The organism is Aminipila sp. (genome assembly GCF_032051575.1).
GTDB lineage: Bacteria > Bacillota > Clostridia > Peptostreptococcales > Anaerovoracaceae > Aminipila.
In genome coordinates this window covers 1-230,686 of sequence record NZ_DAMBYD010000007.1, presented here as the reverse complement: position 1 = coordinate 230,686, position 230,686 = coordinate 1, and the positions used below count along the sequence as shown (strand labels likewise).

The 230,686-nt window shown below is 35.5% G+C and carries 204 protein-coding genes and 11 riboswitches (1 of these 215 cut by a window edge); of the genes, 162 read left to right on the top strand and 42 right to left on the bottom strand.

The genetic code is table 11. From position 1 onward, the window contains the following. The 3 genes in view from RTW14_RS11660 to RTW14_RS11650 are tightly spaced (at most 27 nt apart) and all read right to left on the bottom strand, a layout consistent with a single transcriptional unit that may run on beyond the window. Positions 1–430, bottom strand: the 5' end (the start) of a protein-coding gene (locus RTW14_RS11660) for a glutamate-5-semialdehyde dehydrogenase (RefSeq protein WP_331654440.1). The gene continues 851 nt to the left of window position 1, outside the view; only the first 430 of its 1,281 coding nucleotides appear in the window; the start codon lies at positions 428–430; its stop codon lies off the left edge, out of view. A 27-nt stretch (positions 431–457) separates the two neighbouring features. Next, positions 458–1,366, bottom strand: a complete 909-nt coding sequence (locus tag RTW14_RS11655) for a metallophosphoesterase (RefSeq protein ID WP_312651424.1) — start codon at positions 1,364–1,366, stop codon at positions 458–460. Then, complete coding sequence (locus RTW14_RS11650; protein ID WP_312651420.1) at positions 1,363–2,388, bottom strand: ribonuclease H-like domain-containing protein; 1,026 nt, start codon at positions 2,386–2,388, stop codon at positions 1,363–1,365. The genes RTW14_RS11655 and RTW14_RS11650 overlap by 4 nt, the downstream gene beginning before the upstream one ends. Before the next feature lie 474 nt (positions 2,389–2,862). On the opposite strand from RTW14_RS11650, the gene RTW14_RS11645 reads away from it, so the two are divergent. From RTW14_RS11645 to RTW14_RS11595, 11 genes are all read left to right on the top strand, one after another. Next, on the top strand, positions 2,863–3,123 hold the full coding sequence (locus tag RTW14_RS11645) for a stage V sporulation protein S (protein ID WP_312651417.1): 261 nt from the start codon (positions 2,863–2,865) through the stop codon (positions 3,121–3,123). Between the two features lie 157 nt (positions 3,124–3,280). Beyond that, on the top strand, positions 3,281–3,754 hold the full coding sequence (locus tag RTW14_RS11640) for a spore coat protein (RefSeq protein WP_312651414.1): 474 nt from the start codon (positions 3,281–3,283) through the stop codon (positions 3,752–3,754). A gap of 247 nt (positions 3,755–4,001) precedes the next feature. Next, a complete protein-coding gene (locus RTW14_RS11635; protein WP_312651412.1) occupies positions 4,002–5,594 on the top strand; it encodes an ABC-F family ATP-binding cassette domain-containing protein in 1,593 nt (530 codons plus the stop codon). Between the two features lie 305 nt (positions 5,595–5,899). After that, on the top strand, positions 5,900–6,571 hold the full coding sequence (gene hypB, locus RTW14_RS11630) for a hydrogenase nickel incorporation protein HypB (RefSeq protein WP_312651409.1): 672 nt from the start codon (positions 5,900–5,902) through the stop codon (positions 6,569–6,571). 29 nt (positions 6,572–6,600) lie between these two features. Continuing rightward, the gene (locus tag RTW14_RS11625; protein ID WP_312651406.1) at positions 6,601–9,297 is read left to right on the top strand and encodes an FAD-dependent oxidoreductase; all 2,697 of its coding nucleotides are present in this window, start codon (positions 6,601–6,603) and stop codon (positions 9,295–9,297) included. Between the two features lie 33 nt (positions 9,298–9,330). Beyond that, positions 9,331–9,672: a hydrogenase maturation nickel metallochaperone HypA/HybF gene (locus RTW14_RS11620; protein WP_312651403.1), complete on the top strand. Its 342-nt coding sequence runs from the start codon at positions 9,331–9,333 to the stop codon at positions 9,670–9,672. Between the two features lie 15 nt (positions 9,673–9,687). Continuing rightward, positions 9,688–10,677 (top strand): DUF5692 family protein, encoded by a 990-nt coding sequence (locus tag RTW14_RS11615; protein ID WP_312651400.1) that lies wholly within the window; start codon positions 9,688–9,690, stop codon positions 10,675–10,677. A 129-nt stretch (positions 10,678–10,806) separates the two neighbouring features. Then, positions 10,807–11,412: a TetR/AcrR family transcriptional regulator gene (locus tag RTW14_RS11610; RefSeq protein WP_312651397.1), complete on the top strand. Its 606-nt coding sequence runs from the start codon at positions 10,807–10,809 to the stop codon at positions 11,410–11,412. A 140-nt stretch (positions 11,413–11,552) separates the two neighbouring features. Beyond that, positions 11,553–12,356, top strand: a complete 804-nt coding sequence (proB, locus tag RTW14_RS11605; protein WP_312651394.1) for a glutamate 5-kinase — start codon at positions 11,553–11,555, stop codon at positions 12,354–12,356. Further along, positions 12,316–13,158: a pyrroline-5-carboxylate reductase gene (gene proC, locus RTW14_RS11600; protein WP_312651390.1), complete on the top strand. Its 843-nt coding sequence runs from the start codon at positions 12,316–12,318 to the stop codon at positions 13,156–13,158. The genes proB and proC overlap by 41 nt, the downstream gene beginning before the upstream one ends. A 12-nt stretch (positions 13,159–13,170) precedes the next feature. Further along, positions 13,171–13,734, top strand: coding sequence for an NUDIX hydrolase (locus RTW14_RS11595; protein WP_312651386.1), 564 nt, complete (start codon positions 13,171–13,173; stop codon positions 13,732–13,734). On the opposite strand, the gene RTW14_RS11590 is transcribed toward RTW14_RS11595, so the two are convergent. Further along, on the bottom strand, positions 13,708–14,334 hold the full coding sequence (locus RTW14_RS11590) for a stage II sporulation protein M (protein ID WP_312651383.1): 627 nt from the start codon (positions 14,332–14,334) through the stop codon (positions 13,708–13,710). The genes RTW14_RS11595 and RTW14_RS11590 overlap by 27 nt on opposite strands. A gap of 134 nt (positions 14,335–14,468) precedes the next feature. On the opposite strand from RTW14_RS11590, the gene RTW14_RS11585 reads away from it, so the two are divergent. The 31 genes from RTW14_RS11585 to pdaB all read left to right on the top strand — a co-directional run bounded on the left by RTW14_RS11585 (position 14,469) and on the right by pdaB (position 46,827). Then, positions 14,469–15,377, top strand: coding sequence for a site-specific tyrosine recombinase (locus RTW14_RS11585; RefSeq protein ID WP_312651380.1), 909 nt, complete (start codon positions 14,469–14,471; stop codon positions 15,375–15,377). Between the two features lie 460 nt (positions 15,378–15,837). After that, positions 15,838–16,692 (top strand): transporter substrate-binding domain-containing protein, encoded by an 855-nt coding sequence (locus RTW14_RS11580; protein ID WP_312651376.1) that lies wholly within the window; start codon positions 15,838–15,840, stop codon positions 16,690–16,692. A gap of 43 nt (positions 16,693–16,735) precedes the next feature. After that, positions 16,736–17,533: an amino acid ABC transporter permease gene (locus RTW14_RS11575; RefSeq protein ID WP_312651372.1), complete on the top strand. Its 798-nt coding sequence runs from the start codon at positions 16,736–16,738 to the stop codon at positions 17,531–17,533. After that, entirely contained in the window at positions 17,533–18,309 is a 777-nt protein-coding gene (locus tag RTW14_RS11570; RefSeq protein WP_331654439.1) for an amino acid ABC transporter ATP-binding protein, read from the top strand. Before RTW14_RS11575 ends, RTW14_RS11570 begins: the two co-directional genes overlap by 1 nt. A gap of 158 nt (positions 18,310–18,467) precedes the next feature. Continuing rightward, positions 18,468–18,812 carry a 50S ribosomal protein L19 gene (gene rplS / locus RTW14_RS11565; protein WP_312651370.1) on the top strand — a complete coding sequence of 115 codons (345 nt, stop codon included), beginning with the start codon at positions 18,468–18,470 and terminating at the stop codon, positions 18,810–18,812. A 112-nt stretch (positions 18,813–18,924) separates the two neighbouring features. Further along, on the top strand, positions 18,925–19,767 hold the full coding sequence (gene ylqF, locus RTW14_RS11560) for a ribosome biogenesis GTPase YlqF (RefSeq protein ID WP_312651368.1): 843 nt from the start codon (positions 18,925–18,927) through the stop codon (positions 19,765–19,767). Further along, on the top strand, positions 19,767–20,432 hold the full coding sequence (locus tag RTW14_RS11555; RefSeq protein WP_312651366.1) for a ribonuclease HII: 666 nt from the start codon (positions 19,767–19,769) through the stop codon (positions 20,430–20,432). The genes ylqF and RTW14_RS11555 overlap by 1 nt, the downstream gene beginning before the upstream one ends. 196 nt (positions 20,433–20,628) lie before the next feature. Continuing rightward, the gene (locus RTW14_RS11550) at positions 20,629–21,486 is read left to right on the top strand and encodes a methylenetetrahydrofolate reductase (RefSeq protein WP_312651364.1); all 858 of its coding nucleotides are present in this window, start codon (positions 20,629–20,631) and stop codon (positions 21,484–21,486) included. 50 nt (positions 21,487–21,536) lie between these two features. Next, positions 21,537–23,213: a formate--tetrahydrofolate ligase gene (locus RTW14_RS11545; RefSeq protein WP_312651362.1), complete on the top strand. Its 1,677-nt coding sequence runs from the start codon at positions 21,537–21,539 to the stop codon at positions 23,211–23,213. Between the two features lie 15 nt (positions 23,214–23,228). Then, entirely contained in the window at positions 23,229–23,864 is a 636-nt protein-coding gene (locus RTW14_RS11540) for a cyclodeaminase/cyclohydrolase family protein (protein ID WP_312651358.1), read from the top strand. 8 nt (positions 23,865–23,872) lie between these two features. Further along, positions 23,873–24,721, top strand: a complete 849-nt coding sequence (locus RTW14_RS11535) for a bifunctional 5,10-methylenetetrahydrofolate dehydrogenase/5,10-methenyltetrahydrofolate cyclohydrolase (RefSeq protein ID WP_312651354.1) — start codon at positions 23,873–23,875, stop codon at positions 24,719–24,721. Between the two features lie 90 nt (positions 24,722–24,811). Continuing rightward, a complete protein-coding gene (hemB, locus tag RTW14_RS11530) occupies positions 24,812–25,789 on the top strand; it encodes a porphobilinogen synthase (protein ID WP_442871573.1) in 978 nt (325 codons plus the stop codon). 45 nt (positions 25,790–25,834) lie between these two features. After that, positions 25,835–27,127, top strand: a complete 1,293-nt coding sequence (gene hemL, locus RTW14_RS11525; RefSeq protein WP_312651348.1) for a glutamate-1-semialdehyde 2,1-aminomutase — start codon at positions 25,835–25,837, stop codon at positions 27,125–27,127. Positions 27,128–27,221: 94 nt separating this feature from the next. Then, positions 27,222–27,406, top strand: a riboswitch (cobalamin riboswitch). A gap of 143 nt (positions 27,407–27,549) precedes the next feature. Beyond that, the gene (locus tag RTW14_RS11520; protein ID WP_331654438.1) at positions 27,550–28,314 is read left to right on the top strand and encodes an energy-coupling factor ABC transporter permease; all 765 of its coding nucleotides are present in this window, start codon (positions 27,550–27,552) and stop codon (positions 28,312–28,314) included. A gap of 11 nt (positions 28,315–28,325) precedes the next feature. Then, complete coding sequence (locus RTW14_RS11515) at positions 28,326–28,631, top strand: energy-coupling factor ABC transporter substrate-binding protein (protein WP_312651344.1); 306 nt, start codon at positions 28,326–28,328, stop codon at positions 28,629–28,631. A gap of 19 nt (positions 28,632–28,650) precedes the next feature. Continuing rightward, a complete protein-coding gene (locus tag RTW14_RS11510) occupies positions 28,651–29,565 on the top strand; it encodes a DMT family transporter (RefSeq protein WP_312651342.1) in 915 nt (304 codons plus the stop codon). Continuing rightward, positions 29,552–30,334, top strand: coding sequence for a cobalt ECF transporter T component CbiQ (gene cbiQ / locus RTW14_RS11505; protein ID WP_312651340.1), 783 nt, complete (start codon positions 29,552–29,554; stop codon positions 30,332–30,334). The genes RTW14_RS11510 and cbiQ overlap by 14 nt, the downstream gene beginning before the upstream one ends. An 8-nt stretch (positions 30,335–30,342) precedes the next feature. After that, complete coding sequence (locus tag RTW14_RS11500; protein WP_312651337.1) at positions 30,343–31,194, top strand: energy-coupling factor ABC transporter ATP-binding protein; 852 nt, start codon at positions 30,343–30,345, stop codon at positions 31,192–31,194. A 10-nt stretch (positions 31,195–31,204) separates the two neighbouring features. Further along, positions 31,205–32,002, top strand: coding sequence for a sirohydrochlorin cobaltochelatase (locus RTW14_RS11495; RefSeq protein WP_312651334.1), 798 nt, complete (start codon positions 31,205–31,207; stop codon positions 32,000–32,002). 62 nt (positions 32,003–32,064) lie between these two features. Further along, the gene (gene cobI, locus RTW14_RS11490) at positions 32,065–32,757 is read left to right on the top strand and encodes a precorrin-2 C(20)-methyltransferase (protein ID WP_312651331.1); all 693 of its coding nucleotides are present in this window, start codon (positions 32,065–32,067) and stop codon (positions 32,755–32,757) included. 52 nt (positions 32,758–32,809) lie between these two features. Then, the gene (gene hemA / locus RTW14_RS11485; RefSeq protein ID WP_312651328.1) at positions 32,810–34,105 is read left to right on the top strand and encodes a glutamyl-tRNA reductase; all 1,296 of its coding nucleotides are present in this window, start codon (positions 32,810–32,812) and stop codon (positions 34,103–34,105) included. 19 nt (positions 34,106–34,124) lie between these two features. Next, entirely contained in the window at positions 34,125–35,381 is a 1,257-nt protein-coding gene (gene cobK, locus RTW14_RS11480) for a precorrin-6A reductase (RefSeq protein ID WP_312651325.1), read from the top strand. A 13-nt stretch (positions 35,382–35,394) separates the two neighbouring features. Continuing rightward, positions 35,395–36,288: a hydroxymethylbilane synthase gene (hemC, locus tag RTW14_RS11475; protein ID WP_312651322.1), complete on the top strand. Its 894-nt coding sequence runs from the start codon at positions 35,395–35,397 to the stop codon at positions 36,286–36,288. Further along, complete coding sequence (gene cobA, locus RTW14_RS11470; RefSeq protein ID WP_312651318.1) at positions 36,281–37,834, top strand: uroporphyrinogen-III C-methyltransferase; 1,554 nt, start codon at positions 36,281–36,283, stop codon at positions 37,832–37,834. The genes hemC and cobA overlap by 8 nt, the downstream gene beginning before the upstream one ends. Before the next feature lie 11 nt (positions 37,835–37,845). After that, positions 37,846–38,643, top strand: coding sequence for a nitroreductase family protein (locus tag RTW14_RS11465; RefSeq protein ID WP_312651313.1), 798 nt, complete (start codon positions 37,846–37,848; stop codon positions 38,641–38,643). Between the two features lie 668 nt (positions 38,644–39,311). Beyond that, positions 39,312–42,026 (top strand): valine--tRNA ligase, encoded by a 2,715-nt coding sequence (locus tag RTW14_RS11460; protein ID WP_312651310.1) that lies wholly within the window; start codon positions 39,312–39,314, stop codon positions 42,024–42,026. A gap of 80 nt (positions 42,027–42,106) precedes the next feature. Beyond that, entirely contained in the window at positions 42,107–43,417 is a 1,311-nt protein-coding gene (locus RTW14_RS11455; RefSeq protein WP_312651307.1) for a bifunctional folylpolyglutamate synthase/dihydrofolate synthase, read from the top strand. Positions 43,418–43,437: 20 nt separating this feature from the next. Then, positions 43,438–44,370, top strand: a complete 933-nt coding sequence (locus tag RTW14_RS11450; protein ID WP_312651303.1) for a YegS/Rv2252/BmrU family lipid kinase — start codon at positions 43,438–43,440, stop codon at positions 44,368–44,370. A gap of 67 nt (positions 44,371–44,437) precedes the next feature. After that, positions 44,438–45,529, top strand: coding sequence for a tRNA 2-thiouridine(34) synthase MnmA (gene mnmA / locus RTW14_RS11445; RefSeq protein ID WP_312651298.1), 1,092 nt, complete (start codon positions 44,438–44,440; stop codon positions 45,527–45,529). A 25-nt stretch (positions 45,530–45,554) separates the two neighbouring features. After that, the gene (locus RTW14_RS11440) at positions 45,555–46,007 is read left to right on the top strand and encodes a GNAT family N-acetyltransferase (protein WP_312651294.1); all 453 of its coding nucleotides are present in this window, start codon (positions 45,555–45,557) and stop codon (positions 46,005–46,007) included. Positions 46,008–46,089: 82 nt separating this feature from the next. Next, positions 46,090–46,827, top strand: coding sequence for a polysaccharide deacetylase family sporulation protein PdaB (gene pdaB / locus RTW14_RS11435; RefSeq protein ID WP_312651291.1), 738 nt, complete (start codon positions 46,090–46,092; stop codon positions 46,825–46,827). A 53-nt stretch (positions 46,828–46,880) separates the two neighbouring features. On the opposite strand, the gene RTW14_RS11430 is transcribed toward pdaB, so the two are convergent. The 5 genes from RTW14_RS11430 to RTW14_RS11410 are packed head-to-tail and all read right to left on the bottom strand — an operon-like array spanning position 46,881 to position 50,245. Then, entirely contained in the window at positions 46,881–47,519 is a 639-nt protein-coding gene (locus tag RTW14_RS11430) for a GNAT family N-acetyltransferase (protein WP_312651290.1), read from the bottom strand. Further along, positions 47,500–48,564 (bottom strand): ACR3 family arsenite efflux transporter, encoded by a 1,065-nt coding sequence (gene arsB, locus RTW14_RS11425; RefSeq protein ID WP_312651288.1) that lies wholly within the window; start codon positions 48,562–48,564, stop codon positions 47,500–47,502. The genes RTW14_RS11430 and arsB overlap by 20 nt, the downstream gene beginning before the upstream one ends. Before the next feature lie 4 nt (positions 48,565–48,568). Continuing rightward, positions 48,569–48,919, bottom strand: a complete 351-nt coding sequence (locus tag RTW14_RS11420; protein WP_312651285.1) for a thioredoxin family protein — start codon at positions 48,917–48,919, stop codon at positions 48,569–48,571. Between the two features lie 34 nt (positions 48,920–48,953). Further along, positions 48,954–49,958, bottom strand: a complete 1,005-nt coding sequence (locus RTW14_RS11415; RefSeq protein ID WP_312651281.1) for a permease — start codon at positions 49,956–49,958, stop codon at positions 48,954–48,956. Next, positions 49,949–50,245 carry an ArsR/SmtB family transcription factor gene (locus tag RTW14_RS11410; protein WP_312651279.1) on the bottom strand — a complete coding sequence of 99 codons (297 nt, stop codon included), beginning with the start codon at positions 50,243–50,245 and terminating at the stop codon, positions 49,949–49,951. The genes RTW14_RS11415 and RTW14_RS11410 overlap by 10 nt, the downstream gene beginning before the upstream one ends. Before the next feature lie 183 nt (positions 50,246–50,428). Here RTW14_RS11410 and RTW14_RS11405 point away from each other — a divergent pair, with 183 nt between their 5' ends. The 5 genes from RTW14_RS11405 (at position 50,429) to RTW14_RS11385 (ending at position 55,059) form a co-directional block, all read left to right on the top strand. Next, on the top strand, positions 50,429–50,725 hold the full coding sequence (locus RTW14_RS11405; RefSeq protein WP_312651276.1) for a hypothetical protein: 297 nt from the start codon (positions 50,429–50,431) through the stop codon (positions 50,723–50,725). A 235-nt stretch (positions 50,726–50,960) separates the two neighbouring features. Then, on the top strand, positions 50,961–51,719 hold the full coding sequence (locus RTW14_RS11400) for a basic amino acid ABC transporter substrate-binding protein (protein WP_312651273.1): 759 nt from the start codon (positions 50,961–50,963) through the stop codon (positions 51,717–51,719). A 64-nt stretch (positions 51,720–51,783) separates the two neighbouring features. After that, positions 51,784–52,455, top strand: a complete 672-nt coding sequence (locus RTW14_RS11395) for an amino acid ABC transporter permease (protein ID WP_312651271.1) — start codon at positions 51,784–51,786, stop codon at positions 52,453–52,455. Further along, a complete protein-coding gene (locus tag RTW14_RS11390; protein WP_312651268.1) occupies positions 52,442–53,164 on the top strand; it encodes an amino acid ABC transporter ATP-binding protein in 723 nt (240 codons plus the stop codon). The genes RTW14_RS11395 and RTW14_RS11390 overlap by 14 nt, the downstream gene beginning before the upstream one ends. Before the next feature lie 53 nt (positions 53,165–53,217). Then, positions 53,218–55,059 (top strand): sigma-54 interaction domain-containing protein, encoded by a 1,842-nt coding sequence (locus tag RTW14_RS11385; RefSeq protein WP_312651265.1) that lies wholly within the window; start codon positions 53,218–53,220, stop codon positions 55,057–55,059. A 45-nt stretch (positions 55,060–55,104) separates the two neighbouring features. On the opposite strand, the gene RTW14_RS11380 is transcribed toward RTW14_RS11385, so the two are convergent. Genes RTW14_RS11380 through RTW14_RS11370 form a run of 3 tightly spaced genes read right to left on the bottom strand, consistent with a single transcriptional unit; the run spans position 55,105 to position 57,311 of the window. After that, positions 55,105–56,028 (bottom strand): S66 peptidase family protein, encoded by a 924-nt coding sequence (locus RTW14_RS11380; protein ID WP_312651262.1) that lies wholly within the window; start codon positions 56,026–56,028, stop codon positions 55,105–55,107. A 50-nt stretch (positions 56,029–56,078) separates the two neighbouring features. Further along, complete coding sequence (locus RTW14_RS11375) at positions 56,079–56,612, bottom strand: spore maturation protein (RefSeq protein ID WP_312651258.1); 534 nt, start codon at positions 56,610–56,612, stop codon at positions 56,079–56,081. 30 nt (positions 56,613–56,642) lie between these two features. Next, complete coding sequence (locus RTW14_RS11370) at positions 56,643–57,311, bottom strand: nucleoside recognition domain-containing protein (RefSeq protein ID WP_312651255.1); 669 nt, start codon at positions 57,309–57,311, stop codon at positions 56,643–56,645. Between the two features lie 333 nt (positions 57,312–57,644). On the opposite strand from RTW14_RS11370, the gene RTW14_RS11365 reads away from it, so the two are divergent. Next, positions 57,645–58,235, top strand: coding sequence for a hypothetical protein (locus RTW14_RS11365; RefSeq protein WP_312651252.1), 591 nt, complete (start codon positions 57,645–57,647; stop codon positions 58,233–58,235). A gap of 68 nt (positions 58,236–58,303) precedes the next feature. On the opposite strand, the gene RTW14_RS11360 is transcribed toward RTW14_RS11365, so the two are convergent. Beyond that, a complete protein-coding gene (locus RTW14_RS11360; RefSeq protein WP_312651249.1) occupies positions 58,304–59,254 on the bottom strand; it encodes a dipeptidase in 951 nt (316 codons plus the stop codon). 142 nt (positions 59,255–59,396) lie between these two features. On the opposite strand from RTW14_RS11360, the gene RTW14_RS11355 reads away from it, so the two are divergent. From RTW14_RS11355 to alr, 3 genes are read left to right on the top strand one after another with little or no spacing between them, the layout of a single operon-like run. Next, positions 59,397–59,963 carry a M15 family metallopeptidase gene (locus RTW14_RS11355; RefSeq protein WP_312651247.1) on the top strand — a complete coding sequence of 189 codons (567 nt, stop codon included), beginning with the start codon at positions 59,397–59,399 and terminating at the stop codon, positions 59,961–59,963. A gap of 11 nt (positions 59,964–59,974) precedes the next feature. Beyond that, positions 59,975–61,174, top strand: coding sequence for a M20 metallopeptidase family protein (locus RTW14_RS11350; protein WP_312651244.1), 1,200 nt, complete (start codon positions 59,975–59,977; stop codon positions 61,172–61,174). Positions 61,175–61,210: 36 nt separating this feature from the next. Further along, positions 61,211–62,302 (top strand): alanine racemase, encoded by a 1,092-nt coding sequence (gene alr / locus RTW14_RS11345; RefSeq protein ID WP_312651241.1) that lies wholly within the window; start codon positions 61,211–61,213, stop codon positions 62,300–62,302. Between the two features lie 61 nt (positions 62,303–62,363). On the opposite strand, the gene RTW14_RS11340 is transcribed toward alr, so the two are convergent. Together RTW14_RS11340 and RTW14_RS11335 are read right to left on the bottom strand one after the other, a co-directional pair. Beyond that, positions 62,364–63,125 carry a serine hydrolase gene (locus RTW14_RS11340; protein WP_312651238.1) on the bottom strand — a complete coding sequence of 254 codons (762 nt, stop codon included), beginning with the start codon at positions 63,123–63,125 and terminating at the stop codon, positions 62,364–62,366. A 2-nt stretch (positions 63,126–63,127) separates the two neighbouring features. After that, the gene (locus RTW14_RS11335) at positions 63,128–64,525 is read right to left on the bottom strand and encodes an MATE family efflux transporter (protein ID WP_312651234.1); all 1,398 of its coding nucleotides are present in this window, start codon (positions 64,523–64,525) and stop codon (positions 63,128–63,130) included. A gap of 335 nt (positions 64,526–64,860) precedes the next feature. Here RTW14_RS11335 and lysA point away from each other — a divergent pair, with 335 nt between their 5' ends. From lysA to plsY, 14 genes are all read left to right on the top strand, one after another. Further along, positions 64,861–66,150 carry a diaminopimelate decarboxylase gene (gene lysA / locus RTW14_RS11330; protein WP_312651230.1) on the top strand — a complete coding sequence of 430 codons (1,290 nt, stop codon included), beginning with the start codon at positions 64,861–64,863 and terminating at the stop codon, positions 66,148–66,150. A gap of 60 nt (positions 66,151–66,210) precedes the next feature. After that, positions 66,211–67,551 (top strand): D-alanyl-D-alanine carboxypeptidase family protein, encoded by a 1,341-nt coding sequence (locus tag RTW14_RS11325; protein WP_312651227.1) that lies wholly within the window; start codon positions 66,211–66,213, stop codon positions 67,549–67,551. 28 nt (positions 67,552–67,579) lie between these two features. Next, positions 67,580–68,422, top strand: a complete 843-nt coding sequence (dapF, locus tag RTW14_RS11320) for a diaminopimelate epimerase (RefSeq protein WP_312651224.1) — start codon at positions 67,580–67,582, stop codon at positions 68,420–68,422. Positions 68,423–68,459: 37 nt separating this feature from the next. Further along, entirely contained in the window at positions 68,460–69,725 is a 1,266-nt protein-coding gene (locus RTW14_RS11315) for a dicarboxylate/amino acid:cation symporter (RefSeq protein ID WP_312651221.1), read from the top strand. A 13-nt stretch (positions 69,726–69,738) separates the two neighbouring features. Further along, on the top strand, positions 69,739–70,911 hold the full coding sequence (locus tag RTW14_RS11310) for a MalY/PatB family protein (RefSeq protein ID WP_312651218.1): 1,173 nt from the start codon (positions 69,739–69,741) through the stop codon (positions 70,909–70,911). Between the two features lie 441 nt (positions 70,912–71,352). Continuing rightward, a complete protein-coding gene (locus tag RTW14_RS11305; protein ID WP_312651215.1) occupies positions 71,353–72,837 on the top strand; it encodes a sodium-dependent transporter in 1,485 nt (494 codons plus the stop codon). Further along, the gene (locus RTW14_RS18860) at positions 72,759–72,938 is read left to right on the top strand and encodes a MetS family NSS transporter small subunit (protein ID WP_442871572.1); all 180 of its coding nucleotides are present in this window, start codon (positions 72,759–72,761) and stop codon (positions 72,936–72,938) included. Before RTW14_RS11305 ends, RTW14_RS18860 begins: the two co-directional genes overlap by 79 nt. Positions 72,939–73,073: 135 nt before the next feature. Then, the gene (locus tag RTW14_RS11300) at positions 73,074–73,718 is read left to right on the top strand and encodes a single-stranded DNA-binding protein (protein ID WP_312651213.1); all 645 of its coding nucleotides are present in this window, start codon (positions 73,074–73,076) and stop codon (positions 73,716–73,718) included. 163 nt (positions 73,719–73,881) lie between these two features. Continuing rightward, positions 73,882–74,895 (top strand): phosphate acyltransferase PlsX, encoded by a 1,014-nt coding sequence (gene plsX / locus RTW14_RS11295; protein WP_312651210.1) that lies wholly within the window; start codon positions 73,882–73,884, stop codon positions 74,893–74,895. Continuing rightward, positions 74,888–75,592, top strand: a complete 705-nt coding sequence (rnc, locus tag RTW14_RS11290) for a ribonuclease III (protein WP_312651206.1) — start codon at positions 74,888–74,890, stop codon at positions 75,590–75,592. The genes plsX and rnc overlap by 8 nt, the downstream gene beginning before the upstream one ends. Continuing rightward, a complete protein-coding gene (gene smc / locus RTW14_RS11285; RefSeq protein WP_312651202.1) occupies positions 75,574–79,122 on the top strand; it encodes a chromosome segregation protein SMC in 3,549 nt (1,182 codons plus the stop codon). Before rnc ends, smc begins: the two co-directional genes overlap by 19 nt. 28 nt (positions 79,123–79,150) lie before the next feature. Continuing rightward, complete coding sequence (gene ftsY / locus RTW14_RS11280) at positions 79,151–80,047, top strand: signal recognition particle-docking protein FtsY (protein WP_312651199.1); 897 nt, start codon at positions 79,151–79,153, stop codon at positions 80,045–80,047. Beyond that, positions 80,040–81,365 carry a ribosome biogenesis GTPase Der gene (gene der, locus RTW14_RS11275; protein ID WP_312651196.1) on the top strand — a complete coding sequence of 442 codons (1,326 nt, stop codon included), beginning with the start codon at positions 80,040–80,042 and terminating at the stop codon, positions 81,363–81,365. Before ftsY ends, der begins: the two co-directional genes overlap by 8 nt. Then, a complete protein-coding gene (gene plsY / locus RTW14_RS11270; protein WP_312651193.1) occupies positions 81,366–81,986 on the top strand; it encodes a glycerol-3-phosphate 1-O-acyltransferase PlsY in 621 nt (206 codons plus the stop codon). It abuts the gene before it with no gap. 149 nt (positions 81,987–82,135) lie between these two features. Here the strand turns inward: plsY and RTW14_RS11265 are convergent, their stop codons facing one another. From RTW14_RS11265 to RTW14_RS11255, 3 genes are read right to left on the bottom strand one after another with little or no spacing between them, the layout of a single operon-like run. Next, complete coding sequence (locus tag RTW14_RS11265) at positions 82,136–82,798, bottom strand: ABC transporter ATP-binding protein (RefSeq protein WP_312651190.1); 663 nt, start codon at positions 82,796–82,798, stop codon at positions 82,136–82,138. Between the two features lie 14 nt (positions 82,799–82,812). Then, positions 82,813–84,066 carry a hypothetical protein gene (locus RTW14_RS11260; protein WP_312651187.1) on the bottom strand — a complete coding sequence of 418 codons (1,254 nt, stop codon included), beginning with the start codon at positions 84,064–84,066 and terminating at the stop codon, positions 82,813–82,815. Next, entirely contained in the window at positions 84,054–84,977 is a 924-nt protein-coding gene (locus tag RTW14_RS11255; protein ID WP_312651184.1) for a hypothetical protein, read from the bottom strand. Before RTW14_RS11255 ends, RTW14_RS11260 begins: the two co-directional genes overlap by 13 nt. 825 nt (positions 84,978–85,802) lie before the next feature. On the opposite strand from RTW14_RS11255, the gene RTW14_RS11250 reads away from it, so the two are divergent. Both RTW14_RS11250 and RTW14_RS11245 read left to right on the top strand, forming a co-directional pair. Further along, positions 85,803–86,807, top strand: a complete 1,005-nt coding sequence (locus tag RTW14_RS11250; protein WP_331654437.1) for an NAD(P)H-dependent glycerol-3-phosphate dehydrogenase — start codon at positions 85,803–85,805, stop codon at positions 86,805–86,807. A 237-nt stretch (positions 86,808–87,044) separates the two neighbouring features. After that, positions 87,045–88,139 carry a CPBP family intramembrane glutamic endopeptidase gene (locus RTW14_RS11245; protein WP_312651181.1) on the top strand — a complete coding sequence of 365 codons (1,095 nt, stop codon included), beginning with the start codon at positions 87,045–87,047 and terminating at the stop codon, positions 88,137–88,139. 58 nt (positions 88,140–88,197) lie between these two features. Here RTW14_RS11245 and RTW14_RS11240 read toward each other — a convergent pair whose 3' ends face one another. After that, positions 88,198–88,425 (bottom strand): hypothetical protein, encoded by a 228-nt coding sequence (locus RTW14_RS11240; protein ID WP_312651178.1) that lies wholly within the window; start codon positions 88,423–88,425, stop codon positions 88,198–88,200. A 77-nt stretch (positions 88,426–88,502) separates the two neighbouring features. Between RTW14_RS11240 and miaB the strand changes: the two genes are divergently transcribed. The 14 genes from miaB to cls all read left to right on the top strand — a co-directional run bounded on the left by miaB (position 88,503) and on the right by cls (position 106,714). Further along, a complete protein-coding gene (gene miaB, locus RTW14_RS11235; protein ID WP_331654436.1) occupies positions 88,503–89,885 on the top strand; it encodes a tRNA (N6-isopentenyl adenosine(37)-C2)-methylthiotransferase MiaB in 1,383 nt (460 codons plus the stop codon). A 384-nt stretch (positions 89,886–90,269) separates the two neighbouring features. Continuing rightward, positions 90,270–92,039, top strand: coding sequence for an indolepyruvate ferredoxin oxidoreductase subunit alpha (gene iorA / locus RTW14_RS11230; protein ID WP_312651172.1), 1,770 nt, complete (start codon positions 90,270–90,272; stop codon positions 92,037–92,039). 2 nt (positions 92,040–92,041) lie between these two features. Further along, a complete protein-coding gene (locus RTW14_RS11225; protein WP_312651169.1) occupies positions 92,042–92,614 on the top strand; it encodes an indolepyruvate oxidoreductase subunit beta in 573 nt (190 codons plus the stop codon). Positions 92,615–92,690: 76 nt separating this feature from the next. Beyond that, a complete protein-coding gene (locus RTW14_RS11220; protein WP_312651166.1) occupies positions 92,691–94,154 on the top strand; it encodes a sodium-dependent transporter in 1,464 nt (487 codons plus the stop codon). Between the two features lie 28 nt (positions 94,155–94,182). Continuing rightward, positions 94,183–95,082 carry a bifunctional enoyl-CoA hydratase/phosphate acetyltransferase gene (locus RTW14_RS11215; RefSeq protein WP_312651163.1) on the top strand — a complete coding sequence of 300 codons (900 nt, stop codon included), beginning with the start codon at positions 94,183–94,185 and terminating at the stop codon, positions 95,080–95,082. A gap of 20 nt (positions 95,083–95,102) precedes the next feature. Next, positions 95,103–96,173 carry a butyrate kinase gene (buk, locus tag RTW14_RS11210; protein ID WP_312651160.1) on the top strand — a complete coding sequence of 357 codons (1,071 nt, stop codon included), beginning with the start codon at positions 95,103–95,105 and terminating at the stop codon, positions 96,171–96,173. A gap of 16 nt (positions 96,174–96,189) precedes the next feature. Then, positions 96,190–97,392 carry a pyridoxal phosphate-dependent aminotransferase gene (locus RTW14_RS11205; protein ID WP_312651157.1) on the top strand — a complete coding sequence of 401 codons (1,203 nt, stop codon included), beginning with the start codon at positions 96,190–96,192 and terminating at the stop codon, positions 97,390–97,392. Then, a complete protein-coding gene (locus RTW14_RS11200; RefSeq protein ID WP_312651154.1) occupies positions 97,373–98,053 on the top strand; it encodes a hypothetical protein in 681 nt (226 codons plus the stop codon). Before RTW14_RS11205 ends, RTW14_RS11200 begins: the two co-directional genes overlap by 20 nt. 65 nt (positions 98,054–98,118) lie before the next feature. Continuing rightward, entirely contained in the window at positions 98,119–99,597 is a 1,479-nt protein-coding gene (spoIVA, locus tag RTW14_RS11195) for a stage IV sporulation protein A (RefSeq protein ID WP_312651151.1), read from the top strand. 199 nt (positions 99,598–99,796) lie between these two features. Beyond that, positions 99,797–100,726, top strand: coding sequence for a cysteine synthase A (gene cysK, locus RTW14_RS11190; protein ID WP_312651148.1), 930 nt, complete (start codon positions 99,797–99,799; stop codon positions 100,724–100,726). Positions 100,727–100,883: 157 nt separating this feature from the next. After that, the gene (locus tag RTW14_RS11185; protein ID WP_312651145.1) at positions 100,884–102,158 is read left to right on the top strand and encodes a sialate O-acetylesterase; all 1,275 of its coding nucleotides are present in this window, start codon (positions 100,884–100,886) and stop codon (positions 102,156–102,158) included. 51 nt (positions 102,159–102,209) lie between these two features. Next, positions 102,210–103,586 (top strand): MFS transporter, encoded by a 1,377-nt coding sequence (locus tag RTW14_RS11180; protein ID WP_312651142.1) that lies wholly within the window; start codon positions 102,210–102,212, stop codon positions 103,584–103,586. A 31-nt stretch (positions 103,587–103,617) separates the two neighbouring features. Further along, positions 103,618–105,228, top strand: coding sequence for a PstS family phosphate ABC transporter substrate-binding protein (locus RTW14_RS11175; RefSeq protein ID WP_312651139.1), 1,611 nt, complete (start codon positions 103,618–103,620; stop codon positions 105,226–105,228). Positions 105,229–105,241: 13 nt separating this feature from the next. Beyond that, the gene (gene cls, locus RTW14_RS11170) at positions 105,242–106,714 is read left to right on the top strand and encodes a cardiolipin synthase (RefSeq protein WP_312651136.1); all 1,473 of its coding nucleotides are present in this window, start codon (positions 105,242–105,244) and stop codon (positions 106,712–106,714) included. A gap of 60 nt (positions 106,715–106,774) precedes the next feature. Here the strand turns inward: cls and RTW14_RS11165 are convergent, their stop codons facing one another. Beyond that, complete coding sequence (locus RTW14_RS11165; RefSeq protein ID WP_312651133.1) at positions 106,775–107,125, bottom strand: LysM peptidoglycan-binding domain-containing protein; 351 nt, start codon at positions 107,123–107,125, stop codon at positions 106,775–106,777. A 125-nt stretch (positions 107,126–107,250) separates the two neighbouring features. On the opposite strand from RTW14_RS11165, the gene RTW14_RS11160 reads away from it, so the two are divergent. The 4 genes from RTW14_RS11160 (at position 107,251) to pflB (ending at position 114,848) form a co-directional block, all read left to right on the top strand. After that, positions 107,251–107,979, top strand: coding sequence for a site-2 protease family protein (locus tag RTW14_RS11160; protein WP_312651130.1), 729 nt, complete (start codon positions 107,251–107,253; stop codon positions 107,977–107,979). 203 nt (positions 107,980–108,182) lie between these two features. Further along, positions 108,183–110,771: an ATP-dependent chaperone ClpB gene (clpB, locus tag RTW14_RS11155; protein WP_312651127.1), complete on the top strand. Its 2,589-nt coding sequence runs from the start codon at positions 108,183–108,185 to the stop codon at positions 110,769–110,771. A 223-nt stretch (positions 110,772–110,994) separates the two neighbouring features. Beyond that, the gene (locus RTW14_RS11150) at positions 110,995–112,377 is read left to right on the top strand and encodes a transglutaminase domain-containing protein (RefSeq protein WP_312651124.1); all 1,383 of its coding nucleotides are present in this window, start codon (positions 110,995–110,997) and stop codon (positions 112,375–112,377) included. 78 nt (positions 112,378–112,455) lie between these two features. Then, positions 112,456–112,541, top strand: a riboswitch (ZMP/ZTP riboswitch). A gap of 78 nt (positions 112,542–112,619) precedes the next feature. Next, positions 112,620–114,848, top strand: coding sequence for a formate C-acetyltransferase (gene pflB / locus RTW14_RS11145; protein ID WP_312651121.1), 2,229 nt, complete (start codon positions 112,620–112,622; stop codon positions 114,846–114,848). Positions 114,849–114,921: 73 nt separating this feature from the next. Here the strand turns inward: pflB and RTW14_RS11140 are convergent, their stop codons facing one another. The 3 genes from RTW14_RS11140 to RTW14_RS11130 form a co-directional block, all read right to left on the bottom strand. Beyond that, positions 114,922–115,278 carry a NifB/NifX family molybdenum-iron cluster-binding protein gene (locus tag RTW14_RS11140; RefSeq protein WP_312651118.1) on the bottom strand — a complete coding sequence of 119 codons (357 nt, stop codon included), beginning with the start codon at positions 115,276–115,278 and terminating at the stop codon, positions 114,922–114,924. A 123-nt stretch (positions 115,279–115,401) separates the two neighbouring features. Beyond that, positions 115,402–115,608 (bottom strand): hypothetical protein, encoded by a 207-nt coding sequence (locus RTW14_RS11135; RefSeq protein WP_312651114.1) that lies wholly within the window; start codon positions 115,606–115,608, stop codon positions 115,402–115,404. After that, the gene (locus tag RTW14_RS11130; protein WP_312651111.1) at positions 115,605–115,997 is read right to left on the bottom strand and encodes a DUF134 domain-containing protein; all 393 of its coding nucleotides are present in this window, start codon (positions 115,995–115,997) and stop codon (positions 115,605–115,607) included. Before RTW14_RS11130 ends, RTW14_RS11135 begins: the two co-directional genes overlap by 4 nt. Positions 115,998–116,295: 298 nt before the next feature. Here RTW14_RS11130 and RTW14_RS11125 point away from each other — a divergent pair, with 298 nt between their 5' ends. From RTW14_RS11125 to RTW14_RS11075, 11 genes are all read left to right on the top strand, one after another. After that, on the top strand, positions 116,296–117,120 hold the full coding sequence (locus tag RTW14_RS11125; protein ID WP_312651109.1) for an EFR1 family ferrodoxin: 825 nt from the start codon (positions 116,296–116,298) through the stop codon (positions 117,118–117,120). Positions 117,121–117,341: 221 nt separating this feature from the next. After that, positions 117,342–118,886 carry a putative bifunctional diguanylate cyclase/phosphodiesterase gene (locus RTW14_RS11120; RefSeq protein ID WP_312651106.1) on the top strand — a complete coding sequence of 515 codons (1,545 nt, stop codon included), beginning with the start codon at positions 117,342–117,344 and terminating at the stop codon, positions 118,884–118,886. Positions 118,887–118,932: 46 nt separating this feature from the next. Then, positions 118,933–119,505, top strand: a complete 573-nt coding sequence (locus RTW14_RS11115) for a class I SAM-dependent methyltransferase (RefSeq protein WP_312651104.1) — start codon at positions 118,933–118,935, stop codon at positions 119,503–119,505. A 73-nt stretch (positions 119,506–119,578) separates the two neighbouring features. Beyond that, entirely contained in the window at positions 119,579–119,704 is a 126-nt protein-coding gene (locus RTW14_RS11110) for a hypothetical protein (protein WP_312651101.1), read from the top strand. Between the two features lie 8 nt (positions 119,705–119,712). Then, a complete protein-coding gene (locus RTW14_RS11105) occupies positions 119,713–119,931 on the top strand; it encodes a CoA-binding protein (protein WP_312651099.1) in 219 nt (72 codons plus the stop codon). 259 nt (positions 119,932–120,190) lie between these two features. Next, the gene (locus tag RTW14_RS11100; RefSeq protein ID WP_312651098.1) at positions 120,191–121,081 is read left to right on the top strand and encodes a metal ABC transporter solute-binding protein, Zn/Mn family; all 891 of its coding nucleotides are present in this window, start codon (positions 120,191–120,193) and stop codon (positions 121,079–121,081) included. Further along, positions 121,078–121,854 (top strand): metal ABC transporter ATP-binding protein, encoded by a 777-nt coding sequence (locus RTW14_RS11095; protein ID WP_312651096.1) that lies wholly within the window; start codon positions 121,078–121,080, stop codon positions 121,852–121,854. The genes RTW14_RS11100 and RTW14_RS11095 overlap by 4 nt, the downstream gene beginning before the upstream one ends. Next, positions 121,847–122,692, top strand: a complete 846-nt coding sequence (locus tag RTW14_RS11090; RefSeq protein WP_312651094.1) for a metal ABC transporter permease — start codon at positions 121,847–121,849, stop codon at positions 122,690–122,692. Before RTW14_RS11095 ends, RTW14_RS11090 begins: the two co-directional genes overlap by 8 nt. Before the next feature lie 18 nt (positions 122,693–122,710). Beyond that, positions 122,711–123,163 (top strand): Fur family transcriptional regulator, encoded by a 453-nt coding sequence (locus RTW14_RS11085; RefSeq protein ID WP_312651090.1) that lies wholly within the window; start codon positions 122,711–122,713, stop codon positions 123,161–123,163. 27 nt (positions 123,164–123,190) lie between these two features. Beyond that, a complete protein-coding gene (locus RTW14_RS11080; RefSeq protein WP_312651086.1) occupies positions 123,191–123,706 on the top strand; it encodes a cob(I)yrinic acid a,c-diamide adenosyltransferase in 516 nt (171 codons plus the stop codon). 170 nt (positions 123,707–123,876) lie between these two features. Further along, a complete protein-coding gene (locus tag RTW14_RS11075) occupies positions 123,877–124,530 on the top strand; it encodes a 4Fe-4S binding protein (protein ID WP_312651083.1) in 654 nt (217 codons plus the stop codon). A gap of 39 nt (positions 124,531–124,569) precedes the next feature. On the opposite strand, the gene RTW14_RS11070 is transcribed toward RTW14_RS11075, so the two are convergent. Continuing rightward, a complete protein-coding gene (locus RTW14_RS11070) occupies positions 124,570–126,600 on the bottom strand; it encodes an EAL domain-containing protein (protein WP_312651079.1) in 2,031 nt (676 codons plus the stop codon). Positions 126,601–126,809: 209 nt separating this feature from the next. On the opposite strand from RTW14_RS11070, the gene RTW14_RS11065 reads away from it, so the two are divergent. After that, positions 126,810–128,333: a DEAD/DEAH box helicase gene (locus RTW14_RS11065; protein ID WP_312651076.1), complete on the top strand. Its 1,524-nt coding sequence runs from the start codon at positions 126,810–126,812 to the stop codon at positions 128,331–128,333. A 16-nt stretch (positions 128,334–128,349) separates the two neighbouring features. Here the strand turns inward: RTW14_RS11065 and dinB are convergent, their stop codons facing one another. After that, on the bottom strand, positions 128,350–129,579 hold the full coding sequence (gene dinB / locus RTW14_RS11060; RefSeq protein WP_312651072.1) for a DNA polymerase IV: 1,230 nt from the start codon (positions 129,577–129,579) through the stop codon (positions 128,350–128,352). A 151-nt stretch (positions 129,580–129,730) separates the two neighbouring features. On the opposite strand from dinB, the gene RTW14_RS11055 reads away from it, so the two are divergent. From RTW14_RS11055 to RTW14_RS11045, 3 genes are read left to right on the top strand one after another with little or no spacing between them, the layout of a single operon-like run. Next, a complete protein-coding gene (locus RTW14_RS11055; RefSeq protein WP_312651069.1) occupies positions 129,731–130,111 on the top strand; it encodes a universal stress protein in 381 nt (126 codons plus the stop codon). Positions 130,112–130,153: 42 nt separating this feature from the next. Next, a complete protein-coding gene (locus tag RTW14_RS11050) occupies positions 130,154–130,711 on the top strand; it encodes an HdeD family acid-resistance protein (protein ID WP_312651065.1) in 558 nt (185 codons plus the stop codon). 8 nt (positions 130,712–130,719) lie between these two features. Next, positions 130,720–132,360, top strand: coding sequence for a SulP family inorganic anion transporter (locus RTW14_RS11045; protein WP_312651061.1), 1,641 nt, complete (start codon positions 130,720–130,722; stop codon positions 132,358–132,360). 100 nt (positions 132,361–132,460) lie between these two features. Here RTW14_RS11045 and RTW14_RS11040 read toward each other — a convergent pair whose 3' ends face one another. After that, on the bottom strand, positions 132,461–133,306 hold the full coding sequence (locus tag RTW14_RS11040; RefSeq protein ID WP_312651059.1) for a metallophosphoesterase: 846 nt from the start codon (positions 133,304–133,306) through the stop codon (positions 132,461–132,463). Between the two features lie 143 nt (positions 133,307–133,449). Between RTW14_RS11040 and RTW14_RS11035 the strand changes: the two genes are divergently transcribed. The 10 genes from RTW14_RS11035 to RTW14_RS10990 all read left to right on the top strand — a co-directional run bounded on the left by RTW14_RS11035 (position 133,450) and on the right by RTW14_RS10990 (position 144,074). Next, complete coding sequence (locus tag RTW14_RS11035; protein WP_312651056.1) at positions 133,450–134,724, top strand: NAD(P)/FAD-dependent oxidoreductase; 1,275 nt, start codon at positions 133,450–133,452, stop codon at positions 134,722–134,724. Further along, the gene (locus RTW14_RS11030; protein WP_312651052.1) at positions 134,725–136,281 is read left to right on the top strand and encodes an NAD(P)/FAD-dependent oxidoreductase; all 1,557 of its coding nucleotides are present in this window, start codon (positions 134,725–134,727) and stop codon (positions 136,279–136,281) included. It begins immediately after the preceding gene. Between the two features lie 20 nt (positions 136,282–136,301). Then, a complete protein-coding gene (locus RTW14_RS11025; protein ID WP_312651049.1) occupies positions 136,302–137,855 on the top strand; it encodes a glycoside hydrolase family 26 protein in 1,554 nt (517 codons plus the stop codon). Between the two features lie 41 nt (positions 137,856–137,896). After that, positions 137,897–138,400, top strand: coding sequence for a hypothetical protein (locus tag RTW14_RS11020; protein ID WP_312651046.1), 504 nt, complete (start codon positions 137,897–137,899; stop codon positions 138,398–138,400). Positions 138,401–138,404: 4 nt separating this feature from the next. Beyond that, entirely contained in the window at positions 138,405–139,058 is a 654-nt protein-coding gene (locus RTW14_RS11015) for a CpXC domain-containing protein (protein ID WP_312651043.1), read from the top strand. A gap of 290 nt (positions 139,059–139,348) precedes the next feature. Continuing rightward, positions 139,349–141,211, top strand: a complete 1,863-nt coding sequence (locus RTW14_RS11010; RefSeq protein ID WP_312651039.1) for an OPT family oligopeptide transporter — start codon at positions 139,349–139,351, stop codon at positions 141,209–141,211. 13 nt (positions 141,212–141,224) lie between these two features. Beyond that, positions 141,225–141,572, top strand: a complete 348-nt coding sequence (locus tag RTW14_RS11005; RefSeq protein ID WP_312651035.1) for a PqqD family protein — start codon at positions 141,225–141,227, stop codon at positions 141,570–141,572. Between the two features lie 7 nt (positions 141,573–141,579). Further along, entirely contained in the window at positions 141,580–141,924 is a 345-nt protein-coding gene (locus RTW14_RS11000) for a hypothetical protein (protein WP_312651032.1), read from the top strand. Positions 141,925–141,988: 64 nt separating this feature from the next. Beyond that, on the top strand, positions 141,989–143,437 hold the full coding sequence (locus RTW14_RS10995) for an aminoacyl-histidine dipeptidase (RefSeq protein ID WP_312651029.1): 1,449 nt from the start codon (positions 141,989–141,991) through the stop codon (positions 143,435–143,437). 31 nt (positions 143,438–143,468) lie between these two features. Continuing rightward, positions 143,469–144,074 (top strand): TIGR04100 family radical SAM protein, encoded by a 606-nt coding sequence (locus RTW14_RS10990; protein WP_312651025.1) that lies wholly within the window; start codon positions 143,469–143,471, stop codon positions 144,072–144,074. Between the two features lie 63 nt (positions 144,075–144,137). Here the strand turns inward: RTW14_RS10990 and gpmI are convergent, their stop codons facing one another. Further along, entirely contained in the window at positions 144,138–145,676 is a 1,539-nt protein-coding gene (gene gpmI / locus RTW14_RS10985; RefSeq protein WP_312651022.1) for a 2,3-bisphosphoglycerate-independent phosphoglycerate mutase, read from the bottom strand. A gap of 194 nt (positions 145,677–145,870) precedes the next feature. Between gpmI and RTW14_RS10980 the strand changes: the two genes are divergently transcribed. The 34 genes from RTW14_RS10980 to RTW14_RS10815 all read left to right on the top strand — a co-directional run bounded on the left by RTW14_RS10980 (position 145,871) and on the right by RTW14_RS10815 (position 195,517). Continuing rightward, entirely contained in the window at positions 145,871–147,469 is a 1,599-nt protein-coding gene (locus RTW14_RS10980; protein ID WP_312651019.1) for a putative polysaccharide biosynthesis protein, read from the top strand. Between the two features lie 68 nt (positions 147,470–147,537). Next, a riboswitch (cobalamin riboswitch) is annotated at positions 147,538–147,681 on the top strand. 48 nt (positions 147,682–147,729) lie between these two features. Continuing rightward, positions 147,730–148,443: an ABC transporter ATP-binding protein gene (locus RTW14_RS10975; RefSeq protein WP_312651016.1), complete on the top strand. Its 714-nt coding sequence runs from the start codon at positions 147,730–147,732 to the stop codon at positions 148,441–148,443. After that, positions 148,421–149,215, top strand: a complete 795-nt coding sequence (locus tag RTW14_RS10970) for a hypothetical protein (RefSeq protein ID WP_312651014.1) — start codon at positions 148,421–148,423, stop codon at positions 149,213–149,215. The genes RTW14_RS10975 and RTW14_RS10970 overlap by 23 nt, the downstream gene beginning before the upstream one ends. 95 nt (positions 149,216–149,310) lie before the next feature. Next, positions 149,311–149,520: riboswitch (cobalamin riboswitch) on the top strand. Between the two features lie 164 nt (positions 149,521–149,684). Further along, on the top strand, positions 149,685–150,422 hold the full coding sequence (locus tag RTW14_RS10965; RefSeq protein ID WP_312651012.1) for an enhanced serine sensitivity protein SseB C-terminal domain-containing protein: 738 nt from the start codon (positions 149,685–149,687) through the stop codon (positions 150,420–150,422). A gap of 143 nt (positions 150,423–150,565) precedes the next feature. After that, positions 150,566–155,995, top strand: coding sequence for an S-layer homology domain-containing protein (locus tag RTW14_RS10960; protein WP_312651009.1), 5,430 nt, complete (start codon positions 150,566–150,568; stop codon positions 155,993–155,995). Positions 155,996–156,326: 331 nt separating this feature from the next. Continuing rightward, a complete protein-coding gene (locus RTW14_RS10955; protein WP_312651007.1) occupies positions 156,327–156,623 on the top strand; it encodes a nucleotidyltransferase family protein in 297 nt (98 codons plus the stop codon). Next, positions 156,610–156,999, top strand: coding sequence for an HI0074 family nucleotidyltransferase substrate-binding subunit (locus RTW14_RS10950; protein ID WP_312651005.1), 390 nt, complete (start codon positions 156,610–156,612; stop codon positions 156,997–156,999). Before RTW14_RS10955 ends, RTW14_RS10950 begins: the two co-directional genes overlap by 14 nt. Then, positions 156,990–160,604 (top strand): helicase-exonuclease AddAB subunit AddA, encoded by a 3,615-nt coding sequence (addA, locus tag RTW14_RS10945; RefSeq protein ID WP_312651002.1) that lies wholly within the window; start codon positions 156,990–156,992, stop codon positions 160,602–160,604. Before RTW14_RS10950 ends, addA begins: the two co-directional genes overlap by 10 nt. Before the next feature lie 54 nt (positions 160,605–160,658). Further along, the gene (locus RTW14_RS10940; protein ID WP_312650999.1) at positions 160,659–161,672 is read left to right on the top strand and encodes an NYN domain-containing protein; all 1,014 of its coding nucleotides are present in this window, start codon (positions 160,659–160,661) and stop codon (positions 161,670–161,672) included. 42 nt (positions 161,673–161,714) lie between these two features. Next, complete coding sequence (locus RTW14_RS10935; protein ID WP_312650996.1) at positions 161,715–162,482, top strand: arginase family protein; 768 nt, start codon at positions 161,715–161,717, stop codon at positions 162,480–162,482. Positions 162,483–162,497: 15 nt separating this feature from the next. After that, the gene (locus RTW14_RS10930; protein ID WP_312650993.1) at positions 162,498–163,553 is read left to right on the top strand and encodes a homing endonuclease associated repeat-containing protein; all 1,056 of its coding nucleotides are present in this window, start codon (positions 162,498–162,500) and stop codon (positions 163,551–163,553) included. Positions 163,554–163,659: 106 nt separating this feature from the next. Next, positions 163,660–163,830, top strand: a riboswitch (cobalamin riboswitch). Positions 163,831–163,949: 119 nt separating this feature from the next. Next, complete coding sequence (locus tag RTW14_RS10925; RefSeq protein ID WP_312650990.1) at positions 163,950–164,582, top strand: MotA/TolQ/ExbB proton channel family protein; 633 nt, start codon at positions 163,950–163,952, stop codon at positions 164,580–164,582. Beyond that, on the top strand, positions 164,569–164,883 hold the full coding sequence (locus tag RTW14_RS10920) for a DUF2149 domain-containing protein (protein ID WP_312650986.1): 315 nt from the start codon (positions 164,569–164,571) through the stop codon (positions 164,881–164,883). Before RTW14_RS10925 ends, RTW14_RS10920 begins: the two co-directional genes overlap by 14 nt. 57 nt (positions 164,884–164,940) lie before the next feature. Next, positions 164,941–165,140: riboswitch (cobalamin riboswitch) on the top strand. 293 nt (positions 165,141–165,433) lie between these two features. Next, positions 165,434–165,712: a hypothetical protein gene (locus tag RTW14_RS10915; protein WP_312650983.1), complete on the top strand. Its 279-nt coding sequence runs from the start codon at positions 165,434–165,436 to the stop codon at positions 165,710–165,712. Between the two features lie 109 nt (positions 165,713–165,821). Continuing rightward, entirely contained in the window at positions 165,822–166,805 is a 984-nt protein-coding gene (locus tag RTW14_RS10910; RefSeq protein ID WP_312650980.1) for a TIM barrel protein, read from the top strand. After that, on the top strand, positions 166,798–167,382 hold the full coding sequence (locus RTW14_RS10905; RefSeq protein WP_312650978.1) for a DUF2284 domain-containing protein: 585 nt from the start codon (positions 166,798–166,800) through the stop codon (positions 167,380–167,382). Before RTW14_RS10910 ends, RTW14_RS10905 begins: the two co-directional genes overlap by 8 nt. A gap of 31 nt (positions 167,383–167,413) precedes the next feature. Further along, a complete protein-coding gene (locus tag RTW14_RS10900) occupies positions 167,414–168,463 on the top strand; it encodes a homing endonuclease associated repeat-containing protein (protein WP_312650976.1) in 1,050 nt (349 codons plus the stop codon). A gap of 107 nt (positions 168,464–168,570) precedes the next feature. Further along, positions 168,571–168,781, top strand: a riboswitch (cobalamin riboswitch). Positions 168,782–168,897: 116 nt separating this feature from the next. Continuing rightward, complete coding sequence (locus tag RTW14_RS10895) at positions 168,898–170,574, top strand: S-layer homology domain-containing protein (RefSeq protein WP_312650974.1); 1,677 nt, start codon at positions 168,898–168,900, stop codon at positions 170,572–170,574. An 11-nt stretch (positions 170,575–170,585) separates the two neighbouring features. Beyond that, on the top strand, positions 170,586–171,416 hold the full coding sequence (locus RTW14_RS10890) for a DUF4430 domain-containing protein (protein ID WP_312650971.1): 831 nt from the start codon (positions 170,586–170,588) through the stop codon (positions 171,414–171,416). Further along, positions 171,406–172,317 carry an energy-coupling factor transporter transmembrane component T gene (locus tag RTW14_RS10885; protein WP_312650968.1) on the top strand — a complete coding sequence of 304 codons (912 nt, stop codon included), beginning with the start codon at positions 171,406–171,408 and terminating at the stop codon, positions 172,315–172,317. The genes RTW14_RS10890 and RTW14_RS10885 overlap by 11 nt, the downstream gene beginning before the upstream one ends. Further along, entirely contained in the window at positions 172,290–174,881 is a 2,592-nt protein-coding gene (locus tag RTW14_RS10880; RefSeq protein ID WP_312650965.1) for an energy-coupling factor transporter ATPase, read from the top strand. Before RTW14_RS10885 ends, RTW14_RS10880 begins: the two co-directional genes overlap by 28 nt. A gap of 163 nt (positions 174,882–175,044) precedes the next feature. Further along, a riboswitch (cobalamin riboswitch) is annotated at positions 175,045–175,212 on the top strand. A 402-nt stretch (positions 175,213–175,614) separates the two neighbouring features. After that, complete coding sequence (locus RTW14_RS10875; protein ID WP_312650962.1) at positions 175,615–180,258, top strand: immunoglobulin-like domain-containing protein; 4,644 nt, start codon at positions 175,615–175,617, stop codon at positions 180,256–180,258. Positions 180,259–180,378: 120 nt separating this feature from the next. Next, positions 180,379–180,584: riboswitch (cobalamin riboswitch) on the top strand. 194 nt (positions 180,585–180,778) lie between these two features. After that, positions 180,779–181,621, top strand: a complete 843-nt coding sequence (locus RTW14_RS10870) for a hypothetical protein (protein WP_312650959.1) — start codon at positions 180,779–180,781, stop codon at positions 181,619–181,621. Between the two features lie 94 nt (positions 181,622–181,715). After that, a complete protein-coding gene (locus tag RTW14_RS10865) occupies positions 181,716–187,163 on the top strand; it encodes an S-layer homology domain-containing protein (RefSeq protein ID WP_312650957.1) in 5,448 nt (1,815 codons plus the stop codon). Positions 187,164–187,501: 338 nt separating this feature from the next. Then, positions 187,502–187,651: a hypothetical protein gene (locus RTW14_RS10860; protein WP_312650954.1), complete on the top strand. Its 150-nt coding sequence runs from the start codon at positions 187,502–187,504 to the stop codon at positions 187,649–187,651. Positions 187,652–187,681: 30 nt separating this feature from the next. Further along, a riboswitch (cobalamin riboswitch) is annotated at positions 187,682–187,906 on the top strand. Between the two features lie 261 nt (positions 187,907–188,167). Continuing rightward, positions 188,168–188,311 carry a hypothetical protein gene (locus RTW14_RS10855; RefSeq protein WP_312650951.1) on the top strand — a complete coding sequence of 48 codons (144 nt, stop codon included), beginning with the start codon at positions 188,168–188,170 and terminating at the stop codon, positions 188,309–188,311. A 36-nt stretch (positions 188,312–188,347) separates the two neighbouring features. Further along, a complete protein-coding gene (locus RTW14_RS10850; RefSeq protein WP_312650948.1) occupies positions 188,348–189,673 on the top strand; it encodes a diaminopimelate decarboxylase family protein in 1,326 nt (441 codons plus the stop codon). 258 nt (positions 189,674–189,931) lie between these two features. Then, positions 189,932–190,099, top strand: coding sequence for a hypothetical protein (locus tag RTW14_RS10845; RefSeq protein ID WP_312650946.1), 168 nt, complete (start codon positions 189,932–189,934; stop codon positions 190,097–190,099). A 50-nt stretch (positions 190,100–190,149) separates the two neighbouring features. Beyond that, positions 190,150–191,076, top strand: a complete 927-nt coding sequence (gene pyrB, locus RTW14_RS10840; RefSeq protein WP_312650943.1) for an aspartate carbamoyltransferase — start codon at positions 190,150–190,152, stop codon at positions 191,074–191,076. A gap of 11 nt (positions 191,077–191,087) precedes the next feature. Then, positions 191,088–191,519 (top strand): aspartate carbamoyltransferase regulatory subunit, encoded by a 432-nt coding sequence (locus RTW14_RS10835; protein ID WP_312650941.1) that lies wholly within the window; start codon positions 191,088–191,090, stop codon positions 191,517–191,519. 3 nt (positions 191,520–191,522) lie between these two features. Then, complete coding sequence (locus RTW14_RS10830; protein ID WP_312650939.1) at positions 191,523–192,815, top strand: dihydroorotase; 1,293 nt, start codon at positions 191,523–191,525, stop codon at positions 192,813–192,815. A gap of 76 nt (positions 192,816–192,891) precedes the next feature. Continuing rightward, a complete protein-coding gene (gene pyrF, locus RTW14_RS10825; protein WP_312650936.1) occupies positions 192,892–193,794 on the top strand; it encodes an orotidine-5'-phosphate decarboxylase in 903 nt (300 codons plus the stop codon). A gap of 9 nt (positions 193,795–193,803) precedes the next feature. Then, positions 193,804–194,613, top strand: a complete 810-nt coding sequence (locus RTW14_RS10820) for a dihydroorotate dehydrogenase electron transfer subunit (RefSeq protein ID WP_312650932.1) — start codon at positions 193,804–193,806, stop codon at positions 194,611–194,613. Further along, positions 194,606–195,517, top strand: a complete 912-nt coding sequence (locus tag RTW14_RS10815; RefSeq protein WP_312650929.1) for a dihydroorotate dehydrogenase — start codon at positions 194,606–194,608, stop codon at positions 195,515–195,517. Before RTW14_RS10820 ends, RTW14_RS10815 begins: the two co-directional genes overlap by 8 nt. 81 nt (positions 195,518–195,598) lie before the next feature. Here the strand turns inward: RTW14_RS10815 and RTW14_RS10810 are convergent, their stop codons facing one another. The 3 genes from RTW14_RS10810 to RTW14_RS10800 all read right to left on the bottom strand — a co-directional run bounded on the left by RTW14_RS10810 (position 195,599) and on the right by RTW14_RS10800 (position 199,101). Further along, the gene (locus RTW14_RS10810; RefSeq protein ID WP_312650925.1) at positions 195,599–197,074 is read right to left on the bottom strand and encodes a spore germination protein; all 1,476 of its coding nucleotides are present in this window, start codon (positions 197,072–197,074) and stop codon (positions 195,599–195,601) included. 82 nt (positions 197,075–197,156) lie between these two features. Further along, the gene (locus RTW14_RS10805; RefSeq protein WP_312650921.1) at positions 197,157–198,611 is read right to left on the bottom strand and encodes a PH domain-containing protein; all 1,455 of its coding nucleotides are present in this window, start codon (positions 198,609–198,611) and stop codon (positions 197,157–197,159) included. Then, positions 198,604–199,101 carry a PH domain-containing protein gene (locus tag RTW14_RS10800; RefSeq protein ID WP_312650918.1) on the bottom strand — a complete coding sequence of 166 codons (498 nt, stop codon included), beginning with the start codon at positions 199,099–199,101 and terminating at the stop codon, positions 198,604–198,606. Before RTW14_RS10800 ends, RTW14_RS10805 begins: the two co-directional genes overlap by 8 nt. Positions 199,102–199,318: 217 nt before the next feature. On the opposite strand from RTW14_RS10800, the gene RTW14_RS10795 reads away from it, so the two are divergent. Beyond that, positions 199,319–199,960: a peroxiredoxin gene (locus tag RTW14_RS10795; protein ID WP_312650915.1), complete on the top strand. Its 642-nt coding sequence runs from the start codon at positions 199,319–199,321 to the stop codon at positions 199,958–199,960. Between the two features lie 118 nt (positions 199,961–200,078). Here the strand turns inward: RTW14_RS10795 and RTW14_RS10790 are convergent, their stop codons facing one another. Further along, complete coding sequence (locus tag RTW14_RS10790; protein WP_312650912.1) at positions 200,079–200,465, bottom strand: hypothetical protein; 387 nt, start codon at positions 200,463–200,465, stop codon at positions 200,079–200,081. A gap of 197 nt (positions 200,466–200,662) precedes the next feature. Here RTW14_RS10790 and RTW14_RS10785 point away from each other — a divergent pair, with 197 nt between their 5' ends. The 3 genes from RTW14_RS10785 to pyrE all read left to right on the top strand — a co-directional run bounded on the left by RTW14_RS10785 (position 200,663) and on the right by pyrE (position 202,868). After that, a complete protein-coding gene (locus RTW14_RS10785) occupies positions 200,663–201,178 on the top strand; it encodes an RNA polymerase sigma factor (protein ID WP_312650909.1) in 516 nt (171 codons plus the stop codon). Then, positions 201,168–202,070, top strand: coding sequence for a DUF3298 and DUF4163 domain-containing protein (locus RTW14_RS10780; RefSeq protein ID WP_312650906.1), 903 nt, complete (start codon positions 201,168–201,170; stop codon positions 202,068–202,070). Before RTW14_RS10785 ends, RTW14_RS10780 begins: the two co-directional genes overlap by 11 nt. A gap of 111 nt (positions 202,071–202,181) precedes the next feature. Further along, positions 202,182–202,868 (top strand): orotate phosphoribosyltransferase, encoded by a 687-nt coding sequence (pyrE, locus tag RTW14_RS10775; RefSeq protein ID WP_312650902.1) that lies wholly within the window; start codon positions 202,182–202,184, stop codon positions 202,866–202,868. Between the two features lie 62 nt (positions 202,869–202,930). On the opposite strand, the gene RTW14_RS10770 is transcribed toward pyrE, so the two are convergent. Next, positions 202,931–204,304, bottom strand: coding sequence for a penicillin-binding transpeptidase domain-containing protein (locus tag RTW14_RS10770; protein ID WP_312650898.1), 1,374 nt, complete (start codon positions 204,302–204,304; stop codon positions 202,931–202,933). Then, entirely contained in the window at positions 204,301–206,310 is a 2,010-nt protein-coding gene (locus RTW14_RS10765) for an FtsW/RodA/SpoVE family cell cycle protein (RefSeq protein ID WP_312650893.1), read from the bottom strand. Before RTW14_RS10765 ends, RTW14_RS10770 begins: the two co-directional genes overlap by 4 nt. 149 nt (positions 206,311–206,459) lie before the next feature. On the opposite strand from RTW14_RS10765, the gene RTW14_RS10760 reads away from it, so the two are divergent. The 3 genes from RTW14_RS10760 (at position 206,460) to RTW14_RS10750 (ending at position 209,959) form a co-directional block, all read left to right on the top strand. Further along, the gene (locus tag RTW14_RS10760) at positions 206,460–207,818 is read left to right on the top strand and encodes an NCS2 family permease (RefSeq protein ID WP_312650890.1); all 1,359 of its coding nucleotides are present in this window, start codon (positions 206,460–206,462) and stop codon (positions 207,816–207,818) included. Between the two features lie 85 nt (positions 207,819–207,903). Then, positions 207,904–208,713: a lytic transglycosylase domain-containing protein gene (locus RTW14_RS10755; protein WP_312650886.1), complete on the top strand. Its 810-nt coding sequence runs from the start codon at positions 207,904–207,906 to the stop codon at positions 208,711–208,713. 55 nt (positions 208,714–208,768) lie between these two features. Further along, on the top strand, positions 208,769–209,959 hold the full coding sequence (locus RTW14_RS10750; RefSeq protein WP_312650883.1) for a coenzyme F420-0:L-glutamate ligase: 1,191 nt from the start codon (positions 208,769–208,771) through the stop codon (positions 209,957–209,959). 60 nt (positions 209,960–210,019) lie between these two features. Here RTW14_RS10750 and trxA read toward each other — a convergent pair whose 3' ends face one another. From trxA to RTW14_RS10735, 3 genes are all read right to left on the bottom strand, one after another. Continuing rightward, positions 210,020–210,331 (bottom strand): thioredoxin, encoded by a 312-nt coding sequence (gene trxA, locus RTW14_RS10745; RefSeq protein WP_312650879.1) that lies wholly within the window; start codon positions 210,329–210,331, stop codon positions 210,020–210,022. Positions 210,332–210,447: 116 nt separating this feature from the next. Next, positions 210,448–211,356, bottom strand: coding sequence for an NAD(P)/FAD-dependent oxidoreductase (locus RTW14_RS10740; protein ID WP_312650872.1), 909 nt, complete (start codon positions 211,354–211,356; stop codon positions 210,448–210,450). Positions 211,357–211,538: 182 nt separating this feature from the next. Then, positions 211,539–213,611: a sigma-54 interaction domain-containing protein gene (locus RTW14_RS10735; RefSeq protein ID WP_312650868.1), complete on the bottom strand. Its 2,073-nt coding sequence runs from the start codon at positions 213,609–213,611 to the stop codon at positions 211,539–211,541. Positions 213,612–214,109: 498 nt separating this feature from the next. Here RTW14_RS10735 and RTW14_RS10730 point away from each other — a divergent pair, with 498 nt between their 5' ends. Then, positions 214,110–214,346 carry a hypothetical protein gene (locus tag RTW14_RS10730; protein ID WP_312650865.1) on the top strand — a complete coding sequence of 79 codons (237 nt, stop codon included), beginning with the start codon at positions 214,110–214,112 and terminating at the stop codon, positions 214,344–214,346. 240 nt (positions 214,347–214,586) lie between these two features. Here RTW14_RS10730 and spoVG read toward each other — a convergent pair whose 3' ends face one another. Both spoVG and purR read right to left on the bottom strand, forming a co-directional pair. Further along, complete coding sequence (gene spoVG, locus RTW14_RS10725) at positions 214,587–214,871, bottom strand: septation regulator SpoVG (protein WP_312650861.1); 285 nt, start codon at positions 214,869–214,871, stop codon at positions 214,587–214,589. 128 nt (positions 214,872–214,999) lie between these two features. Then, positions 215,000–215,809: a pur operon repressor gene (gene purR, locus RTW14_RS10720; RefSeq protein WP_312650859.1), complete on the bottom strand. Its 810-nt coding sequence runs from the start codon at positions 215,807–215,809 to the stop codon at positions 215,000–215,002. Between the two features lie 176 nt (positions 215,810–215,985). Between purR and murC the strand changes: the two genes are divergently transcribed. The 5 genes from murC (at position 215,986) to mfd (ending at position 223,174) form a co-directional block, all read left to right on the top strand. Beyond that, complete coding sequence (gene murC / locus RTW14_RS10715; RefSeq protein ID WP_312650857.1) at positions 215,986–217,374, top strand: UDP-N-acetylmuramate--L-alanine ligase; 1,389 nt, start codon at positions 215,986–215,988, stop codon at positions 217,372–217,374. 10 nt (positions 217,375–217,384) lie between these two features. Then, positions 217,385–218,086, top strand: coding sequence for a DapH/DapD/GlmU-related protein (locus tag RTW14_RS10710; protein ID WP_312650854.1), 702 nt, complete (start codon positions 217,385–217,387; stop codon positions 218,084–218,086). A 100-nt stretch (positions 218,087–218,186) separates the two neighbouring features. Beyond that, positions 218,187–219,137, top strand: a complete 951-nt coding sequence (locus tag RTW14_RS10705) for a ribose-phosphate diphosphokinase (RefSeq protein ID WP_312650851.1) — start codon at positions 218,187–218,189, stop codon at positions 219,135–219,137. A gap of 28 nt (positions 219,138–219,165) precedes the next feature. Next, complete coding sequence (gene pth, locus RTW14_RS10700; RefSeq protein ID WP_312650847.1) at positions 219,166–219,756, top strand: aminoacyl-tRNA hydrolase; 591 nt, start codon at positions 219,166–219,168, stop codon at positions 219,754–219,756. Then, complete coding sequence (mfd, locus tag RTW14_RS10695) at positions 219,749–223,174, top strand: transcription-repair coupling factor (protein ID WP_312650844.1); 3,426 nt, start codon at positions 219,749–219,751, stop codon at positions 223,172–223,174. Before pth ends, mfd begins: the two co-directional genes overlap by 8 nt. 48 nt (positions 223,175–223,222) lie before the next feature. Here the strand turns inward: mfd and RTW14_RS10690 are convergent, their stop codons facing one another. Further along, positions 223,223–223,717, bottom strand: a complete 495-nt coding sequence (locus RTW14_RS10690; RefSeq protein WP_312650842.1) for a stage V sporulation T C-terminal domain-containing protein — start codon at positions 223,715–223,717, stop codon at positions 223,223–223,225. A 239-nt stretch (positions 223,718–223,956) separates the two neighbouring features. On the opposite strand from RTW14_RS10690, the gene RTW14_RS10685 reads away from it, so the two are divergent. The 5 genes from RTW14_RS10685 to RTW14_RS10665 all read left to right on the top strand — a co-directional run bounded on the left by RTW14_RS10685 (position 223,957) and on the right by RTW14_RS10665 (position 228,368). Beyond that, entirely contained in the window at positions 223,957–225,246 is a 1,290-nt protein-coding gene (locus RTW14_RS10685) for an amidohydrolase (protein WP_312650840.1), read from the top strand. Between the two features lie 14 nt (positions 225,247–225,260). Then, positions 225,261–226,859, top strand: coding sequence for a putative polysaccharide biosynthesis protein (locus tag RTW14_RS10680; protein ID WP_312650838.1), 1,599 nt, complete (start codon positions 225,261–225,263; stop codon positions 226,857–226,859). A 19-nt stretch (positions 226,860–226,878) separates the two neighbouring features. Then, positions 226,879–227,718 carry a nucleoside triphosphate pyrophosphohydrolase gene (mazG, locus tag RTW14_RS10675; protein ID WP_312650836.1) on the top strand — a complete coding sequence of 280 codons (840 nt, stop codon included), beginning with the start codon at positions 226,879–226,881 and terminating at the stop codon, positions 227,716–227,718. A gap of 58 nt (positions 227,719–227,776) precedes the next feature. Next, positions 227,777–228,055, top strand: a complete 279-nt coding sequence (locus RTW14_RS10670) for an HU family DNA-binding protein (protein ID WP_128745175.1) — start codon at positions 227,777–227,779, stop codon at positions 228,053–228,055. 70 nt (positions 228,056–228,125) lie between these two features. Beyond that, the gene (locus RTW14_RS10665; RefSeq protein WP_162361129.1) at positions 228,126–228,368 is read left to right on the top strand and encodes an RNA-binding S4 domain-containing protein; all 243 of its coding nucleotides are present in this window, start codon (positions 228,126–228,128) and stop codon (positions 228,366–228,368) included. A gap of 68 nt (positions 228,369–228,436) precedes the next feature. Here the strand turns inward: RTW14_RS10665 and RTW14_RS10660 are convergent, their stop codons facing one another. The 3 genes from RTW14_RS10660 to RTW14_RS10650 form a co-directional block, all read right to left on the bottom strand. Next, positions 228,437–228,937 (bottom strand): folate family ECF transporter S component, encoded by a 501-nt coding sequence (locus RTW14_RS10660; protein ID WP_312650796.1) that lies wholly within the window; start codon positions 228,935–228,937, stop codon positions 228,437–228,439. 73 nt (positions 228,938–229,010) lie between these two features. Beyond that, a riboswitch (THF riboswitch) is annotated at positions 229,011–229,112 on the bottom strand. Between the two features lie 67 nt (positions 229,113–229,179). After that, entirely contained in the window at positions 229,180–229,563 is a 384-nt protein-coding gene (locus RTW14_RS10655; RefSeq protein WP_312650793.1) for a DUF4363 family protein, read from the bottom strand. Further along, a complete protein-coding gene (locus RTW14_RS10650) occupies positions 229,560–230,264 on the bottom strand; it encodes a DUF421 domain-containing protein (RefSeq protein ID WP_312650791.1) in 705 nt (234 codons plus the stop codon). The genes RTW14_RS10655 and RTW14_RS10650 overlap by 4 nt, the downstream gene beginning before the upstream one ends. Positions 230,265–230,686 lie beyond the last annotated feature (422 nt).

Genomic DNA, 230,686 nt, shown 5'->3' with positions numbered 1-230,686 from the left:
AGATAGAGCAGTTTCCACTTTTAATGCATAAAGTGGAAATTTGAATAAGTGCGTCCGGACGAGATTCAAAGATTACACCTATAACTCCAATGGGGCAAGTAGTTTTTATTAAAGTTAGTCCCTCATCAAGTTCCCTTTGAAGAAGTTGCTTAAAAAGTGGATCAGCAAGACCTAAAAGACTATCAATTCCACTTAATATATCTTGTAATTTATGTTCATCAAATTTTAATCTATTGATAACGGGTTGTGCTAGATTGTCAGCCTTAGCTTTTCCCAAATCTTCAGAGTTTGCTTTAAAAATAGCTTCTTTATTTTCCTGTAATGCTTTAGAGATCGCTTTTAAAGCGTTATTCCTTATATCTTCTTTTAGTGTAGCCATTTTAAAGCTGGCACTTTTAGCGGAACGAGCCAATTCATTATAATTAATCATTTTATATACTCCTATTATATACTCCTATTACATTTTTACTGCTTTATCTTTTGCATAAGCTTTAAGAGGTGTAGGACCTTTTAAAGCAGTACGTTTAATAAATAGCGTACCGTCTTTTTTAGAGTGAACACGCCAGGTTACTAAAATAAACTTACCATAGATCAGTTCAAGACATGTAATTCCACGGGGATGCATACCGCAACCTACATTAAAATATGCAGGTTCTCCAGGATCAGGGAATTTAGGCCTGTGTGTATGACCACATAGGATAATTGTACCATGCTTGGAATTCCATTTTGTATAATTCTTTTCTACTTTATGCATTTTCTGTCTGCTTTTAGCAGGACTTGCAGCATATTTTACACCAATTAAATGCATGAAGTGCCAAAAGAAACGTATCATAAAATGTGAAAAAAAGGATAATTGATCATTAATTAAATCGCCCTGATGTCCATGGACTACAAAGATTTCCTGTTTTGTTTTTTTATGTTTAAATCGGAAGGCTTCATATACTTTTAAACCAGGGAATAAAGCGACTTTTTCGCCTAAGTAATCGTCATATACATAGTACATATTCTTTTCAACCCAGGCAGGTGATTTCATATTCATATTATGATTACCAAAAATCATATACAATCTATTGGCATCATAAAATTCTTTAAGCTTATTAAATACGGAAAAATGGCCATTCCTTATATGTTCAAAGTTCGAATGTTCCCAAAGTTCATCACCATCGCCAACTTCTACATATGAAAAATCATTTTGATAATAATAATTTAAAGCATGGTAAAATATATGTTTATTCTTACCAAACTCATCTGCAATACTGTCATCACCACGGTGAGTATCACTAAAAAAAACAAACTTTGATGTATCATCAAAAGGTATTTCCTTTGCATTTTTATAAACTTCATCTAGTCTTGAAATTGTATTCATGATGATATCACCTCTAAAATCCGTTCCATTAATATTTTTATAAAGTGGTTAGTCTCCATATAATTTACATTATTGCCTTGTTTTAACACAATAAAACCATTATCAAAGGTTTCATATTTTTTCAACTCAGAAAAGTCTTTTAAAAAGGCTTTTGTATCAACGATAACTAACCCAGACTTTCTTATTATGGGCAAATTTATATAAAATTCTTCAGAGAATCTATCAAAATCTAAAAAACAAGGACAATCGTCAAGGCCATACGCCGAATAGGATATTGGATTTCTTTGATAGCCAGAGATCTTAATTTCTTTAGAATCAAAAGAAATCTTAGTAATATGTAAGTCACTTATGGGAAAACCTAAGCTAAAAAAAGCTTTATGAATATCTGATTTTTCTAAAACAGGAAGTAATTGTGAAAGTTGTAATACGTCATCGCTGTTATGAAGCATGATTAGGTGACGAAGTTCACTACTCTGAGTAGTCAAAAACTGTTTGTACATTTGTACACTTTCAGCCCCTGAAATTTCATCCGTTCTTGTAGACCAGAGACCCATAAAGTTTTCAACAGTTTTTTGCTTTAAATTTGGTAATAATTTTCTTAAGGTAGAATGACCATTTAAAATAAGATATAAATCTAAATTAAATGGGAATTGATAATCTCTTAATATACCTAGCTCGCTCATTCTTGCCTTTAAATACTTTATATCAAAGTGTTTGCCATTGTATGTAATAACTATATCTAAAGTGCGTATATCCTCGAGGAAAGCAACTAGTGCTTGCTTCTCTTCTTCTAAGCTTTCAGCAAAGTACTGTTTTAGGGTGACACCGGCGTCAGTATACAGAAGAAGTCCACCAAGAATAAAATGGCTATTATGAGGTGAGAGTCCCGTAGTTTCAATATCCAGCACTCCAATTTTTTTATTTTTTCTATTACCTATATAAAAATCTAAAAGACGTGACTGATATTTTAAATATTTATTATCTATATAATCATTCTCTATTATGTACGTTGTAATCACCATCCCAAATATTTTTCTGTGAGTCTTCTAAAATTCACTCAATTTATCTTTGTGAGTCCGTCAAGGTTGATTATACCACAAATTTCATTTTTATCTTTTGCCCGTACACGGGTCATAGGGCATTTGTGGTGCAATTCACTCAGTTTATCTTTGTGAGTCCGTCAAGGTTCATTATAGCACAAATTCATGGATTTTCTTTTACAAAAAACAAAATAGACCGCAGGGGTGCAGTCTATTTTGTTCAAAAGGGGTATTGGGATTAGAGATTAATGAGGTTATCAGGGGGATAACCACGGTGTTATTATACCTAAATTTGTCGTAATATGCAAGAGTTCGTCGCAAAAAACTATAAAAAAATATATTTTGACGTTCGTTTTATATATAAATTGGTTTTTATTGCCTATATAATAAAAACATAAACAATAGCTTAGCCCAAACAAAAGGGGTATACATTTATTATTTAGGAGGATACAAGTAATGGAAGTTTTAAAAGTGTCAGCAAAGTCAAATCCCAATTCAGTAGCAGGAGCACTTGCAGGTGTGTTAAGGGAAAAAGGAGATGCGGAGATACAGGCCATAGGGGCTGGAGCTTTAAATCAGGCAGTAAAGGCTGTTGCAATCGCCAGAGGGTTTGTAGCACCAGGAGGCGTAGACTTGATTTGTGTGCCAGCATTCACAGATATACTAATCGATGGTGAGGAGCGAACTGCTATTAAGTTAATTATTGAACCTCGGTAGAAGGTTACATAATAAAACACCCTTAGGTTTTAAAACCTAAGGGTGTTTTGTTTTACTTTCTATAAAAATATCATTGAAAAAAAGAATAATTTTAGCAAGATTAGGGAAAATACCTAAAAGTGTTATGAATAAAAGTTATTGAGAGAGGAGCTTAAATATGATATTAACTGAAAAAGAAACCATGCTTTTAAATGATTTAAAGTCGGAGGAAAAACTTTGCATTGACAAATATAATAAGTATGCATCTCAGGCTTGTGACGAACAGCTGAAAAACATATTTTCCAGCATTGGGCAGACAGAGCAGAATCACTATGATACAATTACTCAGATGTTAAATGGAACAGTTCCCAGCATGAATATGGGCAGTAATCAGAAACCTAACTTACAAACAAGTTCACAGCAGAATTTAACTCAACAGCAATCCTTTGGACAAGATCAGAAAAAGAATGACGAATATCTTTGCACTGATGCATTAGGAACTGAAAAACATGTATCGTCAACTTATAATACCTGTATATTTGAGTTTAAAGATGAAAATGCAAGAAATACTTTAAACCATATACAGAAGGAAGAACAAGAACATGGGAAAAAGCTTTATGATTATATGTCCCAAAATGGTATGTATAGTTAATTGAACTTCACTAAAATTCACAACAACCTACAAAATCAACAAAAATATCATAATTGTATTGAAATTTAAAGGCTCAGATGGTATAATATAAAGGTATGGTTATACGACTTAATATAATTAAGAGCTACATTGGGTGGCTCTTAATTATTGTGTATAAATATTTTAAAGATAGATGTGACACGTAAATGAATTAAAGAATCAGATAGATACAATCTTTAATCAGTCAAAATGGAGGTACAATTAAAATATGATAAATGTTACAAATGTAAGTATGAATTTTAGCGGAACTACACTTTTTAAAGATGTAGATTTAAAGTTTAACCCGGGAAACTGTTATGGTATTATCGGTGCAAACGGAGCGGGTAAGTCAACTTTTTTAAGAATCTTATCGGGTGATTTAGACCCTACAACTGGAAGCGTTACTATTGGTAAGGATATGAGAATGTCAGTACTTAAACAGGATCACTTTGCCTTTGATGAATTTAATGTAATGGATGCTATTATTCAGGGAAATCCTAGACTTTACCAGATTATGAAGGAAAAGGATGCCCTTTATGCAAAAGAGGATTTTACAGATGAAGATGGAATTAAGGCTTCAGAACTGGAAGGGGAATTTGCAGAACTTGATGGATGGGAAGCTGAGTCAGATGCAGGAAAATTAATTCAGGGCTTAGGACTTTCAGTAGATATTCTCTATAATGAAATGAGCACGCTTACTGAAAAAGAAAAGGTTAAGGTATTGTTAGCACAGGCCTTATTTGGAAAACCTGAAATTATCCTATTGGACGAGCCTACAAACGGACTTGATATCGTAGCTATTAACTGGCTTGAAGATTTCCTTTTGGATTATACAGGAACCATGCTTGTTGTATCCCATGACAGACATTTCTTAAATACTGTATGTACTAACATCGTTGATGTAGATTATGGTAAAATCAAGATGTATGTAGGTAACTATGAATTCTGGTATGAATCATCACAGTTAGTACAGCGAATGCTTAAGGATCAGAACAAGAAAAATGAAGATAAGATTAAAGAATTACAAGGATTTATTCAAAGATTCTCTGCTAATAAATCTAAGTCAAAGCAGGCTACATCAAGAAGAAAGCTGATTGAGAAATTAACCGTTGACGAAATGCCATCCTCATCAAGAAGATATCCTTATGTTGGATTCCAAATGGATAGAGAAGCAGGTAAGGAACTTTTAACAGTAGAAGGTATCTCAAAGACAATTGATGGTATAAAAGTTCTTGATAATGTTTCTTTTAGATTAAACAAAGGGGATAAGGTTGCTTTTGTAGGTGAAAATGAAATAGCCAATACTACCTTGTTTAAGATATTGATGGAAGAAATAGAACCGGATGAAGGTACATTTAAGTGGGGGGTAAGTACTTCTCAGTCATATTTTCCAAGAGAAAATGGTGAGTTCTTTGATGAATGTGATCTAGGAATTATCAAGTGGTTAGGACAGTTTACAACAGAAACTACAGAAACATTCCTTAGAGGGTTCTTAGGAAGAATGCTTTTCTCTGGAGATGATGTGTACAAACCAGTAAAGGTTTTATCTGGAGGAGAGAAGGTTCGTTGTATGCTTTCAAGAATGATGTTATTTGGATCAAATATCTTAGTTCTTGACCAGCCAACAAATCATTTAGACCTTGAATCTATTACAGCACTTAATAATGGTTTAATTGATTTTAAGGGTAATTTGCTATTTGCATCGCATGACCATGAGTTTATTCAGACCATTGCAAATAGAATAATTGAAATTCAGGAAGATGGAAGTATAACTGACAAAGTATGTACTTATGATGAATTTATAGAGCAGTTTGGAAAATAGTATATGAATAATATAAGGCGAGTGAAAATCTGAAGGATTTTCGCTCGTTTTTTCGTTTGTTTAGAAAAATAAGATGGTGAGACGGTTAAAGTCAGGAAGTTATTTTTTAAATTTTTAGAATTATTTGAATGATTGTAGACAAAAAATTAAGTACATGTTATGATAAATAAAAAACATAACATGTGTTATGTTTTAATAATAATTAAATATAGCCGTAATTGTTATACCTTAATATGGAATAACAGAATTAAATAATATTCGATTTTGATTGTTATAGTATGCAGATAAAAGGAGGGAAACCTGCTATGAGCACATTTAAAGTTCTTGAAATCAAACAAAGTGTTTTTGAAAACAATGACAAGCAAGCAGAGTTGCTTAGAGAACAGTTAAAGAAAGAAAAAACATTTTTATTGAATTTAATGTCATCACCAGGTTCAGGGAAGACGACTACTGTATTACGAACAATAGAGGCTTTAAAAGATGAAATGACAATTGGAGTTTTGGAAGCAGATATTGACTCTGATGTAGACGCATGTGCAGTTGCTGAAACAGGAGTTAAGGTAATTCAATTACATACAGGGGGGATGTGTCACCTTGATGCGAGTATGACAGAACAAGGAATATCAGAATTAAATACAAAAGATATTGATTTGGCCATATTAGAAAATGTAGGTAATTTAGTTTGTCCCGCAGAATTTGATACAGGTGCCTGCAAAAATGCCATGATTTTAAGTATTCCAGAAGGAGATGACAAACCTTTGAAATATCCTCTAATGTTTTCAGTTGTTGATGTTTTGCTCGTTAACAAAATAGATGCAATGGACTATTTTGATTTTAATATAGATAAGGTAAAAAAGCGTGCTGAAAAATTAAATCCAGCTATTAAGGTTCTTCCAATATCCGCCAAAACTGGCGAAGGTATGGAAGAATGGCTGCAATGGATTCAAGGTGAAGTGAAAAAATGGAACGAAAAGTAATACTGTAATTAAAATTAGGAGGCAACCAAATGGCAAAAGAAAAAGTGTTAGAACTTGCCAACAAAATTAGCAGAAAAAAAATGGGTTCAAAAAATGGCATTACAGTAAACGATCCCGAGTATAAAATTCTGGAACCTGTAGTTACAGATGAAATGGCTGAAATTGCACTTCACTTGGAGTTCCGAAAACCAATGAGTGCAGAAGAAATCGGAGCAAAGTGTGGTAAATTAACGGACGAAGCACAACAAGTTTTGTGGAAATTGGCAGTTGATGGGGTTTGTTTTGTTAATGTAATGGATGGGGTTGACAAATATTGGCATGACACTTGGGTTCCGGGAATTATGGAAATGATGGCAAACAACAAGGAAAATGTGAGAAAGTATCCTCAAATTGCTGAGGCATTTGAAGAATACGGAAGAGTAAGAGGACCGGCTACTGCTGGAAATTTCCCTGTGGGAATAGGGCTGATGCGAGTGATTCCTATAGAAAAATCCATCGATGGAGAATCCAGGAGAGCATCCTATGAAGAGGTTTCAAAGTATCTTAATGAAAATGATATTTTTTCCGTCTCTGATTGTTCCTGCCGTACTGTAAGAGAGATTATGGGCGAAGGGTGCGGGCATCTAAAAGAAGACATGTGCATTCAGATGGGGCATGCTGCTGAATATTATATTCGTACAGGAAGAGGCAGAAAAATATCAAGAGAAGAGGCGTTTGAGGTTATCAGAAAAGCAGAAGAGAATGGGCTGGTTCATCAAATTCCCAATACGGATGGTTTAGGTAAAACACATGCAATTTGTAATTGCTGCGGATGCTCCTGTTTATCATTAAGAACAGCAGAAATGTTTTTAAATCCAGACATGGTACGTTCAAATTATGTTTCTCATGTTGACAAAACAAAGTGTGTGGGCTGCGGAGAATGTGTGGAAGGGTGTCAAGTTAATGCTTTAAAATTAGGTCAAAAAATTTGCAGTAAGACACCTATTGAACAACCAAAAAGAACAGAGTTACCATATGATACGGAGTGGGGTTCCGAACATTGGAATCCGGATTATCGATATAATCGCCAGGAAGTTGTAGATACAGGGACAGCTCCTTGCAAGACAGAATGCCCTGCTCATATTGCAATCCCTGGGTACATAAAGCTTGCCTCTCAGGGCAGGTATACAGAGGCCTTAGAATTAATAAAGCATGAAAATCCGTTTCCTGCCGTATGCGGACGTATATGTCCAAGAAAATGTGAATCAGCATGTACCAGAGGAGACTTTGACGACCCTATTGCTATAGACGATATAAAGAAATTTATTGCAGAGCAGGATTTAAATCTGGATAAACGATACATACCTAAAGTGCGTCACAATTACGGAAATAAAATTGCTGTTATCGGTGGGGGACCGGCAGGACTGTCTTGTGCATATTTCTTAGCACTGGATGGCTATCATGTAACAGTTTTTGAAAAACAAGAGGTGCTTGGGGGAATGCTTTCCCTGGGAATTCCAGCCTTCAGATTAGAAAAGGATGTAGTTAATGCAGAAATAGATATTTTAAAGCAATTAAATGTTGAATTTAAGACAGGTATTGAAGTTGGTAAAGATATCAGCCTTAATGAATTACGTAAACGTGGATTTGAAGCTTTTTATCTGGCAATAGGAGCTCAGAAGGGAAGAAACCTAGGCATAGAAGGAGAAGAGGCAGACGCCGTTGTTGCAGGAGTTGACTTTTTACGGGATATAAATCTAGGCAAAAAAGTGGAACTAAAGGGAAAGGTAGTTGTAATCGGAGGAGGTAATGTTGCTATTGATGTGGCAAGGGCTGCAGTAAGAACGGGAAAAGCAAAAATCTGCATGTTTTGCCTTGAAAACCGTGAACAAATGCCTGCACTGGAGGAAGAGATAGAAGAAACTCTGAACGAAGATATTTCAATAAATAATTCATGGGGACCAAAACGAATTGTTACGGAAAATGGCCGAGTTTCTGGCGTGGAATTTAAAAAATGTGTCTCTGTATTTGATGAAAAGAAAAGATTCAGCCCAGCCTATGATGAAAATAAAACTATTTTTGTTGAAGCAGACCATGTACTTCTTTCGGTGGGCCAATCTATCCAGTGGGGCGGCTTAATTGAAGGTTCAAATATGGAGTTAAACCCGAACAACACAATAAAGGCCGATTTGTTTACTTTTCAGACCGGTGAACCAGATATATTTGCAGGTGGAGATGCAGTTACAGGACCTAAATTTGCAATTGATGCAATTGCAAGCGGTAAGCAGGGGGCAATTTCAATCCATAGGTATGTTCATCCTGGTCAGAGCTTAACTATTGGAAGAAGCAAGAGAAATTTTAAGTCATTAGATAAAGAAAATGTTGATTTTAGAGGATATGACTATATACCCAGACAAAAAGCAAATCCGGTTATGCAAACAAAGTCAAAAGACACATTTAGGGATTTGCGTGGAACCTTTACTGAGCAACAGGTAAAAAAAGAAACCGAACGCTGCTTAAGCTGTGGTGCCACTATTGTAGATGAATTCTTATGTGTAGGCTGTGGAGTTTGTACCACAAGATGCAAATTTGAAGCAGTTACACTTATTAGAAAATATGATGGAGAAGGTGCAGCATTTCAAGAAATGAAGCCAATTATTGTAAAGCACATATTAAAGCGAAAAGGAAGAATCGCATTAAAAAAGGCTAAAAGGTATTTAGGATTTAACGATAATAATTATAAATAGTTGTAGCCATTAAATGATAATGGGTGGTTAAATATGCATGAACTTGGTATTTTAATTGAGATTGTAAAGACTGTTGAAAATTTTGCAAAGAAAAACGAAGTAACACAGATTGATACGTTGATTCTTCAGATTGGAGAGTTATCGCCGGTAGTCCCCCGATATATACAAGATTGTTATCCTGCTGCAATTGATGGTACATTGTTGCAGTATACAAAACTGGAAATTGAAATGCTGCCGGGAAATGGAATTTGCAAACAGTGTAATAAAGTTTTTAATATTCTTGAAAGCGGTAAAAAATGCCCAAAGTGCGGAAGCACTCATTGGGAATTACTATGCGGAAGAGAAGTTAAAATTAAAGAAATTATTGCTTGCTGAAAAGGAGGAGATTTTATGTTTACTTTTAATTATGCGGAGGATGCGACTTTTTTCTCTGCATGGGGAATATGGCTTGTGGTTTTCGCAGGTTTGTTCTTATTTAATGAGTTTGCACGGCGATGGAAGTGGGCAGGATTTTTCAGTTTTATTGTTTTACCTGTTATCTTGAGCATAATGTGGGCAACGGTTTTAAAAGAGAAAACGTATACGGACTGGTTCCATCTTGCAAAGGTTTATTCTGCAACAGCAGGGTGCGTCGGGTTTTGGTGCATCAGACATATGGAGAAGACAGACAAGATAACAGGACAAATTACATGGAGACTTGCAGAAAATAAAATAGCTCTTTGCTTTCCCCCTTTGATACTGGCTATTAACATTTTAGAAGCTGTGACAAGGGACTTTCAGGTTGGAATGAACTATTGGCTTGCCAACTCGGGACCAATAGAAGGTGAAGTTGTAGGGGTAATGGGCGGACCGTGGAACTATATGAATGGAATAGCTGGGTTACTGAATATTATTACGATAACCGGATGGTTTGGAATTGTGATTCGTAAAAAAACAGAGAAAGATGGCAGCAGGGATATGCTATGGCCGGATATGCTGTGGTTCTGGATTATTGCATATGATATTTGGAATTTCACTTATACCTATAACTGTATTCCTACCCATTCATGGTATGCAGGGTTTGCTTTATTATTTGCGCCAACTCTTTGTGCCTTTACCCTTGGCAAAGGTGCATGGCTTCAACACAGAGCACAGACCTTGGCAATCTGGTGTATGTTTGCGCAGACCTTCCCATCCTTCCAAGACGAAGGAATGTTTGTGGTAAAATCTACATATAACCAAGGGTTATACACCTTCTGGGGAGCACTGGCACTGGCAAGTAATGTTGCAGTAGTTATTTATATGATTTATAAGATAAAAAAGACAAAGAAAAATCCATATACAGGCGAATTATATGTTGAGCGTAAAGAGTATAAGGAAGTTAAAGAGATGGCGGCATAAATTTTATAGAGTGTATTTATAGGGTTAGACAAACAAAAGTCTGACCCTTATTTATATTTAATATTATAGCAGGCTAAATAGTTTTATGATAATATAGAAATATAAATTAGTAAAAATGAGGAAAAAATGATGAGTGAAGTGAATAAAAGAAAACAACGAATAATTGATGCTGCTATTGAAGTGTTAAAGGAAAGTTCAATTGAAGAGACTACGGTTCGGAAAATTGCATTGAAAGCAGGTCTGACCACAGGTTCACTATATCATCATTATAAGAATAAAGACGAAATCATGTTTGATGTAATGAAGCAATCACTTCAATTTACCCATAAGATGGTAGAAACCGTAAAGGATGAAAGAATTGCAAGAAAAGGAAAAGAATTACTTTCTGAAATAGTTTCAGAAGTAACTAAAAGATTGTCTAAGATAGATGAGCAAAAACTGCATATCCTTTTGCTTAGTGATGTCATTGTTAAGGACAGGCCAATAAAGGATAAATATCAAAAGAATTACTTGGAAATCATAAAGAATACAGCTGATTTATTTGGAGAAGCTTTTGAAATACAAAATAATGAATATAAAAAAAGTGTGGCTTCCATACTGGTAGCTGCTGTGGATGGAATTGCCATACAGCAGGCATTAGGCGTTTTACCTGAAGATTTAAATAAAATGATAGATACGTTTAATGCATTCTTTACGGAAAGTATTCCGTTATTTCTTGAAAATCATATGGAGTAAAGGTTTCACCTGTTTTATTTTTGTTTGTTTACTATTTAAATTTCAAGAAAAAAGGTGTATAATATTTGGCTATATGATAGATAATGAATACTTTAATATTGTGGGTTGTATTTTATAAACTCAGTGGAACGGGAGTAAATATGGGTGCGATAAGTAATATAATTAACGAAAGCAAAAAAATTGTAATAAAATTAGGCAGTAATGTATTGTCAGATGAACATGGTAATGTAAACAAAACGGCATTACATAACATAGTGGAGCAGGTGCATGGTCTGATGCAGCTGGGAAAACAGGTAGTTATAGTGTCTTCAGGTGCCAGAATCTGCGGGATTGGTGCTATAAATAAATGGAGCAGAAAAGGAGACATTAACTATAAGCAGGCGCTTTGTGCAATTGGCCAAGTAGAACTTATGATGGCTTACAAAGAGTACTTTGGGGATTATGGCGTACATGTAGGACAAATTCTTCTTACCAAAGAAGATTTTGAAGAACATACAAGAAATCTAAATATAAGAAATGCTTTATTTACACTAATTGATGAGGGCGTAGTGCCTATTATCAATGAGAATGACAGTGTAAGTGTTGATGAAATAAAAATAGGGGATAACGATACTTTAAGTGCACTTACAGCAAGCCTTTGGAATGCAGACGCACTTATTATATTAAGTGATATAGATGGCGTTTTTGATAAAGACCCTAAGTCGTATAAGGATGCAAAGCTGATTGAAGAAATTGTTGATATTAATGAACTTTTGGGTAACATAGATGTAAAAGGAAAAAGTAGTTTTGGAACTGGAGGCATTACTTGTAAGATTGAAGCGGCAAGAAAAGTGAACCAATATGGAATACCACTGGTATTGTTGAATGGTAAGAAATTAAACATTATAAAGGATGCAGCATGCGATGAAGAAACTGGAACGGTTTTCTTTGGAAAGGCAGATTAAAATGAAACTTGGATTTATAGGCGCTGGAAACATGGGTGGAGCCATACTTAGAGGATACTTAGCATCAGGAAAAATTCAGTCTGAAGATGTATTTGTATGTGGAAGAAATATAGAAAAACTAGACAAGCTTTGTGCAGAACTTGGTGTTAAGGCATGCTATACTATTACAGAGCTGGTGGATATTTGTGATGTAGTAATGCTTGGGGTTAAGCCGAATGTGTTTCCTGATGTAATGCCGCAGGTGGCACAAAACTATACCAATGAAAAGATTCTGGTTTCAATGGCTGCAGGAATTACAATAGAGAGTATAAGTAATTACGTAGGTAAAGATGCTAGAATTGTAAGAGTAATGCCCAATACTCCAGCTATGGTAAACGAAGCTATGACCTCTGTAAGTAGAAATGCCAACGTGGACAATCAACAATTCGCTCCAATATTTGATATATTTAAATCCATAGGAGAGGCTGAAGAGGTTGATGAACATCTAATTCACTGTGTAATAGGAGTTAGTGGAAGTAGTCCGGCATACACGTATATGTACATTGATGCATTGGCAGAGGCAGCAGTAAAGAATGGAATGAATAAGGAACAAGCCATTATGTTTGCTGCCCAGTCCGTTCTGGGTGCAGCAAAGATGGTTCTGGAAACGGGTGTTGACCCAGTTCAACTTCGAATAAACGTCTGCTCTCCTGGTGGAACTACTATTGAGGCTGTAAATACCTTACAGGAAAAGGGCTTTGCAGAATTGGTTGAATCTGGTTTTCAAGCTGCTGTAGATAAATCTAAGTTAATGAGTAAATAAAAGGAGTTTATTATGACTTTTGAAGAAAAAACATTATCCAGTGAGATGATTTATGAAGGGGCAATTTTAAACTTAAGAAAAGATAAAGTTGAGGTTATAAATGGCCGTACTTCTTATAGGGAAATAGTGGAACATAATGGTGGGGTTGCTATGATTGCAGTAAAAGAAGATGGAAAAGTAATCATGGTTAAACAATTTAGAAAACCAATAGAAAAGGTCATTATGGAAATACCTGCAGGTAAAATTGAAAAAGGAGAGGACCCTTATAATACTGCAGTTCGTGAATTAAAAGAAGAGACTGGATATACTGCAGGCAAAATAGAGTATTTAACTAAATTTTATCCTTCCGTTGGGTATTCTAAAGAGGCATTATATATTTACCTTTGCACAGATTTGGTTCCAGGAGATACTGAATTTGATGAAAATGAAGCCCTTGATATCTTTGAGGTCGATTTGGATGAATTATTCAAAATGGCTGTAAATGGTGAGGTTGAGGACGGAAAAACAGCTATTGCAATCATGCAGGCATGGGCAAAGCTAAAGCTAAAATCAAACGAGCTTTGCAGCAATAGGTAGGAATATACTTTGAAGAATACAGCTTACAATAACTATAATGCATAAAAATGCATTAGCATAAAGGTATGAAGTATCTGAGGCATGAAAGCTTCTAACTATACCTTTATTTTTTTTGTATTTGAGGGATGAAGCTTTGTTAATGGCAACATTTGCAGATATAAAAATCGAGGGAATGAGCAGCGTATTTTGTGGGAACAGGGATAACACAATTATGAAAACTCCTTTAAGCGCTAAAGTCTCTAATATTAATGCACAACAATAACCTAGGGATAAACCTTTTATAAGTAATATCAGAGAAGACACGGGGTACGAAAATCGTGTATAACCTGATAAGGTAATCAAAGCAATGGCCAGTATATTGGTTATTATTGAACCCATTAATCCAACAATTGAACTGCCAGTGCCGGTGGTAGTATCAATGGGAGAACGAAGCACAGACTGGAGATAATATTGCATGTCTGATTTGATATCAGTGTTCATCATAACTTCGAAAAATACGCCAGTAGAAATGCCAAAAATGAAAACAAAAAATAGCATTGCCGTACATTCTTTAGAATAAGATAGTGTTTCAATTGTATTTGATAAAATTGTTTTTCTCATGTTAATATCCTCTTAAAAACAACGGTAGTTATGATTAAAGGATATGCTGTTGAAGTCAAAAATAGTACAATAATATATATTATTATTGTAAACCTTCTCCCACTAGAGTATACTAATTACATAAGGGGAAATTAATGGAGACAAAAATGAATGATTATTTTGAGCAATTTAAAAAGTATTTAACCAGTGAACGCAGGATGTCTGAAAACTCTTTGCAAGCTTATTGCAGGGACGTCTTAGAATATAGCAGATTTTTAGAAGAAAAGAATATTGGTAAGTTGGATGACGCCTCAAATACTGAGGTTGTTTCTTTTGTTCTTAAGTTAAAAAATGATGGGAAGTCTTCGGCTACTGTAAACAGAAAAGTAGCTTCTTTAAGAGCCTTTTATAACTTCATGGCTGCTAAAGGGTATGTAAAAGAGAATCCTGTTGTCAATATAAAATCTCCTAAAATTGAACGTAAGCAACTAGAATATCTAACAATCGAAGAAATAGACAAATTATTGTCACTGCCAGACGATTCTATAAAGGGCCAAAGAGATAAAGCAATTTTAGAATTAATGTATGCAACTGGCATTAGAGTCAGTGAGCTAATAGAAGCAAAGGTGGAGGATATCAACTTAAGGCTTGGATTTATTACTTGCAATGGGGAACATGGTAAGGCTAGAATTATTCCAATGGGAAGACCTGCAAGGGCGGCTGTTGAAAATTACATATTTGAAATTAGAGATAAGCTGATAAAGACTAAAGATGCAGAACATCCACAGGAAGCTTTATTTGTAAACTATTTTGGAGAAAAATTAACTCGGCAGGGATTATGGAAAATTCTAAAAGAGTATGCAGAACAAGCTGGAATTGATAGTAAGATTACACCGCAGACCCTAAGGAATTCTTTTGCCGTACATATGATTCAGAATGGTGCAGATTTAAAATCTTTACAAGAATTAATGGGACACGAGGATATAACGGCTACGCAGATTTATTTATCCGTAACCAAAAATCGTATAAAAGATGTATATGACAGAACCCATCCAAGAGCATAAATAGAATTTTTAGAAAATTTATAAACAGTATTGACAAATTATTTTAATATGTTTATAATCAAATGCATATTTATTAACAAAGGCGTTAACTAATTTTAGTTGACGCCTTTTCGATTATGAAGAAGTATGCATAGTATAAATAAGGAGATAGTTCATAAAAATCTTTCTAGAAAGTATAAATAATTATTGACAGGTGGGGTTGATATATATATAATAAATGAATATTTATAAACAAAGGCGTTTACTTATACAAGTTGACGCTTTTTTAAAACGTAGGAAATATCGCTTGCGGTATTGACGAAGTTTCATAAAAAGCTACGGCTAAAACGCGAGCGAATGCGAGCTATAAATGCCTCGGAGAGGCTTTTTTTATAAATTAAAATGCTTTAAGTTGTTAAAGGAATAAATTCCTTCTGCTTAAAAATAAAAAAGATGAAAATAAAAAGAAATGAGGTAAAAGATGATGAAGACAGTGATTAAGAAATTATTTGTTATTGGTATGACTGTAAGTTTAGTACTTTCTTTTGTTGCATGCGGAACTAAGGAGGAGAGTTCCCAGGCAGCAAAAGAGGATGATACAAAGATACTAAGAGTTGGGATGGAATGTGCATATGCCCCTTTTAACTGGACACAGTCAGATGATTCAAATGGTGCGGTACCAATTGCGGGTACAAAGGATTATGCAAATGGCTATGACATTATGTATGCATCAAAGATAGCTGAGGAGATGGGATACAAATTAGAAGTGCATAAGATTGAATGGGATGGTCTTATTCCTGCATTGCAAACTGATAAAATTGATGCAATTGTTGCTGGTATGTGTATGACAAACGAAAGAAAGGAAAGTATTGACTTTTCAAATATTTATTATCAGGCTGATTTAGTTCCACTAACTATGAAGGGGAGTAAATATGAAAAGGCAGCTTCTCTTGAAGAACTATCTGGAGCTACTGTAACTTCACAGTTAAATACAATTTGGTATGATATATTAGACCAGATTCCTAATGCAAATAAAACTCCTGGTATTGATACTGTTCCTGGTGTAATTGTCTCATTAACTTCAGGAAAATCTGACATAGTAACAGTAGACAAGCCAACAGCAATGGCTGCAATGGCTGCTAACCCTGATATTGTAATGCTTTCTTTAGATAAAGGAAACTTTAAAGTAGATAATGGTGATGTAGATATGGGTGTTGCAGTTAAAAAAGGCAATAGTGATTTATTGAAGGCTGTTAATAAAGTTGTAGACACTATTACGGCAGAAGAAAGAGATGCAATGATGAATAAGGCTATTGGAATTCAGCCGCTTTCATAATTTGAGAATGACTTGAATATTGGAGGATAAAGGAGGAATTTTAATGGAACGAACTTCATTACAGTGGATACAGCTCTTTTTAAATGAATATGGTACTTCATTTTTAAAAGGAGCTGCAGCCACATTGGAAATTGCATTAATAAGTACAATCATTGGTTGTATCATCGGGTTTATAGTAGGTGTAATTAGAAGCATTAATCTATCTCCTGAAGAAGTTTGGTATAAAAAATTTTTACTATATATAATAAATGCAGTACTTGCTGTTTATGTAGAAATATTTAGAGGAACTCCAATGATGGTACAGGCCATGGTAGTTTATTATGGTTCACAGGCTTTATTTGGGATAAATCTTACTGCAGCTGTTGCCAGTTATCTGGTTGTATCAGTTAATACAGGAGCCTACATGGCTGAAACAGTAAGAGGTGGTATACAGTCTATTGAAGATGGTCAACTAGAAGCAGCGCAGGCATTAGGGATGAGGCATATAGATGCTATGGCTTGTGTTATAATACCACAGGCATTTTTTAATATATTACCCCAAATAGGTAATAATTTAATAATAAATATAAAAGATACTTCCGTGTTAAATGTAATTTCATGTACAGAGCTTTTCTTTGTAACAAAATCGGTTACGGGTACTTATTACAGGTATTTCGAACCTTTCTTTATTGCATGTATATTGTATTTAATCATGACGTTTACCCTGTCCAGGCTGCTTAGATTACTGGAAAGGAAAATGCAAGGACAGGATCACTATAAATTAGTAGATAGAGCTGATTTTATGGATGATAATTTTGGGAATGGAACTTTAAAAGTAAAGATGTCAGGAGGTTCTGTATAATGAAAACATTAAATATAAATGAAGGAGCATTTATTGAAGAGATTCCATTACTGCAGGTTGAACATCTGGAAAAAAGTTTTGGAGAGCATAAAGTACTTATGGATGTTGACTTTAAAACATATAAAGGAGATGTTGTCTGCATAATTGGATCATCAGGTTCAGGCAAATCTACATTGTTGAGATGTATGAATATGTTGGAAAGACCATCTGGAGGGTGCATTTATCATAAAGGACAGTCTATAAACGGAAAACCTTCACAGGTGGCGCAGTATAGGGCAAAAGTTGGAATGGTTTTTCAGCAGTTTAATCTTTTTAATAATCTGACGGTGTTGGAGAACTGCATGCTTGGACCTAAAAGGGTATTAAAAAAGAGCCGTCAGGAAGCGAAGGATTTAAGCATAAAATATTTAGACAAGGTTGGAATGCTACCATATATTAATGCAAAGCCACATCAATTATCAGGTGGACAGAAACAGAGAGTGGCCATAGCAAGGGCTTTAGCTATGGAACCTGAAATATTACTGTTTGATGAACCTACTAGCGCCCTTGATCCAGAAATGGTTGGAGAGGTTTTAGATGTTATGAGAAAACTTGCAAACGAAGGGCTGACCATGATTATTGTTACTCATGAAATGGCTTTTGCCAGAGACGTGTCGTCACGTACAGTATTTATGGACAAAGGAATCATTGTTGAAGATGAATCGCCTAGAATATTATTTACGGAACCGAAAAATGAAAGAACAAAAGAATTCCTTTCCAGATTCCTTATAGCTTAAAATATACTTGCAATAAGCCAAGCAGTATGGTATAGTAGATAAGGTTATTACGGACGGTCCTCTGGACATTGTAAAATGTTGAGATACAAATATTTTATCTAAGATTATTTATTTTAGATTTTGCCATGAACGTCTTGGGAAGGAAGGAGGAAATAACAATGAATGTAATGCAGGTAATTGCACAGGAATACTCAAGAGATGATATTCCACAGTTTAATGTTGGTGATACAGTAAAAGTACACATCAAGATTAAAGAAGGTAACAGAGAAAGAGTTCAGATATTCGAAGGTTTTGTACTAAAGAAGCAGAACGGTGGTATCAGTCAAACTTTTACAGTTAGAAGAATTGCTTCTGGCGTAGGTGTAGAAAAGACATTTCCTATTAACTCACCAAAAATCGATAAGGTTGAGGTTGTTAAGAGAGGTGATGTAAGAAGAGCTAAGCTTAACTACATGAGAGAAAGAACTGGTAAGGCTGCTAGAATTAAGAGCAAGCACGAATAGTGAAATCGAGGGGACCCTTTGCGGGTTCCCTTATTTTTTTAGAATAATGATATAATAAAATAGAAAAAAACAAATAATGTAATAAAGATGTTATATGTTTAGAGGTGAAAGCATGATTGAAAATATAAACTGGTATCCAGGGCATATGAAAAAAACCAGGGAATTAATACAGGCAAATCTTAAAATGGTTGACCTTGTTATAGAGGTTATTGATGCAAGAATACCGGTTTCCAGTAGAAATCCTATTATAAACGATTTAATAGGGGGCAAGCAGCGAGTAATCATTTTAAATAAAGTAGATTTAGCTGATAGCAGGCAAAATGACCGTTGGACACGACTCTTTAAGGATGAAGGGCATTTTGTTGTGCCTATGAACTGCATGAATGGTAGTGGAGTATCTAGCTTGTTGAGCCTGCTTTCAAAATACCAAGACGCCAGAAATGAGGAATTGTTAAGAAAAAGAAATGTGAGAATGATGATTGTAGGTGTTCCGAATGTAGGGAAATCCTCGTTAATTAATAGACTTTTAGGCAAAAAAAGCGCTAAGACAGGAGACAAGCCTGGAGTTACGAGAGGTAAGCAATGGCTGACTTTGGCTAACGGAATGCAGTTATTAGATACACCGGGAATCTTATGGCCTAAATTTGAAGATCCTGAAGTTGGACTGAATTTAGCGTTTTGTGGTTCTATAAGAGATGAAACTATGGATTTGGCTTCTTTAGCCCTTGAATTGATTGGTGTATTACAGAATGAATACCCTGAAGAACTAATGGAAAGATACAAGCTTATAGAGCTTGGCGAAATGCCGTTAGATACCATGGAAGCTATTGCTGTTAAGCGTGGCTTTATTCTGTCAGGTAAAAGAATTGATTATGAAAGGACTGCCAGAACGGTTCTTGATGAATTCAGAGCAGGTGGGATTGGAAAAATCACCTTGGAGCATTGTGAGGAATAATGAACAAAGAAGAAAGAGAAGCTTTGCTAAAAGAAAGACTTGCTGAAATGAACAAGTATGAAAACGATTTACGTAAAAATGGGATTTCTTTTATAGCAGGTGTAGATGAGGTTGGGAGAGGACCATTAGCTGGACCAGTGGTTACTGCTTGTGCTGTTCTTCCTCCAGATTTTGATGTACTTGGAGTTGATGATTCAAAAAAGCTTTCAGAGAAAAAAAGGGAAGAGCTATTTGAAAAAATTAAGGAAAAGGCCATTGCCTATGCTATAGGCATGGCAGATAACCAAGTAATTGATGATATTAATATATTAGAAGCCACAAAGCTGGCCATGGCGGAAGCTGTTTTAAAAGTTGACAAAACACTTAAAGAGCAGGGTGAAAACGGCATAGAGCATGTATTAATTGATGCACTGACGCTAAAAAGCGTGGATATACCTCAAACTGGAATTATAAAAGGAGATGCGAGTAGTGTGTCAATAGCAGCAGCTTCTATTTTAGCAAAGGTAACAAGAGACCGAATGATGGTAGAATATGCAGAAAAATTTACAGATTATGCTTTTGAAAAAAATAAAGGTTATGGTACCAAAGCACATTATGAAGGCATAGAGAAGGCAGGAATTTGTGAAATACATAGAAAAACCTTTTTAAAGAAAATTTTACTTTAAGGCAGTAAAAGACTAATAGAATAATAAAATAGAATGATAGACCAAAAAAACCTGTAGACATTGATTTACCTAGGGAAATTAGCATAGAGAGAACTAAAAAAAAACACTTTAAATATTCTGTAAATTGTTGACAAGTTTTTTACTAAAGGGTAATCTATTAAGGTAGTCTAAAGTGGAAAAAAGAGGAGGAAATGACATGAAAATTAGCAAACTACTAAAGGAGCGGGTATCTTTCTCTTTTGAAGTGTTCCCCCCTAAAATGGAGCAATCCTTAGAACCTCTAAAGGAAACGCTGGAGCAGCTTTATAAGTTTAAACCTGATTTTATTAGTTGTACATATGGAGCAGGAGGGACCAATAAGGGAAGAAGCACAGAATTATGCGAAATTATAGAAAAGAGTGGTCATGATGTAATGACACACTTCACTTGCATTGGAAACACTAAACAGGATGTATTGGACTACATCCACGAATATGTTTCCGTGGGTGTAGAAAATGTTTTGGCACTGCGAGGAGATATCCCTCATGGCCTGGATGGAACAAATGGTGATTTTAGCAATGCAAATCAATTGATTTCTTTTATAAAGGAAAATTTCCCTGATTTATGTCTTGCTGCTGCTTGTTATCCTGAAAAACACATGGAAGCAGTTTCCATAGAAGAAGATATAAACTATTTGAAATTAAAGCAGGACTGTGGTGCAGAATTTTTAATGACACAGCTTTGTCATGATGTGGAAGCTTATGAAAGGTTTGTTGATAAAATTCGAAAGAAGCAGATTGAACTACCTGTTATAGTGGGTATAATGCCGGCACTTTCTAAGGACAGCATTATTCGAATGACGGTTTCAAATGGTTGTTCTATTCCGAGAGAATTAGCTGAGATTATTGGAAAGTATGGGGACAACCCTGAAGACTTCAAAAAAGCAGGGAAAGAGTATACTGCAAAACAAATTTCTAAATATATGGATGCAGGGATAAATGGTTTACACATTTATTCTTTAAATAAATATAAAGACATCGTGGATATTCTAAATGCATCGGATATTCATAAATAAGTAATTAATTACAGTGATGGGATGGATTATTAGAAAGGTTAGGACGTAGTATGGAATTTAAGAGCGACATTCAGATTGCACAAGAAACAAAAGCACTTCATATAGGTGAAATTGCTAAAATTGCTGGGGTGGATGAAAAGTATCTGGAACTTTACGGAAACCATAAAGCAAAAGTTGACTACAACATTTTAAGTGATAAAGCAGATGCACCTGATGGAAAACTAATTTTAGTAACAGCGATCTCTCCAACTCCTGCAGGAGAAGGAAAAACTACTACAACAGTTGGTTTGGCCGATGGTCTTAAAAAAATTAATAAGAATGTTATTGTAGCTTTAAGAGAACCTTCATTAGGACCTGTATTTGGAGTAAAGGGAGGAGCTGCTGGCGGCGGATATGCACAGGTTGTTCCTATGGAAGACATAAACCTTCACTTTACAGGGGATATGCATGCCATTGGGGCTGCAAATAACCTTTTAGCAGCATTACTTGATAATCATATTCAGCAGGGAAATGCCCTTAATATTGATCCTAGAAAAATCACTTGGAAGCGATGCGTTGACATGAATGATCGTCAACTAAGATTTGTAATAGATGGTCTAGGTGGTAAACCAAATGGTTCACCTAGGGAAGACGGCTTTGACATTACTGTAGCAAGTGAAATTATGGCTATTCTATGTATGTCTAAGGATATTGAAGATCTAAAGGAAAGAGTTAAGAAAATTATTGTTGGATATACTTATGATGATAAGCCTGTTACAGCAGGAGAATTAAAAGCACAAGGTGCAATTGCCGCATTGCTGAAAGATGCATTAAAGCCTAACCTTGTTCAGACACTTGAACACAACCCTGCGTTTATACATGGGGGACCATTTGCGAACATTGCCCATGGATGCAATTCCATTATGGCTACAAGAATGGGACTTAAGTTAGCGGATTATGTTGTTACTGAAGCTGGTTTCGGTGCGGATCTTGGTGCAGAAAAATTCATTGACATTAAGTGCAGAACGGCTAATATTCAACCTTCAGCAGTAGTTATCGTAGCTACAGTTCGTGCCTTAAAACATCACGGAGGTGTTGCTAAAGCAGATTTAAATAATGAAAATCTGGATGCTTTAGAAAAAGGACTTCCTAATTTGTTACAGCATGTTGAAAATATTACTAAAGTATTTAAACTACCAGCAGTAGTTGCTATCAATGCTTTCCCAACTGATACAGCAGCAGAACTTGCCCTGGTTGAGAAGAAGTGCAGGGAATTGGGTGTAAATGTTGCACTTAGTGAAGTTTGGGCTAAGGGCGGTGAAGGTGGAAAGGCACTTGCAGAAGAAGTTGTAAAACTATGTGAACAGCCAAATGATTTTTCATATAGCTATTCACTGGATATGAGTATTGAAGAGAAACTAAATGCGATTGCAACTAAGATTTATCATGCAGATGGCGTGGCATTTACTGCGAATGCAAAGAAGCAGATGGCACAGTTAGAGGAACTTGGATTTGGAAACATTCCTATTTGTGTAGCGAAGACACAGTATAGCTTCTCTGATGATGCTAAACTTTTGGGAGCACCAAAAGGATTTATACTAACTGTTAGAAACTTAAAAGTTTCAGCTGGAGCAGGTTTCATAGTAGCTTTAACCGGAGATATTATGACAATGCCTGGACTGCCTAAGGTACCAGCAGCAGAAAAGATTGATGTAGACAATACTGGAAAGATATCCGGATTGTTCTAGGAAGGAATAAATGGTATGAATTTTGTTAAAGGATCATGTGAAGATTTTGTAACAGTTCTTGCCAGCAAAGCACCAATTCCCGGTGGTGGTGGGGCGTCTGCATTAGTAGGCGCCATTGGTGCTGCACTGGGAAATATGGTAGCTTCTCTGACTGTGGGAAAGAAAAAATACGCAGATGTAGAGGAGCAGATGTATTTGCTTAAGGATAAAACAGAAAATCTTCAGAGAGAACTGCTTGAACTTGTAGGTAGAGATGCGGAAGTCTTTGAACCTTTATCAAAGGCTTATGGGATGCCAAAAAATACTGAAGATGAGATAGCAGAAAAAGACAAGGTTATGGAACACGCTTTAAAAGAAGCTTGTTCTGTGCCATTAGAAATAATGAAGAAATGCTGTGAAGCAATAGAACTTCATAGGGAATACGCAGAAAAGGGCAGTGCTTTAGCTGTTAGTGACGCTGGCGTAGGAGTAGTTTTCTGCAAGGCGGCTTTACAAGGAGCCAGTTTGAATGTTTTTATAAATACGAAGGCAATGAAAGAAAAGGAATATGCGGATAAAATTAATATTGAAGCAAAGACCTTATTAACCCAATATGAGAAAATGGCAGATGAAATTTATAGCGATGTACTCGCTAAACTAGTAAAGGAGTAGAGTAGTTTATGGCACAGATTTTAAAAGGCAAAGAGGTTGTTGACGCTGTAAATGAAAAACTTAGAGCAGAAGTTTCACTTCTTAAAGAAAAGGGCGTAACACCTACACTTGGAATCATCAGAGTAGGTGCAAAAGTAGAAGATATTTCTTATGAGAAGGGTGCTATAAAGTGCGCTGAGTCTATCGGCGTAGATGTAAAGAAATACCTTTTTAAGGAAAACATTACTCAGGAACAGCTATTAAATGTAATAGCTGCAATTAATCTTGATTTAACCGTTCATGGTGTGATATTATTTAGACCATTACCAGATCATATTGATGATAATACCATTAGAAAAGCGTTACTTGCATCTAAAGATGTTGACGGTATCACAGACCAGTCTATGGCTGGCGTGTATACGGGAACAGATTTAGGGTATCCGCCATGTACACCAAGAGCTTGTATAGAAATTTTAGACCATTATGGTATTGATATAACAGGTAAAAAGGTTGCAGTAGTAGGAAGAAGTTTAGTAGTAGGAAGACCAGCTGCTATGATGGTACTAGGTAAGAATGGAACACCGATTATTTGTCACACAAAAACCGAGGATATGAAAGACATTTGTAAGAGTGCAGATGTATTAATCGTATCAGCGGGACAGGCAAAGACAATAGGCCCTGAATATTTAAATGAAGGCCAAGTAGTTATTGACGTTGGTATAAATATGACTGATGAAGGAAAACTTTGTGGTGATGTGGATTTTGATGCAGCGCAAAATATTGTGAAAGCAATAACTCCGGTGCCTGGAGGGGTTGGCAGAGTTACAACCAGCCTGCTTATGATGCACGTTATCGATGCGGCGAAGAAAACAATCTAAATTTTGATAAATATAACAGCAAATTGGAAAGAGCGGCCTTTATCGTAGAGATAGGTCGTTTTTTCTAGGAAAAGGAGTGCATTTATGGATATGTTAACAAGACCAAGAAGGCTTAGGTTAGATGAAAGAGTTAGAAATATGACAAGGGAAACAAGGATATCTAGAGATTCCTTAATTTACCCCATTTTTGTAGAAGAAGGAAAGAACATTAGAACAGAAATTGCTACTATGCCAGGACAGAAAAGATACAGTATTGATACAATGGGAGAAGAACTAGAGGCTGTATCAAGGGCAGGAGTTAAGAGTATTATGCTTTTTGGGGCACCGGCACATAAAGATGAATGTGGTAGTGGAGCTTATGATGAGCATGGTATTATTCAGGAAGCCTTAAGGGCAGCTAAAAAAGATTTTCCTGATTTGTATTACATAGGAGATGTATGTATGTGTGAATACACTTCTCACGGACATTGTGGTATAATTAAAGGCGATACAGTTGACAACGACAAAACCTTGCCGCTTTTGGCTAGAACGGCAGTATCGCAGGTTAAAGCAGGGGCTAACATGATTGCGCCTTCTGATATGATGGATGGCAGAGTTCTAGCAATTCGAGAAGCATTAGATGAAGCTGGTTATGAAGACACACCAATTATGTCTTACGCTGCTAAATATGCATCTGCTTTTTATGGACCATTTAGAGAAGCTGCGGGTTCGGATAACTTTAAAGGCAACAGAAAGACATATCAGATGGATTACCACAATAGAAGAGAAGCACTGAAAGAAGTATTTTTGGATCTTGAAGAGGGTGCTGATATTGTCATGGTTAAACCAGCATTGTCTTATCTGGATATTATCAGAGAGGTCAGAGATCATGTAGATGTTCCGGTAGCAGCTTACAGTGTAAGTGGGGAATATGCCATGATAAAGGCAGCAGGTATGGCTGGAATGGTAGATGAAGCTGCTACCATTGCAGAAACTACTACCAGCATTTTCAGGGCAGGGGCTGACATGCTTATTACTTATTTTGCGAAGGAAATTGCAGAGATGATTCGAAGCGGAAGAATTGGATAAGCCATCCATTAGTGCACTTTAAAATTTATGGAGGAAATATTTATTATGAATAGCAAGACAGATACATCAGAAGCTTTATTTGAAGAGGCAAAAAAATATATACCCGGAGGAGTAAACAGTCCTGCAAGAGCATTTCAGGCAGTGGGTACAACTCCAAGATTTATAGAAAAAGCGGATGCACAATTCATTTATGATGTGGATGGAAATAAATATACAGATTATATTGGCTCATGGGGGCCAATGATTCTTGGAAATAACAACCCTAGGGTTCTAAAGACAGTACAGGAAACGATTATAAATGGCTTAAGCTTTGGTGCGGCTACTGAAAGAGAAATAACCATGGCAAAGCTTGCCTGTGAAATGGTTCCGTGTTTTGAGATGGTAAGAATGGTAAACTCAGGAACGGAGGCTACCATGTCTGCTCTTCGTACAGCAAGAGGATATACAGGAAGAAGTAAGATTATAAAGTTTGAAGGATGCTATCATGGGCACAGTGACGGCCTTTTAGTTAAAGCGGGTTCAGCACTGATTGCAGAGGGTGGCTCACCAGACAGCGCAGGTGTTACAGCTAATTGTGCTAAAGACACGCTGACTGCAAAGTATAATGATTTGGATAGTGTAGAAAAACTTTTTGAAGAATATAAGGGAGATGTTGCAGCTGTTATCATTGAGCCAGTTGCAGCTAATATGGGTGTTGTGCTTCCGAAAGATGGCTTTTTAAAACAGCTTCGTGATATTTGTGATGCAAACAAAACGGTACTTATTTTTGACGAAGTTATAACCGGTTTTAGATTAGCACCTGGTGGTGCACAGCAACTTTTTGGAGTAACTCCGGATATGGCTACTTTCGGAAAAATAATTGGCGGAGGAATGCCTGTAGGCGCTTATGGCGGTAAGCGCGAAATCATGGAGTGTGTAGCACCAGTAGGAAAAGTTTATCAGGCAGGTACTCTGAGTGGAAATCCAGTAGCCATGGCTGCAGGTATAGCACAGCTTACCTATTTGAATGAAAATCCTGGCGTTTATGAACATATAAATGCTTTGGGAGAAATGTTATACGGAGGCCTTGCAGAGATTATTGAAACGGCAAAGGCGAATTGTACGATAAATTATATAGGTTCTATTGGAACTTTGTTCTTTACAAGCGGGCCTGTTACAGATTATGAATCTGCAAAAAAATCCGATTTAAAACAGTATGCAAAATATTTTCAACACATGATGAATAGTGGGAATTACTTTGCTCCTGCTCAGTTTGAGGCAATGTTTATATCAAATGCCCACACAGAATCAGACATTAAAAAGACACTGGAGGATGCGGCAAAATTCTTTGGGATATAAAAAAGTGCAATTTGTTGTGAAATTGATGCAATAAGTTGATAGAATGCATTTAGGGGGTTGTATGACCCCCTATTTTAGTGTTACAATATATTTCGACAATTGAAATACTATAGGTGCCCGGAAATTCCTGCCGGGAGAATAGGGAAGTTGGGTTAAATGCCCACGCGGTCACGCCGCTGTAATGGATGAGTTATACTTTATTAGCCACTGTGAAAATGGGAAGGGAAAGTATAACGTTGAAACCAAAGCCAGAAGACCTGCCTAAAGTATCGGATTCTGTTTGGTCATGCGATCATAACAGAAGTTACACTTTTTTTACGGACGATGAATAAGTGTAATAAGTGGGGCTTATTGTCGGCTCCCGTATTACGCTATTCTGTATGTTCAGAATGGCGATTTTTTATTTAGGAGGAATAATTATAATGAAAAAAACAAGAACAGAACGAGCATTGTTTGTTTTGAGCATGGTAGTTGCTATAGTATTAGCGGTACCTACTCTTTCCAGTGCAATGCACATCATGGAGGGATATCTTCCATTAAATTATTGTATTATATGGGGTGTAATATGTGTACCATTTGTGGTGGCAGGTTTTATATCCATAAAGAAAACCATTGCACACGATAGAAAATTGCTGCTGATATTAGTTATGGTAGCAGCATATGCGTTTGTATTATCAGCTTTAAAGATTCCATCCGTAACAGGGAGCAGTTCACATCCTACAGGAACAGGACTAGGCGCCATTTTATTTGGACCATCGGCTATGTGTATAATCGGACTAATCGTATTACTTTTCCAGGCTATTTTACTTGCTCATGGCGGGCTTACTACACTTGGAGCAAATACTTTTTCAATGGCTATAGCAGGACCATTTGTTTCCTTTGCAGTTTATACGATTTGCAATAAAATGAAAGCACCTAAATCGTTTGGCGTATTTTTAGCAGCTTGTCTTGGAGATTTATTTACATATTGTGTGACTGCCGTACAGTTGGCGTTAGCTCATCCATCACAGGTGGGAGGATTCACAGCTTCCTTAGTTGAGTTTCTAGGCATATTTGCAATTACTCAGATTCCTCTTTCAGTTATAGAGGGACTTATAGCCGTAGTTGTAATGAAGGGGCTTGAAAGCTTTGCACAGCCTGAGTTGGAGTCGTTGGGATACTATGGGACTCTTAAGGCAGTATGTTAGGAGGTAACAAAATGCATTTAACAAAAAACACTAAGATTATAATTTTATGCTTAATCGCATGTGCACTTATAGCAATTATACCACTTGCAACCATACATGATTCTGAATTTGGTGGGGCTGATGGGGCTGCTGAAGACGCTATTTCAACAATAGATCCTGGATATGTAGCTTGGGCATCACCAATATTGGAACCACCTGGAGGTGAAACTGAATCCTTGCTTTTCTGTCTGCAGGCAGCAACTGGTTCAGGGATATTTTTCTTTGGATTAGGATACTTAGTGGCAAGAAAAAAATATCAGAAATCAGATAAAAAATAAATTGGCTAGAAAAATAGATATGTTTAAATATGGAGATAATAGTAAATCTATATTTTTTGCAATCCTTGCAGCATCTACGTACGCAATTAGTTCTCCTATTTCTAAATTGCTTCTGGATCATGTGCAGCCAACTATGATGGCTTCACTTTTATATCTGGGAGCCGGAATAGGATTGAGTATAGTATGGCTTATTCAAAGAGTGATTAGCAAAGAAAACATAGAAAAAAATTTAAACAAAAATGATTTGCCATATATAATAGCTATGGTAGTTTTAGATATATCTGCCCCCATATTTTTAATGGTGGGATTGTCTCGAACTACAGCAGCAAATGTATCGCTTTTAAATAATTTTGAAATTGTCGCAACGTCCATAATTGCGATGTTTATTTTCAAAGAAATAATTTCCAAGAGATTGTGGCTGTCTATTTCCCTTATGACAGTGGCTAGCATGCTTTTAGTAGCAGAAGAAAAGGACAGCTTTTCATTCTCTTGGGGATCAATGTATGTTATATTTGCCTGCGTCTGTTGGGGATTTGAAAATAATTGTACAAGAAAATTATCTTTTAAAAATCCATTACAGGTTGTTATTATAAAAGGCATAGGGTCAGGTACTGGAGCCCTTATAATCGCATTAATACTTAAAGAAACAAATGTAGATCTAATTTATGTATTGGAAACGTTACTATTGGGTTTTGTAGCATATGGATTGAGCATTTATTTCTATGTATATGCACAGAGGGAGCTTGGTGCTGCTAAGACAAGTATGTATTATGCGGTTGCTCCTTTTATAGGTGTTATCCTTTCACTTATAATATTTAGAGAAATACCCACAAAACTATTTATTATTGCATTAACAATAATGATAGCAGGTACATATTTTGCTTCTACCGACGCAAAAGAGGTTGAAGCTGGAGGTAAGAATGATTTTGATTGATAAGCTGGCCTATTCGTCAGCCATAAGGAATAAAAGCCCTTTTCTAAAGAGTGCTTTTGCAGTTGGGACATTGCTAATATGCGTTGCTGCCCGCTCTTTTGTCATATCATTTGTTATTTTAGTTATGATGGGATGTGTGACTATTTTTTTTAGCCGCACATCTCCTTCTCATTATATAAAGCTTATGGTAGCACCTTTTGCCTTTCTGGCATTAGGGACTGTGGCAATAGCGGTAAACCTAACAGATGTTCCAATGGATCTAATGAATATAGCTATAGGAAGCAAATATATTGCAGTAAGCTGGTTTTCTCTGCTATATGCGGTGAGATTGATAACCGTATCACTTGCATCGGTATCCTGCTTGTATTTCCTTATATTAACGACTCCGATGATGGATTTACTATATGTATTAAAAAAACTTCATTGCCCAAGTTTAATTATAGAAATAATGATGTTAACCTATAGATATATATTTGTGTTGTTTGATATGGCCTCATCCATTATGACTGCACAAAATTGCAGACTGGGCAATATTAGTGCTAAAAGTGCTATAAATGGTATGGGAAATATGCTGTCTGTGATTTTGATTCGTGCTATGCAGAAAGCAAATACTCTTTTTGATGCGATGGAGTCCAGGTGTTATGATGGTGAGATAAAGGTTTTGTATGAAAACCAGGCCGCAACCATAAAGGAAAAGACGCAGGTTATCATTTCCTTAGTAACACTAGTAAGTTTAGCTATATGGTGCAAAGTTAACGGTGGAATATAGAGGAATATATGGAAGAATTGAAGAAGGACATAGTGATTAGAACTGAAAATCTGCAATATATATATGCAGATGGTACAAAAGCATTAAATGGAATCGATTTAGAGGTGAAAAAAGGTGAAAAACTTGCAGTAATGGGACCAAATGGTTCAGGAAAATCAACCTTTTTTTTACATTTAAATGGAGTACTGAAGCCTAAAAGTGGTAAAGTATATATAAATGGAAAATCAATTGATTATTCAAGAAAGGGTCTTTTACAAGTTAGAAAGCAAGTCGGCATAGTATTCCAAGACCCTGACAATCAATTATTTTCTGCCAATGTTGTTCAGGAAATATCTTTTGGTGTGCTTAACTTAGGATTTTCACAAGAAGAAGCACGGTCAAAGGTTGATAAAATTATAGATGAATTGAATATTACAGAATTTAAAGATAAGCCCACTCATTTTTTAAGTGGAGGGCAGAAAAAGAGAGTTGCTATAGCAGATATTCTTGTGATGGAGCCTGATGTAGTGATTTTGGACGAACCTGCTTCAGCACTTGATCCGAAGCATGCAAGAATGATCGATAGCATAATTGATGACTTGAGCAGCAGGGGAATAACTGTCATATTGTCTACTCACGATGTAGAGAGAGCTTTAATCTGGGCTGAAAGAGTTGTATTATTTAATGAAGGAAGAATTATAAGCCAAGGGACTCCAGAGGAAATATTCAGAAAAGATGATTTGCTGGAAATTACAAATCTAGAAAAACCAACGGTTCTGCGTATATTTGAAAATCTGCAAAAATCAGGCGTACTGGAAAACAATCTGCCTATTCCAAGGACGGCAGAAGAACTGGAAACACTAATTGCAAAGAAAGGTTAGATTATATTGTATGAAGAAAGCACTATTAATAGTAAGTTTTGGCACTAGCCATAAGGAAACTAGAGATAAGACTATTGGTGAAATAGAAAGATTTATAAGTAAAGCCTATCCAGACAGAGAGCTGAGAAGAGCGTTTACTAGTGGTATGATTATGAAAGTACTTAAAAAGCGTGATAATATTCATATTGACAATGTTAGTGAAGCTATGGGAAGATTAGTGAAAGATGGCTTTAAGGATATACTTGTGCAGCCTACTCATATTATTAATGGTGAGGAATATGACAAGATGATCGAGCAAATCGGACCATTTGTGACAAGTTTTGACACTATTTCCATAGGAAAGGCACTCTTAAGCACTTCCGAAGATTATGAAGAAGTGTGTAAAGCTATCATGTCAGAAGTGCCCCAATTGGATGTGACCAAGAATGAAGCAGTTAAAAATGAAACAGCTTTGATTCTAATGGGTCATGGGACAGGTCATTTTGCAGATGCAGCTTATGCTGCTCTTGACTATAGATTTAAAGAACTAGGGTATGACAATGTATTTGTAGGAACTGTTGAAGGATATCCAGATGTGGACCTTGTTATTGGAAAGGTAAAAAAATATGCTCCTAAAAAAGTAGTCCTCATGCCATTCATGATAGTAGCAGGAGATCATGCCGTAAATGATATGGCTGGTGATGATGAAGATTCATGGAAGGTGATGTTTGAAAATGCTGGGTTTGAAGTTTCCTGCATATTAAGAGGAATTGGAGAGTTTTTAGGAATTCAGCAGATTTACTTGAATCACACAGTAGATTGCAAATAGACGATTAATGTTGAAAAATATAGAAAAATATAGAATTACACAATAAAATGCGGAGGAAATAAATGGCTAAATTATATGGATTAGGAGTAGGACCTGGAGACCCAGAGCTTATGACATTAAAGGCAGTAAGAATAATAGAAGAATGTGACATAATAGCTATTCCAAAGTCAGGTCAAAATGTTAATGTTGCATATACAATAGCTAAGGGTGCCGTTCACAATATAGATGAAAAGAATATAGTTGAGCTGGATATGCCCATGACCCGTGACCAAGAGAAGCTTAAAGCCTGTCATGATGCAGCGGCAGAACTGGTAAAAACATGGATTGATGAAGGTAAAAATGTTGCTTTTTTAACCTTAGGTGATCCTACTATTTATTCAACTTATGCCTATGTTCATAACCGTGTTCGTGATGCTGGATATGAAGCAGAGATTGTACCTGGGATACCTTCGTTTTGTGCTGTTTCAGCAAGGTTAAATGACAGTCTGACCGAGGCAGAGGAAGCGTTACATATTATACCAGCTTCTTATGAGGGTGCAGAGGAAGCGTTGCATCTGAAAGGAACCAAAGTGCTGATGAAGAGCGGTAAATCTATAGGAAAGCTTAAGCAATATATTAATACTATGGATAATCCTCCAACGGTTAAAATGGTGGAACGATGTGGCATGGAGGGTGAAAGAATCTTCCAGAATATAGATGAAATTGATGAAAACGCAAGTTATTTTTCAGTGATTATTGTTAAAGAACATAATTAACGGTAACATTAGTTATGTTAATGCAGATATAAGTTTCGAAAGGCGAATCATAATGCGTATTAGAATGGTAGGCATTGATCACAGTAAAGCTTCTCTTGAATACAGAGAGGCCTTTTCCTTTACAAAAGCTGGAGTAAGAGAAGCAGTTAAGGAAATTAAGGAACGATTTAAGGTGAAGGGATGCATCCTGCTTTCAACTTGTAATCGGACAGAGCTTTGGGTTAGTCAATGTGATAACAAAAAATTAAATATGGTAAGTCCTTATGACATACTTTGTCAGATAAAAAAAATAGATACCAGCCTATATGAAGAGTACTTTGTAGAACGCGATGACAGTCAGGCTATTGATCATCTTCTTAAAGTGGTTTGTGGGTTTGATTCTAAAATCTTTGGAGAAGATCAAATAATCTCACAAGTGAGAGAAGCGCTGCAAATATCCAGGGAAAGCGGATGTGTAGATATTGCATTGGAAAAGGTCTTTCAAACGGCACTGTCAGCAGGGAAAAGGGTAAAGACTGAAGTCCGTATGTGCACGGTAAACCGTTCATCAGCTACTGATACAATAGATATACTAAAAGCAGCAGTAGGTGACTTAAAAGGGGTTCAGTGCCTTGTAATAGGAAATGGGCAGATGGGAAAGCTTGTAGTAAATATGTTGGTTTCCTGTGGAGCTTGCGTTTCGATGACATTACGAAGAAAAAGGCATGGTAATGATGAACAGGAATCCATTGTGCCTGAGGGATGCAAAATGGTTCCTTACGATGATAGAATTTCTCAAATCAGAGGAAATCAGGTGATTATAAGTGCAACTTTAAGCCCACACTATACCCTTCTTTTGGATGAGGTGAAAGGAATCTTAGAACAGCCTTGTATAAGGGGAAAACAAGATACAGAGGCAAATAAAAAGTACTATTTGTTTGATTTAGCTGTTCCAAGAGACATAGACCCAGAGATTGGTAAACTGCCTTATGTTGAATTGTTTGATATAGATTCTATGAATAGCGGTGGAACAAAAGAAGAAAATGCAGACCAGATTAAGCTTGCAATGGAAATCTTGATGGAGTATCAGGAGGAACTGGATAAGTGGTTCGAATTTAGGCATTACATACCTAAAATTCAGGAAATCGTAGAGATGGTTTCAGAAGATACAGTACAGCGGTTTGCAAGTAAAACGTCTGAACTGGAAGAAGGCTATTCCAACAATTCAATAGAAGCAGCGGAAGAGGCTGTTAGAAAAGCAGCATCAAAGCTGATTTATGGACTTCGGGAACAATTACCACATGAACTTTGGGGAGAATGTTTAGAAGCATTACATAAGTCCGCGGCTCGTGAAACGCTGAAACATTAGATTTATAGGAGGGGCAGGCATGAATATTTTAGTGTTTGCAGGAACGACTGAAGGCAGGCAGCTGATTGAGGCACTTTTAAAAATGAAAAACATGTTCGTATGTGCTTGTGTGGCAACTGAATATGGAAAAGAAATACTGGAACATGAACCTGCACAAAATCTTGAAATAAAAGCAGGAAGACTTAATTTGGAAGAAATGCAGGAGCTTATGTGCAGAGGCTTTGATTTGGTTATTGATGCTACCCACCCCTATGCAACTGTTGTAACAGAAAATATAAAATCGGCTTGTGATAAAACCAAGATTAGGTACATACGATTACTAAGGGGTAAAACCGATTTTGGCTCGGAATGCGTTTTTGTGGAAAGTACAGAAGCTGCAGTGGAATATTTAAATACGACTAAAGGGAATGTACTTCTAACCACCGGTAGTAAGGAACTGGCAAAATATACAGAAGTTCATGATTTCCAGGAAAGACTCTATGCCAGAGTACTTCCTATGGAAGAAGTCTTAAAAAGCTGTAATGAACTGGGATTTGCAGGAAAGCATTTAATTTGTATGCAGGGCCCTTTTTCTTATGAAATGAATAAAGCTATGTTAAATCAGCTGGACTGCTGTTACATGGTGACAAAAGACACGGGAAAAGAAGGAGGCGCTTACGAAAAATATTTGGCGGCTAAAGAGGCAGGAGCTGCTTTAGTAGTTGTAGGTAGAACAGAACAGGATAAGGGAATGTCCCTTCAGCAGGTGATGAATGAAATAAGTAGGGATTCGGTTAAAGAAACTTTTGCGGAATGGTTTCCTATGTTTGTAAATATAAATGATAGAAATATTGCAGTAGTTGGCGGTGGAAAAATTGCCTGCAGAAGAATCAAAACTTTATTGCAGTTTTCCTGCAATTTAAGAATTGTGGCAAAGGAGATTTCTGAAGAAATAAGGCAGATGGTTCAGGAACATATCAATATAAATCAGAAAGCTGGGTTAAATCGGTCAATTGAACTTTTAGAAAAAGAGTTTGAGATACAAGATATAATAGGAGCGGACATGGTTTTAGCCGCAACTAATAATAGAGAAATTAATCAAGGCATAGGACAGCAGTGCAGGGAAAGAGGTATGCTGGTCAATGTAGCTGATGCCAAAGAAGAGTGCGACTTTTATTTCCCTGGTGTGGTCATGCAGGGAGACTTGGTTGTTGGTATTACAGCTCAAGGTAAAAGCCATACTCTTGCAAAGAAAGGCTCAGAAGTCATAAAAAATGCAGTGAAAGATATATATTAAAAAGGAGAGAAAAATGGCTGGACGTAAAATAATTGTTGGCAGCAGAGACAGCAGGCTGGCTGTGGCACAGTCAAAGCTTGTAATGGCTCAGATTGCTGAAGCTCATCCTGAAATTGAACTAGAACTTGTCACCATGAAAACCACAGGGGATATCATTCTAGATAAAAGGTTAGATAAAATCGGAGGTAAAGGCCTGTTTGTAAAAGAACTAGATAAAGCACTAATGGAAGGGAAAATAGACATTTCTGTACATAGTCTTAAAGATCTGCCCATGGAGATTTCGGAGGACCTTCCTTTGGTAGCTTTTTCTAAACGAGAAAATCCGTTGGATGTGTTAGTTTTTCCAGAAGGGTATGAATCGGAAAATAAACAATTACCTTTGGGAACTTCAAGTTTAAGAAGGGAGATGCAACTGAAAGAAATTTATCCAGACTGGCAAGTAGAAAGTATCAGGGGTAATTTGCAGACTAGGCTTTTGAAACTGGACAGTGGGCAATATGGCTCCATTATTTTAGCTCATGCAGGGATAACAAGACTGGGACTTGAAAACAGAATTGGCAGAGTATTTTCTGCAGATGAAATTATACCTCCTGCGGGACAGGGGATTATGGCTGTTCAAGGCAGAGCTGGTGAGAATTACTCTTTCCTGGAATGTGTAAATGACAAAAAATCTGAAATATGTGCAAAGGCAGAGAGAGCATTTGTAACTTATTTAGATGGCGGATGCAGTTCACCTATTGGAGCATTTGCAGAGTTGTCAGGTGAGAATATTTTAATAAGAGGTCTTTATTATAATGAGGAAACACAGCAACATTTTAAGAGCAGAATTTTGGGTAAAGCTATAGACGGAGAAAATTTAGCTGTAGAATTGGCTAAACAGTTAAAGGATGGTAAGCAGAATGGATGAAAATAATAAAAAGGGAAAAGTGTGGCTGGTTGGAGCTGGACCTGGAGATGCAGGGCTTTTTACGCTTAAAGGCAAAAAGGTTTTAGATCAGGCTGAAGTAGTTGTTTATGATAAGTTAGTAGGTCAGGGGATTTTATCAATGATTCCAAAGCAGGCGGAACTAATTTTTGTAGGTAAAGTATCAGGAAACCATTCAGTTCCACAGCATGAAATTAATAAAATCCTTTTGAGAGAGGCATTAAAGGGAAAAAGAGTAGTAAGACTAAAGGGTGGAGACCCGTTTGTATTTGGACGTGGTGGTGAAGAACTGGAGTTACTTTGTGAGAATGGGGTTCCATTTGAAATCGTTCCCGGTATTACTTCAGCGGTTTCAGTACCTGCATACAATGGGATACCTGTTACTCATAGAGATTTTGTATCTTCCCTTCACATTATTACGGGACATACAAAGAAAAAGGAAGAAGCGGATATTGATTATGAGGCACTTGTAAAGCTGGGGGGCACTTTTGTATTCTTAATGGGTATTACTGCTATGCCAAAGATTTGCGAAGGCCTTTTAAAAGCTGGAATAGAGCCAGATATGCCTGCGGCAGTACTGGAAAGAGGGACAACGGCACATCAGAGAAGAGTTGTTTCAGATGTTAGCAATTTATCTAATGATGCAGAGAAGGCTGGCATTCAGACTCCGGCTATTATCGTTGTAGGTAAAGTGTGTGCCTTGGAAAAAGAGTTCCACTGGGCAGAAGACCGATTACTTGGGGGGGTAAAGATTGCTGTTACCAGGCCAAAGGATCGAAACTCATCTCTAGCAGATAAGCTTTCCATGCTTGGAGCTGAAATCGTGAGTATGCCTACTATTGAAACAAAAGAAATTGAAGATAATAAACCACTTGAAGAGGCAATTAATGATATACGCAGGTTTGATTACGTTGCATTTACAAGTCCTGTTGGGGTTACAGTCTTTTTCAATAAGCTTCGTGAAATGAAAAAAGACATAAGGGACTTAGGAAGTATTAAATTTGCGGCTATTGGTTCTGCAACGAAGGAAGCAATAGAAAAGATGGGTATTCTGGTTGACCTAATGCCATCCATTTATAGTGGTAAGGCCTTAGGCAAATTAATTGCCAGAGAATCCGTGGAATGGGGTTCGAAAATTGGAAAGGACCCTGAGATTTTAATTCCCAGAGCCAAAATTGGTACAGATGAAGTCATTAAACCTCTTGAGGAAGCATCTATTAAATTTGCAGATATAGCTGTTTACGATACTTTTGAAACAGAGGATACTGAAAATCAAAAGACAGAAGTATCCCATGTGGAATTAATAGAGTTTGCTTCAGAGGAAGTGGATTATGTTGCATTTACCAGCGCGTCTACAGTAAGAGGTTTTGTTGCACTGTCTGGATTGTCTGATTTTTCAGCAGTGAAAGCTGTATGCATAGGCGAAAAAACAGCAGAAGAGGCAGGAAAGAATGGTATGCAGATTTTTACCGCTAAAGAAGCTACAATTGATAGTATGGTAGAATGCTTCTTAGAATTAAATAAGTAAAAGGAAAAAATATGAATAGAAACATAGAATTTATTAAAGAGAAATGTATAGGATGCTTTAAGTGTAGACAGGTATGTCCTTTTAATGTTATAGAATATATAGAGGGAAAACCTAGATTAAATCCAAATAAAATCTGCTTAAAATGTATGCATTGCGCTGCAATTTGTCCAGTTGGAGCAGTAAGTTACGATGGAAAGAATGCTGTAGTAAATGATGAATTCCCAGAACTTACAAAAGAATTTCCAGATTTATTAGAAGCACATCTTATGAAAAGAAGATCTTACAGACATTTTAAAGCAGAACCTGTAAATAGAGAAAGTCTTGAACATGCGCTTAAGATTGCATGCTGGGCACCTAGTGCTAAAAATGAGCATCCAACAAAGTATGTAATTGTAGATAAAAAAGAAACAATTGATAAAATAATGAAAATAATTTTGTCATTTGCAGAAAAGCATCATGAGTTAGACATAATTGTTAAGGAATACCAAGAGGGGAATAACCCAATAATGGGCAATGCACCTACATTGCTTCTTGCCTATGCTCCCAATCATTCAATAAATCCTATTGGAGATACTACATTAAAACTTTATACTGCGGAACTTATATTGCAGTCTAAAGGGATTGGCAGCTGTTGGGCAGGATATTTAACAAGGCTATCTAATTCCATTCCAGAGTTAAAAGAATTGTTTGATCTGCCTGAAGGAAATAGTTTCGTTGGAGCATTAATGCTGGGATATCCAGACCATAAGGTAGAGCAGTACGATACAATACCAGAGAGAATAAAAAAGCAAGATATTAAATGGCTCTAGAATGCCAATTTATAAATGGTGGATTAATTTAGTGCTTGACTTTTACGCGTAATGATATAAACTATTATATATTATGGGTGAGTTTCAGATATAGTATATGCTATAGGTAAAACTCAGTTAAACAGAAAATTAAATATGAAAACTATGATAAAGAGGAGTAGGAAAGGTTCGCACTTGGCTGAGATAATTAGTTTTATCCCTTGCATCAGAGAATGAAATCCATAGGCTGTAAGGTTTCAAAGAAAGCGTATTTTGAAGGTTGCTTTAACATTCTGTCCAGTTCTTTAGAACTGCTGCCAGAATTTAGGCTAGAAAATCATAAATCTACGATTTATAGATTTTCATCGTCTAACATTTTGTTTAATTATTTTTTAAGAGAAAATTTTCACTTAAAAAAGATAACAAAGCAAAAAACATAGTTTGATACTAAATGAGGGCCGCAGGCTTAAAGCTATGTGGAACAAAGGTGGTACCGCGGAATTTTATCCGTCCTTTGGCAAGAGATTGCCCGAAGGGCGGTTTTTTACGTTTTTTTACAATATGTATTAAAAAATGCCATAATTTCAAAGTATGGGGTTTAGGCTAGTACAATTTTATGACATTTTTTAAAAAGATTGCCTAAAAGTAGAGATAGTTAAATGAATAAATGAAAAAAGGAGTAAATACAAATGGAGAAAAACTTAGCAAAAACTTATAATCCTAAAGATTTTGAAGACAGAATATATGCGGAATGGGAAGCAAAGGGTGCATTCCGAGCAGACATAGATAAGGATAAGAAACCTTTTACCATTGTGATGCCGCCGCCAAACATTACAGGGCAGCTTCATATGGGACATGCCTTAGACCAGACACTTCAGGACGTACTTACAAGATGGAAAAGAATGCAGGGTTACAGTGCTTTGTGGCTTCCAGGTTCAGATCATGCAAGTATTGCAACTGAAGTAAAGGTTGTTGATAAAATCAGAAAAGAAGAAGGTAAGGAAAAGGAAGATTTAGGTAGAGAAGAATTTTTAAAGCGCGCATGGGCGTGGAAAGAAGAATATGGTGGAAGAATCACTAAACAGTGTCGTAAGCTTGGAGATTCTTGTGACTGGGAAAGAGAACGTTTCACTATGGATGAAGGCTGTAATAAGGCTGTCAATGAAATGTTCATCAGACTGTATGAAAAAGGACTTATTTATAAAGGAAACAGACTGATAAACTGGTGTCCTGAATGTGGAACTTCCCTTTCAGATGCAGAAGTTGAGCATGAAGATAAAAATGGTAAATACTGGTATTTTAGATATCCTGCTGCTGATGGCGGAGAAGGTATTGTAGTTGCTACATCAAGACCTGAAACCATGTTTGCTGATGAAGCTATAGCAGTACATCCAGATGACGAAAGATATAAGGATATGATTGGCAAGAAAGTAATTCTTCCAATGGTAGGCAAAGAAATTCCGATTATTGCTGATATGTATCCAGACCCAGAAAAGGGTACTGGTGCTGTTAAGATTACTCCTGCTCATGACCCCAATGACTTTGAAGTCGGTGAAAGACATAGTTTAGAAAGACCTTCATGTATTAATACAGATGCAACTATGAATGAGCTTGCAGGTAAGTATGCAGGTATGGATCGTTTTGAATGTAGAAAAGCTTGGGTTGCAGACCTTGAAGCTGCTGGATTCCTTGTAAAAACAGAAGAAAAAGTTATTCCTTCTGGAGAGTGTTACAGATGCCATACGGTTATAGAACCAATGCTTTCGGATCAGTGGTTTGTAAAGATGGAGGAACTGGCAAAGCCTGCTATTGAAGTGGCAAAGAACGGCAAGCTGGAACATGTACCTGAAAGATTTGAAAAGATTTACCTTCACTGGTTAGAAAATATAAGAGACTGGTGTATTTCAAGACAGTTATGGTGGGGACATCGAATCCCAGCTTACTACTGTGAAGAATGCGGAGAAATGATTGTTGCAAGAACAGCACCAGATAAGTGCTCAAAGTGCGGAAGTACAAAGGTTAGACAGGATGAAGATGTACTAGATACATGGTTCTCTTCAGCATTGTGGCCTTTCTCAACGCTTGGATGGCCTGAAAAGACTCCTGAGCTGGATTACTTCTATCCAACAGATGTATTAGTTACGGGTTATGATATCATTTTCTTCTGGGTAGTAAGAATGGTATTCTCTGCACTTGAAATAACTGGGGAATCACCATTTAAATATGTTTATGTCCACGGTCTTGTAAGAGATGCAGAAGGACGTAAGATGAGTAAATCTCTGGGTAATGGTATCGACCCGCTTGAAGTAATTGACCAGTGTGGTACAGATGCGCTTAGATTTATGCTTATGACAGGCATTACACCAGGTAATGATATGAGATTTAAGGAAGATAAGCTTGAATCTTCAAGGAACTTTGCAAATAAGCTTTGGAATGCCTCCAGATTTGTTATTATGAATCTTCAGGATGAAGAAGGAAACTTCAAGGATATGGCTTGTGAGAATGAAGGATTAGAAAAAATTGAACTAAAGGATGAAGATAAGTGGATTATTGCAAGAATAAATGATGCAGTCCAGTATGTTACAAATGCTATGGATAAATTTGATTTATCATTGGCAGGACAGCGAGTTTATGAAGTAATCTGGAATGAATATTGTGACTGGTATATTGAACTGGTAAAGGGCAGACTTTACGGTGAGGATGAAGAGGACAAGAAAGTTGCCAGATATGTACTAGTGAGAGCTTTAAAAGACATGCTAAAGCTTCTTCACCCATTTATGCCTTTTATTACAGAAGAAATATGGAGCTTCCTGCCTAAGACAGACGAAGAAGTTTCAAAGGCTAAGGCAGCAGGAAATCATGAATCTTTCTTGATTAAAGAAAACTGGCCGGTATATGATGCAACACTTACTTTTGAAGAAGAAGTAAAGAAACTTGATATGGCTATGGAAACCATCAGAGCTATAAGAAATATCAGAGCAGAAGCAGAAGCTGCACCAAGCAGAAAGCTTAGAGCTATCATTGTATCAGCAGGTAAGAATTTAGAATATATCAAGGCAGGAGAAAGATATATTATGGCGCTTGCTAACATTACAGAGATTAACTTTACTGAAAACAAATCAGAAGTTCCAGAAGAAGTTATGTCAGCTGTAGTAGGTGCTGTGGAGTTGTTTATCCCACTGGATGACTTACTGGACTATAAGGCAGAATTCGAGAGGCTTACCAAGGAAAAGGCAAGACTTGAAGGCGAAGTGAAAAGAGTAGCCGGAAAACTCTCAAATCAGGGATTCGTGGCAAAAGCGCCAGAAAAAGTTATTAACGAAGAAAAGGAAAAACAGGCTAAGTACGAAGATATGCTGGTAAAAGTAACGGCAAGACTTGCACTTGTAGAAAAAAAGCTGTAAAATAGAATACAAATTGAAAATTTACACCCCCACTAGGTTTTGTGCTTATTGGGGGTATTGTGATTGTAATGGGAGAAGCGATGAACAAAGAGAATACAGTTGAAAAGTTTAAAGAATTTGAACGCTTTGGCAGCATACTTGGACTTGAGAGAATGATTACCCTGATGGATCTTTTGGGAAATCCAGAAAAGAATTTAAAATATATTCATGTGGCAGGTACGAATGGTAAAGGATCTGTCTGCAAATATATATATGAGGCCTTGCAGGAAAACGGGTATAAAGTTGGTCTGTTTACTTCCCCGTTCCTTGAGGTGTTTAATGAGAGAATCGAATTTGACCATCAGTTTATTTCTGATGAAGACCTTGAGAAGTGTACCAATATGGTGCTTGAAAAGGTAGACATCATGCTTTCACAAGGCTTTGATTCACCTACAGAATTTGAGGTAATAACAGCTGTGGCTTTTGTTTATTTTAATATGAAGAAAGCGGATTTTGTAGTGCTTGAAGTTGGATTGGGTGGAAAGGGTGATTCTACTAATATTATAGAAAAACCTTTAGCTTGTGTAATAACTTCGATTTCTTTTGATCATATGGATAGATTAGGGAATACTATAGAGGAAATTGCAGCAGAAAAAGCGGGGATACTAAAAGAAGGCGTACCAGCTATCATAAATGTAGATAAGCCTGAGGCTGCTAAAGTCATTGCGAGGAAGGCTTACGAAAAAAACTGTGTAGTGCATGATGTAAGAAAAATTAAATATGCCATAACAGATAAAGCTATAGAAGGATATAAATTCGATACTAACATTTATGGCACAGATTACGCTGAAGTGGAAATAGGAATGGTAGGCAAACATCAGGTGCAGAATGTTTTAACCGCTTTGGTTACGTTAGAATTGCTTAGAAAAGCTGAAATCATAAAAGTAGAAAGAAGCCGTCTATATGCAGGATTAAAAAGGGCAAAACAAATTGGAAGATTTGAGGTTATGAATACTGACCCTTATGTTATAATAGATGGAGCACACAATGAGGATGGAGCGTCAGCTTTAGCAAGAACAAAAGAAGAATTATTACAAGGGAAAAAGGTACTTTTAGTTACTGGAATGCTTGGTGATAAGGATACTAAAAAAATTCTGGACAGTTTTACACAAATGGCAGATGACTTTGTTGCCACAGAACCGGATAATCCTAGGAAATGGTCAGCAACAGAGTTAACCAAAGCATTGCAGGAAAGAGGCAAAAGGTGTGTCACTTTTGACAATCCAGAGGAGGCTTGTAAGTATGCTTTGAATCATAAGAGTGAGTTTGATGCTGTCATGTTTGCAGGATCACTTTACTTAATAGGACAAATTAGGGGTATATTAAAATTAGACAACAAAGATAATAAATAGGAATAAGCTTGGAGGTTAAAATGAACGATATTAGTGATGCAAGCAGAAAGAAAGTGCTTTTATTTTATAACCCGCATTCAGGAAATGGAATGTTTAAAAATAATTTAGATTTGATTATTAGCAGGTTTCAGAACGCAGGATTTATAGTGGTGCCTGTTAGGGCGGCTCACGGGGACGTACTTGACAACGTTTTTGAATTTATGGATCAAAGTGAATTTAATCAGGTTATTGCAGCAGGTGGGGACGGGACCATAAATATTTGTGTTAATGCAATGATTAGAAATAATATAGACTTACCTCTTACCGTTATGCCGGCAGGAACTGCTAATGACTTTGCTTATTACTTTGATTTGCCACATGATATAAATGAGATGATGGACATTGCACTAGGTGGCAATTTTACTTATGCAGATTTGGGTAAAGTAAACAATAAGTATTTTATAAATGTTGCAGCAATGGGCATGTTGGTTGATGTGAGTCAGAAAACAGATCCGAACTTAAAAAATACATTAGGAATTCTTTCTTATTACTTGAAAGGCCTGACAGAGGTCACAAATCTTAGACCTATACCTGTTAAACTAACAAGCAGTGAGTTTTCTAGTGACGAAAATATGTACTTTATGCTCGTTATGAATGGAAGGTCAGCAGGTGGATTTAAGAAAATTTCACCAAATTCTGAGATTAACGACGGACTCCTTGATGTAATGCTGTTTAAAGAAATGCCAATTTTGGAATTTGGTCCGCTGCTGGTTAATATATTACAGGGAAATCATCAGGAAAATAAGAATGTTATCTATTTTAAAACAGATAATTTAGTGATAGAATCAACGGAAGATGTTTCTACTGATATTGATGGAGAAAAGGGAGAAAAATTCCCATTATATTTCTCCGTATTACCAAAGAAGCTTAGGATTTCAACTTTGTATCAAGATATGAAGGGACCCTTCTGGTAATAATATTAATGAATGACTTGAATTGGCAGGCTTATATAGTTCTGCCATTTTAAATAGGAGAGTTTTTATGGCAAAAGTTTTAGTAGGTATGAGTGGTGGTGTGGATAGTTCTGTATCAGCATATTTATTGCAGCAACAGGGATATGAGGTAAGTGGAGCCACCCTTAAGCTTTTTGACAATGAAGATATAGGCATTGAAGATAAGGAAAAGACATGTTGTTCTTTATCTGATGTACAGGATGCCAGGAGTGTGGCAAGCAGACTAGGCTGCAGACACTATGTCTTTAATTATGGGGAATGGTTTTTAGAAGATGTTGTAGGAAAATTTGCAAAAAGTTATGAAGAGGGCAGGACACCCAATCCCTGCATAGATTGTAACCGATATATAAAGTTTAGCAGAATGCTTGAAAGAGCCATGTTTTTAGAATTTGACTATATTGCTACAGGGCATTATGCACAGATAGAAAAAGATGCTAAATCAGGCAGATACCTTTTGAAAAAAGGTGCAGACGTCACAAAGGATCAGAGTTATGTTCTTTATACTTTAACACAAGATGAATTATCGAAGACATTGTTTCCATTAGGAAGTATGAATAAGACTGAAATTAGAGCAATAGCAGAGCGTGAAGGTTTTGTGAATGCAAAGAAAAAAGACAGTCAGGATATTTGTTTTGTTAAAGACGGAGATTATGCAGGGTTCTTACAAAATGTTATGGGAGTGAAATCCAAACCAGGTGATTTTATAGATAGAACTGGCAGTAAAATAGGTAAACATCAAGGTATTATACATTACACAGTGGGACAGAGAAAAGGGCTTGGACAAACCTTTGGAAAGCCTGTTTATGTCTTATCAAAGGATAAAGAAAGCAATACAGTAATGCTGGGGAGCAATGAAGAGCTTTTTGCAGATGGAATGATTGTGGAGGACATCAATTTAATTTCTATAGCTGAACTAACGAAGCCTTTAAGAGTAACTGTTAAAGCAAGATATTCAATGGGTGAAGTGGGGGCTACGATTTATCCAATAGAAAATGGAAGAATTGAAGTTGAGTTTGATGAAAAACAGAGAGCGATAACTCCAGGGCAGGCAGCCGTCTTTTATGATGAGAATATAGTCGTTGGTGGAGGAACGATTATAAAAGCGGTTTGTAATAAGTAGCAAAGAGCTATATAAGGAGGTTTACATGCACGGGCTAACACTAAAAATGTCTCAAACTGAAGATTATGAGGCATTAAAGAAATTGTATATAAAGAATGATTTAGAGTTGGATCCGAACGATCCAATGCCAGATGGAGTTATTAAAAATTGGAAAATAACTCATGGAGAGGAAGAATATTTAGCGGCGGGTCTGACATTGGCAAAGTATAAAGATGAATATGTGATAGATGGCATTGCGGTGGAACCAGAATACAGGAAGATGAAAATTGGTAAAATTATTTTAGAAAAAGCTGTTTCTGAAGTGAAGGCCTTAGGAGGAAGAAAAATCTTTTTAGTAGCAAGGGCACCTGAGTTTTTTAGAAAACAAGGATTTGTTACTATTGATAAGGAAGAGGCACCAAAAGTATTTGATTGTTTGACTTGTCCGCAATTCGGTACAAAATGCCATCCAGAGGTTATGAGGCTAGATTTAGAGTAATGGTTATTTGCATATAATCAGAATGAATTAATAGGGGACTGCATATTATGGTAGTATCATTTTTAATCGGAGGATATTACCAATGAAAATACTTTCTAGACTATTTGCGGCATTAATTATTATAGCCGCAGCAATATGGATTTTTCAAGCAATAGATGTTAGTGCTGTTATAAATCAGGACAGAAAACTGCCTATATACAATGTGCAGACTTCTGAAAAGAAAGTCGCTATCAGTTTTGATGCTGCTTGGGGCGATGATAGAACCATGGATATTTTAGATAATCTTGATAAGTACAATGTAAAAGCAACTTTTTTCCTTGTTAAATTCTGGGCACAAAAGTATCCACAAGATGTGAAAGAAATACAGAAACGCGGCCATGAAATAGGCAATCATTCGGCAACACATCCTGATATGACAGGACTTACTTCAGAAAAAATTTCAAGTGAGCTAAAGGAAACTTCAGATGTTATCCAAAAAATCACAGGGCAGAAAACTACTTTATTTAGGCCGCCTTTTGGAGCTTACGACAATCATGTTATAGAGACTTGCGAGGCAGAAGGATACAAGGTTATCCAGTGGTCTGTTGATAGCCTGGACTGGAAAGATATTTCTACAGAACAAATTGTTGAACGAGTGACAAGAAATGTAAAGTCAGGAGATATCATTTTATTTCACAATAATGCAGAGCGGGTAAGTGAATATTTGCCGTTGGTTTTAAAGAGCTTGCAGGATCAAGGATTTAAGATTGTTCCAGTAGGTCAGCTGATTTACTATAAAGATTATCATATGGACCATGCAGGAAAACAATGTGTACTCTAAAATAAAAAAATAAAATCCACCTAATAAAAATAAAATTTTATTAGGTGGATTTTTTATAGTTTTTTAGAATATATAATAATATTATTGTTTTTAGAAACATCTGCTAATCGATTAAACTTAAATGATTCATATAAGGATATGGCAGATTTCATACATGGGAGTGTTTCAAGTATCATTTCTTCATATCCTTGTTTTTTTCCTTCAGACATAACCTTTTTAAGTAGTTTCTTTGCTATACCCTTTGATCGATATGCAGGTTTTACATATAAACGCTTTACTTCACAAACCGTATCATTTATAGGTTTTAGAGCAATGCAACCAGCTACATTACCGCCTAAATAGGCAAGATAAAGCCTTCCGTATGGCAATGAATATAAGCCAGGCAAACTGTCCATCTCTTCAGTGAAAGAATCAAAACATACGTCAACATCTGGTATTTGAGAATATTCAAGGAATATATTTCGTACTTCTTCTAAATTATAATAAGCCGTTCTTATATCAAGGGGACGCTCAAAACGATTCTTTAATTTTAAATAATGATTATAATTACTTTTATCACCTTCATTATCCATAAATAGGCAGTAAGGAAGACTGTCTGTTTCTCTATGCTTAATGACACAGGTACAGCACTTGCCATTATTAGGACAGGTCTTTTTTGGACATGCACACTCTTTAACATTCTGACAGCTCATTGTCAAACCAGCCTTTCGTTAAATTGGCGAATTTCACCAGTATAAGCATTACTGGAACTTCTACCAAAACCCCTACAATCGTAGCTAAAGCAACAGGCGAAGAAGTACCAAACAATGCAATAGCAACAGCAACTGAAAGCTCAAAGAAATTTGAAGCACCAATCATTCCTGCTGGAGCAGCGATATCGTGTGGCAGTTTTAGAAGTTTTGCAGCAATATATGCTATAGAAAAAATTAAAAATGTTTGAATGACTAAAGGTACCGCTATTAGCAAAATATGCGTAGGATTATTTAAAATTATATTTCCTTGGAATGAAAATATTATAATAAGAGTTAAGAGTAATCCCAATATAGTAGTGTTGTCGAATTTGGGGATGAAAATATTTTTAAAATATTCTTCACCTTTCTTGTTTAGCACATAATTTCTTGTTAAGAAGCCACCGACTAGTGGAGCTACAACAAATAAAATAACGGATAGAAATAATGTATCCCAAGGCACTTCAACGTTAGAAACTCCCAAAAGAAATTTTACAATGGGGACAAATGCAACTAGTATAATTAAGTCATTAGTTGCCACCTGAACTACAGTATATGCCGGATTACCTTTAGTAAGATGGCTCCAAACAAAAACCATTGCAGTGCAAGGAGCTGCACCTAGCAAAACTGCACCAGCTAAGTAATCTTTTGCAAGATTTGCAGGAATAAGGTCAGCAAATATTATATAGAAAAAAACATAAGCTATGCCAAACATTGTAAAAGGTTTAATTACCCAATTTATAACCCAGGTAATAAATAAGCCCTTTGGATTTTTCCCTATATCTTGTATGCTTTTAAAATCAACTTTCAGCATCATAGGATAAATCATTATCCATATAAGGATTGCAATTGGGATTGAAACATTTGCATACTCAAATTGATTTAAAAATTCTGGTATGGCCGGTAGGAATTTACCGACCAGAATACCTGCAATCATGCATAGAATTACCCATAGCGTTAAGTATCTTTCAAAAAATCCGATTCCTTGTGTTTTGTATTCCTTGCTCATACAATTATCCTTTTATCTTTTCAAGGATTTTCACTACTTCTTCCGTTTTTAATACTTTGCCGTAGGAAACAACCTTGCCATCAATAACTAAGGCCGGTGTAGACATGACGCCATATGAAGCAATTTGTGAAAAATCAGTAACATGATCTATAGTTGTATCCATGCCAAGCTGTGCTAAGGCTTCCTTTGTGGCTGCTTCAAGCTGATTACACTTAGCACAGCCAGTGCCTAGTACTTTTATAGAGGAGCCTTCTTGTTTAGCAGCTTCTGCATCAGCCATAGTATCAGCATTACAATTTCCGCCACAGCAACACCCACTTGTTTCTTTTTTCTTTCCCAATTTAAATAAAGCCATTATATATACCTCCTAAATTTTATTATTAGTTTTATTAAATAAATAAGAATTGGAATGCATTGAATGTATATCCAATAATAATGATTCCAACAGCTACTATACCGACAAATGCACCCAGCAGCTTTGGTTTTACAGCCTTACGCAGCATAATCATCGACGGTAAGGATAGTGCAGTGACCCCCATCATAAAAGATAGGATGGTTCCAATACCAACCCCTTTGGAAGATAAGGCTTCTGCAATAGGTAACGTTCCAAAGATATCAGCATACATAGGAATTCCAACCACTGTTGCGAGTACAACGGAAAATGGATTTTTTTCACCTAAAATCGCCTGAATTATTTCTGCAGGAATCCAGTTATGGATTAAAGCACCAATACCTACCCCTATGAGGACATACCAGAATACTTTTTTTACGGTTGAAGTCACTTGCTCTTTTGCATAAATTGCACGTTCCTTCTTTGTTAAATCCGGCGATTCTATATCAACACTATTTGCGGTCATAATAAAGTCTTCAACATATTTCTGCATACCCAGTTTTTCAATTAGTGTGCCACCAATTACAGCAAGTATTAAACCCACAATAACGTAAGCAACGGCAATTTTCGCACCAAAAATACTCATTAAAAGGATTAGACTTCCTAAATCTACTAAAGGAGAAGATATCAAGAAGGAGAAGGTAACTCCAACTGGAAGTCCTGCACTGGAAAAACCAATAAATAGGGGAATGGAGGAGCAGGAACAAAAAGGTGTTATGGTTCCAAGCAATGCAGAAAGTATGTTTGCTGTAATTCCTCGAAAGTGACTAAGAATTTTTTTAGTTCTCTCTGGGGGGAAGAAACTTTGAATATATGAAATAATGAAAATTAATATAGATAACAATATAAAAATTTTAACGACATCATATATAAAGAATTGTAAGCTTCCACCAAGTCTGCTATTTAAATCTAAACCGCAAGCAGCAAGGCCTTCCCCTATAAGTGTATTAAGCCATTTCATTCCTAAAATTTGATTCTGAAAAAAATCCCAAATTATTCGCATGTGCATATACCTGCCTTACAAGAATTTAATTCATTTATAAAGGTTTGAAAAGAATGTAAAACTTCAGCATTTAAAGTATAATGTGACCACTTTCCATCTTTTCTCATATCAACCAAGCCACATTCACATAAAATCCTCATATGATGAGATAGAGTGGGCTGAGTAATCTCGAATTTTTCCAGTAGTTTGCAGGCACATTTCTCACCATCTGAAAGCATTGTTACTATTTGAAGTCTATTGGAATCCCCGAGGGCTTTGCAAATAACAGCATAATCAATAGTATTCATATTGTTTGCCTCCTTAAAAATCATATTTTTTACCATCATATTGATTAGTATCTATATGTATTATATGCAACATATAGATAAACGTCAATGCATTTTTAAATTTAATTATAAATTGAAATGGTTGAAAATTCTGTAAAATTATGCTACAATAATTACATAACAAGGGAAAGGAAAGTGATATGCATGAAGGATTACATCAATATTGAAAAAGTCAACACTTTAGATGATGGGACTATGAATGTGCTGATGAAAAACGGAAAAGAAGCTATTGTTGAGATAGTTAGGCTTAATGAAAAATTTCAGGCAGCAATTTATAAACTTTTTACTCCTGAACTTGGAGAAATACCTAAAAAAGAAAGTACTTTTGCAAAGCTTGGCAAGCATGAAATATACAAGGAATGCGCAAAAGAAGCTTTAGGATGGATTGATCAGAATCCATTAGAGTTTACAGAACCAGAAGAATTAAGAAAAATAAAATAGTATACAGTGAAATTAATAAAATAAGCAATGTTTTAGAAGCGAGTGTGCATAAATGTATACTCGCTTTTTATGTTGCCGTAAAAAAACTATGACGCTTGTGCGTTTTCTGAAAATTAAGACTTTAAATATTTGCAAAATAACACTTGAATATGAATAAATATGCATGTATAATCATGCAATAAAGTTAATTATATAAAATATTTATTCATAAGTTAGATATAAGGAGGTACTTAATATGAAGAATATAAAGAAATGGATGGCAGTAGTTTTAGTGGGAGTTATGGTATTTGCATTCGCAGCATGCGGTCAAAATAAAGTGGTGTATAAAGTAGCGATGGAACCTACATTTCCTCCCTTTGATACAACAGATACTGAAACAGGAGAACTTAGTGGCTTCGACGTAGACATGATGGAGGCTATTGCAGCAGATCAAGGCTTTGAACTTGAATGGGCAAACATGTCCTTTGGAGGGCTAATAACAGCCTTACAATCAGGAAATATTGATATTATTGCATCTGGAATGAATGCCAGCCCAGCTAGAAGAGAAAAGGTTGATTTCTCTGAAACTTACTATGATTCAGGCCTGGTTGTTGCTGTAAAGGCTGGAAATAAAACAATAACAAGTATAAAGGACTTAACTCCGGATATGAAGGTTGGAGGGCAGATTGGTACAACTGGTGCGGATAAGTGCAATGAACTTCAAAAGGCTGGAAAGATTAAAGAAGCTAAAATATATGATGGATTAGATGTAGCTATGATGGATTTGCAGAATGGAACTATTGATGCATTAATCAACGACCTCCCTGTAACAAAGGCATATATGACTGCAAAACCGGGAACTGTAGAAATTGTAGGAGATGTGCTCAATGCAGAGTCTTATGGAATAGCCGTTAAAAAAGGAAATAAAGAATTGCTAGATAAAATAAATACGGGCATGAAGAACATAAAGGAAAATGGTACGTTTGATAAGCTTTATAGTAAGTGGTTTGAATAAGTGATAAGCAGGTTTGTCTTTATGGCAAACCTGTTTTGCTGATTTTAGTATAGGAGGAATAACTTTGGGAAATTACTTAACCGGTATAAAGGTTGCATATAGTGGTATAGGGGTCACACTGCAGATAACGGCAGCAGCAGTTATCATTGGGGTAGCGCTGGGGTTGCTTATTGCCATGTGTAAACTTTCAAAATATAAAATTATTAGTCTGCCAGCGGCTGTCTATGTGGAACTTTTGCGAGGAACCCCGCTTATTGTACAGGCGCTTATATTATATAATGGAGTGCCAACGCTGCTTCAGGCAAATGGAATCATGTTTAGATGGGATTATCCTGTTATAGCAGGTATGCTTGCATGTGGTATAAATAGTTCAGCTTATGTGGCTGAAATTATCCGTTCTGGTCTGCAGGCTATAGATAAGGGGCAGATGGAAGCTGCAAGATCTTTGGGAATGACACAGCTTAGTGCTATGAAGCTTGTTATCATACCTCAGGCATTTAAAATCATTCTGCCAGCTTTAGGAAACGAGTTTATAGCATTAATCAAGGAAAGTGCCGTATTGTCGGTGATCTCTATTACTGAAATAACTAGAAAGAGTATGCTTTGGTCATCTGCAACATTTTTGGCATGGCCAGCTTACTTAGGAACTGCATTTGTATATTTGAGTCTTACAATTCCACTTTCAAGAATTGTAGTATATTTGGAAAGGAGGATGGCACAAAGTGATAGAAGTTAACAATTTAACTAAAAGTTATGGAACTCTACAGGTTCTAAAAAATATTGATGTGAAAATTAACGAGGGTGAGGTGGTTTGTGTCATTGGCCCTTCCGGTTCTGGAAAAAGTACGTTCTTAAGATGTTTAAACTTGTTAGAGGAACCCACAAGTGGAGAAATTTATATAGATGGCCAGCAGATTAATAAAAAAGGTGTAAATTTAAACTCAATGCGCCAAAAGCTGGGAATGGTATTTCAGAACTTTAATTTGTTTCCCCACATGAAGACACTTGAAAATATTACACTGGCCCCTATGAATGTAAAGGGAATGTCAAAAAAGGTTTCGGAAAAGGCAGCTATGGAATTGCTTGATAGAGTAGGACTGGCAGATAAAGCTCAAGTTTACCCAAGTTCTCTTTCAGGGGGACAAAAACAACGTGTGGCAATTGCCAGAGCTCTTGCAATGCATCCTGAAGTCATGTTGTTTGATGAACCTACATCGGCCCTTGATCCAGAAATGGTGGGGGAAGTTCTTGAGGTTATGAGAGATTTAGCTGAAAAAGGTATGACTATGGTCATAGTGACCCATGAAATGGGATTTGCTAGAGAGGTTGCAGATAGAATATTATTTATGGATGAAGGAATCATTATGGAACAAGGAACTCCCGAACAAATTTTTAATCATACCCAAAGCGAAAGAACTAAAGAATTTTTAAGCAAAATTTTGTAATATAGAGTCGTTATGTGGTAAACTATGAGTAAATAAGTGTGGAGGTTAAAACATTGAAAAAACGAGAAATATTCCATGAAATTGCTGATAGTATAGACGAAGGTTTGATTTATGTAGATAAAAAAAGAAGATTTCAAGTATTTAACCATAAAGCTAAGGAAATAACGGGTATTATTTTTGAAAATGCTGCTTTGCATCCGGAAGGAAAAATTGAAAACGGGGATATCGTTATTATTACAGATAATTCCATCGGCAATGATGACGGTAATTTGACCCCCGAGGATTTATCATTAATTAATATAAAAGATAAGGATATAAAGTCTGGAGATGCTTTGCTGGCAATAGGTGTATACCAGAATTCAGAGATGAAACCTGCATATAAGTATATCCGTGGCAATAGTATCACCTCACAATTCGAACTAAGCAAAAATTATTTAGGATTTTCAATTTCAGCAGTAATTCTGCCCAAAGAAGGGTTAATGCGAATTTCTGTAAATAATATTGATTATGACATGAACTTTCTAAATTCTGTAGGGCATATTGTTATTATTGACGGTAAAACAGGACAAGTTAAATTCTTTCAGGAAAAAGGGTATACGGTGCGAAAAGAAGCGTTAAAGGAAGTGCTGATGGGATGCCAGTATTTATCGAAGGGAACCCCCGGAAATGAATTGGAGGTTATTGGTTCTACAATAGAGGATATTTTTGAATATAATGATTTATTTAAGAAAATGGACGAAATTTTAGAAGGCAGATGTGATGGTATATGCAGCACGGTTTATGAGCTAAACAAAAGGCCTGGACTTTGTTCTATTTATCCTGTGTGTGATGAAAATGGAGTGGATGGTGTTGTACTAAAAATAAGAGATTTATCCAGGATGGAAGAACTTCTTCAGGATCGGAACGAAATCATTATTGAAATGGAGAAAAAAAGCCAAGATTTTAATCGATTGTATATGGATATACCTACTGATGCTTTTGAAAATTTTGTAGGAAATAGTTCAATTATGAGGGAAGTAAAATTCTTTGCGTATAAATCCTCTAAGACAAAATTTAATGTACTTATCACAGGAGAAAGTGGAACTGGAAAGTCCCAGTTAGCCTATGAAATCCATTGTATGTACAATAAAAATGCACCCTTTGTTGAAGTGAATTGTAGCGCCATAGCCCCCAATCTTATAGAAAGTGAACTATTTGGGTATGTAGCAGGTGCATTTACAGGAGCTTTACCGTCTGGGAAAATGGGCTACTTTGAACAGGCAAATGGCGGCACTATTTTCTTAGATGAAATAGGAGAGCTTCCTATGGAAATGCAGGTTAAATTACTCTATGTGCTTCAGAATAAAGTAATATACAGAGTGGGTGCAACTAAACCCACCCATGTAGATATAAGAATCATTACTGCAACCAATCAAAATTTGCAGGAGGCTGTAGCAAATGGTACTTTCAGGCAGGATTTATATTATAGAATCAATGTGTTTCCTATATGTATACCACCTTTGAGAGAAAGAAAGTCAGATTTATATGTCCTTATTAATAAGATTTTAAATAAAATCTGCAATAACTATAGTCTGGAACCTAAATTATTTTCAGGACAGGCATTAAGCAAAATCATGCATTATAATTGGCCGGGTAATGTACGTGAACTGGAGAACGTTATCGAGAGAGCAATAACCTTATGTGATTCCAATCTTATTTATCCGGAACATATAAACATTGTAGAAGCTCAGCCACAGATGGCAATGAATTTTAAGGAAAGAGTGCAGCTGGCCGAAAAAGAAATTTTAGAAAGTGCCTTAAAAGAATATTCAGGGGATAAACAGAAAATAATTGAAGAATTAGGCATATCTAAGTCTGTTTTTTATGATAAATTGAAACGATATGATATAAAGTGATAAAAAGGTGCAGCATTGAATTTAATTCAAATGCTGCACCTTTTCTTATCTTTTTATATTGTCAAAACAAATACTTTTGGTTTTAGTGTTTATATTGCAGTGAGCGCCAAGCGGCAGGGTCATATTTGGATTCCCGTGTCCTGATTGGATGTTGTACATCACTGGAATGTCTATATCTGCCAAGGCATCTCTGAATATGTTTAATTCCGTATATTCAGGAATATCCTTATTGGGGCAGTCGGTAAACTGACCAAGCAATATACCAGCACAGGATTTTAATTTGCCTGAATTTTTAAGCTGGTATACCAATCGGTCAATACGGCTCATGGTTTCACCAACTTCTTCAATAAACAGAATTTTGTCCTTGGTATCCACTTCATAAGGAGTACCCATGGAAGCACCTAACAGCGCAAAATTGCCACCTACCAGTGTGCCTTCAGCTGCCCCGTCTTTAAGAACTTTTATTTCATATCCTTTAGGATTACAAAATTCATAAGGCGCATCTGCATTCAATGCTTGAAATAAACTTGCCTTTGACTCATTATCAAAGTCATCAACCATATTTGACGAAACCATAGGACCATGAAACGTTACAAAGTCGCATATTTGGTTGAATATAAGATGAAAGCTGGTAATATCACTATATCCCACAAAAATTTTAGGATTATTCTTTATTAATTCTAAATCAAGATATTCAATTGCCCGGCTTCCACCATCACCGCCTCGTACGCAGAAAATGGCATCCACTTCAGGATCTGCAAACATACTATTAATCCATCTGCCCCTGGTTTCGCCATCGTCGGCCATATAACCAGCATAATTACAAGTTAAATTATCTGCTGTTTTGACTTTATAACCAAGCTGCTCTATGGCTGTCTTACATTGAGCTTCACGTTCTTTGGATATGGCAGAGCTGGGACAAATAAGTCCTATGGTTGCACATGGTTTTAATTGTTTAGGATATTTCATATAAAAATCTCCTTCTTAACAAAATATGTAATGTAATATAATTAATATGCTTAGAACCACATAACATTTACGATAACTGTTGCAGCGATTAATGAAGCTAAGTCACCTAAAAGACCTGCAATAATTGAATGTCTAACATTTGTAATACCTACAGCACCAAAGTATACAGCAACAATATAGAATGTTGTTTCTGTTGAACCAAGAGCTACTGAAGCAATTCGACCAATCTGGCTCTGGGTACCATAAGTTGAAAGTAGTTCACTCATCATACCTTCAGCACCGCCGCCAGAGAAAGATCTCATAATGCCCATAGGTAAAACCTCACCAGGCAGACCGATTAAACTTGTGATTGGATTAAGAATATCTGTCAGCCAATCCATAGCTCCAGATGCACGGAACATACCAATAGCAGCCAGCATACATACTAAGTAAGGAACAATCATCACGGCTACACGAAGACCTTCTTTAGCTCCTTCTGTAAAGACTGAATAAACTTTAACACCTTTTGTAAGAGCATATACTGGGATTACTAGTAAAATTAACGGAATCGCATATGCTGAAATTGCATTTAATACCTCTGTCATAAGAATTTTCCTCCTTGTTACCCTCTGTTACTATAGCTTAATTGGATCATTGCCAATATAGTTTTCATTAATTTCCAATGTTCCTGCGGCTATTTCTTTTTGAATAATGGTTTCTAGTTTATATCTCTTCAGCTTACCTAAAAGAATTGTTGCAATAATACCTGTTGCAGTGGAAATGGTTGTAGCTAAGATAACAGGACCTATAATTTCAGTTGCACCTTCTACCTGAACGGCAGAGCGCAGTGCTAGTGCAGTTACGGGAAGTAATGTAATGGAAGTTGTCGCGATTGCAAGCAGCATACATTGAGCATCTGTGGCAATATGTTTCGTTTTATTTAATGTCTGTAAATCTGCCATAGCTTTTAAACCAAAAGGTGTTGCAGCATTACCAATACCTAAGATATTGGCAGCAAAGTAAAGTGCCATAGAACTCATAGCTGGGTGGTTAGCTGGAACTTCTGGAAAAAGTTTAGTCATAACAGGTCCCAAAATTTTACCTAACTTTTCGCAAAGTCCGGCAGCTTCCATAACTGACATAAGACCGGTAAAAAATACCATAACGCCAATAAGTCCGAATACAATTTCTACTGCTGTATTAGCAAATGAAAATAAAGCTTCCTGTACATCACTGATACTCCCAGTGACAATACCTGCGATGACGGCGATGGCTACAAGCCCCGTCCAAATGTAATTCATCATTGTAAATAACCTCCTAATAATAAAATTGTAAAAAAATATAATGAATTTTCACACTTTAATAAATATGCAAAAATGATGCCATGATAGAAAAATAATATATAAACTAGTAAATGTAAATAAAACCTATAAAAAAGTTTGCTTTATTTAAATAAAGTGCATTAAATAAGTAACGCATGACTGAAAAAAGTGCTAATAACAGGACACGATTCCTAAAAATAGGACAAAACATTAACGCGGTATTCATTATTAAAAACATTATAAAAATTAATTATTGATTTTATGTAATATGTTGTCATATACTTGTCCTTGAAAGCTAGAAGGGAGTTATATAAAATGGAAAAAATAAAGTATTACTATTCAGCGATGTCCAAACAAGTATTTATCTTGATATTAAGCCTCTTAATTGTAACTCGATTTATTTTATTTGTACAGGTGATGACTTATAACATAAATGATTACGCGGGGGAGATTAATATACAAGCCACATTAATATTATATTTGGTATATTTATGCATATGTGTATTCTTTTTCATAGCCTACAAATTCTTTTTCACCATGTTTGATGAGAACAATGCCACGTATTATAATAAACTGTTGAGAAAAGAAGTAACAATTAATTTAAATAATGTGGAAAGAGCACATCTTGTTAAAAAGGGAATTTATTTATATGAGGATTCAAATGATAAATCTGCTTTTTATCTACCGTTCTTTAGATTTGGAGTAATATCTCCTGTGGGTGTTGATAACTTTTATAAGGTATTAAAACAGAAAAATATAAAAATAGAGAAGGAATTTACTATTCTTCCTGGACACGGTAAGAGATGGAAATGGGTATCTGTCTTATATACTTGTCTGGCGTTATTAGCATTGGGCTCTGAAACACAGACTTTAGCATTAGTTGTAGCAATTTTTAAAAGCCATTAACCTAGTGGTAAGAATACATAAAAAAGGCTGTTGTAATTTTTACAACAGCCTCTTAAACATAAAAAGAGTTATTTACCTAAATTTTCTTTTAAAATTCGAAGTGCATTTCCATTACAAATCTTATCCAATTGATCATCTGTAAAGTGTTTTGATAAAGCAGATAAAAGCAGAGGATAACTTGCATAATCTTTAAATTCTAATTCACAGTCGATACCGTCAAAATCAGAGCCCAGTCCAACAGACTCTATACCAGCTTTATCTACCATGTATCTGACATGTTCAACAATTTGGTCAATGGTAGCGTATTCTGAATCTTCTTTAAGAAAAGCGGAATAGAAGTTTACGCCTGCCATTCCTCCTTGGGTTCCTAAAGCTTTTAATTGATTATCCGTTAAGTTCCTTCTATGGTTGCATAAAGCTCTCGCGCAGGAGTGTGAAGCAACAAAAGGCTTTTTGCTATATTTTGCTACATCATAAAAACCACCTTCAGAAAGGTGAGAAACATCTATGAGAATACCTAAACGATTCATTTCTTCAACTACATCAATACCGAAAGGCTTTAGTCCACGGTTATGCTCAACAGGGTCATCACTTGAAGGGAATCCTATGGTGTTTTCAAAATTCCAGGTTAAAGTGATCAGTCTGACTCCTTTATCAAAAACCTCTTGGACTCTTTCAATTTTATCTTCCAGAATAACACCATCTTCTATAGATAAAATGGAGGAAATCTTGGAATCTTCAGCATTAGATAAAATATCTTCCGCACAAAAAGCAGGTCTTATGTAATTGGAATTTAGCTCTAACTGTGTTTTATAGGTTTCATAAACCTTATTGAAAATATCATAGGGCGCCATTAAAGCTTTTTCTTTTGGCGATATAAAGATAGCAAAAAATTGGGCTAAGGCGTTACCTTGCAAAAGTTTATCCACACTAATGTGGCCAGAATTGGTTGAAAGTGTATAACTAGGGTTCCTATAGCACTCTAAGAGAGTGTCACAATGCATATCAATTATTTTCATATTTCTGTCTCCTTTACAATAATATTATGATACACTAATAATTAAGCAAGAACCATACCAAACAGACCATATTTGGCATAATAATTGCGTAAATCTAATATATAATGGTATTTTGTTCAATTAAAGGAAGAAGGATTGTATAATGAGTTGCAAAGGTGATTTAGTAAGATTGTTGGATTTAGATGAAAACTTCATTATAGATTTAAAATATGCAACAACTGACAATTTTACGAAAGAAAAAATTTATAAATCAGGAGAATGTTATATACATAAAAATGCAGCCAACCTTTTAATAAAAGCAAAAAATATGTTTTATAAAGATGGTTATAGAGTAAAAGTCTGGGATGCATATAGGCCTATCAGTGCCCAGGCTAAATTTTGGAGCATCCTGCCAGATAATAATTTTGTGGCAAAACCTCCCGATATGGCTAATATTAAAGAATTTAAGACGAATCATATGAATGGATTATGTGTAGATATAACCTTAACAGATATGGGAGGAACAGAGCTTGTCATGCCGTGCGAGTTCGATGATTTCTCTCCCAAGGCATCATTATCTTGCCTTGACATTTCAAAAGAGGGACGAAAAAATGCAGAGTATATGAAGAGCATAATGGAAAGTGCAGGGTTTACAGCCTATGAAGGTGAGTGGTGGCATTTTTATGACAAAACCATAAAGCCAGTTCCATATATGGATTATGAAATATAAAGGGGTAGCTTATGAGAACAAGAGAAAGAATCGATGAAATATTTGAAGAAATTGTTGGAATCAGAAGAGAACTGCATGCTAATCCAGAACTCTCACAGCAGGAGGTTAAGACATCACAAATAATAAGTGAATTCTTGACAAAATATGAAATTAATCATGAAACAGGAATAGCAGGACATGGCGTGGTTGCTATGATCAAAGGCAAAGGAAAAGCAGTGGAAGGACAAAGGTTCTTTACTATAGGCATAAGAGCTGATATGGATGCACTTCCTATTGATGAAAAAATGGATGTACCGTTTAAATCTAAGAAGAAAGGTATCATGCATGCTTGTGGACATGATATCCATACAGCTGTACTTTTAGGAACAGCCAAAATCTTAAAAGAGATGGAAGACACCATTCCAGGAAATATTAAATTGTTTTTTGAGCCAGCAGAAGAAACCATTGGGGGCGCAAAGCAGATGATAGAAGCTGGATGTTTAATGAACCCAACGGTAGATGCTGTTATAGGGTTACATATTACACCAGAGGTTGAAGCAGGAATGGTTCAATTTCGAAGAGGAAAAATGAATGCAGCATCTACGGAGTTTGAAATCACAGTAGAAGGCATTGCATGTCATGGAGCACATCCTGAAAATGGTGTGGATACCATTGTTGCAGCTTCTAGTTTGGTCTGTATGCTTCAAACCATAGTAACGAGAAATCTTGCACCTACAAATCCAGGAGTTATAACTGTAGGACAAATTCATGGAGGAAATAAAAATAATGTAATAGCCAAAGAAACTGTGATTTCAGGAATAATCAGAGCATTAGACAATGGTGCAAGAAACTTCATGAAAAAGAGAGTGAAAGAAATAGTTGAAAATGTGGCGTGTGGACTTGGAGCTAAGGCAAAGGTTCAATTTACGGATAGCTATCCTGCACTTGTAAATAATGATGAACTAGGGGATATCCTTGAAGCGGCAGCGGAAAAAATTTTATCAAAAGAAAAAATATGCTTTTTACAAGAACCAAGTCTTGGTGCTGATGACTTTTCATACTTTTCAGAAGCAGTAAAAGCGATATATTTTAACATTGGCTGTTTGGACAAGAATGAAATAACCCATCAGGCACTCCATAGTGAATTGCTTAATCCAAACGAGGAGTGCATAAGGACAGGAATGCTTATGGAAGTATTTGGAGTGCTGGAGCTCTTTCAACAAATGAAATAGTGAAAATCAATGTGATATGGAATGTTGGAGGTAGAAATGTTAAGAGATACAATAGTACAAGTAGATTTAAAAACAATTGCTTACAATATGGACCGAATTTGTGAAATGGCTGGTAATGGTGTTGCTGTAATGCCAGTTATAAAGGCGAATGGATATGGGCATGGAGCAGTTGGTATTGCGCCTACTTTAATGGAACATGGTGCATCCTACCTGGCAGTAGCGACCTTAAACGAAGCATTAGAATTAAGAGAGAATTATAAGGATTACCCTATATTTATTTTGGGACACACTCCAGACAGATTGTTGCATTTTGTGGTGGAGAAGGATATTACACAGACTATTTTTTCAGAGTCTCAGGCAAAAATACTATCGCAAGAAAGTAAGAAGGCTGGTAAAAAGGCAAAAATTCATATAAAGGTGGATACTGGTTTTCATAGACTGGGAACTGATAGCATTGCAGAGTTAAAAGAAATCTGTTCATTTAGTGAAATAGAGATAGAAGGAATTTTTTCTCATTTAGCATTAGTCAATGATGAGGAAAATAAAAAACAATATACAAAGTTTCTGAACATAATAGCAGAACTAGAGAACCAAGGTATGTGTTTTAAATATAAACATATTGCAGATAGCATTTCTGCTGTGGACTATCCCGAATACCGCATGAACATGATTCGGCCGGGAGCATTAGTCTTTGGGCTTAGGGGATTTCATAAAGGATTTGTTGACGTTAGGCAGGCGTTAACTTTTGTTACTAGAATATCACAATTACATAAAGTATCAAAAGGGGAGGGGGTTGGTTACGATTATCTTTGGAAAGCCCCTAAAGATATGACTATCGGAACACTTCCCTTTGGCTATGCGGATGGATATCCACGCAATCTGAGGGATAAGGGGTATGTCACCATTAAAGGAAGCAAATGCCCGATTATAGGGGTAATCTGCATGGATCAATGTATGGTGGATCTTTCAGCAGTACCCGAAGCAAAAGAAGGAGAACTTGCTATTATTTATGGAGATGGAAGTAACCATTCCATGACCATTGAAGAGGCTGCAAAGCTTGCAGAAACAAATAAAAATGAAATTGTTGCAAGAATAACAGCAAGACCTCCGAGAGAATATATAGAATAAATACACTTTAATATATAAAAAATGGCATACAGAGTAAATTCTCTAAGTATGCCATTTTTTATTATTGATTACATCGATTAAATAATTCTAAAGAGGCTTTCCTAATAAATGGATTAAATACACTTGGAATGGTTTCATTTGATATAAAGCATACAACAAAAGGTTGTTTTGCATAAACAATTCCCACATCATTGGAAATGTTGTCGTCATCACCTGTTTTACTGGCAACTTTAGTTCCTACGGGCAGCATTTCCTTAATTTTGTGTTTAATCTGTTGTCTAAAAAGAATTTCTTTAATTTCTTCGGAAACCTTCTCATTCACAAATTCATTTCTGTAAAGCTTTTCTAAAAGCATTCCGATTTCTGCTGGAGTTACAACGTTTTGAATGCCTCTTTTAGAAGCTTCTGCGTCAAAAAGTCGTCTGTTTACTCGAGTTTCATTAAGCCCTATGGAGGCAAAACCCTCATTTAAAGCAGTGGTACCAAAATATGAAATAAGTACGTTAGTTGCGGTGTTATCACTGATTGTAATCATTAAGTTGCAAAGTGTTCTTATATCAACGAGGACTTCTCCTGTGAAAGAATTTAATGCGCCACAGCTTGGCATTTTATCTGCATCTTTTATTAAAAGCTTGGCATTTAAATCAACTTTGCCTATACTGGCTAATCTGAAGATTTCCATGAGGATGGGAAGCTTTATAACACTTGCAGGGATATAGTGATCATTTTCATTAAAACTAAGAGTATCGCCAGTTATCATGTTTTTATAGAAAAATCCTGCATGACCTGGCATGGTGTTCATTTCATTTAAAATACTATTCATAATTATATTTCCTTTCCATTATTACTTATATTACCAATAGCAAGTTTAATCCACTTGCCACTTTTAAACCGATAGAAACATAGAACTGCTTTAATAATTTCTGCACAATAAACGCATGCTACTGCAGTGGGCAGGGTTGCATTAAAAAAGTATACAGCTGTAAAAACTGTAGGGACAGCTATAATCCATGAGGTTCCTAAATCTACAAACATACAGAAGGCAGTATCTCCTGCACCTCTGAGAATGCCGCAGACAAATAAATAACCAAACATTTTAGCCATGATAAATAGAGAAAATACTTTAATGCTTTGGCTAATCATAAGTGTTACTTCGGTATTAAACTTATAACAGTTTGCGATTAATGTACTGCTAAAGAACATAATAAACGTGAATATGATTCCAAGTATAAATACTATTTTAATAAATAATTTACCATCTTCTTTTGCTTCCTTTACATTGCCTTTTCCAAGCTTTTCGCCAATTAATACCCCAGCAGCATTTGCATAGCCTCCAAAAAAAGATTGATATACTTTACCTACAATAACCACTATTTGTGCACCAGCAAGAGCTTGGGAACTAATTAACCCATAAGCGATATAATACATAGAGTTCGCAATACTCCAACCACCTTCGGAAATCATTACAGGCATAGACATTTTTAATACACGTTTAACATCTGATTTAGAAAAATCGCATAATTCCTTTAATGAGGCGGCCAGAGGATGTGAACGGTCATGATATATATAGATTAAAAAGCCAATGAACTCAAAGCTTCTGGCTATAACGGTTGCTATAGCAGCACCTGATACTCCCATCTTTGGAAATCCAAAATTTCCGTAGATAAGGCAGTAGTTTAAAACTATGTTTGTTAAAATAGCAAAAATGTAGATAATAGTAGTAACCATTAGTTTTTGAACGCTGCGGGAACAAAGGCTTATAACATCTGCAAGGCAGGTTATTAAATAAGACCAGGCTACAATTCTTAGGTATGTTGTTCCTTCTTCTATTATATTGGTTTCTCTTGCAAAAATCCAAATTAAATGAGGGGCAAAAATCCATATTAAGATAGAAGCGAAAGTAATAAATATACAAACACAAGTATAATTTATCCCCATAACTTTGCGGATTCTGATAGAATCGCCAGCCCCCCAGTATTGTGCTATAAATACGCAGGAACCACTGCATAGACCGTAAACACTGATAGAAAGTATATAAAACACTTCATTTGCTGCACCAACTGCAACTAAAGGTTCGGTGCCTAATTGACCAATCATTAAAGAGTCCACTAAGTTTAAGCTGATACCTATGGACAACTGTATCATAATAGGGATAGCTATAGTAAATATTCTTTTTATGTATTCTTCATCGGTTTTTAATAAACAGCATAATTTATTCATCATGAAAGCCTTTCGTCAGTATACGTCTATATAAAGCAAGAATGATACCAATATAAGTTTATTTCTTTAAAAGCATTAATATTAGAAATTAAACACATGAATATTAAAAACAGGAATTCTTTCCTGAAATTCGGACAAAAAGGAGAGGCGCCATACTGCGATAAATAAGAAAAGAGTTAAAAATATAAAGTCATCTTACTAATATTACTACATATTGCTAAAAAAATAACTTGGCATGACAATTGCTTAAGTTAATTGCATATGAAAAATGTCGTAACTGCTTAATTGCGTAAATTAAGTACAGAGAAAGAAATTGATGAGGTTTAGGGAGGAACAAAATGATAGCAGAAATAAAAGAAAATGTGTTGTATTTTGATGGATGTAGTACGGTAGAACTAGCGGAGAAATATGGTACACCATTATATGTGTATTCAGAAAATGCCATCTTAAAGGAGTGCAATGAAATAAAGAACTGTTTTTTGGATAAGTATGAGAATACTAGGGCTGCTTATGCAACAAAAGCATTTTCGTCTATAGCAATGTGCAAGATTATGGACAGAGAAGGCTTCTGTATGGATGTTGTTTCAGGAGGTGAGTTGTTTACAGCGATTAAAGCTGGTTTTCCAGCAGAAAAGATTGAGTTTAATGGAAACAATAAGCTTAAAGAAGAATTAGAGTTAGCCGTAGATTATGAAATAGGAAGAATTATCATAGACGGCCTTCAAGAATTAAGCTTAATTGAAGAAATCTGTAAAGAAAAAAATAAAAAGATGAATGTACTTTATAGAATAACACCAGGTGTTGATAGTCATACTCATGACTATATAACTACTGGAAAAAAGGATTCTAAATTTGGGATCCCTCTAGACGAAGAGGTTATTTATCCTGCAATTGAAGCAGCAATTAACAGCCCATATGTAAATTTTAAAGGAATCCATTTTCATGTGGGTTCTCAGTTATTTGATAACCGTTCTCATTTGCTTGCATTGGAGACAACATTACAACTAGTAAAAAAGACGAAAGAAAAATTTGGTTTTGACATTACAGAATTAAATGTGGGCGGCGGTTTTGGTGTGACTTATACTGATGAACAGAGGAAGTCTTACGAATATTTTTTAAAGCCAATTATGGAAAGAATAATTGAATTTTCCAATGAAATGGGTATGGAAAGGCCTGCAGTAGTAATCGAACCAGGCAGAAGTATGGTTGCTGAAGCAGGAATTAATTTATATAAAGTAGGAAGTATTAAGAATATTAAAGGAATTAGAAAATATGTTTCCATAGATGGTGGCATGACAGATAATATAAGACCAGCACTATATCAGGCAGAGTACAAGGGTGTTATTGCCAACAAAATGGATAAGCAAGCGGATGAAGTGATTACTGTTTGTGGTAAATGTTGTGAATCGGGTGACATTTTAATTAAGGATGGCAAATTTGCAGAGGCAGAGGCCGGAGATATTTTAGCAATATTCTCTACAGGAGCTTATGGCTATTCCATGTCAAGTAACTACAATAAAAATCCGATTCCAGGAGTGGTACTTGTTAAAGATGGAAAATCTGCAGAGATGATAAAAAGACAAAGTTACGAGGATATGATTGCTAGAGAATGTTATACAGAACTTTAGAGTTTAAATAAAGTTCTTATAATAAGTTATTCCTAAAATTTAATAAAAGAGGGAGACATTATGAAAAAAAGAATTTTGAGCATTATGTTATCGCTGGTAATTGTCGTTACCATGAGTTTTGGAATGACGTCTGCTGTATTTGCGGCAGATATGATGAATCCTACTATGATTAAGTCACAGGTAGATGGTAAAAGTGTAAATCTTAGAGCCTATAGTGCGTCATATGAAGGTAATAACTTTATTTGCATCAGAGATTTTGCAAATGCAATAAACGGAAGTGAGAAGCAGTTTAACATTACCTATGATAAAAACAAAAATGCAGTAATGATAGTAAAAGGACAGCCGTATATTGCCGTAGGTGGTGAAAATCAGCCTGGAAACAGAAGCGTGGAGTGGTCAAGTTCATCTGTGCCAAAGCTTTATGTTAATGATAAAAAGGTACAATATACATCATACAGTATTGAAGGAAATACTTATTTTAAGATTGTAGATTTAATGCAGATTTTAAATATAAATGCAACATTGGATGATTCAAATAATACAATTAAAGTGGATACAAAAAAAGATTTTGATGTAGATTTTCAAAAAACTGCGGCAAGTGGGTATTTTGATTTCCTTCATGGCACAGTCCTTGGAAATGCAGCAACAGGTGAGATCATTTATTCAAATAATGCAGAGAACAAGGTAGCGATTGCAAGTACCACTAAAATAATGACTTACCTGCTAGTAAGGGAAGGTATTGATAAGAAACAAATCTCATGGGATGACGATGTGGTTATATCAAAAGCTGCTGAAGCAGTCTCTTCATCCGAAGATGGAGTGATCCCTATGAAGGCTGGCCAAAAAGTAAAATTGAGTGATTTAATGAATACGATGCTGGTTGTTTCGAGTAATGAATCAGCAACGGCTTTAGCAGAACACTTAAGTGGATCAGAAGCTGCATTTACAAAGCTTATGAATCAAAAAGCAAAGGAATTGAAACTTGACAGTGCAGAATTTTATAATCCGCATGGACTGCCTGTATACACTTCAAATTTATTTGCTGCAAAACTTCAGAATCGCATGGACGCCAAAGATTTGTTTGAGCTGAGCCGATATGTTATAAACAAATATCCTGATATATTGGATATTACCAGCAAAACTGAAATTTCTGTAGACAGCTTGAATTTTAAAGACGTAAATACAAACAGACTGTTATTCAATCTGAATGGAGTGGATGGTCTTAAAACTGGAACTACAAATAGGGCTGGGTGCTGTATTATCACAACTATGCCAATCCAGAAGGGTGACAAAACAGAAAGAGTTATTGCGATTGTGCTTGGAGCAGAAGATAGTGCAGAACGTGCAGAAAAGCCAGCAATTTTACTTCAATATGCAAAGCAATATTATTCAAATAAGTAAAAATAATTGTATATGAGGGAGGTCTTGTATGAAATTTACCAAAATGCAGGGGGCAGGAAATGACTTTATCATTATAAACAATATCGAATTAAACATTCCTATAGAAAAATTATCTGATATTGCAAAAAAAGTATGTGAAAGAAGAGTTTCTGTTGGGGGAGATGCCTTGATGGTAGTAGATCGACCAGAAAAAGGCGGAGACTTTCAAATGAGGTTCTACAATTCAGATGGTACCATTGGAGAAATGTGCGGAAATGGTGCAAGATGTATTGCTAGATATGCTTATGAAAATAAGATTGCAGATGAATCCATGGTGATTGAAACCCTAGCGGGTGATGTGTTAGCATGGAGAATGGATAAAAGAAAATATAAAGTTCGTCTAAATAATCCTGAAGTTATAAAGCTGGATAGCAACGTCAGCATTGATGGTATGGAATATGAATGTTCGTATATTGAACTTGGAAATCCAGGATTACCTCATGCAGTTGTTAAATTAGAAGGTCTTGCAGATTTAGATAAAAAGAAGTTGTTTGAATTGGGCAGGAAAATTAGAAATTACAAAGAATTCCCTAAAGGTGCTAATGTAAATTTCTATGAAATTATAAAAGAAAATGATGTTAAAATTAAGACTTTTGAACGTGGTGTAGAAGATTTTACATTAGCTTGCGGCACGGGTTCGGGGTCCACTGCAATCATATTAACTTTAAGGGGGGAGGTTGTAAAAGGAAAATCTGTTAATTTACATGCACCTGGAGGAGTACTATCAGTAAATGTTGAGCTAAATCAAGAGACAGTAGAAAATCTTTATTTAATGGGAGACACAAATATCGTAGCAGTTGGAGAAATAATGGATGAAGATTTAACGATCTAAGGAAATTATAACTTTGTTTGCGAAAGGAGTTTCTGATATGGAAACAGTAGAGAAGAAAAGTTTTTGGCAGAATTACAGATTCCCAATTATTTTGCTTTTGGGTATAGCTGTAGGAAGTATAATTGGTCTTGTTATGGGTGAAAAGGCAGTAATATTTAAGCCTTTTGGTCAGATTTTTATTAACCTTATGTTCACAGCAGTAGTACCCATGGTATTTGTGACTATTTCCAGTGCGGTTGGAAGCATGTTAAACATGAAACGTTTAGGGAAAATTTTAGGAAGCATGTTTTTAGTATTTTTCGTAACAGGCTTAATAGCTTCCTGTGTAATCTTTACAGTGGTTACAATATTCCCGCCAGCAGCAGGAGCAAATATTCCGCTGGAGGCAGCAGGAGAACTTCAAAAGCTTTCATTGGCTGACCAAGTAGTGAAAGCTATAACTGTAGATGACTTTGTTGGTTTGATGTCAAAAGCAAACATGCTGCCACTTATAATATTTTCAATTATGTTTGGTTTTTGCGTAAGCACAGTTGGTGGCGAGGACAATAAGATTGCCAAAGGGTTAGATGCACTTTCAAAAGTCTTTATGAAACTGATTGGGATTATTATGTTATATGCACCAATTGGATTAGGAGCATATTTTGCAAGCTTAATCGGAGAATTTGGACCTCAGTTATTAGGTGCTTATGCAAAAGCTATGGCAATTTATTATCCGGTATGTTTCTTGTATTTCTTTATTGCTTTTGCAGCGTATTCCTACTTTGCTGGAGGAAAAGAAGGTTTTAAGAGATGCTTCAGCAATATAATGCCCCCAGCAATCACTGCATTTGCAACAGGAAGCTCTATAGCAACACTTCCTGTAAACTTAAATGCTGCAGGTAGAATGGGTGTACCAAAGGATATCAGAGAAATTGTATTACCAATTGGTGCTACTATGCACATGGACGGAACATGTTTATCTTCAATCCTTAAAATTTCATTCTTATTCGGCATTTTTGGACAAGATTTTACAGGTGTTGGAACATTCTGCACAGCAGTACTTATTTCTGTTTTAGGTGGAGTTGTTATGTCCGGCGTCCCTGGAGGCGGATTAATTGGAGAAATGCTAATCGTCAATTTATATGGATTTCCACCAGAAGCATTCCCTATTATTGCAACAATAGGATTCCTGGTTGACCCGCCTGCAACTATGGTCAATGCCACAGGAGATTCTGTAGCTTCAATGCTAGTAACAAGACTTGTGGAAGGTAAAAACTGGTTAAAGAAGGATAATAATGAAAATCAAGAAGATTCAGCAGCTTAAAGGGGTGAATTAAGTGAAATATAATTTTGATGAAATTGTTGACCGAAGTAATAATTATGCGGCTAAGTATGACGAAAGAAAAAAGAAATTTGGAACAGAGGATTTATTGCCGCTATGGATTGCCGACATGGATTTTAAAACTGCACAGCCAATTATTGATGCTTTAGAGGAACGTGCTAAACAAGGAATCTTTGGATATACATACAGACCGGACTCTTATTATGAAGCCATTTGCCAATGGCAGTTAAAAAGGAACCATAGATTCATAGATAAATCTATGATAAGTTTCAGTCCAGGAGTAGTTCCTTCTATGTCCGTATTAGTTAGAGAACTAACGGAGAGCACTGATTGTGTTCTGATACAGACTCCTGTATATTCTGAGTTTTATGATGTAGTTGAAAACTGGGGAAGAAGAGTTATAGAAAATCCATTGATAGAAAAAGCAGGTAAATACAGCATTGACTTTAACGATTTAGAATCAAAGCTTGCTATGGGACCGAAGCTGTTTATATTTTGTAATCCCCATAATCCTGTTGGCCGAGTGTGGAGCAAAGAGGAACTAAAAAATATAGTTGAACTTTGTATTAAGTACAATGTAATCATAATTGCTGATGAAATTCATTCCGATTTAATCTTATGGGGAAATGAATTTACGCCAACGGTCCATGCTTGCGAAGGTGCAGAAAAACACATTATAACCTGCCTTGCTGCTTCTAAAACCTTTAATTTAGCAGGATTGCAAGCTTCAGTTGCCATTTTCCCTAATAAGGAGCTTAAGCATAAGTTTGATTACGTATGGAAAGGAATGGATATCCTTCGAAACAATTGTTTCAGTTTGGTGGCCACAGAAGCAGCCTATAAATATGGAGAGGAGTGGCTATCACAATTAATTCCTTACTTAGAACAAAATATGTTGTTTATTGATCAGTATTTAAAGGAAAATATACCACAGATAAAGTTTACTATACCTGAAAGTACTTATCTTGGCTGGCTTGACTGCAGAGAATTAAATATGATGCAGCAAGAATTAAATGGCTTTATGATTAATAAAGCAAAGCTCGGACTAAATGGTGGGAACACCTTTGCGCGTTCATTAGAAGGGTACATGAGGATAAATGCCGCATGTCCACGAAGCATTTTGAAACAGGCGTTAGAACAGCTAAAAAGGGCCATTGCAGAAGGTTAAAGGCAAAAGTTGAGTTAAAATAAAAATATTCTTTATTGACAAGTATAAATTAGCGTGTTAGCATAGGTACAATGTGATTTGGAGGAAATATATATGAACATGAAATCTTTACAAATTTGTATAGAACTAAAAAAGAATACGGTCCTCTTACTATTAGCCGACTTAGTTTAGCAATTGCGTTTATGTAGATAAGATAATGCTTATTTCACTATTATAGATGCGATTGCGGTTTTAAGTGATTGCATCTATGATGGCTAATTTATATTGGATATAAAGATATAAAAAAGTATGCCTCATAGATTTTATGAGGCTATTTTTTATTAGTTAAGAATAAAACAAGTCTCATAGGTTAATATGGGACTTACATACATCCTAGGTTAAAGAAGTTCCATAGACTATGGGACTTTTTTTATTATAAATATTTAACTTAGGAGGGTTATGATGAAAGAAAAAAGACAACAATGGAGTTCCAAATGGGGATTTTTGTTAGCAGCAGTTGGTTCTGCAGTAGGTTTAGGAAATATATGGAGGTACCCGTATGTAGTATATGAAAATGGAGGAGGTGCGTTCTTAATCCCTTATTTCTGTGCCATTTTTACAGCAGGGATTCCTTTGCTAATATTGGAATATGGTATGGGACATCTATATAAAGGCTCTACGCCTCTTTCTATATCAAGGGCAAATAAAAAATTAGAGTGGATTGGCTGGTGGCCTATCATTAGCTCATCTGTAATTTTATGTTACTATTCCATGATATTAAGTCTGGCTGTAAAATATATAATTTTTAGTGTAGATAAAAGGTGGGGAGAAGACTCCAATGCTTTCTTTTATAATGATTTATTGAAAATATCTGACTCACCACTAAATTTAGGTGGTGTAGTATGGCCTATACTGATGGGAATCCTAGTGATTTGGATTATAAACTGGTTTATTTGTTATAGAGATATCAAGTCAGGTATTGAAAAAATCAGTAAAATTTTATTACCTTGTTTATTGGTGATCATGATAACCATTGTTATAAAAGGTATTACTCTGGAAGGAGCATCAATTGGCTTAAATGCGCTATTTACGCCTGATTGGAATGCGGTTAAAAATCCACAAATATGGATTTCGGCATATGGACAAGTATTCTTCTCACTAAGTATAGCAACTGGAATTATGATGACCTATTCAAGCTATCTGCCGGAAAAAACAGATATAAATAATAGTGCATTTTTAACTGCGTTTGCAAATAGCGGGTTTGAATTTTTATCGGCAATAGGAGTCTTTTCAATATTAGGGGCAATGGCAGAAAGTCAAGGTGTAGGTGTAGAAGATGTTGTAAGCAGTGGAATAGGCCTGGCCTTCATTGCATTCCCTAGTGTTTTTTCAATGATGGGCATGTGGGGAAATATATTAGGCGTATTGTTTTTTGTATGTTTAGCATTTGCAGGGATTACCTCTGCAGTTTCTTTGGTGGAAGCCATATCGGCTTCCATAATTGATAAGTTTGGGTGGAAGCGTAAAAGAGTTGTGACAATTATGTGTATAGCCGGATTTTTTATAAGTTCAATTTTTGCAATGAATGCAGGATTATATTTATTGGATATTATGGATAATTTCATAAATAACTATGGAATTGTTGTGGTAGGATTGCTGGAATCTGTTATGGTAGGATGGATAATTAAACCGATAGTAATAAGAGAGCATACCAATTCAATTTCATATTTTAAAATAGGAAGCTGGTGGGACATAATTATTAAATATGTGACCCCTGTAATCTTGTTGGTAACATTAGTGAAGACCATGATAACAGAATTTAAAACGCCTTATGGAGGGTATGATGTATTATCACTATTCATATATGGATGGTCAATCATAATTTTAGGAATTATTGGCGCTGTGTTAATAAGCAAAAAACAATGGAAAAAGGGGGTAAACCTTTAATGACAAATCAGGCAATTTTATTTTTAGTACTAGGAATGACTATTCTTTATGGTGGGCTGGCGATCACCATTGTGATCTCATATAAGAACAAAGACCAATAAGTCAATGTTAATAAGGGCTTGTGTGTATTTATTTTTGATGCAGTAATTAGAATTTTGAGAATAAAACTTTGCTATTTTAATAAAATGTAAAATAGCAAAGTTTAGTGCTGCATTAGAAATAAGGGGGAAAAGTAAATGGAAAACGGTCAGCTTCAAGGTACTGTGTTAGATGAAAACAGATGCGAAACAAATAAGGCGGTACTTCAGGGTGTTGTTTTAACTGAACTAAGGTTCAGTCACAAGTCTTATGGTGAAAGTTTTTACTTATTTGAGGTGGGCATAGGAAGAAAAAGTGGATATAGAGATGAAATAAAAGTAGTTATTTCAGAGAGACTAATATGGGATATCTGCATTAATATTGGTATGCGGGTAAAAATAGAAGGACAAATAAGAACATATAATGAAGAAACGGAAGGGAAAAGCCGATTAAACATTGTAGTTTTTGCAAGAGGAATCGAGTCCATTCCTGATACCGATAATGACGAAAATTACATATACTTAGAGGGCTTCCTGTGTAAATCTCCAATAAGAAGAACTTCTCCTTTGGGACGGGAACTTTGTGACATAATGCTTGCAGTAAACAGAATGTATAATAAATCAGACTACATTCCTTGTATTGCATGGGGTCGAAATGCAACGTATGCAGGTGGACTTGAAGTGGGAACGAAGCTGTCAATTATGGGGAGAATTCAAAGCAGGGAGTATAAAAAAAGAGATGCAGATGGAAATATCATAGGTAGGATTGCCTATGAGGTTTCTATACTAAAAATTGAAGAATAACTATTGTAAATAAATCCTACGGCATAGGGTAAAATAGTAAAATAATAATTTTATTATGTAAGAATTTATGGTATAATATAGTGCCTAATTCTATGTATTGGCAAGAAATGGAATATATATTTAATATTAAACATAAAACCGTATGAACGGAGGAAATAAAAAAATGAGAATACTATTAGATGGAATGGGTGGCGATCATGCACCTTTGGAAATTGTAAAGGGCGCAGTAGAAGCTGCAAAAGAAATAACCCATACTATTGTGATTATAGGTGATGAAAAGAAAATAGCAGCAGAATTAAAAAAATATAAATATGATAAAAATCAAATTCTGATAGAACATGCAAGTGATGTTATAGGCAATTGTGATGCTCCTGTAAAGGCTGTGAGAACTAAAAAAGAGTCTTCTATGGTAAAGGGAATCACCATGGTAAAAGAGGCAAAAGGAGATTTGTTTATTTCTGCGGGGAATTCTGGGGCATTAATGGCAGGAGGCTTATTTATATTGGGCAGAATACAGGGTATAGATAGACCAGCGATGGCCAGTATATACCCTATACTTGGTGGACAGGCATCCCTATTGGTTGATGCAGGAGCCAACTCCGAATGTAAGCCCGATAATCTTTTAGAATTTGCAACTATGGGCAGTATATATATGGAAAAAGTTCTGGGAAGAAAAAATCCTAAAGTTGGGCTTGTCAATATTGGGGCCGAAGAGACCAAAGGAACAACTGTTACCAGGGCTGCCCATGAACTTTTAGGCAGAAGCAATTTAAACTTTGTGGGAAATGTGGAAGCTAGGGACATACCATTTGGTGCTAGTGATGTGATTGTCTGCGATGGCTTTGTGGGCAATGTAATATTAAAGCTTACTGAAGGAATGGCTCTTACTGTTTTAAAACAGTTAAAACAGAAGCTTACATCTGGTTTTAAAGCCAAGCTTGGTTCAGCCCTTTTATATGACAAACTAAAAGGGTTAAAAAGTGAGTTTGATTATTCAGAATATGGCGGAGCTCCAATTTTAGGAGTTAAAGGACCTATTGTTAAAATGCATGGGTCATCCAATGCCAATGCAGTTAAAAATACTATTCTGAAGGGTATTCCGTATGCTGAGCAGAACGTTGTTCAGACTATTTTGGATTCTGTATTAGAACTTGAGGAGATAAAGATAAGTGAATAATCTTGATTTTCAAAAGAATATTAAATATGAATTTAAGAATGCCAATTATTTGGAGAAAGCATTAACCCATAGTTCTTTTGTTCAGGAAAAAAACGAAAGATGTGGAAAAGATAATGAACGCTTGGAGTTTTTGGGGGATGCGTTTTTTGATGCAATTATTAGCGAAGAACTGTTTAAAAAGCTTACCAAGGTTCCTGAAGGAAAATTAACAAAATTGAGAGCCTCAATAGTATGTGAAAAATCTTTAGCAGAACAGGGGAAAAAACTCAATGTTGGGAAGTTTTTAAAAATGGGAAAAGGCGAAGAACACATGGGGGGCAGAGACCGAGATTCCATTATTGCGGATGCTATGGAAGCTATTATGGCAGCCATTTTTTTGGATGGAGGTTTTGACGAAGCTAAAAATTTTGTGCTAAGGACCTTTGAAGAAACTATAGAAGATGCAGTATCAGGGAAACTTACAAAGGATTATAAAACAGAACTACAGGAGAGCCTGCAAACTAATGGGGACGTAAAAATATGTTATCAGATAGATAAAGAAGAAGGACCTGATCACAATAAGACTTTTTACGTTTCACTTTTTGTAGACGGAAGACAAATTGGAGAAGGCGCGGGCAAGAGTAAAAAAGAGGCAGAGCAAAGTGCCGCTAAGTACGCTTTAGAAAGTGGTGGAGACAAATGTATTTTAAAAGAATAGATATGCACGGATTTAAGTCATTTGCCGAACCGGTTTCCATAGAGTTTAATCATGGTATTACGTGTATCGTCGGACCCAATGGAAGTGGTAAAAGTAATATCAGTGATGCACTGCGCTGGGTACTTGGAGAGCAGAGCCCCAAAACTCTACGTGGTGGGAAGATGGAAGATGTAATCTTTGCAGGAACCGCTAATAGAAAATCTAGAGGTATGGCAGAGGTAGTACTTGTTATAGATAATTCGACAGGCATACTACCTATTGACTATAGTGAAGTGGCTATAACAAGAAGGGTTTTCAGATCTGGTGAAAGTGAATATTATATTAATAATAATCAATGCAGACTGAAGGATATCCGTGAACTTATCATGGATACCGGCATAGGTGTTGATGGATATTCATTAATTGGACAAGGTAAGATTGCAGATATAGTCAGTAATAAGCCAGAAAGCAGAAGGGAAATATTTGAAGAAGCAGCAGGAATTGTAAAATATAGAAGCAAAAAGGCCGAAGCTGAACGCAAGCTTGACGCAACCAATGCTAACCTTGAAAGAGTAAATGATATTGTTGGTGAAATTGAAGGCAGAATCAACGGATTAAAAGAAGACAGCGAAAAAGCGGTAGAATATTTAGCTCTTAGAGATACATATAAGGAGCTTGAAATAAATATCACCTTAAAAAACATTGAAAATCTTGAATTAAAAAATGAATATTTAAAGGACGATATCACTGAACTGGCTTCGAGTATAGACAATTTGAAAGATGAAAGAGTTAGTTTAGATAAAGAATTAGCAGATAGCAGAACGAAAAGTGAAGCTTTGGAGACTTTAAATAATGAAGCAAGAAATAAGCTGGTAAAAAGCATTGAAGAAATAAATCTACTTGTAAATGAAGGAAAATTAAAAGAAGAAAAACTTGCTTCCATGGAAAAAGAAGGAGCAAGGTTAAATAGTGAATTGGAAAGCTTGGATCAAAAGCTGGAAAAGGAACAGCAAAATTTACAACAACTTATTAAGACAAAAACTGAGATAGACATGAAGATGGCAGAATTAAATAATCAGTTAAAGGAAAAAATTGATATTTACTCTAAACTGATTTCACAACAAACTGCTGCCTCAGCTAAAATTGATCATGATAAAAATAGTTTGTTCAAAATTCATAGCGAAATAAGTGCAAAAAAAAGTGAAATTAATAGTCTAGACAATCTAAAAGGTACGTTGGACAGACGAAAAGAAATTTTATTATCGGAAAAGGATTCTGCAGATAATCAAAATGATGATATTATAGTTGTACAAAGAGATGCGATAAAGAAAAGAGACACTTTGAAAGCAGAATTTCAAAGAATTACAGAAGACTCAAAAAGATTAAAAGAAACATATAATTCAGCAGTTCTAAAAGAAAAAGAGCTAACTAGAAAAACTGAGGACATAAGAATATCAATAGGTCAGCTTTCCACACGTAAAAAGACTATTGAAGAAATGGAAAGCAACTATGAAGGGTATAACTATGCAGTAAAGTATGTTATGAAAAACAGCTTTAGAGGTGTACATGGAGTTGTGGCTGATTTAATTGAAGTTCCACAAGGTTTTGAAATAGCCATTGAAACTGCTTTGGGAGCATCTATGCAGAATGTTGTCTGTCAATCCGATGCAGATGCCCAGAATATTATTAAGTCGCTTAAAGCAAATAAAGCAGGACGACTAACCTTACTTCCCATAGAATCTATCAGAAGTAATGCATACAAATGTGATAGTGCTCTGCGAAATGCTCCGGGATTTCAAGGACTTGGTGCTGACTGTATAGAATTTGATAGTAAATATAAGAGTGTAATCGAGTATTTATTAGGAAGAGTTATTATAGTGGATACACTGCCCAATGCAGTAAAACTTTCAAAACAGGTTTCAGGAGGACTTCGGTTTGTAACTCTTGAAGGTGAAGTTATTAATTCAGGTGGAGCAATCACAGGTGGTGCTTTTAAAAATAACTCGGCCAATCTTTTGGAAAGAAAAGGTGAAGTTACAGCGCTGCAGGAAAAACTGGATAAGGCTGAAAATGAAAGGGACAAGCTGATAAAAGAGCTTTCTGAAATTAAGAATAATATAACCACTTATACTAGTGAAATTCAAACATTAGAAAGACAACACAGGGAAACTGAACTGGATTTACTTTCTTCTGAAAATAAGATTTCTGTTTTTGATGGTAATATTAAAGATCTCGTGGAAGGTGAAAATAAAAGACAAAGAGAACTGGAAAACATACAGAGTGAGCAGAGTTCTGCTGAGAATATGATGGCAAAGCTAAGTTTGGAGATTGATGTTGGAAATCAACAGATTAAGGAATTAGAGAGTGAAATTGAAAGACAGATTTCAGAACTTGAACAGTCAAAAAGTAGAGTTGAAGAAGGCAATGAAAGTATTACAAAGGCGAGAATTGATGTTACCGCTTGTGAAAGTGAGAAAACCAATGTAGATTCTTTAGTAGGAAGAATAAATCTTTCTATTAAAGAAATAAGCGAAGATGTCCAGGTCAGACAACTTTCATTGGAAAAGTTAAGAGAAGATAGAGAACTTTTGGTAAATGCAGGGACAAGTGGTGTATCTGTAAAAGAAAAAGAGGAAGCCAAGGCTTCTTTAGAAACTTATATAGAAGAAATCACCCAGGAAAGAACTGAACTTACAAAGAAGTTAAATGAGAAATCGGCAGCGAGAGATTCTATTGAAGATAAGGTGAATTCTTGCCAGACTCAGAAATATGAGTTAGAAATAAAGAAGGCTAAGAATGAAACGCAGCTGGATTCTTATAAGAATAAACTTTGGGATGAATTTGAAGTTTCCTATTTACAGGCTATTGAATTTAAGAAGAAGGAATTTAATATGCATGAGGCTGTAAAAGACAGCAGAGAGATAAAAACTAAGATTAAATCACTAGGTGAGGTCAATATTGGTGCTATCAAGGAATATGAAACAGTTAGCGAAAGATATGAATTTTTATCAACCCAAAGGGCGGATATATTAGGTGCGATGAACTCGCTTAAGCAGATTATTGAAGATATGGACCGGACCATTCGTATTAAGTTTAAAGAAAGTTTTGATGCAATTGTTGAAAACTTCGAAAAGGTGTTCCAGGAACTATTTGGTGGTGGACAGGCTATGCTCAGACTGGAAGATGAAAACAAACCGCTTGACTGTGGTATTGAGATTGTAGCACAACCACCAGGAAAGAAACTTCAGAACATAAATCTTATGTCCGGTGGTGAAAAAACCATGACTGCCATCGCTTTAATGTTTGCAGTACTTAAGGCAAAGCCTACCCCATTCTGTATACTTGATGAGGTTGAGGCAGCTCTTGATGATGCAAATATTGAACGCTTCGCAGGGTACTTAAAAAACTTTGATAATATACAGTTTGCTTTAGTAACCCATCAAAAGGCTACTATGGAACATGCAGATGTGCTTTATGGTGTAACTATGCCAGAGCAGGGAATTTCCAGGGTGCTGTCCCTTAAGTTAGGAGACAGAATCGATTTAGGATAAATATAATTTAAAGATAAAGGAGAAATAGATGTTATTTGAAAAACCAAAAAAGTCGTTTTTCGGTAAGTTGTCTGAGAAAATTTCAGAGGTTTTCTTAGGAAGGACTGTTGATGAAGAATTACTTGAAGAGCTTGAAGAGGTCTTGATTACTTCAGATATAGGCATGGAGACCACGATGAAGATTATAGGACAGCTCAGAGAGGATGTTAGAAAACAGGGACTGACTACAGAACAACAAGTTAAGGATAGAATTGCCAGTATTATAGAGGGGCTGATTGATAAGGGAGAAAATCATCAGATATGTCAGGAAATTCCCTTGGTAGTGCTTATGATTGGTGTGAATGGAGGAGGTAAAACTACCTCCATAGGGAAGATGGCCAATAAATTTAAACAAGAGGGAAAATCCGTACTGCTTGCGGCAGCGGATACTTTCCGAGCAGCAGCTGGAGAGCAGCTAGAACTTTGGGGAGAAAGAGTAGGGGTAAATGTTATCAGCCATCATGAAGGAGCCGATCCTTCAGCGGTAATATTTGATGCCATTCAGTCAGCAAAAGCAAAAAATATAGATATCCTTATTTGTGATACAGCAGGAAGAATTCAGACTAAAAAGAACCTGATGGTAGAGCTTGAAAAAATGAATAAAATTATTGGAAGAGAATACCCAGAGGCAGCTAGAGAAACTTTATTAGTGCTTGATGCTACAACTGGGAAAAATGCCATTTCACAGGCTAAAGAATTTGGCGAAATTGCAGATATTACCGGCATTGTTTTGACAAAGCTTGACGGAACTGCAAAGGGTGGTATAGTTATAACCATAGCAGACGAGTTTAATATGCCCGTCAAATTTATTGGCATAGGCGAAGGAATGAATGACTTAAAAGAATTTGATCCGGCGGAATTTGCAGGAGGACTATTTAATGAGTAAACCGTTAGTTGCCGTAGTAGGCAGACCGAATGTAGGTAAATCTACATTTTTTAACAGAGTTGTGGGTAGGAGAGTTTCAATAGTAGAAGATACTCCCGGTGTTACCCGTGACAGAATTTATGCAGAGGCAGAATGGTGTGGTACCCACTTTGCACTGATTGATACCGGTGGTATTGAACCAAACACAAGCGATGTAATATTATCCCAAATGAGGGAGCAGGCTGAAATTGCCATGGAAACTTCAGACATTATTTTGTTTATGGTGGATGGCAAAGATGGTCTTACTCATGCAGATACAGAAGTTGCTGGCATGCTTAGGAGAACAGGAAAACCGGTTCTTGTGGTTGCAAATAAAATTGATAATCCAAAGAATCCTCCTGACCATTTTTATGATTTTTATGAACTTGGACTTGGTGAAGTTTTACCTATCTCGTCAGCCAATATGTTAGGACTTGGTGAAGTTCTTGACAAAATTGTGGAAAGTTTCCCAGAAGGACAAAGAGACGATGATGAGGACATTACAAAGATTGCAGTTATAGGAAAACCGAATGTTGGAAAATCTTCAATTATTAATAAATTGGTGGGTGAAAACAGAGTAATCGTTTCAAATATTGCAGGAACTACAAGAGATTCTATAGATACCCCATTTGAATGGGATGGAGAAGAGTTTATTCTGATTGATACAGCAGGTATAAGAAGAAAAAGTAAAGTAACCGAAAATATTGAACGTTATAGTGTTATCAGAGCGGTTGCCGCTATTGAACGTTGTGATGTCTGCCTGCTTATGATTGATGCTGTTGAAGGAATTACAGAACAGGATAAGAAGATTGCGGGAGTTGCACATGAAGCGGGCAAGGGCATTATGGTTGTTGTAAACAAGTGGGACTTAATTGAAAAAGATAATCACACTATGAAGAATTTTGAAAAAGAAATTGCTAAAGAACTGCCGTTTATGTCTTATGCACCTATGGTGTTTATTTCTGTTCTTACCGGACAGAGAGTAGATAATGTTATGTCTATGGCGAAAAACGTTGCCGAAACAAGAGCTATGAGAGTGCCAACAGGTCAGTTGAACAGTTTAATAGCAGATGCAACTATGCTTCAACCGCCTCCATCAGATAAGGGCAAGCATTTAAAAATTTATTATGCTACTCAGGTTGGAGTAAAACCACCACTTTTCTCTTTCCAGATAAACAAGAGAGATTTAATGCATTTTTCTTATGCCAGATATCTTGAAAATAGAATTAGAGATGCGTATGGCTTTAAAGGGACTTCGTTGAAGTTTGTATTTAGAGAAAAGGGCGAAAAGGAAGAATAAATGGAAACAAAAGTTATAATCATAAGTGTAATTGCGGTGATTGTATCGTACTTTATGGGTAATATTTCGCCGGCGATTTTAATTGGAAGACTGCATGGCATAGATATAAAGAAAGAAGGCAGTGGTAATGCAGGAACTACCAATGTACTAAGGGTTTTAGGCAAAAAGGCAGCCATTGCAACTTTATTGATTGATATTTTTAAAGGTGTATTTGCAGTATTGCTTGGAAAATTAGCTGGCGCATACTTTTTAGAACCTGAGTTTGCACCATATATGGCTATGGCATGTGGTCTTGCAGTTTTCTGTGGACATATATGGCCGATAGTTTTCGGGTTTAAAGGGGGAAAAGGTGTTGCTACAGCCTTTGGTGTACTGATGGCTGTGTCTCCCTTTTTAGGGCTTGCTGAATTGGGCATTGTTATAGTTACTGTAGCCCTAAGCAGAATGGTTTCATTGGGTTCTGTGGTTGCAGCCATATCCTTTCCGTTTATAGCAAATTATTATGACCCTAGATATTTAGGCTGGGGATTACTTATGGCATTAATTGTTCTTTATAAGCACAATGCCAACATATCAAGATTAGTAAAAGGTGAAGAGTCTAAAATTAGTTTTAAAAAATAGGAGGCTTTAGGCATAGGAAAAACTGTTTTATGATTGGTTTAGTTACTGTATTCATAAAACAGGGTTCATCCTATATCTATTTTATGTATACCTCCAAAAAAATTACACAAGATTAATTCCAGTATTTAAAATGGCAATTATACAGTAGTCTATCTGATTTTTACTAATATTTGATTTTCAACCCTATATTGCATTTCGCAGATATCCGCAACTGCATTATTATGAGTTACAATTATCAAACGATAATCTTTGGCTTTTAACTCTTCAAATAATTGTAAAATCTCTATTTCTGTTTTCTCATCTAATGATCCTGTTGGCTCGTCTGCCAATAATAGTTTGGGTTCTTTAATAATGGCTCTTGCAATTGCAACACGCTGAGCCTCCCCACCAGATAATTCATCAGGGTATTTTTTACCAAATTGAGATAATCCTACCATAGCTAAAGCGTTCTTTACCCTTCTTTTGATTTCACTATTAGGAATATGTAAATCTTGTATCGCTATGGCTACATTATGATTTACATTTCTATCCTCTAGTAAATTATAGCTTTGTGTGATAATTCCTATGTTTTGAAAACGGTTTTGGGTCATTTCTGATTTCTTCATCATGTGACCTTCATAATAGTATCTCCCTGTATATCTAGTATCCAATCCTGATATAATATTTAACAATGTAGTCTTTCCACAACCACTTCTACCTTGAATAGAAACCATTTTTGCGTCTTCCATATCAAAGTTCAGTTCACTAAAAATTATTCTTTCTTCCTTATTTGGCATGTTGTATGACTTTTTTATATTTTCCAATTTTATCATGATATCTGTCTCCTTTATTGTTCATTATCTTTATTATCACGTCTATGCAGATATAGCAAAAACCAATATATACTCATCATCAATGTCAAATTGATGAGGGCTAAATATACTGCACATTGCACAAATAACCAAAGTTTACAATAGTAATAAATAATCAGTAAGATAAAGGCTGCAATGTATGGAAAACTCATTTCCCTAAAAATCATTCTATGAATTTCTTGTTTTGAGTAGCCCAAAATTGTATAAACCTCATAAATATTTCGCCTTCTTTGATATAGGAAATATGAGATGCTGCCCATGATAAATGTAGTGATACATATCAAAAGAACTAAGACTGCAGTAATCAAATTTTTATTTGCCTGAACAGTTGATATCACCATATTATACTGTACAGCAAATATCGGAATACCTATAAGTGTATATTGGTAGTAACCTGAATGTTTTGATAACTCACTCAATTTGTCCAAGATAAATTGTAAAGCACTATCACTATTTTGCACGACAATATTCCCATTAATCATAGAAGAATATAGTATACCTCTAAAATACTTGTCCATATTTTCATATCCTTTTTCCGGATATGGCACTAATATATATTGATCTAAGCATCGTCTGACTTCATATTTATGATATATGGTAGAATCTGTTTGTAAGAAACCGATGACTTGAAACTCTACATTCAACGAATAAAAATTGGCTTCAATAATATCTCCAATATGATAGATTCCTTCATAATCAGCACCTAGGATAACAGGTATTTTATTATTGGCGTAATTTATTTGATTCCACTTAAAATATGACCCTTTATCAATTTTTAAGTGATAAAAATCAAAAGCTTTTTTATTTATCTGCACACTTTTTATATCTTCATATAATTTATCATTAAATTCAAGGGAGTTATCATTTCCATCCTTAAATTTATTATCCCCTTTGAAATCAGTTACCGAGATTGATTGATCACAGGTTGATAGGAAACTAAAAGACTTTTCTCTATTTAAATCATCGTAAAATGTTTTCAGTCCTGCCATGGATTCATCTGAATCTCTGAAAGCATAAAAGCTATCAGCATCATCAAATAGATAGATGAGTTCATACATTGTTCTATCTGAATATAAGTTTTTAAAATTATTATCAGTATTAAATAAATCCCGTGAAAAAAGCAAGAAGGTATAAATAAGACCTAACACTAAGAACAAAATAACAGTTTTGAAAATTATCAGCGAATAATTATTATAAATATACCATCGGAATTCTTTTAGTTTCCACATTTTTGCCTCCTTAAATTTAGGTACAATTCAGTCACAATAAAAGAAATGAGTAGAATAAAATAGTAGCTAATATTTTTTAGTAAGATATCAATATTTATTAATTCTGGCATAATAATATAAGTAATTCCTATACTGGTAATAAAAATTAAAAAAAATACAGAACTCACAAACCAAAGCTGTTTTAACCATATTTTATATTTTGTTACACCAATTAGATATTTAATTTCAGTTTCCTTCTTGAATCCTAGGCTTATAATGATTCCACTTAATATAAATACTAAAATAGAAAGCCAGTTACTTAGCTTTATAATCCATTCAGTAAAAAATTGATCGTTAATCGGATTCCAAATATCTTTTATCGGAACATCTAAAAACTTTACATTATTCTCTTCAAATATTTGAATATTTTTAGTGCCTAATACAGTTTTTATGTTCTTATCTGTAAAATAACTGCTATCATTCAATAATATTTGATCGTCCATAAAACTGCTTTTCACAATTCCCCAATAACCGATAACTTTATATTTTTTTCCATTATAAAGGTAATACTTCTCATTTTTTTCTTCCTCTAATTTAACATTTTTACCTACAACGGCTTCCCTAGTATCTGCCTTATCAAAAAAACGTCCTTCTTTTAACAAGGGTTTCCAGCTAGTATAATCATTTGAATAATATGATCGTACAAAAGGATCTTCTTGAAATTCTCCAAACACTCGAAAAGAATACTGCTGCAACTCATTATTATTATTTATAGAGCTTAAACTCTCTATTACCTTACTATTATTTGAATACAACCTGTTCATTTCTAGATTTAATTGTTCTTCTACCATCTGGTATTCTTCTAACAAAACAGACAATAACAGTGTTCCGAGTAAAATAACACATATAAAATATTTTTTATATTTCTTCATACTTGCCCCTTGCTAATTGGAATATTTTAAAGTATGTGCTTACTTTATTACATAATACAAATACTTTTTACATAAAAAAAGGTCAGTTTCCCGACCTTTTTGACTTTAATCTACATTAAATTCCTTATCATTATCGGATAGTATTATTTTATCTACCATACTTGCTTTTAGCATGATCAAGGGATGCTCTATTAAATTTTAGCCATGGAGACTTTGTATCTGTTCCATTATAAATAATTTTCGCGCGCATGGACTATAATAATGTTTCTATAAATAATATCAATGTATATTGTACGAAATGTTGTCTCAGCTACATGAAATGTGATTTATTTGATAATTTTTGATACTTACTTGCTATATTGTGCTCACAATGTTGCTGCAAATTCCTTTTACGATTAGCAATATTAATAAAAAACTATCGTTACTGCAGCTTGATACGAAGAGAATGATCATATCACCTCACTTTTTCTAAGATTAAGAAACCAATAAAACAATGACTTTGGAACTGTGGCTCCAGATATAGATGATATAGAAGGTTAATATAGAAGTTTTGTGTGAGGAGTTGTCAGAAGGAAGGTAAAATGTCTATCTATACAACAGATGGGGCTATATATTTAGTAAGATTATGGATTTATATGGGCGATAAAGGGTAAATTATCTTGGATAAGGATATAATTTATGATAGAATTAATATGCAACAATTTATGAAAAAATTAGTAATTAAGGCGTAGCTCAAGTTTGAACTAAAATTAGTAGAGAGAACCAACAACAGAGTCATCTTGTCATATTATTAAATAGATAAGTTCCGTGAAAGGGGAAGAATATATGCACATGAAGAAAATTGCGGTAATCGGCGCAGGCAGCTGGGGGACAGCACTTGCAATTACTTTAAGTAATAAAGGCCATGAGGTAAAAATCTGGGATGTTAATAAAGAACATTTGCAGGAATTAAGGGATAATAGAGAAAATGTAAGATATCTTCCAGGAATTAAGTTCAGCGAAAAATTGCAGCCGGTAGATACAGTAGCAGAGGCGATAGATGATGCCAGAATGGTTTTATTCTCAGCGCCTGCCCAGCATTTTAGAAGTGCTCTAGATTATGCATTACCATATATTAGTCAGGATATGATTATTGTAAATGTTGCCAAGGGAATTGAACAGAAAACACTAAAGAGAATGTCAGAGATCGCTCATGATAAGATGGCAAATATGAAGTATGTTACTTTGTCAGGGCCTTCGCATGCAGAGGAAGTTGGTCTGGCCATGCCTACAACTGTTGTAGTTGCATCAGCAGATATAAAACTTGCAGAATACGTTCAGGATATATTTATGACGGATAAATTCAGAGTGTACACAAGCAGTGATGTAATTGGTGTGGAACTAGGCGGAGCATTAAAGAATATCATAGCCCTAGGAGCAGGTATTTCAGACGGCATGGGCTATGGAGATAATGCAAAGGCTGCCATGATGACTAGAGGGATTGCTGAAATAGCAAGACTTGGAGTAAAGTTAGGTGCAGATGTGCATACGTTCTCAGGTCTTACAGGTATAGGGGATTTGGTTGTAACTTGTACAAGCATGCATTCAAGAAATAGACGCTGTGGTATTATGATTGGAGAAGGCATGAGACCTAAGGATGCAACAGAAAAAGTCGGCATGGTTGTAGAAGGAATGTTTACAACAGAGGCTGCTTATGAACTTGCCCAAAGGGAAGGGGTAGAAATGCCAATTACAGAGGGAATCTATGCAGTAATAAATGACAAGATTGATGCAAGGGATGCAGTGAACCAGTTAATGACTAGGGATCGAAAGAGCGAAATAACGTATTAAAATTTTTTTTTATAATAGCGTGCATTTTGTTTGTCAACTATGGGGGTCAGATAGAAATATCTGACCCTCTGTTTTTTATTCAGTTAAAATACGAGTAAATTTATTTTTGTAAAATTAATAAAAGGTCTATATATGCTCGGAATGATGTGTGATATAAGGAGTGGCCAGTTGCAAGTTCATTAATTAAGGAATAAAATAGGGATTAAGGCTTCAAAACCTTTGGCAGAAGGAATATGGATGTTTGGTATCGTAGTAATAGGGGGAGAAATTATGGAAGGGGAAAAACAGAATTATACAGATGGGTTAAGCGAAGAAATAGTAGTGCTAAGACAGTCTGGTAAAATGGCAGCAGAAATAGCAAGTGAGGATAAAAACAAGCTTGTTATTTTTATGGCAATAACTTTTTTATTGCCTGTATTGATGGGAGTATTGATGGGGATACAATATAAACGTGGTTTTGACGTTTCAGTATTTCCGTTACTACAAATGTATTATCCTTCACTTGGGGTTATAATTGCAACATGGGCTGTAAATAAGAATGGTGAATATCCAAAAAGATTTTACGGAGGATTTGTGGCTTTAACTGCTATTTTGTTTGCATATAGTTGTTTTACAATTTTATTTCCATCAAAGGAAACAAATTCATTCTCAAATACAATTATAATGGCAGGTAGTATTTTATTATTGTTTTTGTTCTTTGCAGATGAAAAAAACATACGTGAAGCCTGTGGCCTGGGATTTAAAAATGGGGAAAAGGGGATTCGGCTAATCGCTCTATTTTTTTTACTATATATGGCAAGGGCAATAATAGGGTGTACGATTGATGGGTCACTACAGGATCTTTTTTCCAACTTTGGGATGATGTTTTTCATGACATTTATAATTCTGCCTTTAAATTTTATATTATCGTATACAGCCTTTTTTGGAGAAGAATACGGATGGCGATATTTTTTGCAGCCACTGCTCTTCAAATATCTTGGTGCAAAGAAAGGAATCTTGCTTTTAGGTTTATTGTGGGGGATATGGCATTTACCAATCAATATGTTTTATTACAGTCCTGATACATGGTTGCAAAGTATTTGTGTGCAGCTAAGTACCTGCATTGGCTTAGGAATATTTTTTGGCTATTCTTATCTAAAAACAAATAACATATGGGTTCCGGTTATAATGCACTATATAAACAATAATATGGTATTGGTTTTTATGGGAACTGATGACGTTTCCAATCAAATACTTTCTTGGAGTGATGTATCTGTCAGCGTCATTTTAAATATTATTTTGTTTGTACCGTTTATTTTCACGAAGGAGTTTTCGAAAAGTAAGAAAATGTAAAAAATATTATTCAAGAGCAGTTGAACGAGAATGCAGCCAAACAAAAAAACGCCCACAATTAGTGGGCGTGATATTTAAATCTCTTACTATCTGCAACATCTGCAACAACATATACAGCAACCACATCTACAACATCTGCGACAGCATCTGCAACATCTGCAACAACGATTACAATTACCTCTGCAGAAGCAACAGCAACAAGGACGACACATAATAGCACCTCCTTATGTTTGGTATTATATATTATGCAAAGATTAGTTGAAAAGTGATTAATTAAGTTAATCATATATACAATCTCTCCACTTGAAAACATCAGCTCTGTAGTGGTATAATATAAGAATTAACGTTTTGGAGGAATTACTTTTGAGTAAAGATAATATAAAAGAAAAAGACGTGAAAAAGTTTCACATTATAACCTTCGGCTGTCAGATGAATGAGCATGACTCTGAAACCATGGCGGGTATGCTTAATCAAAAAGGTTTTGAAGCAGAGGAAGATAAAGACAATTCGGATATTGTCATTATAAATACCTGCAGTGTCAGAGAGAATGCAGACAACCGTTTCTTTGGGACATTAGGGCAGTTGAAAAAAATAAAAGAAAAGAACCCAGAGTTTGTCGCATGCGTATGTGGCTGTATGATGCAGCAACAGCACATTATTGATGAAGTGAAAAGTAAATATCCCTGGGTGGACTTAGTGTTTGGAACCCACAACATACATCAGTTTCCACAATTATTAGACAATGTAATCAATGAAAGAAAAAAAATTGTAAATGTGTGGGAAGATGGCGGAGCCATTGTTGAAGGATTACCAGCAAAGAGACTTTATGATTTTAAAGCTTTAGTAAATATCATGTATGGCTGCAATAATTTCTGTACCTACTGTATCGTTCCTTATACAAGAGGCAGGGAAAGAAGCAGACGACCTGAGGAAATTATTAAAGAGGTTAAAGGCCTGATTGAAACAGGAGCAAAAGAAATCGTATTGCTTGGGCAGAATGTAAATTCCTATGGTGTAAGTAAACACGAAGATGGTTACTGTGCTGATGAAGAAAATGGTATGGATTTTGCTGATTTGATTTATGCTTTAAATGAAGTAGAAGGCCTTGAAAGAATACGGTTTATGACTTCTCATCCAAAGGACTTGTCGGATAAGTTGATTCAGGCCTATAAGGATTGTGATAAACTTTGTAATGCCATCCATTTGCCAGTACAATCAGGAAGTGATGTTGTACTGAAGAGGATGAATCGAAAGTACACAAAAGCGGATTATTTAACACTTATAGAAAAACTAAGAACAGCTGCACCTGACGTAGCCATTACTACGGATTTAATTATAGGGTTTCCAGGTGAAACAGAAGAAGATTTCATGGAGACCATGGATTTAATTGAAAAGGTCAGATATGATTCAGCGTTCACTTTTATATATTCTATAAGAAAAGGAACTCCCGCAGAGAAGTATGAGGACCAGGTTCCAGAAGAAGTTAAGCATGAGAGATTTAACAGGCTTTTAGAAAGAATAAATCAAATCTCAGGAGAAATAAACAAAACTTATGAAGGGACAGTACAAAAAGTTCTTGTGGAAGGACCAAGTACTAGCAAAAAAGGGGATAAAACATTAGCTGGTCGAACTGAAACAACAAAACTTGTGAACTTTTCAGGTGATGAAGATTTAGTGGGACAGATTGTTAATGTGAAAATAACTGAAGGTAAACAATTTAATTTGAAGGGCAAGCTTGAAGGTTAAGATGTTAGTTAAAAAAGCCCCCTTTCATATGCTAGGCAAGTGTCTATGAAGGGGGATTTTTATTATGTAGGAAATGGAAATAAATATTTCCTACATAATAAAAAGGAAGTGCGGAGTGGCGAAGCCACTTTTTTTATAATCACTTAGATTGTGAAAATACACATAGTTTTTTTTATTTTTATGTGGGAAAAACTAGAAAGATGTGAATGCATATTTACAAAAGTATTATATCATAAATGCATTGATATTTAAACATTTTTTAGACATAAAACTATGTTAAAAAATAAACTTTTTAAATCTTCAGACAACTTCTTTCTGAGGGTTGTATTTGAAAAAAACAGCGTATATTATATAGTTAGAAAAAATTTTTTAAGGAGGCTGATTATGAAAACCATTATGACAGGAAATGAAGCAGTAGCGAGAGGGGCCTATGAAGGCGGACTTGTTTTTGCTTCTGCTTATCCGGGAACTCCAAGCACAGAAATATTGGAAAATGTAGTAAATTACAAAGATGATATCTACTGTGAATGGGCTCCAAATGAAAAGGTTGCTATGGAAGCTGCTATTGGGGCTTCAGTAGCAGGAGTACGGTCTATGGCAGCTATGAAACATGTTGGTGTTAATGTTGCTGCCGATCCGTTATTTACATTTGCTTATACAGGGGTCACCGGTGGATGTGTACTAGTTTCAGCAGATGATCCAGGTATGCATAGCTCTCAAAATGAACAAGACAATAGGAATTATGCTACTGCTGCCAGACTTTTAATGCTGGAACCATCTGATAGTCAGGAATCAAAAGACTTTATGAAATTAGGTCTTGAGCTTTCAGAGAGATTTGATACTCCAGTTTTACTTAGAATGACAACGAGAGTATGTCACAGCAAAGGACTAGTTGAGCTTGGCGACAGAGTGGAAATGCCTATAGTAAAGTACGAAAAAAATATTAAAAAGTTTGTAGCTACCCCAGCAAATGGAAAGGTTATGAGAAAAAATTTAGTAAAAAGACTAGCAGATATGGAAGCTTATTCGAACACTGCTGAAATCAATAAACTAGAATATAATGGAACAGAAATTGGTGTTATCACTTCTGGAATCTCTTATCAATATGCAAAAGAAGTTTTCGGAGAAGAAGTTTCATACTTAAAGCTTGGTATGACATTCCCGATGCCTATGGATCTTATTAGACAATTTGCAAGTAAGGTAAAGAAGATTTATGTTATTGAAGAAATGGATCCATACATAGAGAATCATCTGAAGATGGCTGGTATTCAATGCATTGGGAAGGAAGTAATTCCAGAATATGATGAATTAAATCCGGATATTGTGAGAACAGCTATTTTCGGAGAAAAAGAAGAAGGCATTAAAGTAGGGAAAGAGGCTGTTGTAAGACCTCCAACACTTTGTGCAGGTTGTCCACACAGAGGTTTCTTCTATGCACTTAGTAAGAAAAAGAATGTAATGATTACGGGAGACATAGGATGCTATACTTTGGGTTCAGCACCTCCACTTTCTGCTATTGATACCTGCTTCTGTATGGGTGGTAGTATCAGCTCTGGACATGGGGCTGCACAGGCATTAAAGAAGGCTGGAAATCAGAATCTAAAGGTGGTTTCTGTTATTGGGGATTCTACATTTTTCCATTCAGGCATTAATAGCTTAATGGATGCGGTTTACAACAAGGGATGCAATACTTCTGTTATTCTGGATAATCGTATAACAGGGATGACAGGGCACCAGCAGAATCCAGGTACGGGTTATACTTTAATGGGCGAAGAAACTACCGAAGTAGATATTCCAATGTTATGTCAGGCTATTGGAGTAAAGAAAGATAATATTTACATAGTAAACCCAAATAAGCTTGATGAAGTCAATAAAGCATTAGAAGAAGCAATAGCAAAAGATGAGCCGACAGTTGTTATTACAAAATGGCCATGCATTTTAAAGAAGTTCAGTCCACAGGATAAGAAAGATTTTGATCTATCTCCAAAGAAATGTACAATTAATCAAGATAAATGCAAAAAATGTAAACTTTGTGTAGGCGTTGGATGTCCAGCAATTCATTCTGGTGAGAAGATTGAAATTGACCAGGTGCCTTGTACAGGTTGCACTGTATGCATGCAAGTTTGTCCATTTAATGCAATTGAGGAGGTTTAGACATGAGTGAAGTAAAAAATATTCTATTAGTAGGTGTTGGCGGACAGGGAACTATTTTAGCCAGCAAAATTTTGTCTGAAGGCTTGGTTGAGGCTGGATATGATGTGAAGATGTCTGAAATTCACGGAATGTCACAGCGTGGGGGAAATGTAAGTACTCAAATTCGATATGGAAAGAAAGTCTATTCCCCAATTGTAGGAAAAGGTGAGGCTGACGTTATTGTAGCTTTTGAAAAAATGGAAGCTTTGAGATGGATTGAGTACCTTAGAGCCGATGGAAAAATGGTAATAAATGATTATGAAATTCCATCCGTGCCTATTTTAATGGGGAATGCTGAATATCCACAAGGGATTCTAGAAGAATTATCACAAAAAGCTTCTATTCTTGTTATAAAAGCTGCTGAAATTGCGGAGGAATTAGGAAACAGTAAAGCTATGAACATTGTTTTATTAGGGGCGTTAGTAAATGCTATGAAGGTAGAAGGTGTAGATTGGAAAAAGACTATACAAAACAATGTTAAGAAAGGATTTGAGGAACTTAATTTAAAGGCTTTTGAAGTAGGATATAATCTTTAAACAGTAAAATAAAAACAGAAGAAGTAGTTGAAGTTATTGTAGGTTGTAGGACAGATGTCCTATTGGAGGTATTGCCATGAATGAAAGAGAAAAGTTTGGCTCGAGGTTAGGCTTCATATTAGTTTCTGCTGGTTGTGCCGTTGGTCTTGGTAATGTTTGGAAATTTCCTTACATTACAGGGCTTTACGGAGGAGCAGCATTCATTTTGATTTATTTGTTATTTCTTGTTATATTGGGACTGCCAATTATTGTAATGGAATTTGCAGTAGGACGTGGGAGCCAAAAAAGTGCTGCTTCTTCTTTCAGGGTTTTAGAACCTGAGGGAACAAACTGGCATTGGTTCGGGTATATTGCCATGGCAGGCAATTATCTGCTGATGATGTTTTATACGATGGTTGGCGGATGGATGCTCTATTATTGCTTTAAATCAATAAGGGGAGATTTTACTGGATTGTCACCTGATCAGGTAGGCGTAGATTTTGGTGCAATGTTAGGTTCACCTGGTACGCTTACGATTTGGATGATTATTGCAGTTTTAATTTCTTTTGGAATTTGTTCAATGGGGCTAAAAAATGGTGTGGAAAAGATAACAAAGATTATGATGATATGCCTGATTGGCTTGATGACTATATTAGTTATCCGATCTGTAACCCTTGAAGGAGCAGGTGAAGGTTTAAGCTTTTATCTAAAACCTGATTTTGGAAGAGCAATGGAACAGGGTCTTGGAAGTGTTGTATTTGCAGCAATGGGGCAGGCATTCTTCACCTTATCAATAGGTATGGGTTCCATGGCTATATTTGGGAGTTATTTGGATAAGTCTCGTTCTCTTACAGGGGAGGCCATAAGCATTACAGCACTGGATACATTAGTGGCTTTATTAGCCGGTTTGATTATTATCCCCGCTTGCTTTGCATTTGGAGTAGAACCAGGTGCAGGTCCAAGCTTAATTTTTATAACATTGCCGAATATTTTTAATCATATGACAGGAGGACGTTTATGGGGAGCATTTTTCTTCTTATTCTTGTCATTTGCAGCTTTAACTACTATAGTAGCAGTATTTGAAAATATTATTTCTTATGCTATCGATTTATGGAACTGGGAAAGAAAAAAGGCTGTTTGGATTAATATAATAGCTATTATAGTATTGTCGATGCCTTGTATCTTAGGGTTTAATGTTTGGAGCGGATTCCAGCCGATAGGTGCAGGAACAAATATAATGGACTTAGAGGACTTTGTTGTATCTAATCATGTTTTGCCTTTAGGCTCTATGGTTTATCTGATGTTCTGTACATATAGATATGGATGGGGATGGAAAGGGTTCTTAGATGAGGCGAATGCTGGGGCAGGAATGAAATTCCCGCTAGCAGTTAGATGGTACGTTTCATACATCTTGCCACTTATAGTACTGGTTGTATTCTTTAAGGGGTACTGGGATAAGTTCCATTCAGGAACAGCTATGGTAATTGCAGCTGCAATCGTTGGAGGACTTTCCTATATCGTATTTTCTAAGAAAAAAGGCACAGTTCCAAGAGAAGGTTAATGTTATTCTTGTTTGAGGAGATGATTTTATGAAAAATTTTGATGAGTTAATTCAAATTGTTCACAAAAATCCTCAAAAGAAAAAAGTAGTAGTGGTGGCTGCTCATGATGAGCACACATTGGAGGGAATTAATAGGGCTTATGAAAATGGCATTATTATACCAATTTTAATCGGTAATAAGGCCAAAATAGAAAGCATTATTAAAAAAGAAGGTTTTTCTTTTCTGGAAGCAGAAATTATTGATATAAATGATGATATTGAAGCTGCCCGGGTGGCGGTTCAAATGATTCGTGAAAGAAAAGCAGATTTCATAATGAAGGGTAAACTTCAGACAGCAGATTTATTGAAGCAGGTAGTAAATAAAGAGTATGGTTTAAAGGCATCAGAGGTTATGTCTCATGTAGGGTTGTTTGAAGTACCTAGTTATCATAAATTGATTGTAATTACGGATGGAGGTATGCTCCCATATCCAGATTTACATCAAAAAGCTATGATTATTAAAAATGCATTGAGTGTTCTAAGCAAATTGGGGTATGACATGCCGAAAGTAGCGGCACTGGCAGCTGCTGAAGTGGTAAACCCTAAGATGAAGGAATCAGTCGATGCAGCTGAATTAAAGAAAATGAATCAAGAGGGGGATTTAACAGACTGCATTGTTGAAGGACCTATCTCGTATGATTTAATGATAAGCAAAGAGGCGGCAGAGATAAAGGGATATGAAAGTCCCGTAACAGGTGATACTGATATTCTTCTGACACCTGATATGACAACAGGGAATCTTCTGGCGAAGTCACTTATGTGTAGTGCAGGAGCTAGAATGGCAGGAATTATTGTAGGGGCGAAAGCTCCAATCGTTCTCGTATCCAGAGGCGCCAGCTCGGAAGAAAAGTATTTTTCAATAGTATTGGCAGCAGCGGCATCCGAGTAAAAAACAGGAGGCAAAAAAGTATGAGTTATAGAATTTTAGCTATTAATCCAGGGTCAACATCTACAAAGATTGCTTTGTATGAAGATGAAACTAAGATTTTTGAAAAATCGCTGTCCCATACTGCTAAAGAACTAGAAGCATTCGATGAAGTTCTGGATCAGTTTGAATTTAGAGAGAAAATTATATTGGCTGTTCTTAAGGAAGAGAACATAGATATAAAGACTTTGGCGGCAGTGGTTGGAAGAGGCGGTATGCTTCCAAATATGAAGTCAGGTGGGTATGTAGTTAATAAAGCCATGTTAGATTCATTCTGGGAGGGGCTTGCCTCTCCCCATGCCTCTAATTTAGGCGCATTGCTGGCTTATGAAATTGCAGAACCTTTAGGCATTCCGGCGTATATTTATGATTCAGTTACTTCTGATGAGCTTGAAGAAATTGCCAAGATTACAGGTATGCCAGAAATTAGAAGACAAAGTATGTGCCATGTATTAAACATGAAAGCAGTATCAAGAAAAGTTGCTAAGGAGTACGGAAAACAATACGAAGATATGAATATTTTAGCAGCTCACCTTGGTGGAGGTATAAGCATGAGTGTACATCATAAAGGGAAAATTATTGATTGTATAAGAGATGACGAGGGTCCTTTTTCACCAGAACGATCAGGCAGTTTACCCATGCTTTATACAGTAGATTTATGTTATTCAGGTAAATATACCAAGAAAGAGATGATAAAGAAAATAAGGGGAAATGGAGGCCTGAAAGCTTACTTAGGAACACAGGATTTGAGAGATGTGGAGGCTATGATCGATGATGGCAACAAGCAGGCTGAAATTTTATTAGAGGCACAGGCATATCAGATTGCAAAGGGAATTGGTCAGATGTCTACTGTCCTTGGAGGAAAGTATGACTGCATTATATTGACAGGCGGCATGGCCTATTCAAAGAAACTCACAGATATGGTTTCTGAGAGAGTAAAGTTTATCGCTCCTGTTGAAGTGTCCCCGGGAGAGGACGAGATGGAGGCGTTGGTTTTAGGAGCTTTAAGACTTGTAAAAGGACAAGAAAAAGCAAAGTTATACGTACACCCATAAGAGGAGGTTGAAAGAAATGATTGCAAAAAGTATGGAAAGCTATGTAAAGGGCAGTTCAGCTATCAGAGCCATGTTTGAAGAAGGTGCTAAACTGGCAAAAATATATGGCAGGGAGAATGTATATGACTTTAGTTTGGGAAATCCAAATGTTGCACCTCCAGAGGAAATAAAACAGTCTATAATTGACATTTTAGAAGCAGAAGAGCCTACATTTGTCCACGGATATATGAATAATGCTGGGTATGAAGATGTAAGAAATACCATAGCACAGCATTTAAATAAGCTTCATGGTACACAGTTTACAGAAAAAAATATATTGATGACTGTTGGGGCAGCAGGAGGCTTAAACGTAACGTTTAAAACTCTGATTGACCCAGAGGATGAAGTGATTGCATTCGCGCCTTATTTTGGCGAATACAGAAGTTATGCTGCAAATTATGGAGCAAATCTGGTGGTTATACCACCAAATCTTCCTACTTTCCAGCCAGATTTAAATAAACTGGCACAGAGTATTACAGCAAAAACAAAAGCCATTATAATCAATTCACCTAACAATCCTACAGGTATTGTTTATTCAGAAGAAACAATTAAACAAATGGCTCAAATTTTAACGGATAAAGAAAAGGAATTTGGAACAGACATTTATTTAATTGCAGATGAGCCATATAGAGAATTGGCTTATGATGGAGTATCCGTGCCATATGTTACTAAATATTATAAGAATACAATTGTTGGTTATTCTTATAGTAAATCATTATCTCTTCCAGGGGAAAGAATTGGATATCTGGTTATGCCTGACGAACTTTCAGATTTTGAAAATATTATCAGTGCAGCAACCACGGCAAACAGGATACTGGGTTTTGTAAATGCACCTTCTATTATGCAGAGGGTTGTAGCAAGATGCATTAATTCAGCAGTGGATGTAAATATTTATAATAAAAATCGTGAAACTTTATATAATGGATTAATTGAAATGGGATATGAATGCATAAAGCCAGAAGGGGCATTTTACTTATTCGTTAAATCACCAATTGAGGATGAGGCAGAATTTTGTAACATGGCTAAAGAGCATAGAGTTTTGATTGTACCAGGAAGCTCCTTTGCATGCCCAGGTTATATAAGAATGGCTTATTGTGTATCTTACGATACGATTATAGGTGCTCTTCCTCAAATGAAAAAGGTTATGGATGAGGTAAAAAATGGAGCCACAAAAAAGTAATAACCTGATACCGATTTACTGCGTTACAATAATTGCTGCATTTGTAGTTGTCTTAATTATACCACAACTAAGAGAGGTATTTAAAGCGGTTACAACTGCACATCCCTATGTTTTAGGGTTTGTAAAATTTGCACTTCTAGCAACGATTGGTGAACTCTTTGCTATAAGGCTTTCCACAGGTATGTTTACTTTGCCTAAGGGAATCATTGCACGAATGTGTGTATGGGGTTTTTTAGGAGCAGTATTAGCACTCTTGTTTAAGCTTTACAGCAATGGTGTATTAGCTATAATGGCTATGGGTTTGTTACCAGGAGGAGAAAGTAAATTTTTATTTGCACTATTTTCAAGTTGTGCAATGAATTGTACTTTTGCTCCAACTATGATGGTATTTCACAAACTTACGGATAAGACAATCGATATGAAGGCAAATGGAGAGAACCTTGTTTCTCTGAAAAATGTTGCTTCTAAAGTAGACTGGCCAGGCCTAGTCGGATTTACTATAGCAAAAACAATTCCAATATTTTGGATTCCAGCACATACAATATCTTTTATGCTTCCGGGGGAATACCAAATAATAATGGCTGCATTTTTATCAATTGCACTGGGTTTAATCCTTGGTATAGGTGCAAATGCGGACAAAAATAAACTTACAGTAAAATAAAATAGAATAACTTGGATACCCCTCTCATATATTGTATCAGTATCGTACGGAAGGGGTATTTTTTTATGGAGAATTTGAACATATATGAAAGTATTTGGGAAAGGACACAGGGCGATATTTATGTTGGCATCGTTGGTCCTGTTAGAACTGGTAAATCAACTTTTATTAAAAGATTCATGGATTTGCTTGTAGTGCCTAATATTGATAACACATATATAAAAGAACGGCTACAAGACGAATTACCACAGAGTGGGTCGGGTAAAACCATTACAACAACAGAGCCTAAATTTGTGCCTGCAGAGGCAGTTCCTTTTCAACTAGAAGGAAATATGAACTTTAAACTACGTATGGTGGACTGCGTTGGTTATATGGTACCTGGAGCACTTGGACATATTGAAGAGGGTAAAGCACGCATGGTAAGTACCCCTTGGAGTGCTAATAAAATGCCTTTCGAAGAGGCTGCAGAAGTAGGAACCAGAAAGGTTATCAGAGAACATTCTACAATAGGAATTGCAGTAACAACAGATGGGAGCATAGGTGAGATCGAGAGAGAAGCGTATTTGGGGGCAGAAGAACGCGTTATATCGGAATTACAGGAATTGAAAAAACCGTTTGTAGTCATTGTAAATAGTACGGAACCATCAGGTAAGGCCGCCATTGATACAGTGGAAGAAATAAGGGATAAATTTAATGTTCCTGTAAGAGCTGTAAATTGCGCAAGAATGAGTGAGGCTACTGTAAAAGAAATACTTACAGATGCGCTTCTGCAATTTCCAGCATCTCAGATTAATTTCTATTTTCCAGGATTTGTGGAAGGTCTTACAAAAGAACACTGGATTAAAGCTGCAATTATTTCTGGAATTAAGGATTGGATTAAAGAGCTAGATAATATTGATCAGGTGAAACAGTCGATTAGTACACTGGAAGATGGACAGTTAATCTCTGGGATTACTATTTCAAATATGAACTTAGGGACTGGAGATATAGACGTTCAAGTAGAAATGGTAAATGGTTTGTTCTATCAAGTAGTTGAAGAAATGATGGAACAGCCAGTTAAAAATGATTATGAATTTTTTGAGCTTTTAAAAGAGTTTGCATCTTCTAAAAAAGCTTATGACAAGCTTAAGGATGCCATGGTACAGGTTGACGAATCTGGATATGGAATTGTCCAGCCTAAACTTACAGAAATGGTTTTAGATGAACCGGAAATATTTAAGCAGGGGAACAAATACGGTGTATGCCTCAGAGCAAAGGCGCCATCTCTTCACATAATCAAAACAAACATTTCAACAGAGATATCTCCAATTGTAGGCACGGAAAAACAATCTGAGGATTTAGTTAAATACTTGCTTACAGAATTTGAAAGTGATCCTTCAAAGATTTGGGAAACCAATATATTTGGAAAATCACTTCAAGAAATGGTTACAGAGCAAATGGAAAATAAACTGTCAAATGTCCCAGAACATATTCGTGGAAAGGTTCAGAAATCATTACAAAAAATCAGTGACGAAGGAAAAGATTACTTTATATGCATAATATTATAAAAGATAAGTGTAGTCAGGGGATGAAGCTTGAATAAATAGAAGCAAGCTTGGACAATGAAAGATAAGTTTGGATAGAGCCTCTTGTTAAATATGGGTATTGGTGATACGATACCTAATAGAAATAGCAGGAGGTTTTTTTATTTAAAGACCATCTTATTACATAACAACGGTACGAAACGTGAGAAAGAGGTTAATTCATATGATTTATAATAATATTCTTGAAGCTATTGGACATACACCTATGATTCGGCTAGCTCATATGCCAGATCCTAATGGTGCCGAAGTATTAGTTAAATTTGAAGGATTAAATGTAGGGGGCTCTGTAAAAACCAGAACTGCTCAAAATATGATACTTTTAGCAGAGCGCCAAGGACTAATCACCCCAGACACCATCATCGTTGAGCCTACCAGTGGAAATCAGGGGATAGGTTTGGCATTAATCGGCGCTGTAAAAGGATATCGTACGATTATCATTATGCCTGATTCTGTAAGTGAGGAACGGAGAAAATTGGTAAAGCATTATGGCGCTGAAGTTGTCTTAATTCATGATGCAGGTGATATAGGAGCATGTATAGAAGAATGCCTGAATACAGCCCTAAATATGCAGAAACAAAATCCAGATGTTTTTGTACCTCAGCAATTTGAGAATCCAGCGAATCCCATGGTTCATAAATATCAAACGGGTACTGAAATTTTGGAACAGGTGAAGGGACCAATTCATGGATTTTGTTCAGGGGTTGGTACTGGTGGAACAATATCCGGAATTGGAGAAGTATTAAAGGCACAGAACCCAGACATTGAAATTTGGGCAGTAGAACCGGAAAATGCAGCAATATTAGCTGGTGGCACCATTGGTACACATTTACAGATGGGGATTGGTGACGGAGTAATTCCTAAAAATCTAAATCAGAGTATATATAATGATCTCTATATGGTCTCAGATGTGGAGGCAATACAGACTTCTAAGGATTTAGCAAGAAAAGAAGGCATCATGTGTGGAATTTCAAGTGGCACGAATGTGGCAGCTGCTTTAGCTTTAGCTGAAAAATTGGGTAAAGGTAAAACGGTGGTAACCATTTTGCCAGACACAGCTGAACGTTATTTTAGTACACCATTGTTCGACGAATAAAAAGAAAATATACGGGAAGAATGGAAAACGGCAGTCTTATCGATAAGACTGCCGTTTTATTCACTTTTCGACTAATACTTACAATAATTGCCTTTACTGTTTTGTAGAAAATTGATATAATATAAGTTGGCTTACACTAGAATAAAGGAAAAGTAATATGAATAATAGCAGAAAAATAAAAAGATTGGAATTTATATTAGTTAGTTTAATTTTTATAGTAATTTTTTTAACAGGATGTAGTCAATCTGAAGCAAATAAAATTAATCAATTAATTAAAGTGGATGATGATCATTATAAAATAGAAATTGCTGAAGATGATAGTTTAGTTATAAAGCTGCCAGACGGAAGACCTAGGGTGCCGCAGTTACAATGTGAAGGTGCCAATGTAGTCCAAGCAGTTTTCTCTGATGGATATAAGGATGCAATAGCAAAGATTAGTACAGATGATCAGTATTATGTAGTAAGATTTACAAAAGATGCTTCATTAGGTTTTGAATTGCAGTACGATGATCGATACAAGTTTACACCTAAAACTCTTGTAGCAACTAAGTTTTCTAGTAATAATCCTAAAGTTGCAAAAGTCGATAATATTGGAAATGTACAAGTTGTAGGCGTAAGTGATGATGGCGCCGTGATTACTGCAACTGACGGAAAAAATAAAGAAGAATTAGTGATAACCAGAACGGTAAGAGCGCCTCTTAGCATATATCTTATAACGGGACAAAGTAATGCCTCTTATTATTATGCAGAGCCGGAATTAGCTACAGCAACAAAACCGGGTACGGCATATCATTATAGTGAACTGGCTGGGGGTGTGGAAATCAGCCCCATGAATAATGAAGATGGAACCATGAAACGCGGTAACTTGGAAGCTTCCCTAAGTAAAACTTTATATGACTTAACTGGAGAAAAAGTTTTAATGGTAAATGCGGGGGTCAGCGGAAGGAAAATGGAGACTTTCGTGCCACTCAGTGGGGAATCCTACCAATACATTAGTAAAGTATGGCAGATTATACAAAGATATATAAATGATGAAGAATTTCTAAGCCATTATGAACCACGTTTAAGAAGCTATATTTGGGCTCAGGGAGAGTCAGATAATGATACGGACGTTGGAGTATATAAGAGCGATTATATGAAGCTTCATCAAATGTTAACAGGGCCTGATTATGGATTGGACTATGGATTTATCATAAAAGTGAGGTCTATTTACCCAAATTCTGCTGAAGCACAGGAAGAACTGGCAAGTGAAAATCAGGATATTGCTATAGCGACACGTTCCTCAGATCATTTTACAGTTGAAAATGGTAAAATGCGTTTTGACGATTTGCATTACTCACAGATTGGAGACAATTTATTAGGTGATGAAACAGCCCAGACAATTGCTAAGGCATATTTAGAAGGAATAGACTCTGTAACAGGAAACTATTAATTATTAAAAATAATTAAAATCAATTATTTTTTCTTATGAAAAGTGCATAATATGAACATGAATAAAAAATATGATAAAAAACAAAGAGCTACTTTAATTGTGGTTATAGTAACCTCTTTTATAACAACTTTTACGGGAAGTGCGTTAAATTTATCCGTTCCAGCTATTGGCTCTGAATTTAGTGTTAGTGCCAGTTTAGTAGGGTGGATTGTTACTTCTTATATGCTGGCATCAGCCGCCTTTTCCGTACCATCTGGAAGAGTTGCAGATATTACTTCTAGAAAAAAAGTGCTAATAACAGGCATTTGTATATTTGCATTATGCTCACTTGCAGCAGCCTTCGCGTGGAATATTAAAATAATTTTAGCGTTGAGGGCACTCCAAGGTTTTGGTGCAGCTATGATTTTTAGTACAAACATAGCGGTGCTTATTAGTGCATTTCCAGAAGATGCAAGAGGCAGAGTACTGGGCTATTCCACTGCATCAACCTATATTGGGCTTTCTGCAGGTCCAGTTATAGGAGGTTTATTTAATCACTATTTTGGGTGGCGGTCAATTTTTATATTAACTTTTGTGGTAAGTGCCATTGTATTTATTATTGCAGTAACCAATCTTCCTCAGGATGAAAAGAAAATAGATAAACCGGATAATGATTTATTAGGTAACGTATTCTATATTGGGATGATTATTTGCATCTTATATGGATTGTCTGCATTTTCTACAAATAATCTGGCAAAAGTCATATTACCAATTGGTATTGTATCGGCTATAATCTTTGGAAAACATGAATTAAAAACCAATAATCCAATTGTGGAATTAAAACTATTTGCAAACAATTTATCATATACATTTTCAAATATAGCTGCATTGCTAAATTACGGAGCAACATTTGCTATTAGCTATTTGTTATCTATATATTTACAAGTAGTTATGGGGTATAGCTCTCAGACCGCTGGTATTATTTTAGTGGCTCAGCCAGTAATAATGGCTTTATTGTCGCCTTATGCAGGTAAGTTGTCTGATAGAATATCACCATTTAAGTTAGCCTCTTTTGGAATGGGGCTGTGTACTATATGTTTACTGTTTTTCTCTTTTTTATCGAAAAGCTTTCCATTATGGAGTATTATCGCAGCTTTGATCGTAGCTGGCGTTGGATTTGCTTTTTTTTCTTCACCAAATACAAATGCGGTTATGGCATGTGTAGAAAAAAAAGATTATGGAGTAGCATCGTCTATATTAGCGACCATGAGAACAATAGGACATACTTCCAGCATGGCAATTGTAACTGTAGTAGTAGGTATATATATGGGAAGTTCGGCACTGTCAGAGGCAGAGCCACAAGTGTTAATAAAGACAATGCATATGTCTTTTATTATATTTACAGGAATCTGTGTTATAGGAACAATTATATCTTTAAAGAGAAAGTAGTAAAATACATTGTATTTTGGAGAGTAACATGATGTTTAATAAGAAGAGCAAGGATGCGATAGAGGAGGAAACCTCTCAAAAAAAAGAAAAAGTAAAGAAAGCTAAAAAACCAAAACCAACACCTCATGAGAAAGCGATTAAGAACAAGCAAAAGGTGGAGAGGGCAGCCTCAGCAAAAGTAAGAAGGGCAGATGCAAAAGTTAAAAAGGCTGAGCAGGATATAAAAAATAAAGAAAAAGCTGCTGCAAAAAAAATAAAAGACCAAGAGAAAAAAGTTGAAAATAAAATAAAGGCAGAAGAAAAGAAAATTGAAAAACAAGAACAGAAAAAAGAGCAACGGGTAGCTGATAAATTAAAAAAGAAGGACGATAATATAAAGAAAAAAGCCGAAAGGATGCAGCGAAAGGCTGAACTTGCAGCTCGTTCACCATTGCAGAAAAAAGTTGACAGACGGTTAAAGATGAGAAAGTTTTTAGCGATTGTATTGATTTTACTCATTTTAACAGGACTTGTTTTTGCAGGAATTAAGTTCGGTCCGAAACTGATGGAAAAGCTTAATATTCCAGAAATCAATTTTTCACAGATTACAGATAACATAAAATCAAAGATTCCTTTCTTAAATAAAGAAGATTCGGAAGAAGAAAGCACCCAAGGTAAAGAAGCTTCTAAAGAAGAGACTAAAACCAAAGCAGCAAATGCACAAACTACAACAGCGGAAGCAATAACAGATAATAAAACTTTATACATAAGCGGTACTTCTGTATTAAAAGATTTTTATACAGAAGCGTTAGGAGAGTTTCTAGGATTAAGTAAAAAAGAATTAAAAGAACATTCTATCGTTGCATCCACAAACGATGCTTATACTAATCTGATAAATGGGGATCAACAAGTTATTTTCTCCACATTTCCAACAGAGAAGGAAACTAAAATGGCTGAGTTGGCTGGAGTTGATTTACAGCCAATCCCAATTTTAAATGGAGGGTTTGTTTTTTTTGTTCATAAGGATAATCCGGTAAAGAGTTTAACTACGACTCAGTTATATAACATCTATTCAGGTACTATAACGAATTGGAAAGACTTAGGCGGTAAAAATGAACCAATTGTAGCATATCAGCGTACCGATAACTCAGGAAGTCAATTAGGCATGAATAAATATGTTATTAATAAGAATGAGATAATGAAAGCATCAGATCAAATGAAAGTGTCAGATACGAAGGATATCATAAAGGATGTTTCATCCAATACGGGTTCAATTGGCTATTCCTATTATTATTACCTAGCAAAAAATAAAAAAAGTGATGATGTTAAAATAATTGCTGTTAATGGAATCCAGCCAGATAAAAAAACTATTGCAAGTGCAGAATATCCATTGACAACATATACATATGCTATTGTTACAACAGAGGAAAACACGAAGAGTTTAACGGATGTGATAAGTTCTGTTGATGACAAAGTTGATGCAATGAGAGCCACGGAGTCTGTTGAAACAAAGGATGCTACAAGTGATAGCAAAACTACTGATACAGCTGTCAATGCAGAACCTCAGCCCCTGAAACTGAAATTTATTAAATGGATATTAAGTGATGAGGGACAGAAAATGGCAGAACAGAATGGTTTTATAAGGCACGATAATAATAAATAAAGGGGTGACCATATTGTATTCAGTTTATTTTATTTTAAGCCATATACCCTATTTTTTAACAGTACTATTTATTGTCAATATGGTCATTGCATGTACGATTATTTTTTTAGAAAGAAAAAATCCCTCTGCAACATTGGCATGGATTATGATATTATTTTTGCTGCCTGTGGTGGGAATTTTATTTTATTTCCTATTTTCGCAGAACCTTTCTAGAAAAAAGATTTTTAAATTAACACGGTTTGAAGAAGAAGTTATCAACACGTCTCTTCAGACTCAGATTACAGAAATGAAAAATGGGGAATATGTTTTCACTACTGAAGCAGCTAAACGTTGGAAAGACATGATTAGGCTTAATCAGGTATATGGACAGGCTTTCTATACAGAAGACAACAAGGCCACCATTATTACAGATGGGAATCAAATGCTGGATAAGTTGTTAGAAGACATAGAAAATGCGGAGAATACCATTAACATCCAATATTTTATTATAAAGAATGATCCTGTTGGAAGAAAATTAATTGAAGCATTGACAGACAGAGCTAAGCAAGGTATCGAAGTCAGATTACTTATTGATGCAATGGGTGGCAGGCAGTTTTCTAAAAGAACTGCATGCATACGAGCCCTTGTGGAGGCTGGAGGGCGTGTGGCTTTCTTCTTTCCACCTAAGTTTAAACTTATAAATATGAAATTAAATTACCGAAACCATAGAAAGATTGTGGTTATTGATGGAGAAGTTGGCTATATTGGAGGGTTTAATATAGGCAAAGAATATTTAGGAATGAAGAAAAAGTTTGGTTATTGGAGGGATACTCATCTTAGGGTTCTAGGCGGATGTGTTCAAGATATTAATGCCAGATTTTTAATGGATTGGAGATTTGCGTCAAAAGAAGAACTAATTCTCTCTGAAGCATATTATAGTGATATAATAAAGGCAGGCTGTACAGGAGTTCAGATCGTATCTTGCGGACCTGATGAAGGAAAATCACAGATAAAGCGTTGTTACATGAAGATGATTACATCTGCAAGAAAAAATATTTATATTCAGACACCATATTTTGTTCCAGATAATAGTGTATTAGAATCTTTAAAAATGGCTGCACAATCAGGTGTTGATGTAAAAATCATGATTCCAAGTATGCCTGATCATATGTTTGTATATTGGGCAACCTATGCTTATGCAGGAGAATTAATACATTCAGGAGCAAGAGTTTTTGTTTATGATAAAGGATTTCTTCATGCTAAAACTATGGTTGTGGATGGAGAAGTGGCGTCCATAGGTACTGCCAATTTTGACGTTAGAAGTTTTAAATTAAATTTTGAGGCAAATGCCTTCTTATTTGATGAAGGCGAAGCGTATAAAATGGAAGCTATATTTGAAAATGATATGGCTGACTGCCATGAACTTACTAAATCAGTTTATAGAAACAGGGGCCTGGTAATAAAGTTTAAGGAATCAATCGCAAGACTTTTAACTGACATACTGTAAGGCTAAAACTAAAATGATACCCGGAAGCACGGCGCTGCCGGGTATTTAAGTATGATATGTTTATTTAGGAATACAGAGCTTCATTCCTACTCTCAAGTTATATGGATCAATGTCAGGGTTTGCTTCCATAATAGCGTTTAGCGACACCCTGTGCATTTTGGCAATCATGTATAAAGTATCACCTTTTTCTACTGTATATAAAGTACCTTGGCATACTGGGTCTGTAGGCTCCATAGTTTCTAGCTCACCAGGAATGCAGATTTTCATCCCGATTCTTAGATTGTATGGATTCCTAATTTTATTTGCCATCATTAGATCACAAACAGATACGTTATAATTTTTACAAATAGAATAAAGTGTGTCACCAGGTTTGATTGTATAAATTGCCACACAATAACATTTTCTTTTCATATTACTTCAATTCACCCCTTGCGTAATTTCATATACTATATACTATTTGCGTAAACTGTATTTTGTGATAAAATGTTGAAGTATAATTTTGAATTGAATAAATACCTGAAAGGAATGATAATATTTTGAAAAGATTTTTTAATCCAACTTTTTTAGTTTTAATTCTTATAATGGCGGGCATGTCATTTACGAATGGACGTATGTCAAATCCGATAGACTGGTTAATGAGTATGCTGCTTTCTTTGCCAGCCATTATAATAGGTTTGTCTTTCCACGAATTTGGTCATGCAATTGCGGCATATAAGTTAGGTGATATGACGCCCAAATACCAGGGGCGTGTAACTTTAAATCCAGCTGCACATATTGATCCATTTGGATTCTTATGCTTGATGATTGCAGGATTTGGATGGGGTGTACCGGTTCAGATTGATATGAGGAACTTTAAAAATCCCAGAAGGGATGGGTTGATTGTGTCTATTGCAGGGGTAGTGATGAACCTTTTAATTGCAATAGCAGCTGCTGGAATTTTAAAATTATTTACCCAATTTGCAACTACATTTATTTTTTATTCTTATATGGGTGGTGTAGTTCAACAGATACTGGGAAATATTATTTCAATAAATCTGGTACTTATGATTTTTAACTTATTGCCTATCCCGCCGCTTGATGGGTTTGGCATTGTAACAGAACTGTTTAATCTTAGAAGTACAGAATTATATTATAAAATATATGATAAAGGCTTTTTAATTTTAATGGTTCTAATTATATTAGATATAACAGATTTTATACTTACTCCGTTAGTAACCTTATGCTGGCATGTTTTAGTAATGATGTTTAATTTACCGTTATATTAAGAGTGCAAAAATCCTCCTTTGACTTGAGCGTTAGGGAGGATTTTTTTAATTAAAAAATTTCAATCAAAAACCTTTAAATTTCAGTGCATATTAAGGAGTTGTTAGCACTCTGTGTTAGTGAGTGCTAAAAAGGTATTTACTTTTTGATTCCGCAGGTATAAGATAGCAGTATAAGGAAAAAACATTTAAGGGAGGGATAAAAAATGAACTTTGATAAATATACACAAAATGCACAAAGTGCAATCATGGATTGTCAGAATATAGCCATTCAAGAGGGACATCAGCAGCTGGATGGAGAACATTTACATCTAGCTTTGATGCAGCAGCAAGAAGGTCTTATTCCCAAACTGATTAATTATATGGGAGTAAATACTGAGAATGTAGTACGGGATTTAACAGAAGAACTAGAGAAATTACCTAAAGTGGCAGGAGGTAATGACGATATTTATTCAACTAAACGACTTAGTAAACTTTTAATGGAGGCTGAAAAGATTGCTTCTAATTTTAAAGATGAGTATGTAAGTGTCGAGCACATATATTTAGCACTACTGGATGAAAAGCAAACCCCATCTTCAAGAATATTTAAAAAGTATGACATCACAAAGGAAAAATTTTTGCAGAATTTAACTAAGGTAAGAGGAAATCAAAGGGTTACAAGTCAGAACCCTGAAGAAAACTATGAAGCTTTAAGTAAATATGGCAGAGATTTGGTTGAAATGGCAAGAGAAGGAAAGCTGGATCCGGTTATAGGTAGAGATTCCGAAATACGTCATGCCATACAGATATTATCAAGAAGAACCAAAAACAATCCAGTTTTAATTGGTGAACCTGGTGTTGGTAAGACAGCTGTTGTTGAAGGACTGGCACAAAGAATTTTAAATGGTGATGTACCAGAAGGACTTAAAGATAAGACTATTTTTGCCTTAGATATGGGAGCTCTGATTGCAGGGGCAAAATTCAGAGGTGAATTTGAGGAAAGGTTAAAGGCCGTATTGAATGAGGTTGAGAAATCTGAAGGCCGTATCCTATTGTTTATAGATGAAATTCATAACATAGTAGGTGCAGGCAGAACAGAAGGCTCTATGGATGCGGGTAATCTGTTAAAACCAAAACTTGCCAGAGGAGAATTACATTGCATAGGGGCTACGACTTTAGACGAGTATAGAAAATATATTGAAAAGGATGCTGCCCTTGAAAGACGATTCCAGAAGGTGCTGGTAGATCAGCCTACAGTGGAAGACACCATTTCAATTTTGAGAGGTTTGAAGGAACGCTTTGAGATTCATCATGGCGTGAGAATTACAGATGGAGCTTTAATTGCCTGCGCTACACTTTCTGATCGGTATATTAGTGACCGATTTTTACCGGATAAAGCCATTGACCTTATGGATGAAGCGGCCTCTAAAATAAGAACTGAAATTGATAGCTTACCAACTGAATTGGATGAGATCTCCAGAAAGATTATGCAGCTGGAAATTGAAAAACAGGCACTTTCAAAGGAAAAGGATAAGGCATCACAACAGAGGTTAGAGAACTTAGAAAGAGAACTTTCTGAATTAAAAGATGAAAATGCTTCTATGAGAGCACAGTGGGAAACGGAAAAGAAATCAATCACTGATCTAAAGGCGGTAAAACAGCAGGTAGAAGATGTAAAACATCAGATAGAAGATGCAGAAAGGAAGTATGATTTAGAACTTTTAGCAAAATTGAAATATGGTACACTTCCTGAACTTGAGAGAAAGCTTCAGGAGGCTGAAAGTGTGCAGAAAGAAAAAGCAGAAAGAAAGCTTTTGAAGGAAGAAGTCACAGAAGAAGAAATTGCAGAAGTAGTAGCTGGATGGACTGGAATTCCGGTTAGCCGTTTGGTGGAATCTGAACGGGAAAAGCTTTTGAAACTGCCTGAAATTCTTCATAAAAGGGTAATCGGTCAGGAAGAAGCAGTAACGGTGGTGTCAGAGGCTGTTTTACGTGCCAGAGCAGGTCTTAAAGCCGCTAACAGACCAATCGGTTCATTTATCTTTTTAGGACCAACAGGAGTGGGTAAAACTGAACTTGCAAAATCTCTTTCTGAATCGCTATTTGATACTGAGAAAAATATGATTCGTATAGATATGTCTGAATATATGGAAAAACATTCTGTATCAAGACTGGTAGGTGCTCCTCCTGGATATGTAGGCTACGACGAAGGCGGTCAGCTTACTGAGGCAGTCAGAAGAAGACCCTATAGTGTAATTTTGTTTGACGAAATAGAAAAAGCACATCCGGATGTATTCAACATTTTGCTACAACTTCTGGATGATGGACGTTTAACAGATAATCAGGGAAGAACTGTAGACTTTAAAAATACTATAGTTATTATGACTTCCAACATTGGCAGTCCATACTTAATTGACAATATTAAGCAGGATGGAACCATAGACCAGAAAGTAAAGGAACAAGTTTCAGATGAAATGAAGAAATATTTCAAGCCTGAGTTCTTAAACAGAATTGATGATATTGTTGTATTTTCTCCACTTACAGAAAGTCAAATTACTAAGATTATTGATATCTCAATGATTTCACTGAAAGCAAGATTAGGGGAGAAGAATATAGCTATTGAACTTACGGATGCGGCAAAAAAATTAATTGCAAATGAAAGCTATACACCTGCTTATGGTGCAAGACCTGTTAAGAGATACTTACAAAAGTATGTGGAAACGGAAATTGCAGCTATGATTATAAAAGGTCAAATAATGGATGGAAGTAAGATTTTACTTGATTCAGATGGTATAAAGTTACAATTCAAAATTTAGAAATAAAAATTATTTAACAAGCTTTGGGACTATTTAAATGTAAGTAGTAATCGTTACATTAGTAGTACCAAAGCTTTTGTTATTTATGATGATTGATAATCCTTTAATCTTATAATATATAAAATAGAAAATTTTTCTAATATAAAAATAAGCGACTTTTGTTGTAAAAATATAGTAAACGTAGTATAATTCCACAAAAGATTTAAGGATGGGCACAATTTTGATGAAAAAGATAATGAGGATTGCATTATCCTGTTGCTGCTGCTTGATGATTGGATTAAATTCCTGCATGGTGTTTGCAGCCAATGAAAGTAATCCCAATTTAGAATACATAAGGATGAGCAAGGAACTAGCTGATCAGATTGATAAACTACTGGAGCAGGGCAATTTTTTAGAAGATAATACGCTTGCAGTTGAAGTGAATTCCAAGGTGGCTCCAGGCAAAAAACAGGCAGTTGATACAAAATCAAATAGTGTAGCAGCCGATGAATTTGCTGCAGATGCAAATAATTCTAATATTAACCTGTTTTTAACCCAATGCAGCGATTACTTGACTTCAGGAACAACCGGGCAGTTAAAAGGATATAAAAAATCAGATATTGTCTACCTGACTGAGCTTACAGAGTATGTTACAGTACAGGAAGCCCCTGATGTAGTAAAAGCTCGTGAAAAGGCTAAGGAAATTGCAAAAGAAATAAAAAGTCAGACTACTTCAGAAAAGGAAATGGTTCGGCTTGTAAATGAATATATAACAGAAAACACATTATATATTAAAAATTATAATACGGAAACTCAAAAGTGGCTATGGTCTTCTACTGGGCCGATGCTACATGGAGAAGCTGTATGTATGGGATATGCATATGCGTTCAAGAGCATTTTAAATGAGCTGGGTATTCCCACAGAAACCATTATTGGGGAGTCCAGGAATGGTGTTAACCACGCTTGGAGCAGATGTAAGATAGACGGGAAATGGTATTATAACGATATTACTTTTAATGATCCTGTTGGAGGAAAGCCTACTGAAGATTACCTATTGTTAAGTAAAAGTGCATTTTACAAAAAAACCGGACATAAGGCAACTTATGATCTAAATGAAAAAATAGCAGATAATGTTTATAATACGATTTATAGAAACGACCAAGAGTATGAGGCTGGCGTGTTAAAAGATAAAGGGTTATTTATGGGAGATGAAAGAGGATTCCGGCTTGCAGATGGATTAACCAGAGCAGAGATGACGGTCTTACTGACCAGAGTAGCAGGTGGCACTGCTGAACTAGAATCAAAGGGGGATTTTTATTCTCAAAAGTGCGTATTTACCGATGTACCTGCTTGGGCTAAGAAATACGTTGGTTACTGTTATGAAAAAGGGCTTGTGAAGGGAATTGGCAAAGGGTTGTTTGCTTCAAATAATAAAGCCAGCAAGCTGGATTTTTGTACAGTGATGCTTAGGGCAACAGGGGTTACTGAGGGGTATGAATACAAAAACTCAGATGTAAAAGCGGTGGATTTAGGTTATATCAATGAAGGAAGAACTGCTTTTGCAGATTTAAACAGAGCTGATGTAGTACATGTAATATACAATGTAGATACATTAGGCAAGATGTAAGTATAAAAAGTTTGGGGGATAATGATATATTAAAAGCGTGTTGACAAGATATTTTGAATATGCTATAAACTTTATATAAACTGTTTTTGCGACTGACGGAATTTGGTGGATTAAACCACCAGGAAACAGAAACAGATCAAATGCCGACCGTCTGGGCAGTACTGCAATATATGTGGTGCTGCCTTTTTATTTTTTGGCAGCCCGAGGCAGTATAAGCATAATGTTGAAAAGGAGTTGGCAAAATGAAAGAATGGGCAAGTTTTAAAAAAGGCAATTGGAATGAAAAAGTTAATGTAAGAGATTTTATTCAAAAAAATTATATACCCTATGAAGGTGATGAAGAGTTTTTACAAGATCCTACACCACGTACTTTACGAATGAGGGAAAGATTTGAAGAGCTTCTTCGCATTGAACAGCAAAATAAAGGTATATATGCCATTGACACAGATACTGTAATTACTTCTACAGCTTTTAAGCCTGGATATATTTGTAAAGAAGATGAAATTATAGTAGGATTGCAAACTGACGAACCGCTGAAGCGTGCCTGCAATCCATTTGGAGGGATGCGTATGGTGCACAATTCCTGTGAAGAGTATGGTTATAAAGTATCTGAAGAAATAGAAAAACAATTCCGTCAGCATAAAACACACAATGAAGGGGTTTTTGATGCCTATACAGAAGATATTCTTGCAGCAAGAAAGGCGGGCATTATTACAGGGCTTCCAGATGCGTATGGTCGTGGACGTATCATTGGAGATTATAGACGAGTTGCTTTATACGGGATAGACTATTTGATACAAATGAAAAAGTCAGATAAATCAAAGCTGGGGCAAAGTGGTATGACATCAGAAAAAATACGTATCTCAGAAGAACTGGCTGATCAGGTAAAAGCTTTAGAAGACATGAAAATCATGGCATTACAATACGGTTATGATATTTCAGGTCCGGCGAAGACTGCAAGGGAGGCTGTCCAATGGCTATACTTTGGTTATCTAGCAGCTATTAAAGAGCAAAATGGTGCAGCTATGAGTCTTGGCCGAGTTTCAACCTTTCTTGATATTTATTTTGAAAGAGATTTGGCGGAAGGAATTCTTTTAGAGGAAACTGCACAGGAAATCATAGATGATTTTGTAATGAAATTAAGAACGGCAAGACATTTACGTACACCAGAGTACAATGAATTATTTGGTGGGGACCCCATGTGGATTACAGAGGCAATCGGTGGAATTGGTGAAGATGGCAGACACATGGTAACAAAAACCAGTTATCGTATGCTACATACATTATACAATCTTAGACCTAGCGCAGAGCCTAATTTAACCGTTTTATGGTCCCAAAATCTCCCACAGAATTGGAAGAATTATATTGCTAGGGTATCTATCGAAACCGATGCGCTGCAATATGAAAATGACGACATAATGAGACCAATTCATGGGGATGACTATGCGATAGCCTGTTGTGTATCGGCTATGCGTGTAGGCAAAGATATGCAGTTCTTTGGGGCTAGAGCAAATTTGGCTAAATTGATGTTGTATGCAATAAATGGCGGTATAGATGAAATTAAAAAAATACAAGTTGCACCCAAGATGCCTATATGGGAAGAGGAATATCTAGAGTATGATAAGTTAATGGAACGAATGGATTACTATCGACCATGGCTTGCAAAGACCTATGTGGATGCATTGAATATTATTCATGCTATGCACGACAAATATGCATATGAAAAAAGTCAGATGGCATTGCATGACAGTGAAGTCCGTCGTTTGATGGCATTCGGTGTGGCGGGTATGAGCTGCCTGGCTGACTCGCTTTCAGCTGTAAAATATGCTAGGGTTAAATGTGTACGAGATGCTGATAGTGGACTAGTAACAGATTTCCTAGTGGAGGGTGGTTTTCCTATGTTTGGCAATGATGATGACCGAGTTGATGACATTGCCAGTGAACAGGTAGAAAAATTTTATAGGTCTTTATGTGAATATCCTTTATACAGAGATGCAGTGCACACCTTATCTATTTTAACCATAACCTCTAATGTAATGTACGGCAAGAAAACTGGAAATACACCTGATGGAAGGTGTGCAGGAGAACCCCTTGCTCCGGGAGCAAATCCAATGAGCGGTCGTGAAAAGAGCGGAGCTATAGCCAGCTTGAATTCTGTTGCAAAATTGTCTTATGACATATGCCGCGATGGAATTTCAAACACTTTCACTATAGTACCCGATGCACTTGGTAAAGAGGAGGAGGAGCGAATCAGTAAACTGCTTGCTCTTATGACTGGTTATTTTTCACAGGGTGCTCATCATTTAAATGTAAATGTACTCAACAGAGAAGTCCTGATGGAGGCTTATGAACATCCGGAAAAATATCCGAACCTTACTATCCGTGTCTCAGGGTACGCGGTAAATTTCTATAAGTTATCCCGTGAACAACAAAGAGAAGTGATTGCCAGAACATTCCATACTGTAGCTTAAAAGTTCGCAGATAATACATAAAAAACATCATCCCAATAAAAGGATGATGTTTTTTTGACTAAGTTAATATACACTAATGACCGCATTCGTCACTATGCTGATGTTCATGACAAACAGATCCTGTAGATTTTAAATCACCTTTAAGATATCTTTCTACAGCTGTTTGTGCGTTACCAGCTGCACCTACTATAACTTTAATATTTTTTTCATTAAAAATATCAATAGCGCCACCACCCATGCCGCCTGAAATAATAACATTTACTCCTAAATCATTTAAATAATTAGGTAAGAATCCTGGTTTGTGTCCAGGATTAGCTACGGACTGACTTTTAATAATCTGACCATTTTCGCAATCGTAAATAATAAAACTTTCACAATGCCCAAAATGTTCTGTAACCATTTTACCTTCGCTTGCAACTGCAATTTTCATATAAATACCTCCGTGATTTTACAAATTTAAATTAATTATTAATAGATTATATTTCAACTACAGTACCTGTAGCTAAATATTGAATTTTATTCTTCATAATGCCTTTTAAGGTTTTGAAGGCTTCTAAACCAGTGCAGTGACCTGTGAATCTCCCCAAAACATAGCTGTGGTGTTTTGGAAAACTTTCTTTATGGAAGTTGCTGCTGCACAATCCAAATCAATTACACTTTGCCCACTATTAATTGCTTTAACAGCAGTTTTAGTACGCCCAAAAGACATACATACAGTTGTATTTAAGTTGTTTTCGTTTACTGGAATTGCAATTTTCATATATTATCCTCCGGATTTGTATTATTTGTTTCCTTAATATTCTGACCAAATCTGTATTTGTGGCAATGTCCACAAAAATTCTTCTGGTCATTTTCATTACATATCTGGTAGTCGCCGCCCTCAATTTTTAATATACAGCCTTCAATCAAAAATTTTGACATCTTTTTTCGGGCATCATTATATATTCGTTGTACTGTTGTGCGGGCTACATTCATTCTATCAGCACATTCTTCCTGCATAAGCCCTTCAAAATCTATTAATCGAATCGTTTCATATTCCTCAACTGTCATTGTTATTACTTCATTATCAAAAATAGAAGAATTGAGAGGAACAAAAACATTTTTTTCAGGTAAAGAGCATACTTTACGACATTTACGAGGTCTTGGCATATTAATCACCTCCTTTGGATTAATGACATATGTTCATTATATGTATAGTATAACTTGTTTATGACATATGTCAATAACTTTTCATAAATTTATTAAATTGGTCTTTAACATTGAAAAAACATACTAGTATATAGAAAACACAATTGACATATGCCCATAATAAGGTTCCATACAACCTATGCCTAAAGTATTAGTATCATGCAGGAATCATCAGAAGTATCACTAACTCAGCTAGACTTTTATAGAATTTAATATTACACTATATAATATATAAATTTAAAGAAGGGAAAATCTGAAGATGAACATAAATAAGGTTTGGGCCATATATTTTAGTCCCGTTGGAAATACGGAAAAAATAATTTGCGCTATTGCTGATTCCATTGGAGAAATATTGGATGTAAAAGTTAAAAAACTTGACTATACTTTGCCTGTTGCACGAGAAGATAAAAAATCATTCTCAAAATCAGATCTTGTAATTTGGGGCACACCAGTTTATGCGGGTAGAATACCAAATAAATTGTTACCCCATGTGCAGAATAATTTTACTGGAAATGATGCTTTAGCAGTGCCGGTAGTTGTGTTTGGAAATCGTAGTTTTGATGATGCTTTAGTTGAACTTCAAAATGTGTTGGAAAATGACGGGTTCCATACAATTGGGGGAGCTGGGTTTGTTGCACAGCATGCTTTTTCGGACATACTTTCGGTGGGTAGGCCTGATAAATCAGATATGGATAAGGTTCAAGAGTTTTCTGAGAGGATAAGCGAAAAAATCAAGGGGATGGAAGATATTCCACAACCTATTTATTTAAAAGGCAATCATCCTCCAAAGGAGTATTATACGCCTAAAGGACTTGATGGAAAACCAGCCGTTTTCTTAAAAGCAAAGCCTAAGACAAATCTTGAAAAATGTAATAATTGTGGTATTTGTGTTAGCAATTGCCCAATGGGCTCCATTAATAAAGAAAATCCTTCGGAAATAACAGGTGTTTGCATCAAGTGTCATGCATGTATTAAAAAGTGTGGACAGAAGGCTAAATTCTTTGATGACGAAGCCTTTATATCACATAAATTAATGCTTGAACGTGATTTTATACCTAGGAAAGAACCAGAATTGTTTATATAGAATTACATATTGTTACTAACTTTTTAAGTCAGCCTGCTGATGGTATTGTGGACAACAGTTTTCGAACGATTATCCAATATCATCAGTTTTTTTATTAGAAATAATAATTTGTCATAATGGTTTAATCAATTAAGATTGGTGACATAGTCACAGATTACAGTGGAAAATGTGGTTATAATTACCATAGGTTATAATTTAGAAACAGTAAAGTAGGATAAAATATGAGATTCAGTAGATTTATAAAAGATAGTATTAAAAAATTTTCAATTCAAATAGTATTATTGATTTTAATAAGTTTGGCTATGTTACAGTTTCTTGCTGTATCATTTATCAGTTACAATGTATTAAAAGAAGTGGGGGTTAAAAGTGACATAGCTGAATTGTTCTTTTTCAAACTAATTACTATTAATGTAAGTATGACTATATTGTTTGTTTTAATCGTATTCTTAGTGATTAAGATATATAAAAAAATAAATAATTATGCTTTTTACAGTTGCACAACAGGTCTGCCAAACAAGAATTATGTATTAAATAATTTAATTGGTGAAATAACAAGGATTAATGAATTTTCTGCGCTGATTAGTTTAGATATGGATAATTTTAAGGCAGTTAACGATACCCTTGGACATTTAGCAGGGGATGAGCTTTTAAGACAAGTTGGCAGAAGGCTTAAGCAGGTTATTAAACTTCAGGATTGTATTTGCCATATAGGTGGAGATGAATTTTTATTTTTTATAAAGTCAGCTAAAAATGAAGCCGAAGTGGAAAAACTTGCCAATAAAATTATAAATGTATTTACAAAATCATTTGTTATAGATGGGAAAAATGTAGATTATGTTACGGCAAGCATTGGTATAGCATTGATACCTAAGGATGGTGAGGATTTCCAAGGCTTATATAATTGCGCAGACGATGCCATGTATAGTGTGAAAAATTCTGGGAAAAACAGTTACAGATTTTATAATGAAAATATGAATTTACATATATATGAAGAATCAATAAAAAAGAAGAAAATCAAAGAGGGAATAGAAAATAAGGAATTTAAAGTTTATTATCAGCCTAAAATTTCAAAAGAAGGAACTTTAATGGGTGCAGAAGCCTTGGTGAGATGGATTAAAAGCGATGGTAATATACTCCTTCCTTCTGAATTTATTAGTTTTGCAGAAGAAAATGATTTAATTAGTGCCATTAGTAATCTTGTAATTGATGAAGTATGTAATAAATTGCTTTTATGGATAGAAGAGGGATACAAGGACTTTACCATTTCAATAAATATTACAGCAGAACATTTAACAGATGAAAAAAACTGCAAAAATATAATTGAAAGAATAAATTCATTTCACATCCCACCGCAATATATAGAACTTGAAATCACAGAGTCAATGATTATAAAAGATTTTGATGAAGCATTAAAGAATATTCAATTGATTAAAGACTTTGGAATAAAAATTTCTATGGATGATTTTGGCACAGGGTATTCTTCATTAAATTATCTGAGGAAATTACCTATAGACATTGTTAAGATAGATAAATCCTTTATTGATGCTATTAATGAGGAAGAAAAAGACAGAGTGATCATTCAAAATATAATAAACATTTGCCATAGTTTTAAATATGCAGTGGTGGCTGAAGGAGTAGAAGATGAGGAGCAGTTTAAAACACTGAAAAAGATGGAGTGTGATATATTTCAGGGATATTATTTTGGAAAGCCTGTTGATGAAAATGTTTTTGAATCAAGGTTTCTTCACCAGTTAACGTTACATTAAACAGAATAAAATTACTATAGTTGTATAAAAAAGGAGAAATGAACAGATGACTCATAAATTTGATGTTAATAATAGAAATAAATTAGATAGTCCAAAACGGAGACAAATGTTACCAGTTAACAAAGTGGTAACAGAAATTGGATTGAAAGAAACCGATCAAGTAGCCGATATTGGTTGTGGGATTGGGTATTTTTCTATCCCCTTTGCTACAGTAACTAAGTCAAGTGGGCTGGTTTATGCTTTGGATGTTGAAGCTCAAATGCTTGAAGTCATTGACCAAAAAATTGCAGAAGAGAGTTTGTCTAACATTCGAACTGTTTTAACCGAAGAATATGATTTTAAGCTGGAAGAAGAATCTGTCTCCTACGCATTTATGTGTACTGTCCTGCATGAAGTAGTTGATAAAAATAGGTTTATAAATGAGGGTAAGCGAATTTTAACTGAGGGAGGAAAGCTTGCTATTGTTGAATGGGTAAAGTGTGAAAGTGATTGGGGCCCTTCAATTGGCCACAGGTTGGATAGTCTTGATGCACAACAGATTCTTTTAGATTGTGGGTTTAAAGATATATCTAAAGTGAAATTAAACGAACATTTTTATATTTTGAAAGCTACCAAATAAACAATCTATTAAATAGTAAAAAACGGAAACATTAATAGTAGTATAGGGTTAATATATGAAAGGAAGTACGAAAATGGATTTAAAAGAAACGATGAAACAAAAAACATTTGTCATTGTTGGAGATACATTAAACGAAGAAAAATATGCTTACAAGATAAAAGAGCGGATGAAAGAGCGGGTTATAAGGTTTATTGCGTAGGAAAAGAGTTGGAATCAATAAATGATATTCCAGAGGATATTAATGTAATTGATTTATGCATTAATCCAATCAAAGGATTAAGTTTAATGAAAGAATGCAACAAAAAGTTTGAAAATATAGTAATTCAGCCAGGAGCAGAAAGTGAAGAACTTTTTAATTTTCTAAGAAAGAATAAATTGCCGTATATTGAAAGCTGTTTATTAGTAGGGTTAAGTGTATATCGCTAGACTGCAAAGAATTCCATTACCGTTTTAGAGTAAAATACAAGAACCAGAGTAAATGAATGGAACAATAGCAGGATATAATCTCACATGGTTAGTAAGGGGAACCATGTGAGATTATATCCTGTATTTTTATACAATAAAAAACAACTGAATAAAAATCCCTTGAAATGGAAAATAAGTAGGTATATAATAAATAGTTGCAAATGCAAACCATTTGCAATAGTCTAAATTAAATATAAACATAAGTATAAAGGGAGATTGCATGAAAAAGAGAAAAATTGCTATTATTGCAGGATGCTTATTTATTGTTGCAAGTTTATGTATATTGGCTGGCTGTGGCGATAATCAAACTAAAAGTGATAGTAAAGAACAGGCAAAGGCTGCAAAACCAATTGTTGCAGTAACTATAGTTCCAGAAAAGACTTTTGTGGAGGCTGTTTGTGGAGACTTGGCAGAAGTGATTACTATGGTTCCTCCAGGAAGCAGTCCAGAGAACTATGAACCAAAACCTCAGGAAATAGAAAAGTTTTCAAAGGCAAGTGTGTATTTTACCATAGGGGTTCCAACAGAAGAAGCAAATATATTACCTAATGCTGGAGACGTAAAAATCATAGCTCTTCAGGATAAAGTAGCTGAAGTTTACCCTGATAGAACCTTTGAATCAGGAGAAAGGGACCCACATATCTGGCTTTCACCTAAAAGAGCTAAGGTTATGGTGGAGACTATTGCCGATGAAATGGGTAAAATTGATAAGGCAAATGAAAAAATATATGCACAAAATGCAAATAATTATATAAAACAATTAGACAAATTAGATCAGGATATAGCAGCTTCCCTGAATGGTGTGAAGAACCGGAAGTTCCTTGTATATCACCCTGCTTTTGGTTATATTGCAGAGGATTATAACTTGCAAATGTATGCGTTAGAGGAAGAAGGAAAAGAATCTACCATACAGCATTTAAAAGAAATGGTTAATCTTGCCGAAAAAGAGAATATTAAAGTTATTTTTTATCAAGAAGAAATTGATAGCAGTCAGTCGGAGTCTTTTGCAGAAGAAATCGGAGGCAAAACAATGAAATTACAACCTTTAGCGGCGGACTATATTGACAATTTGAAAAATATGGCACAAACAATGGCGGAGGTAATGCAGTGAATCGAGTTGCTGTTAAAATAGAAAATTTATCGGTATATTATGGACAAACACCTGCGATTTCAGGTGTTTGTCTTGATGTTAAAGAAGGAGAGTACCTAGGTATAATAGGACCAAATGGAGGGGGTAAAACGACACTCCTAAAGGCCATATTAGGGATTATACCTATAAATAGCGGGAAAATTGAGATTTATAATGAAAAAATCGGTAGAAATAGAGGAATGATAGGATATGTTCCCCAGTTTGCGGTGATGGACAAGCGTTTTCCTATTTCAGTGCTTGAGGTAGTTTTAACAGGAAGGTTAAAGCAAGGTCTCTCGCCGTTTCTCAAATTTAGTAAGGAAGATAAAGTGAAAGCATATAGAGTGCTGGAACGAGTTAGTATGCAGCATTTAGCAGACAGGCAGGTATCAGAACTTTCAGGCGGAGAATTTCAAAGAATGCTTATTGCAAGAGCTTTGGCCATAGACCCTAAAATCTTAATTCTAGATGAACCTACTGCAAGTGTTGACGTAAAATCAAGGGAACAAATATACAATTTACTTGGAGAATTAAATAAAGATATGACCATTATACTTGTAACACATGATTTACTGGCTGTAGCTTCTCAAGTCAATAAACTGGTATGTCTTAATGAAAAATTAGTATATCATGGAGAACCAGAACTTACAGAGAAAGTTGTTACAACTCTTTATGGATGCCCAGTAGATTTAATCGCCCACGGTGTTCCACATAGAGTGCTAAAACATCATGAGGAGGTAGAACAACTTGATTAAAGCTATAATTGAATATCAATTTTTACAAAATGCTGTTTTGGCAGGTTTTCTTGCAAGCATAGTCTGCGGCATCATTGGAGTGATTATTGTGGAAAAAAAATTGGTGATGATGAGCGGGGGAATCGCCCATACTTCTTACGGGGGCGTAGGGCTTGGGTATCTCTTAGGATTTGAACCTATATTAGGAGCTTTTATTTTTTCTATAGGAGCTGCATTAGGTATAGGTTTTATTAAAAGAAAGGGTGGTGCGCGCACAGATGTAGTCATAGCGTTATTCTGGTCTTTGGGAATGGCTTTGGGAATCTTGTTTATATCTCTTATGAAAGGATATCCACCAGATATGACTTCTTACCTTTTCGGTAATATTTTATCTGTCACCAAATCAGACCTTTATTTTATGGTGGTACTTACAACTGTAGTAGCATTTACTATTATTGCCTTATTCCATGATTGGAAGGCATATATGTTTGATGATGAGTTTGCTTCGATTATAGGTATAAAGACTGCATTCCTTGAATATTTGCTTTTGCTGCTTGTGGCTATGACAGTTGTGGTTCTTATTCGTGTTGTGGGTATTATTTTAGTATTGTCTTTATTAACGGCTCCTGCTGCGGTGTCAGAAAACTTTTCTAATAAATTAAAAGGTAGAATCATATATGCGGTCATTTTTGGAAATATTTTTTGCTTTGCAGGCTTATGGATTTCATACATTACGAATATGGCTTCAGGGGCTTCTATAGTAATTTTATCTGTTTTATGTTACCTGTTATGCTATGGTGTACGCTTTGCAAATAACAGGCGAAAAATAAATAAAATAGAAAATGTAGAAGCAAATTAAGATAGTGGAGAACGAATGATGAAAAATAATACAATATATGAAAATATATTAAAAGATTGTGGCTTGAAAAGTACAAAGCACAGAACAACAATTTTAGAGTTTTTAGAAATTGCTAACCAGCCTGTTACTGCAGAGCAGATCTATCATGAACTAAAAGAAAAAAACATTTCTATTAATTTGTCTACAGTTTATAGGACGCTGGAAACATTAAGTGATAAGGAATTAGTTCTAAGGCATAGTGTTACCAACGAAAGTAAAGCTTTATTTGAATACAACAACAGAGTTCATAAGCATTACCTTGTATGTATAGGCTGCAAAAAAATTCTGTCCATAGAAAACTGTCCTTTATGCGAATATGAAAAATTACTTGAAAGGCAAACCGATTTTATAATAACAGGACATAAGCTGGATATGTATGGATACTGTCCTGAGTGTCAGCAAAAAGGGCTAATGGGAGAAAAATATAACTAGTTTTAGTATAATAAGGAGGTTTGTACTATGGAAAAGGGATATGTTCATATTTATACTGGAAACGGAAAAGGAAAAACTACGGCGGCCTTCGGGTTGGCTTTAAGGGCGGCAATGTCGGGGAAAAGGGTGTACATAGGTCAATTTATTAAAGGCATGGCTTATGAGGAAACAAAGTGTGCAGAATTTATACCAGGAATTAAGATCGAACAGTATGGTACAGGCTGTTTTCTTGACAGAAAACCTGATGGGGCAGATATGAAACGTGCGGAAACAGGTTTGGAACGCTGCAGAGAAGCACTTTCAAATGGAAAGTATGATGTGGTCATAATGGATGAAATCACTATTGCTATATACTTTAATTTACTTACGGATGAGCAGGTAATATCAATGATCCAACAAAAAAGTGAAGAGGTAGAGGTCATTCTTACAGGAAGGTATGCTTCAGATAGCCTAATAGAAATGGCTGACCTGGTAAGTGAGATCACAGAAATAAAGCATTATTATAAGAATGGGGTCCTTTCTCGCAAGGGCATTGATTGTTAAATCTAGTAAATACATCAAAGAATGAAACTGAAACTGTTGAGGTAGAATAAACCACTTAAAGATACTTAATCTAGTTTATGGATGTGATAATGTCACAGATAATAAAAGTAATATTGATATACTTATTAATTAGGTAAGATAAATTATTTGATAAACTGGAGGAGTTAATTTTGAAAAAGATTTTGGAATGGTGGAAAAAATATTCGTTTATTATATTGCTTGGTTTTATAGTTTTAAGCTTATTTGATTTAAGATTTGCTATAGTAGCAATTAGTTGTATGGCTGCACCAATTATTGTTGCTCTTTTTAAAGGCAGGTATTGGTGTGGTAATATATGCCCAAGAGGAAATTTTTATGATACCGTAGTTTCTAAATTTAGTAAGAAGCGAAAAGTGCCTAAAATATTTAAATCTTATTTTTTTAGATTTGCGATATTAATCTTAATGATGACTATGTTTACAATGGGAATTAGGCAGAACTGGGGCAATCTTTATGGAATCGGTTTTGTTTTCTATAGAATAATCGTTATAACAACCATAATAGGGATAATACTTTCTTTATTTTACAATCATAGGACCTGGTGTCATTTCTGCCCCATGGGCACTCTTGCATCGGTAATATCTAAAATCAAGAAAAATAAAAATGTATTGAATGTATCTTCTCATTGTGTTTCATGTAAAATATGTGAAAAGCATTGTTCATTAGGAATAATTCCATATGAATATAAAGGAGATATTTTAAGTCATCCAGATTGTATTCAATGTGGAAAATGTATAGAGGTGTGTCCTAAAGATTCAATAGGGTATACGAGTTTAGAAGGATAGTTTTTAAGCCACTCAAATGAGTGGCTTTTGCTTTAATCTTTATGAAATTAATTGTTCTGCTTTCCGTTTGTTGTAGTTTGCAATTTGTGCTGTAGTAATTGCCAGCATTTTAGGAGGTTCTGATGCAGGTTTACAAATGTGATATCCTTGTAAGTAATCCACTCCGATATCTATCAATGCAAACATGTCTTCAGGTTTTTCAATACCTTCAGCGATAACTGATATATTTCGCTGGTGTGCAAAGGAAACAATACTTTCGACCAGCTTGTGTCTATTATTGTCTTTATATAGGTTTTGAGTGATAGATATATCTATCTTTAAATATTTTGGTGAAATAATATTAAAGGAATCCTCATCATATGAACTTGTACCGTAATCATCCACTGCGATTTCACCACCCCAGTTACGAATAAAATCTAATTTAGCTTTTGTATAATCTAGATTTCCATGATCATTATCATTAATTTCTACCACCACTTGTTTTAGAAGATGACAGAAATTCCTTTCAAGGGTATTCTTGTCTTCTGTGTCAAGAATTTGATCAGAGATAGAATTTATAAATAATTTGATGGATGGCAGTGCATTTAATTGCTCAAAGGCAGTAAGTGATTCATGCCAGGTTAGTCTTTCTATTTCATAAAGCTCGACTCTTGATTTTGCAAGCTCAAATAGCTGTTTTGGATTCTTTATAGAAGGATGTTTTGATTTAATCAAAGCTTCATAAGCAAAAATTACTCCTGTTTTTGCACTGACAATGGGCTGAAAAGTATATTCAAACATCCTGTTTTTTATAAATTCTTCCAGATAAACAGACAGACCAGTTAAATAGGAATCCTTTTCATAGGAATTAAGCACAAACTCAGCAAAGGAGCCTTTTGTAGTTTTCTTTACAGAATACATGGCAAAGTCGGCGTATTTGATAAGCTGGCTATAAGATGTTGTATCATCTGGGTACCATGCAACCCCCATTGAGGCACTTAAATGTGTAATGGTATCCGGTAAATTAAAAGCCTTGTTGTTAATAGATATGTTTAATTTTATAATTTCAGCTCTAATTTGTTCTTTTGACTGGTAACCATACATAAATACAGCAAACTCATCCCCGCCTTGTCTTGAGATAACCGAGTTATTCGGACATGTTACGGTTAGTACATTGGCCATAGAACGGATATATTCATCTCCGTAATCATGACCATAGGTATCGTTAATAAATTTTAAATTATCTAAATCAATAGACACCATAGCTCCAATAGAAACAAATTCTGGATTAGAGAAAGATTGCTGGACATTAGCTTGGAAAGCTCTGCGATTTAAAAGACTAGTAAGAACATCATAGTCACGTTCAAACTCCATTTTTGTTTTTCTCAGCATTTCCTCTGTGATATCTTCAACAAGTCCTAATTCCTTATTATCTCCTTGTATAGTGGTAATCCGAATCCATTTTGAAGAGTTATTACTTCGCTCAACATGAAAAACACTACTATTTTTTGTGGATTGGTTAGTAACCAGATAACGTTCAAATTTAGACATTTTTGCTCTGAATACATTGGCAGGAATAAATCCTGTTTTATAAAGGGCAGCATCCGGCTCTTCTAGAATGGGGAAAAGGTGCTTCGTGATGTACACTGTATCTGCTTCTTTATAGATTTCAAAAATTGCCATGGCTCTTCCCGCTACATCTAAAACATTGGACATCTTAGAAGCAGTGTCTGCTGAAGTTGAACTAAGAATTTCAATTGTTTTGGCCAGTAGATCTAATTCTCTAATATTTGTCTTTCTCAATGTGACTGGATGCATGGGGTCAATATCAATCACAGCTCGGATTAATTCCTTTATAGGAGATGTAAATATTTTAATGATGGTTAAGGCCACAATAACACCAGATACAGAAGCTGCCATAATGGCTGTACCTATGAGATTACTTATATAAAAGGAACACATAAAAACTACAGCTTCGACAATAATAAGAAGAAACAGAAATAACAGTAATTTTACAGTAATAGAGTGGAAATCAAAGTGATTTGCTGCTCTCTCTAATTTTGTATTTTTATTAGCTTCTTTTGAATTCATAGTATATACCTTTTATTATAATTTATTTTTACAAACTAGCATTTGAGAATATTTTAATTTATAATTATACCACAAACTACTCGATTTATCTAAAGAAGTAATAAAAAATTAATAAATTCATATAAATAGTTTGACATTAAGACGAATTAAAAATATAATGAAATGATTGTATATCGCAGTTTGCGATAAATTACGAAATGAGGAAATGAATGGAAAATTTAAATTTTAAAGAATTAAACTTATCAGATGCAATGAAAAAAGCATTGGATTTTATGGGATTTGAGGAGGCAACTCCAATACAGTCAAAGGCTATTCCTGTGGTAATGGAAGGCCGTGACGTTATTGGACAGGCACAGACTGGAACTGGAAAGACTTGTGCCTTTGGAGTTCCTGCAGTTGAGATGATTGACTCAAAGCAACAGGGGGTACAAGTACTTGTGTTATGCCCAACTAGAGAACTTGCAATTCAAGTATCTGAAGAGTTTAGAAGTCTTTGCAAGTATAAAAAAGGGATTAAATCCCTAGCTATATATGGCGGGCAGTCTATTGACAGACAGATTATTGCATTAAAGGGTAAGCCGCAAGTGATTATAGGTACGCCAGGACGAATTATGGATCACATGCGTAGACATACATTGAAATTTCAGAACTTGAAAATGGTAGTACTGGATGAAGCTGATGAAATGCTGAATATGGGGTTTAGAGAGGATATTGATACAATCTTTGCTGAACTTCCAACTGAAAGACAGACTATGCTTTTTTCAGCAACTATGCCAAAAGGCATCTTAGAGATTGCTAATTTATATATGAACAATCCTGAGCATGTGGTGACATTACAGAAAGAAGTTACTATCAACACAATAGAGCAGTATTATATTGAGGTTCGGGAAAATTCAAAATTAGAGTTACTTTGCAGATTAGTGGATGCTAGAAACATTAAGCTGGCAATTGTTTTCTGTAACACAAAATGGAAGGTAGATGAACTATGTACTTCCCTTCAGGCTAGAGGATATTCGTCTGAAGCATTACATGGTGATATGAAACAACGTGAACGTGACCGTGTAATGAATAAATTCAGAAAAGGCCAGGTTGAGCTGCTTATAGCTACGGATGTTGCAGCAAGAGGTATTGACGTAAATGATGTAGAGGCTGTATTTAACTATGATATTCCAAGTGATGCAGAATACTATGTTCATAGAATTGGAAGAACAGGAAGAGCTGGAAAGAAGGGTGTTTCCTATTCGTTTGTATTTGGCAGGGATATTTATAAGCTTAGAGATATAGAAAGATATACAAAGTCAAGAATTACGAGGGCTAATCCACCTAGCATTTCAAGCATTGAAACTATGAAGCTTCAGTCTGCTACTGAAGAAGTAATAGCGGCACTAGCTGCAGGAGGTTATTCTAAATACACAGAAGCTATTGAAAGAATTCTTGAAGAATCTGATGATATTACAACTCTTGACATTGCCGCAGCTTTGTTTAAAATGAAGTTTAGCGAATTAGATAACAGAAACTATGCAGAATCAGACCTGGATAATGATTTTACCATAAATAAGCGCGATAAATTTAGCGATATGGTAAAAAACAAAGATGGCAACAGGCAGAGGAGCAAAAGCGGATACGGCGGAGACAGAAATAGAAACAGAGATCGAAAGAACGATTCTAGCAGGAATAAAGACGGATCGGGAAGAGATGGAAGAAGCAGATCTTATAGTAAAAAAAGTAAGTAATTATAAAAGGGAGGATTTAATCCTCCCTTTCTTCGTTTTCATCCACCAAGTCTATACCTAAATCATTTTTTAAGATTCCGCCAAAGGTTATGGACTGTCCTCCAAATTTACTACGAATAGCATCCATAGTTTTATCTAAATTTGTACTTCTTTCCCGGGATTCTATATCCTTGCTGAAAAGACTTAACTGCTCTGATTGATTTTCATCCACTAAATTAATACCGGTTATGGTGATAAGACGAATGGGATTGCCGATAGTCCATGAAGCTTTTAAAAGAGAATAAGCAGAGGTGTAAATTTCCTCCGTAATATTGGTTGTTGATTCCAGTTGTTTCTGTCTTGAAATCGTTTTAAAGTAAGGATCTTTAATGTCTATTTTTATTCCAGAGGCTTTAAGCTGATAGCTTCGGAGCCGGCTGGAAACTGTATCAGAAAGAGCTTTAAGTGAAGTCTGTATGTCATCGGTTGTAGTTAAGTTACGTTTGAAAGTGATGCCATTACCTACCGACTTGATTTTCTGTTTCTCATAAGAACGCGCAACAGGGCTTTCGTCAAGTCCATTGGCATAGTCATATAACATGGGTCCCTGCTTACCCAGCAGGCCTTGTAATACTGATTTATTAGTACAAGCTAAGTCACCAATCGTTAAGATTCCGGTACGCTTTAATTTGTCTGCAGTAGCAGAACCCACAAAGAACATTTCTGAAATATCCATAGGCCATAGTAAGCTTCTATAATTATCTCTTGATATAACAGTAGTCGCATCAGGTTTTTTGTAATCACTGCCCATTTTGGCAAAGATTTTATTATAGGAGACACCCGCTGAAAGTGTTAGTCCCAATTCACTTTTTACGGTTTCACGGATTTTATCTGCAATTTCAACACCATTTCCAAAAAGTTTTAAGCTTCCTGTCACATCAAGCCAGGATTCATCGATACTAAAAGGTTCAACCATATCTGTATATCTATAATAAATGGAATTTATCAGTTCGGAGTATTTCTTGTATTTATCGTGATGAGGGCGGACTAACTGCAGTTCTGGACACTTTTTTCGAGCAGACCATATGGTTTCCGCTGTAACCACACCGAATTTCTTAGCCAGTTCATTTTTCGCCAGAATAATACCATGCCTGCTTTCGGGATTGCCGCTTACTGCCATAGGAATACTTTTTAAATCAGGTCTTGAAAGCAATTCTACTGAAGCAAAAAATCCGTTCATGTCACAATGTATAATAGTTCTATCCATAGCTGCCCTCCTTCGATAAGTATACTAATTGTATTTTATACTAGAAAATTTGAAAATTCTAGTGTATAATTGAAAAGCTAAACGGCAAAATTTTTAAAGCATGATTTGTGTTTCATTATATTATATAAATGAGATGTAAAGGGGGATTCCTATGAAAAATGTTATGGTTTGCGTTACTCAGCAAAAGACTTGTGAGCGACTTATCAAGTATGGACATGAATTTCTCGGAAATGATGAAGGTGAATTATTTATCATACATGTAGCACATTACCAATTCAAGTTTTTGGGAAATAATCAAGAGGGCGAAGCTTTAGAGTATTTATATGAAAAAGCTTTGGAATATGGCGCAAATTTAACTGTGGTCAGGTCTAACCATGTGCTAGATACCTTAGTGGATTTAGTAAATAAGAATGACATTTCTTATGTTGTTCTTGGAGAATCAGGAGAGGCCAAAACAGCAGAGAATTTAATCAGTTCTTTTAGCGAAAAGATTAAAGACATAGCAAAATTAATTGTGGTACCAGCACATTAAGGATATAGAAATAAAGGTGCAGGGGAATGGAGGTAGTAATTAATGAGAGTTTTAACAATTATTTCAGGTGTAATAGTGATACTAACAGGCTTGTGGTGCGTAGCTAACCAGGGGGTGGCTTTTGCAGCATTAGCTTTTATATTGGGTAGTGTAATGGTTATAAATGGAATTATTGGAGCAGCAGCATTTATAAAGATGAAAAATAGACCAGATGGGATGGGATGGGCTTTATCAGATGCTTTAATGGGTATAGTTTTAGGGTGTATCGTTTTATCCAATCAGTTAGCAACGGATTTAATGATAATCATGTTTTTTGGCATGTGGATGCTGTTTTCAGGGTGCAACAGAATCGTTGGATCGCTGACCTTAAGGAAACAGGAAAATATATCCTGGAGTTGGACTATGGGACTAGGAGTTATTAGTACTTTAGCTGGAATATATTCTTTCCTAAATTCTAATTTTGCAGGAATAACATTAGGAATTCTAATAGGGATTTTCTTCTTGATACAGGGCACTAATGTATTAACATTTGGTATTGGTATGCCTCATGCAAAAAGGCATCACCATTTTTTACATAGTGAGAAAAACAAGGAGAAATAGAAATAAAAATGAATTTAGCAAGATCATATGTATTAGAATTAGTAAATGAATTTGAAGGATATAATGGTAAAAGATTTACAAAAGATTTAATGTCAGGAATAACAGTAGCAGCTGTAGCACTGCCTTTAGCCATTGCATTTGGTGTGGGGTCTGGGGCCACTGCTGCAGCTGGACTTGTTACAGCAATAATAGGCGGTATAGTAATAGGAGCACTTTCGGGTGCTTCTTTCCAAATTTCTGGGCCTACAGGAGCAATGACAGCAATATTAGTTACTTTAGCTGCGAAATATGGAATGCAAGGCATCTTGATATCCTGCTTTTTAGCAGGCGTTATGTTGGTAATAGCGGGATTTTTGAAGCTTGGCAGGGTAATATATTTTATTCCTTCTTCCGTCATAACGGGATTTACTTCAGGGATTGCGATTATAATTGCCCTGGGTCAGCTAGATAACTTTTTTAATGTTACTTCTAAAGGAAGCTTGGCAATCAATAAATTCTTTTCTTATTTCACAGGAGGATTTAATCCAGACCCATACACAGCAGCAATCGGTGTAATGGTTATAATTATCATGCTTATATGGCCTAAAAAGTGGAATGAAAAAATCCCTTCGTCATTAGCATCTCTGGTTATTGTATTGATATTTAATTATTTTGCAAAGTTTGATGTTGCAGTTGTGGGAGATATTCCTAAAACTATATTTTTACAGGATAGGCTTACTTTTCAGGTATTAAAGTCTGTTGAACTATTGGACTTTTTTATTCCCGCATTATCCATAGCAGCACTTGCTATGATTGAAAGCTTGCTTTGTGGGGCTTCAGCAGGAAAAATGAAGCATGAAAAGCTGAATGGTGATGTAGAATTGGTTGCACAGGGATTTGGTAACATAGTTATTCCACTATTTGGAGGAGTACCGGCAACAGCGGCTATCGCCAGAACAAGTGTAGCAATTAAGGCCGGTTGCGAAACAAGGCTTACAAGTATTATACACTCTATCGTTTTATTACTCTCAATGTTTATTCTGGCTCCAATCATGTCAGCAATTCCTCTTTCCGCATTGTCAGGAGTTCTTATTGTAACTGCTTGGAGAATGAATGATTGGGAAAATATTCACTTTATATTTCAGCATAAATTTAAGTCTGGTATGGCAAAATTCTTTATTACTATGGGTGCAACAGTTGTTTTAGATTTGACACAGGCAATTATCATAGGTGTGGCTTTTTCTGCAATATTAATTGTTGTAAGACTTACAGATATAGATGTTACTATTAGTGAAATTGACCGTGATAAATTAGAGAATATCGGAATAAAGATTCCGCAAGTATCAGATAAAATTAGAGTTGCTTATTTAACAGGAACAATTTTTTTTGCAGTAGTTGATAAGCTGATAACACAACTTTCTGAACTGGAAAACACCAAGGTACTGATCCTTTCCATGAGAGGAGTGCCTGTTATGGACTTATCTGGAGTTCAGGGCATGATTGAGTTAATTAATATTCTGCAGGAGCATGGAACTGAAGTTATGTTTACAAGTGTTCAGCCAAAAGTCTTAAAAAAGATGCAAAGGGCCGGAATCTTAGATATGGTTGGAAAAGAAAATGTGTTCAGCAGTGCAGAACATGCCATTATAACAGCCCATACACATTTATAACAACAACATAAAAAAGTATATATAAAAGGACTCTATCCGGTTAAACTAGCAGCATTGGCTTGCAAAATTAACCGGATAGAGTCCTTTTTAGTGGAATCGTTTAATTGTGTAAAGTTATAAATGTAACATCAGGCGGCGCCATAAATCTAAAAGGAAGTTTTGTCATACCAATACCTGAGGTAACATAAAGCTTCGTATTTATATTGTTTTCAAATTCAAATAAGCCCTTTAAATATTTTTCACCATAACGGGGAAGAAATTCTGCTGTGTAGCCGGGAATATTAATCTGACCTCCATGCGTATGCCCTGAAATCATTAAGTTTACATTGTAATCTAATATCTCATCGACCACATCGGGTTCATGACATAGAACTATATTATAAAAATCACCTCTGCCCCAGCTGGCTATAGCGGGTGAGCCTCCACCTATAAGAATGTCATCAATTCCAATAACGGCAAGATTTAAATTGTCAAAGGAATAATAATCTCCAGCAAGGACGGTAAAGCCACCCTCCTGCATGATACCTTCATATTGCCATTCAGCACCACCGCCATAATCGTGATTTCCGTATACGGCGAATTTACCTAAGGGAGCTTCAATTTTTGAAAGGCAGTTGGTTATTTTATTTACATCTCCCGTATATGTATTAAAGTTGTCAATAAGGTCACCTGCAAAAAAAACTAAGTCCGGAGATTGCTCATTTATGCTGGATATGACTTTTTCAAAATCGTCAGTTGTATACCAGTCACTAAAGTGAGTATCAGAGAAAACGGCAATTTTCAAATTGCCCTTTCCAGCTTCCAGTTGCAATTCTGGAGCTTTCAAAGAAAGCTCTACAGTTTTTAGATTGTAAGGCTCAATATATCTCGCATAGCCGAAAGCTATGGTAATTACTATTAGTAAAAGTATAAACAGCTCAAAAACTGTTTTTATAAATTTAAGCATTTTATAAACTCCTGTAATAATTAACCTGCTCTTATTTTACATAGAAAGCCTAATAATAATAACATGAAAAGTAATGGATGGCAAAAGATTTTTATTTGTGGTAAAATAAAAACGTTATGATATAAAATATGAGGTATAAAATTATGAATAGTAATCAGAAAAGTAGTAAATCATTATACGATATATTCTTTGATGTATGCATCATTGGTGGTGGAGCCTCTGGATTAGCCGCAGCGATTAGTGTTATGGAAAAGAATCCCACACTAAAGGTTTGTATTGTAGAAAAAAAAGAGGAACTTGGAAAAAAACTTCTTGCTACAGGAAATGGAAGATGCAATATTACGAATTCATCTTGTACAGATTATGAAGTCGTAAAAGATTTTTTAAATAATAGTGGAATTGTTTTAAAGGAAGAGGAACATGGCCGTATGTATCCACAAAGCGGACAGGCTGCATCGGTTTTGGAATTATTAAAATGGAGAGTCAAAAAGCTTAACGTTACTACATTTACCAATTGTCAGGTACTAAGTGTTATTAAAATTGAAGAAGAAGGCTTTAAAGTAAATATTGATTGTGCAAATGAAAAAGTCATTATACCTTGCAAAAAAATAATTTTAGCCTGTGGAGGTAAATCAGGACCTCAGTTTGGAACAACTGGCGACGGGTATGGAATAGCTAAAACATTTGGGCATACTCTTTCGAGAATATATCCTGTTCTCGTGCCACTGGAATGTGAAGGTGTAGAAAAATCTTTAAAGGGTATAAGAGTAAAGGGTAAAGCAACTTTACTGAAAAACGAACAGCCCATTGTAGAAGAAACTGGTGAAATCCAATTTACGGCAGATGGCTTGTCAGGCATTTGCATTTTTAACCTAAGCAGATATATTAAATTGGAACTGGACGATTATACTACTTTGGACGAGGCTTTTAAACAATATAGTATAGAGCTTGATTTCTTACCTGAAATGGAAGATGAGGAAGTGATAGAATTTTTAAAGGATAGAAGATATTTAATGTCAGAAATGCCTACAGAAATTTATTTGGCATCCATTATAAACATGAAACTTGGTGAGCAGATTATTGGGGAGGCATTGGAAGATAAAATCAGTACTATCGGGAATATTACTTATAAAGGCATAGAAGAAATCGCAATGCTTTTAAAAAGCAGCAGATATGTTGTTACAGGAGCAAAAGGCTGGAAAGAAGCCCAGTGCACTGGTGGTGGAATTATTTTAGATGAAGTGAATTTAGAGACAATGGAATCGAAAATCTCTGAAGGTATTTATTTTGCTGGCGAACTTCTTGATTATGATGCACCATGTGGTGGATTTAACTTGCATAACGCATGGCTTACAGGAATAAAGGCTGGAAGAGGCGTAGCAGAGGCACTTACACAAAAAATGGTGATTGGAGAATAAATGTATAGAATTAGTCAGATTAAACTAGATTTAGATGAGAATAAATCAAATATTCCAGAAAAGATATTAAAAAAAATTGGGATGGAAGATATTTCTATAACGGAGTATAAAATTGTTAAAGAATCCATAGATGCAAGAGATAAAGGCGACATTAAGATGGTTTATACTGTTGATTTTTCAGTCAATGCTGATATTTCGAAGGCAGCTTCAAGATTAAAAATTACAGAAGCTCCTGATAATAAATATAAATTTGTAGCTTTTGGTGCAAAAAATATGAAAAATAAACCAGTTATAGTAGGTTTTGGACCTTGCGGCATGTTCGCAGCTTTGATATTGTCAGAGATGGGATTCAAACCTTTAATCCTTGAAAGAGGAAACTGTGTAGAACAAAGAGTAATTGATGTTCAAAAATTTTGGAATGAGGGAATTTTAGATGAAGAATCCAATGTCCAATTTGGCGAGGGAGGTGCTGGTACTTTTTCTGACGGTAAACTTACGACACAGATAAAAGATTATAGAATTCATAAGGTACTTGAAGAATTGGCAGAAGCAGGAGGAAATGATGAGATACTATATAAGCAGAAGCCGCATATAGGAACAGACATACTTCGTCAAGTAGTTATAAATATAAGAAAGAAGATTATAAAAAATGGGGGAGAAATCCGTTTTGCTTCAAAATTAACTGATATCAAAATTACCGATGGAGCCGTGAATGCTGTACAGGTAAATGGCAGGGAATGGATAGAAACAGAAAATTTAATTTTGGCTATTGGTCATAGTGCAAGAGATACCTTTAGAATGCTAAATCAGAGAGGTATTCATATGATTCAAAAGCCATTTTCTATGGGAGTAAGAATAGAACATCCGCAAAAGATGATTGATAAAGCACAGTATGGACGTGAAGATACAGGTCTTGGCGCAGCGGATTACAAATTATCCCATAGATGCGAAAATGGCAGAGGTGTATATACCTTCTGCATGTGTCCTGGCGGAGAAGTTGTTATCGCTTCTTCTCAATCCGGAGGGGTAGTTACAAATGGTATGAGTTATCATGAAAGAAATAGTCAATATGCCAATAGTGCACTTTTGGTAGATGTTAGGACTTCAGATTTTGAGTCGGATCATCCATTGGCAGGTGTCGAGTTTCAAGAAAAATATGAAAGAAAGGCTTTTGTTGAGGGTGGAAGTAATTATAGTGCGCCTAAGTCTTCTTGGAAAGAATTTGTTGATAAAAAAGCAAATGGTAACAAAGTAAGAAATTGTCTGCCTGATTTTGCAGTAGAAGCAATGCTGGAGGCTTTACCATTTCTAGGAAGAAAGATAAGGGGATTTAATTCACCAGATGCAATGTTAACTGCGGTTGAAACCAGGAGCTCTTCGCCAGTGAGAATACTTCGAGATGAGTTCTTTGAAAGCAACAGTAAGGGCATATATCCTGTTGGAGAAGGTGCAGGATATGCAGGAGGTATAACTTCGGCAGCAGTAGACGGAATAAAAATTGCGGAAAAAATTGCAATGGAATACAGCCCTATTGAAAGAAAACAGATAGATATATAGTCGAGAGGAGAAAGATTGATTTGAAAAGGTTTTTAGCAATACTAGTATTATTAACAATGAGTTTTGGAACTACTGTTGCAGCGTTTGCTGAAACAACTGCAGTTGCATCTTCACAATATAACATAACGGATGCAGGAACATATGATATGTTTACAAATTATGTAGATGGGTATAGTTTAAATGTTGATAAAGGCATGAATGTAGACATGAGATATTCCAGTGTTGGAACGATATTGGAGAATACAAATAAAAGAATAGAAATCTATAAGCAGTATATTGGCAACACAAGTAAGGCTGGTTATATTAACTATTCAAATAAGTTCTTGAATAATACAAATGATCATGTCACGGAATATAATGACGTACAAACTATTAATGGACATTCTGTAAATATCGTGGTATGGCATAGAAATAAACTGTCAAGAGTAAACAATGATAAGAATTATTATATCTGTATGGATATACAGAAGGACAATTATTGTTACACCATTTTTGTGAAAGCAACGGACCCCATAGCTAATTTAGGAGGATACACTTATTTAATCAATAGTTTTACCACTTTCACACCAACAAAACCAGCATACATGAGAGTTGCACAGAAAATTGATATAAATGAAAAGAACTGGAATGATGAAACCAAAGCATTTTATCAGAATTATTTTAGTGATGAGGCTGATTTAACCTGGGGCATTTTTGAACCAGATACTGCTGGCTTTGATTATACACAACTGGATACCTATGAAAATTACTATGATTATGAATTCCCAATTCTTTTAAACTACAGTGAATTTGATAATACTTATAAGCATCCAAATCTTAAACAAAGGTTAGATACTGCTTATGACCATAATAAAGTTTTAGAGCTTACACTTCAGACAACCGGAAAACCGGATGGAAATATGGTATATGATGTTTTAGATGGTCAGTATGACGAATTCTTAAGAGATTATGCCCAGGTTGTGACAGAATTTGGCCATCCTGTGATGTTTAGGCTGGGTAATGAAATGAATGGAGACTGGTGCCCATATTCCAGCTACAACACATCTAAAGACACAACTATGTACAAAGAATTTTATAAGTATGTCTATAGCTTTTTTGAAAAGGCAGGAGCTCAAAATGTAATCTGGATATGGAATCCAAATTGCGTTTCTTTCCCTAATTTCAATTGGAACGACGAAATGATGTATTATCCGGGAGACAAATATGTTGATGTAGTAGGTATGACTGCTTATAATACAGGAACATACTATGCATCCACGGGAGAAAAATGGCATGAATTTGATGACTTATACGAAGGCCTTTATTATGACTATTGTGCAAAATTTGAGCAGCCACTTATGATTACGGAGTTCTCTTCAGCAAGTATGGGCGGTGACAAAAATCAATGGGTAATTAACATGTTTAATACAATAAAGAACTATGACCGTATAAAAGCTGCTGTCTGGTGGGATGGATGCGACTGGGATGCAAATGGTAATGTAGCGAGATCTTATTTTATGGATGAAAGCCCTACATTATTAAACACTTTTAAAAAGTATTTAAAAGGTTCCTGGGATAGAGATGTTTATGCATAGAATGAAAATAATAAAATTATAAATTTGGAGAAAAAATAAATATGCAAAGCAAAAAGAAACATAAAAATATAAAATTAACATTTTTTAAGGGGATTAGACTTTTGTTTATTCCCCTTTCGCTCATTATGTTTTATTACACTACAAAAGCCTGGGGGGATTCGATTGGATTTATTTTGGCTATGGGCTTTGGAGTTAGTTTTTTTCTTATTATAAATAGTACAATTGTAGACATTATAGTCGGTGAACTAAAAAGCGGGGTAGAGGAATTAATCCGAAAAGTTACCACTAGCCCAGTCCATATTGAATTTGGTAAGACTTGGGGAAGGATGAGCTTTCTTATATTCTTGCAAGAGGACAATGAGACTGTTACTAAAGTGATTTATCGTAAAGTGGTAGAGCGATTAAAGGCTTCAGAGCACTTTAGCAAAATTGAAATTGTTAGTATGGCAAATGTACCTAATTTAGAAAAAGAAACCATTGAAAAGTTTAAAAATATGATGTTAAAAAGTGCTCTTGAGATTGCAAAGAGAAAAAGAAAGGAATAATAAAATGTCAAAATGTACAACGAATGAAGTTTCATGCCCTGAATGTGAAAATAAGCAAAACTTTGTGACATGGCAAAATATCATTGCTGATTTAGATCCAGAACTAAAGGAGAAAGTGTTAAATGGAGAATTATTCGTTTTTACATGCGAAAAGTGTGGCAAAAAGTTTCCTATAACTTATCCCTGTTTATACCATGATATGGAAAAACACTTAATGTTGTACCTTACTGCTGATGCAGATTCCATAAAAGAGATGAATAAAGTTCTTTTTGACTCTCCGGAAACCTTTGAGATACAAGCAAGACAGGGGTATGTTTATAGAGCGGTAAGCAATGTAAATGAACTGGCAGAAAAAATAATGATACATGATATGAAGCTAGACGACAGAGTAATAGAAATTATAAAAATGTTGATTCTATTCAAATCAGGAAATGAGGGAATGGATGTAGACAGCATTGCAGGCATGTTCTACTATCCGTCAAAGGAACATAAACATGAAATACTAATAATGTTTGCAGATGGAAAGCAGTCTCTTATTCCCATAGATGATGATTTGATTAAAGAAACAAAGGGGAATCTTAAAGAGAAAATCGAAAAAAATACACAAGAAGGTTATCAATTTATTAATATTGAATGGGTAAGCAAGATACTATCATAATTTTTATAATAAATAACAACCTAATTTGTGATTCGACATAAACAGACATGCTAATATTTGGCAATGTATGTTATAATATAATAGCTTAAATAAAAACTGAAAGGAGGGCTGTAAAGTAAAAGAATACATATTTTACATAAACTAAACCAAATAAAATTCATAGAATAAATTTAATAATATTTATATCAGAAAGCTGTAAAGTATAAAATCTTTACTTTACAATAAACTGAATGAAAGAAAATAATTCAAATGTCACAAGTTTTAAACCGTTTATAGCAGCAGACAAAATTATGCCAGAATTCACAGTAACCTCAATTTTGTTAGGTGTGGTATTGGCCATTTTGTTTGGTGGTGCTAACGCCTACCTGGGATTGCGAGTGGGTATGACAGTATCGGCTTCTATTCCAGCAGCAGTTATTTCTATGGGTATTATTCGCATTATTCTAAAAAAAGAATCCATCTTAGAAAATAATATGGTTCAGACTATTGGATCGGCTGGTGAATCGGTAGCTGCCGGAGCAATTTTTACAATGCCTGCACTATTTATGTGGGCAGCAGAGGGTGTTGGAGAAATGCCTTCACTAGTTACTATCACCTTGATTGCACTTTGTGGTGGTTTGTTAGGTGTATTCTTCATGATACCTTTACGTACAGCACTTATCGTTAAAGAGCATGGAATAGTTCCTTATCCAGAAGGAACTGCTTGTGCTGAAGTTTTAATGGCAGGGGAACAGGGAGGTTCTAAGGCAACCAGTGTATTTGCAGGTCTTGGAATTGCCGCATTTTATAAGCTTATTGCAGATGGTTTCAAATTATTCCCAAGTGAAGTTGACTATAGTATTTCATCTTATAAGGGATCTGGTATTGGGGCAGACGTACTCCCAGCACTTGCAGGTGTAGGGTATATATGCGGCCCTAGAATTTCTTCTTATATGCTTGCAGGTGGTGTGACAGCATGGTTTGTTGTGATGCCATTAATTGCATCTTTTGGTGGTGATATGGTACTATTCCCAGCAACAAAACCTATTAGTGAGCTAGGAACCTGGGGCATTTGGTCCAGCTATGTCAGGTACGTAGGTGCTGGTGCAGTTGCAACGGGAGGGATCATTAGTTTAATTAAATCATTACCTCTGATTGTCACAACATTTAGAGATGCCATGAAAGGATATGGTCAGGGCAGTGCTTCCGTAGAAAGAACCGCTCAGGATTTATCTTTAAAGGTTGTCTTACTTGGAATTATTGCAATTGTTTTAGTTATGTGGCTAGTTCCAGCTATTCCACTTACATTGTTTGGAGCAATACTCATTATTGTATTTGGATTCTTCTTTGCTACAGTATCTTCCAGAATGGTAGGACTGGTTGGAAGTTCCAATAACCCGGTATCCGGTATGACTATTGCAACTCTGCTTATTACTACTATTATTTTAAAGGCCACAGGGAATACAGGTATGGCAGGTATGGTAGCTGCAATTACCATTGGATCTATCATTTGTATTGTGGCAGCTATAGCTGGGGATACATCACAGGATTTAAAAACAGGCTACATAGTTGGTGCTACTCCTAAAAAACAGCAGATCGGTGAAGTTATTGGTGTTTTTGCATCTGCTATAGCCATTGGTGCCATTCTTTACTTATTAAACAGCGCTTGGGGATACGGTACAACAGAACTTCCTGCTCCACAAGCGACTTTAATGAAGATGGTAATAGAAGGTGTAATGGGTGGAAATTTACCATGGAATCTAGTATTTGTAGGGGTAGGTATTGCTATCGTAATTGAAATATTACAGATGCCAGTACTTCCATTTGCAATTGGTTTATATTTACCAATTCATTTATCAACACCAATCATGGCAGGCGGACTTATCAGATTATATATTGATAAGAAAAAATATAATAATAATCAGACTAAAAATAATGTTATTGAAAGCGGTATTCTTTATACTTCCGGGTTGATTGCGGGTGAAGGCCTGGTGGGTATTTTATTAGCAGTATTTGCAGTTATACCAGTTGCCGGAGGATCTTTCGGAGATTATATTAATCTTGCCTCAAGAGGCATTTCGCTTGGTAACATTGGTGGATTGGTATTCTTCGCAGCTCTTCTGTTGACCATTATGAAGTTTACTGTATGGAATAATAAAAATATAGTAGAATAGTTTGGGAAAAACAATGAAAAAGAATAATAAACAAAACTATTTGGATAATATTCCTATGAAAAATCAAGCTCACTCATGGGAAGAAGAAGACGAAATAGTGACAATTCACATGGAAAATAAGGGTATTTATAATAAAATTGCTCAAAAATTCTTTGGTTCACCTAAAGTAAGTCATGTAGCGTTAGATGAACTTGGTAGTTTTGTATGGAAACAAATTGATGGTCAGCGTTCTATATACCAGATTGGTCAGTTAGTAAATGAAGAGTTTGGTACAAATGCAGAACCACTATATGAAAGATTGAGTAAATATTTTTATAACCTGAATAGTACGAAATTTATAACTTTTAAAGTAAAGGGATAAGTGTGGTATGGATAATTTTAAATTGACAGTAATAGGAATCATATTATTTGCAATAGCCACGTCCATTATTTATGTATGGGGATTAAAAAAATCTATAAAACAGGCAGATACTTTAAAAGCGATGATGTATACCAAAGCAGCAAATAGGGTAATGGCTTATTTAAAAAAGAATGATTCTGTATCTAAAAAAGAAATCATGAGCTTGGTTCGTGATATTAAGGCATCAGAGTTTTATTCTAAAAAAACGGTTGTAGTTCAGAATGAAATGGAATTTACAAATTCCCTTATAAATTTTATGTCAGATAAAAATTTAATTAAAAAAGATAAAGGTATATATCGAAAGTCAAAATAATTGATTTAGAAATCTATGGATTTTATCCATAGATTTCTATTACATATGGAAGGAAGGTAAAAAAATGGGAGTGTTAAATGATTTAAAACCTCAGATCGTATTTAAGTATTTTGAAGAATTATGTAGTATTCCTCATGGATCAGGACATATGGAACTTATAGGTGACTATTGTGTTGCTTTTGCTAAAGAACATAATTTGGAACATTATAGAGACAATCTAAGCAATGTTATTATTGTAAAAGAAGCTTCAAAAGGATATGAAAACTCACCAGCTGTAATTATTCAGGGACATTTAGATATGGTTTGTGAGAAAACTGCAGAGCGTGATATCGATTTCTTGAAAGATAGCCTTGAACTTGGTATTGATGGCGATCAGATTTATGCCAATGGTACGACTCTTGGCGGGGATAACGGTATCGCTGTAGCTATGGCTCTTGCCATACTGGCTTCAGATGATATAGAACATCCCAGACTAGAAGCAGTATTTACTGTTGATGAGGAAACTGGGCTATATGGAGCAGAAGCTATTGATGTTTCCATGTTAACGGCTAAGAAATTAATAAATTTGGATTCAGAAGAAGAAGGCATTATTACAGTAAGTTGTGCAGGTGGTGTTACTGCTGAATGTATTCTTCCAATTGAACGTGAAAAGGTGGAAGGTACACAGGTTAAGATTCTTATAACAGGATTAATTGGTGGACATTCTGGTATGGAAATAGATAAAGAACGTGGAAATTCCAACATGCTTATGGGCAGATTGCTGTACAGCTTAAATAAAGAACTTACGTTAAACATTGTGAATATTGCAGGCGGACAGGCGGACAATGCTATCCCAAGGGAGACTGTATTGAATATTGTTGTAGCAGATAAAGATTTATCAAAGTTAGAAACTTTGATTAAAGAATATCAGTCTATTATAAGCAACGAGTATAAAACTAGTGATCCTAAAGTTGTAGTTAAAGTTGAGAATCTTGGGAAAGCAAAGGCAGAGGCCTTAAATAAAGAATCCGTAAAAAAGACTATTTTAATGCTATTAAATATTCCAAATGGAATTCAGTCTATGAGTGCAGATATAAAAGGACTGGTAGAAACTTCCTTAAATATGGGAGTGCTTAAAGTCTTGGAAGATGGTGTTCATGCTATTTTCTCAGTTAGAAGTTCAGTGGAAACGGCTAAGGCTGCTGTATGCGATAAATTAACGGCTTTAATGGAATTCCTTAGTGGTAAGGTTCAATTTGCAGGAGCATACCCAGGATGGGAATTTATGAAGGACTCAGAACTTAGGGAAACGGTAATTCGTGTATATGAAAAGCAGTATGGTAAAAAGCCTGCCATTGAAGCTATTCATGCAGGTCTTGAGTGCGGCTTTTTCTCTGAAAAGATAAATGGTTTAGATTGCGTTTCATTTGGACCAAATATGACGGGCGTTCATACAGTAGAAGAAAGGCTAAGTATTTCTTCAGTAGAGAGAACTTGGAAGCTATTGCTAGAAATATTGAAAGAGAGTAAGTAGCAAGAGATAATAAAACGGGAGATAACAAAAAATGAAAAACGGTGCTATAGTTTATTCTTATGGAAATAGCTTATATATTAACCTTACAAACAGATGTCCAAATAAATGTGATTTTTGTATTAGAAATGTCACAGATAATTTAGGAAATGCTGATAATCTATGGCTTCAGAAGGAGCCTACAGTAGATGAAGTGATTTCTAGACTAAAAGAAGAAATCTGTGAGAAGAAAACTAACGTTGATGAGATTATATTTTGTGGATATGGTGAACCTACAGAAAGGCTGGAGGAGATTATTGACATATCTAAAGAACTAAGGAAGTTCACTGAAAAGCCTATCCGTATTAACACCAATGGAATGTCAGATTTAATTCATGAAAAGGAAACGGCACCTTTGCTTGAAGGCGTAGTGGATGCAGTATCGGTAAGTTTAAATGCTCCAAATGCGGAGAAGTATCTAAATTTATGTCATCCTGAATTTGGGATAAAGTCATTTGACGCAATATTAAAATGGACAAAAGATATAAAAAAATATGTTCCTGATGTAAGAATGTCTGTGGTAGATGTTATTCCAGAAGAGGATATTCAGAAATGCAGACAAATAGCAGAAGAACTTAATGTGAAATTTAGAATAAGATAAAAAATAATTAAAAAAAGTGCTTACAAATTGCTGTAAGCACTTTTAAGTTTTCAACAGTTATAATTAATCAATTAAACTTTGACCAGTCATTTCATCTGGTATTGCGATTCCCATTAAATCAAGCATAGTAGGTGCAATATCTGCTAAAATCCCACCATCTTTTAATTTTACGGGCTCCTTTGAAATGTGGACTAAAGGAACATCATTTAACGAATGAGCAGTGACTACTTCGCCCTTCTCATTTAGCATGCAATCTGCATTTCCATGATCAGCAGTCAATAAAATTTGCCCCTCTTTGGCAAGGATTGCATCTACAATTTGGGATACGCATCTGTCAAGGGCTTCAATGGCTTTCACTGCTGCCTCAAATACTCCAGTGTGACCAACCATATCTGCATTAGCAAAATTTAAAATGATAACATCATATTTATCTTTGCCAATTTGCTCTAGAACCTTCTCTGTTATCAGATAAGCACTCATTTCAGGCTGCAAGTCATAAGTTGCAACAGATGGGGATGGAATTAAGATTCTGTCCTCATCTTTATTTGGTGCTTCAATACCACCATTAAAAAAGAACGTAACGTGGGCATATTTTTCTGTTTCAGCAATTCTCAGCTGAGTTAAATTTTGTTGCGCTAGATATTGGCCTAAAGTGTTCTTTAATGACTGCGGTGAAAATGCAACTAATACATTAGGCATTTCAGCATCATATTGAGTCATACATACATAACACAAGTTTCTTATAACTTTTTTTCTTTCAAATCCATCAAAATCTTCACTGACAAAGGCCCTAGTTATTTCTCTGGCTCTGTCAGGCCTGAAATTAAACATGATAATTGAGTCATTATCGTTGACAATTGCAGGATTAGAGTGTTCGCCGTGAATGATAGCAGGTATAACAAATTCGTCATTTTGATTATTATTATAAGCTTGTTCAATAGCTTTTATTGCAGTTGTGGAATGCACACCTTCACCTGAGGTCATAGCATCATAAAATTTAATGACTCTTTCCCAACGCTTGTCTCTATCCATGCCATAATATCTTCCAGCAACCACAACAATTTCTCCAAGACCAATTTCTTTCATATGGGCTTCAAGCTGTTCAATATAATCAATTGCACACCTAGGGGGTACATCTCTTCCATCTAAAAGTGCATGTATAAAAACTTTTTTTACACCATTGTTTTTTGCCATGTCTAATAAGGCAAAAAGATGGTTTATATGACTGTGGACTCCGCCATCTGAGACCAAGCCAAGAAAGTGGAGCGCAGAATCATTTTCTATTACATGATCCATAGCTTGTTTTAGAGATTTATTTTCAAAAAAACTTCCTTCTTCAATTTCTTTTGTAATTTTAGTAAGCTCCTGATAAACAATTCTTCCAGCGCCTATATTAAGGTGACCTACTTCTGAATTACCCATTTGACCAGCAGGAAGGCCCACATTAAGTCCGCAGGCTTTTAAAGTAGTGTGCGGATAAGTGTCAAATATCTTATCTAAATTAGGCTTTGAAGCAGCAGCAATAGCATTACCGTAAGTTTCTTTACTTATTCCAAAACCGTCTAAAATCATTAACATAGTTGGTTTAGCAAATTTTTTCATTTAGTACCTCTTTATAATTTTAATATTTAATAAGCAATAGGAACCACTGATTCAGTGGGATTTAATAATAGTATAACAAACTTCTTAAATAAAACATATACACTATAGAGTTTTTTTTGGTATAATATATAATTGAGTTGTTTGCAAAAGCAAATTATTAATGTTAAAGGGAATATTAGAGGAGATTTATATAGATGAGTAAGAAATCGTTTTTAAAAGGAGCAGCAATCTTAGGTATAGCAGGATTATTAGTGCAGGTTATGGGGGCAGTTTTCAGGATACCTCTAGCCAACATTATAGGGGATGGCGGCATGGGTTACTATCAGACTGCATATCCTATATATGTATTTTTATTGGTATTTTCAACCAATGGTGCACCTGCAGCTATATCCAAGATGACTTCAGAACGTATAGCTATAGGCAGAAGTGATGAGGCGCACAGGGTTTTTAAATTATCATTTATACTGATGTTTGTTTTAGGAATTGTAGCCTCCTCCATTTTTTTCTTTGGAGCGGAACCCATTGTAAAAGCTCTTGGAAATCCAGGCGCTTATTATTCAATGCTTGCCATAGCACCGGCATTGCTATTTGTTCCAATTATGGCAGTTTTCAGAGGGTATTTTCAGGGAATGCAGGAGATGGGGCCTACAGCCACTTCACAGCTTATAGAACAGGCAGTAAGAGTTACTATTGGGTTAGTCCTTGCAGTTATGCTGGTCCCAAAGGGACTTGAATATGCAGCTGCTGGCGCTACGGTTGGTACAAGCATTGGGCCTATTGCAGGGGTTTTAGTTTTGATAGTGATTTACTTATATAGGAAAAAAAGACTACCTCTTAAAAATGAGACGAAAGATATTGATAAAGAAAGTGCGGGCAGTATACTGAAGACTTTAGCGGCTATTGCCATTCCCATAACCATAGGTGTATCAATTCTTCCAATTATGAATATAGCCGATGTGGTAATTGTTATGAGAAGACTACAGTCAATAGGCTTTACTGGTGAAGAAGCAAATGCCTTATATGGGCAGCTGACTGGTATGGCAGGGCCTGTTATAAATATTCCAATGGCATTGGCACTTTCTATGGCCTTGTCTATGGTACCTGCCATTGCAGCAGCAGCAAGTACGAAAGATACAGCTTTCTTAAATATGAATGTTCGTCTAGGGCTTAGAACAGCTATGATTATTGGTGTTCCATGCAGCTTTGGGCTGATGGCATTATCAGAACCTATTATGACACTTTTATTTCCTCGTCAGATTGAAAGTGCAGTAAGTTCTTCAGGTTGCTTATTCTTCTTGGCTATCGGAATTGTTTTTTTATGCATAGCCCAGACCATGGCAGGAACACTGCAGGGGCTTGGCAGACCTGGAATTGCAGTTTGGGGCTTGGCAGCGGGAGTTGTGGTTAAATGTGTGTCTACTTTTGTTTTAACAGGTATACCTGAATTGAATGTGGAAGGTGCAGCCATCGGAAGTACTCTTGGATATATAACCATTGGACTTATTAATTTTGCTGCAGTTAAGAAACTGACCGGTATTACCTTTGATTTAAAGCTTTCCATTTGGAAACCACTTATATCAGGTATCGTAATGTTTGTATTAGTTTTTGGAACCTATAGGTGTTTTGCGGGATTTATAGGGAACAGTCTTTCAACAGTGGTGGCTATTGGTATAGGTGCAGCTGTATATGGAATTATGCTTCTTAAGATTAAAGCCATAGAAGAAAATGAAATCGTTATGCTGCCAAAGGGAGGAACATTAGTTAAACTGTTTAAAAAGTGTAAGTTGTTGTAGGGGCCTGGCATATTGACAAACTGAAAATTTGTTGTTAGTATAAATTCAATAGTGAAAAAGTGAATATTGGGTAATAATGTATTTTATGTTCCGTTAGTAGTACAACTACTAATGGCTAAGATGGAACACCGGTTAAAGTCCGGGACGGTATCGCCGCTGTAAGCGAGGAACAAATCGCAAGTCAGAAAACAAACATAACTGTGACTTTTAGTAGTCACAGTTTTTTAATGGGAAGAATTACTAGGAGAAAGAATATTAAGATGAAAATTGAGTTTCAGAAGGTAACGAAATCTTTTAACAAAGGAAAAAATATAGCACTAAAGGATTTTAATATGGAGCTGACGTTGGATAAAGGCATACATGCATTAGTAGGACCTAATGGAGCAGGGAAAACCACCATATTAAAAATATTATGCGGATTATTATATCCTACGAATGGTTGTGTTTTGATTGATGGAAAATCACTGGATGACAAATGGGCAAAAGATAACGTGACTATGATTTTGTCTGGAGACAGATGCTTATACTTTAAGAATACAGTTTTTGAAAATATGATGTATTATAGTATTTTACAGGGAAATAGTCCAGGTGAATCGAAAGCTTTAATTTATGAGTATGCAGAGGACTTTGGAATCCTTGATTACTTAAATAGACTAGTTGAAGGTCTTTCTTCAGGAGAAAAGAAAAAAGTCTGCATTTTAGCTGGATTATGCGCACAATCAAAGATATTATTGATTGATGAACCAACGTGGGGGCTGGATATTGATTCGGTTTTAGTATTACAGGAGTTGTTAAAAAAGCTGAAGGAAACAAAAGACGTATCAATAATCATCTCCTCTCATGATGTGAATTTTCTGTCTGGAGTTGCAGATGATTACCTATTTGTGAAAGCTGGTCAAAATAGGGGAAGAGTAACAGAACATTTAGAAGTAAAGGAGCTAATAGAAAATTATGAGAAAATTTGTATCTACTAACTTAACTCCTTGGGTATATGAACTAAAGTATGACTTGTTCCGACAATTTAGAAGTAAGATAGCATTGCTAATAAACATTCTTGCAAATATTGGGGTGTATGGATTAATTGTACTTGTTAATGACAGCAATGCAATATCCGAATGGTATGATGTCAGTGCTGCCAACGAAGGTATGTTAGTGTTAATTGGATATACATATTGGCAATTTAGTTATTTCATTATACAAGTAAATGTTTTCAACATTAGCGGTGAGTATTATAGCGGGATACTTGAGTCAAAATTATTAACAAAAAGTAATTTTATATTTTTAATGTTTGCAAGGATTATATCCAATCTTGCAATCTGTCTTATTGCTCAGTTATGTGTCGTTGTTTTTGCTAGTTTATTCAATATTATAAACATAACGCACATAGTTAAATATTTATTTAGCGTACTAATCTATGCCCCGGCTTTATTAGGTATATTTGGTTGGGCAGTAATTTTTGGCGGCATTACTTTAAAAATTAAAGTAATGGGACAGTTTATGTATGTACTTTCGGGAATCATGCTTATATTTTCAAGCGTATATAATATAAATTCCAATTATATACAATACTTATTTCCCTTTGCGTTAGGAATAGATATTTCGAGAGAAATATATTTGAATTTATCCGTTAGTATATATGAATGGCTTCAGTATATTAGTTTAAATGTGTTTTATTTATTTGCGGGTATTGTAGGTTTTAATAGACTTTTAAAAAGCAACAAAAAAAATGGATGTTTTAGTGCATAAGAAGGAAATTTACCATAACAGAAGTAGTCATTGGCATATTGACAAACTGAAAATTTGTTGTTAGTATAAATTCAATAGTGAAAAAGTGAATATTGGGTAATAATGTATTTTATGTTCCGTTAGTAGTAAAACTGCTAATGGCTAAGATGGAACACCGGTTAAAGTCCGGGACGGTACCGCCGCTGTAAGCGAGGAGTCTGAGCCTTAGCCCTGAAAAAAGGGCAGTCACTGAGTGAAAACCTTGGGAAGACTGGCAAAAGATGATGATACGCAAGTCAGAAGACAAACATAAGTTTTAAACATACCTCGGTTAGGGTGAAGGCTTGATTATAACGTGCTTGTTTTTTATAGCACGGGTTTAGAGTACATTAAAATAGACAGTTAAAAACGGAGCTGTGACTTATTTAAGTCACAGCTCTTTTTGGTTCACAAGATATTTTATATATGCAAGCAGGGAGGAAAGAATAACATGGAAGAAAGAAAAACAGAATTAACCGAATTATTTAAACAGTTTATACAGGAGAAAACTCAAGAGTGTGAGAGTGAATTTTTTAAAAAGCTCAATGAATCCGTGCTATGGATTCCAGATGCGGCTGAAGAACAAGAAGAAGGCCCAAAAAACTTTGCACTGTTAATGACAGGAGACGGAAGAAAGTTTGTTCCTGCATTTCTACATAAGAAATCAAATTTAGGCAGATTTAGACAAGAGCAGCTCGTTGAAATGCCATATAGCAAGCTTAAATATTTAATAATCGATTCCATGGCAGAAATAAATGGAATTGTGATTGCACCTTTCGAGGAAAATATAGTTTTAGATAGAAAGATAATGGAAATCATTGATGCACAGACCATGGGTATGACCTTGCGCAGAGAACAACACGTAGGAAAAATAAAACTCAGAAAACCCGAAACAGTGCCCTATGGCTTAGAAGATACTTTAATGCAATTCTTTGAGAAAAATATTGAGGTGGAGTCTGCATGGCTGCTTAAAGCTATGAGTGAAAACGAAATCTATGAACACTGGATGCTGCTGATAGATTTTTACGGTGAAAAAACACAGTTATTCCCATTAGTGGCAGAGATTATGAAACCCTACATGAAACCGGGAGAAATGTTTGAATTGATACAGAAAAGTCCTGATTTTATCACCAATGAAATAGAACCTGCCAGGATATATACCAGAATCAACAATAAAAATTTATTTTAAGGAATGAAATCAATAGGTAAACGAGTGCATCTCAGTGAGCAAGCGAGTAGATCCAGTGATTTTAGGACAAATAAAGGAATTTGTAAAAATGTCGAGATATCAGAATTATATGTAGTAAGGTAAAATTAAGGAGGAAAGCTAAAATGGGAAAATGTAAAGGTAGTATTTTTATTAACATTAGAAGGCGATGCCTATCCATACTTTTGGTAATAGTTTTTATTTTGGGAACGTTACCAGATATATCGTGGGCTGATGAATCAGGAGAAGCAAGCATTCCCGTATATTTAACAGTTAGCGCAGAAGGACAGATCTTAAAGGATAAGTCTGGGCAACTAATAGTACAGAAAAAGTTAGACGTAACGGATAAAGATGGTGATAACAAAATCACCATAGATGATGTAATGCTCTGTGCTCATGAGCAGTATTATATCGATGGTACGGAAGGCTATGCAAGTAGTGAAGGCAGTGCAACAAAGCTGTGGGGAATTGAAAAGCAGGATAAGTCTATATTATTTAGGATGAGATACCGTTTTACCTCATTAGTTAGTGACACAAAATTTGAAATTCCAAATCCTAGCAATAATGACGCAAAGAATTTTCAGATTTTTGCCACTATTTGCAGTGAAAAAGATAAAGCTGCCAGTGCGGTTTTTGTTGATAATAAGAGTACTTCTTCCTTTTTTTCGGCAAAAGCTGCTTTACAAACAACGGTTATAAAAGGTAAAGATTTTCCATTAAAATTGGCATATTTTGATTTAGCCAAAGCTAAGTCCGGAAAAGCTCTTACTGGATATGAAGTTATGGCATATACGATGGAAGGTGAATCTGCAGTTGTTTCACCAAGTATCAGTGATAAATCTGGAAATATTATTCTGAATTTCCCAACATCAGGTACTTATGTACTTTCAGCAAAACCATCTGAAACTGCTACGATTACAGCGGCTGCACCGGCATGTGTGGTTAATGTACTAGATAAAGCACCAGAATTCAGCAAAGTTGAATTAGCTTTGAAAGAAGATATGAGTTCACCGTGTATGTTGAGCCCTATTTTTGACAAAGAGTTGAAGGAATACAGCCTGACAATTCCTGAGGATGTAAGTGACATTTATTCTTCAATTTACATGGAAGATAATATAGAAGGTTTAGGTTGGATTTATGGAAGTTTTGCAGATAATAAATGGACTAACAATGGACTTGATTATTCATATGGAGTGCCTAGTAATATTCATATTAAATCAAATGTAAGTAATATTCGTATTGGAATGGAGAATTCATGGAATCTAAATGAATTTATCAATACATTTACAATTGCAATCAAAAGAAAACCAATTTTTACTAGCTTAACTGTAGACGGATTTGCAAAAGAAAATTTCAATCCATGGGCAAATTCATATGAGGTTTATGTGAAGCCAGGGCAGGAGAATATTGATATAACACCTGTAGCCAAATCAGAAAGCTCTACAATCACTATAGGTGGAAAGGATGCGGTAAGCGGACAAAAAATGGCGTTAACTGCAGATAAACTTGAATTTGATGCGGAGGGGCAGGCAAAAGTTCCGATAGTGATTCATAAAGAAGATGAGAATTATGTAGACAATACATATACTCTGATTTTAAAAAAAGAACTTGCTACGGAAAAGCCAACTATCCTGTTACAACCTGCAAGTGCTAATTATATCCAGAACGATAATGCAGCAGCTCTGGAGATTTATGCTAGTGCAGGAGGAAATCTGCAATATCAGTGGTATAAAAATGAGGAAAACAATAGTGACAATGGAACTCCCATAGAGGGGGCAAATGCTGTTAGATATGTACCGACTACTGAATCAGCAGGAACAGCTTATTACTATTGTGTGGCAACCAATACTGATACAGGGAAAAGTACAGCTTCAGAACTGGTTTCTGTACTTGTAGAAGCAGAGCCTACACCAATTGTTGACTGGGATGTTGAAGTACCAGAGGTTTCAGAAAAAAATAAAGGGTTTTTCGGAGAATATACACATGGATTCTATTATAAACAGGGAGATACTGAGGTAATACCACTTAAGGTAACTGCATCAAGCATTGATTTGGGCGGAAAGTACAGTTATATGTGGACTATACAGAATGGTACTAGTACTAGTCATGTAAACTCGTCAATAACATATACACCCAAAACAGATAAATATTATGGATTGCAGTGGATATATTGTACTGTTACATATACATATAAAGGAAAAAATTATACAACTAGTTTGTATGACAAACCAATTGCTGTTTATGTGGATAAGCCAGATGTGGCATATCCCGAGGAAGTTTTAAAAGCATGGAAAGGCAGTGGAACGGAGGAAAGTCCATGGCAGCTTGCCAGTCAAGCAGATTTAACGAAATTAAAAGATTTTGTTAATCAGGGCTACAGCTTTGCAGATATGCATTTTAAAATGACTAGCGATATTGTGCTTGATACTGACTGGGCTTCAATAGGCGGTGGCAACGGTGATGATAAAGGTGTAAGTTTAAAACCGTTTTCTGGAGTGTTAGACGGAGGCAATTTTACTTTAACATATGCGGAGGGTGCCAACAAACCTTTATTCCGCTATGTTCGTGAGAGTACCGTTTGCAATCTTAAAATTTATGCACCGTATTTTAAGGGATATCTCCTTGTTTCGGATTATGTGGTCGATTACGGAGAGGACGGAGATTATAATATAGGAACTGGCGGTAGCTACGCAAAAGGATGCCCTGATACAATAAATATTCAAAATGTTACTGTTAAAAGTGGCTCAAATTTAAGAGGTAGTGGTTTCATTGACGGAGGTGCTTCAGGAGGAAATACGGTTAATATCACAAATTGCGTCATTGAAAAAGGCGTTACTATGGGTAAAGACAAGGAAACCGGAGAAATTGTGGGAAATGTAGCATCATTTGCAGGACGAATAAGTGGCACTATTATTAATTGTGTAAGCTATGCAGATTTATATAGCACGGGAGCTGCCAGTGGTATTGTATCAGGTAAGAGTCAGAGCATGGGGCCGTTCAGCTTGATGAATTGTGGTTTCTGCGGAAGTATTACCTCTACTGGTAGTTATGTGGGTGGAATTATTGGAAAAGGATATCAGGCAGACTCAGCTCCAAATACTCTTTGTGTAACAATTCAGAACTGTTATGTAGATGCTGTAGTGAAGGGAGCAAATAATGTAGGAGGTCTCTTTGGAGCAGAACCAGGATGTATTCAAAACTGGTCAAATTCATATATAAGAAATAATCATTTTTATGGTACTGTGGAAGCAACTGATGAGAATGCAAATGTAGGAAGTATCATTGGATATATGGCGTCATTAAATAAATGCAACGTGATTGAAAATAATTATTATCGGGAAAATTGTGGTGCACAACGTGCAATTGGTGGAGTTGGATGTGTGGATACAAGTTGCACCACTGTAAATAAATCCAATAATCAAGTTAAGTATATTGATACAAGTAAAAGCATGGAAGGTGTACCATCTGGAGTTGCAAAAACAAATTATAACAGAACAGATGATCCCATGGGTGTAGATTGTGTGAAACTAGCAAGGAAGGCCACTACATCTGAAATGGCAGATGGAACAATTACGGAGCTTCTGAACAAGGGAGAAGGCAGCCTGAAAAATTGGGTTAATGGGAAAAAATATCCTGAAATCAGCAAGGAGCCTGTGGCGTATGCCCTTGAACTTTTGGGGGAGTATAAAAACACATATTACATAGGGGATACACTTGACTTGTCAGGAATGTCCTTTATTGCAAGTTTAAGCGATGGAACAACGAAAAGGCTTTCTTCTAAGGACATAACGATTACGGGTTTTGACAGCAGCAAGAGGGCTGTACTGACACTGGTTGCGACATACGGAGCGGCACAGATGGAATTTCCTGTAACAGTCCTTAAAGCACCGGTACAGGAAGAAAATACTATAACTGTTTACTTTACTTTGCTGGGTGATTCATCTCATGGAGAAGAGGGTGAAAAGCACACATTGAAATCTAACAATCTGGAAACATGGATTGCCAAAACAGCTTATACAGTGGATGTAAATGCCAAGGTTCGTGATATATTTGAAAAGGCACTAAAGGAAGCGGGGATGAAGTGGCAAAACCCAACAGGAAATTATGTTTCCTCCATTACATATAAGGACGTAAAACTGGCTGAATTTACAAATGGACAACTTTCTGGATGGATGTATACTCTTAATGGAACTCATCCGTCTTTGGGACTTAATGAGCAATTTCTTGAGAATGGGGACCGTATTGTATGGCATTATACAGATGATTATACTAAAGAAGAAGGTTCTGAGAAATGGGGAGGAAAAGCATATAAGCAAGAATCTGAAAACGGTGTAAGTATAAAAGCTAGGGTGTCTGTAAAAGCAACAGTAGATTCTGATGGAAAAGCTATTGTAAAGCCATCGGCAGAAGATATAAAAAAAGCTATAGATGAATTAATAGAGGCTGTGAAGAAAGACAAATCTTCTGAAAAGGAAATAATTATTAATGTAACAAGTGATTCTAAAGCTAAATCTATTGAAACTATTCTACCAAAGGCATCTGTGACAGCACTACAAACCGGTGTTGACAGATTGACAATAAGTACCTTAGTAGGAGAAGTAAGTTTTGATGCAGATATACTGAAAACTTTTGCAAACAGTGTAACGGAGGATCTTAAGATAACTATAGCAAAAACTGATGCAGTAACAGTGGTTACGGGTATATCAGGAGTTACAGAGGAAGCAAAAAATGCACTTGAATCAAAAATTAAAGGCAGACCTATATATGAGTTTACTGCAGAAAAGGGAAATAAAATTATTTCTGAATTGGGAGGGAAGGCAGTCTCTGTAGTTCCATATACACTTGTCAGTGGCGAGCAGTCGGAAGCTGTAGTGGCATACTGGATGAAGCCAGATGGAAGTCTTGAAATAATTAATAATGGTCATTTAAGTGATGACAGCAAGCATTTCATTATGGAAAATAATCACTGGTCAACCTATGTCATAGGCTATAATGAGGTAAAATTTGCAGACACTGCAAGTCATTGGGCTAAAAAGAATATTTTATATCTTGCGGCAAGGGACATTATCAAAGGAAAGAGTGCAACTGCGTTTTCACCAGACAGTCAGATTACTAGGGCTGAATTTGTACAGATTCTTGCCAATATGAGTGGTAACGATTTAAGCAAGTACACAGATTCTGCGTTTAGTGATGTGTCTGAAAAAGCATGGTATGCAAAAGCAGTAGCATGGGCTGTTGAAAATGGCATTGCAGGAGGAACAGGTAATGAAAAGTTTTCACCTAATGCCAATATTACAAGGCAGGATATGTCGGTAATGATTTCAAAGTATGCGGCAAATGTTTCAAAAAAATCCCTTGCAAATACAAACAAAGCAGTACAGTTTGCTGATGGTTATGAGATAGCAAGTTATGCAAAGGATGCAGTCACCTCTATGCAGAAAGCAGCCATTATAAGCGGAGAGAAAAATAACTTAGGTTCATACAGCTTCAATCCAAAGAACAACGCCACAAGAGCAGAAGCAACTACTATGATTGCAAATTACATCAAACAATAAGTAAAGAATAATCTGAATAATAACTATCCAAGCACCTTAAGTTTGCATTTTGCCAGCTTAAGGTGTTTCTTATATGCACATAGATAAGAAAAATGGTAGAATTTATACCTTAAAAGTGCAGAAGTGTATGGAATTATGGCAAGAATCGTTATAGTCTATTCAAATTTTATGAATTATATATTAATAAGGCATTCTGAATTAGGATTAAGTTACATTGTGATAGCTTAATTTCATATAAATACAAATTATTGTTGAAATAACTGAGGATTCTTTATAGAATAGAGAGAGGTTAGTTTAAAATTGAAAGAAGCTTAGGAAAGTAGGAATTAGAGTGTTTGAAAAAACAGGGATAAAAGACAATGTGACAGATGAAATTTGTTCTTTGGCAAGAAAACATGGACTGAATAAAGTAATCTTATTCGGCTCAAGAGCAAGGAACGACTTTAAAGACAGAAGTGACATAGATCTTGCAGTATCAGGGGGAGATATTGCATCCTTTATGCTGGACATAGAGGAAGATGTCAACACTTTGCTTTTTTTTGATATTGTAAACTTAGATGGACCTGCAGACCAGGAACTATTAAAATCAATCCATAGGGAAGGGGTACTTATATATGAAAAAGTTTGAAAACTTTTCTAAGGCATTAAGCAATTTAGAGGATATTTTTAAGTATGATGAACCTTATGATAATGTTGTCCTGACAGGATTAGTGGCACTTTACGAAATTTGTTTTGAGCAATCATGGAAGGCTATGAAAGAAATACTCGAACTTCATGGATATGAAGAAGGAAGAACTGGTTCACCCAAAATGATTATAAAGACTGCCTACAATGCAGGAATGATAAAGGAAGAAGAAACATGGATTCAGGCACTGGCTTCTAGAAATAATGTTTCTCATGCCTATAATCAAGAAATCGCAAGGGATATAGTCTTAAAAACAAAGCAGACTTATGTAAAGATGTTTAAGGAATTAAAACATGAGATTTTATCTAAATGGCAATAAAAGCAAAGGTTAGGTTAAGTATGAAATGGACTGAAAAGCAGGCGGAAGCAATAGAGCTTAGAAATAAAAATATGCTAGTTGCGGCAGCAGCAGGCTCGGGTAAGACGGCTGTTTTAGTCGAAAGAATTAAACAGCTAATTATAAATGAAGGTGTTTCTGTTAATGAAATGCTGGTTGTTACATTTACCAATGCTGCAGCGGCAGAAATGAGAGAAAAAATAGTCCAGGCTGTGACCTCTGAAATTGAAAAAAATTCAGGGGATACAGTTTTTTTGCGTAGACAGTTAAACCTTATATATAAGGCAAATATAAGTACCTTCCATGCTTTTGCATTGGAGGTTATACGGCGGTTTTTCCATGTTATAGGAATTGATCCGAACTTTAAAATCTGTGATGAGGCCCAACAGATTATTCTTCAGGCACAGGCTATGGATAATTTATTTGAGGAAATGTTTGATAAGGGCGGTCATGAATTTATTGAATTCCTAAATAATTATGCTTCCACCAAGAATGAAAACTTGGTTAAGGAAATGATTTTGGAAGTGTATAAGACCATTCAAAGCGTACCTGAACCATGGGAATGGCTGGACAGAAGTGTAGAAAATCTGGTCATGGATGAAGAAAAATTCTTACAGTCAAAAATGTTTGAAGAAATAAAACAACACATAAAAAAGGAACTTTTTTATGCAAGGGCAAATTATGATAAATCCATTGAAATCTTTGAAGAGGCGGGAGCTGTGAAGTTTGCAGTAAAATGCAAGGAGGATTTTGTCTCAATAGACGAAGCAATAAATATTTTTCAGGCAGGAGATTTTGATCAGTTTGGTGAGACACTTAGTAAGATTTCATATGTAAGAATGGTAACGACTAAAGATGAAAAAGAGGCTTTTGATGAAGTAAAAGAGTTTGCAGGAATATACCGTGAGCGTTGTAAAGATGCACTTAAGGGAATAAAGCAAGACTATTTTATGCGGCCTTTAACGGAACAAATCGCGGACATGAATAAGGTTTATCCTCATGCTGAAACTTTGGCAATGTTAGTAAAGAAATTTAGTGAACATTACAAAGAACAAAAAGAAGAAAAGAAGCTAATAGACTTTAATGATATAGAGCATTATGCTTTAGAAATTCTGGAAAATGACCAGGCAGCGGCAGAATATCGAGATAAATTTAAGTATATTTTTGTAGATGAATACCAGGATAGTAATGTGATACAGGATACCCTGATTACAGCTATAAAGCGTGATAATAATGTGTTTATGGTTGGTGATGTAAAACAGAGTATTTACAAATTCAGGCTTGCAGAACCTGAGCTTTTTATGGAAAAGTATGAGAACTTTAAGAAAGAAGAAAATGAGCTAGATGCAAAAATTGATTTAAATTTTAATTTTAGAAGTAAAGGGAATGTGATAAAGGCTGTCAATGATTTGTTTTCCAAGCTTATGGCAGGATATGATGCGGAAGCAGCACTGTATAAGGGGATTTCCTATGAAGGAGAGTTTGACTACCTGGCTGAACTGCATTTAGTTGACCAGAAAATAACAGAAGATATGGAGGTTGACGAGGAAATAAGAGAACTGAAATCGGCAGAAATGGAAGCTTTTATAGCAGCCAGGCTGATAAAGGAGTCCTTGGGGAAAATCATATTTGATGTGAAGAAAAGTGTAGAAAGACCCATGACTAAACGGGATATAGTCATACTTATGAGAGGGCAGAAGAACTATGCTGATAAATTTCAACAGGTGCTTATGCAGATGGATATACCCTCACATATTAATGATAGTGATGGATATTTTGACACGTTGGAAATTCAAATCTTTCTGAACCTCCTGAGAATCATTGATAACAGGAGACAGGATATCCCACTAATTAGTGTACTTCATTCTAGTATTTTCGGATTTACAGTTGAGGAATTGGCTCAGATAAGGAGTAATAGCAAAAACACATCATATTTTGAAGCATTTAACCTATATGCAAATATAACTAATGAATCAAATAAAAATCACCAGCTTCTTAAAAAATGTGCTGATGCTTTAGCAAAACTGGCTGAGTGGAAACAAATGGCTGAATTTATGCCTTTGGATGAATTAATCTGGAAGTTGCTATGGGATACAGAATATTATACCTTTGTGGGAGCATTACCAAGTGGTATGCAAAGACAAGCGAATTTGAGAGCATTAATAGATAAAGCTGTACAGTTCCAGGCTTCACAGATGAAAGGGCTCTTTGGGTTTATTACATATGTAGATGCTATTAAAGAAAAAAAAGTTCCTATGGGGCAGGTAACTCTTGTGGGAGAGAATGATGATGTTGTAAGGATTATGACTATCCATAAAAGTAAAGGATTAGAATTTCCCATGGTTATTGTTGCAGGCATGGGCAAGCGCTTTAATAATGCCAATGCCAGAAAACCAGTAGACCTCCATAAAAACATTGGATTAGGACTTCGGTACGTAGATAGACAGCGACACTTTTATAAAAAGACTCTTGTTCAGATGGCAATTGATAATAAAAGAAAAAAGGAGGACCTGGAAGAGGAAGTAAGAATTCTTTATGTGGCATTTACCAGGGCACAGGATAAACTAATTCTTTTGGGAAGTGTAAAGGACTTGCAGAAATTCCGAGAGGCAAAGGAAAGCTTGGAGGAACCGGATGTATTTAGAGCATCTTGTTATCTTGATATGATTATGCCCGCAATCTCAGCCAGTGATATATCCGTGTATTACCATGATGCACAAGAAATATCATTTGAGAATGCCCAGACTAATGACGGAAAAGAACAGCTTAAAAAATTACTTAACCATATGGATACAAATGAAATGGGCATGGATGTGAATGGAGCGTCATACGCACAGATTTATGCTCAGATTGATAAACAGCTTTCTTTTACATATGGATATGAATATGCAAGACTTTTGAAGTCGAAATTCTCTGTGAGTAAGCTGAATAAAATAAGTGATTTACTTTCAGAAGAAGGCATGACTCCAGAAAATTATGAACGCCTTTATTATGAAAGCTCCTATGATGCGGCATTGGCTGTTCCTCAATTTGCACAAGGTCAAACATCAGGATTTACAGCAGCAGAGCGAGGCACTATTATACATAGCGTATTGGAGCATTGGGATTTTAAAGAAGGTTATGGCTTGTGCTCCCAAGAGGAAAAGATAGCATTGGAATCGGTTCGAGGCTTTATTACCGATCTTGAAAATAGACAGCTGCTTACTGGTGAAGAGGCAGTTGAGGCGAGAAAGCATGCGAAAATGATCATTAAATTTCAATGCTCAAAGTTAGGCAAAAGGCTTGCTCAGGCAGATGAGATATTTAAAGAAACACCATTTAATTTGGTGAAGAAAATTAAGGGTGAAGATATAATCGTGCAGGGTATCATTGACTGTTATTTCAGAGAAGGAGACAAATACATATTACTGGATTACAAAACCAATCGGGTTGACAACCCTACAGATCCACACGAAATAGCCTACATAAAAGAAACCTATAGAGAGCAGATTGAACTTTACCGTGAAGCTATTGAAGTGGTTAAAGGTGTGAAAGTTAGGGAAGCATATATCTATATGTTAAATGCACAGATTTTTATTGAAATATAAAAATACGTTTAGTTTAAACTCTTCGTGATAGAAGATTGAAAGGTGAGGTGAAATATGGCAGATAAGAGATTTGCAGTACTGATAGATTCAGATAATATTTCGGCCAAGTATGTTGAATGTATATTGGATGAAATGACCAAATATGGTGTTATTACTTATAGACGTATTTATGGAGACTGGACTAGCAAACAGACCAATAAGTGGAAGAAGGAACTTCTAGAAAATTCCATAACACCAATACAGCAGTTTAGTAACACAGCTTGGAAAAATTCTACGGATTCAGCACTCATTATAGATGCAATGGACATTTTGTATACGGGTAATGTTGATGGATTCTGCATCGTATCCAGTGATAGTGATTTTACTAGGTTAGCTAGTAGGCTAAGAGAGTCAGGCATGAATGTGATAGGAATGGGCGAAGAGAAAACACCACGTTCTTTTAGAGCTGCTTGCAATGTTTTTACCATATTAGAAGTGCTATTAAATCAAAATGAAGATGAGCTTATGGAAGAGGGGTTAGCTGCGAAGGCGGATAGTGAAGAGGTTAGCTTGGTTGATGCAGAAAAAGCTGGTGAAGTTCATTCGATTGAGAAAAATCATGGAGTTATAGAGGAACAACTTATTAAAAATTATATAAGTTCAATCATAACTGAAAATGAAAATCGTGGTAAAAATACAGTTCTGGCAGAGATTGGAAATCGGTTGGTAAAAAAGTATTCCGACTTCGATGTTCGTAATTACGGATACAGCTTTTTGTCTAAATTTATTGAGGAAATGGGCTGCTTTGAACTGCTTAAAGACGGTAAACTTGTCTCAGTTAGGATAAAAGATAATAGAATAAGCAAGGAAGAGTTAGATGAATTTATTATTAATTGTGTAAAAACAAATAAGAAAAATGGGATAGAGTTAGCAACATTGGGGCAAAAGGTGCATGGTAATTTTGATACCTTTGAGGTAAAGGATTATGGATACGCTACTTTTGCAAAATTTATTCAAAGTATAAGTCAACTAGAAATCAAAATAAATAGAGCAAAGAAAAAAATTGTCTGCATGTCTAAATTTATTTAGCTTTGAAGTGAGAATATGCTTTAATGAATGAGGGGATTAGAATTGAATACGAGTAGAACAGAAAAATCATATATAACAATTATGAATTTTTCAGGCATTTACAAATATGAGCAGTTTTATAAAGACGAAAATGTCATATGGCTGGATTTTTCCAAGCTACAGGGGAAAAACTGCTTTTGTGATAGTATGGCAGAAAAAACTATAAAAGATACGATAAAGAATATGTCACCACAAGGACTGCATTTTATTGATTCAGGAAATTATCATTATGCGACCAAATTTTGGATAGATAAAATAAGAGAGAAATTTAGCCTTGTTGTTTTTGATTATCATACAGATATGCAGAAACCAGTCTTTAAAAGCATTTTAAGTTGTGGCTCATGGGTGGTACAGTGCTTGGAGAATAATTCATTTATTGATAAAATTGTTTTGATGGGAATTGGTAAAGAACAAAAATTGGCTTTAGATGAAAAATATAAAGATAAGCTTATCTGCATTGATAGTGAGCAGATTAAGAAGAATGATTTTTCTCAAATCCAGAAATTAAGTGAACAGTATCCAGTTTACATATCTATTGATAAGGACGTGCTAAGCAGAAGAGTTATTGAGACAAACTGGAGTCAGGGCAATATGAAACTCACTGAACTAAAAAATATTCTTCATGGAATCATTCCTAAGCGAAAAATAATAGGAATAGATCTTTGCGGAGAATGTGCAAATGAGACGGGAAAGCTTAGCGCAGTAAAAAATAATGATGAAGTAAATGCAAATTTACTGAGGTTTTTAAAAGATGAAAGAAAGATAAAGTAAAGGAAATAATATAATATGACCATAGAATTAGCAGAAATTAATAAATATAGGTTGGAACTAGAAGCTTTAGCGTCCAAGGCCGCTGAATGTGGGGAACTTGAGTACCATATTGAATTAACAGAACATAAGAATTTAATGAGTGTTTATAAAATAAAATCAATAACTGGGAAAGAAGTATATGAAAGCTTATCGGATGAAGACCTTTGTGATTATATTAGAAGCCGTGCCAAAGATTTAGACCATGTGCCCACACAGAAAGAAGTATATTGGATTTATCATATGTACATTAAACACCGGTTTGGGAATTGGCCGAAAGCATTAAAAGCAGCGGTTATGTCAACAAAAGCTGGAAGTGGTGGACATAGCTTTAAAATTATAGAGGAAAGAGAACAGCAATGTCAGGAGTTTCTCAATCAAATAAGGGAAAAAGCTGATGAACTTCATAGACCGCCACATTTGGTAGAAATGAGAGATTGCGTTGAGGGTTTGAAATATAAGTTTGATACTTGGAACCAGGTACTTGAGGCTGCAGGTATAAACCAAGAGTGGAAAAATAAGCATATGCTTTTTATTGTAAATGATTTTACTGAAGAAGAAAAACTTTTATTGGAGAAGATTAAATCCAAGGCACAAAAACTGGGCCGATCTCCACTCAGAAAGGAAATTGAAAATGAAGTTAAAGAAAAACTTAAAATCAAGTGCAAAACATGGAGAAATACCTTACACCAAATTGGTATGGAGCCTATAGAAAAGCCAAAGTCATTTAGTGAAACATATTTGGATGATAGAAAAAATAAAGGAAAACATCATACGGAGATTTTAAGTAATGGCTTATATAAAGTGATGAATTTAAGCAAAAATGAAAAACAATATTTAATTCAGCTGAGAGAAATTGTTACTGAACTAGGACGTGCTCCCATTAAAGAAGAATTGCCAGAGGATGTCTACGACGGATTAATGAAGGCTTGTGGAAGCTATAGAAATGTGCTTTTTCAAGTGGGAGTGGAATCGTTAGATAAAACCAATACACAGAAAATCAGACGAAGGATAAAAAATAAAGTAAATTTATAACTTGAAATTTTGTTAAAACAGACTATTTATTTTAACCAGTCTGTTTTTTTATGACGAATATTGTTGAAACTACCAATATTTAGTGATATTATTATTGGGTAAAATTTAATATTTAAATACATATAGGTGAAGAAATTTTTAAAAGGGAAGCAGGTGAAAATCCTGCACAGCTACCTCTACTGTAAGTGAGGACGAAGAATAATGTCACTGGGAAACTGGGAAGACGTTCGGAGAAAGAGTCACAAGTCAGGAAACCTGCCATATGTAAGTATACGTTATTGGGTATGAAGGAGCGTGTATGTGGAATATAAGGTCTTTTTTGCATGCCAATTAAAGATCTTTTTTTTGACCCAATAATCAAATAAATAAAAGTATAAGAATATAGGAGAAATGATAATGGGTTTTGGATTAAGTAATATACTGCATTTAATAGGCCAAATTCTTTTAAAGCCATGTATGTGTGTATTATTATTATTAATGATTGTTACAGTATGGCAGTTTGGAGATTTTGCAGTAGAATTTTTTACAGAAAGAAGAAAACGAAAGAAATTAGATGCAACTGGATTGCTGAAAAAAATACATGAAGAAAATGATTTGCAAAAAACAATTGAAGGAAGCGGGCTGCCAGCCAGGCAGAAGGCAGCCTTAAATGTTCTTCTAGAATCCAGTGATATGCCGAAAACATCACTAACCGCATTAGCGCAAAGGCTGCTTGCAACGGAAGAGGAGAAGTACGATAAAGCAGTAGGAATTACCGATTTAGTGGCAAAGCTGGGACCTATGTTTGGACTTTTAGGTACATTAATTCCTTTAGGACCGGGAATCATCGCTTTGGGACATGGTGATACTGAGACTTTGTCTAAATCGCTGGCAATAGCTTTTGATACTACAATTTCAGGGGTTATTTCGGCAGCAATCTGCTGTGTCATTTCCAATATACGTAAAAAGTGGTATGAAGATTATCTGATTACTTTTGAATTAGTAATGGAAAGCATGTTGGAGGAGGTTGATGCAAATGCTAAGAAATAATAACTCTTTGAGTATGAGAAGGCATTATAAAAACAAAGAAGACATAAACCCCATGGAAAGTCTGGGTAACCTAGTAGATGTAATGCTTGTATTTTCTTGTGGCTTGATGATTGCAATCATTATGTTCTGGAATGTGGACTTAAGTAAAATCATGGATGTTGTTACAGAAGATCAGCTGGTTGAGGTGAATGATTTGGAAGATGCCATAAAAGATGGCTCCTTGTCAGAAGACTACGATTCAAAAGGATTTGTATATGAAGATGAAAAAACCGGAAAAATGTACATAGTGAAAAAGGAATAGGGGTTGACAAATGTTACCTAAAAGTGTTACCATTAGTTTGTAAATTGAATAAACCATTTATGTTCTACAGACTAAAGTCTAATTGATACAAGACGACGATTAGTTTAGTAGCTAAGAGGGAAGCAGGTTAGAGTCCTGCGCGGTCCCGCCGCTGTAAGCGAGGAGTTGTTCCTATTTGCCACTGAGTTTATACTTGGGAAGGCAGGAAACAATGATGATACGTAAGCCAGAAGACCTGCATAAGTTGTTCGAGTAGCCGACGGGTAATCGGTGATGCTTATAAACCTTAGGGTTTTAAGAATGATAAATATTACAGAAAAACGGACTGTAGCAGCTTTGCTACAGTTTTTTTGTTTATTTATATTAAGATGCCTTTTCATTCCTGAGGGTATAACAGTTTTGCATGTGAGCAAACCTGTTATAACCCTCATCCTTTTTTATAGATTTTTATCGTTTATGACCTAGCCTAATTTAAGAAAGAAATTGCAGGAAGGTCAGATGCTCTAAAATCATAAATATATAATTATAGCTAAATATAAGGAGGAACACCATGAATGTTAATTGGTTCAAAAATCAGGACAATGTAGTTTATGCAAATACTCAGGAATTTGTAGATAATTTTTCTAAAGAAACGGGTATTTCTAATTTGTCAGAGAAAATCGATGAATTTAAAAAGTCTCCAACTGGGGAAGGAATCACTGTTATAGGAAGAAAAAGAACAAGCATAAAGCTTTTAATCCCTAATTTGACATTTAACGAAAAAATAGAAATGGGAGAAAATGTGTGGGTATATATGGGAGAAAATTATGAAAGCTATTGTTTGTATTAACTAAAACTGTAATAAATAAAATACAGAAGCCTCTTAGTTGAGTATAACAGAAATTAGTTTCCAGTACTCATTAAGAGACTTTTTTAATTTGAAAGGATTTCGATACAATATGATTCAACTAATAAACATGCCTCTTGTAGACAATGTTCTAGATGAGTATGAAAATAGTGAAGAACTAAGAAAAGTGTGCAATAAATATGGCTGCCATGGAATTGAAGCCATATGGGGCGGTGAAAAATGTAGCTTTAATATAGAAAAAACACTTATAAAAGGATGGCATTTAGCATTTTTTTGTGATTGGTTGGATTTTTGGGATAAAAATGAGATTAAATTACTTCACAAATTTAAAAATAAAGGAACGTGGGAGCTGTTTTATGGAGGCAAAGACCGGAATGCACTGATAAAAATGCTTAGTGATGATTTGGATAGAGCAAGTCAGGCAGGTGCTGAATATGTAGTATTTCATGTTTCAGATGTTTCTATAGAAGAAGGATATACCTATAAATGGCTTCACACCGATGAAGAAGTAATTGATAAATCCGCAGAATTAATAAATATACTTTTAGATAATAAAAAATATAAATTTAAATTTCTAATGGAAAACTTACATTGGGCAGGATTAGATTTTACACGGCCCGAAATAACTAAACGGCTTCTTCAAAAAGTACACTATAAAAATAAAGGGATAATGCTTGACGTAGGACATTTAATGTGTACAAATCTGGAGCTCAAAGATGAAAAACAGGCAATTGAGTATATACATAAAATGCTGGATGAGCATGATATACTTTGCAGATATATTAAAGGAATCCATTTGCATCAATCCTTAAGTGGGGAGTATGTTAAAGAAAACATCAGCATAGTACCTGATTTACCAGAAGATTATTTTAAAAAGTTTAGTGTTGGGTATAAGCACATATTGAATATTGACACCCATCAACCCATAACCAACATCGGTATAAAAAGTGTAATAGATCGAATAAATCCGGACTATTTAGTACATGAATTAGCAGCTTCTGACAGGAAAGAAAAAGAAAGAGTTTTGCAAATTCAAACTGATACTTTGAAACAAGGAGGAAATTTTAGTGTATAACATAGAACTGCTCAGCGCTGAAGTAGATATAAAAAAATATTTAGATGAGTATGTAGACATAGAAGAATTTCTTGAGAGCTGCAAGGAATGCAGCAACTATGGTAAAAAATGGTGTTGCCCGCCCTATGATTTTAATGTTTTAGAGTATTGGAAAAAGTTTAGCAGCATTTACATCATAGGGGAAAAAATCTCTTTTAATCAAGAAGAAAGGCAGAACGAATATGAAAAAGAAGAAAAAATCATGTTCGATATTCTTGATAAAGAAAAACGGAAGTTGACGGAACAACTTTATATATTAGAAAAACAATATGAAGGTAGTGTGAGCTTGTCTGCGGGAAGTTGTTCTTTGTGTGGCAGTGGTATGATGGAGAGTCAGAAATGCACAAGAGTCTCTTGTAGCAGTAGTACTGCAAGGGAAAGTTGTAATCACTTTGATAAAATGCGTTATAGCATTGAATCACTGGGGGGAAATGTAGGAAAAACATGTAGCAAATTATTTGGAATTGATCTTGAATGGATAGAAGAAAATAAGTTGCCGACATATTTTGTTTTAGTGTGTGGATTACTAAAAAAATAAAAAATGTCTGTCGATAGAAAGGGAACCTGGAATGCACCAAGGAAATATAGCAGAGAAGTATAAAAAGGAATTCTATGAAATTGTAGATGAAGGTATTCGTTCAGGAAATTTGGAATACGATGAAGGTATTGAAAATGCGGAACAGATATATGAGTTTTCTCAAATTAATTCAGGTAAAGGGAAAGCTATGTATTCTAATTTTTCAGATGAAGATTTATGTGAGATATTAAAAGCAAAAGCAAAAGAATTAGGATATGTCCCAGCGCAAAAAGAAATTTATTGGCTATATAGAGTATATATAAAGCGGAGATTCGGAAACTGGCCCAGGGCACTTGTTGCAGCAGGACTTTCAAAAAAGGCGGGAAAATGTGGGGATTCATATGAAAAAATAAAAATGAATGCACAACTTGAAAAAGAACTGCTTGGCACCCTTAGGCGTAAGGCAGAAGAATTGGGCAGACCGCCTCACATGCACGAAATGAAAGAGTTAGCTGACTATTTTAAACATAAGTTTAACACTTGGGCAGAGCTTCTTGATGCGGCGGGTATTGATAACCAATGGAAAAATTGGGAGCCGGCTTATAAAGTGAAAGATTTGCCTGAGGAGGAAATAATGCTGCTTGAATATATACATAAAAAAGCAATAGAGCTGGGAAGACCTCCTATGAGAACAGAGATAACAAGTGAAATCAGAGAAAAACTGAAAAAACGCTGCGGCACATGGCGGAATATTATGTATCAAATAGATTTGGAGCCTATACAGAAAATTAGGCCTTTTAATGCTACTTATCTTGACGGTAGGAGAAATAAGCTTATTAAACACAGTGAACTTTTAGAGGGAAGTGTATTTAAACTTGTTAATCCTAATGAAGAAACAATAAATCAATTCAAAATTCTAAAATCTAAGGCAGATAAACTTAAAAGGCCTTTGGTAAAATCAGAAATTCCTAAAGAAGTTTACAACAATTTGATTACTCAATGTGTAAATTATAGAAATATTTTATATCAGATAGACCTGGAACCTCTTGAAAAGTCTAAAGAAAAAGAGATTGAGAAAGAGCTGAGAAAAATGAGGAAATGAAAAGTTGATAGTGCTCATATTGAACTACATGTCTATTTACAATAAAATACTTTGGTGATACAATAGCTAATAATAGGCAAGGAGAATTTAGCCAATAAATAATTTAATATTTAAATGCTGTTTGTGTTTCCTTTCAGTCAAATTGACAGAAAGGTGTAATAGGGAATCGAGTGTAAGTCTCGGACGGTACCGCCGCTGTAAGCACTAAGCGCATGTTTTGACAAGGTCAGCCACTGAGAAATTGGGAAGGCAAACATGTGCGTTGGATATAATTCCTGGAAGTGTAAGTCAGAATATCATCACGAAGGTTTAGGTTTTAACCCACGAGTCATGGGATTGAATAAGTTTTATACACAGAAATACGGCTGTGGTAGTCATTATGGGCTGCCACAGTATTTTTTTGTGCAAAGAAAAGAATGAAATGGAGAGGGAAAATGAAACAAATGAAGAAAAGTATGCTGTCGCTATTCTTAGTATTGGTTCTGGCACTTGGCAATGTTGCCAGTGTTTTTGCCATTACAGAGAAAGGCACCATTGATCAGGCGGTAACAGAGACTGCAAAGTATTTACAAAAAACGGTATCAGACCCACAACCTGGATCAATAGGCGGGGAATGGGTCATTATGGCGTTGGCACGCAGTGATTATAAGGTTCCTCAAAGTTATTATGATAGCTATTATGCTGCAGTAGAGAAGAATGTAAAAGAGTGTAAGGGCATTTTACATGAAAAGAAATATACGGATTACTCACGGACCATCATTGCATTAAGCGCTATAGGCAAGGATCCTACAAATGTAGCAGGATATAATCTGCTGACACCCCTTGGAGATTTTAATAAAACCATATGGCAGGGAATAAATGGACCCATATGGGCGCTTATTGCCTTAGATTCGAAAAATTATCCTATGCCGCAAAACAAGGACGCTGAAGTTCAGGCTACTAGAGATATGTATGTAAATGAAATTTTAAAAAGACAACTCTCCGATGGTGGGTTTTCATTGACTGGAGGAACTACAGGTTCCGCAAAAGGAGATGAGGCTGCAGATACAGATATTACAGCTATGGCATTGCAGGCATTAGCGAAATACCAAGACCGTGCAGACGTAAAATCAGCTATAGATAAGGCCATAGTATGTCTGTCAAAGCAACAGAATGAAAATGGGGGATATACCTCATGGGGAGCTGTTAATTCTGAAAGTGTGGATCAGGTTATTGTAGCGCTTACAGAATTAGGTATTTCTGTTGATGACAGCCGCTTCGTAAAAAATGGGCATACATCAGTAGAAAATATATTTCAATTTTATATAAAGGGAAATGGATTTAAACATGTATTGTCAGAGTCCAGTGCAAATCAAATGGCTACTGAACAGGGATTTTATACTTTAGTAGCGGTACAGAGAGCATTAAATGGAAAAAATAGTTTATATCGAATGAGCGATACTAAGGTCGCTGCGGATACATCAACACAGACAAGTGGTGCAAATAATACAGCTGCAGGATTAAAAGACAAAAATGCAGATGTAAAAGTTATGCCCGTTACGAAAGAAGGCAGAACTTTTACAGATATTGCAGGTCATAAAAACCAAAAATCCATTGAAGCATTAGCTTCTAGAAGCATTATTAACGGTAAAACAGATACCACTTTCGAACCGAATGAAACGATGACTCGTGCAGAATTTGCAACAATTGTAGTCCAAGCCCTTGGACTTACCCCTAAAGCAGGTGATGTGTTTACAGACGTATCAAGCAAAGCATGGTATGCAGGTTATATAGGCACAGCTTTCCAGTATAAAATTGTAAGCGGCACATCTGCAACAACTTTTAATCCAAACGGAAGCATCACAAGACAAGAGGCTGCAAGCATGGTCGCACGTGCAGCAGCATTATGTGGCATGAATACCAATATGGATGCATCAACTATTCAGAATACACTTGCGCAGTTTAATGATTATGTGGACGCAGCATCTTGGGCAAATAGCTCATTAGCCTTTTGCTATAGTAACGATGTTTTAGATAAGTCTGATTTAAAGATCTTCCCTAATACATTGATTAAGCGTTCAGAAATTGCAGAAATGTTATATCGTATGTTAGGTAAAGCCCAGTTAATGTAGGAGATAGGATTGTGAAAATAAGTAAGAATAAAATTTATGCAGCGGTGGCAATTATTGCTATATTATCAATTACGTTCGTTTGGGGTGGAGGGTTTGCTAAAAGCAGCCCTTCCTCTGATTTAAAGAATAAAACAAGCATAGAAGCATCGAAACAAGAAGAAACAAGTAAAAGTGCGGTTAATGTGGACGCGGAAAAAAACAGTGCTGCAGCTACGACAGAAGAAGCGTTAAAAACTAAAAAGGCAGAAGAAACAACGAAGACAGCGGTAAAGACTGTAGAAGTAAAGGTTAATAAAAAAGATGTAGCGTATAGCGAATCTAAGGGCATGGAAATTGATTCGTCAACGGGTAAAGACAAATATCAAACAGATCCAGTACCGGAGGGAAAACCAGTTCCTGTAGAGCCGGGCACTGTGAAAATTACAAATAAAGCAAAAACCTGTACCTTGTCAATTGAATGTAAAACCATATTAGATAATATGGATAGTCTGGATAAAGAAAAAGTGGAATTAGTGCCAGAAGATGGGATTATTATGCCTGCTACTAAAGTAACCTTTTATGAAGGCGAAAGCGTGTTTAATTTATTGCAGCGAGAAACAAAAAACAACAAAATACATATGGAATTTTCTAATACACCAGTATACAATTCAGCTTATATTGAAGGAATCCATAATCTATATGAGTTTGACTGTGGAGAATTATCTGGATGGATGTATAAGGTTAACGGATGGTTTCCAAATTACGGATGCAGTCGATATATCATTAAAGAGGGAGACGTCATCGAGTGGGTTTACACCTGTGATTTAGGTCGTGATGTTGGAGGCGGATTTGATGAAAAATAGATGCAGTGTAGATGCATTTTCCTCTTATCATCCATTGGTAAATTTTTTATATTTTGCGCTAGTACTTATTTATTCTATGGTACTGATGCATCCCGCTTGCCTGATAATATCTTTGATTACGGCATTTGCATACTCCATCTATCTGAAGGGGAAAAAGGCAGTGAAATTCAATTTTTTTGTACTTCTTCCTATGCTGGTAGTAACCGCAATTATAAATCCTGCATTTAACCATGAGGGCGTTACCATTTTAACCTACTTGCCTAACGGAAATCCCCTGACATTGGAATCTATTTTATATGGAGTTGCAGCAGCCACTATGCTGGCTGCGGTTGTATGCTGGTTTTCCTGTTACAATGAGATTATGACTTCAGACAAATTTGTATATTTATTTGGTCGGATTATTCCGGCGTTATCTTTAATATTATCCATGATACTTCGATTTGTACCACGGTTTAAGAACCAAATTAAGGTTATCTCTAATGCACAAAAATGCGTTGGCAGGGATGTTTCAAATGGGAGTATTTTACAACGGGCGAGAAATGGAATTACGATTTTGTCGAGTATGATTACCTGGTCGTTGGAAAATGCTATTGAGTCAGCAGATAGTATGAGAAGCAGAGGCTACGGACTGCCTGGCAGAACTGCATTTTCAATCTTTAATCTTGAATATAGAGATAAAAAGGCATTAACAGCAATAGGAGTGTTAGGTTTTTGCGTACTGTTAGGTCAATACTTTGGTATTCTTTATTTTAGATATTATCCGACGATGAAAGGTCATACTTTAGGAATAGGAATATTTTTCTACCTTCCTTTTTTAGCTTATGCCGCACTATGCATTGTACCAATTATTATCAATAAACAGGAGGAGAAACAGTGGAAAGCTACTCAATTAAACAGTTAAATTTTTCTTATCCTGAATCTCAGAGACAAATACTTAGGGACATTAATCTGACCATTTCTCAAGGGGAATTTGTGACATTATGTGGACCTTCTGGATGTGGTAAGACTACTTTGTTACGTCAATTAAAGCCCATTTTGTCACCTCATGGCGTTCGAACCGGTGAGATACTATTTGAAGGAGAAGACCTTGAATCTTTGAATCAAAGGATGCAGAGCTCGAGAATTGGATTTGTATTGCAGTCACCAGACAACCAGATTGTCACAGATAAGGTATGGCATGAATTGGCATTTGGATTAGAAAGTTTGGGATATGATACACCTACCATAAGGCTTAGAGTTGCAGAAATGGCATCTTTTTTTGGAATACAGACGTGGTTTTATAAAAATGTATCAGAACTATCAGGAGGACAAAAGCAGTTACTGAACTTGGCGGCCATTATGGCCATGCAGCCATCGGTACTGATTTTAGATGAGCCTACCAGCCAGCTTGACCCCATAGCCGCATCAGATTTCCTGGCAACTATAGGAAAAATCAACCGAGAGCTGGGAACTACAGTAATCATGACGGAGCATCGGCTGGAAGAAGTACTTCCCTTATCTGACAGAGTGATTGTAATGGATGATGGCGTTGTTATGGCAGCTGGTTCGCCTAAGAGTGTGGGACAACTTCTTAGTAAGAGTGCACATAAAATGTTTTTGGCCATGCCGGTTCCAATGCAGGTATATGCAGGTGTCCCCAATGAATTAGAATGCCCGATTACTGTTAGGGAAGGAAGAGAATGGTTAAATGAATTATCAGAAAGTATTTCCTTACAACCATTAGCCCTTCAAGAAGAAAGCAAGGAACGGGAATGTGATAAAAGCTGCTCAGAGCAGCTAATGGTGGAGCTAGATCAGGTTTGGTTCAAATACGAAAAAGACTTACCAGAAGTTGTTAAAGGAGTAAGCTTAAAAGTAAAAAAGGGTGAATTGTTTACACTTTTGGGAGGAAATGGCACAGGTAAAAGTACCACCTTATCTTTGGTGTCAGGAATGAATAAACCTTATCGAGGAACTGTAAAAATAGAAGGAAAGCTTTTATCTGATATACCAGATAATGAAAAATTTGGGGGACTATTAGGAGTACTTCCACAAAACCCGCAGGCCTTATTTGTTAAAAAGTCTGTAAAAAAAGATCTATATGAGATGCTTTCATCAGTAAAAATTTCTATGGAAGAAAAAGAACAGCGTATAGATGCAGTGTCTGAACTGTGTCAATTAGATTTGCTTTTAGAACAACATCCTTATGATTTGTCAGGAGGGGAACAGCAGAGAGCAGCTTTGGCAAAGGTTCTGCTGTTAAAGCCAAAGATTTTGCTGCTGGATGAACCAACCAAAGGGTTAGATGCAGAATTTAAGCAGACTTTTGCAGCTATTTTAGAGGGTTTAAAACAACAAGGCATTACGATTATTATGGTGAGCCATGATGTTGAATTTTGTGCTAAGTATGCAGATCGATGTGCCATGTTTTTTGATGGAAATATAGTGACAGAAGGTACCCCAAGAGAATTCTTTAGTGGGAACAGTTTTTATACTACAGAGGCTAATCGTATGGCTCGTCATTTAGCGCCGGAAGCAATTACGGCAGAGGATATCATTCAAATCTGTGGTGGAAGGAAGAAAAATAAAAAGTACGAGCAAAATAATAAAATTGCTTCTATTTTAGCTCAATTTGATTTTACTAAAAGTTCTAAAAAGAGTGAAGAAATAAGGGGAGATGTACCTAAGAAAAAACTTAGGTTCTGGGAACGGAAAAAGGCAGAATCAGATCAAGCGGTGAATAAAAGGCAAGTTATCTGTGACCAGGTGGCATTAAATCAGAGGAAACTTTCAAAAAGAACAAAGGTGGCGGCAACAATGATTTTGTTACTCATACCACTTACTATTTTTTTGGGAATATATTATTTAAATGACCGCAAGTATTATTTTATATCTATGTTAATCATACTGGAAACCATGCTGCCCTTTGTCATGATTTTCGAGGATAGAAAACCTCAGGCAAGAGAACTCATTATTATTTCGGTTTTGTGTGCCATTGGGGTAGCAGGGAGATGTGCATTTTTTATGCTGCCTCACTTTAAACCAATTGCAGCTGTCGTCATTATTGCAGGAGTTGCTTTTGGAGGGGAAACGGGGTTTCTGGTAGGAGCTTTAATCGCTTTTGCATCAAATATCTTTTTCGGACAAGGACCCTGGACTCCATGGCAGATGTTTGGGTTCGGGGTTATCGGATTCTTGGCGGGTGTACTCTTCCGTAAGGGAATTTTAAGAAGCAATAAGATATCATTGGCAATTTTTGGAGGACTGGCGACATTTTTTATTTATGGTGGAATTTTAAATCCAGCATCCGTATTAATGTTTTATACCAAACCTACTGCAGAGATGTTTATATTAGCCTATGCCAGAGGGGTTCCTGTTGATTTGGTTCATGCATCATCAACCGTATTTTTCTTGTGGATTATGGCAGAGGCTATGCTGGAAAAGCTGGACCGGATTAAGGTTAAGTATGGGTTGATAGAGGATTGATATTACCAATCTTTAAATAAACTAAAAGAATAGAAATGTAGAAATTTGTAGAACATTGCAGAACTTTGCTTGACATTATTTACATATTAATGTTACCATTAAAAGTATAATTTAATAAAACATTTATGTTCTGCAAGCTAAAGTCTAGTATGTTAAATTTAACTAAGGTGACGATGAGCTATGCAGCTAAGAGGGAAGCAGGTTAGAATCCTGCGCGGTACCGCCGCTGTAAACGGGTAGTTTCTCCTATATGCCACTGAAATGTTTTCGGGAAGGCAGGAAGAAACGGTGATACGTGAGCCAGAAGACCTGCATAGAATGTTAGGAGCGAGCTGACGGGTAATCGGCAGAGTGATGAAAATATTTGTATTTTCCTTATACTATTAAACATATTACATACAGAAAAAAACGGACTGTAGCATTTTGCTACAGTTTTTTTGTTTTATTAATTCTCTTGTTTTATTGTAAATAATAAGGAATCTTAAATATAAGCCACAGATAATAAGGGGCGTATTACAGAGAAAACGGACTGTAGCAGAAATGCTGCAGTTTTTTTGTATAATGGAAAATATCGTTAGATTTTCTATTATACAAAAAAGGAATTGCAGAGTGGCGAAGCCACATTTTGTTACCTTTTTATGGGATGAAAACAGGTAAATAACTACTTGGTAACGCTTACGCGATGATTTATAGATATAAATAATGTTTAAATGAAGGAGAAAATAAAAAGGCAATGAATAAAAGAAGTAAATTACTAAAAAAGGGAATGTCATTTTTATTAATACTGATCATGGCGTTTACCATGATACCCATGACTGCTTTTGCAGATAGTACAGATAAAATAACGGTTTATGTAACAATAAGTTTGGAAGGCCAATTCCAATTATCAAAAGATGGAATAACTGGTATGGTGGAGGTACCAATTACTCTTGATAAGGGAAGCACAGCATTTGATGCACTTGTAGAAGCTCATAAATTACACCATGAGGATGGTGCGTCTGGACTTAACGCTAATGAAAATAAATCTATTTCAAAATTCTGGGGTAAAACCAGTACTTCTATTGGATATTTTGCCAATGGCAAAATGGTGATGAATATAGAAGAACCTCTGTCAGATGGTGATGACATTGAAGGAACTGTATATAAAGACTGGGCTTCAGATACCTATGCCCGCTTTGACAAGCAAAGTGCAACTGTTACTGCAGGGGGAGCTCTACCAATTGCGCTTTTAAGTAATGTTATTACGACTCCAGATTGGAAAGGAGGAATGATGGCAGGAGGTTCTGCGGATCAGCCTCTTGCAGGTGCAAAAATTTTAGTTAGTGACAGCACATCTTGCAATATTCCGTATGATGGTAGCAAGAATTGGGTTACTGATGAGAAAGGAAAAGCAGTCATTTCTTTTGAAAGTCCAGGTACCTATTATATTTCAGCGGATAAAGAAGGAAAGAATTTAATTCCACCAATTTGTAAAGTAACGGTTACCGCACCTGTAACGGATGAAGAAAAAACTCAAATCGTGAGTCAGGATATGTCTGCTCTGAGTTTTGAAGATATTAAAGGACAGAATACTTCTATAGATGAAGTCGAGAAAAATTTAGATCTGCCTATTAGTGGTAATAGCGGTAAAACTTCTATTTTGTGGACGTCAGAAGATGAATCCGTTATAAAAAATGATGGGACAGTTATTCGTCCAGTTGGTGCAAATAAAACCGTTAAAATGACAGCTAAAATATCTTATGGAAGTATATCTGATACAAAATCATTTGATATTACAGTTAAAGGGTATGGAACAGAAGAAGCTGAAAGTTTACTAAATGAGGCAGTAACAAAATTACCAAGTAAAATCACACCTAATGAATGGGATGGCGACTACAAAAAAGATAAAAATATTATATCTTTAGTCCGTGAGGAGTTGGCTAAAATAAATACTTCTATAAAAGTCTCCGATATATGCACACCGGGAGATCAGACACAGATTACGGAAAACGGAGATATTACATATGGTTCAAAAAGAGTAAAGAAAGACGTTGTTTTTAGCTTAGAATTAGGTGGGGTTACAAAAGAATATAAGGCAAATGTTACTGTTAATGCTAAATCTGCCACAAAGGTAGAAGCACTAAGTGGAGATTGGATTACTTTTGACTTAATAAAAAATCTCAATACAACAAATAGTGGAATTGTTTCAGATTTAAATTTGCCTAAAGAGGATAGCAAAGGATATTATACAGAAATAGAATGGACGTCCAGTGACAGCAATATTATTTCTATTGGTGATTACACGGTGAACGGTAAGTTTACGGCGAAGGTGACAAGGCCAAAGCTTGGGCAGCAGGATGCAAAGGTGACTCTTACTGCAAAAATAAATCCTGGGGCATACTGGAGTTATGGTATGGCTCCGGGAGGACCGATGCCTAACCCTGCTTATGGAGAAAAAACGTTTAATCTGATTGTTCCAGCTGTGAATGAGGAAGAGCAGAAAGCAGCGCAGAATTTAATAGATGATGGCATTAAACTGTTTAACCTAGACAATATAGTGGACATGAAAACTAAAGAAAAAGTTGAGCTACTAGCACTTACAGATAATTTTAATAATGTACCGTATAATTGGAACTATGTTAATAAGTTAGAAGGATTTAAAGATGCATATCGTGTAATAGATGTTAAATGGTCTTCAGAAAATCCTGGAATCAAAAAGATATCAACATATGGTGAGGTGACAAGAACTTTAAAGGAACAAACGGGTGATATAGTCCTGACACTTTACTATAATGGAGCTACAGCAGAAAAACGTTTCCTTGCAAAGGTAACAGCTGGTGTTGACAAAAATAAAGAAATAAAAGACAAGATTGCATCTGTTTATGCAGATAAAAATTCTGAATGGTGGGGATCCTCTGCAACATGGTGGCAAGCAGTGGGAATAAGTGCCTATAAAAATACTTCTTTAGATATAACAAAAGAGATATCCCCAGATGCTAAACAGGCATTTATCAACAAGACTATTTACGATATTACAACTCTTGATGAAAAAGCATCTGTCAATGCAAATAAGTTTGCAAATGCAATCAATGGGTTGAGTGCTTTTGGATACGATCCTACAGCATTATGGACGGTAAACAAAACTAAAATAGATGCAGTCAGTCAATTAAAAAATATTAAGCTGGAAGATGCAAAGCAGGGGTGGTATTCAACAATAGCTCCTTATGTTCTTTTATCATTAAATCAAGGTAGCTATAACTCTGACGACTTAAAGACCAAATATATAGAATATTTGATTGATCAACTAAAAACTCCGGACTGGACTTGGGGAGTAGATACCCCAGCAATGGTATTGCAAGGATTAGCTCCATACTACAACCGAGAGGATGTAAAACCTGAAATAGATAAGATACTTCTTACTTTATCAGAAAAACAAGGAGGCAATGGTAGTTATGGAAGTGCCAATAGTGACGCTTCTGTTATAATCGCACTGGCACAGCTTGGTATTAATCCTGATACAGATAGCAGATTTATAAAGAATGGTAAGAGTCTGATGGATGGTTTATTAACGTATAAGTTATCTACAAATGATGGTTTCCGCTTTGGTGAATCAGATCAAAGTAATGAACTAGCAACACAACAGGGGTTTTTAGCATTGATTGCAGCATCAAAGGTAATGGAAAGCGGGCAACCATACAATATATACGATTTCTCAAAGGTAACGAAAACGGAAGCCTACGCTAATGGTACAGGGGGCAAAGAAGTAAGCCCAACAGAACCAGTGTCAGAAAAAGAAATAAAAGTAACATTGACATTGAAGGCTGATTCAGGGACTTGGATTCCCCAAACAACGGTTAATCTTAAATCAGATGCAACAGTATATCATGCATTTACAAAGGTTTTAGATGAAAAAGGATTTACCTATATTGGAGCAAAACGCGGCTATGTATCATCTATTACAAATCCATCAGGAACGACTTTAGCAGAATTTACAAATGGTCGGAATTCAGGATGGCTTTACACGGTTAATGGATCAGCTCCCACTATAGGACTTAAAGAATGTAAATTAAATGATGGAGATAAACTTGTCTGGTATTATACTAACGATTGGACAAAAGATCCTGAAGCAGTAAAAGCTGCTGGAGGTAAGTCAGCTATAGCTGAATTTGTGGAAAAAGAAAAGGCCACAGGAAAAACTGAAGTACAAGCAGCCACCGATAAAGATGGAAAAGCATCAGCAGAAGTAAAGGCAAAGGATATTAGTGATGTCATAGAGGCTGTTGTAAAAGCCTCAGAAAAATCAGGTGCTACAGCTAAAAAAGAAGTGAAGATAGTGGTAAAGGCAGATGATAAGGCAAAAGAGGTAGAAACAAAACTGCCTAAAGACTCTATGGTGGAACTAAATAAGAAGGTTGATATTCTAACTGTGCAGACACCTCTTGCGGATATTGTTTTTGATAAACAGAATTTGGAGCTTATGTCTAAGAACATCAATGGGGATGTAAAGCTGTCCGTAAGAAAAGTAGATATTGCTAAAGAAGGAAATATTTCAGAAGAAAGTAAGAGTAAGATTAAAGAGAAAGTAGGCGACAGACCAATTTTTGACTTTAATTTAACTGTGGGAGATAAGAAAATCTCTAATTTTGCAGATAATGTACAAGTTTCAATACCGTATACAGCATCAGAGAGTGAAAACGTAAATGGCATTGTTGTTTATTATATAAACGACAACGGAAATCTAGAAACAATTAAAGACTGCCAATATGATTCCAAGACAAAAACGCTGACTTTTTCAACCAATCATTTTTCTAATTATGCTGTAGGTTATAAAAACATTTCTTTTGATGATATATCAAAGCATTGGGCAAAGGATCAGATTGTATACTTAGCAGCAAGAGATGTGGTGAAAGGCGTAAATAATACAGGATTTGCACCAAATGATAAGGTTACGAGAGCTGAATTTGTGCAAATACTTGCCAACCTATCAGGGGCTGATTTAAGTAAATATGGAGATTCTAAATTTAAAGATGTTAAAAAAGATGTTTGGTTTGCAAACTCAGCAGCTTGGGCGGCTGAGTTGGGGTTAGTAACTGGAAATTCAAACAATGATGGTACGGTATCATTTAATCCCAATGAAAGTATTACAAGACAGGATATGGCTGTAATTCTTTCAAGATATATGACTAAGATTGAACAAAAGAAACTCAGCGAAGTAAACAAAGAAGTGAAATTTGCTGACAAAAACAAAATAGGGGGATATGCCGAATCAGCAGTAACAGAATTGCAGAAAGCAGGAGTCATTAATGGGAAAACTATAGACAGTTTTGCTCCAAAAGAAAATGCAACAAGAGCAGAGTGTTCAAAAATGATTTCTGTCTTAATGCAGAATTATTTATAATGGTACAATTAGGTTTCAAATCGAGTTAGGCAATTCTGCACATTGTCGAAATTTGTAGAAATAAGTCATTAAAACGCCTTTGAAATCTAGAAAAAAGTATTATATTATAGATATAGGAAATAATTTAATAGTTATTCATGTCTGTTAACGGAAGTTGGCAGTTAAAAGGGAAGCCGGTTAAAGTCCGGCACGGACCCGCCGCTGTAAGTGAGGAGTTCTTTTCAAAATTTGTGAAAACAAATGACCACTGAATATGTTTTATTTGGGAAGGTTGAGAAGAATATAGATACACAAGTCAGAAGACCTGCATGGATAAGAAAACGTGTCAAGGGCAAAATGGCAAGCGTTTAATGCAGTGTGGCAAACACTGCGAAATAAAAACAGTAGAAACGGACTGTGGTAGAGATACCACAGTCTTTTTATTTTGATTTTAAACTTCAAAGAGGTTTGAAATAAATACTTATTATTTTTTCTGAGGACAATAAGGTAATCAGAAAGGCGTGATTCAAAGGAGGACAAAATGAAAAAACTATTAAACAAAAGAATCTTTGCCGTAGCGTTGGCATTGGTAATGGTTTTTGCTATGGCAAGTGTGTCATTTGCTAGCAACAACGATTTGAATTTAACAACAGATTCAAGCTTGTATACCGTGAAGGTAGCCCCAGGATCAACAGTTACACTATATGCTTGTCCTGCAAATAATTCATACTCACCAACAAGTTTTGATGATGAGAATACGGCTAAAGCTGTAAATTGGGAATCAAGTAATACTAGTATTGCGACAGTTAATTCAGTAGGTGCTGAGTCACATACTATATCTGGTGTAAGCAATGTGCTGTGCAGTAATGCTGTAATCAGTGTTCCTTCTACGGCAACAATTGGGTCATGCAGTGTAGAAGCTAGCAGAACAAATATGATTGGAAATAAGGCTTCTGTAAACTTTACAGTTATTGTAGATTCTACAGCAACTGCCAATGCATCAGATGTTACTGTTATGATTCAGGATATGAATTATCCAGGTGGAATGGTTGATGTAAATCATTCATCACAGAACTTTGCTACTCCGCTTGACGCATTAGCTGCTGTAAAGGCAACTGGAGAAATTAATTATTCACTATGGGGAAGCAATTATGTTGCATCCATTACAGTGGGAACAGAAACAACAACAGCAACAGGTAATTATGGCTGGAACTATAGGGTTTATAGATTCGATGGTGCACAGGACTATTTGAGACTAGATGAATCTGCATTTATGAGCAGTGACGCAGTTAAATTGCAGGACGGAGATATAGTAGTTTGGAAATATACCACTTATGATGATGCACAAAACTATTTTACTAAGAATTTAAATGATTTAGTTTAAATCTCATATTTCTAAAAATTGTTTGCATGAAGAAGACATTGTTACTTTTAAAGTAACAATGTCTTAATGTTTTTGAAGAAAAGGAAAAAGTGATATGTGTGATGTCAATGTTCGAAGCAAGTTCCTAAAAAAAATAATAGCAGTTTTATTATCATGCCTTATTGTATTTAGTTTAGTACCAGCACCGGAGTCGTTTGCCGGTGACAATGGTATAAATATTACGATTAAAACCGCTGGAATTGAGGTTGAAGTAACAGATAGTAAAGGAAATGCTGTTTCATTTGATAGTACGAATACAGATGAAGCAGGTTATCTATCTAATTCTTATAGCCTTTCAGCAGGAGAATATACATACTCAACCCAGCAGGGTGGAGGAACCTTTGAAGTTGGAAGTGATAATCAGGAAATTATACTGAGGCAAGTACTTCTTCCTATTGAAACAGAACAACAATTTGATGTAACAATTAGTGATGAAAAAGGTAACGCGTATAGTAGAGGGAAAATTTATGCGGATGGATCAAAACCAACAGTTAAAAGAGTGCCATTTTTGTTACCCGCATATGGAAGCCAAGTTAAATATAATTATAAATTTATTCCAGAGGATAAAGAAACATATTGGGGAAGTTCCGGAAATTTATATGTATATCCTGATAAAAGTCCAGAAATGTTTGGTGGATTAAATTTGTCAGATACACAGTTAGATGGATTTATTATAAGAGAAAAAGCAAAGATAAAAATTGAAGTGCCAACGGGAGCTGAATTGCATTTATATCATAGAACAAGACTGTACAGACCATTGGAAGAAGTAACAGTAAGTTTTGAAAATACAACAGATAGCTATGATATATATAGCTGTGATGCACCCTTAACTTATCTTCATTATGAGGTCAGCCAATCCGGAAAAATTACAAAAGGTGAGTATTTTAATGTTAAAGATTATCTCGAAAATCCTTTAAAAGTAACGGAATTGCAAGACGACAATAAGATACAGATTAAGACAGAATCACAAAAATATTATGCTGCCAATATCGCTCTTAATGGACCAAACAGCAAATATTTAACGATGAAAGTTGGAGATCACTTTGATATCTTTGCCTCCAGATCATGGCAGGCAGTCAATTCTATTACAGGTAATTATTATATAGATCCCAAGTTTCATTTTAAAGTGAAGCAGGGAGACTCCGTAGAGGTGTCTGATGATGGCATTATTCGTGGGATAAAAAAAGGAGTCAGCGTTATAGAAATTTCTTATGATGCAGTGGACTGGCAGGGGCTTGTTTATGATCCTATCTGGCAGGAAAACATGGGTATTTTTATTGTGAATGTTGATCCGGATCAATCTGAACATATTGAGTCAGGTATTATGTTAAACGAATTTGATACTATTTATTACTTGGAAAGTCAAAACGGGCAGGAAAAGGAAGACCATGCAACATATACATTTAAACCTAGTGCAGCTTCCCATATTTCTGTTCGTGTTCAAAGACCTCTCTCTGAAAATTGGGATAGTGGATGGACTGAATACAAACCAGATGAAAACGGTTCATATATGGTTGATTTGTACAAGGGGAGAAATATAGTAGAAATTTCAGCGGGAAATTCTGTTGAGTATTACGTTATTAAAGCAAGTGGGATAGGTGTAAACATCCAAAATGCAGATAATCCACTAAAGCCTGTGGTAGTCGGGAGCCCTATATCCATTAAGTTCACTGGTTTGGAATCTCCTTTCCCAAAATTAGGAGCGGTTTATAATCCGGGATATCCAAATGAAGATTGGGTTCAATATAATTGGGATGGAAATCAGGTGGAAAGTGAACATGTACAATATACACTGCGAACAGACAACGAGATTCGCCTGACAACCGATGAAGAAGGAAAAATAAATTTATCTAATGGTAAAATCCACACATCGGTGATTGGAGACAAGATTACAGGTCATCAAAGTCTGACTAATAGAGCAAGCAAAGTATCGGTCTATATGGGGCAAGACTCAGATGAAAGCTTTAACGGATATTTATGTACATTGCCGGATATTTCTTTCGATGTGCTGGATAATGATCAACTGGAAGAACAGAAAAAACAGGAATATGCTGAACTGGAGATTACAGATAAGGGCAAGAAGCAATTTGCACATCAAATAGGACATAATATCATAATTAATCAGGCAATGGCAGCAACCACAACAATGATGGATTTGTCTTTTATATGCAATGCAAAAAATGCTTCTGGTGTTGACATAAAGGCTACATATTGGACTGAAAAAAATCCGACAAAATCTTCAATAGAGATAAACAATGGTGAAATAATAAATATAAAGAAATTATTTACGCTAGATGATATTGGATATGCAGAGATAGTATCTACACCTAAGAATCCAAATGATGGCTATACACAGACATATGAAATCCGTGGAATGTGTATTTCTAACATTATGAAAAGTATTCTAAATGATTACTATGGAAGGAAGGCTTACTTAGCTGATTTACAGATAGCTCCGGTAGATAATGCATTGGATTATAAAAACACAGATGGAAAATTATTTCCTGGCTCAGATAAAGATGACATTGGGCTTGGGTATAACTTTTTATGTACAAAGAGAGAGTATGTTTGTACTGTACCATATTCTACTGAAAAAATAAAATTAAATGTAATACAGGATAAAGAACTTATGTCAATTAAGGATTGGGGTAAAAAGCCGTATAAACACTTAAACAGTAATAGTCAAGTTGACATATTGATGGATGAGAAGTCAATAGATTCAAGCGGACCTATTCAATTAACAGGGCCAGAGACTTTAATTACTGTAAAAAGTACCAGAACTAGAACTGCTGGTACAAGTGAGGTAAAAAATGGAGAGATAACTTGGAAAAATGAAGAAACGGATACGCAGGTATATACTGTTAAAGTTCTGAGAGCAGAGCCGCCTAAATTTTTGAATATTTCAATTCCTGATAATATGCAGATAAAAGTAAAAGATGGAGATAAATTTCTCAAGCCAAACAGCAAAGGGCTTTATGAAATAGAAAAGGGGAAAACATACAATATTATCGCCATGATGGATGGATATTTGTCCAAAACAATTCCTTTTGAGGCACAATCAGATGATAATCAAACTTTGGAAATTAAAAGTTCAGAATTAGAAAAAGCACCGGAACAGACTGGCACGATTATGGTTCAATCTATGGGATATAACAGCATATTGAGAGCGGATACAACAATATCTATTGATAAACCTGAAGATCTTGCCTTAAAAAAATATGTTGAGTATAATTATGGCGGATACACAGCATTACATGCTATTATAGATGCTTTTAATACAGGTATTAGTAAAGTGAAGTTCTCATGTTATAAAGGAATTCTGAAGCCAGAAATTACAATAAATGATGAAGGACAGGGGAGCAATGCTGGATGGGTATGTGAAGTAAATGGAAAAACCTGTGACCCTGCAACTACTTTGGTAAATGCTGGAGACAAAGTAGAATTTTATTATAACCCAGATTATGAAGGTATGATGCATGCATGGTTTAAAGATAAGACCATCATGGTTAAGCAGGGGGAAAGTACACAGGTAACCATTTTAAGTACACAGGCAAAAAATGACGGAACGAAGCATTTAGGAGTTCAGGATGCTACAATCCAAGTCAATGGAAAAACCATTGACGGAGCAGTAACTGACAAAGATGGTAGTATCACCATTCCATCCAATTCTATTGCAGATCCAGGCGAATACACCATTACAGCACAGAAAACAGTTAATGGAAAAAATATTCTAACGTATTGTGTGGCCTTGATAACTGTTAAGAAGGTAGATACCGTTCCAGAAGAAGGAAAAGTAGCTGTTAAATTCAGATTAATTGGTGATGCTAAACATGATGGAATAGATGAACATGGAAAATATGTGACATGGATAGCAACAAAGAAAATGACTTTTACAGGAAAATCTGTATCAGTATACGATGTCTTCACGAAAGCATTGGATGAAGCAGGTCTAGAATACCAAGGCGCAGAAAAAAATTATGTAAGAAAAATTCAAGCGCCGAAGGCTTATGGAGGGTATTGGCTGGGAGAGTTTAACAACGGTAAAAACTCAGGCTGGATGTATACTGTAAATGGCAGTCATCCAGAATTAGGCTTAAAGGATTGCTATGTGGCCAATGGAGATGTAATTGTTTGGCATTATGTAGATGATTATAAGCTAGAAACGTCTTTCGAGGGCAGTAAACCTACTTATCCAAATCGTTGGCTTGAAGCAGAAGATAAAAATCCACCTACAGATGGAACAATTATTGACATGAGTAAAGGAAATAAAGAAAAAACTGAAGAGATAAAAGAACACTCTGCTGTGGTGACCGTAAATATTACTGCCAAATCAGATTCTGAAGGCAAGGCGGCAGCTTCTGTTTCTTCAAAGGAAATGACAGAAGCCTTGAAGAAGGCATTGGAGGCAGTGAAAAATTCAAGCAAAGAGTTAATACCAGAAGTATCCATTGCGGTGAAAGCAGATGACAAAGCGAATGCAGTGGTTACCACATTACCGACATCCTCTGCAAAAGATATAGTAAAGGAAAAAGGGATATTGAGCCTTACTACGCCTACAGGGGATATCCGGTTTAATCAGGAAGCTCTTTCTGCTTTGGCTGCAGAGGCAAGTGGCAGCGATATCAAGCTGACCATTGAGAAAGTAGATGCTTCTTCAAATCCTGTCACTACAACTATAACTGAACTTGCAGGACGTCCTGTATTTAATCTTTCTGCCGTTTCAAACGGTAAAGAAATTACTGATTTTAAGAGCGGCAAGGTGACTTTCTATCTGCCATACACTTTAGGGGCAAATGAAAAGAAAGAAAATCTGAGAATGGTTCATATTAGTGATAAAGGGGTTCAGGAAGCCGTGGAAGGTGCTTCTTATGATGAAGCAAAGAAAGCAATGAAGGGAGAAACCAATCACTTTTCATATTATGCTGTAACCTATAGTAATATCGAATTTACAGATGTGACCAGTGGTAAATGGTTCTACGACAGTGTTATGTATCTTGCTAATAAAGGTATTGTAAAAGGCAAAACAAACACTACATTTAGTCCAGATGGAAGTGTAACTAGAGCTGAATTTGCACAGATACTCTACAATAAGAGTGGGGCTCCGCAAGTAACGAATAGCGCCATATTCACGGATGTGTCAGATAATGCTTGGTATGCAAAAGCAGTAAACTGGGCAGCAGAAAAAAATATATCTAAGGGATTTAATGGTAAATTTAATCCAAATGCCAACATATCCAGAGAAGATATGGCTGTAATGCTTAAAAACTATCTTGAAAATGTTGAAAAGAAAGAAATTGCGAAGACAGCAGTTAAGCAGGAATTTTCGGACAAGGCCAAAATCAGCCCTTATGCTGAGGGCGCCATAGAAATCATGCAGACAGGCGGCATTATAAATGGTTACAAAGCAGTAAACGGACAATATAGCTTTAAACCAGCAGGAAATGCCACAAGGGCAGAGGCAACATCCATGATGGCCTCACTATTTCAAAAGTTAGAAAAGTAAAGGGCAGAAAGGCAGCAAAAAGAAATATTTAATTACAAACTGAATGGAGACCCGGCTGGTAAAGTACAGATGTACTTCGATACAGCCGGGTTTTTGCTGCATTTAGAGTAGTATATAAAAAAAAGGACAATATATAATCAGCAAATTATAAAATATATGTCATCAAATTACTTTATAAGCCATATTATATATAGTTGTGGTTATGAACTCGAGTAATAATTGCAATGATTTAGCTTAAAATTTATAAAAAATGTTACAAAATTGTTACGTTTTTTATGGAGAAGAAAAATAATTTATTTAATAATAAGTAATGAAATGAAAATATGGAGGGTATACCAATGGGAATATTAAAAAAATATTATGAAACTATTTGTAAGAAAAGACAGGAACAATTAATGGATCTGTATATTGAAAATTATGCAACTAAATATAGATCTCAGGATATTCTGGATGAAGAAAAAGAAGCAAATAAAAATGGCTTGAAATAATAGTTTAGATATGATACACTATAGAAAAGAAAAATTATATTACTTTCATGTTTCGACTCTATATTTATATAAAGATAGAGCTCGACTAAGAGGGAATCTGGTGTAAATCCAGAGCGGACCCGCCACTGTAAGTGAAGAGTTCCTTTTAAAAATTACCTTTATAGGAAAAACAACCACTGAATTAAATGATTTGGGAAGGTTAAAAAGGGACGTTGAGGCACAAGTCAGGAGACCTGCATGAGAAGCATACCAATCCACGGGAAGCATGGATAATTGGTTAGAATATTTGATTGAAACAGTAAAACGGACTGCGATTTTTTGTCGCAGTTTTTTTATTGCTTTATTATAAATTAAGGAGGTGGAAGCTGTGGCTGGTAAAATATATAAATTTGATTATGTAAGAGTTGACATACCACGGGCAACTTCCCAGGGAAGTGCCAAAGGCGAAGGATTCAACTAACGTCTGAATTTTAGATATTTACAAAAATTAAAGTTTAAAATTCAGGAGGTTATGAAATGAAGTTATTAAAAAAATATTATGAGGATGTATGTAAAAAAAGACAGCAGGAGCTTAAAAAAACATGGCTCGAAGGAAAACCAGTTAGTTATCGTTGGCAGGACATTGTAAAAGAGGCACTAGAGGTAAATAAGAAGATGTAGCATGAGCTATATTTGATTTTAATTTGGGGGTTTGTGATGGATATTTTTGAAAATAAGATATTTAAAAAGGAGAGAGAACATTTATACTACGATAGTAAAGATTTGATAAAATTGGCTGAAGAATATGGCACTCCATTATATATTTTTTCAGAGAGGGAGCTCCGAAAAAATGTGAATGAGGTTATGGCTACATTTAGAACGTTCTATGACAGAACGAGTATACACTATGCGGCACAATGTGAATCAACTTTGGCAAACCTTCAAGTTATAAGAGATGCCGGATGTAATTTAGAAGTAAATTCGGGTGGAGAATTATTTAAAGGTTTGCAGGCAGGGTTTGAAGGAAACCAAATTATATTTAACGGAGCATGTAAAACAGCGGACGAAATTCAGCTGGCTATAAAGAGCGGGGTTAAATCTATAAATATAGATTCTATATACGAATTGACTAGAATCGTAAAAATTTCTGAAGCATTAGGTACTCCAGTAAATGTAGCATTAATGATTGTTCCAGAAATTTCATATTATAATTCCAATCATAATGAACTGTTAGGGCAAGATGCAGAGTTTGGTATAACCTTTGAACAGTTGAGAACTGCTATCAGAATGTCTCAAAGAAATAAAAAATATATAAAACTAAAGGGGTATCATTTTCATATAGAAAGCAGTAAGTTTAAGCCGGATTTACTTCGTCAGGCTTTTAGCGCAATGCTTGAAACTGCAGTAAAAATGCATCAATTGACAGGGTTTATACCACAGAGTTTAAATATAGGCGGGGGCGTATCAACTGATTATATGGGGCAGACTGCAGAGGCAGTATCAGACGAACTAAATTTTGATCAAGTGGAAAGCTGGGCAGGAAAAGAATATAGAGAATTCTTTAAGAATGTGGAATTAATTGTTGAGCCAGGCAGAAAGATCGCGGCTTCCGCAGGCATCCTATTAACCAGCATTGTAAATGAAAAATACAGAAAGAATTCTAATGAAAATTGGCTGGTTCTTGATGCAGGGTTAAATACGGGCCTGGAGATTGAAAAAAAGTCATCGCATTATGAACTATTATGTGCAAATAAGATTACAGAACATCATAGCATGCCATATAAAGTCAGTGGATTGTCTTATGAGGCATCAGATTACATAAGATTCCCTAACAGCATGACTGCAGGCGATTTGATAGCCATACTAAATGCAGGAGCATATGGTACGGTTAATATGTCTAATTATAACGGTAGACCAAGACCAGGAGTTATATTGATTAAAAAAAATGGCACCGTAAAGCAGATTAAAAGAGCGCAAAGTTATGAGGATTTATTAGAGGGAGAAGAGTTCTTTAATGAAAAATTAAACTTATGTGTAATATAAAATTTACAATTCCTAAAAAAATATATAATCGCAAAAAAAATCCAAGTATCTAAATTTTACTTGGATTTTTTTCTAATTTATAATAAAAAACAAGGAAAAATAAAAATACATAGAATTACCACCATATTTTCTATTGACACATGATTATGCGCATGATATTATATTGAAGATTTAGGCACGAAAAAAATTAATCAAGTGCGATTTTATAGAATTTATGGTAAATTGTCATAAATTTAATTCAAGGAAGGAATAATACATATGCTAATGACTTTTGAAAAATATATGGATGAAGAGTATGAGTTTACAAAAAGATTCGATAATCAGCCGGCATATCCTTCAGTTTTTGAATTAATTTGTTTATTACCATTGTCTAAGAAATCCGCCATAGTAGAAGCGCCTTTTTCTTTAGATGAATGTGTTATTTAATCTTCCATTATTGGAAGATTTTTTTTTTGCTGGAAAGGAGATTTATAATTATGTTAAAAGGTAGAAATTTATTAGAACCCATGGATTTTTCTTTAAGTGAGCTTGAAGAAATATTTGACTTAGCCGATAGAATCATTGAGGAACCTGCCAAATATGTACATGCTTGTGATGGCAAGCTGCTAGCAACGTTGTTTTATGAACCAAGCACAAGAACACGTTTCAGTTTTGAAGCAGCCATGCTTAGATTAGGAGGTCAGATAATTGGATTCTCAGAACCTAATTCCAGTTCAGTTGCCAAAGGTGAGAGTATTGCTGACACGATTAAAACGGTAGCCTGTTATGCAGACCTAGCAGTAATGAGACACCCAAAAGAAGGTGCACCAAAGGTAGCAGCACATAGCACAGATATGCCGGTTATAAATGCAGGTGATGGTGGACATCAGCACCCAACACAAACGCTGACTGACCTTCTTACAATCAGAAGAACTTTGGGAGATTTTGATAATATTACAGTAGGATGCTGCGGAGACCTTAAATTTGGTAGAACTGTGCACTCCCTAATCAAGGCCCTTTCAAGATATAAGAATGTTAAATTTGTTCTTATATCTCCAGAAGAGTTGAGAATTCCAGAATATGTAAGAAAAGAAATTCTTATAAAGAATGGTATTGAATTTGAAGAAGTTAGAAGTATGCAGGAAGCATTACCAAAGCTGGATGTACTTTATATGACAAGAGTGCAAAAAGAAAGATTTTTCAACGAGGAAGACTATATCAGATTGAAGGATACTTATATCTTAGATAAGCCAAAGATGAAGCTTGCAAAGGAAAAAATGATTGTTCTTCATCCGCTTCCAAGAGTAAATGAAATTGCTGTTGAAGTTGATGAAGATCCTAGAGCAATGTATTTTGTTCAGGCAAAGAATGGAATGTTTGTTAGAATGGCTCTTATCATGAGTCTGCTTGGAATTGAAGGTTAGGAGGGATACAAATGTTAGTAAATAGTATAGAAAAAGGAATCGTTATCGATCATATTACAGCAGGTCTTGGTGCAAAAATTTTAGAATACCTTGATATTGATTTAAATACAAACACCGTTGCATTTATTATGAATGCATGCAGTAAGAAGCATGGTAAGAAAGACATTGTTAAAATTCAAAATCTTATAGATGTAAATTTAGATGTACTTGGGTTAATTGAACCAAATGCTACAGTAAACGTAATAGAAAATGGCGAAATTGTAAGAAAGATTACTTTAAAAATGCCTGAAACAGTAACGAATGTTATAAAGTGTAAAAATCCAAGATGTGTAACTTCTGTGGAAGCTAATGCACCACATATTTTCCACTTAATTGATGCTGAAAACAGAGAATACAGATGTGAGTACTGCGATGAAATTGTATCCATGAAGGAGGCATACTAATTCATGAAAATATTTGTAAAGAATGGGCTTATAATTGATCCAGATTTAGGACTTGAAGCAGTAGGGAATCTTTACATTGCAGATGAAAAAGTAGCCTGTATACAGACAGCAGCCGGAAATTTTGGTGTACTGCCATCCTGGAGTAAAGAGGGTTCTATAGGTGAGGACGTTACAGTAATAGATGCTACAGACAAATGGGTTGTACCTGGTCTTATAGACCTTCATGTTCATTTTAGAGATCCGGGATTTGAATATAAAGAAGATATTTTTACAGGTTGTGCAGCAGCAGCAAAGGGTGGGTTTACCACTGTCTGCTGCATGCCAAACACAAAGCCTGTTATAGACAATGCAGAAATCGTAAAGTACATTGATGAAAAAACAAAAAGAGCGAATGGTGTAAATGTCCTTTCCATTGGAAGCATTACAAAGGACCAAAAAGGCGAAAGATTAGCAGACATTCGTGAAATGTCCCAAACAACAACTAGGTCCACAGGGATAATGGGTAAAGGAATCTGTGCCATAAGCGAAGATGGACGTTCAGTGATGAATGCAGGGCTGATGCTTCAGGGGATATTAGAAGGCAAAGCAAACGGATTAATGGTATTTTCCCATACTGAAGATGACAGCCTGGCCGGAACTTCAATTGGCGAAGAATTAATTGTTGCCAGAGATATTATGCTGGCAAAAGAGGCGGCATATCCTATTCATTTGTGCCATATAAGCACAAAAGGAAGTTTAGAAATTATTCGAAAAGCAAAGGATGATGGGATAAGGGTTACGGCTGAAACAGGACCGCATTACTTTGTATTAGATAAGAGTAATGTTGGCGACGAAGGAAATAAGAAAATGAATCCTCCGCTTAGAACAAAAGAGGATGTAGAGGAAGTTAAGAGAGCGTTACAGGATGGAACTTTGGATGCAATTGCCACGGATCATGCACCCCATAGCAGTGGGGAAAAAGACTGCGGATACCGTAAAGCGTTGAATGGTGTTGTTGGTCTTGAAACTTCTTTTGCAATGAGTTATACAGCTCTTGTAAGAGGTGGAATATTGACACCTTCAGAGCTTATTGATAAAATGAGCTGTAAGCCAGCGGAAATACTGGGTGCTGACCGTGGAAGCATTGCAGTAAACAAGGCAGCAGATATTGCAATAATAGATGTTGACAAGGAATATGAAATTAAAGCAGAAGATTTTGTCTCAAAAGGAAAAAATTCACCATTCTTAGGAATGAAGGTTTATGGCAAGATTTTGTACACATTGGTAGAAGGTAAGATTGTTTATGCGGCTGAGTAGCCGCATAACTTTTAGATAATATTATAATGTAATATTAAATTGAAAAGAGTTAAGTTCAAGAAGATGGAGGGTTGAAATGATTGATACGTTATTAAGAAAAATAGATGCTATGAAAAATCCTACAGTGGTGGGACTGGATCCAACGCTTGAAATGATGCCGGCCCATTTAAAAGCAGAAATGTTTGAAAAGTGTGGTAAAAACCCTGAGGCCGTTGGTAAAATGTTTCTAAAGTTTAATAAAGATATAATAGATAGTATTGAGGATATCGTACCTGCAGTAAAACCTCAGATTGCCATGTATGAAAAGTATGGATTAGAAGGAATGAAAGCATACCTTGAAACCATCGAATATGCTAACCAAAAAGGAATGATCGTAATCGGCGATATAAAAAGAGGAGACATTTCTTCAACGGCAGCAGCGTATGCTGCACACATTGAAGGAACAGAAATAGAGGGAGAATCGTTTGATTTATGGAAAGAGGATTGGGTTACCATTAATCCATATTTGGGTATTGATGGTATTCAGCCATTTATTGATGCATGCAATAAAAAAGACAGGGGAGTATTTGTGCTCGTTAAGACAAGTAATCCTTCCAGCAGCCAGCTTCAGGATATAGTTGTAAATAATAAGACCATTTATGAAACGGTGGCGGAACTGGTTAAAGAATGGGGGACACAGTCTATGGGGACTATGGGTTACAGCAGAATTGGTGCAGTAGTAGGAGCCACCCATAAAGAGCAAGGCGAGAAGTTAAGAGCAATGATGCCGCATACTTTCTTTTTAGTGCCAGGTTATGGAGCTCAAGGTGGTACGGGTGCAGATTTAAAAGGATTCTTTGACAAGGATGGAAGAGGTTGTATCGTGAATTCTTCAAGAGGGATAATAGCTGCCTACAAAAAGAATGATAAATATGGTGAAAAAGTTGGAGAGGCTGCAAGAGATGCGGCAATTTCAATGAAAGCAGACCTTCAGTATTAGGAGTTAGTTATGAAAAAAATAGTAACAGGGAAAGTTTTATGCAATAATCTGATTGCAAAAGATATATACAAAATGGAAATAAGCGCTGCGGATATGGGAGAAATAAAGCCTGGGCAGTTCGTAAACATATATTTGGATGATAAAAGCTTATTATTGCCAAGACCTATCAGCATTTGTGATGCTACGAATAACAGTATAACTATTGTTTACAGAGTAGTTGGAAAAGGAACCAAGGTACTTTCAACATATAAAGAAAGGCATAATGTGCGTGTAAGTACGCCTCTTGGAAATGGATATTTTATTGAGGGTATTGATTTTGGCGGCAGCATAGATGATTATAAGGGCAAAACGGTTACAGTAGTAGGAGGTGGTATTGGAGTACCTCCAATGCTTTTTTTAGCTAAGAAATTGAAGGAAAAAGGTGCAGAAGTAGTCGCAGCTGTTGGTTTTCAAGCAGAGCCCTTCCTGATTGAAGAACTAGAAAAACATTGTATTGAAGTTCATGTGGCTACGGATAATGGCGCAGTAGGTTTTCATGGTAATGCGGTTCAGATGATAAAAGCTGAGAATATGATTTCGGATGAATATTATTCTTGTGGGCCCAAAGTGATGCTAAAAGCGTTAAGTGATTTTTGTGTAGAAAAGGATATTCCCTGTCAGGTTTCTTTAGAAGAAAGAATGGGATGTGGATATGGTGCTTGTGTAGGTTGTACTTGCAAAGTGAAAGTAAAAACCGACCATGGTGTAGAAATTCAGCAGAAAGGTGTATGCAAGCACGGACCAGTATTTTTTGGAGAGGAGGTTGCATGGGATGAATAGTTTGGATTTACGGGTGAATTTTGCGGGTGTAACTCTTAAGAACCCTATAACAACGGCCTCTGGAACTTTTTCTGCAAGAGAAAGTGGAGAATTCTATGATATCAGCCAACTTGGCGCAGTCATAACTAAAGGTGTTGCCAGTGAACCTTGGGATGGCAATCCCACCCCTAGAATCGCAGAAGCTTATGGCGGTATGATGAATGCGGTGGGTCTTCAAAATCCGGGGGTCAAAGCTTTTATTGACAATGAGCTTTCCTATTTAAAAAACTTTGACACGCAGGTTATAGCCAATGTAGCAGGTAGGACCATCGAGGAATACTGTGCTGTAGTGGAAAAACTTAATGAAACGGATATTGCTATGATGGAAATTAATATATCCTGTCCTAATGTTAAAAAAGGCGGTATTGGATTTGGCACTAATCCTAAAATGGCAGGAGAAGTAACAAAGGCAGTTAAAGCAGTAACTAAGAAACCGATTATTATCAAGCTGACACCCAATGTTACAGATATTGCAGAAATAGCAAAGGCAGTTGAGGCTGAGGGAGCCGATGCGGTTTCTCTTATCAATACACTACTAGGTATGAAAATTGACGTTCAAAGAAAAAAGCCGGTACTTGCCAATGTAATGGGTGGGTTTTCTGGACCTGCAGTAAAGCCTGTAGCTGTGAGAATGGTTTATCAGGTTAGAAGAGCCGTAAATATACCAATTATAGGTCTAGGCGGAATTATGACTGGAGAGGATGTTGCTGAATTTATTATGGCAGGTGCAGATTTAGTTTCAGTAGGAACAGCAGCCCTGGTAAATCCAACGGCGCCTGTAGATATTTTACAGGAACTAAAAACATATATGCAGGAACAAGGTTTCAATACAATAAATGAAATTCGAGATGCTTTTAATGCATAAAATAGTAGTGGCTGTGGCAAAGTGATAAATCATTTTGCCACAGCCATATTTTTTATAACGCAGAATCATACTTAGTTTTAGTTATGCTTTCGTACGGAATACCAAGTGCTTCATAGCATTAGCATTAAAAGGTATAAGCGGGTAAAGATAAGATTTGTTCTCCAAAGTTTTAGTAGTTGCCAATGATATAAAATCAATTACAATTGTAATTAGTGCACCAGATATTGCACAAATGGAAATAGCATTTTGACCGAACATGTCCATAGCCATCGCTGTCTGACCGAAACGTGCGCCAATCTGAATACCTACAAGAATCAAAATACGCATAAATTTTATAGCATAACCTAGCTCAATACTAGGCTGAGTGAAGCCAGCAAGTGCTACCACCGCCATGCATAAAATTGTTTGAGGTATAAACCACCCTGAAGATACGGCAAACTGACCTAGTATCAGAGCACCTATTACGGACAAGGACATTCCAAGCGCATCAGGGGTATTTAAGGATGCAAGTTTTAATCCATCTATAGCAAATTCTAGAAGAATGAACTGCCAGAATAAGGATATAGCAAATTCTCCCCGAGGAATAAAGAACTTTAAAGCAGAATATACAGGTATATATTCTTGAGCGAATAAAAGATAAAGTGGGGTTATAATTATAATTCCAATGAAATTAATAGTCCTTAATAACCGAAAATAATTACCTGTAAGAGCGGGAAAGTAGTAATCATCTACATCTTGCAAAAAGTCAAAAATACCTGTAGGCAAAAGTATAATAGTTGGACTTGTATCAACAATTATGGCAATTTTTCCCTCAGAAATATGGGCCGCGGCAACATCTGGACGCTGGGTATATCTGACTTTTGGATATGGATTAAGCCAACCTAAAAAACTTTTTTGCTTGGGATCTTTTACGATATGTTCCGCAATGGTTTGATCTCCTACAGACAAAGCATCTATAGAAATGCTGCTTAGTCTATTTGAGATTTTTTGCACTAAATTTTCGTCGGCTTTTCCTTTTAGATATACAAGGCTTACATCAGTTTTAGTCGATTGGCCTACGGTATGTGCTTGAAAAATAAGTTTTGGGTCACGTATCCTTCGCCTGATTAAAGCAATATTAGTCATAAAAGCCTCTGTAAAACCATCTTTAGCACCACGAAGGCTTTTTTCCTTAGAAGGCTCGTCTACACTTCTATTTGGATATAATCTGGCATCAATAATTATAACTTCGTTAAGTCCTTCTATTGCAACAGCTATTAAACCAGAAAAAATATTTTTTAAAGCGTTTTCTAATTTGGATTCCGTTATTGCACTCAAAAAAGGTAAATTTATTTTTATAAATTCTTTAGAGTCAGAGATGTCTTTGGTCTTATTTGAATCAATTTTAAGCAAATAGGACATAACGACAGGCATTAATTGACCGCTTACAAGGCCATCAACATAAAACATTACCGCATTCTTGTCTCCAATCTGGATTTCTCTCGCGAGCATATCAAAGCTTTCCCCTATAGGTAAAGCGCTTTTAAGGGTTTCTGCCCAATAATTATTTACCTGCATAAAAAATAATCCCTCCTATTTATGAATAGTGTGCCTTTTTTTACAAAAAGAATTCATAAACCAATGGAGGGATAATCTATTATTACTTAATACTGTCATTTGATATAATTTGCTCTGAAATCATATCAAATTTTTCTAAAGGGAAGTATCCAATAGAATTTGTTTGATTTGCGGATGAAGATAAAATGGATACGCTACCATGGGCTATACCTAGCCGGCGGCTTATGGGTCCATATTCTGCGGTAGCATTCTGAAGTTTGCTATATGCGGCAGTTATAGTCCTTTTGTCAAATACTCCGGTGGTAATTGAAAGTTTATTATCGTATAGTTTTAAACCCTTTGTAGTATATGAAAGTATACCACATAGTAAGAAAACAATTAATATAATAAGACCAATCCACCATTTATAAAATATTGAAAAGCCTGCAAGGAATGCAATACCCCACAGTCCCCATTTAACTAAAACGGGAAGCATTGCAGATTTTGGAGATTTTTCTTCCTTTTCTTCAAGTATAAATTGCGGAGCAATCTGACTAATTATGGATTGAAGAACATCCGGTTTAACTAACAGACAAAAGATAGGAGATTGATTTTCAGCAGCATCTCCCATGCCTACATTGATAATTTCCCCATAGCACAGATTAAAAAATCTTGCTTGAAAGGGTTGTTTTATTACTAATGCATTTGTTTTGTCTAAAGGTAAAGTAAATTGCTTTCGTGTAAATAAACCATATGAGACCACTATTTTATCGCCTTTTTTTTCTAATACAAAATTATTATATAAGAGAAAAGCAGTAAGACTCTTGTATAAAAATGGTACTACAGCAATAAGCAGAGATAAAATTGCAGGCATAACTACCTGATGCATTTCTTTGTCTGAAGTGCAGAATGCCCATATCGCAGCAAATACAACGCCAATGGCATAAATTCCACCTAAAAATGAAAAGCTCAATATGCAGTGCCTAATGACTTCTTTAAAACTAAAAGTAATAATGGGTTCAGAATTACTTTTTGAATTAACAGAATTCGTTGAAACTTCACCTGCAAGAATACTTTCATCGCAAGCTTTCCCATCAATATATGAAAGTATGTAATCCCTGAAAGCAAATGCAGTTTTATCATCGAAGACTAAATTAAAGTCTGTTTTATTAGCAGTAACAGATGAGTTTATGTCTAGCTGAAGCGTATAAACGTCAAATATTTTTTCAAATAAGTTCTGCTGTAAGTTAACCGTGGAAATACTAGAAAGCTTTACTGTAGTTTTGCTTTGAGAAAGCTGATTGCGTTCCAGAATAAAGGTGTCTCCTTCAATACATATTTTTGTTTTCCACCATCGCAATAAATTATAAATGAAAAACACCATAATAACTGCAAAAAATCCTATTAGCCCAAATACCACAGATTTTGAAGGAAGGGATTGCATTCGCATGTCTTTTAATGCATCCATAAATTGAAAAATAAACATAGCTATAATATACCAAATCGCTTTAAAAGTATTCATTATTACTGAAAAGAAGTGACATCTGACTTTAGGCATTCTGATCACTCCTTTGTGCTTTTACTATAGTACCAATTCTAATTCCAAGATTCTCTGCGATTTCTTCTGCAATTTGGTTTTCCAAAAATTTTATATCAACATTACCACCGGCGGTGGTAGCAACTACCTTGCTAAGGCCATACATTCGATCAATTGGACCTCGTTCAATAGCAATTTGATGAACACGCTCAATTGGAGCAGTAGTTTTAGTAATAAACCAAAGGCCCTCTATAACGATAAGTTTTTCGTCATCAATATAATATTTATATCTTTTATATCGAATGATTGGGGCAAATATAACCTGTAAAATAGAAAGCAGGATGATAACCGCAAATATAATATCCACCCATCCAGGTAATAACACATCTCCAAAATAGCAGAATGCCCTAATAATCCCCAATATGGCTAACAGTATGCCATTGCCGATAATGGACGAAAGCCTCATACAGTTTTTGGCTTTTTTGTTTAAACATTTATACTCTAAATTCATTTATAATTCTCCCTTTACTGGATATTTTGCTAAATAAGCTCTGGACAGTATACCATATTCTTACAAAAAATGTTATTTCGAAAAAGTATTTAATAAAAAATTAATATTTGTTTTTATGTAGGTATTAAAGCTCAAAGTGTAATAGCAACGACTCTGGGTGCATATGAAAGTATTATAGATATTTCTCATATGACATAAGGGAGGTTATAAATATATAATGGAAAATAATTTAACTCTTGGAATGACTGCACCTGATTTTACTGCAAATTCAACTTTCGGACCAGTAAAATTATCTGACTATAAGGGCAAATGGCTTGTTTTTTTCAGCCATCCCGGAGATTTCACACCGGTGTGTACATCAGAATTTATAGCATTTGCTCAGGTATATCAGCAGTTTAAAGACATAAATACGGAACTTTTAGGGTTAAGTATAGACAGCAATCCATCGCATCTAGCATGGGTTAACTCTATATATGAAGTATCAGGTATTGAAATACCGTTTCCAATTGTTGCTGACCGTATTGGAGATATTGCCCGTGAATATGGTATGATTGCTCCAGATGTAAGTAATACCACAACTGTCAGAAGCGTTTTTATCATTGACCCAGAGCAAAAAATAAGGGCAATATTAACTTATCCAATTACAAATGGCAGAAATATACCGGAAATATACAGGTTAGTCACAGCACTTCAGACTACGGATGCGGAACATGTATTGACTCCGGCTAACTGGAAACCAGGCAATCCTGTTTTAGTACCGCCGCCTAATACATATGAACAATTAATGGAAAGAAAAGAGAATGCAGAAGAGTTGGGACTAATTTGTAATGACTGGTATTGGTGCTTTAAACAGCAGTGAAATGAAAAAATAGTAAGAGATTTAATAAAGTGAGGAGTACTTTAAAATAAAGTGCCTCCTCGCTTTTTTTATATAATAGGAAATATCGATAGATTGTGGCGAAGCCACATTTCTTATATTATTGTGCAAAAGGCATAAACATTTCTAAAGTTTCGACATCATAGTAAACGTACATAAATTTGATGCTCCAAAAATCTATTGAAGTTATATATTTTCCATCTTTATCCTGTAATATTATGTAATCTAAGCCTACTTTGATAAGGTAACCATATTTTGAAATAATTTCACCGGCGCCAATAAAACAATCAACCTGTACATAATGACCTATCTGTGTGCGGAAGAATTCATTAACATTTTGTAAATCGTTATAATTAAGGAGTTCCTCATTTTCTTTAGTCAAAAAAGGGGTTTGGGATATATTTTTCAGAATACCAGCCCTTTCAGATTTTAAGTTAGCTCTTATTTCAGATATTCTTATTTTCGGATTATTAAAACATTGTGACATCAAAAAACCTCTCTTCTATTTCTTCTCTTTTAGATTTAATATATGCATTTTAAAATGGTTGGTTCTTAAATACGCTTCTTATAAAATAATGAAGCAATTAAATTGTTCTTTTATAATTCTTAAAATGTTTTTACAAACTTATGAAACTTTTTGCTAAGCTGTATCGTTATAATAGTGTAAGGAGGCGGAGGAAAAGAATGTCGACATTAAAAACTCAAATATATACAGCTTTAATTGAATTTATTGAAAAAAACCAAGATAGCATATATCGGATTGCTTATAGCTATGTAAAAAGTCAGGATACAGCACTTGACATGGTTCAAGAGTCAATTTACAAGGCAATCAAAGCTTATGATAAAATTCAAGAAGAAAGCGGTGTAAAGCCATGGTTCTATAAAATATTAGTAAATACATGCATGGACGAACTCAGAAGAACCAAACGCATCATTACAACAGCACCAGAAGAAATTCCAGAAGAAGTAGAGGATATTTTATCTATGAAAGCTGATTATATGGTGCTACATAAAGCGCTTGAAGAACTTGATCCAGAAACAAAAACTGTTATTGTATTACGGTATTTCGAAGATATGAAATTAACAGAGATAGCAAGGGTACTTGAAGAAAATATTAACTCTGTAAAAAGCAGACTCTATAGAGGTTTGCGTTCATTGAAAATTCAAATGAAAGAGGGGGAATTTGGTGATGCTGAATGATGAAAAAATTTTAAATCTGAAAAAAGGATATAAAGATGTAGAAATTCCTGAACAGCTAACTCAAATTGTTCAAGATACTATAAACCGTGCAGAAACAGAATTATTAGAGGAAAATATTAAAAAAGAAAAAGCACAAAGGGGTAAAAAAATGAAAAAACAAATTGGAAGTATTGCGGCAGCAATTGTTATAGTTATAGGGGCTTTCGGTATAGGGGTAAATACTAATGAAGCATTTGCAGACTCTGTATCTCAAATTCCTGTTTTAAGCAGTCTGGCAAAAGTTTTTACAATAGAACAGGTTCATGAAGAAACGGATTCTTATGTGGCTGACATGAAAATTCCTGGAATTGAAGGCCTGAAGGATGAAAAACTGCAGAAGAGGATTAATGAGTTGGTGCATAATCAAGTAACGGCTGCAGTTGACGAAACTAAAGTTACAATGCAAGATTATAAAAAGGCATTTTTAGAAACTGGCGGTAAGGAAGAAGATTTTATGCAGCAGGAAATAAGTGTTGATTATGATGTGAAGTGCTTAAGTGATAAAGTCTTGTCTTTCTCTGTATATAAAACGGAAACTTTAGCCAGTGCATATTTTGATATGTTTTATTATAACTATGATTTAACAACTAGTCAGCCGCTTACACTTAGAGACATGTTAGGTAGTGATTATATAGAAATTGCTAACAAACAGATAAAAGAGCAGATTGCAGAACGGGCAAAGAATCCAGATAACATGTATTGGGATGGAAGTGATGGAATCGAAGGCTTTACAAGCATAAGCGATAGCCAGCAGTTCTATGTTAACAAAGCGGGTAACCCTGTAATTGTATTCAATAAATATGAAATTGCTCCAGGTTATATGGGTATACAGGAATTTGAAATCACAAAATAGCTTAAAATTAAAATAAGTCCTAAACAGGACTTATTTTTTTTGGTATAATAATAAAAATGCTTTTTAAAATGATATAAGTTTTTATTACTATTAGATATTAAGGAGATGGACATGAACTATAAGAAACAATTTATTGAATTTATGGTTAGAGCGGGTGTGTTAACTTTCGGTGATTTCACAACAAAAAGTGGGAGAAAAACACCATACTTTGTAAATACAGGTAACTACAAGACCGGAGCCCAGGCAGACAAGCTGGGGCATTTTTATGCAAGCTGTATTGTAGAAAATTTGAAAAACGGAAATATAAAAGAAGACATTGCGGCCTTATTTGGGCCAGCTTATAAAGGTATCCCTATTTCCGTTGCAACTGCTATTGCTATGTCAAGGGATTTTGATAGAGATATTAATTACTGTTTTAACAGAAAAGAAGAAAAGGACCATGGCGAAGGTGGAAAGATGGTAGGCTATAAACTTCAGGATGGAGATTCAGTTTTAATGGTTGAGGATGTTATTACAGCAGGAACTGCCGTTAGAGAAACCCTTCCACAGCTTTTGGCTGCTGCAAAGGTAAAGGTTGAAGGCTTGATTATATCTGTAGACCGTATGGAAAGGGGACAGGGCGAAAAGACTGCTATTCAGGAGATTGAAGAGGAGTTTGGAATTAAAACATACCCAATTGTTACAGTTAGAGAAATAATAGATGCAATGTACAACACAGAAATAGACGGTAAGATTGTAATTGATGATGCTATGAAAGATAGAATGGAAGAATATTTAACTAAATACTGCGTAAAGTAACCTTAAAGAAAAGCGGCTCCATCATTGAAATGGAGCCGCTTTTATAATTTAACATACACAGTTTAATTGGATTTTACAGCAGCCTGTAAAACCGTGTTTGCAACTTTTCCAGCTACCTTACTTCCACTACCGCCGCCTTCAACTAATACAACAAAGGCATAGGGGTGGTCCTGATCTTGAAGGAAACCTGTAAACCAGGCATTGTCAGAATCAGAAGCATCATTTTGTGCAGTTCCGGATTTTGCACATAGCTCCAACCCTGGGAAATTTCCCTGACCATAATTGTTAAGCACATTATTTCGCATCATGGTAGCTAAAGTGGCTGCAGTTTCTGCATTAATTAAGTTGTGAGTATGATGTCTTAAATATAAACTAGTCCGAACGCCTCCTGTAAACGCAGTATGTGAAATAATCTGGGGCTTTGCAGTAGAGCCTCCATTGGCAATTGCTCCTGAATAAACCATTAAGGCACACGGATTTACAAGATCCTTACCTTGACCAATTCCTGACCAGGCTAAACCACCTTTGCCGCCAGAAGTAAAATCGAAAGAAGATTTGGCTGTTTTAATACCATTTATGGAAAGACTGTCAGTAAGACCGGCTTTCTCAGCATACTTTTGCATTTCACTGCTGCCGATTTCAGTAGCAAGCTGACCAAAAACACAGTTACAGGATACAGCCAAGGCTTGTTCCATGGTCAAATCGCCATGTGCACGTGGACATGTAATAAGCTGATTGCCAATGGTGGTTTTACCATCACAGTGAAAAGTCCTGTTCTCCACTCCATCAAGGGTTTCAAGAGCGGCTGTAGCGGTGATTAATTTAAATGTGGAGCCAGGTATAAAGGTGGCTGAAAGCAGTCGGTTTATATAAACTCCTTCATACTCGTCGTCACCATCCTTAATGGTAGGAGGTGAAGCAGGATCATAGGTTGGAGCACTTACCATGCAGATAATTTCTCCAGTTTTGTAATTATATACACCTACAGTACCTTTGTGTCCGTTTAGTGCCTTGTAAGCGGCTTCGCATACTTTTGCATTTAGAGTTAGATAAAGATCCCTGCCACCAGGGAAAATCGGTTTTGCCCCTGTAATGACATTGTAACCGGTTAGTTTATCTGCAAAACGTGTTAATGCGCCGGTGCCTATCATTCCTGTTGGTTCACCAACTGCATGAAGTGTAGCTTTACGAATATAAGCGTTGCTGGAATATTCCCATTTAGCATTTGTATCATCATAATCAGCAAGTACGGTTCCCGTTTCGTCCAGTATTCTTCCAGTATTTAATACATTGTTAGTATATAAATGCCGATTGGCAGAAAAAGCCGACCAGGTGTCACCTTCTACAAAAAATTTGAAAGTGAAAATTCCTGTGCCTGCGACTAATACAAGAGCAAGAAAAAAGCATACTATTGTGCGAGAAGTTATTTTTTTCATTTATTTTCCTCCTCTTGGTCATCTAGCTGGTCAAATTTATTAAAAAAATTATTGATTTGATTTTGTTTAGCATCATAATCGGATTGTTCAACATGCATATGGTCAAATTGTTTTAAGAAAGAATCAATTTCATCATCTGCTTCATCTTTATCTTCAACATTTAATTTTTCGGAATCCTCATATTCGTACGGATATGAGGCCATTTCTTCATTATCGTAATAAACCGTTTCGTCACCTAAACTAGGAAGACTTCGAACAGCAAAACTTGCGTTCTGTCTTGTATCAGCAGCCTTTAAAAAGGCTAACAAACCCCAGGAACTTATCATACTGGAGCCACCGCAAGAGATAAAAGGAAACGTAACACCAGTTAGGGGAAGTAAATCGACAGAGCCAAATACATTTAAAATAGTCTGAAATACTAAAAGTGAGGTTGCTGCACATGCTGCGGTAGTGTAGAATGCGGAACGACCTGTTTTAGTAACCCTATATGCAAATATAGATAAAGTGACAATACTTGCTACTGCTAATAATGCTATTATAAGACCCCATTCTTCACATAACATTCCAAAGACTAAATCGGTATTTGCAGCAGCGATATTATGTAACCATCCGTTACCAGCACCTACACCAATCAGACCTCCACTGGCAGCAGCAGACATGGTGCGGACTTGTTGATAGCCAGAGCCAGTAGCATTCTGCCAAGCATGCCCCCAGACTGAAAAACGGGAAGCAATATAAGGCTTAAACCTCAAAACTAATCCACCACCAGCTACAGCACCTCCACAAATTAACGATAAAGTGGCAAAATCCCCAGAACGAAGAAAGGCGATTACAAGGAATACTACGAAGAAAATTGCTGCAGTTCCAAAGTCACTCATTATAGCAAGGGCGCATAAACAAAATCCGGATAATAGCATGAAACCCCATAAATTTCTTTTAACAAAAAGTCGATCCAAGGTGGCTGAACCAGCAAAAATAAAACACACCTTAGCTAATTCAGAAGGCTGAACTGAAATTCCGGCAATGGAAATCCAATTTTGTGCTCCATGTATAACCGAACCAAATACAAGGTTAATTAAAAGAAGACCAATTGTAGCCAGGGCCATAAAATGTCTGGTTTTAATAACTCGATTCAAATCTCTTAGATACCATCCTAAAACTAAAAATACTGCAATACCTAATATGATAGTAAAGGTTTGTTTTAGAAGGGAATCTGGAGCAGAGGAAGCTGATATTGCAAGATTTAAGGTACAGGCAAAAAAAGCCAGTATTTCTGGTTCAAAGCCTGTTCGTTTAGCTAATTTTGAAAGCATTACGTAGCCCCACATAACCCCTAAAAGAGTTCCATAGCATAACACAATAGTGTTGGAATAATCGGGACGTGTAATTATTAGCTGAAATACGGTTAATATTTGAAAAATTGTCAGCATGACAAACGAAGCCCAGGGTGGAGTTGGACGGCTTTGAGCTATTCTGTTTTGCTGCTGTTCCTCATGTTCTGACTCTGAAATGGTCTCTAAAGTAAGAATTACCCCTCCCAACATAATGGTTTCCCCAGGTTTTACTGAGGCTGATTCTTCTATTTGATGACCATTACATATGGTTGGGTTTTTTTCTGAAAGGCTGTAGACCTTCCAATTGCCATCATCATCACGTATTAGTGAACATTGAGTTCGAGAAATTGTAGGGAAATTAATCACTACGTCACAGTGCCGTGCACGGCCGACAGTACACTCCCAGTGATGTATAGGAAATTTTCCAAGTTCAGGTGACACCAAATAGCCCCAGGTTTCTTCTGGATTTTTTACCCTAAGCATGTCATGAAGTACAGATAAAAGAATGCCCAGCGCAAGCACGGGGAAAACCCATCGTACTATTCCGCCATACCAATCTGCAACTGTTGTAGGATTCTCTGTGATCCATTGAAAGGAATATTGAGTTATTTCCCAAGTGCGTGCGGCAAAATCTGAAAGTACTTCGCCAATATTATTCATAAAGTCGGACAACTTGTAACCTCCTTGTATATATAATGGTATACTAACTTAATAGTATACCATATGAAGGCAAGATATTGTATTGACAAATTTAATGATTTCATGCAAAATCGGTAATAGCATGTTGAAAAAAGAACTAATCTAGTTGAAAGGAAAATACAATGGACAAATTTTTTAAATTAAAAGAAAATAATACGGACGTGAAAACAGAAATTATTGCAGGTGCTACTACATTTTTATCTATGGCGTATATATTGGCTGTTAATCCCAATATGCTCGCGGAAGCAGGTATGGATAGTGGAGGAGTTTTTACGGCTACAGCTATATCAGCAGCAATTGCTACGTTAGTAATGGCTTTCTTTTCAAACTATCCAGTAGCTCTTGCATCAGGTATGGGCTTAAATGCATATTTTACTTACTCTGTATGCATACCACTAGCTGAGCAGGGAATAAATGAGCCATGGAAGATTGCGTTAACAGCGGTATTAATTGAAGGGATAATCTTCATTCTACTATCAATTTGTAAGTTTAGAGAAACTCTTATAAATGACGTTCCTAGAAACTTAAAGTATGGTATTACTGTTGGGATTGGATTATTTATAACTTTAATAGGCCTTAGTAATGCGGGAATTGTTATAGCCAGCAGTTCAACTTTAGTAGACTTGGGAGCTGTTCCCTCAGCCCCTTTTGCATTAGCATTTTTAGGATTTTTGATTATTTGTATCTTAAATCATCATAAGGTGATCTGCCCTATATTATGGGGCATTTTAGCAACTTGGGGATTGGGAATGATTGCACAATATATAGGATGGTATAAAGTAGATTTTGCACTAGGTCATTATCCGGTATTTCCAAACTTACATGGGGTAAGTTTTACACCATCAATGCCTTCACTTTTTTCATTTGACTTTGGATTTATTGCAGATAATTTCATGCAATTTGCGGTAATTGTATTTTCATTTTTATTTGTAGATTTATTTGATACAGTTGGTGGATTAATTGGAATTGCAGACAAAGCGGACCTTTTAGATGAAGATGGAAAATTGCCCAGAGCCAGTGGAGCACTGCTTTCAGATGCTGTTGGGACAGTCGTAGGTGCGTGCATGGGTACTTCTACGGTCACCACCTATATGGAAAGTTGTGCAGGTGTAGGGCAGGGGGGAAGAACGGGGTTGACATCAGTTTCCACTGCTGCTTTTTTCATGATTGCCTTATTTTTCTCCCCAATTTTTTTAGCAATACCTAGTTTTGCTACTGCACCGGCTTTGATATTTGTAGGCTGGCTTATGATGAACTCTGTTAAAAAGATGAAATTTGATGGTGATATTGCGGACTCCATAGGAGGTTTTGTAGCAATCGTAATGATGCCATTCACGTATTCCATTGCAAACGGTATTATGTTTGGTATTTTAAGCTGGGTAATTCTAAAACTATGCTCGGGTAAAGCTAAAGATATACCAGCTATTATGTGGGTAAGTAGTGCTTTGTTTACGCTTAGAATTATTACTATGATTATCTAGCTTTAAACTTTTTATTTGGAGATATTTAGGAATTGTGGTACAATAGAAATATATGCAATTTATAAAGCAATGATAGGAGCTTAGTATGAGTATTGATAGAATGAATTTAATAAATCAATATGTTCAAGGAACAAATCAGGGAACAGTTGCTATTGCTGCACCTAATGAAAAGAAAAACAATTTTGAACAGACTCTGAACAAAATCGTTTCTGGAAATCAAGGGCTTGGATCACTTTCTAATGCTATAAATTCATCTGATAATATAACTACAAATACAGAATTAGATGAAATATTTGCGAAAGCAGCTGAAACTTATGATGTACCAGAAGAATTATTGAAAGCAGTAGCAAAGGCAGAATCAGGATTTAATCCAAATGCAGTATCAAAGTGTGGCGCAATGGGTGTTATGCAGTTAATGCCAGCTACGGCCAAAGCATTGGGGGTAGTTGACGCATATGATCCTGAACAAAATATTATGGGTGGAGCCAACTATATATCTCAAAAACTAAAGGCTTATGATGGAGACATTACTTTAGCTTTGGCGGCCTACAATGCGGGATCAGGGAATGTAGCAAAATATGGAGGGGTACCTCCTTTTGCAGAAACCCAAAATTATATAAAGAAGATTCTTGGATATATGGGAGAAGACATTGAATTACCAGAACAAGTCACTAGAACGAAAGATAGTTCAAATTCAGTGTTAGATAAATTGTTATCTGGGACTAATTCATATTCTCAGATGAGCACTGAAGAGGCTTATTTGGCTGCTAGATTACAAATACTACGTCATCAATTAGATATGCAGGAAATATTCGCATCAGGAAGCTCTGAAGATGAAGATAAAAGTTATGATACAGGATTAAATGAATTACTGAATTCTTTAAACAGCTTATAGAATAAATAAAAATATAAATATTTTGAAAAAATGTTTGGAAGAGAGGGTGTTATTGATGGAAAGAAGAGTTGGAACGGTTTCTAGGGGATTAAGAGCACCTATAATCAGAGAGGGCGATGATTTAAAGAAAATAGTAGTAGATGTACTATTAGGTGCTGCTAGTGCTGGTGAATTTCAAATTCAGGATAAAGACATACTAGCGATTACTGAAGCTGTTGTAGCAAGAGCTCAAGGTAATTATGCTACAAAATCACAGCTTGCAGAGGATGTCAGGGCTAAGCTAGGTGGAGATACGATTGGAGTTATATTTCCAATCTTAAGCCGTAATAGATTTGCTATTTGTCTAAGAGGTATAGCTAAGGGTGCTAAAAAAATTGTATTAATGCTTAGCTACCCAAGCGATGAAGTAGGGAATCCATTGGTAGATATTGATTTACTTGATGCAAAAAATATTAATCCATATACGGATGTACTTAGTCAGGAGCAATTTGAAAGTCTTTTTGGAAAGTCAAAGCATACTTTTACAGGAATGGATTATGTGAATTACTACAAGCAGTTAATTGAAGAAGAGGGAGCAGAGGCAGAAATTATTTTTGCTAATAATCCAAGAACTATTCTTGACTATACTAAGAAGGTTTTAACTTGTGATATTCATACTAGAGTTAGAACGAAGAGAATATTAAAAAATGCGGGGGCAGATATTGTATTAGGGTTAGATGACTTACTTAATGAAAGCATTGCTGGAAGTGGATTCAATACAAAATATGGTATACTTGGCTCGAATAAAGCTACAGAAGAAACCATAAAGTTATTTCCAAATGATTGTACTGAGTTTGTAACAAGTATTCAGGCAGAAGTTAAGGAAAAGACAGGAAAAGTTATTGAAGTCATGGTTTATGGTGATGGTGCTTTTAAAGATCCTGTAGGAAAAATTTGGGAGCTTGCAGATCCTGTAGTTTCACCAGGATATACAGAAGGACTTGAAGGAACACCAAATGAAGTTAAGATTAAGTATCTTGCTGACAATGACTTTGCAGACTTGAGTGGTGATGCACTTAAGGATGCTATTTCTGAATACATTAAGAATAAGGACAATAATCTGGGAGATTCAATGGTAGCACAGGGAACAACCCCAAGAAGATTAACTGATTTAATTGGTTCACTCTGTGACTTGACTTCTGGAAGTGGAGATAAGGGAACCCCAATTGTTTATATTCAGGGTTATTTTGACAATTATACGAAATAAGAAATATAAAAAGAAGCATTTACTAAAAATAAATGCTTCTTTTTACTATGATTGTTGGGATTATTCGTTTAACATGGAAACGATATCATTTTTAGGACGGGCACCCACTGCCACATTTACAACTTTTCCCTCTTTTACAACGGCCAAAGTTGGGATACTCATAACATTAAAAGCACTGGCTAGTTCTGGCTGTTCATCAATGTTTACCTTACAAACCTTTGCAGTTGGTAATTCACTTGCGATTTCATCGACAATAGGGGAAACCATTTTACATGGACCACACCAAGATGCCCAAAAATCAATTAGTACTGGCTTATCTGATTCCATAACTTCTGTTTGAAAATTATCTTTTGTTACTGTTAATGCTGACATATTTTTTCTCCTTATAATTTTTTATACGATCAAAATGTTTTGGTTTATGTTATGATTATAGTCTATTTTATACCCATATTCCGTGACTTTATCACCAAATTAGCAAAATAGTTTATTTACCGAAGATACTTAACTACAGATGTCCCTGCGATGGCACCATCGCTTACCGCTTTAGATATTTGCAATAATCCGCCAATGCAATCACCAGCAGCATATAATCCAGGAACATTGGTGGACATTTCAGAGTTTACTATAATTTTGTTTCCTTCAGTAAAGGCTCCTATCTTTTTGGCTAAGGCAGAACTGCCAGCGGTTCCGTAAGCTACAAAAATACCATCTAATTTAATTTTATTTTCGTAGTTAAGAGTAACCGATTCGAGAGAACCGATGCCGCCTAATAATGGGTTTGAAGCACCTGGATTTAAGCTGGAAATTGCATGCTTCTCAATTTTAATTTCTTTTGGAAAGCTAACAGTAGGTTCTGAACCATTTGTAAGTAAAGTTACAGAGTTTACGATAGGAAGAAGTTCTTTCACCTCATTTAGCGCATATTCACCACTGCCTAACACTGCTACATCTTTATTTCTATAAAAAAAAGCATCACAGACTGCGCAATAACTAACGCCTTGCCCTTCTAACTCCTTAAGCCCTTTAATAGGAGGGGCAGTTCGGGAAGCACCTGTGGCTAGGATAACAGCATCAGATAAATATTGGTTTTTGTCAGTTCTGACAGAAAAAGCACTTTTTAATTGTGTAGATTCTGAATGGTTATCAATGGCACTTATTCCTACAACTTCTTCATTAATAATCTCTGCACCTAATCGTTTGGCTTGTGCAATACCAGTTTCTACTAATTTAGACCCAGCTATAGGAAACTCAAATCCATAGAAATTTTCGATTTTATCAGCTTTACCCAAGGAACCGAGCCCATGGCCTATAACAATTGTTTTAATTCCGGCTCTGATTGTATATAATGCAGCCGAAATACCAGCAGGCCCATTGCCTATAATTATTACTTTTTTCATAATAAGCCTAATCCTTTCTACTAAAACTAATATAATATTTACCCGTAAATTTTTAAATTATAACCATATTAAACCATAAAATAACTTAAGGTTTCAACTACATTGTTATTTTTCTAAAAATATTTTATAATATTCTTTAATTAGCAAAATAATTCTATTCGGGTTAAAAATAAAAGTACAGCTTATAAGCCGTACTTTTGTTTTTTTCTCATTAATTGAGCCTGAGTCATATTTAAATAGGATGCAGCTTTTCTAGTGCTGCCTTCTTGTTTTAGAGCATATTCTAAGAGTTTTTTCTCCTGGCTTTCTATTATTTCTGCAAAATTGATTCTGGCTGAGTTGCGGAAAGAGGTTTTTAAGTCAAAAGCTATATCAGAATATATATTTTCATTTATAATCATATCCACATCGGCTATATCAATTCTATTTATACTGGTATTTATAATAATTCTGTGCATTTTATTTTCAAGTTCACGGACATTACCTGGCCAGTCATAACTAGCAAGCCGTTTGAGTGCATCACCAGTTAATTCTTTGTAAATACCATACTGCTTATTATATTTAGCGAGAAATGATTCTGCAAGACAGTATATATCTTCTCTACGTTCTCTAAGTGGAGGAACGTCAATACTGCATATGTTCAGTCTGTAATATAGATCTTCTCTAAATTTACCTTCTTCAACTAATTTGTGTATAGGTATGTTATTAGCACATATTACGCGGACATTGACATTAATTTGTTTAGTACCTCCAATTCTATAAAAACTCCCTTCCTGAATTACTCTTAAAAGTTTAGATTGTAGAGCTGGAGATAGTTGACCTATTTCATCAAGAAATAGAATACCATTGTTAGCTAATTCAAAATAACCTTTTTTACCACCCGCTTGAGCACCTGTAAAGGCTCCAGCTTCGTAGCCGAAAAATTCTGATTCAGCTAGATTTTCTTGTATGGTAGCACAGTTTATCTTGATGCAGGAATTTGACTTTCTATTACTGTTTTTATGTATAAGCTCTAATATTTTCTCTTTGCCAACACCAGTTTCTCCTTGAATAATAACATTACAGTCATAGTTTGCTATATTTATTACCTGATCGGCTAAGTTTTTGGTTACAGGGCTGGCAAAAACGAAATCATCAATGCGGTTTGTTTTATTTAAATTCCTTTGGGCGGTAGCTTTATCCCCAAAAGTGTAAGCTGTTTTATTACTTTCGTACATATTATTGATTTCGTCTAAATCCATACGCATTTCGGTCAGTAATTGAATTGTAAAATTATCATAGCCCTCATAATACTGGTCTAAAGAATATGTTGTTATTTCTTTACCCATACTTTCAGCAATAAGAATTGCCTTGCTGTAGCCATTTCTTAAATTTGTAAAGTATAATGAACCTTTCTCTTTAGTCATTAATACACTAAGAACTTCAGAACCTGATAAATCCTCACAGTTTATAGTAAAATCCATAAGATGTGAATCTTCTTGCATAATTTCTTCTACAGCTTCAATTGGATTGGTTACATCAACAATTCTAAAGCGATCGGCATATTTTAAAATTACAGTTTCCACTTGCTTATAGGTAAGGCTGCCACAGGCCTCATTGTCCATAATTGTAAGAATGTAGCAATTTTCACCTAAAGCTTTTTTTACAGAACCAATGTAAACCATTGTAGAAACAAGGTCTTTCCCTATTATAAGAACCCTCATTCCGAGCTTAACCATGGTATTTATTGTATAAATGGAACCAGCTTCGTCAAGGGTGGTCATGGTGTAATTAAGGGCTAATCCCTCTGGCTTAATGAACATAGGTGAATTTTCGAATAAAATAGTATAGCCTTTTATAATAAGTTCACCATAATTGTAATCTATTGATTCAATTTTTTCTATAAAAAGGGGGACGGATGTGATAGTTGTGTTGCAAAGTACTTCATCACCTACATTGTACCAGGGCCTGTTTTCTTTAAAAACTTTACCTATTTCTTCAATTTTACCGTAGACCATACCGCCGCTATCAGTAAATGGGTTGTGCAGTTTACCACGCTTCTGGACAATATCAATAATTTTAGCTTTTATGCGGTCTTCATCATAACCACATTCGTAACAGATTTGTTCAAAGCTGCTTTTTTCCATGTGAACCAGCCGAGTATTAATTCTGATTTCTCGTTCGTTAATTTCTCGCCTATTGTCAATTTTCCATGCGGTAACAGGAATAGCACCTTTGGGCTCAATAACTCTGCTTATACCAAAAGTATCTTTCATATGACAGACTCCTTTATTTGAATACTGAAAAATATAAAATTAGTTTGCGTATTGTTAAGTACTAACTTGCGAAATGTTACGCTGCTGTGCGAATCGATTTCGAATCAAAAATACCATAAAATCTTCAAAAAAGCAATGAAATTTATATAAAATTTATATATAAAGCAAAATAATAAAGTTGTTCGAAACGATTTCGAATCAAATCTCAAAAATATGAATCGAATCCGAATCAAAAAATAGTGAAACCACGAAAAATTTCTCGTTTGAATTCGATAAAAAGTAGTTACTACTTTCAACAGAACCAAACAAAAAAATAAATTGAAAAAAATTCATAAATAAAAAGGTCTGATTACAAGGTTTTAATAAGAATTATCCGATATTAGAAAAATAATAATAAAGAGTTGGCATAATAATTGCTATATATATTGGCAAATGATATGACAATTATAATTAATACATAAAAAAGATGAAAATAATGAATAAATGGAGGTAATTAAAATGACAAAGAAAATTGACGAAGCTTATAAACACTGTTTCGCTCATATATGTGCTTCAGGCGTAACAACATTGATGACACTTCAGGAGGTTTTAAACACGTATGCAGATTTAATGTGTAAGGACTTAGAAGATTGTGGTGTTAATGCTGATAAGAAGGCTGTTACTGATTATATTGCAGAACAGTATAGTCTGTTAAAAGGCATACAGAATAAAGATACTGACATCATAAGAATGTAGTTGAAAATAGCTATAAAAATAAAAAATAGCAAAATGAAACGCGAATGCGTTATTAAATGGGTTAACTTCCTCAAAGTTATAAAAAATAAATGATAAAGCTAAAAGAGCCGGATTATGCCGGCTCTTTTGGTATCTGTTTTTATGATTAAAATTGGCACAAAGAAAAAGAGGAGGCAAATATAAAAATGCTCCTCTATAATTTAAAAACTTTATAATAACTATGTAACCTATACTGCAATATTACTCAGCCGGTGCAATGTCAATCTTTTCTTCTAAGACTTTTTCATATTCAGCGAAGATTGCATCTTTAATTTTATTTCTTGTTTCAGAGATAAGTGGATGAGCGATATCTCTAAAGTCTCCCTCTCCCATCTTTCTACTAGGCATTGCAATAAACAATCCATTTTGACCCTCAATGATTTTTATATCGTGTACGACAAACTCATCATCAAAAGTAACTGAAACAACAGCCTTCATTTTCCCATCATCATTAACCTTACGAACCCTTACATCAGTAATATTCAAATCTGGTCACCATCCTTTCATGCCACAAAACATTATGCTGCGCATTTTTTGAAAAATAGATATTTGCCAGTATTATACATTAACAACCAAAATAATACAAGGGGTTTTGACTAAAAAATATGTATTTTTTAAAAAATCTGACAATTACTATAGACCTGAATTTCCTTGGTGTTTTCGTCTACATTACCTAGATACAATAATGTGCAATAATCTTGTATCTTTTTTTTCTCAGGCTCTGTTGATGCAATGACTACACCTGTTCCTACTATTTCTACATCAAACTCACCTAATATATCCTTAATTCCCTTGACACTTCCTCCTGCACGCATAAAGTCATCTATTATAATAGCTTTTGAACCAGGGACTACAGCCCGTTTGGATACTGACATTTTTTGTACTCGGTCAGACGAACCTGAAAAATAATTTATACTTAAAGTGGAACCTTCAGATATTTTGCTTTCGCGCCTAGTAACTATCATGGGAAGATTTAGCATATGTGCTGTCATAGTGGCAATGGGAATCCCTTTGGTTTCTATAGTTGCAATATATTCTGCCTTATAATCCTGAAATTTTCTTGCAAATACAGTAGCTACCTGCCTAACTAAATTGGAATCAAACATAATATCTGAGGTGTATAAAAAACCACCGCCCAAAATTCTACTGCCGTCTCTAAGTTTTTCGCATAATTCTTCCTGGAGTAGTTTACAATCTTCATCAGAGATATAAGGAATATATTTTACGCCTCCACCTGCTCCGGAAGTAGTCTGTATAATTCCTAGGTTTACGGACTGAAGTGTTTGCCTTGCAGTTTGCAAATCTTCGCTTATACTTGATTTTGCAGCATCAAATAGATTGCAAAAGTAGTTTAGACTATATGATTTGTTTGGAGTTTCGGATAAAATTTTAATTATTGCAGCAACACGTTCAGCTCTTTTCATGAAAGTCCTCCTAAAATAGTAAAGTATATATATTTCTTATTATACCATAAACTAATAAAATCATATAATATTTTAATAAAATGTGGGATTTTTTTGTGCAATTTATGGTATAATGAACCATGATGGGTTAACTAGGGCCTATTCAAAATTAAATATATATATTGGAGGCATAAACTGTGATAAATTTATCCGATTATAATCATATACACTGCATAGGAATCGGAGGCATAGGGCTTAGTGCCATTGCTGAGATTTTACTTGATAGAGGGTATACTGTTTCAGGATCTGATATGAAAGAGAGTGAAATAACAGATAGACTGATTGCAAAGGGTGCCCATATTTTTTTGGGACAGAGAGAAAAGAACGTTGATGGAGCAGATTTAGTGGTATATTCTGCAGCTGTAACACAAGATAATCCTGAAATGGTAAGAGCAGCAGAGTTAAATATTCCTGCAGTGACAAGGGCAACTATATTAGGGGTGCTTATGTCAGAGTATAAAAATAGTATTGCAGTATCAGGAACTCATGGTAAAACAACTACAACTTCTATGATTTCATTGATTTTAGAAAAGGCACAAAAGGATCCTACTATCTTGGTAGGAGGAAATTTATCTGAGATAGGTGGAAATGTAAAAGTAGGGCAGAGTGAATTTTTCATTACCGAAGCTTGTGAATACATGGATAGTTTCCTAAATTTAAGACCAAAAATTGAGATTATACTTAATATAGATTCAGATCATTTGGATTATTTTAAAGATATAGACCATATAGTAAGTTCCTTTAAAAAATTTGCTGACCTTGTAGGTGAAGACGGCAAGATAATCGCCTATGAAGCAAATCCTTTCGTAAATGGTATTATAAAGGATCTGCCAAATGCTGTAACTTTTGGATTTAATGAAAACTGCACGTATTATGTTACAGAGATTATATTTAATTCCTTTGGAATGCCACAATTCTATGTTAATAGCAATGGAAACAGATTATGTACAATTCAGTTATCAATACCAGGCGAGCACAATATCCTGAATGCGCTTGCTTCTTTTGCATGCTGTCATTCACTAGGAGTAGATATTGATGATATTGTAGCCACATTAGAAAGCTATACTGGGACTCAGCGTAGATTTGATGTGATAGGTGTTACTTCTGACAACATTCAAATTGTAGATGATTATGCTCATCATCCAACAGAAATAAAAGCAACACTTTCGGCGGCTCAAAACATCCCACACAATGATTTGTGGTGTTTATTCCAACCGCATACGTATACCAGAACACTTGCCTTATTTGATGAGTTTGCGGAGTCTTTTGAAAAAGCAGATAAAATAGTAATGACAGAAATTTATGCAGCCAGAGAGAAAAACGTATTTAAAATAAGCTCAAAGGAATTAGTAAATGAAATAAAAAGAGTTAATCCAACTAAAGACGTTTATTATTTCAGCGATTTTGATGAAATTGCTAATTTTGTCATCAACAATGCTCAAAGTGGTGATTTAGTTATTACAATGGGCGCTGGTGATATTTATAAAGTTGCAGAAATTATTTTAGAAAAAGACAGAAGGAGATAATGTAAAAATCATGACAATGGATGAATGCCTAAAGTTAGAAACGGAAAGACTAGAAATTAATAAAAAACACTTGGAAAATGGAGTGAAATTTGTTGATATAAGAACTGCCTACATAGGGCCAGAAGTAAGTATTGGAAAAGGAACTGTAATTTATCCTTGCGTCACATTGGAAGGTAGAGTTATAATCGGTGTTGACTGTGTCATTGGACAAAATTCTAGAATTTTAGATTCTACCATTGGAGATCGAACTGATATTCAAACTTCTGTTATTACAGAAAGTTCTGTTGGTAAAGATACTAAGATAGGACCTTTTGCTTATCTTAGACCGAATAGCAATATTGGCAGTCATTGCAAGGTTGGAGATTTTGTTGAAGTTAAAAATTCAAGTATGGGTGATGGCGCAAAGGCTTCCCACTTAACTTACATTGGGGATTCTGATGTAGGTAAAGATGTAAATCTTGGATGTGGTGTCGTATTTGTAAATTACGATGGAAAAAACAAACATCGATCAGTTATAGGTGATGGAGCGTTTATTGGCTGTAATACTAATCTTATTTCGCCTGTAACAATTGAGGAAGGCGCATATGTTGCAGCAGGAAGTACAGTGACTAAAAATGTTCCGAAGGGTTCTCTTTACGTAGCCCGTGCTAAGGAAAAAATAATTGAAGGCTGGGTAGAACGTAGAGGATTATTAAAGAAAAAAGACAAATGATGTTCATATGGATGAAGACGGAGTTTTATATTCTTTTTAAGAATTAATATATTATTACAAAGAAGCTATTGATTAAAACAGAAAGAGGTGTAGTAAACAAATGAAGAGCGGAGCATTTTCAGATTTTAAAATTTTTACGGGTAATTCACATCCAGCATTAGCGGAAGAAATTGCCAAGATTATGGGAAAACCATTAGGTAAGGCAACAGTGAGTACCTTTAGCGATGGAGAAATCTCAGTGAATCTATGGGAAACAGTAAGAGGTATTGATACTTACATTGTTCAGCCGACTTGTGGACCTGTAAATAATAGCCTTATGGAAGTATTAATTATGATAGATGCTATGAAGAGAGCATCTGCAGGAAGAATTAATGCAGTTATTCCTTATTATGGTTATGCTCGTCAGGATAGAAAAGCAAAGGCAAGAGATCCAATTACAGCAAAGCTGGTAGCGGATCTTCTTGTAGCAGCAGGAGCTGATCGAGTTGTTACGATGGATTTACATGCTGCACAGATTCAGGGTTATTTTAACATTCCTGTGGATCATTTAGTTGGCATGCCTATTTTAGTTAAGTATTTTCAAGGTAAGAACCTTGAAGATTTGGTTATTGTTTCTCCAGACCATGGAAGTGTTACAAGAGCAAGAAATATGGCGCAGCCTTTAAATGCACCAATTGCAATCGTTGATAAGAGAAGACCTGAACCAAATAAGTCAGAAATTATGAACATTATTGGTGATATTGAAGGAAAAACTGCAATTCTTGTAGATGACATGATTGACACAGCAGGTACTATTACAAATGCTGCAAATGCATTAAAAGACCTTGGAGCAAAAGAAGTATATGCGTGTGCTACACATCCTATCCTTTCTGGTCCGGCGATTGAAAGAATTGCTGATTCCGCTATTAAAGAGCTTGTTCTTCTAAATACTACACCTATTCCTGAAGAAAAAATAATTGATAAAATTAAAGTTCTTTCGGTAGCACCATTATTTGCTGAGGCTATGATGAGAATATTTACAAATGATTCAATCAGTAAGCTTTTTGATTAATAATATATATAAAGGGATAATATAAAATATGTATATAATTGTTGGACTTGGAAATCCAGGAAAAAAGTATGAAAATACAAGACACAATATCGGATTTATTACTTTGGATTATCTAGCTGACAGGCATGGAATTAAAATTACAAAAATAAAACATAAAGCTTTGGTCGGAGAAGGAAATATCTCCGGCCAAAAAGTTTTATTAGTGAAGCCACAGACTTATATGAATTTGAGTGGTAATTCTGTGCGTGAAGTTATGGAATATTACAAGGCAGATATTGAAAATTTATTGGTGATTTATGATGACATTGATATACCATCTGGAAGTGTAAGGATTCGAAAAAAAGGAAGTGCAGGCACTCATAATGGTATGAGATCTGTGGTATATGATTTACAATCAGATCAATTCCCAAGAATAAGAATCGGCATGGGTAACAATAAAAGTGCAGATTTAAAGGATTTTGTTGTCGGCGGGTTTTCCAAAGGAGAAAAAGAGATTTTTGAAAGAGCTGTTCTTCATACAGCTGATGCAATAGAGTGTTTTTTACAATTTGGCATAGATAAGGCTATGAATGAATACAATACAAAAGGCGTTGTAGGAGAAGAGAAGGGTAATGAATGATAATAGAATCATAAATATATCCGGAATATCGGAAGGACGGGTAGCACCTGCCTGTGCTCATATTGCAGGGAAAAATGTTGGACCTACTTTAGTTGTAACATCCTCTGTAATTAAAGCAAAGAGGCTAGGGGAGGACCTGTCTTTTTTTGCGCATAAAAATGTCTATGTTATGCCTGATGCGGGAGAGGTTTTTCTTAGGTATGAGGCAAAGACACATCATGATCTTCTAGAACGTTTAAAGATATTAAAAGCTATGGCCACAGGGGAAGATTGTTTTATTGTTGCACCAATCGCTGCAGTATTAAAAAAGATGGCACCGATATCTAATTTTAAAGAAAATGCTATAAAATTAGATATTGGAGATGAAATAAATTTAGATGAACTTAAACAGAGATTGTCCTCTATGGGATATGAGCGGGTTCCTATGGTGGATGCAAAAGGACAATTTAGTGTCCGTGGAAGTATAATAGATGTTTTTACGCCAGATGCAGAAAATCCATATAGGGTAGAGTTTTTTGACATAGAGGTGGATTCCATCAGGGCATTTGATTTAGATACCCAGAGAGCCTCCCAAAATCTAAAAAGTATAGAAATTTTCCCTTCTGAGCTTTTACAGAATGACGGAGAAAATTTTGCGGCAGCTGCAAAGAGAATCAATAAAGATTATTCTGCGTATATAAAACGCTTAGACAATAAAGAAGAAAAAACTAAAGAAGAAATTCATAAACTCCAACAGCTTGAAAAAAGGAAAAATGAATTACTAGAATATATAGACAACAATACAAACATCCAATTGTTGGAAAATTATATTCACTACTTTTATGATGAAACGGCATACTTGTGGGATTATCTGGATAAAGACTCTTTGGTCATGATTGACGATCCAGACCGGGTAATTGAAGCATTAGAATCACGAATAAAAGAATTTAAATTAGATTTTGAAGTATTACTTGAAACTGGATATGTAATACCTAAAGACTATAAATCTTTTTCAGATGAAAAGGATTATTACAAATTATATGAGCAGCCAGAAGTATATTTGTTTACCCCTTTTGCTAAAAGAATAAAGGGTGATATTAAACTTACAGAAATCCATAATGTGATTAGTAAACAAGGGCCTGTTTTTAATGGAAGAATGGATCTGCTGGCAGAGTCACTAAAAAGATATATTAAAGAAAATTACAGGGTTACAATTGTATGCTCTACAGATGAAAGAGTAAAAAACCTCACAGAATTTATAGAGAGGAACCAATTAATTGGAAAAATTACTCTCAAAAAGGGCAGTATCACTGGTGGAATGGAGTTTCCCGAAGAAAAAATATGCTACATTTGGGACGGCGATATTTTCACCAATCAAAAGCAAGGTAAAAGCAGAAATAAAAGTGGTAAAGCAAAAGGAAAGGCCATACAAAGCTTTTCAGATATGCATAAAGGGGATTTTGTAGTTCATGAAAATCATGGTATTGGTAAGTTCCTTGGCATTGAGCAACTTGTTGTACAAAAAATCAAAAAAGACTACTTAAAGATAAAATATGCCGGAGAAGACATGCTTTATGTTCCTGTAGAACAGATGGATTTAATCCAGAAGTATGTAAGTGCGGATGGAGCAACACCAAAGATTAACAAGCTATCCGGCAGTGAATGGAAAAAGACTAAAGCTAAAGCAAAGGCTGCCATAGCAAATATGGCAAAGGAACTTTTGGAACTTTCAGCGGCAAGACAGATAGAAAAAGGATATGCATTTTCGGAAGATACTGTTTGGCAGAAAGAGTTTGAGGATAGTTTTCCTTATCAGGAAACTTCCGATCAATTAAGATCGATTAAAGAAATAAAGTCAGACATGGAACGACCGTTAGCCATGGACAGACTTCTTTGTGGAGATGTAGGGTATGGTAAAACAGAGGTTGCAGCAAGAGCTTTATTTAAATGTGTTGCAGAAGGAAAGCAGGCGGCTGTTTTAGTACCTACGACTATATTGGCTAATCAGCATTATATGACCTTAAAGGACAGATTTGAAAAATTCCCTTTTAAGGCTGAAATGCTCTGTAGATTTAGAAGTGACAGGCAGCAAGACGAAATAGTAACTCAAATAGAAAAGGGTGCAGTAGATTTAGTTATCGGTACCCATAGAATGCTTTCCAAGGATGTTAAATTTAAAGATTTAGGTTTGTTGGTTATAGATGAAGAACAACGATTTGGAGTTCAGCATAAGGAGGCAATCAAACAGCTTAGAAAAAATGTTGATGTTTTAACCATGTCTGCAACGCCTATTCCAAGAACTCTTCATATGTCGTTAGTTGGCATTAAAGATATGAGTCTTATAGAAGAACCCCCTGAGGAAAGATATCCGGTGCAGACTTATGTGCTCGAGCAGGAAGATGAATTAATTAGGACTGCCATTGAAAGAGAAATTGCACGAGATGGACAGGTATATGTAATATATAACAGAGTGATTGGAATAAATAAAATTGCTGCACAGATTAACCGGCTTGTACCAGAAGCAAAAGTGGAAGTTGCACATGGGCAAATGAACGAGCATGAGTTAGAAGATATTATGATTCGCTTTGTAAATAATGAGAGCAATGTTCTTGTGGCTACTACTATTGTTGAGTCAGGTATAGATATTCCTAATGCAAATACTATCATTATGCTTGATGCGGACAGATTAGGACTATCTCAGCTTTACCAGTTAAGAGGAAGGGTTGGCAGAAGTACACGACTTTCTTATGCGTACCTGATGTTTCAAAAGGATAAAGTGCTTTCAGAAGTAGCGGAGAAAAGACTACGTGCAATAAAAGAATTTACAGAGTTTGGCGCAGGATTTAAAGTGGCCATGAGAGATCTAGAAATAAGAGGTGCAGGGAATCTCTTAGGGATGGAGCAACATGGGCATATGATGATGATTGGTTATGAGCTTTATTGTAAATTAGTAGATGATGCGGTGAGAGCTTTAGGAGGGGAAATTGTAAATCCTGATAGGGAAGAGGCTTCAATAGAGCTTCAGGTTACCGCTTATATACCTGATAGATATATTGCAGATGAAGTTCTTAAACTTCAAATGTACAAAAAAATTGCAGCTATAGATAGTGCAGATGGAGAAGAAGAGATTATTGATGAATTGATTGATCGATTTGGCGAGATTCCAAAAGAAACTATGAATTTAGTAAGAGTTTCAAGGATACGCTCCATGGCTGAAAGATTATGTATTACGAGGATACATGAGGATGGTAACAAAATTATCTTTGATTTTGCACCAGAAAATCCGCTTAAAGCACAAGCTTATGCAAGCTTATCAGGAGAATTTGGTATGAGAATATTTATCCATGGAGGTGTAAAACCTATGGTTAGATATACTATGGAAAAAAACAATAAACTGGAAGAAACCATTAAAGTTCTTGAGGTTATGAAAGAAAAATAAGATATTAAAAAACCTGGCTGATTTTATTAGAGCCAGGTTCTTTTTTTCTCAATTTTCCATTTGACGTGCAAGGAAGGTTGCCCCGATTTCGGCAGCTTTCAGTTCCGCATCACCTAAAATCTTATCATCATCTTTTGGTAAGATTGTAATGGAACCAATGGAATCTCCTTGTGAGATAATAGGTACCACTATTCTATGTTGTTCTGTTAGTCTATTTTTACTTTGAATAAGTCGATCTAACTCGTGGTCTATTTTTTTATCCAATAAATCTTTTTTCATTCCACCAGATACAGCAATAATCTGATCTGTATCTGATACTAAAACGGTACTCCCCAAAACACTAGATGCTGTTTCTGCATATTCACCTGCAAATTGGCTAAGCTCATTAATAGGAGAATATTTCTTCAATATAACTTCACCGTCTTTGCTAGTATAGATTTCAAGAGGGTCTCCCTCCCGGATTCTGAGGACTCTTCTTATTTCTTTTGGTATAACAACTCTGCCGAGGTCGTCTATCCTTCTAACTATGCCTGTTGCTTTCATAAATGATTCCTCCTGTAAACTTATGGATTAAAATGCAAGTTGTTTTTAAATCTTGCTAAATTTTCATTCATATTGTTTGTAATTGAGGAAAATTTATACTTAAGATTAAGAAAAAATGGTACTAACAAAAGTTGGTAGTAATTTTACAGTGATATGATAAAAGGGATGAAATATGCTTACCTCTGTGATATAATATAATGTCTATGTAATAATATTAGTTGAAATTTAGGAGGTTTCAAATGATTTTTAAAAATATATCAATTTTAGATGACAACATGGAATTACAGGAAAACATGTATGTAGGAATAAAAAATGAGAAAATCGATTATATTGGTAAAGAGATGCCATTTGATGATTACGGGGAAGGTTATAACGGTAAGGGAAAACTGTTAATGAGTGGATTTTATAACACGCATGCTCATTCTCCAATGACGCTTCTTAGAGGATATGGTGAAAATTTAGCATTACAGGCATGGCTTAATGAAAGAATTTTTCCCTTTGAAGCAAAACTTGATGGAAATGCTGTTTACTGGGGAACTATGCTGGCTATGGCAGAATCTCTAAGATACGGCATAGTTTCTACTACAGATATGTATTATTTCTGTGAAGACATGGTTAAAGCCATAGAGCAGGCAGGAACAAAAGATAACGTAGGCAGAGGCGTAACAAACTTTTCGGATTCAGATTTGTATGATTTAGAAAGTTTTGCTGAAATGAAAGCTTTGTATGGAAATTACCATAATGCAGCGAATGGCAAAATAAAAGTTGATATGAGTCTTCATGCTGAATATACTTCAAATCCTAGGACAGTTCAGCAAATGGCAGCGTACACAAAAGCTATTGGTGCTCAAATGCATGTTCATGTATCTGAAACAAAATTAGAACATGAAGAATGTAAAGCAAGGCACAATGGAATGACCCCCATACAGTATTTTAATGATATGGGATTATTAGATTCGAAAACCACAGCTGCACATTGCGTATGGGTAGAGCCAAAAGACATGGAAATAATGAAACAAAAAGGAGTTACGGTAGCAAGCAACCCAATTAGTAATCTAAAATTATCAAGTGGGGTTTGTAATGTTCCTGAATTACTTAGAAGGGGGATTAATGTTACTATAGGCACAGATAGCGTATCCAGCAATAATAGCTTGAATTTTATTGAAGAAATGAAAGTTTTTGCTATTGCCTCAAAGGAAAAATATCAAGACCCAACGGCAGTTACTCCAGTTGAAACAATTTATGCTGCAACTAGAGCCGGTGCACTTTCTCAAGGACGAGATGACTGCGGTAAGATGGCAGTAGGGTATAAGGCAGATCTTATTGTGCTTGATATTATGAGGCCTAATTTTGTACCAGTTCATAATATGGCAAATAATATTGTATATTCTGCCTGTGGCGGAGATATAGTTATGACAATGGTTGATGGAAAAATACTTTATAAAGATGGGATTTATACCACTATTGATATTGAAAAGACAATTTTCGAAACGAATAGAGTTACTAAGGAGATTTTAAGTCAGCTATAAAAGGAGTTTACACAATGGCAAGAAAATCCTTTATTCAAGGGGCCGTAATACTTGGTATTGCGGGTATAATAATTAAGGTGCTGGGGGCATTTTTCAGAATTCCTTTAGCCAATTTAATTGGATCAGAAGGTATGGGGTATTATCAAACTGCATATCCAATATATGTTTTATTTTTAACGCTGGCAACTGCAGGTATACCTATAGCAATTTCTAGAATGGTTTCAGAACGAATAGCTGTAGATGATTATTTTGAAGCACATAAAGTTTTTAGAGTTTCTTTTATACTTTTGTTTTGTATAGGAATTACTTCGGCATCTATTTGCTTCTTTGGAGCAGGACCGCTTGTTGGCGCAATGGGAAACAAGGGGGCAAAGTTTGCCATGATGGCAATTTCACCCGCCCTATTATTTGTTCCTATGCAGGCTGCATACCGTGGATATTTTCAAGGGATGCAGGATATGAAGCCTACAGCGGTTTCACAGGTGACGGAACAGTTTTTTAGAGTTGCTTCAGGCTTATTTTTAGCTTATTTCCTTATAAGGTTCGGGAGACAGTATGCTGCAGCAGGTGCTTCTTTTGGTGCTACTGCAGGTGCTATTGGAGGGCTTCTTACAGTAATAGTAATATATTTATATAAAAGAGGTTCTTTAGAAAAGAATATCCAAAGAACGAAAGGCCGCAAAAGTGAAAAGAGCAGTAGCATTTTAGCTAAGATTTTAATAATAGCGATACCTGTTACTATTGGTGCAGCTATTATGCCTATAATGAATGCTATAGATCTTGGCATTGTAATGCGTAGATTACAAGAAACTGGCTGGACTTATAAAGAGGCTAATAGTATGTATGGCCAGCTAACAGGTATGGCTGGACCACTTATTAATTTTCCTCAGGTTCTTACACAGGCTGTAGCTATGAGTTTGGTTCCTGCTGTAGCAGCCGCATATAAGCAGAGAGATATGCATTTCCTTCGTGAAAATGTTCAAATGGGGCTTAGAATATCGATTATTATAGGACTGCCATGTGCCCTTGGTCTGATGGCACTATCAGAACCTATTATGCTGTTACTTTACCCTATGCAGAGAGAAAGTGCTATGAGTGCAGCACCATGTTTGTTTATCATGGCATTTGGAGTTATTTTTTTATCGACAGTACAGACTTTAACAGGTGTATTGCAAGGTGTAGGAAAGCAGATGATTCCTGTAAGGAATTTAATGATAGGCGCTGTAGCTAAAGTGATTATTACCTATACTTTAACAGGTATTGAAGTAATAAATGTAAAGGGAGCAGCGATAGGTACAGTAGCGGCATATATGATTGCAGCAACATTAAATGTTATGGCGGTTAAGAAGTACACAGGTGCAAGGTTTGATTTTACACTTACTTATATAAAGCCTGTAATCGCTACATTATTTATGGCGTCAGCAGCAGTGTTTCTTCATCGTCTATTATTTGGCATAACAGGTAATGCTTTAGCTACTTTAATAGCTGTATGTGTGGCAGGAGCAGTTTATTGTATTATGTTATTTGTTACTAAATCAATAAAAAAAGAAGAAATTGTTAACCTGCCAAAAGGAAAGACTTTACTTAAAATTGCAGATAAATTTAAAAAATAAGTGTACTTGGAGATTAGAGATGGAAGAAAAGCAAGAAATCTTAGAAGAATATAGACATTTATATCAAGCAGCAGGGACTACAGGTGAATCGATAACACGTTTAATTGAAATTATTAAGATCCTAAGGAAAGAGTGTCCCTGGGATAAAGAACAGACTCATGAAAGCCTTAGAAAATGCATGATTGAGGAGGCTTATGAAGCCGTTGAAGCTATAAATAATTGTGATTTGGATAATTTAGAAGAAGAACTGGGAGATGTTCTTCTTCAAGTTGTATTTCATAGCAGTTTAGCAGAAGAGAATGATAAATTTGATTTCATAAAGGTAGTTAATAGAGAATGTGAGAAAATGCTGAGGCGGCATCCACATGTTTTTTTGAAAGAAACAATTAAAACTATTGACAAAGCCCTTGAAAAATGGGAAAATGTGAAAAGAAATGAGAAGGGAACCACAGACTGCACATCAAGGCTTGAAAATGTGCCTAGAGCATTACCTGCTTTGATGAGAAGTTATAAAGTCCAAGCTAAGGCTGCAGAGGTCGGTTTTGACTGGGATGATGTGGAATGCGCTTTTCACAAAATAAGAGAAGAGACTGAAGAGCTATTAGAGGTTTATATCAGGGATGATAAGAACGGCATTACTGAGGAATTGGGTGATTTGCTTTTTTCCGTTGTTAATGTTGCTCGTTTTCTAAAGGTAGACCCGGAAGAGGCGTTGAATCTTACTTCCGATAAGTTTATTAGGAGGTTTAGCTTTATTGAAGACACAGCCAAAGCTCGTAAGATTTCACTTGAGGACATGTCTTTAAAAGAGATGGACGAGTTGTGGGATATGGCAAAAAAGTTGGAGAAGAAAGCTTAATGCTGATTAATTTCGAGTTACTTTAGTCACGTTTTATATTTTAAGGAGGTTTTTATTCATGAACAAGGCTGAGTTAGTTGCTAGCGTAGCAGAAAAGACAGGTTTTACAAAGAAGGATGCAGAAACAGCGGTAAATGCGTTTGTTGCAAGTGTTGAAGAAGCATTAGTTAAGGATGAAAAAGTACAGTTAATTGGATTTGGTACTTTTGAAACTCGTCAGAGAAAGGCAAGACAGGGAAGAAATCCTAGAAAGCCTGGAGAAACTATTGAAATCGCTGCTGCAAAAGCTCCTGTATTTAAAGCTGGTAAAGCTCTAAAGGACGCTGTAAACAAATAAGCTTAGATATAGTAATTAAAGGTAGCCTTATGGTTACCTTTTTTTTATAAATAAGAGGGGAAAAGGGCAAATGAGAATTGACAAGTTTTTAAAAAATTCCAGATTAATTAAGAGAAGAACTATTGCTAAAGAAGCTTGTGACCAAGAACGAATTACTATTAATGATAAAATAGCAAAAGCGGGAAGTGAAGTGAAGCCCGGCGATATTATTCATATCCAGTTTGGAAACAGTTCTATAAAAGCAAGGGTTCTTGTGCTGTCAGAATCCTGTAAAAAAGAAGACGCTGCAACTATGTACGAGATTATACAGTAATATATATAAGTAAACTAATAGAAGAAAATTAAAAGCGTGTATCAGTTGATACACGCTTTTGCTGTACATTAAGCAATTTTTTTTAGGCATTTGTTCCATACCAAAGGGATTAATAATGTCTGAATTGGTATAGCAAAAGCAATTTTTAAAAGCCTTGCAGGTAATAATACCAAAATTCCTTTGCCTGTTAATAGATATAACCAATAGGTATCAAGGCATAAATTCCATAGGCAGCATACGAAGAATGCTGCAATGAAAGCCCGTTTATATGTAATGCTTTTTTTATGTAGTACAATACCAAAGGTAATACCTGTTAGAAAAACGGTAAGGGTAATACCTGGAAAATATGCGCCAGTTGGAAAAATCATCATTCCGATAAAATCTCCTAAAGCATAGGCGATTCCAGCCCAAAGTGGACCATACATAATGGCAAGCATCGCTACAGGCAAGAAACCAAAGCCAATTCTAATTATTGGTGTGTTTATGGAGCAGAAGCGAGTTAAGATAACTTCTAATGCAATAAACAGACCTATAATAATCAGTCGCCTGATTTTCGAGTCATTTTGCATAAAAAAACTCCTTTCTCATTAATATGAAGTAGTTAACTACATTAAAGAGAAAAGAGTAAAAGTCTCTTTATGTAGTAGCGGACGCAATATTGTACCGCAAACCAACTTAACGTTGTTTTTCGTTCATAAGCAACATCCCATCTTATGACACTTGACGCACAATATTTACTCTACTTTTGTAAGGACAATATAGCATATTTTTTTTAGGCATGCAATGAATATACAATTTTAAATCAGATTTTTTACAAAAGATTTGCTAATGAAATGCTTTCGTTTTCATGAAGAAATTTTAACTGTTCTTTTAAACAGGATAATTCACCCGATGCGTTAGATTGATCTTTAGCTTTGATGTAATATTCTGTTCGGGCAATGGAATAGTCGGCATCGTTAATTTTATCTGTACTAAAAAAGTAGCAGGCAGTTTTTTTGTAATTATGCCAGCTATCTTTAAGCTTTTTAAAATTATCTGTTGCCTGTTCCCAATTACCGTCTTGGACTTCTATTAAGATACTGTCATCAATGCTGTCTATAAATTTATGAATTTCTTTATCGGAATAATTTGTATAGGCTGACCATGTACCTATTAACAGAAGGAGACAGAATAAAGAAATAAAAAAAGACCTCATACAATCACCTCCACTGAGATTCGTCCATCGCCTGAAGGTTGGTATACATGCAATTGTTTCTGCTCATCACAAAAAGCCATGAGAATCTCCTTATAGGAGAGAATTTTCATTGGAAGTAAAAGTGATTTTAAATACTCTTCATCCCAGCCTATTTTGTGAAGGTTATTATTATATAAAACCCCATCACATACTAAAATTAATGGCATGATCTCTTTGGGCTTTACTATTCCCATGTCGCTAGGGGTAAGAGGTTTTTTATCAGGTTTTGGAATAACAGAGAGATCTCCATTAGATTCGATTACAGCATAAGCTACATCTGATAGAGACGGAGAATTTTTTAATCTGAGTTGTTCGGTTAAATCATTAATGTTTATACGCAGCCTTTTTAGTTCTAGTTCATTAATTACTCCGTCTTCTATTAGAATGCTTGGTTTACCACTGATAAAGTTTTTGAACCATTCACATTTTAGTGATAAATAAGAGATTGCGACCTGAAGGAATAATAAAGTAAAAATTGCAGTGGTACCGTTGATTAAAGATAAGTTGGTATCTTCAATAGGTAGTGAAGCCAATTCAGCAATCATAAAAAGTACCACCATTTGAAATGGAGAAAGCTTAGATAACTCGGATTTCCCCATGATACGAATAGCAAATAAAACCATTAAATATAAAATGGCGGTTCTAATTAAAATAATTGTCAATTAAAATACCTCCTGATTTTGAAAGTTAAGTTTAAACATTACATTCATATTGTGTACATAATTTAAGTCTGTTATACTTGCAATGAGCTAATGTAAGTTCAAAAATGAAATTAATACAAAAAACAAATAAAAAATGTAAAAAACATATTGACATATTAATTCAATTTTGGTAATCTAATAAAGCTGTCACGCGAGTTCAATTAAACGATAATGTTAGCAGAAAACAAATTGTAGAAATTTGAAAAAAGATGTTGACAAACTTGCACAAAGATAGTAAGATATAAAAGTTCTGTAAAATACGGAACGGCGCTGACGGCTTAGCCGCAGAAGCGCAAGGCGATGAAAAACTACAAATTGAAATTTGTGTTTTTCTAGTCTGGCACCTACTGAAATTTACGATGTAAATTAAGTTAGGTGCGCAT

Coding starts and splice junctions, on each gene's coding strand:
- RTW14_RS10690 (WP_312650842.1), bottom strand. CDS start 223,717: ATGAAAGCAACAGGCATAGTTAGAAGGATAGACGACCTCGGCAGAGTT.
- RTW14_RS10875 (WP_312650962.1), top strand. CDS start 175,615: ATGAATAAAAGAAGTAAATTACTAAAAAAGGGAATGTCATTTTTATTA.
- RTW14_RS10975 (WP_312651016.1), top strand. CDS start 147,730: ATGAAAATTGAGTTTCAGAAGGTAACGAAATCTTTTAACAAAGGAAAA.
- arsB (WP_312651288.1), bottom strand. CDS start 48,564: ATGAGCAAGGAATACAAAACACAAGGAATCGGATTTTTTGAAAGATAC.
- hemA (WP_312651328.1), top strand. CDS start 32,810: ATGCGTATTAGAATGGTAGGCATTGATCACAGTAAAGCTTCTCTTGAA.
- RTW14_RS11430 (WP_312651290.1), bottom strand. CDS start 47,519: ATGAGCTGTCAGAATGTTAAAGAGTGTGCATGTCCAAAAAAGACCTGT.
- RTW14_RS10680 (WP_312650838.1), top strand. CDS start 225,261: ATGGCAAGAAAATCCTTTATTCAAGGGGCCGTAATACTTGGTATTGCG.
- RTW14_RS11550 (WP_312651364.1), top strand. CDS start 20,629: ATGAAAATTAGCAAACTACTAAAGGAGCGGGTATCTTTCTCTTTTGAA.
- RTW14_RS11000 (WP_312651032.1), top strand. CDS start 141,580: ATGGATAATTTTAAATTGACAGTAATAGGAATCATATTATTTGCAATA.
- RTW14_RS10730 (WP_312650865.1), top strand. CDS start 214,110: ATGACAAAGAAAATTGACGAAGCTTATAAACACTGTTTCGCTCATATA.
- RTW14_RS11620 (WP_312651403.1), top strand. CDS start 9,331: ATGCATGAACTTGGTATTTTAATTGAGATTGTAAAGACTGTTGAAAAT.
- RTW14_RS11455 (WP_312651307.1), top strand. CDS start 42,107: ATGAACAAAGAGAATACAGTTGAAAAGTTTAAAGAATTTGAACGCTTT.
- RTW14_RS10865 (WP_312650957.1), top strand. CDS start 181,716: ATGTGTGATGTCAATGTTCGAAGCAAGTTCCTAAAAAAAATAATAGCA.
- pdaB (WP_312651291.1), top strand. CDS start 46,090: ATGAAAATACTTTCTAGACTATTTGCGGCATTAATTATTATAGCCGCA.
- RTW14_RS18860 (WP_442871572.1), top strand. CDS start 72,759: ATGGTCAATCATAATTTTAGGAATTATTGGCGCTGTGTTAATAAGCAA.
- RTW14_RS11520 (WP_331654438.1), top strand. CDS start 27,550: ATGAAAAAAACAAGAACAGAACGAGCATTGTTTGTTTTGAGCATGGTA.
- RTW14_RS10885 (WP_312650968.1), top strand. CDS start 171,406: ATGAAAAATAGATGCAGTGTAGATGCATTTTCCTCTTATCATCCATTG.
- RTW14_RS11205 (WP_312651157.1), top strand. CDS start 96,190: ATGATTGCAAAAAGTATGGAAAGCTATGTAAAGGGCAGTTCAGCTATC.
- dapF (WP_312651224.1), top strand. CDS start 67,580: ATGAAATTTACCAAAATGCAGGGGGCAGGAAATGACTTTATCATTATA.
- RTW14_RS11305 (WP_312651215.1), top strand. CDS start 71,353: ATGAAAGAAAAAAGACAACAATGGAGTTCCAAATGGGGATTTTTGTTA.
- RTW14_RS11510 (WP_312651342.1), top strand. CDS start 28,651: ATGTTTAAATATGGAGATAATAGTAAATCTATATTTTTTGCAATCCTT.
- hemC (WP_312651322.1), top strand. CDS start 35,395: ATGGCTGGACGTAAAATAATTGTTGGCAGCAGAGACAGCAGGCTGGCT.
- RTW14_RS10740 (WP_312650872.1), bottom strand. CDS start 211,356: ATGAAAAAAGTAATAATTATAGGCAATGGGCCTGCTGGTATTTCGGCT.
- RTW14_RS11590 (WP_312651383.1), bottom strand. CDS start 14,334: ATGAGAAAAACAATTTTATCAAATACAATTGAAACACTATCTTATTCT.
- purR (WP_312650859.1), bottom strand. CDS start 215,809: ATGAAAAGAGCTGAACGTGTTGCTGCAATAATTAAAATTTTATCCGAA.
- RTW14_RS11500 (WP_312651337.1), top strand. CDS start 30,343: ATGGAAGAATTGAAGAAGGACATAGTGATTAGAACTGAAAATCTGCAA.
- RTW14_RS10895 (WP_312650974.1), top strand. CDS start 168,898: ATGAAACAAATGAAGAAAAGTATGCTGTCGCTATTCTTAGTATTGGTT.
- RTW14_RS11050 (WP_312651065.1), top strand. CDS start 130,154: ATGAGAGTTTTAACAATTATTTCAGGTGTAATAGTGATACTAACAGGC.
- RTW14_RS11415 (WP_312651281.1), bottom strand. CDS start 49,958: ATGCGAATAATTTGGGATTTTTTTCAGAATCAAATTTTAGGAATGAAA.
- plsX (WP_312651210.1), top strand. CDS start 73,882: ATGAGAATACTATTAGATGGAATGGGTGGCGATCATGCACCTTTGGAA.
- RTW14_RS10970 (WP_312651014.1), top strand. CDS start 148,421: ATGAGAAAATTTGTATCTACTAACTTAACTCCTTGGGTATATGAACTA.
- RTW14_RS11220 (WP_312651166.1), top strand. CDS start 92,691: ATGAATGAAAGAGAAAAGTTTGGCTCGAGGTTAGGCTTCATATTAGTT.
- mnmA (WP_312651298.1), top strand. CDS start 44,438: ATGGCAAAAGTTTTAGTAGGTATGAGTGGTGGTGTGGATAGTTCTGTA.
- dinB (WP_312651072.1), bottom strand. CDS start 129,579: ATGGATAGAACTATTATACATTGTGACATGAACGGATTTTTTGCTTCA.
- RTW14_RS11410 (WP_312651279.1), bottom strand. CDS start 50,245: ATGAATACTATTGATTATGCTGTTATTTGCAAAGCCCTCGGGGATTCC.
- RTW14_RS11405 (WP_312651276.1), top strand. CDS start 50,429: ATGAAGGATTACATCAATATTGAAAAAGTCAACACTTTAGATGATGGG.
- hypB (WP_312651409.1), top strand. CDS start 5,900: ATGAGCACATTTAAAGTTCTTGAAATCAAACAAAGTGTTTTTGAAAAC.
- cysK (WP_312651148.1), top strand. CDS start 99,797: ATGATTTATAATAATATTCTTGAAGCTATTGGACATACACCTATGATT.
- RTW14_RS11130 (WP_312651111.1), bottom strand. CDS start 115,997: ATGCCAAGACCTCGTAAATGTCGTAAAGTATGCTCTTTACCTGAAAAA.
- RTW14_RS11440 (WP_312651294.1), top strand. CDS start 45,555: ATGCACGGGCTAACACTAAAAATGTCTCAAACTGAAGATTATGAGGCA.
- RTW14_RS10835 (WP_312650941.1), top strand. CDS start 191,088: ATGTTAGTAAATAGTATAGAAAAAGGAATCGTTATCGATCATATTACA.
- RTW14_RS10660 (WP_312650796.1), bottom strand. CDS start 228,937: ATGCAAAATGACTCGAAAATCAGGCGACTGATTATTATAGGTCTGTTT.
- RTW14_RS11240 (WP_312651178.1), bottom strand. CDS start 88,425: ATGATTAACTTAATTAATCACTTTTCAACTAATCTTTGCATAATATAT.
- RTW14_RS10940 (WP_312650999.1), top strand. CDS start 160,659: ATGGCAGATAAGAGATTTGCAGTACTGATAGATTCAGATAATATTTCG.
- RTW14_RS10800 (WP_312650918.1), bottom strand. CDS start 199,101: ATGAATTTAGAGTATAAATGTTTAAACAAAAAAGCCAAAAACTGTATG.
- RTW14_RS11065 (WP_312651076.1), top strand. CDS start 126,810: ATGGAAAATTTAAATTTTAAAGAATTAAACTTATCAGATGCAATGAAA.
- RTW14_RS11650 (WP_312651420.1), bottom strand. CDS start 2,388: ATGGTGATTACAACGTACATAATAGAGAATGATTATATAGATAATAAA.
- RTW14_RS10850 (WP_312650948.1), top strand. CDS start 188,348: ATGGATATTTTTGAAAATAAGATATTTAAAAAGGAGAGAGAACATTTA.
- RTW14_RS10990 (WP_312651025.1), top strand. CDS start 143,469: ATGAAAAACGGTGCTATAGTTTATTCTTATGGAAATAGCTTATATATT.
- RTW14_RS10780 (WP_312650906.1), top strand. CDS start 201,168: ATGCTGAATGATGAAAAAATTTTAAATCTGAAAAAAGGATATAAAGAT.
- RTW14_RS10845 (WP_312650946.1), top strand. CDS start 189,932: ATGCTAATGACTTTTGAAAAATATATGGATGAAGAGTATGAGTTTACA.
- RTW14_RS11420 (WP_312651285.1), bottom strand. CDS start 48,919: ATGGCTTTATTTAAATTGGGAAAGAAAAAAGAAACAAGTGGGTGTTGC.
- RTW14_RS10920 (WP_312650986.1), top strand. CDS start 164,569: ATGCTAAGAAATAATAACTCTTTGAGTATGAGAAGGCATTATAAAAAC.
- RTW14_RS11140 (WP_312651118.1), bottom strand. CDS start 115,278: ATGAAAATTGCAGTTGCAAGCGAAGGTAAAATGGTTACAGAACATTTT.
- RTW14_RS10815 (WP_312650929.1), top strand. CDS start 194,606: ATGAATAGTTTGGATTTACGGGTGAATTTTGCGGGTGTAACTCTTAAG.
- RTW14_RS11045 (WP_312651061.1), top strand. CDS start 130,720: ATGAATTTAGCAAGATCATATGTATTAGAATTAGTAAATGAATTTGAA.
- RTW14_RS11250 (WP_331654437.1), top strand. CDS start 85,803: ATGCACATGAAGAAAATTGCGGTAATCGGCGCAGGCAGCTGGGGGACA.
- RTW14_RS11120 (WP_312651106.1), top strand. CDS start 117,342: ATGAGATTCAGTAGATTTATAAAAGATAGTATTAAAAAATTTTCAATT.
- RTW14_RS11555 (WP_312651366.1), top strand. CDS start 19,767: ATGAACAAAGAAGAAAGAGAAGCTTTGCTAAAAGAAAGACTTGCTGAA.
- RTW14_RS11635 (WP_312651412.1), top strand. CDS start 4,002: ATGATAAATGTTACAAATGTAAGTATGAATTTTAGCGGAACTACACTT.
- RTW14_RS11175 (WP_312651139.1), top strand. CDS start 103,618: ATGTTTAATAAGAAGAGCAAGGATGCGATAGAGGAGGAAACCTCTCAA.
- RTW14_RS11255 (WP_312651184.1), bottom strand. CDS start 84,977: ATGAAGAAATATAAAAAATATTTTATATGTGTTATTTTACTCGGAACA.
- RTW14_RS10665 (WP_162361129.1), top strand. CDS start 228,126: ATGAGAATTGACAAGTTTTTAAAAAATTCCAGATTAATTAAGAGAAGA.
- RTW14_RS11040 (WP_312651059.1), bottom strand. CDS start 133,306: ATGCTTAAATTTATAAAAACAGTTTTTGAGCTGTTTATACTTTTACTA.
- ylqF (WP_312651368.1), top strand. CDS start 18,925: ATGATTGAAAATATAAACTGGTATCCAGGGCATATGAAAAAAACCAGG.
- cbiQ (WP_312651340.1), top strand. CDS start 29,552: ATGATTTTGATTGATAAGCTGGCCTATTCGTCAGCCATAAGGAATAAA.
- RTW14_RS11005 (WP_312651035.1), top strand. CDS start 141,225: ATGAAAAAGAATAATAAACAAAACTATTTGGATAATATTCCTATGAAA.
- RTW14_RS10980 (WP_312651019.1), top strand. CDS start 145,871: ATGAGTAAGAAATCGTTTTTAAAAGGAGCAGCAATCTTAGGTATAGCA.
- pflB (WP_312651121.1), top strand. CDS start 112,620: ATGAAAGAATGGGCAAGTTTTAAAAAAGGCAATTGGAATGAAAAAGTT.
- trxA (WP_312650879.1), bottom strand. CDS start 210,331: ATGTCAGCATTAACAGTAACAAAAGATAATTTTCAAACAGAAGTTATG.
- hemL (WP_312651348.1), top strand. CDS start 25,835: ATGAATAGCAAGACAGATACATCAGAAGCTTTATTTGAAGAGGCAAAA.
- RTW14_RS10910 (WP_312650980.1), top strand. CDS start 165,822: ATGATTCAACTAATAAACATGCCTCTTGTAGACAATGTTCTAGATGAG.
- RTW14_RS11615 (WP_312651400.1), top strand. CDS start 9,688: ATGTTTACTTTTAATTATGCGGAGGATGCGACTTTTTTCTCTGCATGG.
- RTW14_RS10960 (WP_312651009.1), top strand. CDS start 150,566: ATGGGAAAATGTAAAGGTAGTATTTTTATTAACATTAGAAGGCGATGC.
- RTW14_RS11010 (WP_312651039.1), top strand. CDS start 139,349: ATGCCAGAATTCACAGTAACCTCAATTTTGTTAGGTGTGGTATTGGCC.
- RTW14_RS11495 (WP_312651334.1), top strand. CDS start 31,205: ATGAAGAAAGCACTATTAATAGTAAGTTTTGGCACTAGCCATAAGGAA.
- RTW14_RS11135 (WP_312651114.1), bottom strand. CDS start 115,608: ATGAAAATTGCAATTCCAGTAAACGAAAACAACTTAAATACAACTGTA.
- RTW14_RS11610 (WP_312651397.1), top strand. CDS start 10,807: ATGAGTGAAGTGAATAAAAGAAAACAACGAATAATTGATGCTGCTATT.
- RTW14_RS11585 (WP_312651380.1), top strand. CDS start 14,469: ATGGAGACAAAAATGAATGATTATTTTGAGCAATTTAAAAAGTATTTA.
- RTW14_RS11015 (WP_312651043.1), top strand. CDS start 138,405: ATGTCAAAATGTACAACGAATGAAGTTTCATGCCCTGAATGTGAAAAT.
- RTW14_RS10820 (WP_312650932.1), top strand. CDS start 193,804: ATGAAAAAAATAGTAACAGGGAAAGTTTTATGCAATAATCTGATTGCA.
- RTW14_RS11100 (WP_312651098.1), top strand. CDS start 120,191: ATGAAAAAGAGAAAAATTGCTATTATTGCAGGATGCTTATTTATTGTT.
- RTW14_RS11355 (WP_312651247.1), top strand. CDS start 59,397: ATGAGTTGCAAAGGTGATTTAGTAAGATTGTTGGATTTAGATGAAAAC.
- buk (WP_312651160.1), top strand. CDS start 95,103: ATGAGTTATAGAATTTTAGCTATTAATCCAGGGTCAACATCTACAAAG.
- RTW14_RS11575 (WP_312651372.1), top strand. CDS start 16,736: ATGGAACGAACTTCATTACAGTGGATACAGCTCTTTTTAAATGAATAT.
- RTW14_RS10950 (WP_312651005.1), top strand. CDS start 156,610: ATGAAAAAGTTTGAAAACTTTTCTAAGGCATTAAGCAATTTAGAGGAT.
- RTW14_RS11150 (WP_312651124.1), top strand. CDS start 110,995: ATGAAAAAGATAATGAGGATTGCATTATCCTGTTGCTGCTGCTTGATG.
- RTW14_RS11645 (WP_312651417.1), top strand. CDS start 2,863: ATGGAAGTTTTAAAAGTGTCAGCAAAGTCAAATCCCAATTCAGTAGCA.
- RTW14_RS10860 (WP_312650954.1), top strand. CDS start 187,502: ATGGGAATATTAAAAAAATATTATGAAACTATTTGTAAGAAAAGACAG.
- RTW14_RS10670 (WP_128745175.1), top strand. CDS start 227,777: ATGAACAAGGCTGAGTTAGTTGCTAGCGTAGCAGAAAAGACAGGTTTT.
- cobI (WP_312651331.1), top strand. CDS start 32,065: ATGGCTAAATTATATGGATTAGGAGTAGGACCTGGAGACCCAGAGCTT.
- RTW14_RS11185 (WP_312651145.1), top strand. CDS start 100,884: ATGAATAATAGCAGAAAAATAAAAAGATTGGAATTTATATTAGTTAGT.
- RTW14_RS11340 (WP_312651238.1), bottom strand. CDS start 63,125: ATGAATAGTATTTTAAATGAAATGAACACCATGCCAGGTCATGCAGGA.
- pth (WP_312650847.1), top strand. CDS start 219,166: ATGTATATAATTGTTGGACTTGGAAATCCAGGAAAAAAGTATGAAAAT.
- pyrE (WP_312650902.1), top strand. CDS start 202,182: ATGAACTATAAGAAACAATTTATTGAATTTATGGTTAGAGCGGGTGTG.
- RTW14_RS11260 (WP_312651187.1), bottom strand. CDS start 84,066: ATGTGGAAACTAAAAGAATTCCGATGGTATATTTATAATAATTATTCG.
- RTW14_RS11245 (WP_312651181.1), top strand. CDS start 87,045: ATGTTTGGTATCGTAGTAATAGGGGGAGAAATTATGGAAGGGGAAAAA.
- RTW14_RS11580 (WP_312651376.1), top strand. CDS start 15,838: ATGATGAAGACAGTGATTAAGAAATTATTTGTTATTGGTATGACTGTA.
- RTW14_RS10755 (WP_312650886.1), top strand. CDS start 207,904: ATGAGTATTGATAGAATGAATTTAATAAATCAATATGTTCAAGGAACA.
- RTW14_RS11020 (WP_312651046.1), top strand. CDS start 137,897: ATGCAAAGCAAAAAGAAACATAAAAATATAAAATTAACATTTTTTAAG.
- RTW14_RS10855 (WP_312650951.1), top strand. CDS start 188,168: ATGAAGTTATTAAAAAAATATTATGAGGATGTATGTAAAAAAAGACAG.
- RTW14_RS10965 (WP_312651012.1), top strand. CDS start 149,685: ATGGAAGAAAGAAAAACAGAATTAACCGAATTATTTAAACAGTTTATA.
- alr (WP_312651241.1), top strand. CDS start 61,211: ATGTTAAGAGATACAATAGTACAAGTAGATTTAAAAACAATTGCTTAC.
- RTW14_RS10795 (WP_312650915.1), top strand. CDS start 199,319: ATGGAAAATAATTTAACTCTTGGAATGACTGCACCTGATTTTACTGCA.
- RTW14_RS11655 (WP_312651424.1), bottom strand. CDS start 1,366: ATGAATACAATTTCAAGACTAGATGAAGTTTATAAAAATGCAAAGGAA.
- RTW14_RS11465 (WP_312651313.1), top strand. CDS start 37,846: ATGAATAGAAACATAGAATTTATTAAAGAGAAATGTATAGGATGCTTT.
- RTW14_RS10770 (WP_312650898.1), bottom strand. CDS start 204,304: ATGAAAAAAATAACTTCTCGCACAATAGTATGCTTTTTTCTTGCTCTT.
- proB (WP_312651394.1), top strand. CDS start 11,553: ATGGGTGCGATAAGTAATATAATTAACGAAAGCAAAAAAATTGTAATA.
- RTW14_RS11400 (WP_312651273.1), top strand. CDS start 50,961: ATGAAGAATATAAAGAAATGGATGGCAGTAGTTTTAGTGGGAGTTATG.
- RTW14_RS11110 (WP_312651101.1), top strand. CDS start 119,579: ATGGATTTAAAAGAAACGATGAAACAAAAAACATTTGTCATTGTTGGA.
- ftsY (WP_312651199.1), top strand. CDS start 79,151: ATGTTATTTGAAAAACCAAAAAAGTCGTTTTTCGGTAAGTTGTCTGAG.
- RTW14_RS10810 (WP_312650925.1), bottom strand. CDS start 197,074: ATGCAGGTAAATAATTATTGGGCAGAAACCCTTAAAAGCGCTTTACCT.
- RTW14_RS10870 (WP_312650959.1), top strand. CDS start 180,779: ATGAAAAAACTATTAAACAAAAGAATCTTTGCCGTAGCGTTGGCATTG.
- smc (WP_312651202.1), top strand. CDS start 75,574: ATGTATTTTAAAAGAATAGATATGCACGGATTTAAGTCATTTGCCGAA.
- RTW14_RS11080 (WP_312651086.1), top strand. CDS start 123,191: ATGGAAAAGGGATATGTTCATATTTATACTGGAAACGGAAAAGGAAAA.
- RTW14_RS11535 (WP_312651354.1), top strand. CDS start 23,873: ATGGCACAGATTTTAAAAGGCAAAGAGGTTGTTGACGCTGTAAATGAA.
- RTW14_RS11360 (WP_312651249.1), bottom strand. CDS start 59,254: ATGAAAATAATTGATATGCATTGTGACACTCTCTTAGAGTGCTATAGG.
- cobA (WP_312651318.1), top strand. CDS start 36,281: ATGGATGAAAATAATAAAAAGGGAAAAGTGTGGCTGGTTGGAGCTGGA.
- RTW14_RS10685 (WP_312650840.1), top strand. CDS start 223,957: ATGATTTTTAAAAATATATCAATTTTAGATGACAACATGGAATTACAG.
- RTW14_RS10925 (WP_312650990.1), top strand. CDS start 163,950: ATGGGTTTTGGATTAAGTAATATACTGCATTTAATAGGCCAAATTCTT.
- RTW14_RS11640 (WP_312651414.1), top strand. CDS start 3,281: ATGATATTAACTGAAAAAGAAACCATGCTTTTAAATGATTTAAAGTCG.
- clpB (WP_312651127.1), top strand. CDS start 108,183: ATGAACTTTGATAAATATACACAAAATGCACAAAGTGCAATCATGGAT.
- lysA (WP_312651230.1), top strand. CDS start 64,861: ATGATAGCAGAAATAAAAGAAAATGTGTTGTATTTTGATGGATGTAGT.
- gpmI (WP_312651022.1), bottom strand. CDS start 145,676: ATGAAAAAATTTGCTAAACCAACTATGTTAATGATTTTAGACGGTTTT.
- RTW14_RS11215 (WP_312651163.1), top strand. CDS start 94,183: ATGAAAAATTTTGATGAGTTAATTCAAATTGTTCACAAAAATCCTCAA.
- RTW14_RS11375 (WP_312651258.1), bottom strand. CDS start 56,612: ATGACAGAGGTATTAAATGCAATTTCAGCATATGCGATTCCGTTAATT.
- RTW14_RS11035 (WP_312651056.1), top strand. CDS start 133,450: ATGAATAGTAATCAGAAAAGTAGTAAATCATTATACGATATATTCTTT.
- RTW14_RS11300 (WP_312651213.1), top strand. CDS start 73,074: ATGGAAAACGGTCAGCTTCAAGGTACTGTGTTAGATGAAAACAGATGC.
- RTW14_RS11325 (WP_312651227.1), top strand. CDS start 66,211: ATGAAAAAAAGAATTTTGAGCATTATGTTATCGCTGGTAATTGTCGTT.
- RTW14_RS11200 (WP_312651154.1), top strand. CDS start 97,373: ATGGAGCCACAAAAAAGTAATAACCTGATACCGATTTACTGCGTTACA.
- RTW14_RS11265 (WP_312651190.1), bottom strand. CDS start 82,798: ATGATAAAATTGGAAAATATAAAAAAGTCATACAACATGCCAAATAAG.
- RTW14_RS11570 (WP_331654439.1), top strand. CDS start 17,533: ATGAAAACATTAAATATAAATGAAGGAGCATTTATTGAAGAGATTCCA.
- pyrB (WP_312650943.1), top strand. CDS start 190,150: ATGTTAAAAGGTAGAAATTTATTAGAACCCATGGATTTTTCTTTAAGT.
- RTW14_RS11165 (WP_312651133.1), bottom strand. CDS start 107,125: ATGAAAAGAAAATGTTATTGTGTGGCAATTTATACAATCAAACCTGGT.
- RTW14_RS11225 (WP_312651169.1), top strand. CDS start 92,042: ATGAGTGAAGTAAAAAATATTCTATTAGTAGGTGTTGGCGGACAGGGA.
- RTW14_RS10750 (WP_312650883.1), top strand. CDS start 208,769: ATGGAAAGAAGAGTTGGAACGGTTTCTAGGGGATTAAGAGCACCTATA.
- RTW14_RS11070 (WP_312651079.1), bottom strand. CDS start 126,600: ATGAATTCAAAAGAAGCTAATAAAAATACAAAATTAGAGAGAGCAGCA.
- spoIVA (WP_312651151.1), top strand. CDS start 98,119: ATGGAGAATTTGAACATATATGAAAGTATTTGGGAAAGGACACAGGGC.
- RTW14_RS10735 (WP_312650868.1), bottom strand. CDS start 213,611: ATGAAAGATACTTTTGGTATAAGCAGAGTTATTGAGCCCAAAGGTGCT.
- RTW14_RS10705 (WP_312650851.1), top strand. CDS start 218,187: ATGAAGAGCGGAGCATTTTCAGATTTTAAAATTTTTACGGGTAATTCA.
- RTW14_RS11540 (WP_312651358.1), top strand. CDS start 23,229: ATGAATTTTGTTAAAGGATCATGTGAAGATTTTGTAACAGTTCTTGCC.
- RTW14_RS10785 (WP_312650909.1), top strand. CDS start 200,663: ATGTCGACATTAAAAACTCAAATATATACAGCTTTAATTGAATTTATT.
- cobK (WP_312651325.1), top strand. CDS start 34,125: ATGAATATTTTAGTGTTTGCAGGAACGACTGAAGGCAGGCAGCTGATT.
- RTW14_RS10930 (WP_312650993.1), top strand. CDS start 162,498: ATGACCATAGAATTAGCAGAAATTAATAAATATAGGTTGGAACTAGAA.
- der (WP_312651196.1), top strand. CDS start 80,040: ATGAGTAAACCGTTAGTTGCCGTAGTAGGCAGACCGAATGTAGGTAAA.
- RTW14_RS10790 (WP_312650912.1), bottom strand. CDS start 200,465: ATGTCACAATGTTTTAATAATCCGAAAATAAGAATATCTGAAATAAGA.
- RTW14_RS10900 (WP_312650976.1), top strand. CDS start 167,414: ATGCACCAAGGAAATATAGCAGAGAAGTATAAAAAGGAATTCTATGAA.
- RTW14_RS11350 (WP_312651244.1), top strand. CDS start 59,975: ATGAGAACAAGAGAAAGAATCGATGAAATATTTGAAGAAATTGTTGGA.
- RTW14_RS11460 (WP_312651310.1), top strand. CDS start 39,312: ATGGAGAAAAACTTAGCAAAAACTTATAATCCTAAAGATTTTGAAGAC.
- hemB (WP_442871573.1), top strand. CDS start 24,812: ATGTTAACAAGACCAAGAAGGCTTAGGTTAGATGAAAGAGTTAGAAAT.
- RTW14_RS11625 (WP_312651406.1), top strand. CDS start 6,601: ATGGCAAAAGAAAAAGTGTTAGAACTTGCCAACAAAATTAGCAGAAAA.
- RTW14_RS10805 (WP_312650921.1), bottom strand. CDS start 198,611: ATGCCTAAAGTCAGATGTCACTTCTTTTCAGTAATAATGAATACTTTT.
- mfd (WP_312650844.1), top strand. CDS start 219,749: ATGAATGATAATAGAATCATAAATATATCCGGAATATCGGAAGGACGG.
- RTW14_RS11515 (WP_312651344.1), top strand. CDS start 28,326: ATGCATTTAACAAAAAACACTAAGATTATAATTTTATGCTTAATCGCA.
- RTW14_RS10655 (WP_312650793.1), bottom strand. CDS start 229,563: ATGAGGTCTTTTTTTATTTCTTTATTCTGTCTCCTTCTGTTAATAGGT.
- RTW14_RS11125 (WP_312651109.1), top strand. CDS start 116,296: ATGAACATAAATAAGGTTTGGGCCATATATTTTAGTCCCGTTGGAAAT.
- RTW14_RS11380 (WP_312651262.1), bottom strand. CDS start 56,028: ATGAAATATCCTAAACAATTAAAACCATGTGCAACCATAGGACTTATT.
- RTW14_RS11365 (WP_312651252.1), top strand. CDS start 57,645: ATGGAAAAAATAAAGTATTACTATTCAGCGATGTCCAAACAAGTATTT.
- RTW14_RS11370 (WP_312651255.1), bottom strand. CDS start 57,311: ATGATGAATTACATTTGGACGGGGCTTGTAGCCATCGCCGTCATCGCA.
- proC (WP_312651390.1), top strand. CDS start 12,316: ATGAAGAAACTGGAACGGTTTTCTTTGGAAAGGCAGATTAAAATGAAA.
- RTW14_RS11315 (WP_312651221.1), top strand. CDS start 68,460: ATGGAAACAGTAGAGAAGAAAAGTTTTTGGCAGAATTACAGATTCCCA.
- RTW14_RS11450 (WP_312651303.1), top strand. CDS start 43,438: ATGAACGATATTAGTGATGCAAGCAGAAAGAAAGTGCTTTTATTTTAT.
- RTW14_RS10830 (WP_312650939.1), top strand. CDS start 191,523: ATGAAAATATTTGTAAAGAATGGGCTTATAATTGATCCAGATTTAGGA.
- RTW14_RS11030 (WP_312651052.1), top strand. CDS start 134,725: ATGTATAGAATTAGTCAGATTAAACTAGATTTAGATGAGAATAAATCA.
- RTW14_RS10710 (WP_312650854.1), top strand. CDS start 217,385: ATGACAATGGATGAATGCCTAAAGTTAGAAACGGAAAGACTAGAAATT.
- RTW14_RS11180 (WP_312651142.1), top strand. CDS start 102,210: ATGAACATGAATAAAAAATATGATAAAAAACAAAGAGCTACTTTAATT.
- addA (WP_312651002.1), top strand. CDS start 156,990: ATGGCAATAAAAGCAAAGGTTAGGTTAAGTATGAAATGGACTGAAAAG.
- pyrF (WP_312650936.1), top strand. CDS start 192,892: ATGATTGATACGTTATTAAGAAAAATAGATGCTATGAAAAATCCTACA.
- iorA (WP_312651172.1), top strand. CDS start 90,270: ATGAAAACCATTATGACAGGAAATGAAGCAGTAGCGAGAGGGGCCTAT.
- mazG (WP_312650836.1), top strand. CDS start 226,879: ATGGAAGAAAAGCAAGAAATCTTAGAAGAATATAGACATTTATATCAA.
- plsY (WP_312651193.1), top strand. CDS start 81,366: ATGGAAACAAAAGTTATAATCATAAGTGTAATTGCGGTGATTGTATCG.
- RTW14_RS11545 (WP_312651362.1), top strand. CDS start 21,537: ATGGAATTTAAGAGCGACATTCAGATTGCACAAGAAACAAAAGCACTT.
- RTW14_RS10760 (WP_312650890.1), top strand. CDS start 206,460: ATGGACAAATTTTTTAAATTAAAAGAAAATAATACGGACGTGAAAACA.
- rplS (WP_312651370.1), top strand. CDS start 18,468: ATGAATGTAATGCAGGTAATTGCACAGGAATACTCAAGAGATGATATT.
- RTW14_RS10995 (WP_312651029.1), top strand. CDS start 141,989: ATGGGAGTGTTAAATGATTTAAAACCTCAGATCGTATTTAAGTATTTT.
- RTW14_RS11085 (WP_312651090.1), top strand. CDS start 122,711: ATGAAAAATAATACAATATATGAAAATATATTAAAAGATTGTGGCTTG.
- RTW14_RS11115 (WP_312651104.1), top strand. CDS start 118,933: ATGACTCATAAATTTGATGTTAATAATAGAAATAAATTAGATAGTCCA.
- RTW14_RS10915 (WP_312650983.1), top strand. CDS start 165,434: ATGAATGTTAATTGGTTCAAAAATCAGGACAATGTAGTTTATGCAAAT.
- RTW14_RS11055 (WP_312651069.1), top strand. CDS start 129,731: ATGAAAAATGTTATGGTTTGCGTTACTCAGCAAAAGACTTGTGAGCGA.
- RTW14_RS11335 (WP_312651234.1), bottom strand. CDS start 64,525: ATGATGAATAAATTATGCTGTTTATTAAAAACCGATGAAGAATACATA.
- RTW14_RS11595 (WP_312651386.1), top strand. CDS start 13,171: ATGACTTTTGAAGAAAAAACATTATCCAGTGAGATGATTTATGAAGGG.